Origin of the sequence: Pseudomonas sp. HMWF032, assembly GCF_003060885.1 — a bacterium.
Lineage (GTDB): Bacteria > Pseudomonadota > Gammaproteobacteria > Pseudomonadales > Pseudomonadaceae > Aquipseudomonas.
Genome location: NZ_QAIG01000012.1, coordinates 183885 through 375148 on the forward strand (window position 1 = coordinate 183885; position 191264 = coordinate 375148).

The 191264-nt window shown below is 59.3% G+C and carries 160 protein-coding genes, 7 tRNA genes and 4 pseudogenes; 106 read left to right on the forward strand and 65 right to left on the reverse strand.

What is annotated here, in order from left to right; translation table 11 throughout:
- Positions 1–314, reverse strand: a 314-nt coding sequence (locus DBR00_RS21180) for an EamA family transporter (RefSeq protein ID WP_256583058.1), incomplete at its 3' end; no start/stop codon positions are given.
- Positions 315–559: 245 nt separating this feature from the next.
- On the opposite strand from DBR00_RS21180, the gene gltX reads away from it, so the two are divergent.
- The 5 genes from gltX (at position 560) to DBR00_RS16865 (ending at position 2668) form a co-directional block, all read left to right on the forward strand.
- A complete protein-coding gene (gltX, locus tag DBR00_RS16845) occupies positions 560–2041 on the forward strand; it encodes a glutamate--tRNA ligase (RefSeq protein WP_108489069.1) in 1482 nt (493 codons plus the stop codon).
- 145 nt (positions 2042–2186) lie between these two features.
- Positions 2187–2262 (forward strand) — tRNA-Ala (locus tag DBR00_RS16850).
- Positions 2263–2325: 63 nt separating this feature from the next.
- Positions 2326–2401, forward strand: a tRNA-Glu gene (locus tag DBR00_RS16855).
- A 51-nt stretch (positions 2402–2452) separates the two neighbouring features.
- Positions 2453–2528: transfer RNA gene (locus DBR00_RS16860), tRNA-Ala, on the forward strand.
- A gap of 64 nt (positions 2529–2592) precedes the next feature.
- A tRNA-Glu gene (locus tag DBR00_RS16865) sits at positions 2593–2668 on the forward strand.
- 134 nt (positions 2669–2802) lie between these two features.
- On the opposite strand, the gene DBR00_RS16870 is transcribed toward DBR00_RS16865, so the two are convergent.
- A complete protein-coding gene (locus tag DBR00_RS16870) occupies positions 2803–4662 on the reverse strand; it encodes a GGDEF domain-containing protein (protein WP_256583059.1) in 1860 nt (619 codons plus the stop codon).
- Between the two features lie 93 nt (positions 4663–4755).
- Between DBR00_RS16870 and DBR00_RS16875 the strand changes: the two genes are divergently transcribed.
- The 6 genes from DBR00_RS16875 to DBR00_RS16900 all read left to right on the forward strand — a co-directional run bounded on the left by DBR00_RS16875 (position 4756) and on the right by DBR00_RS16900 (position 10169).
- On the forward strand, positions 4756–5436 hold the full coding sequence (locus DBR00_RS16875; protein WP_108489071.1) for a 6-phosphogluconolactonase: 681 nt from the start codon (positions 4756–4758) through the stop codon (positions 5434–5436).
- 101 nt (positions 5437–5537) lie between these two features.
- Positions 5538–7346, forward strand: a complete 1809-nt coding sequence (gene edd, locus DBR00_RS16880) for a phosphogluconate dehydratase (protein ID WP_218276634.1) — start codon at positions 5538–5540, stop codon at positions 7344–7346.
- Positions 7347–7381: 35 nt separating this feature from the next.
- On the forward strand, positions 7382–8032 hold the full coding sequence (locus DBR00_RS16885) for a bifunctional 4-hydroxy-2-oxoglutarate aldolase/2-dehydro-3-deoxy-phosphogluconate aldolase (protein WP_108489073.1): 651 nt from the start codon (positions 7382–7384) through the stop codon (positions 8030–8032).
- Complete coding sequence (locus DBR00_RS16890; protein ID WP_108489074.1) at positions 8029–8478, forward strand: thioesterase family protein; 450 nt, start codon at positions 8029–8031, stop codon at positions 8476–8478. The genes DBR00_RS16885 and DBR00_RS16890 overlap by 4 nt, the downstream gene beginning before the upstream one ends.
- A gap of 115 nt (positions 8479–8593) precedes the next feature.
- Positions 8594–9574 (forward strand): tRNA-dihydrouridine synthase, encoded by a 981-nt coding sequence (locus DBR00_RS16895; protein ID WP_108489075.1) that lies wholly within the window; start codon positions 8594–8596, stop codon positions 9572–9574.
- Positions 9575–9725: 151 nt separating this feature from the next.
- A complete protein-coding gene (locus tag DBR00_RS16900) occupies positions 9726–10169 on the forward strand; it encodes an Hsp20 family protein (protein ID WP_108489076.1) in 444 nt (147 codons plus the stop codon).
- A 47-nt stretch (positions 10170–10216) separates the two neighbouring features.
- On the opposite strand, the gene DBR00_RS16905 is transcribed toward DBR00_RS16900, so the two are convergent.
- Positions 10217–13516: a PAS domain S-box protein gene (locus tag DBR00_RS16905; RefSeq protein ID WP_108489077.1), complete on the reverse strand. Its 3300-nt coding sequence runs from the start codon at positions 13514–13516 to the stop codon at positions 10217–10219.
- Between the two features lie 103 nt (positions 13517–13619).
- Positions 13620–14513, reverse strand: coding sequence for a LysR family transcriptional regulator (locus tag DBR00_RS16910; protein ID WP_108489078.1), 894 nt, complete (start codon positions 14511–14513; stop codon positions 13620–13622).
- A 181-nt stretch (positions 14514–14694) separates the two neighbouring features.
- Between DBR00_RS16910 and leuC the strand changes: the two genes are divergently transcribed.
- The 16 genes from leuC (at position 14695) to DBR00_RS16990 (ending at position 37098) form a co-directional block, all read left to right on the forward strand.
- Entirely contained in the window at positions 14695–16122 is a 1428-nt protein-coding gene (gene leuC / locus DBR00_RS16915) for a 3-isopropylmalate dehydratase large subunit (protein WP_108489079.1), read from the forward strand.
- Positions 16123–16133: 11 nt separating this feature from the next.
- Complete coding sequence (gene leuD, locus DBR00_RS16920) at positions 16134–16781, forward strand: 3-isopropylmalate dehydratase small subunit (RefSeq protein ID WP_108489080.1); 648 nt, start codon at positions 16134–16136, stop codon at positions 16779–16781.
- A 51-nt stretch (positions 16782–16832) separates the two neighbouring features.
- A complete protein-coding gene (gene leuB, locus DBR00_RS16925; protein ID WP_108489081.1) occupies positions 16833–17915 on the forward strand; it encodes a 3-isopropylmalate dehydrogenase in 1083 nt (360 codons plus the stop codon).
- Positions 17916–17969: 54 nt separating this feature from the next.
- A complete protein-coding gene (gene asd / locus DBR00_RS16930) occupies positions 17970–19082 on the forward strand; it encodes an aspartate-semialdehyde dehydrogenase (protein WP_069521323.1) in 1113 nt (370 codons plus the stop codon).
- A 146-nt stretch (positions 19083–19228) separates the two neighbouring features.
- The gene (locus DBR00_RS16935) at positions 19229–20239 is read left to right on the forward strand and encodes an aspartate-semialdehyde dehydrogenase (protein WP_108489082.1); all 1011 of its coding nucleotides are present in this window, start codon (positions 19229–19231) and stop codon (positions 20237–20239) included.
- Between the two features lie 153 nt (positions 20240–20392).
- The gene (locus DBR00_RS16940; protein ID WP_108489083.1) at positions 20393–23227 is read left to right on the forward strand and encodes a FimV/HubP family polar landmark protein; all 2835 of its coding nucleotides are present in this window, start codon (positions 20393–20395) and stop codon (positions 23225–23227) included.
- 3 nt (positions 23228–23230) lie between these two features.
- Positions 23231–24097 carry a tRNA pseudouridine(38-40) synthase TruA gene (gene truA, locus DBR00_RS16945; RefSeq protein ID WP_108489084.1) on the forward strand — a complete coding sequence of 289 codons (867 nt, stop codon included), beginning with the start codon at positions 23231–23233 and terminating at the stop codon, positions 24095–24097.
- A 108-nt stretch (positions 24098–24205) separates the two neighbouring features.
- Entirely contained in the window at positions 24206–24826 is a 621-nt protein-coding gene (locus DBR00_RS16950) for a phosphoribosylanthranilate isomerase (RefSeq protein ID WP_108489085.1), read from the forward strand.
- Between the two features lie 202 nt (positions 24827–25028).
- Positions 25029–25913 (forward strand): acetyl-CoA carboxylase, carboxyltransferase subunit beta, encoded by an 885-nt coding sequence (accD, locus tag DBR00_RS16955; protein WP_108489086.1) that lies wholly within the window; start codon positions 25029–25031, stop codon positions 25911–25913.
- Positions 25910–27217: a bifunctional tetrahydrofolate synthase/dihydrofolate synthase gene (gene folC / locus DBR00_RS16960; RefSeq protein WP_108489087.1), complete on the forward strand. Its 1308-nt coding sequence runs from the start codon at positions 25910–25912 to the stop codon at positions 27215–27217. The genes accD and folC overlap by 4 nt, the downstream gene beginning before the upstream one ends.
- Positions 27201–27797, forward strand: a complete 597-nt coding sequence (locus DBR00_RS16965; protein WP_108489088.1) for an SPOR domain-containing protein — start codon at positions 27201–27203, stop codon at positions 27795–27797. Before folC ends, DBR00_RS16965 begins: the two co-directional genes overlap by 17 nt.
- 139 nt (positions 27798–27936) lie before the next feature.
- Entirely contained in the window at positions 27937–28491 is a 555-nt protein-coding gene (locus tag DBR00_RS16970) for a CvpA family protein (protein WP_108489089.1), read from the forward strand.
- A 45-nt stretch (positions 28492–28536) separates the two neighbouring features.
- Entirely contained in the window at positions 28537–30045 is a 1509-nt protein-coding gene (purF, locus tag DBR00_RS16975; protein ID WP_108489090.1) for an amidophosphoribosyltransferase, read from the forward strand.
- Between the two features lie 96 nt (positions 30046–30141).
- On the forward strand, positions 30142–31353 hold the full coding sequence (locus DBR00_RS16980) for an O-succinylhomoserine sulfhydrylase (RefSeq protein WP_108489091.1): 1212 nt from the start codon (positions 30142–30144) through the stop codon (positions 31351–31353).
- A gap of 221 nt (positions 31354–31574) precedes the next feature.
- A complete protein-coding gene (locus tag DBR00_RS16985; protein ID WP_108538086.1) occupies positions 31575–34214 on the forward strand; it encodes a LuxR C-terminal-related transcriptional regulator in 2640 nt (879 codons plus the stop codon).
- 139 nt (positions 34215–34353) lie between these two features.
- Positions 34354–37098, forward strand: coding sequence for a peroxidase family protein (locus DBR00_RS16990; protein ID WP_108486132.1), 2745 nt, complete (start codon positions 34354–34356; stop codon positions 37096–37098).
- Between the two features lie 85 nt (positions 37099–37183).
- Here DBR00_RS16990 and gspD read toward each other — a convergent pair whose 3' ends face one another.
- Together gspD and DBR00_RS17000 are read right to left on the reverse strand one after the other, a co-directional pair.
- Positions 37184–39133, reverse strand: a complete 1950-nt coding sequence (gene gspD, locus DBR00_RS16995; protein WP_108486131.1) for a type II secretion system secretin GspD — start codon at positions 39131–39133, stop codon at positions 37184–37186.
- A 4-nt stretch (positions 39134–39137) separates the two neighbouring features.
- The gene (locus DBR00_RS17000) at positions 39138–39782 is read right to left on the reverse strand and encodes a type II secretion system protein N (RefSeq protein WP_108486130.1); all 645 of its coding nucleotides are present in this window, start codon (positions 39780–39782) and stop codon (positions 39138–39140) included.
- Between the two features lie 237 nt (positions 39783–40019).
- Between DBR00_RS17000 and gspE the strand changes: the two genes are divergently transcribed.
- From gspE to DBR00_RS20565, 15 genes are all read left to right on the forward strand, one after another.
- The gene (gene gspE, locus DBR00_RS17005; protein ID WP_256583060.1) at positions 40020–41516 is read left to right on the forward strand and encodes a type II secretion system ATPase GspE; all 1497 of its coding nucleotides are present in this window, start codon (positions 40020–40022) and stop codon (positions 41514–41516) included.
- 3 nt (positions 41517–41519) lie between these two features.
- On the forward strand, positions 41520–42737 hold the full coding sequence (gene xcpS, locus DBR00_RS17010) for a GspF family T2SS innner membrane protein variant XcpS (RefSeq protein WP_108486128.1): 1218 nt from the start codon (positions 41520–41522) through the stop codon (positions 42735–42737).
- A 3-nt stretch (positions 42738–42740) separates the two neighbouring features.
- The gene (gene gspG / locus DBR00_RS17015) at positions 42741–43166 is read left to right on the forward strand and encodes a type II secretion system major pseudopilin GspG (protein ID WP_108486127.1); all 426 of its coding nucleotides are present in this window, start codon (positions 42741–42743) and stop codon (positions 43164–43166) included.
- 5 nt (positions 43167–43171) lie between these two features.
- On the forward strand, positions 43172–43714 hold the full coding sequence (gene gspH / locus DBR00_RS17020; RefSeq protein WP_108486126.1) for a type II secretion system minor pseudopilin GspH: 543 nt from the start codon (positions 43172–43174) through the stop codon (positions 43712–43714).
- Positions 43711–44100, forward strand: coding sequence for a type II secretion system minor pseudopilin GspI (gene gspI, locus DBR00_RS17025; RefSeq protein ID WP_108486125.1), 390 nt, complete (start codon positions 43711–43713; stop codon positions 44098–44100). The genes gspH and gspI overlap by 4 nt, the downstream gene beginning before the upstream one ends.
- The gene (gene gspJ, locus DBR00_RS17030) at positions 44097–44792 is read left to right on the forward strand and encodes a type II secretion system minor pseudopilin GspJ (RefSeq protein ID WP_108486124.1); all 696 of its coding nucleotides are present in this window, start codon (positions 44097–44099) and stop codon (positions 44790–44792) included. Before gspI ends, gspJ begins: the two co-directional genes overlap by 4 nt.
- On the forward strand, positions 44789–45754 hold the full coding sequence (gspK, locus tag DBR00_RS17035; RefSeq protein ID WP_108486123.1) for a type II secretion system minor pseudopilin GspK: 966 nt from the start codon (positions 44789–44791) through the stop codon (positions 45752–45754). The genes gspJ and gspK overlap by 4 nt, the downstream gene beginning before the upstream one ends.
- On the forward strand, positions 45751–46887 hold the full coding sequence (gene gspL / locus DBR00_RS17040; RefSeq protein ID WP_108486122.1) for a type II secretion system protein GspL: 1137 nt from the start codon (positions 45751–45753) through the stop codon (positions 46885–46887). Before gspK ends, gspL begins: the two co-directional genes overlap by 4 nt.
- Entirely contained in the window at positions 46884–47405 is a 522-nt protein-coding gene (locus DBR00_RS17045; RefSeq protein ID WP_108486121.1) for a type II secretion system protein M, read from the forward strand. The genes gspL and DBR00_RS17045 overlap by 4 nt, the downstream gene beginning before the upstream one ends.
- Positions 47406–47530: 125 nt before the next feature.
- Positions 47531–47606: transfer RNA gene (locus DBR00_RS17050), tRNA-Val, on the forward strand.
- A gap of 33 nt (positions 47607–47639) precedes the next feature.
- Positions 47640–47716: transfer RNA gene (locus DBR00_RS17055), tRNA-Asp, on the forward strand.
- Positions 47717–47815: 99 nt separating this feature from the next.
- Positions 47816–47892 (forward strand) — tRNA-Asp (locus DBR00_RS17060).
- 522 nt (positions 47893–48414) lie between these two features.
- A complete protein-coding gene (locus DBR00_RS17065) occupies positions 48415–55203 on the forward strand; it encodes an RHS repeat-associated core domain-containing protein (RefSeq protein ID WP_108486120.1) in 6789 nt (2262 codons plus the stop codon).
- Positions 55200–55520, forward strand: coding sequence for a hypothetical protein (locus DBR00_RS17070; RefSeq protein WP_108486119.1), 321 nt, complete (start codon positions 55200–55202; stop codon positions 55518–55520). Before DBR00_RS17065 ends, DBR00_RS17070 begins: the two co-directional genes overlap by 4 nt.
- A 450-nt stretch (positions 55521–55970) precedes the next feature.
- Positions 55971–56318 (forward strand): hypothetical protein, encoded by a 348-nt coding sequence (locus DBR00_RS20565; protein WP_146180704.1) that lies wholly within the window; start codon positions 55971–55973, stop codon positions 56316–56318.
- Between the two features lie 247 nt (positions 56319–56565).
- Here DBR00_RS20565 and DBR00_RS17075 read toward each other — a convergent pair whose 3' ends face one another.
- On the reverse strand, positions 56566–57603 hold the full coding sequence (locus tag DBR00_RS17075) for an AraC family transcriptional regulator (protein ID WP_108486118.1): 1038 nt from the start codon (positions 57601–57603) through the stop codon (positions 56566–56568).
- A gap of 220 nt (positions 57604–57823) precedes the next feature.
- On the opposite strand from DBR00_RS17075, the gene DBR00_RS17080 reads away from it, so the two are divergent.
- The 5 genes from DBR00_RS17080 to DBR00_RS17100 all read left to right on the forward strand — a co-directional run bounded on the left by DBR00_RS17080 (position 57824) and on the right by DBR00_RS17100 (position 64075).
- The gene (locus tag DBR00_RS17080) at positions 57824–59857 is read left to right on the forward strand and encodes an NADPH-dependent 2,4-dienoyl-CoA reductase (RefSeq protein ID WP_108486117.1); all 2034 of its coding nucleotides are present in this window, start codon (positions 57824–57826) and stop codon (positions 59855–59857) included.
- 126 nt (positions 59858–59983) lie between these two features.
- On the forward strand, positions 59984–60352 hold the full coding sequence (locus DBR00_RS17085) for a polyketide cyclase (protein ID WP_108486135.1): 369 nt from the start codon (positions 59984–59986) through the stop codon (positions 60350–60352).
- 265 nt (positions 60353–60617) lie between these two features.
- Positions 60618–61988 carry a chromosome partitioning protein ParA gene (locus DBR00_RS17090; protein ID WP_108486116.1) on the forward strand — a complete coding sequence of 457 codons (1371 nt, stop codon included), beginning with the start codon at positions 60618–60620 and terminating at the stop codon, positions 61986–61988.
- Between the two features lie 2 nt (positions 61989–61990).
- Positions 61991–62938 (forward strand): 1-aminocyclopropane-1-carboxylate deaminase/D-cysteine desulfhydrase, encoded by a 948-nt coding sequence (locus tag DBR00_RS17095; RefSeq protein WP_108486115.1) that lies wholly within the window; start codon positions 61991–61993, stop codon positions 62936–62938.
- A gap of 27 nt (positions 62939–62965) precedes the next feature.
- On the forward strand, positions 62966–64075 hold the full coding sequence (locus DBR00_RS17100) for a cyclic nucleotide-binding domain-containing protein (RefSeq protein ID WP_108486114.1): 1110 nt from the start codon (positions 62966–62968) through the stop codon (positions 64073–64075).
- 1 nt (position 64076) lies between these two features.
- On the opposite strand, the gene DBR00_RS17105 is transcribed toward DBR00_RS17100, so the two are convergent.
- Positions 64077–65021: a DUF1853 family protein gene (locus DBR00_RS17105; RefSeq protein ID WP_108486134.1), complete on the reverse strand. Its 945-nt coding sequence runs from the start codon at positions 65019–65021 to the stop codon at positions 64077–64079.
- 97 nt (positions 65022–65118) lie between these two features.
- Between DBR00_RS17105 and DBR00_RS17110 the strand changes: the two genes are divergently transcribed.
- The 10 genes from DBR00_RS17110 (at position 65119) to DBR00_RS17155 (ending at position 79496) form a co-directional block, all read left to right on the forward strand.
- Complete coding sequence (locus tag DBR00_RS17110) at positions 65119–66006, forward strand: NAD(+) kinase (RefSeq protein ID WP_108486113.1); 888 nt, start codon at positions 65119–65121, stop codon at positions 66004–66006.
- Complete coding sequence (locus DBR00_RS17115; protein ID WP_108486112.1) at positions 66006–66980, forward strand: metallophosphoesterase; 975 nt, start codon at positions 66006–66008, stop codon at positions 66978–66980. The genes DBR00_RS17110 and DBR00_RS17115 overlap by 1 nt, the downstream gene beginning before the upstream one ends.
- Entirely contained in the window at positions 66977–67846 is an 870-nt protein-coding gene (locus DBR00_RS17120; RefSeq protein WP_108486111.1) for a rhomboid family intramembrane serine protease, read from the forward strand. The genes DBR00_RS17115 and DBR00_RS17120 overlap by 4 nt, the downstream gene beginning before the upstream one ends.
- A gap of 46 nt (positions 67847–67892) precedes the next feature.
- Positions 67893–68156 (forward strand): YeaC family protein, encoded by a 264-nt coding sequence (locus DBR00_RS17125; protein WP_108486110.1) that lies wholly within the window; start codon positions 67893–67895, stop codon positions 68154–68156.
- Complete coding sequence (locus DBR00_RS17130) at positions 68156–68992, forward strand: DUF2797 domain-containing protein (protein ID WP_108486109.1); 837 nt, start codon at positions 68156–68158, stop codon at positions 68990–68992. The genes DBR00_RS17125 and DBR00_RS17130 overlap by 1 nt, the downstream gene beginning before the upstream one ends.
- 54 nt (positions 68993–69046) lie before the next feature.
- The gene (gene pepN / locus DBR00_RS17135) at positions 69047–71722 is read left to right on the forward strand and encodes an aminopeptidase N (RefSeq protein ID WP_108486108.1); all 2676 of its coding nucleotides are present in this window, start codon (positions 69047–69049) and stop codon (positions 71720–71722) included.
- Positions 71723–72351: 629 nt separating this feature from the next.
- Positions 72352–74376, forward strand: a complete 2025-nt coding sequence (locus DBR00_RS17140; RefSeq protein WP_108486107.1) for a DUF1302 domain-containing protein — start codon at positions 72352–72354, stop codon at positions 74374–74376.
- Between the two features lie 64 nt (positions 74377–74440).
- Entirely contained in the window at positions 74441–75811 is a 1371-nt protein-coding gene (locus DBR00_RS17145) for a DUF1329 domain-containing protein (protein ID WP_108486106.1), read from the forward strand.
- Positions 75812–76006: 195 nt separating this feature from the next.
- Positions 76007–77098, forward strand: a complete 1092-nt coding sequence (locus tag DBR00_RS17150; RefSeq protein ID WP_371920673.1) for a WD40/YVTN/BNR-like repeat-containing protein — start codon at positions 76007–76009, stop codon at positions 77096–77098.
- A gap of 19 nt (positions 77099–77117) precedes the next feature.
- Entirely contained in the window at positions 77118–79496 is a 2379-nt protein-coding gene (locus tag DBR00_RS17155) for an RND family transporter (RefSeq protein ID WP_108486104.1), read from the forward strand.
- A 304-nt stretch (positions 79497–79800) separates the two neighbouring features.
- Here the strand turns inward: DBR00_RS17155 and DBR00_RS17160 are convergent, their stop codons facing one another.
- Genes DBR00_RS17160 through DBR00_RS17185 form a run of 6 tightly spaced genes read right to left on the reverse strand, consistent with a single transcriptional unit; the run spans position 79801 to position 86613 of the window.
- On the reverse strand, positions 79801–81441 hold the full coding sequence (locus DBR00_RS17160; protein ID WP_108486103.1) for a BatD family protein: 1641 nt from the start codon (positions 81439–81441) through the stop codon (positions 79801–79803).
- On the reverse strand, positions 81438–83195 hold the full coding sequence (locus DBR00_RS17165; RefSeq protein ID WP_256583062.1) for a VWA domain-containing protein: 1758 nt from the start codon (positions 83193–83195) through the stop codon (positions 81438–81440). The genes DBR00_RS17160 and DBR00_RS17165 overlap by 4 nt, the downstream gene beginning before the upstream one ends.
- Complete coding sequence (locus tag DBR00_RS17170) at positions 83192–84223, reverse strand: VWA domain-containing protein (RefSeq protein ID WP_108486102.1); 1032 nt, start codon at positions 84221–84223, stop codon at positions 83192–83194. The genes DBR00_RS17165 and DBR00_RS17170 overlap by 4 nt, the downstream gene beginning before the upstream one ends.
- Positions 84216–84710: a DUF4381 domain-containing protein gene (locus DBR00_RS17175; protein WP_108486101.1), complete on the reverse strand. Its 495-nt coding sequence runs from the start codon at positions 84708–84710 to the stop codon at positions 84216–84218. The genes DBR00_RS17170 and DBR00_RS17175 overlap by 8 nt, the downstream gene beginning before the upstream one ends.
- Positions 84707–85648, reverse strand: coding sequence for a DUF58 domain-containing protein (locus DBR00_RS17180; protein ID WP_108486100.1), 942 nt, complete (start codon positions 85646–85648; stop codon positions 84707–84709). The genes DBR00_RS17175 and DBR00_RS17180 overlap by 4 nt, the downstream gene beginning before the upstream one ends.
- Before the next feature lie 5 nt (positions 85649–85653).
- On the reverse strand, positions 85654–86613 hold the full coding sequence (locus DBR00_RS17185; RefSeq protein ID WP_108486099.1) for a MoxR family ATPase: 960 nt from the start codon (positions 86611–86613) through the stop codon (positions 85654–85656).
- Between the two features lie 183 nt (positions 86614–86796).
- Between DBR00_RS17185 and DBR00_RS17190 the strand changes: the two genes are divergently transcribed.
- A complete protein-coding gene (locus DBR00_RS17190; RefSeq protein ID WP_108486098.1) occupies positions 86797–91638 on the forward strand; it encodes an NAD-glutamate dehydrogenase in 4842 nt (1613 codons plus the stop codon).
- A 100-nt stretch (positions 91639–91738) separates the two neighbouring features.
- Here the strand turns inward: DBR00_RS17190 and rnt are convergent, their stop codons facing one another.
- Together rnt and pyrC are read right to left on the reverse strand one after the other, a co-directional pair.
- The gene (rnt, locus tag DBR00_RS17195; RefSeq protein ID WP_108486097.1) at positions 91739–92413 is read right to left on the reverse strand and encodes a ribonuclease T; all 675 of its coding nucleotides are present in this window, start codon (positions 92411–92413) and stop codon (positions 91739–91741) included.
- Positions 92410–93456, reverse strand: a complete 1047-nt coding sequence (pyrC, locus tag DBR00_RS17200; protein ID WP_108486096.1) for a dihydroorotase — start codon at positions 93454–93456, stop codon at positions 92410–92412. Before pyrC ends, rnt begins: the two co-directional genes overlap by 4 nt.
- Positions 93457–93672: 216 nt before the next feature.
- Here pyrC and DBR00_RS17205 point away from each other — a divergent pair, with 216 nt between their 5' ends.
- The 3 genes from DBR00_RS17205 (at position 93673) to gloA (ending at position 96426) form a co-directional block, all read left to right on the forward strand.
- On the forward strand, positions 93673–94590 hold the full coding sequence (locus DBR00_RS17205) for an OmpA family protein (protein WP_108486095.1): 918 nt from the start codon (positions 93673–93675) through the stop codon (positions 94588–94590).
- 131 nt (positions 94591–94721) lie between these two features.
- Positions 94722–95939: an argininosuccinate synthase gene (locus tag DBR00_RS17210; RefSeq protein ID WP_108486094.1), complete on the forward strand. Its 1218-nt coding sequence runs from the start codon at positions 94722–94724 to the stop codon at positions 95937–95939.
- A gap of 94 nt (positions 95940–96033) precedes the next feature.
- The gene (gloA, locus tag DBR00_RS17215) at positions 96034–96426 is read left to right on the forward strand and encodes a lactoylglutathione lyase (protein ID WP_108486093.1); all 393 of its coding nucleotides are present in this window, start codon (positions 96034–96036) and stop codon (positions 96424–96426) included.
- 82 nt (positions 96427–96508) lie between these two features.
- Here gloA and DBR00_RS17220 read toward each other — a convergent pair whose 3' ends face one another.
- The 12 genes from DBR00_RS17220 to metG form a co-directional block, all read right to left on the reverse strand.
- A complete protein-coding gene (locus tag DBR00_RS17220; RefSeq protein WP_108486092.1) occupies positions 96509–96688 on the reverse strand; it encodes a PA3496 family putative envelope integrity protein in 180 nt (59 codons plus the stop codon).
- A gap of 107 nt (positions 96689–96795) precedes the next feature.
- Positions 96796–97434 (reverse strand): endonuclease III, encoded by a 639-nt coding sequence (gene nth / locus DBR00_RS17225; protein ID WP_108486091.1) that lies wholly within the window; start codon positions 97432–97434, stop codon positions 96796–96798.
- The gene (locus DBR00_RS17230; protein WP_371920674.1) at positions 97431–98138 is read right to left on the reverse strand and encodes an electron transport complex subunit E; all 708 of its coding nucleotides are present in this window, start codon (positions 98136–98138) and stop codon (positions 97431–97433) included. The genes nth and DBR00_RS17230 overlap by 4 nt, the downstream gene beginning before the upstream one ends.
- Positions 98131–98745, reverse strand: a complete 615-nt coding sequence (rsxG, locus tag DBR00_RS17235) for an electron transport complex subunit RsxG (RefSeq protein WP_177480020.1) — start codon at positions 98743–98745, stop codon at positions 98131–98133. The genes DBR00_RS17230 and rsxG overlap by 8 nt, the downstream gene beginning before the upstream one ends.
- Before the next feature lie 29 nt (positions 98746–98774).
- The gene (locus tag DBR00_RS17240) at positions 98775–99806 is read right to left on the reverse strand and encodes an RnfABCDGE type electron transport complex subunit D (RefSeq protein ID WP_108538087.1); all 1032 of its coding nucleotides are present in this window, start codon (positions 99804–99806) and stop codon (positions 98775–98777) included.
- Between the two features lie 43 nt (positions 99807–99849).
- Positions 99850–102135 carry an electron transport complex subunit RsxC gene (rsxC, locus tag DBR00_RS17245; RefSeq protein ID WP_108488086.1) on the reverse strand — a complete coding sequence of 762 codons (2286 nt, stop codon included), beginning with the start codon at positions 102133–102135 and terminating at the stop codon, positions 99850–99852.
- A complete protein-coding gene (gene rsxB / locus DBR00_RS17250; RefSeq protein ID WP_108488085.1) occupies positions 102132–102707 on the reverse strand; it encodes an electron transport complex subunit RsxB in 576 nt (191 codons plus the stop codon). Before rsxB ends, rsxC begins: the two co-directional genes overlap by 4 nt.
- The gene (gene rsxA / locus DBR00_RS17255) at positions 102704–103288 is read right to left on the reverse strand and encodes an electron transport complex subunit RsxA (protein ID WP_090252381.1); all 585 of its coding nucleotides are present in this window, start codon (positions 103286–103288) and stop codon (positions 102704–102706) included. The genes rsxB and rsxA overlap by 4 nt, the downstream gene beginning before the upstream one ends.
- 152 nt (positions 103289–103440) lie before the next feature.
- Positions 103441–103839, reverse strand: a complete 399-nt coding sequence (locus DBR00_RS17260; protein ID WP_108488084.1) for a DUF350 domain-containing protein — start codon at positions 103837–103839, stop codon at positions 103441–103443.
- A 5-nt stretch (positions 103840–103844) separates the two neighbouring features.
- Positions 103845–104960: a glutathionylspermidine synthase family protein gene (locus tag DBR00_RS17265; RefSeq protein ID WP_108488083.1), complete on the reverse strand. Its 1116-nt coding sequence runs from the start codon at positions 104958–104960 to the stop codon at positions 103845–103847.
- Positions 104960–105268: a hypothetical protein gene (locus DBR00_RS17270; protein ID WP_108488082.1), complete on the reverse strand. Its 309-nt coding sequence runs from the start codon at positions 105266–105268 to the stop codon at positions 104960–104962. Before DBR00_RS17270 ends, DBR00_RS17265 begins: the two co-directional genes overlap by 1 nt.
- 103 nt (positions 105269–105371) lie before the next feature.
- On the reverse strand, positions 105372–107414 hold the full coding sequence (metG, locus tag DBR00_RS17275; RefSeq protein WP_108488081.1) for a methionine--tRNA ligase: 2043 nt from the start codon (positions 107412–107414) through the stop codon (positions 105372–105374).
- Positions 107415–107570: 156 nt separating this feature from the next.
- Between metG and apbC the strand changes: the two genes are divergently transcribed.
- Positions 107571–108662 (forward strand): iron-sulfur cluster carrier protein ApbC, encoded by a 1092-nt coding sequence (gene apbC, locus DBR00_RS17280; RefSeq protein WP_108488080.1) that lies wholly within the window; start codon positions 107571–107573, stop codon positions 108660–108662.
- 108 nt (positions 108663–108770) lie between these two features.
- Here apbC and DBR00_RS17285 read toward each other — a convergent pair whose 3' ends face one another.
- Entirely contained in the window at positions 108771–108980 is a 210-nt protein-coding gene (locus tag DBR00_RS17285) for a cold-shock protein (protein WP_004423761.1), read from the reverse strand.
- A 326-nt stretch (positions 108981–109306) separates the two neighbouring features.
- Here DBR00_RS17285 and dcd point away from each other — a divergent pair, with 326 nt between their 5' ends.
- A complete protein-coding gene (gene dcd, locus DBR00_RS17290) occupies positions 109307–109873 on the forward strand; it encodes a dCTP deaminase (RefSeq protein ID WP_108488079.1) in 567 nt (188 codons plus the stop codon).
- A gap of 59 nt (positions 109874–109932) precedes the next feature.
- Here the strand turns inward: dcd and nadE are convergent, their stop codons facing one another.
- The 3 genes from nadE to DBR00_RS17305 are packed head-to-tail and all read right to left on the reverse strand — an operon-like array spanning position 109933 to position 112623.
- Positions 109933–110760 carry an ammonia-dependent NAD(+) synthetase gene (gene nadE, locus DBR00_RS17295; RefSeq protein WP_108488078.1) on the reverse strand — a complete coding sequence of 276 codons (828 nt, stop codon included), beginning with the start codon at positions 110758–110760 and terminating at the stop codon, positions 109933–109935.
- Positions 110761–110770: 10 nt separating this feature from the next.
- The gene (gene pncB, locus DBR00_RS17300; RefSeq protein WP_108488077.1) at positions 110771–111976 is read right to left on the reverse strand and encodes a nicotinate phosphoribosyltransferase; all 1206 of its coding nucleotides are present in this window, start codon (positions 111974–111976) and stop codon (positions 110771–110773) included.
- A 2-nt stretch (positions 111977–111978) separates the two neighbouring features.
- The gene (locus DBR00_RS17305) at positions 111979–112623 is read right to left on the reverse strand and encodes an isochorismatase family protein (protein ID WP_108488076.1); all 645 of its coding nucleotides are present in this window, start codon (positions 112621–112623) and stop codon (positions 111979–111981) included.
- A 140-nt stretch (positions 112624–112763) separates the two neighbouring features.
- Here DBR00_RS17305 and DBR00_RS17310 point away from each other — a divergent pair, with 140 nt between their 5' ends.
- Positions 112764–113456 (forward strand): NUDIX domain-containing protein, encoded by a 693-nt coding sequence (locus DBR00_RS17310; protein ID WP_108488090.1) that lies wholly within the window; start codon positions 112764–112766, stop codon positions 113454–113456.
- Positions 113457–113589: 133 nt separating this feature from the next.
- Here the strand turns inward: DBR00_RS17310 and DBR00_RS17315 are convergent, their stop codons facing one another.
- The 4 genes from DBR00_RS17315 to DBR00_RS17330 form a co-directional block, all read right to left on the reverse strand.
- Positions 113590–116067, reverse strand: coding sequence for a penicillin acylase family protein (locus DBR00_RS17315; protein WP_371920678.1), 2478 nt, complete (start codon positions 116065–116067; stop codon positions 113590–113592).
- A 186-nt stretch (positions 116068–116253) separates the two neighbouring features.
- Positions 116254–116718: a DUF2489 domain-containing protein gene (locus DBR00_RS17320; RefSeq protein ID WP_108488074.1), complete on the reverse strand. Its 465-nt coding sequence runs from the start codon at positions 116716–116718 to the stop codon at positions 116254–116256.
- 7 nt (positions 116719–116725) lie between these two features.
- Complete coding sequence (locus DBR00_RS17325) at positions 116726–116911, reverse strand: SEC-C metal-binding domain-containing protein (RefSeq protein ID WP_108488073.1); 186 nt, start codon at positions 116909–116911, stop codon at positions 116726–116728.
- Positions 116912–116916: 5 nt separating this feature from the next.
- A complete protein-coding gene (locus tag DBR00_RS17330; RefSeq protein WP_108488072.1) occupies positions 116917–117408 on the reverse strand; it encodes an LEA type 2 family protein in 492 nt (163 codons plus the stop codon).
- A 112-nt stretch (positions 117409–117520) separates the two neighbouring features.
- Between DBR00_RS17330 and DBR00_RS17335 the strand changes: the two genes are divergently transcribed.
- Entirely contained in the window at positions 117521–118093 is a 573-nt protein-coding gene (locus DBR00_RS17335; RefSeq protein ID WP_108488071.1) for a hypothetical protein, read from the forward strand.
- Positions 118094–118140: 47 nt separating this feature from the next.
- Here the strand turns inward: DBR00_RS17335 and DBR00_RS17340 are convergent, their stop codons facing one another.
- Positions 118141–118611, reverse strand: a complete 471-nt coding sequence (locus DBR00_RS17340; protein ID WP_108488070.1) for a YchJ family protein — start codon at positions 118609–118611, stop codon at positions 118141–118143.
- A 3-nt stretch (positions 118612–118614) separates the two neighbouring features.
- Positions 118615–119112: a DUF6231 family protein gene (locus DBR00_RS17345; protein WP_108488069.1), complete on the reverse strand. Its 498-nt coding sequence runs from the start codon at positions 119110–119112 to the stop codon at positions 118615–118617.
- A gap of 440 nt (positions 119113–119552) precedes the next feature.
- Here DBR00_RS17345 and DBR00_RS21185 point away from each other — a divergent pair.
- From DBR00_RS21185 to DBR00_RS17365, 4 genes and pseudogenes are all read left to right on the forward strand, one after another.
- Positions 119553–119906: pseudogene (locus DBR00_RS21185) on the forward strand (OmpA family protein); the annotation flags it as partial.
- Positions 119907–120032: 126 nt separating this feature from the next.
- Complete coding sequence (locus tag DBR00_RS17355) at positions 120033–120770, forward strand: OmpA family protein (RefSeq protein ID WP_108488067.1); 738 nt, start codon at positions 120033–120035, stop codon at positions 120768–120770.
- A gap of 198 nt (positions 120771–120968) precedes the next feature.
- Complete coding sequence (locus DBR00_RS17360) at positions 120969–121289, forward strand: DUF1145 domain-containing protein (protein ID WP_108488066.1); 321 nt, start codon at positions 120969–120971, stop codon at positions 121287–121289.
- Positions 121282–122043 (forward strand): hypothetical protein, encoded by a 762-nt coding sequence (locus tag DBR00_RS17365; RefSeq protein WP_108488065.1) that lies wholly within the window; start codon positions 121282–121284, stop codon positions 122041–122043. Before DBR00_RS17360 ends, DBR00_RS17365 begins: the two co-directional genes overlap by 8 nt.
- Positions 122044–122091: 48 nt before the next feature.
- Here DBR00_RS17365 and DBR00_RS17370 read toward each other — a convergent pair whose 3' ends face one another.
- Positions 122092–122556, reverse strand: a complete 465-nt coding sequence (locus DBR00_RS17370; protein ID WP_108488064.1) for a CopD family protein — start codon at positions 122554–122556, stop codon at positions 122092–122094.
- A 98-nt stretch (positions 122557–122654) separates the two neighbouring features.
- Between DBR00_RS17370 and dinG the strand changes: the two genes are divergently transcribed.
- From dinG to pdxH, 5 genes are all read left to right on the forward strand, one after another.
- Positions 122655–124799, forward strand: coding sequence for an ATP-dependent DNA helicase DinG (gene dinG / locus DBR00_RS17375; protein ID WP_108488063.1), 2145 nt, complete (start codon positions 122655–122657; stop codon positions 124797–124799).
- Positions 124800–124935: 136 nt separating this feature from the next.
- On the forward strand, positions 124936–127140 hold the full coding sequence (locus DBR00_RS17380; RefSeq protein ID WP_371920675.1) for a beta-agarase: 2205 nt from the start codon (positions 124936–124938) through the stop codon (positions 127138–127140).
- A 115-nt stretch (positions 127141–127255) separates the two neighbouring features.
- Entirely contained in the window at positions 127256–128401 is a 1146-nt protein-coding gene (locus tag DBR00_RS17385; protein ID WP_108488089.1) for a serine hydrolase domain-containing protein, read from the forward strand.
- Between the two features lie 89 nt (positions 128402–128490).
- Positions 128491–129174 (forward strand): OmpA family protein, encoded by a 684-nt coding sequence (locus DBR00_RS17390; protein ID WP_108488062.1) that lies wholly within the window; start codon positions 128491–128493, stop codon positions 129172–129174.
- Positions 129175–129262: 88 nt separating this feature from the next.
- Positions 129263–129910, forward strand: a complete 648-nt coding sequence (gene pdxH / locus DBR00_RS17395; protein ID WP_108488061.1) for a pyridoxamine 5'-phosphate oxidase — start codon at positions 129263–129265, stop codon at positions 129908–129910.
- Between the two features lie 7 nt (positions 129911–129917).
- On the opposite strand, the gene DBR00_RS17400 is transcribed toward pdxH, so the two are convergent.
- Positions 129918–130154, reverse strand: coding sequence for a hypothetical protein (locus DBR00_RS17400; RefSeq protein WP_108488060.1), 237 nt, complete (start codon positions 130152–130154; stop codon positions 129918–129920).
- A 173-nt stretch (positions 130155–130327) separates the two neighbouring features.
- Between DBR00_RS17400 and DBR00_RS17405 the strand changes: the two genes are divergently transcribed.
- The 9 genes from DBR00_RS17405 to DBR00_RS17445 all read left to right on the forward strand — a co-directional run bounded on the left by DBR00_RS17405 (position 130328) and on the right by DBR00_RS17445 (position 139057).
- The gene (locus tag DBR00_RS17405) at positions 130328–130789 is read left to right on the forward strand and encodes a glycine zipper domain-containing protein (RefSeq protein ID WP_108488059.1); all 462 of its coding nucleotides are present in this window, start codon (positions 130328–130330) and stop codon (positions 130787–130789) included.
- Positions 130790–131093: 304 nt separating this feature from the next.
- The gene (locus tag DBR00_RS17410; protein ID WP_108488058.1) at positions 131094–133886 is read left to right on the forward strand and encodes a monovalent cation/H+ antiporter subunit A; all 2793 of its coding nucleotides are present in this window, start codon (positions 131094–131096) and stop codon (positions 133884–133886) included.
- Positions 133886–134218, forward strand: a complete 333-nt coding sequence (locus DBR00_RS17415; RefSeq protein WP_108488057.1) for a Na+/H+ antiporter subunit C — start codon at positions 133886–133888, stop codon at positions 134216–134218. Before DBR00_RS17410 ends, DBR00_RS17415 begins: the two co-directional genes overlap by 1 nt.
- Positions 134215–135720, forward strand: coding sequence for a monovalent cation/H+ antiporter subunit D (locus DBR00_RS17420; RefSeq protein ID WP_108488056.1), 1506 nt, complete (start codon positions 134215–134217; stop codon positions 135718–135720). Before DBR00_RS17415 ends, DBR00_RS17420 begins: the two co-directional genes overlap by 4 nt.
- Positions 135717–136214, forward strand: a complete 498-nt coding sequence (locus DBR00_RS17425; RefSeq protein WP_108488055.1) for a Na+/H+ antiporter subunit E — start codon at positions 135717–135719, stop codon at positions 136212–136214. Before DBR00_RS17420 ends, DBR00_RS17425 begins: the two co-directional genes overlap by 4 nt.
- The gene (locus DBR00_RS17430) at positions 136199–136468 is read left to right on the forward strand and encodes a K+/H+ antiporter subunit F (RefSeq protein ID WP_108488054.1); all 270 of its coding nucleotides are present in this window, start codon (positions 136199–136201) and stop codon (positions 136466–136468) included. Before DBR00_RS17425 ends, DBR00_RS17430 begins: the two co-directional genes overlap by 16 nt.
- A 10-nt stretch (positions 136469–136478) precedes the next feature.
- Positions 136479–136811: a Na+/H+ antiporter subunit G gene (locus DBR00_RS17435; RefSeq protein WP_108488053.1), complete on the forward strand. Its 333-nt coding sequence runs from the start codon at positions 136479–136481 to the stop codon at positions 136809–136811.
- A gap of 235 nt (positions 136812–137046) precedes the next feature.
- Complete coding sequence (locus tag DBR00_RS17440; protein ID WP_108488052.1) at positions 137047–137952, forward strand: DMT family transporter; 906 nt, start codon at positions 137047–137049, stop codon at positions 137950–137952.
- 10 nt (positions 137953–137962) lie between these two features.
- Complete coding sequence (locus DBR00_RS17445; RefSeq protein WP_108488051.1) at positions 137963–139057, forward strand: PLP-dependent cysteine synthase family protein; 1095 nt, start codon at positions 137963–137965, stop codon at positions 139055–139057.
- 189 nt (positions 139058–139246) lie between these two features.
- Here DBR00_RS17445 and DBR00_RS17450 read toward each other — a convergent pair whose 3' ends face one another.
- From DBR00_RS17450 to DBR00_RS17465, 4 genes are all read right to left on the reverse strand, one after another.
- Positions 139247–140863, reverse strand: coding sequence for an NAD(P)/FAD-dependent oxidoreductase (locus DBR00_RS17450; RefSeq protein WP_108488050.1), 1617 nt, complete (start codon positions 140861–140863; stop codon positions 139247–139249).
- 122 nt (positions 140864–140985) lie between these two features.
- Entirely contained in the window at positions 140986–141993 is a 1008-nt protein-coding gene (gene gap / locus DBR00_RS17455; RefSeq protein ID WP_108488049.1) for a type I glyceraldehyde-3-phosphate dehydrogenase, read from the reverse strand.
- Positions 141994–142089: 96 nt separating this feature from the next.
- Positions 142090–142761, reverse strand: coding sequence for a COG3650 family protein (locus DBR00_RS17460; RefSeq protein ID WP_108488048.1), 672 nt, complete (start codon positions 142759–142761; stop codon positions 142090–142092).
- 477 nt (positions 142762–143238) lie between these two features.
- Positions 143239–143604 (reverse strand): glyoxalase superfamily protein, encoded by a 366-nt coding sequence (locus tag DBR00_RS17465; protein ID WP_108488047.1) that lies wholly within the window; start codon positions 143602–143604, stop codon positions 143239–143241.
- Between the two features lie 693 nt (positions 143605–144297).
- On the opposite strand from DBR00_RS17465, the pseudogene DBR00_RS17475 reads away from it, so the two are divergent.
- Positions 144298–145340 (forward strand): annotated as a pseudogene (locus tag DBR00_RS17475) (IS110 family transposase).
- A 268-nt stretch (positions 145341–145608) separates the two neighbouring features.
- Here the strand turns inward: DBR00_RS17475 and DBR00_RS20570 are convergent.
- Together DBR00_RS20570 and DBR00_RS17480 are read right to left on the reverse strand one after the other, a co-directional pair.
- A complete protein-coding gene (locus DBR00_RS20570; RefSeq protein ID WP_146180705.1) occupies positions 145609–145971 on the reverse strand; it encodes a hypothetical protein in 363 nt (120 codons plus the stop codon).
- Between the two features lie 89 nt (positions 145972–146060).
- Complete coding sequence (locus DBR00_RS17480) at positions 146061–146324, reverse strand: hypothetical protein (protein ID WP_108538088.1); 264 nt, start codon at positions 146322–146324, stop codon at positions 146061–146063.
- An 825-nt stretch (positions 146325–147149) separates the two neighbouring features.
- Here DBR00_RS17480 and earP point away from each other — a divergent pair.
- Both earP and efp read left to right on the forward strand, forming a co-directional pair.
- Positions 147150–148283: an elongation factor P maturation arginine rhamnosyltransferase EarP gene (gene earP, locus DBR00_RS17485; protein WP_108488045.1), complete on the forward strand. Its 1134-nt coding sequence runs from the start codon at positions 147150–147152 to the stop codon at positions 148281–148283.
- Positions 148284–148329: 46 nt separating this feature from the next.
- The gene (gene efp, locus DBR00_RS17490; RefSeq protein ID WP_108488044.1) at positions 148330–148902 is read left to right on the forward strand and encodes an elongation factor P; all 573 of its coding nucleotides are present in this window, start codon (positions 148330–148332) and stop codon (positions 148900–148902) included.
- A gap of 266 nt (positions 148903–149168) precedes the next feature.
- Here efp and rhlB read toward each other — a convergent pair whose 3' ends face one another.
- From rhlB to DBR00_RS17515, 5 genes are all read right to left on the reverse strand, one after another.
- Entirely contained in the window at positions 149169–150608 is a 1440-nt protein-coding gene (rhlB, locus tag DBR00_RS17495; RefSeq protein WP_108488088.1) for an ATP-dependent RNA helicase RhlB, read from the reverse strand.
- A 100-nt stretch (positions 150609–150708) separates the two neighbouring features.
- Positions 150709–151872, reverse strand: a complete 1164-nt coding sequence (locus DBR00_RS17500) for a dipeptidase (RefSeq protein ID WP_108488043.1) — start codon at positions 151870–151872, stop codon at positions 150709–150711.
- Positions 151873–151980: 108 nt separating this feature from the next.
- Positions 151981–152919 (reverse strand): GGDEF domain-containing protein, encoded by a 939-nt coding sequence (locus DBR00_RS17505; protein ID WP_108488042.1) that lies wholly within the window; start codon positions 152917–152919, stop codon positions 151981–151983.
- Between the two features lie 192 nt (positions 152920–153111).
- Positions 153112–155013 carry an acyl-CoA synthetase gene (locus DBR00_RS17510; RefSeq protein WP_108488041.1) on the reverse strand — a complete coding sequence of 634 codons (1902 nt, stop codon included), beginning with the start codon at positions 155011–155013 and terminating at the stop codon, positions 153112–153114.
- A gap of 18 nt (positions 155014–155031) precedes the next feature.
- Positions 155032–155691 (reverse strand): alpha/beta hydrolase, encoded by a 660-nt coding sequence (locus tag DBR00_RS17515; protein ID WP_108488040.1) that lies wholly within the window; start codon positions 155689–155691, stop codon positions 155032–155034.
- 480 nt (positions 155692–156171) lie between these two features.
- Between DBR00_RS17515 and DBR00_RS17520 the strand changes: the two genes are divergently transcribed.
- The 4 genes from DBR00_RS17520 (at position 156172) to DBR00_RS17535 (ending at position 160364) form a co-directional block, all read left to right on the forward strand.
- Positions 156172–157200 (forward strand): amino acid ABC transporter substrate-binding protein, encoded by a 1029-nt coding sequence (locus DBR00_RS17520; RefSeq protein WP_108488039.1) that lies wholly within the window; start codon positions 156172–156174, stop codon positions 157198–157200.
- A 101-nt stretch (positions 157201–157301) separates the two neighbouring features.
- Positions 157302–158486 carry an amino acid ABC transporter permease gene (locus DBR00_RS17525; RefSeq protein ID WP_108488038.1) on the forward strand — a complete coding sequence of 395 codons (1185 nt, stop codon included), beginning with the start codon at positions 157302–157304 and terminating at the stop codon, positions 158484–158486.
- A gap of 9 nt (positions 158487–158495) precedes the next feature.
- Positions 158496–159593, forward strand: coding sequence for an amino acid ABC transporter permease (locus DBR00_RS17530; RefSeq protein WP_108488037.1), 1098 nt, complete (start codon positions 158496–158498; stop codon positions 159591–159593).
- Positions 159594–159602: 9 nt separating this feature from the next.
- Positions 159603–160364, forward strand: coding sequence for an amino acid ABC transporter ATP-binding protein (locus DBR00_RS17535; protein WP_108488036.1), 762 nt, complete (start codon positions 159603–159605; stop codon positions 160362–160364).
- 185 nt (positions 160365–160549) lie between these two features.
- Here the strand turns inward: DBR00_RS17535 and DBR00_RS17540 are convergent, their stop codons facing one another.
- The 4 genes from DBR00_RS17540 to DBR00_RS17555 are packed head-to-tail and all read right to left on the reverse strand — an operon-like array spanning position 160550 to position 165197.
- On the reverse strand, positions 160550–160954 hold the full coding sequence (locus DBR00_RS17540; RefSeq protein WP_108488035.1) for an META domain-containing protein: 405 nt from the start codon (positions 160952–160954) through the stop codon (positions 160550–160552).
- On the reverse strand, positions 160951–161391 hold the full coding sequence (locus tag DBR00_RS17545; RefSeq protein ID WP_108488034.1) for a hypothetical protein: 441 nt from the start codon (positions 161389–161391) through the stop codon (positions 160951–160953). Before DBR00_RS17545 ends, DBR00_RS17540 begins: the two co-directional genes overlap by 4 nt.
- Before the next feature lie 27 nt (positions 161392–161418).
- Positions 161419–162411: a 2-hydroxyacid dehydrogenase gene (locus tag DBR00_RS17550; RefSeq protein ID WP_108488033.1), complete on the reverse strand. Its 993-nt coding sequence runs from the start codon at positions 162409–162411 to the stop codon at positions 161419–161421.
- A gap of 35 nt (positions 162412–162446) precedes the next feature.
- The gene (locus tag DBR00_RS17555) at positions 162447–165197 is read right to left on the reverse strand and encodes an ATP-binding protein (protein ID WP_108488032.1); all 2751 of its coding nucleotides are present in this window, start codon (positions 165195–165197) and stop codon (positions 162447–162449) included.
- A gap of 117 nt (positions 165198–165314) precedes the next feature.
- Here DBR00_RS17555 and DBR00_RS17560 point away from each other — a divergent pair, with 117 nt between their 5' ends.
- The 13 genes from DBR00_RS17560 (at position 165315) to DBR00_RS17620 (ending at position 180628) form a co-directional block, all read left to right on the forward strand.
- On the forward strand, positions 165315–166025 hold the full coding sequence (locus DBR00_RS17560) for a response regulator transcription factor (RefSeq protein WP_108488031.1): 711 nt from the start codon (positions 165315–165317) through the stop codon (positions 166023–166025).
- Between the two features lie 3 nt (positions 166026–166028).
- A complete protein-coding gene (locus tag DBR00_RS17565; protein ID WP_108488030.1) occupies positions 166029–167369 on the forward strand; it encodes a histidine kinase sensor domain-containing protein in 1341 nt (446 codons plus the stop codon).
- A 136-nt stretch (positions 167370–167505) separates the two neighbouring features.
- On the forward strand, positions 167506–169746 hold the full coding sequence (locus DBR00_RS17570; protein ID WP_108488029.1) for a TonB-dependent siderophore receptor: 2241 nt from the start codon (positions 167506–167508) through the stop codon (positions 169744–169746).
- An 89-nt stretch (positions 169747–169835) separates the two neighbouring features.
- Positions 169836–171326: a class I SAM-dependent methyltransferase gene (locus tag DBR00_RS17575; RefSeq protein WP_256583063.1), complete on the forward strand. Its 1491-nt coding sequence runs from the start codon at positions 169836–169838 to the stop codon at positions 171324–171326.
- Positions 171323–172219, forward strand: a complete 897-nt coding sequence (locus DBR00_RS17580; RefSeq protein ID WP_108488028.1) for an alpha/beta hydrolase — start codon at positions 171323–171325, stop codon at positions 172217–172219. The genes DBR00_RS17575 and DBR00_RS17580 overlap by 4 nt, the downstream gene beginning before the upstream one ends.
- Positions 172212–172508, forward strand: a complete 297-nt coding sequence (locus tag DBR00_RS17585) for an iron transporter (RefSeq protein ID WP_108488027.1) — start codon at positions 172212–172214, stop codon at positions 172506–172508. The genes DBR00_RS17580 and DBR00_RS17585 overlap by 8 nt, the downstream gene beginning before the upstream one ends.
- Complete coding sequence (locus DBR00_RS17590) at positions 172505–174034, forward strand: PepSY domain-containing protein (RefSeq protein ID WP_108488026.1); 1530 nt, start codon at positions 172505–172507, stop codon at positions 174032–174034. Before DBR00_RS17585 ends, DBR00_RS17590 begins: the two co-directional genes overlap by 4 nt.
- A 1-nt stretch (position 174035) precedes the next feature.
- Entirely contained in the window at positions 174036–174374 is a 339-nt protein-coding gene (locus tag DBR00_RS17595; RefSeq protein WP_108488025.1) for a DUF3325 domain-containing protein, read from the forward strand.
- A gap of 94 nt (positions 174375–174468) precedes the next feature.
- Positions 174469–175365, forward strand: a complete 897-nt coding sequence (cysM, locus tag DBR00_RS17600; RefSeq protein ID WP_108488024.1) for a cysteine synthase CysM — start codon at positions 174469–174471, stop codon at positions 175363–175365.
- On the forward strand, positions 175365–176717 hold the full coding sequence (rlmD, locus tag DBR00_RS17605; protein ID WP_108488023.1) for a 23S rRNA (uracil(1939)-C(5))-methyltransferase RlmD: 1353 nt from the start codon (positions 175365–175367) through the stop codon (positions 176715–176717). The genes cysM and rlmD overlap by 1 nt, the downstream gene beginning before the upstream one ends.
- A gap of 129 nt (positions 176718–176846) precedes the next feature.
- Positions 176847–179090, forward strand: coding sequence for a GTP diphosphokinase (relA, locus tag DBR00_RS17610; protein ID WP_108488022.1), 2244 nt, complete (start codon positions 176847–176849; stop codon positions 179088–179090).
- 27 nt (positions 179091–179117) lie between these two features.
- On the forward strand, positions 179118–179948 hold the full coding sequence (gene mazG, locus DBR00_RS17615) for a nucleoside triphosphate pyrophosphohydrolase (protein ID WP_108488021.1): 831 nt from the start codon (positions 179118–179120) through the stop codon (positions 179946–179948).
- Positions 179949–180088: 140 nt separating this feature from the next.
- Entirely contained in the window at positions 180089–180628 is a 540-nt protein-coding gene (locus tag DBR00_RS17620) for a DUF2058 domain-containing protein (RefSeq protein ID WP_108488020.1), read from the forward strand.
- 76 nt (positions 180629–180704) lie between these two features.
- On the opposite strand, the gene DBR00_RS17625 is transcribed toward DBR00_RS17620, so the two are convergent.
- From DBR00_RS17625 to purM, 3 genes are read right to left on the reverse strand one after another with little or no spacing between them, the layout of a single operon-like run.
- Positions 180705–181421: a DUF3108 domain-containing protein gene (locus DBR00_RS17625; RefSeq protein ID WP_108488019.1), complete on the reverse strand. Its 717-nt coding sequence runs from the start codon at positions 181419–181421 to the stop codon at positions 180705–180707.
- 13 nt (positions 181422–181434) lie between these two features.
- Complete coding sequence (purN, locus tag DBR00_RS17630; RefSeq protein WP_108488018.1) at positions 181435–182085, reverse strand: phosphoribosylglycinamide formyltransferase; 651 nt, start codon at positions 182083–182085, stop codon at positions 181435–181437.
- Positions 182085–183143, reverse strand: a complete 1059-nt coding sequence (gene purM / locus DBR00_RS17635) for a phosphoribosylformylglycinamidine cyclo-ligase (RefSeq protein ID WP_108488017.1) — start codon at positions 183141–183143, stop codon at positions 182085–182087. The genes purN and purM overlap by 1 nt, the downstream gene beginning before the upstream one ends.
- 312 nt (positions 183144–183455) lie before the next feature.
- Here purM and DBR00_RS17640 point away from each other — a divergent pair, with 312 nt between their 5' ends.
- The gene (locus DBR00_RS17640; RefSeq protein WP_108488016.1) at positions 183456–184505 is read left to right on the forward strand and encodes a DUF2066 domain-containing protein; all 1050 of its coding nucleotides are present in this window, start codon (positions 183456–183458) and stop codon (positions 184503–184505) included.
- Between the two features lie 122 nt (positions 184506–184627).
- Positions 184628–185698 (forward strand): AI-2E family transporter, encoded by a 1071-nt coding sequence (locus DBR00_RS17645; RefSeq protein WP_108488015.1) that lies wholly within the window; start codon positions 184628–184630, stop codon positions 185696–185698.
- Between the two features lies 1 nt (position 185699).
- On the opposite strand, the pseudogene DBR00_RS17650 reads toward DBR00_RS17645, so the two are convergent.
- Positions 185700–185924: pseudogene (locus DBR00_RS17650) on the reverse strand (tyrosine-type recombinase/integrase); the annotation flags it as partial.
- Here DBR00_RS17650 and DBR00_RS17655 point away from each other — a divergent pair.
- Positions 185916–186370: pseudogene (locus DBR00_RS17655) on the forward strand (transposase); the annotation flags it as partial. The pseudogenes DBR00_RS17650 and DBR00_RS17655 sit on opposite strands and share 9 nt — an antisense overlap.
- A gap of 162 nt (positions 186371–186532) precedes the next feature.
- Here the strand turns inward: DBR00_RS17655 and DBR00_RS20575 are convergent.
- The 6 genes from DBR00_RS20575 to DBR00_RS20590 form a co-directional block, all read right to left on the reverse strand.
- On the reverse strand, positions 186533–186910 hold the full coding sequence (locus DBR00_RS20575) for a hypothetical protein (protein ID WP_146180706.1): 378 nt from the start codon (positions 186908–186910) through the stop codon (positions 186533–186535).
- Positions 186911–187042: 132 nt separating this feature from the next.
- Complete coding sequence (locus DBR00_RS20580; RefSeq protein ID WP_146180707.1) at positions 187043–187486, reverse strand: hypothetical protein; 444 nt, start codon at positions 187484–187486, stop codon at positions 187043–187045.
- 1455 nt (positions 187487–188941) lie between these two features.
- The gene (locus DBR00_RS20585; RefSeq protein ID WP_146180708.1) at positions 188942–189283 is read right to left on the reverse strand and encodes a hypothetical protein; all 342 of its coding nucleotides are present in this window, start codon (positions 189281–189283) and stop codon (positions 188942–188944) included.
- A gap of 435 nt (positions 189284–189718) precedes the next feature.
- Entirely contained in the window at positions 189719–189985 is a 267-nt protein-coding gene (locus tag DBR00_RS17660; protein WP_108538089.1) for a hypothetical protein, read from the reverse strand.
- 98 nt (positions 189986–190083) lie between these two features.
- Positions 190084–190497, reverse strand: a complete 414-nt coding sequence (locus tag DBR00_RS17665; protein WP_158271576.1) for a DUF2059 domain-containing protein — start codon at positions 190495–190497, stop codon at positions 190084–190086.
- A 116-nt stretch (positions 190498–190613) separates the two neighbouring features.
- The gene (locus tag DBR00_RS20590) at positions 190614–190901 is read right to left on the reverse strand and encodes a hypothetical protein (RefSeq protein ID WP_146180709.1); all 288 of its coding nucleotides are present in this window, start codon (positions 190899–190901) and stop codon (positions 190614–190616) included.
- Between the last annotated feature and the right edge of the window lie 363 nt (positions 190902–191264).

Here is a 191264-nt window from a genome sequence, read left to right on the forward strand (position 1 = left end):
TAGAGCATCGCCAGCATGCCGGTCGGCAAATACTGGTTGGCGTAGATCAGCGCCCCCTGGCCGACCGCAATCAAGGCCAGGCTGCCAATCAGTACGCCGCCCCAGTCACTGCGCTGCATGTGCAGTTGACCGCTGAGCAGTACCCAGGCCAGCGCGAGCAGGCCGGCAATCGAGAAGCGCAGGCTGCCGATGACGAACGGCGGCACTTCCAGTAGGAGAAAGTGGTTGGCCAGGTAGGTGGTGCCCCAGCCGATATAGAGCGTGGCAAAGGCGACAATCAGCAGCAGGCTGCGGGTGCGTGATGGTGTGGACATGGTGATCTGAGTTGGCAAGTCGGCAGGGCAGGTGGCGGGAAAAGCTGCGGGGCCCGCAGTAGAGGGCGCCAGTCTAAGCGCGCTGACGTTGTTGTCCAGCCTGCTGCGCACTACAGGATAAAGCGTTAGCCCTCGGCGGGCGCGGGCGCAGCTGAAATAGCCGTGCTGGCTGGAGCCGGCGGCTACCAGCCTGTTAATATCGTGGCCTTGAAAGATTGCCCGTTGCACATTCTCTGAGAGCCGCCATGACCACCGTTCGTACCCGTATCGCGCCGTCGCCCACTGGTGATCCGCACGTAGGCACCGCCTATATCGCCCTGTTCAACCTGTGCTTTGCCCGTCAGCACGGTGGCGAATTTATCCTGCGTATCGAAGATACCGACCAGGTGCGCTCGACCCGAGAATCGGAACAACAGATTTACGACGCCCTGCGCTGGCTGGGCATCGAGTGGAGTGAAGGCCCTGACGTCGGCGGCCCGCACGGCCCGTATCGGCAGAGCGAGCGTGGACATATCTACCAGAAATACAGCGCCGAGCTGGTGGAGAAGGGCCATGCCTTCCACTGCTTCTGCAGCGCCGAACGCCTGGACAAGGTGCGTGCCGAGCAGATGGAAGCCAAGCAGACGCCACGTTACGACGGCCATTGCATGCACCTGCCTGCTGACGAAGTGCAACAGCGCTTGGCCGCTGACGAGCCGAATGTGGTGCGCATGAAAGTGCCGACCGAGGGCGTGTGCGTGGTGCCGGACATGCTGCGTGGCGAGGTCGAGATCCCGTGGGATCGCATGGACATGCAGGTGCTGATGAAGACCGATGGCCTGCCGACCTACTTCCTGGCCAACGTGGTTGACGATCACCTGATGGGTATCACTCACGTGCTGCGTGGTGAAGAATGGCTGCCGTCGGCGCCCAAACTCATCCTGCTTTATGAATACTTCGGTTGGGACAAGCCGCAGCTGTGCTACATGCCACTGCTGCGTAACCCGGACAAGAGCAAGCTGTCCAAGCGTAAGAACCCGACCTCGATCACCTTCTACGAGCGTATGGGCTTTCTGCCGCAGGCCATGCTCAACTACCTCGGCCGCATGGGCTGGTCGATGCCGGACGAGCGCGAGAAGTTCAGCCTCGACGAGATGGTCGAGCATTTCGACATCAATCGTGTGTCCCTCGGTGGGCCGATCTTCGACCTGGAGAAGCTGTCCTGGCTTAACGGTCAGTGGATGCGTGAATTGAGCGTCGAAGAGTTCGCCGCTGGCGCGCAGAAGTGGGCGTTCAACAGCAAGTACCTGATGCAGATCGCCCCGCATGTGCAGGGTCGGGTGGAAACCTTTAGCCAGATCGCACCATTGGCCAGCTTCTTTTTCGCCGGCGGGGTGGCACCGGATGCCGCGCTGTTCGAGCACAAAAAGCTCTCTGTCGAGCAGGTGCGTCAGCTGATGCAGTTGATCCTGTGGAAGCTTGAAGCGCTGCGTCAGTGGGAAAAAGACAAGATCACCGGCTGCATCCAGGCGGTGGTTGAGCACCTGGAACTGAAGCTGCGCGACGCCATGCCGCTGATGTTTGCCGCTGTAACCGGCCAAGCCAGTTCGGTGTCGGTGCTTGATGCCATGGAGATTCTCGGTCCGGACCTGACGCGCTTCCGCCTGCGTCAGGCCATCGAGCTGCTCGGTGGCGTATCGAAGAAAGAGAACAAAGAGTGGGAGAAGCTGCTGGCAGCTATTGCCTAAGCAGCTGAATACCCCGTCCGGCCGTCGTTTTGGCGCGCCGGGATGGGGTAAGTGGTTGTTCTGTCAGCATAAAGAATGCTGATGCGGTAAAAATTTTGTTGACAGGTGTGGGGCGTACTCTTAACATGCGCCCCGTCCTTGAGATGGGGCTATAGCTCAGCTGGGAGAGCGCTTGCATGGCATGCAAGAGGTCAACGGTTCGATCCCGTTTAGCTCCACCATCTTCAAAGCCGCAAGGCTTGCCACAATCAGCTCTTGAAGCTGGTTGTTTGTAGAAGGGTTACGTCCCCTTCGTCTAGTGGCCTAGGACACCGCCCTTTCACGGCGGTAACAGGGGTTCGAGTCCCCTAGGGGACGCCAGTTTCAAAAAGCAGCGCCGGTTTGGGCTGTGAGCCGAGAGGCGATAAATCTGGGGGTATAGCTCAGCTGGGAGAGCGCTTGCATGGCATGCAAGAGGTCAACGGTTCGATCCCGTTTATCTCCACCAATTTTGCAGTAGTTACAACTGCCACGGGGCCAGCGTAAAGCTGGCCTTGTTCTTCGAAGGTTTCGTCCCCTTCGTCTAGTGGCCTAGGACACCGCCCTTTCACGGCGGTAACAGGGGTTCGAGTCCCCTAGGGGACGCCATTTTTACCCGCTCTGCGGGACTTTAAGGGTCATTCATTACTGAATGGCCCTTTTGTTTTTCAGCCGCTGAAAATTATCTGCGCAGTGGGCGCGGGATTGATGCCCGCAACTTTTGCGGTTCTTTCTGTGGTGGGTCAACCCTCTTCCGGTTTTTCCGGCTGGTAGCTTTCCACGCGGTTGCGGCCATTTGCCTTGGCGCGATAGAGCGCCTTGTCGGCGTTTCTAAGCAATTGTTCGCGGTCGCAATCAGCCTCGGGCGTGAGCGCATACACGCCAATGCTCAAGCTGAGTTCAACGTTAAGGTCCTGATGGACACAGGGGTGGCTGGCCACGTCTTCACGTAGTTCCTCGGCAAGATCAATGGCTCCGTCAGTCGTCGTATCACAGAGCACTGCAGCAAATTCTTCTCCACCAAAACGGACCAGCAGGTCATTACGGCGCATGCGCTGCAGCATGCGTTGCGCGGCATGTTGCAGGCAGGCATCACCGACCAGATGGCCGTAGGCGTCATTGACCCTCTTGAAGTGGTCCAGATCCATCATCAGCACTGCTAGCGGCTGCTGGCTGCGTTTGGCCTGTGCCAGCATGCGTTCAAGTTCTTCATTCAACACCTGTCGATTGAAAAGGCCGGTCAGGTTGTCATGCCGGCTCAGTTCAGCCAGTTGTTGGTTGGCCATGGAGAGTTCCTGCAGGGCTTGTTGCAGCGATGCAGTGCGTTCCTTTACACGTGCCTCCAGCCCTCCGTTGATCTGTTGTTGCAGCTCAAGGCTCTTGGCTTGTTCCTGGCGTAGTTGATGTGCGTTGGCCAGCAGTTTGGCTTGGGCGACTTTCTCGGCACGTTGGATCAGTCGTATGCGTAAGCCGAGGGCGATTGAGAAAATCACCAGTTCAAGCAGGCTGCCGATCTGCTGGGCATGCAGGGTGAGCAGGGAGTTGGCGATAAGGCCGGTACCGCTGATGACGCTGAACAGGCTGGCGATGATCAGCATCGACCAGCCCAGTGCAAAGAGCTTGGCGGGTGGGTAACCGTCACGCCAGCGCAGTGTCGTGAAAATCCCGCCGAATACGGCGCAAGCGAGCAGCAGCGCAAAACTGCCGATGAGGGCCACGCTATAGGGGCCCGAGAGTGCCAGCAGCATGACCAGCAGGCTGGCGCCGAGCAGTAGGCGGCAGATCCAGGTATAGGCGTGATGCCTACTCTTCAGGTCAAGTACACCATGGGTGAACAGAATGCCGAAGAAGGTGGCCAGTGCCGAACTGAATGGAAAACTGCGCTGATGCCAGGCCAGCGACTCTGGCCATAGCCATTGCAGGGCAAAGCCCAGCTGGATGAACTGATACAGACTGAAGCTGGCGACAAACAGGCTGTACCACAGGTAGTTGCGGTCATGGGTGATGATGAAGATCGACAGGTTATAGATGATCATCACCAGCAGAGCGCCGAAGAACAGCCCTTGCAGCAGCAACATGCGCTGCTCGTGATGGTTGAATGCTTCAGCACTCATCAAACTGGCGCTGAGGTTGGCTGAACCATCGGTTTGCATGCGCAGAAACAGTTGCCGTTCCTCACCGGCGTTCAGGCTAAAGGGCAACGCCAGCTGCCGGTGATTAATCCAGCGTTGATGAAAAGGCCGTTGGTCTCCAGCTTCGTACACCCGTTCACCATCCAGCCCATAAGCGTCCAGGGTATCGAGTAGTGGATTGCCGATTAGCAAGATCCAGTTGATTGGCGTGTCGGATGGATTGTGCAGGTTCAGGCGCAGCCAGTAAGCATGCTTGCTGTAGCCAAAGCTGGCGTCGCGGCGAGCCACTGGTTGCCAGGCGGTCGCCGGTAGCTGGCGCACGCTGTGGATGTCTGCCTGGCCCAGGGGGTCAGCCCAGACGTGCATGGCCGGGCCAGGCAGGATCGGCGTTTCGCTGGCCTGCAATGGCAAGGTGGCGGCGTGTCCCAATGTGGGCAGTAACAGCAGTAGTAGGCGCAGTAACGCAGTCAAAACAGGCTTTCCGTGGCAAGGTGTTAGCAGGTTCAGCAACGCTGCATTATTGCTCGGCCTTATGACATACCGATAGCTTAGCCGGGGTTGCTTATGAGCCAAAATTTGCTGTATTGCCACGCTCAGCGCGATGCTTGCCTGCATGCGCTGGCCGCTGATCTGTTGGCGCAGATTCAGGCCACGCTAGCGCAGCAGCCCCGTGTTGGGATGATCCTGCCCGGCGGCAGTAGCCCGCAGGCTCTGTTGCCCTTGCTGGCGCAGCAGCTGGGCAGTCAGTGCATTCACCTTAGCCCCAGTGATGAGCGCTGGGTGCCGGCGCAGGCGGCCGAGAGTAACTGGCAGTTGTTACGGCAAGGGTTACCGCAGGCCAATTGTCTGGATCCGCGCCAGGGCGCGACACTGGAGCTATCCGCATTGAGCTGGGGCGAACAGTTGGCGCAGTGGCTGCCGTTTGGCGCAGTGCTGCTGGGTATGGGGGAAGACGGCCATATCGCCTCGCTGTTTCCCGGCATGCCTGGCCTGGCTGGCGCGCTCGATCCGCAAGCCGAGCCTGCAGCTTTGCCGGCCCTGGCGCCGCAAGAGCCGCGTGAGCGGTTGTCGCTGAACCTGGCGATGCTGCAGCGTGGCCAGTGGCTCGGTTTGCTAGCGTTCGGCGAGCGCAAGCGCGAGCTGATTGATGCCGTGCTGGCCGATCAATCTTCGGCTCGAGAGTTGCCACTGTATGCCTGGCTGCAGCGCAGTCCGTTGCCAGTACATATCTACTGGGCACCCTGAGAGCATGTTGAGGTCTGCTGCATATAGGCCGGCTGCGTTAAAACAGGCGCTAAGCCGTTACACTGCAGGCCTGTACCTCGCCGAGAAAGGGAGTAGCCATGTTGCATCCGGTTGTTGAGCAGGTGACCGCAGCACTGGAAAAGCGTTCTGCCAAACGCCGGGAGCGCTATTTACAGCGCTTGACCCAGGCGGCCGCGCGGGCCGCACATCAGACCCTGGGTTGCTCCAACCTGGCCCATGCCCTGGCTGCCCAGCCTGATGACGTGCGCCTGATCATGAAGCAGGGTGGTTCACCGCATGTGGCGATCATTTCCAGCTACAACGACCTGCTTTCGGCCCATGCGCCGCTCAGGGACTATCCCGAACGTCTGAAAGTGGCGCTGGCCAAGGCCGGTGCAACCTCGCAGTTCGCGGCTGGGGTGCCGGCCATGTGCGATGGCATTACCCAGGGCGAAGGCGGCATGCAGCTGTCACTGTTCTCCCGCGACCTGATTGCTCAGGCTGCTGCCATCGGCTTGACCCACGGTATTTTCGATGGCGCGCTGTATTTGGGGGTGTGCGACAAGATCGTCCCCGGCCTGCTGATCGGCGCGCTGCATTTCGGTCATCTGCCGGCCGTATTCGTGCCGGCCGGGCCCATGCAGTCGGGGCTGCCGAACAAGGAAAAAGCCGCCGTCCGCCAGCGCTACGCCCGTGGCGAGGCCAGTCGTGATGAGCTGCTGGCCGCCGAGCTGGCTGCCTACCACCAGGCGGGCACTTGCACCTTCTACGGCACGGCCAATACCAATCAACTGCTGATGGAAGCCATGGGCCTGCACGTGCCGGGCAGCGCCTTTGTCCATCCCTACACGCCGCTGCGCGATGCCATGACTGATGAGGCTGCGCGTCTTGTCGCACACAACAGCCGCCAGGGCGAGCGCTATCTGCCGGTCGGCCAGCAGATTGATGCGCGGGTGCTGATCAACGCGGTAGTGGCCTTGCTCGCCAGCGGCGGCTCGACGAACCATACCCTGCACCTGCCGGCCATTGCCCGAGCGGCGGGTTTTGAACTGAGCTGGGATGATTTCGCCGCGTTGTCCAAGGTGGTGCCGCTGTTGGCGCGGGTGTATCCGAATGGCGCGGCGGACGTGAATCAGTTTCAGGCCGCCGGTGGGCCGGCCTGGTTGCTGCGTGAGCTCCTCGGTGCTGGCTTGTTGCATGACGATGTTGCCACCGCTGCCGGGCATGGCTTGCGTGCCTATACCCGCGAGCCCTGGCTGGAGGGTGATCGTCTGGTCTGGCGCGAGCTGCCGGCGCAAAGCCCGGCTCCGGATATTGTCCGGCACGTGGCCGAGCCGTTTGCCGAGGAGGGCGGGCTGGTATTGCTGGCGGGTAACCTGGGACGCGCCATTCTAAAAACCTCGGCGGTGAATCCGGCGTTCTGGCACATTCGCGCCCAGGCGCGCATCTTCGATTCGGAAGCGGCTGTGCAGGCGGCCTACAGTGCCGGCGAGCTGCAAGGTGACCTGGTGCTGGTGGTGCGCTTCCAAGGCCCACAAGCCAATGGTATGCCCGAACTGCACAAGTTGATGCCGCTGCTGGCCAATCTGCAGCAAGCCGGCCAGCGCGTCGCGCTGATTACCGATGGGCGGATGTCCGGGGCTTCGGGGCAGGTTTCCACCGCCTTGCATGTAACCCCGGAAGCCGCTGCCGGCGGCCCCTTGGCGCGGTTGCAGGACGGTGACTGGCTGGTGCTGGATGCGCAAAACGGATTGCTACAGGTCGAACTGAGCGAGCAACAACTGGCCGCACGGCCATTGGCGTCTGCCAGTGCCGAGCTTGAACTGGGGTATGGTCTGGAAATGTTCGCCGCGCAGCGCCGCCTGGTCGGCTCGGCTGAGCAGGGCGCCAGCAGCCTGTTTGAAGACTGAACGCGACGATTGAATTTGAGAGCGGGGAGCAAGGCATGAGCCTGACGATGGATGTGGTGCTGCAACAGGCCCGCCCGGTATTGCCGGTGTTGGTGATCGACGATATCAGCCTGGCGCTGGACCTGGCCCGCGCGCTGCACACCGGCGGCATTCGTGTGCTGGAAGTGACCCTGCGCACCCCCGGCGCGCTGGATGCGCTGGCGGCGATGCGCAAGGAGTTGCCGGATCTGCTGGTGGGCGCCGGCACCCTGATTCATGCCGAACAGTTTAGCGAGGCCCGCGACGCCGGCGCGCAATTCGCCGTCAGCCCGGGTTGCACCGAGCGCCTGGCCGCTGCGGCGGAAGACTCCGGCCTACCTTATTTGCCGGGGGTGATGACGCCGTCCGAGGTGCTGCTGGCACTGGAATACGGCTACCGCTCGCTCAAGCTGTTTCCGGCCGATGGCGCCACCAGCATCAAGATGCTCAAGAGCTTCAAAGGCCCGTTTACCGGTATTCGCTTCTGCCCAACCGGCGGGGTAACCCCGGATAACCTGTTGGGCTTCCTGCGCTTGCCCAACGTGGCCTGTGTCGGCGGCACCTGGATCGCGCCAAGTAACCTGGTGCGCGCACGTGCCTGGGATCAGATCACCCAGTTGGCCGCCGAGGCGCGCGCCTTGGCCGGTAGCTTGGAGCAGTCGACATGAGTTGGGAACTGAGCAATCCCTTTGTCATTGATATTCAGGTGACGGCCGAGGACATCGACGGCCTTGGCCATGCCAATAATGCGGTCTATGTCAGCTGGTTGGAGCGCTGCGCCTGGCGCCATTCGCAGTTTCTGGGGCTGGACCTGGCTGAGTATCGCCGCCTCGACCGCGCCATGGCGGTGCTGCGCCATGAGATCGACTACCTGGCCAGCGCCTACGAAGACCAGCAGCTGCAGATGGCCACCTGGATTGTCGAGTCCGACCAGCGCTTGAAGATGGACCGGCGCTTCCAGTTGATTCGTCCGGAAGACGGCGTGACCCTGTTGCGGGCGAAAACCACTTTTGTCTGCATCGAACTGTCCAGCGGTAAGCCCAAGCGCATGCCGCCAGAGTTTGTTGAGGGTTATGGCGCGGCCTTGCAGCCACCTTTTCCCATGGAGCTGTGATGCACCGTTGGGCTAATGCCTGAGCGTTTCACCACCCCGCCGCGTACACTACGCGGCGTTTTTCTTCCTGCGGCCTTTAGCTTACGCGCGGCACAGCATCTTCAAGAGACTGCCTATGCAAATCGCCCTGGCCCCGATGGAAGGGTTGGTCGACGAAATCCTTCGCGATGTGCTCACTCAGGTGGGTGGCATCGATTGGTGCGTGACGGAATTTATCCGGGTGACCGAGCGGGTCTTGCCCGTCAGCACCTATGAGAAGCTCGCGCCTGAATTGTTCAGCGGCGCGCAAACGGCCGCCGGCACGCCGCTGCGCGTGCAGTTCCTCGGCTCCGATCCAGCCTGCCTGGCAGATAACGCGGCGTTTGCCTGCACCCTTGGCGCGCCGGTGATCGACCTCAACTTCGGCTGCCCGGCCAAGACGGTGAACAAGTCCCGTGGTGGTGCGGTATTGCTCAAGGAACCCGAGCTGCTCCACGCCATCGTCCGCGAAGTGCGTCGCGCGGTACCGGCCGCGATTCCGGTCACGGCGAAAATGCGCCTGGGTTTCGATCACAAGGACTATGCCCTTGAGTGCGCCGAGGCATTGGCCGAGGGCGGCGCGGCGCAGATCGTGGTGCACGCGCGGACCAAGGTTGAAGGCTACAAGCCGCCGGCACATTGGGAGTGGGTGGCGCGGGTGCAGGACGCGGTGAAAGTACCGGTATTTGCCAATGGCGAGATCTGGACCCTGGATGACTGGCGGCGTTGCCGTGAGGTCAGTGGGGTGGAGGACATCATGCTTGGCCGTGGCCTGGTGGCGCGTCCGGATCTGGCCCGGCAGATTGCCGCTGCCAGGGCCGGGCAGGACGTGGTTGCCATGAGTTGGGCGGAGCTGCAGCCGCTGCTGGCGGATTTCTGGCTGCAGGCGCGGCGCAAAATGTCACCACGCTACGCACCGGGTCGGCTCAAACAGTGGTTGGCCATGCTGACCCGTAGCTACCCCGAAGCCACCGCGCTGTTCAATCTGCTGCGCCGCGAAAACGATTGCCTGCGTATTGATGGCGTGTTCGGTATCCCGTGTGCCGAGGTAGAGCCTGTCGAGCAGGCCAGTGCTTGACGATCTGCCAGCCCGTGTCCGTACTGCCGCTCTGGCGCTGTGCAAAACATGCAGCACTTGAAATTTTTCTGAGTCACCACATGTTCAGTGATGTGGGATGCCGAAGTCGGGTCCTGCGCTTACTCACTCGCTGAATCTCAGGAGATTTTTTATGAGCACTGCATTTTCCATGACTCCGCTGTTCCGTCAGTCCGTTGGCTTCGACCGGTTTAATGATCTGTTCGAGTCGGCCATGCGCAACGACGCGGGTAGCAGCTATCCACCCTACAACGTCGAGAAATATGCCGACGACCAGTACCGCATCGTGGTTGCGGCCGCGGGTTTTCAGGAGGCTGACCTTGAGCTGCAGGTCGAGCGCGGTGTGTTAACCGTCAGCGGTGGCAAGCGCGACGCCAGTGCTGAAAATGTCACCTATCTGTACCAGGGCATCGCCCAGCGCGCCTTCAAGTTGTCGTTCCGCCTGGCCGATCATATCGAAGTTAAGGCCGCCAGCCTGGTGAATGGTTTACTGAATATCGACCTGGTGCGCATCGTGCCTGAAGAGGCCAAGGCCAAGCGGATTCCGATTGGTAACGGTGCTGTACTGCAGCGTTAATCGGTTCGCGATGGTAAGCAAGGGCACCGCTGAGGTGCCCTTGTTGTTTACAGGGTCACGGGCAGGCGGTTGTCGTGCAGCAGTTGATGGAACTGCTCAAGCGGTACCGGTTTACTGAACAGGTAGCCCTGGTAGTGGTGGCACCCCTGCTGCTGGAGAAAGTCCAGTTGCTCGATCTGTTCGACCCCCTCGGCAATCATGTCCAGTTTCAGGCTGCGGGCCATGGCGACAATGGCGCGGATGATTTCTGCGTCGTTGGCGTCCAGGGTGGCGTCACGGACAAAGGATTGGTCAATTTTCAGGACATCCACCGGCAAGCGCTTGAGGTAGGTCAGTGAGCTGTAGCCTGTACCGAAATCGTCCATGGCGAAGGTTACGCCCAGGCGCTTGAGACGGTTCATTTTGGCGATGGTGTCGTCGATGTTCTGGATCACGATACCTTCGGTGATCTCCAGTTTGAGCATATTGGGCGGCAGCTGGCTGCTGGTCAGGCTGCTTTCTACCAGCTCAACAAAATTATGTTGGCGGAATTGGCGTGGGCTGATGTTCACGCACAGGCTGAATTGTCGAGTATTGAGCTTGTTCTGCGCCAACAGCTGGGCGCAGGCGTGGCAGGCTTCGGCGAGTACCCAGCCGCCGACTTCAAGGATCATCCCGCTTTCTTCAAGGATGTGGATGAACATCGCGGGTGATTGCGCCCCCAGCGTCGGGTGAATCCAGCGCAACAGGGCCTCAGCGCCAATGATCTGGTTGTTGCGTGCGTCTACCTGGGGCTGGAAGTACAGTTCGAATTCGCCTCGGGCCTGGGCCAGGCGCAGGTCGTTCTCCAGGCGCAAGCGTTCACTGGCGGCCTTCTGCATGGTGTTGCGAAACAGCTGAATGCAGTTGCGTCCAGAGTCTTTAGCCCGGTATAGGGCTATGTCGGCGCGCTTGAGCAGGTCTGATGGGGTTTCGCCATGGTCGGGGATCAGCGCGATACCGATGCTCGGGGTGACCTGCAGCTGATGGCCATCGAGCAGCATGGGTTCGGCCAGTAAGCGACGTAGTTTTTCCGCCATGCTCCGTACTTGGGCGACCACCGCTGAGCGATTTCCCTCCAGGCCGGAAATCAGCACAACAAACTCATCGCCCCCTAAGCGGGCCACCGTATCTTCCTGGCGCACGCTGGACTGCAGGCGTGTAGTGACCAGTTTGAGTACGGCATCGCCCACGGGATGACCGAGCGAGTCATTGATGTGTTTGAAGTGATCCAGATCGAGAAACAGCAAGGTGCCGCGCAGTTGATGGCGTTTGAGCAGGGCGATCTGCTGGGTCAGTCGATCCATCAGCAGGGCGCGGTTGGGTAGATTGGTCAGCGAGTCATGGTAAGCCAGGTGCTGTACCTGGGCCTGGGCATCCTTCAGCTCGCTGATGTCGCGTGCAGTCAGCAGCAGGCAGGGTGTGTTGTTGAGTTCGATGGGTTCGACTGATACTTCAACCAGCTTGGTTCGTCCGTCCCGATGACGACCGCGCATCTCCATGTGGTAGACGTGACCATCGTGCTTGAGTCGGTCCACCATCCGATCGCGTTCGGCCAGATCGGCCCATACCTGGAGGTTGATGGCGCTTTGACCGATCACTTCTTCGGGTTTATAGCCTGTCAGGCGGGTGAAGCCTTCGTTGACCTCTATGTAACGTCCACTGTCGCGCTCGGAAATCGTGATGGCGTCCGGGCTTGAGTGAAATGCCAGGGCGAACTTTTCCTGGCTGGCTTGCAGTTGCGCCTGGGCTTTCTGGCGTTCGCTGATGTCGCGAAAGGTAGTGAGGATACAGCTTTGCTCATTAAGCATGATCGGCCGTGAGGACACCACGCAGGTAATCAGCTGGCCGTGTTTGTCGAGGAAATCCGCCACCTCATTGTCCAGGCTTTGGTCGCGCTGCAACTTGTTATAAAGGTGGGTGCGCTGGCTCAGGTCAGCCCATAGATTGAGCTCGGTCATCTTGCGCCCGACCACTTCGTCAGGTTGCCAGCCGAAGGTCTGACTGAAGCTGGAGTTGATCTCCATGGCAAAGCCATCCGGCAGCGTTGTGAGTGCGACAGGATCAGGGCTGGCCTGAAACAGGCTGGCAAACTTGGTTTCTGAGGCCGCGAGGCTTTGTTCGCGGCGCACCCGCTCACTGATATCGATAAGGATTCCAGCCATGCGCTCAGGCTGACCTTGAGCGTCACGGTAAAGCTTGGCGGTGCTTTCCAGGTAGTGCACTTCCTGGTTGGCATAGATCGCCCGGTAGGTGACCTGATAAGCCTCACTGCTACCTTCAGCCAGTGCCTGGTAGTGCTTGCGCATGGCATGGCGATCCGCCAGGGGAATGCAACTGAAGAACTTGCGGAAGTCGTCGTGAAACGGCTCTTCTTTCAGACCGTGTAGTTTGGAAGCACGGGCCGAGCCAAACAGCATGTTGCTGGGGATGTGCCAGTCCCAGGTGCCCAATGCAGCCGAGTCCAGCGCCAGGTCAAGACGTTCCTGGCTGTCCTTCAGAGCCTGTTCCTGCTGACGTTGCAGAGTGATATCACGCAGTGAGAGCACCAGGCATGGCACCCCGGCCAGGTTGATTTCACCGCCAAATAACAGGTTTCTGCGAATACTGCCGTCACGATGATAAAGCGGGACTTCCAAGCCATTCAGCGTGTTGTTGTGCACGGCACTCATCATCCGTTGACGGTCCTTGAGGCAGGCCCAAATCCCCATCTCCAGAGAGGTTCGGCCCAAGGTCTGGGCGCTGGTCCAGCCGAATTGATGCTCGAAGCCGGCATTGATTTCGATAAAGCGTCCGCTGGACTTTTCGGTGATGACAACTGCGTCAGGGCTATAGTTGAAGGCCTGGGTGAATTTCTCCTCGCTGCTACGCAAGGCTTGCTCGCTGGCTTGTTGTTGGGTGATATCACGGATCACGCCGATGATCCGCTGTTTGCCATCGGCACCCTGCTGCAGGCTGCCGCTGATCTCCAGCCAATGCAGGCTGCCATCAGGCCAGCGAATACGATGGCGAAAGGCACGTGTGCTGGGGGCGCCGGTGAACAGTTGCTCGAAGCGTTGGAGAGTTGCCGGGCGGTCTTCTTCAGGGATCAGTTCGATGTAGTCGATCTGTTTTTGCAGTGGCTGTTTGGGGTCGAGGCCGAACAGGGCCTGGGCTCCCCGTGACCAACTGACTCGGCCGCTTTCGATGTCCCAGAGCCAAGCACCCAGTTTGGCGTCATTGAGCGCTCGCAATAGATGTGGCGCATCGTTCCAGGTGCTTTCGAATTCGGCAGGATCCAGTGCCGGGATAAACGGCAGTGGCGGACGGCGATCACTGGATTTAGCCACGACAAACGCTTCCTTTGCATGCGTGGGTTTCCTGGTCGCTGGCTGAGCAACGGGGCAGAGTCATGCAGAAACCTTTCTTATCGTTATAAGCCCACGTTAGCCCTTAGTCGCTGGCCATTGCAAGGCCATCACGGTGAGCATCCAGCAGGTTCATAAAGGCTCGTGCAGCGTTGGAAAGGGTACGCTCGGTATGGCTGATATAGCCCAACTGACGGGTCAGCTGGATGCCCGGTAATGGCAGGCGCGCGACTTGGTCATCGAGCATGGTACGTGGCAATACACTCCAGGCCAGTCCGATGGACACCATCATCTTGATGGTTTCCAGGTAGTTGGTGCTCATGGCGATATTCGGCGTCAGCCCCTGGGCTTCGAACAGACGCCGCACAATGTGGTGGGTAAAGGTGTTGCCGCCGGGAAATACCGCCGGGTGATGCGCCACATCGGCCAGGCTGATCGCCTGGCTGCGTGCCAGCGGATGCTCGGGGGCGGCGACGAAATCCAGTGGATCGTCCCACACCGCCACGGCATGCACCGGTTCGCGGGTTTCCGGGGCGAGGGTGATCACCGCCAGTTCAGCGCGGCCATGCAGCACTTCCTCATAGGCCACCTCGGAGTCGAGAAACTGGATATCCAGGGCCACCTGCGGGTGCGCGCGGGTAAAGGCGCGCAGCAGCGGTGGCAGGCGGTGTAGGCCAATGTGGTGGCTGGTGGCCAGGGTCAGGCGACCGCTGATCTCGCCATTCAGGTTGGTCAGCGCGCGGCGCGTATCATCGAGTACGTTGAGTATTTGGTAGGCCCGCGGCAGTAGGGCGCGGCCGGCTTCAGTCAGGCTGACCTCGCGGCCCAGGCGATCGAACAGGCGCACACTCAGCTGCTGCTCCAGACTGGCGATGCGTTTGCTCACGGCCGGCTGGGTCAAAAACAGACGCTCTGCCGCTTCCGAGAAGCTACCGAGTTCGGCAATGGCGATAAAGGCATTGAGTGTGGCGAGATCCATGTGGCAAGTCCTGGCGGGCGAGTATGTGGATTGGCGTCAGCATGCCGTAGTCGCATTCCTATTTGGAATCCTTTGAATAAAAAATATGAATTTGAGTAATTTCACTCAAGCTCATAGGATTGCCGCATAAGCCAAAGGGCTATTCGCCCATGCATAGAAAGACGCTGATGAGGGAAAGCTGATGGCCGGCAAAACGCTGTACGACAAGCTCTGGGAGATGCACGAAGTGAAGCGTCGCGACGATGGCTCGTCGCTGATCTACATCGACCGGCATATCCTCCATGAAGTGACCTCGCCGCAGGCCTTTGAAGGGCTGCGCCTGGCGGGGCGCAAGCCGTGGCGCATCGATGCCAACATTGCCACCCCGGATCACAACGTGCCCACCACCAAGGCTGAGCGCCAAGGCGGTTTGGAGGCCATTGCCGATGAAGTGTCGCGTATCCAGGTACAGACCTTGGACGAGAACTGCGATGACTTCGGCATTCTCGAATTCAAGATGAACGACGTGCGTCAGGGCATTGTCCACGTGGTCGGCCCGGAGCAGGGCGCCACCCTGCCGGGTATGACCGTGGTTTGCGGTGACTCGCACACCTCCACCCATGGCGCCTTCGGTGCGCTGGCCCACGGCATCGGCACCTCCGAGGTCGAGCACGTGCTCGCCACCCAATGTCTGGTGGCCAAGAAAATGAAGAACATGCAGGTGCGCGTCGAAGGCAAGCTGCCGTTTGGTGTCACCGCCAAGGACATCGTGCTCGCCGTAATCGGCAAGATCGGTACCGCCGGCGGTAACGGCCATGCGTTGGAGTTCGCTGGCAGCGCAATCCGCGATCTGTCGCTGGAAGGGCGCATGACCATCTGCAACATGTCCATCGAAGCCGGTGCCCGTGTCGGCCTGGTGGCAGTGGATGAGAAGACCATCGCCTACGTCGAAGGCCGTCCATTCGCGCCCAAAGGCGCGGACTGGGACAAGGCTGTGGCGCAGTGGCAGGGCCTGGTTTCCGATGCGGATGCAGTATTCGACAGCGTGGTCGAACTGAGCGCTGAAGACATCAGGCCACAGGTCAGCTGGGGCACTTCGCCGGAAATGGTCCTGGCGGTGGATCAGAACGTGCCGGACCCGGCTGCTGAGAGCGATCCGGTGAAGAAGGACTCGATCATCCGCGCGCTGAAATACATGGGCTTGCAAGCCAATCAGGCGATCACTGATATCCAGCTGGATCGCGTATTTATCGGTTCCTGCACCAACTCGCGTATTGAAGACCTGCGCGCTGCCGCTGAAGTGGCCAAGGGCCGTAAGGTTGCCAGCAGCATCAAGCAAGCGCTGGTGGTGCCTGGCTCCGGTCTGGTCAAGGCGCAGGCGGAGCAAGAAGGACTGGACAAAATCTTTATCGAGGCCGGTTTTGAATGGCGTGAGCCGGGCTGCTCCATGTGCCTGGCGATGAATCCGGACAAGCTCGGCAGTGGCGAGCATTGCGCCTCCACCTCCAACCGCAACTTCGAGGGCCGTCAGGGCGCGGGTGGGCGTACGCACCTGGTCAGCCCGGCTATGGCGGCGGCGGCGGCGGTGACCGGCCGCTTTATCGATGTGCGCGAATTGATCCAGGCCTGAGGACTACACAGATGAAAGCCTTTACCCAACACACCGGCCTGGTTGCACCGCTCGATCGCGCCAACGTCGATACTGACCAGATCATCCCCAAGCAGTTCTTGAAGTCGATCAAGCGCACTGGCTTCGGCCCGAACCTGTTCGATGAGTGGCGCTACCACGATGTTGGTCAGCCCAATCAGGACAACTCCAAGCGCCCGGTGAATGAGGAGTTCGTGCTGAACTTCGCGCGTTATCAAGGTGCCAGCGTGCTGTTGGCGCGGGAGAATTTCGGTTGCGGGTCGAGCCGCGAGCATGCGCCTTGGGCATTGGAAGAGTACGGTTTCCGCACCATCATCGCGCCAAGCTTTGCCGATATCTTCTTCAACAACAGCTTCAAGAACGGCTTGCTGCCGATCATCCTCACGGAAGACGAGGTCGATGCGCTGTTTCAGCAGGCCGAAGCCACCGTCGGCTATCAACTGACCGTCGACCTGGCCGCGCAAACCGTGACCCGTCCGGATGGCGTGCAGTACAACTTTGAGGTCGATGCCTTCCGCAAACACTGCCTGCTCAATGGTCTGGACGATATCGGCCTGACCCTGCAGGACAGTGACGCGATCAAGACCTTTGAAACCACCTATCAGCAGCGCAGCCCCTGGCTGTTCGGTGCCATCAAGTAATCAGCGGGCGAGTGCATTCGTCACTCGCCGATTAATGAGTTGAGAAAAAGCATGTCCAAGCAGATTCTGATTCTCCCCGGTGACGGTATCGGCCCGGAAATCATGGCCGAAGCGGTCAAGGTGCTGAACCTGGCCAACGACAAGTACAACCTGGGTTTCGAGCTGAGTTTCGATGATCTCGGTGGCGCGGCTATCGACCGTTACGGCGTGCCGCTGGCTGACGAAACCCTGGAGCGCGCTAAAGCTGCGGATGCCATTTTGCTCGGCGCGGTGGGCGGCCCGAAATGGGACACCATCGACCCGGCGATTCGCCCAGAGCGTGGCCTGCTGAAAATTCGCTCGAAGCTGGGGCTGTTCGGCAATCTGCGTCCGGCGATTCTCTACCCACAGCTGGCCGATGCTTCCAGCCTCAAGCGCGAAATCGTTGCCGGTCTGGATATCCTCATCGTCCGTGAGTTGACCGGCGGTATCTACTTCGGCCAGCCGCGCGAGAGCAAGGTGCTGGAAAACGGCGAGCGCATGGCCTACGACACCCTGCCGTACAGCGAAAGCGAAATCCGCCGTATCGCCCGCGTCGGTTTCGACATGGCCCGTGTACGAGGCAAGAAGCTCTGCTCGGTGGACAAGGCCAACGTGCTGGCCTCCAGCCAACTCTGGCGCGCCGTGGTTATTGAAGTGGCCAAGGATTATCCCGACGTCGAGCTCAGTCATATGTACGTCGACAACGCGGCGATGCAGCTGGTGCGTGCGCCGAAGCAGTTCGACGTGATGGTCACCGACAACATGTTTGGCGACATTCTTTCCGATGAAGCCTCCATGCTCACTGGCTCCATCGGCATGCTGCCGTCGGCGTCTCTGGACGCCAACAACAAGGGCATGTACGAACCGTGCCATGGCAGCGCGCCAGATATCGCGGGCCAAGGCATTGCTAACCCGTTGGCGACCATCCTGTCCGTGTCCATGATGCTGCGTTACAGCTTTGGTCAAGTGGCCGCCGCAGATGCCATCGAGTTAGCCGTCAGCAAGGTGCTCGATCAAGGCTTGCGTACTGGTGACATCTACAGCGCGGGTACGACCAAGGTCGGCACGGCGGCAATGGGTGATGCGGTAGTCGAAGCGCTGCGCAGTCTGTAATCTTCCTGGCCCGCCGGAGGTCTCCGGTGGTCAGCTTATATAGGTGTAGTGGTTATGAAACGTGTAGGTCTGATCGGTTGGCGCGGCATGGTCGGTTCCGTGCTGATGCAACGCATGCTGGAAGAACAGGATTTCGACTTGATCGAGCCAGTGTTCTTCACCACCTCCAATGTCGGCGGCCAAGGTCCGGCGATTGGCAAGGAAACGGCGCCTTTGAAGGACGCCTACAGCATCGATGAGCTGAAAAGCCTGGACGTGATTCTCACCTGCCAAGGTGGCGACTACACCAGCGAAGTGTTCCCCAAGCTGCGCGAAGCCGGCTGGCAGGGCTACTGGATCGATGCCGCCTCGTCGCTGCGCATGGACGACAGCTCGGTTATCGTGCTGGACCCGGTCAACCGCAAAGTCATCGACCAACAACTGGATGCCGGCACCAAGAACTATATCGGTGGCAACTGCACTGTCAGCCTGATGCTGATGGCGCTGGGTGGTCTTTACGAGGCTGGCCTGGTCGAGTGGATGAGCGCCATGACCTATCAGGCCGCCTCCGGCGCCGGCGCGCAGAATATGCGTGAGCTGATCAAGCAAATGGGCGCTATCAACGCCTCGGTAGCCGATGAGCTGGCCGACCCAGCCAGCGCCATTCTGGATATTGACCGCAAAGTGGCCGAAGCCATGCGCGGCGAGTCCTTCCCGGTGGATAACTTTGGTGTGCCGCTGGCGGGTAGCCTGATTCCCTACATCGACAAGGAGCTGCCGAACGGCCAGAGCCGTGAAGAGTGGAAAGGGCAGGCGGAAACCAACAAGATCCTTGGTCGCTTCAAGAACCCGATCCCGGTCGATGGCCTGTGCGTGCGCATCGGTGCCATGCGTTGCCACAGCCAGGCTCTGACCATCAAGCTGAACAAGGATGTGCCGCTGTCGGACATCGAAGGCCTGATCAGTCAGCACAACCCTTGGGTCAAACTGGTGCCTAACCAGCGTGAAGCAAGCATCCGCGAGTTGGGCCCTACTGCCGTGACGGGCACCCTGAGTGTACCGGTTGGTCGTCTGCGCAAACTCAACATGGGCTCGCAGTACCTTGGCGCGTTCACCGTCGGCGACCAACTGCTGTGGGGCGCTGCGGAGCCGCTGCGGCGTATGCTGCGTATCCTGCTGGAGCGTTGATCGCGCGGCGCTGATACATAAACGGGCTGTCTGAAAGGGGCGGGCTGTTGGGTGTTCGAGTCAAATCGAGCACCCATCAGCCTGCTTCTTTGCATTTTGCGGGCCTGGCTATACAGTGCCGGGCTTATTTCGCTTGAAGTGTTGCCATGACCCGAACCTTTGATATTGCCGTGATTGGTGCCACCGGTAGCGTTGGCGAAGCCTTGGTGCAATTGCTGGAAGAGCGCGAGTTTCCGGTGGCCAATCTGCACCTGCTGGCCAGTGGAGAGTCGGCAGGGCGCTCGCTGGCTTTCAAAGGCAAAAGCTTGCGCGTTCGCGATCTGCAGGGTTTTGATTTTGCCAGTGTGCGCCTGGCGTTCTTTGCCGCAAGCAGTAAGGTTACCCAGATGTATGCGGCGCAGGCTGCTGCGGCCGGCTGTGCAGTGGTTGACCTGGCCAGTGGTCTGCCCGCCGAGCAGGCGCCGCGGCTGGTGCCTGAGGTCAATCCGCAGGTGCTCGCTGCGCTGAATGCGCCATACTTGCTGACCAGTCCGAGCGCGCCGGCGATCGCCCTGGCTGCGGTGCTGGCCGCGCTGACTGAATCCCTTGTTATCCAGCGACTGACCGTGACCGCTTGCCTGGCTGTTTCCAGTCGTGGCCGTGAAGCTGTATCCGAACTGGCGCGCCAGACGGCCGAATTGCTTAACGGTCGGGCCCTTGAACCGCGCCTGTTTGACCGGCAGATGGCGTTTAATCTGTTGGCGCAGGTCGAACAGGCCGATAGCGACGGGCATGCTGCGTTGGAGCGGCAGATCGCCGGTGAACTCAGGCAATTGCTTGGCGTGCCGCAACTGCCGGTTGCTATTACCTGTATCCAGGCGCCGGTGTTTTTTGGCGACAGTTTGACCGTTTCTCTGCAGGCTGAGTCGGCTATCGACTTGCAGCAGGTCTGTGCTGCACTAGACAGCGCACCTGCGCTGGAACTGGTTGAGCGGGATGATTACCCGACTGCGGTAGGCGATGCCGTCGGCCAGGATGTGGTCTATGTGGGCCGGGTGCGTGCTGGTTTGGATGATCCAGCCCAACTCAATTTGTGGATTACGTCTGATAATGTGAGAAAAGGCGCGGCGCTGAATGCTGTGCAAATAGCCGAGTTGTTGATAAAACACTATCTGTAAAAGATACTTACCTAGAAATTTGAAGAATCTTTCGAGCTTGGCAATACTGGCTGAGTTGATTGCTGAATGGGGTTACACCTTCGGGTGGGGCAGGCAGCAATTTTCAATATCCTCTCGCTGGCCGAGAAAAAAGATAAAACAAGGGATAACGCTATGGTTCGGGTTCGCAAACTGGTGCTGGCAATAGCAGCTGCTTCGGCGCTGTCATCCGGTATGGCGCACGCGCTGGGGTTGGGTGAGGTGACCCTGCAATCGGCGCTCAATCAGCCGCTGGTCGCAGAGATCGAGTTGCTGGAAGTGCGCGACCTGGCCTCAAGTGAAGTTATTCCGACTCTGGCGTCACCTGAAGCATTTACCAAAGCTGGTGTAGATCGTCAGTACTTCCTGACGGATCTCAAATTTACACCGGTGCTCAAACCCAATGGCAAAAGTGTCATTCGGGTAACGTCCAATAAGCCCATGCGCGAACCCTACCTGAACTTCTTGGTTGAAGTGCTGTGGCCCAATGGTCGTTTGCTGCGTGAATACACCTTGCTGCTGGATCCGCCACTCTACAGTCCACAGAGCGTAATCCCGGCTGCTGCACAGCTGCCTGTTGCCGCACCAGCACCACGTGTGCAGGCACCTGCCACAGCCACTCGTCCAGCCGTTGCAGTCGCCCCGGTTGCTCGTCCTGTTGCCCCAGCTGCCCCTGTCGCCCCTGCAGCCAAACCGCTGGACGGCAATGAATACAAAACTACGGCTAATGACACACTCTGGGAGATTGCCCAGCGTGCACGTGCGGGCGGAAGTGTGCACCAAGCCATGCTGGCTATTCAGGACTTGAACCCGGATGCCTTTGTCGGCGGCAATATCAACCGTCTGAAAAATGGCCAGGTACTGCGCTTGCCTGATGAGCAACAGGTCAAGAGCCGTTCCCAAGGTGAGGCTATTGCTCAGGTTGCCGAGCAGAATGCCGCCTGGCGCGAAGGTCGTAGTGTAGCCGCCAGCGCCCGTCAACTGGATGCCACCAAACGCACCAACGCCGCTGCCGCACCGGCCAAGGTTGAAACAGGCGATAGCCTGAAGCTGGTTGCCGCTGATAGTGGTAAAGCCACCGCCGGCAGCGACAAGGGCGCAGCCGACAGCAAAGCGTTGACCGACAAATTGGCCGTGACTCAGGAAAGCCTGGACTCCAGTCGCCGTGAAAATGACGAGCTGAAAGGTCGTATGACCGATCTGCAGAGCCAGCTCGACAAGCTGCAGCGTCTGATCCAGCTGAAAGACGATCAGATGGCCAAGCTGCAGGCCGACCTGGCAGCACAAAACAAAACGCCGGTTCCAGCGGCTGCACCGGCGGCAGCAGTTGAAACGCCGGTAGCTGCGGAGGTCCCAGTGACCCCGGCGCCAGCCGCTGCAATACAAAAACCTGCTGCCACGCCCGATTCGGTTACGCCGGTTGCGACCGGTGAGACTGATTTCAACTACAGCGAAGAGCCTGCTGCGCAGCCTGAAGCGGCCGCTCCCGTTGCACAGGTGCCTGCTCCGGTTGTGGCACCTGAGCCAGCCCCGGTAGCACCGCCTGCTCCTGTAGTTGAAACGCCGGTGGTTGCAGAGCCGCAGGCCGAGAGCAGCGCTTTTAATGATTTATTGGCTAACCCGATGCTGCTGGGCGTTGCCGGCGGTGGTGCGTTGTTGGTGCTCCTCGTCGCATTGATGATGCTTTCCCGTCGCAATGCCATGAAAGAAGCGGAATTGCAGGAAAGTCTGGCCTCTGATGAAAATGCCGCCGACCTGGGTGCAGGCCTGGATCTGCCTGATGACAGTTTTGCCGGACTGAGCGATGACCTCGCTGGCCAACAAGCCGATGTACCGAGCGATGAGCGGGTTACCGCGCAGACTGGTGATGCTTTGGGTGAGGCCGATATCTACATCGCCTATGGCCGTTTCCCGCAGGCTGCCGAGCTGCTGCAGACCGCAATCAATGACGAGCCACAGCGCAGTGATCTGCGTCTGAAGCTGATGGAAGTCTATGCCGAGATGGGGGACCGTAATGGCTTTGCCCGTCAGGACAACGAACTGCGTGAAATCGGTGGCAGCGCTGCCGAAGTCGATCAAATCAAGGCCAAGTACCCTGCGATGGCAGCGGTAGCTGCCGGAGCCGGTTTTGCAGCGGCTGCGACTGCCGAAGATCTCGACAGCTTCAGCCTGGATGATCTGACCCTGGATGACCCGGCTCCGAAAGCACCGGCTGGTGATCAGGATGATGCATTTGACCTGAGCCTGGATGACCTTGAGTCTGAACTGGACCGTGACCTGCAAGCAGCTGGTGATAATGCCTCGCTGAATGATCTGGACAGTCTGTCACTGGACAACGACCTGGACTTTAGCTCGCCGCTTGAGCAGGCCGATAATAAGGAGGATGACCTGGGCTTTGACCTGAGTCTGGCGGACAGCAGTAGTGATAGCTTGGACTTGGGGGGTGATCTGGCGGACTTCAGTCTCGATCTGGATGCGCCAGCCAAACCTGCGGCAGATGCTGAGGATGATTTCCTGCTGAGCCTGGATGATGAGCCCAGTGCGACGCCTGCTGCTGCAGAGTCAAGCTTCGAGCTGCCAGCAGAAGAAACGGCTGGTGACTTTGACCTGTCAGCTGACTTCGACCTGTCGCTGAGTGATGAAGCACCTGCTCAGCCATCGAGCGACAGCTTTGCTGCGCAACTGGACGAAGTCAGTGCCGAGTTGGATCTGCTCTCCGATGACCTGGATCAGCCTGCTGATCTGGATCTGTCGACAAGTGCTGTGCCTGCCAGCGCGGCGCTGGACAATGACGATGACTTCGATTTCCTCTCCGGCACTGACGAGACGGCCACCAAGCTTGATCTGGCTCGCGCCTACATCGACATGGGTGATACCGAAGGTGCTCGCGACATCCTTGATGAAGTCATCACCGAAGGTAACGAAGGTCAGCAACAGGAAGCGCGTGAGCTGATCGCTAAACTGGTTTGATACATGTCTGATGGTCTTACTACAACGGCAGCCGATTCGGCTGCCGTTGGCGTTTTCAAGATAGCCCTTGGTGTCGAGTACAAAGGTTCACGTTATCGTGGTTTTCAGCGTCAGCGTGCCGGTGTGCCGTCTATTCAGGAGTCGCTGGAAAAAGCCCTGGCGAAAGTCGCGGGTGGTGTGCCCGTTACCCTGAGCTGCGCAGGACGTACGGATGCGCTGGTGCATGCCAGTGCGCAGGTGGTGCATTTCGATACACCGGTAGAGCGCTCCATGCATGCCTGGGTGATGGGCGCGAATATGAACCTGCCTGGCGACATCAGCGTGACCTGGGCCAAGTCGATGCCGGCGCACTTTGATGCGCGTTTCTGTGCCATGGCGCGTCGCTACCGTTATGTGATCTATAACGATCAGATTCGTCCGGCGCATATGGCCGAAGAGGTCACCTGGAATCACCGGCCGCTGGATATCGAACGCATGCGCCAGGCGGCGCGGTGTTTCATTGGTACCCACGATTTCAGTGCGTTCCGCGCGCGCCAATGCCAGGCCAAGTCGCCAATCAAGACGGTGCACCACCTGGAATTGCTGCAGTACGGCCGGTTTATCGTGCTGGATATCCGCGCCAATGCCTTTTTACATCATATGGTGCGCAATATCGCCGGTGTGCTGATGACCATTGGTGCTGGCGAACGGCCGGTTGAATGGGCGCAGGAGGTGCTGGAAACCCGCGTACGGCGTACTGGTGGGGTGACTGCTCATCCCTATGGGCTGTACCTGGTGCAGGTCGACTACCCCGAGGAATTCGACTTGCCCAAGCGTTACCTGGGGCCGCATTTTCTCTCCGGTTTGCCGGACGTCGCCGTCGAGATCTGAACGCGCATCAACAGCGGGGGGGCTGCGTTTTTGTTAGTGCGCGGCTTGCGCAGAGCCGCCAACAGACCCTAGCATCCGGCTTTTCCTGAATTAATTGAGGTCATCCTGTTGTCAGCCGTTCGCAGCAAGATTTGTGGCATTACCCGTGTAGAGGATGCACTGGCTGCAGTCGAGGCAGGGGCCGATGCCATTGGCCTGGTCTTTTATGCCAAGAGTCCGCGGGCGGTCAGCGTGCCGCAGGCGCGGGCCATCATTAATGCCTTGCCGCCTTTTGTGACCACGGTTGGCCTGTTCGTTGATGCCAGCCGCTGTGAGTTGGGGGAGATTCTTGATGCAGTGCCGCTCGATTTGCTGCAATTTCACGGCGACGAGACCCCGGCTGACTGTGATGGTTATCACCGTCCTTATATCAAGGCGCTGCGCGTTAAGCCGGCGGATGATATTGCTGCGCAGGTAGCGCTGTACAAGAATGCCAGCGGCGTACTGTTGGACACCTATGTGCCGGGTGTCCCGGGTGGTACGGGCGAGGCTTTCGACTGGTCGCTGGTGCCGGCGCAATTGGGCAAGCCGGTCATTCTGGCGGGTGGCCTGACGGCCGAAAATGTGGCCCAGGCCATTACTCAGGTGCGTCCTTACGCCGTCGATGTCAGTGGCGGTGTCGAGTCGGCCAAAGGCATTAAGGATGCGGCGAAGATCAAGGCGTTCATGCAGGCGGTCAAGCGTGGGTGAGTGGTGCCGGGGTATGTGACGACGCTGCTGGCTTGGCCGTCCATAACCCTGTTGCAGGTTGTATGAATACTGCAGGCGGTTGATTCAAGGTGGCTGGTGCCGGCACCGGTCCCTGAAATGGCTGTACTCATGAATTTTCCCTGGCAGGCCCGGTCGCATATAGCGCAGCCCGCCCGGTTAACAGCTTTGGAGAGTCAAGAGCATGAGCAACTGGTTGGTAGATAAACTGATCCCATCGATCATGCGTTCCGAGGTCAAAAAGAGTTCGGTGCCCGAAGGGCTGTGGCACAAATGCCCGTCTTGCGATGCGGTGTTGTACAAGCCTGAGCTGGAAAAGACCCTGGATGTTTGTCCCAAGTGCAATCATCACATGCGCATCGATGCCCGTGCGCGGCTGGATATCTTCCTTGATGCCGATGGCCGTGAAGAACTGGGTGCCGAACTTGAGCCGGTTGATCGCCTGAAGTTTCGCGACAGCAAGAAGTACAAGGATCGCCTTGCTGGCGCGCAGAAGCAGACGGGTGAGAAGGATGCCCTGATTGCCATCCGTGGCACCCTGGAAGGCATGCCAGTGGTCACCTGTGCATTCGAATTCTCCTTTATGGGGGGGTCGATGGGCGCCATCGTTGGTGAGCGCTTTGTCCGCGCCGCTAATGCCGCTCTGGAGCAACGTTGCCCGTTGGTATGTTTCTCCGCGTCCGGTGGTGCGCGTATGCAGGAGGCGCTGATCTCGCTGATGCAGATGGCTAAGACCTCGGCTGTACTGGCACGTCTGCGTGAAGAAGGTATTCCGTTTATTTCCGTGCTGACTGACCCGGTGTACGGCGGCGTGTCTGCCAGTCTGGCCATGCTCGGTGATGTGATTGTTGCCGAGCCCCGTGCACTGATCGGCTTCGCGGGCCCGCGGGTCATCGAGCAGACCGTGCGCGAGAAGCTGCCTGAAGGTTTCCAGCGCAGTGAGTTCCTGCTAGAGCACGGCGCCATCGACATGATCATTCACCGTGCCGAGTTGCGTCCGCGCCTGGCGCGTCTGTTGGCCCAGCTGATGGGGTTGCCATCGCCTGTTGCACTGTCGGCGACTGCATGACTGAACGTTCCCTTGCCGATTGGCTGAGTTATCTGGAGCAACTGCACCCTAGCGCCATTGATATGGGGCTGGAGCGTTCCCGGATCGTCCTGCAGCGTCTGGGGTTAGCCAGGATTGCACCTCGGGTGATCACCGTCACCGGCACCAATGGCAAGGGATCTACCTGTGCCTTTATCGCCTCGCTGCTGCAAGGGCAGGGGCTCAAGGTTGGTGTCTACAGCTCACCCCATCTGCTGCGTTACAACGAGCGTGTGCAGATTGTCGGTGTTGAAGCCAGTGATGCCCAGCTCTGTGAAGCCTTTGCCGTGGTTGAGGCAGCGCGCGGCGACACTTCGCTGACCTATTTTGAAATGGGCACCCTGGCAGCTTTCTGGCTATTCCAGCAAGCTGGGCTGGATGCTCTGGTTCTGGAAGTGGGGCTGGGCGGTCGTCTGGATGCGGTGAACCTGCTGGATGCCGATATTGCCGTGGTGACCAGCATTGGTATCGATCATGCCGACTGGCTCGGCGATAGCCGCGAATCAGTCGCCTTCGAGAAGGCTGGTATTCTGCGCGCCGCGAAACCTGCCTTGTGCGGTGATATTGATCCGCCGCAACCGCTGCTCGATCAGGTGGCATTGCTGGACACGCCATTTTTCCTGCGTGGCCGCGATTATGACCTGAGCATGAATGAGCATGACTGGACTTGGCATGGCCTCAATGCGCAGGGCCAAGTGCTGCATCTTGATCAGTTGCCGTTGCTTGATCTGCCTATGGAAAACGCAGCCCTGGCCTTACAGGCTTATGCGGTGATGCAGCTGCCCTGGCAGCCTGAGGCGATCCGCAAAGCGTTGCTGCAGACCCGAGTCACCGGGCGATTGGATCGCAGAATGCTCAATTGGCAGGGCAAGTCACTCACGCTGCTGCTCGATGTTGGGCATAATCCCCATGCGGCTGACTATCTGGCTCAGCGTCTGGCTTCGCGAGTCCTGCCTGGCAAGCGTTTGGCGGTATTTGGTCTGCTCGCTGACAAGGACTTGAACGGTGTGATTGCCCCCTTGCTGGCTGACGTGGACAGCTGGGCGGTGGCGCCATTGCCGACCAGTCGTAGCCGTGAAGCTGCCGAGTTGCAGGCGCATCTGCAGGACTGTGGTGCGCAAGTGGCTGCTTATGCCAGTGTGCAGGCCGCACTGGAGGCTCAGTGCGAGCGGGCCGCTGATGGCGATGAAGTGCTGCTGTTTGGATCTTTCTACTGCGTGGCCGAGGCCCTGGATTGGCTGGCCCGCCAAGCCAATGGGGGCGTGCAGGATGGCTTTGCTGGATAAAGGATTGAAGCAGCGCATGGTCGGTGCGCTGGTGTTGCTGGCGCTGGCAGTGATCTTCCTGCCGATGTTGTTATCGCGTGAAGACGAGTCGCGTCGGGTGCAGGTCGATGCCCCTGAAATGCCGGCTGCGCCTGAAATGCCCAGTCTCGAGGTGCAAGCCGTGGCGGTACCTGTGCCGCAGTTGTTGCCGGATGAACCGGTTGGTTCCGGCGCCATGCAAAGTCCGGAGCCGGTCGAGGCGCCGTCGCTTGAGCAGCCGGCCGTGGCCGCAGTGCCTGCCCCTGCTGCTGCACTAGTGGCCGCGCCACCTGCTGCGCCCAGTAAGCTGGATGCCAATAGCCTGCCGATTAGCTGGTCGGTGCAGCTGGCGAGCCTGTCCAGCAGCGATGGCGCGCAGAAGCTGCAGAAAACCCTGCGTACTCAAGGCTACAACGCCTACATCCGCAGCGTTGATGGCATGAACCGGGTATTTGTCGGGCCACTGATCGAGCGCGCCGAGGCGGATCGTCTACGTGATCAGCTCAACCGTCAGCACAAACTCAATGGTTTTGTGGTGCGCTTCCAGCCTGAAGCGGGCTGAACAACCGGCCTGATCTGCCCGTCAGTCTAGGCAAGTCGCCAGGTTCGCCGGGCATTTCAGCGGTTGGTGAATCCTTTGCTTACTCCCTTTGTAGGTGCTCTGCTAAAATGCAGCGCCTTTCCAGTCGGTAACCTGCATCGTGGCATTCACCTGGGTCGATTGGGCGATTATCGCCGTTATCGCCATTTCAAGTCTGATCAGTCTGAGCCGAGGCTTCGTCAAGGAAGCCCTGTCGCTGCTTACCTGGATCATTGCTGGCGTGGTCGCCTGGATGTTCGGCGGCGCGCTGTCGCAGCACCTGGTGGACTACATCGATACCCCTTCGGCGCGCGTGATTGCAGGTTGCGCCATGCTGTTTGTGGTCACCCTGTTGGTGGGGGCCCTGGTCAACTACCTGATCGGTGAGCTGATCCGGGTGACCGGCCTGTCGGGTACTGATCGTTTTCTCGGTATGGTCTTCGGCGCAGCGCGCGGTGGACTGCTGGTCGTGGTGTTGGTCGGCTTGATCAGCCTGGCACCTGTGCAGCAAGACCGCTGGTGGCAGGAATCAGCGCTGATGCCACATTTTCTGATGGTTGCAGACTGGTCGAAAAACCTGATCCTTGGGGTGTCCAGTCAGTGGCTTGCCAGCGGCGTGACAGCGCCGGTGGAGTTACCGTTCAAAGAGGCGCTGCTGCAGCCCAAGCTGCCGTAAGTGCATTGCGAATCATCGTGTTCCATTGAGTAGGGGTTGCGTCACATGTGCGGCATTGTCGGTATCGTCGGTAAATCGAACGTCAATCAGGCGCTGTATGACGGGCTGACCGTCCTCCAGCACCGCGGCCAGGATGCTGCCGGTATTGTCACCAGCCATGATGGCCGCCTGTTCCTGCGTAAGGACAACGGCCTGGTGCGTGATGTCTTCCAACAACGCCACATGCAGCGTCTGGTCGGCCATATGGGTATCGGCCACGTGCGCTACCCGACGGCGGGCAGTTCCAGCTCCGCCGAAGCGCAACCGTTCTACGTCAACTCGCCGTACGGCATCACCTTGGCGCACAACGGCAACCTGACCAACGTCGAGCAGCTGGCCAAGGAGATTTACGAATCTGACCTGCGCCACGTCAACACCAACTCCGATTCGGAAGTGCTGCTTAACGTGTTTGCTCACGAGTTGGCGCAGCGCGGCAAGCTGCAGCCGACCGAAGAAGACGTGTTCGCCGCGGTGACGGAGGTGCACGAGCGCTGCTTGGGCGGTTATGCAGTGGTGGCGATGATCACTGGCTACGGCATTGTCGGTTTCCGCGACCCTAACGGCATTCGTCCGATTGTGTTTGGCCAGCGTCACACCGATGAAGGTGTGGAATACATGATTGCCTCCGAAAGCGTGTCGCTCGACGTGCTCGGCTTTACCTTGATCCGTGACCTGGCACCGGGCGAAGCGGTGTATATCACCGAGGAAGGCAAGCTGTTCACCCGTCAGTGCGCGGCCAATCCAACATATGCACCGTGCATCTTTGAGCACGTTTACCTGGCGCGTCCGGATTCGATCATGGACGGCATCTCGGTGTACAAGGCGCGCCTGCGCATGGGCGAGAAGCTGGCCGACAAGATCCTCCGTGAACGTCCGCAGCATGACATCGACGTGGTCATCCCGATTCCGGACACCAGTCGCACCGCTGCACTGGAGTTGGCCAACCACTTGGGTGTGAAATTCCGCGAAGGCTTCGTCAAGAACCGTTACATCGGCCGCACCTTCATCATGCCCGGTCAGGCCGCGCGCAAAAAATCCGTGCGCCAGAAGCTCAATGCAATCGAGCTGGAGTTTCGTGGCAAGAACGTCATGCTGGTCGATGACTCCATCGTGCGCGGCACCACCTGTAAGCAGATCATCCAGATGGCCCGCGAAGCCGGGGCGAAGAACGTGTACTTCTGCTCGGCTGCACCGGCAGTGCGTTATCCCAACGTTTATGGCATCGACATGCCCAGCGCCCACGAGTTGATTGCGCACGGCCGCACCACCGAAGAGGTGTGTGAGCTGATCGGTGCCGACTGGCTGGTGTATCAGGATCTGCCGGATCTGATCGAAGCGGTCAGCGGCAGCAAGAAGATCAAGATCGACAATTTTGACTGCGCGGTGTTTGACGGCAAGTACGTCACCGGTGACGTTGATGAGGCTTACCTGAACAAGATCGAGCAGGCACGCAACGATGCCTCCAAGGTCAAGTCGCAGGCGGTCAGTGCGATTATCGATTTGTACAACAACTAAACCATCAGCCCTTGGCGTTCGGCCCGGGATGTATCCGGGCCCATTTGGAATTTTTAGCCCGGAGCCTATCCGGGCTTTTGCTGTGAAGAGGTAGGTATGAGTCAGGAATGGCAAGCGGGACGTCTGGACAGCGATCTTGAAGGCGTCGGCTTCGACACCTTGGCGGTGCGCGCCGGTCAGCATCGCTCCCCCGAGGGCGAGCACAGCGAGGCGATTTACCCGACGTCCAGTTACGTGTTCCGTTCGGCGGCCGATGCGGCGGCGCGCTTTGCTGGCGAAGTGCCGGGCAATGTCTATTCGCGCTACACCAACCCGACTGTGCGTGCCTTTGAAGAGCGCATTGCCGCGCTGGAAGGGGCCGAGCAGGCTGTGGCGACCTCGTCCGGCATGTCGGCGATTCTGGCCATTGTCATGAGCCTGTGCAGCGCAGGCGACCACGTGCTGGTGTCGCGCAGTGTGTTCGGCTCAACCATCAGCCTGTTCGAAAAGTACCTCAAGCGCTTTGGTGTGCAGGTTGATTATGTGCCCTTGGCGGATCTCGACGGCTGGGCGGCGGCGTTTAAGACCAACACCAAGTTGCTGTTTGTCGAGTCGCCGTCCAACCCGCTGGCCGAGTTGGTGGACATTGCCGCGCTGGCCGACATTGCCCATCGCAACGGCGCATTGCTGGCGGTGGACAACTGCTTTTGCACGCCGGCCTTGCAGCAGCCGATCAAGCTCGGTGCGGATGTGGTGATGCATTCGGCCACCAAGTACATCGACGGCCAAGGCCGCAGCATGGGTGGGGTGGTGGCGGGCTCGGCCAAGTTGATGGCCGATGTGGTGGGTTTTCTGCGCACCGCCGGGCCGACGCTGAGCCCATTCAATGCCTGGATCTTCCTCAAAGGCCTGGAAACCCTGCGCATCCGCATGCAGGCCCATTGCGCCAGTGCGCTGCATTTGGCGCAATGGCTGGAGCAGCAGGACGGCATTGAACACGTGTACTACGCCGGCTTACCCAGCCACCCGCAGCATGAACTGGCCAAGCGCCAACAGAGTGCCTTCGGTGCGGTGGTCAGCTTTGAGGTGAAGGGGGGCAAGGAAGCGGCGTGGCGTTTTATCGATGCCACACGGGTGATTTCCATCACCACCAACCTGGGTGATACGAAAACCACCATCGCGCATCCGGCGACCACTTCGCACGGTCGTTTGACCCCGGCCGAGCGCGCCAATGCCGGTATTCGCGACAACCTGATCCGCGTTGCCGTGGGTCTGGAAGACCTGGCCGACCTCAAGGCCGATCTGGCTCGCGGTCTGGCGGCACTCTAAACCGCTCCCAGCACCTGGCGGTTGCTCGCCAGGTGCATCATTTCTCCACAGCGGCTGTTTATTGCTGGGTTTGTCCACTGATGCGTTCGGCTGCAGGCCAACCTTTGGCTAGCCGTGGGCGAACTTTGACGCACTTCAAATTCTCTTCAGGCGCAGGCGCTAGCATTCATCGCAGGCGCGGCGTCTGATCGCGCACAAATAATAAGAACAGGGTCTGACTCATGGACCGAATTCAGCCGTGTATTTCGTCTGCCAATGGTGTGCTCCGCCAGAGCCTGCTGGACCTGCTGGGGCGCAGTGACGATTTTGCCCTGACGTTGCTGCTGGCCCCGGCTGGCTCCGGCAAGTCCACCTTGCTGCAGCACTGGCGCGCTGGCTGTGCGGCGACGCTCGTGCATTACCCGCTGCAGGCACGCGACAACGACCCGCTGTGCTTTTTCCGTCACCTGGCCGAGGGCATTCGCGCCCAGGTCATTGACTTCGACACGTCCTGGTTCAACCCGCTGGCGCTGGCGTCCAGTCTGTCGCCACGGCTGCTGGGCGAGCTGTTCGGCGATGCGCTGGAGCGAGTCGAAGGGCCGCTGTTTATCGCGTTCGATGATTTTCAGTGGATTGAGTCGCGCAGTATTCTGGAGGTGATGGCGGTGCTGCTGGAGCAGCTGCCGAGCCATGTTCACCTGATCATCGCCAGCCGCAATCATCCAGGCTTTGCCCTGAGCCAGCTGAAGCTGGAAAACCGCCTGCTGTGTATCGATCAGCACGACTTGCGCTTGTCCGCCGAGCAGGTGCAGCAGCTCAACCGCCACCTGGGCGGGCAGGCGCTGAACCCGGATTACCTCGACAGCCTGCTGGGTATGACGGAAGGCTGGGTGGCAGGGGTGAAGATCGCCTTGTTGGCCTATGCGCGCTTCGGCACCCAGGCGTTGCAACGTTTCAACGGCAGCCAGCCGGAAATCGTCGATTACTTTGGCCATGTGGTGCTGCGCCAGTTGCCACCGCACCTGCGCGAGTTTCTTCTGTGCTGCGGGCTGTTCGAGCGTTTTGATGGTGCGCTCTGTGACCATGTGCTGCAGCGCACGGGCTCAGCGCTGTTATTGGAGGAGTTGGCTGAGCGGCAGTTGTTCCTGCTGCCGGTGGAAAACCAGCCTGGCAGCTTTCGCTTCCATGCGTTGCTGCAGGACTTTCTCTGCCGGCGCCTGCTGATCGAGGAATACGCCCGCCTGGATCAGCTGCACAGTCGCGCAGCGGATTACTTCATGCAACTGGGCGAGCATGAGCAGGCTTTACAGCATGCCCAGCACTGTGCGGGTCAGCAGCTGTTTCTCGGGCTGTTGGAGCACAGCTGCGCGGCCTGGGTTCGCAGCGGCCAGTTCGGTGACATCCTGCGCTGGCTGGAGCCGTTGCCGGAATCGCTGCTGCTGGCCCAACCCAAACTATTGGGCTGGCTGATTGCCGCGCTGTCGCTGTCACGGCGCTTCCATCAGGCGCATTACCACCTGGAATTACTCGATGGCCTGCAGGTGCGTGCACCTGGCGCGAACCTGGAGCCGGCGACGCGGCAGTTTCTCGCTTTGCTGCTTGGCTTGTTCGAGCAGGACAAGGACTTTGAGCCGCCGCCGGCCTGGCGTGACCTGTTGGGCGCGGGGCAGGACCTGGAAATCCGTGCCTGCACCCTGGCGGTGATTGCCTATCAGCACCTGCTGGGGGCACGCTTGCAGGAGGCCATTCGCTTTGCCAGCGAGTCCAAGCAACTGTTGGCGCAATGCGGGCACAGTTTCCTGGAGAGCTACACCGACCTGATCATTGCCCTGTGCCATCGCAACGCCGGGCGTGCAACACACGCACGCAAGCAGGTATGCCTGGATTATCAGGGCACCAATCCGACGTCTCCGGCCTGGGTCAACCGTGCCACGGCCATGGTGGTGGTGCTGTACGAGCAGAATCAGCTGAACGAGGCACAACAGCTGTGCGACGAGCTGATGGCGATGGTCAACTCGTCTTCGGCCACCGAGGCGATTGCCACGGTTTACATTACCCTGTCACGGCTGTTGCACCGGCGTCAGCAGCAGGCCCGGGCCTGCCGTCTGCTGGATCAGCTGTCGTGCATCCTGCAGCTGGGTAACTACGCGCGATTTGTCAGCCAGGTGGCTCAGGAAAGCATGCGCCAGGCTTGGCTTGGCGGTAAGGCGGCTACCATGGACGCGGTGGCTCAGCGCTATGATCTGCCGGCACGTTTGCAAGCCGGGGAGTGGGAGACGGTGCGGCCTTATGACGAGAGTTGGGAGCGTTTGGGCCTGGCCTGCGTCTACTGGTTGCAGGCGCGCGGTGCGCAGGTACAGGCGGCGCGGATTCTCAAGGTGCTTGGTGCGGCGCTGCAGCGCAGCGAAATGCGCGCGCGACGGCTGATCGTTGAAGCCAATCAACTGGTCTTGGCCGCCACCACACAGAGCAAAGCGCAACAACTCGAGGCCCTCAGCCGTCTGGTGGAGGCCCATGGCATCGTCAATATCAACCGTTCGGTGTTCGACGAGGCGCCGGGTTTTGCCGCGGGTGTGCTGAGCCTGGTGCAGGCCGGTCTGCTCGCAGTGCCGGACAAGTACCGCGAGCACTATGCCGAATTCCTGCAGGGTGAGCAGAGCGCACCGCCATTTGATCCACTGGCCAGTGGCCTGCTCACCGGGCGGGAAGTGGAAGTGTTCGAGTGCCTGCTCAGCGGACTGTCGAATACGCAGATCAGCGACAAGACCGGTATTGCTCTGTCCACCACCAAATGGCACCTGAAGAACATCTACTCCAAGCTCAATGTCTCCAGCCGCACCGAAGCGATTCTCGTCGTACGCCCGCGGGCCTCACTCAGCTAGCCCAGCCCTCACCGACTGATTGGCCGCCACCCCTCCGCGGGAGGGGGGCGTTGTACCTGGCCGGCCAATAGGCTTGATCCTGCGCTGCTATGTCGGTAGCCGCATTGTCCGTACAACAATAAAAACGGGAGCATTAGCCATGTCGGTATGGGTCACTTGGCCAGCTTTGACCAAGCTGGGAACGCTGGGCGTCGTCTCGGGGCTGCTGGTGCTGGCGGTCGAACGCCAGGCCTTGTTCGAGAACAACCTCTTCGATGTCGAAAATTACGCGGGCTACAACGCCAACATCACCTGCGATGCGCGTAGCCTGGCGGCGCGCACCGAGGATGGCACCTGTAACATTCTCAGCAACCCGGCCGAGGGTTCGGTGTACCGGCGCTTTGGTCGCAACGTCAACCCGGCGGTCACCCATGGCGAAACCAGCACACTGCTCAGCCCCAACCCGCGTGAGGTGAGTAACCTGCTGATGGCGCGCGAGGAGTTCAAGCCGGCCCCGAGTCTTAACTTTATTGCTGCGGCCTGGATTCAATTTATGGTGCACGACTGGTTCGATCACGGCCCGAATGCCGATGCCGACCCGATCCAGTTCCCGTTGCCGCCGGGCGATGTACTGGGCAGTGGCAGCATGTCCGTCAAGCGCACCCAGCCGGACCCGAGCCGCAGCAGCGCCGATGCTGGCAAGCCGCAGACCTACCGCAACCACAACACCCACTGGTGGGACGGCTCGCAGCTGTACGGCAGCAACAAGGCTACCAACGACAAGGTGCGCGCGTTTGTCGACGGTAAGCTCAAGGTCAATGCCAACGGCACTCTGCCCAGCGAGCTGCTCAGCGGCAAGCCGGTAACCGGGTTCAACGAGAACTGGTGGGTGGGGCTGAGCATGCTGCATCAGCTGTTCACCCTTGAACACAACGCCATCGCCAGCAAACTCAAGCAGAAGTACCCGACGCAGAGCGATCAGTGGCTGTATGACCGCGCGCGGCTGATCAACTCGGCACTGATGGCCAAGATCCATACTGTGGAGTGGACCCCGGCGGTGATTGCCAACCCGATCACCGAGCGCGCCATGTACTCCAACTGGTGGGGTCTGCTCGGCCAGGGCGGCCCGCGTGACGACTTCCAGGCCGAAGTGCGCATGCTGCAAGCGGACTTGGCCAAGTCCGATTCTTTCGTCAAACGCATCCTCGGTTTCGACCCGAACGTAGCGCCAGGCGTGGGTAACAGCGCCATCGACCACGCCCTGACCGGCATCGTCGGCTCTACCGCACCAAACAACTACGGCGTACCGTTCACTCTCACCGAAGAGTTCGTCGCGGTGTACCGCATGCACCCGCTGATGCGTGACAACGTGCAGGTGTATGACATCGGCTCCAACCAGGTGGCGCGCACCATCGCCCTGCAGAACACTCGCGATCGTGATGCCGAAAACCTGCTTAACGATGAGCGTCCGGAGCGCCTGTGGTACTCCTTCGGCATCACCAACCCAGGTTCGCTGACGCTGAACAACTACCCGAACTTCCTGCGTAACCTGTCGATGCCGCTGGTGGGTGATATCGACCTGGCCACCATCGACGTGCTGCGTGACCGTGAGCGCGGCGTGCCGCGTTATAACGAATTCCGCCGGCAGATCGGCCTTAAGCCGATCACCAAGTTCGAGGACCTGACCAAAGACGCCGCGACCCTGGCTGAACTCAAACGCATCTATGGCAACAACATCGAGCGCATCGACACCCTGGTGGGCATGCTGGCCGAAACCGTGCGGCCGGAAGGTTTTGCCTTCGGCGAAACGGCGTTCCAGATCTTCATCATGAACGCCTCGCGCCGCCTGATGACTGACCGCTTCTACACCAAGGACTATCGCCCTGAGGTGTACACCCCGGAAGGGATCGATTGGGTCGAACACACCACCATGGTCGATGTGTTGCGCCGTCACAATCCGCAGCTGCAGGCCAGCCTGGTTGGGGTGGAGAACGCCTTCAAACCCTGGGGCCTGAATATCCCCGCGGATTATGAAAGCTGGCCAGGGGCCAACAAGCAGGAAAACCTCTGGGTCAACGGTGCGCTGCGCACGCAATATGCGCCGGACAAACTGCCAGCGTTGCAGCCAGTGAATGTGGGCGGGCTGATTGGCTCGATCCTCTGGAACAAGGTCAAGGTCCGCAGTGACGTAGCCCCAGCGGGTTATGAAAAGCCAATTCATCCCCATGGCGTGATGGCCAAGGTGAAGTTCGTCGCAGTGCCGAACAACCCCTACAGTGGGCTGTTCCAGGGCTCTGACAACGGCCTGCTGCGCTTGTCGGTTACCGGTGATCCCGCCGATCGCGGCTTCGCCCCGGGCCTGGCATGGAAGGCCTTTGTCGATGGTAAACCGTCAGAGAACGTGTCCGCCCTCTACACCCTGAGCGGGCAGGGCGGTAACCATAACTTCTTCGCCAACGAGCTGTCGCAGTACGTGGTGCCGGAAGCCAACGACACCCTGGGCACGACCATTCTGTTCTCGGCGGTGAGCCTCAAGCCGACACTGCTGCTGCTCAACGACATGGCAGAAGTCACCCAGGCCGGCGCCACCGTGGCCAAACCCAAGGCACCGACGCAGATTTACTTTGTGCCGCGCACCGAGCTGCGCAATCGTTTCGCCAGCACCGCACATGACTTCCGTGCGGACCTGCTGACCCTCAATGCCGGTACCAAGGTCTATGACGTGTACGCCACGTCGATGGAGATCAAGACCTCGATCATTCCGTCGATCAGCCGCAATTACGCCGCTCAACGGCGCAACAGTGCGGTGAAGATTGGCGAAATGGAGCTGACTTCGGCCTTTGTCGCGTCGGCGTTCGGCGATAACGGGGTGTTCTTCAAGCACCAGCGTAACGAAGACAAATAAGCGTTAGTCGCGCTAAAGCAAAAGGCCTCGGTGGATACCGAGGCCTTTTTTATTGCGGTGCTGCTCTGTGCGTGCGGCCGAGAGGTTACTCGCGCAGGTCGATAGCGCCGGGCTCGGCCTTGTCGAACAGGTGATCCGGATTGCTCGGCAGGATGCCGGGGCGGTAATCCTCGCGCACATCACCGAGTACCCGGATATCGCTGTATTTCTTCCCGGAGAGCGCGGCCAGGCCGGCGCCATCGCGCACCACGGTCGGGCGCAGAAAGACCATCAGGTTGCGCTTGATGCGGGTTTCCTTGGTCGAACGAAACAGTGCTCCCACCAATGGAATGTCACCCAGCAACGGCACTTTGGAGTCGGCCTGGGTGACGTCATCCTGAATCAGCCCGCCGAGCACAATGACTTGGCCGTTTTCGGCGAGGATGGTGCTCTTGATCGAGCGTTTGTTGGTGATCAGGTCAACCGCATTGACGCCCTGGCTGGTGGGGGCAATGGAGGAGATTTCCTGCTCGATCTCCAGGCGTAAGCTTGCCCCTTCGTTAATGTGCGGGGTGACCTTGAGGGTAACGCCGATGTCCTGGCGCTCAATGGTAGTGAAAGGGTTGTCCGCGCCCGAACCGCTGGTGGTGAAGGAACCGGTCTGGAAGGGCACGTTCTGCCCGACCAGAATTTCCGCTTTCTGGTGATCCAACGTCAGCAAGCTGGGCGTGGACAGTAGATTGCTTTTGCTATTTGCCGACAGCGCAGTAATCAGTACCCCGAAACTGTCTGTGCCCAGGCCGATGATGGCGCCATCCGGCAGGTTGGCCAGGGTGTTGTTATCAGTGTCGCTGCCGCTGTCCTGAATGGCTTGTAATACACGGCCCACAGACAATCCTGTGCCGCTGAAGTTGGTTCCGCCCAGGCCACCGGTACTGCCGCGGCCATCCACGGCCCACTGCACACCGAGGGCGTCGGTGATATCGCCGGAGACTTCGACAATCGCTGCCTCTACCATAACCTGCGCGCGCGGTACATCCAGCTGGCGCACGATGTCTTCCAGGGTCGCCACCACATCGGGTTCAGCCAGCAGCACCAGGGCGTTGAGGCTTTCGTCGGCGCGGATCAGGATGGTCTGCGGTTTGCCGGTGGTTTCGCCACCGGCTTCTGGTTTGAGCTTCTCGGAAATCTCGCCGAGGGTTTCCGCCAGGCTCTTGGCATCGCCATGGCGCAGCCGAATCACCCGGGTATTGGCCGAGCGGCTGGTGGGCGTATCCAGTGATTGGGCCATGGCCACCAGCTTGGCCCGTGCTGCCGGTGGGCCGAGCAGAATCAGGCGGTTGGTGCGGCCGTCGGCAATCACCTGAGTGCCGGACGCGCCCTTGGCCTGGCCACGATCCACGGCATTGCGCAGCACTTCGGCGGTGTCCATGACCCAGGCATGCTGCAGGTTGAGCACGCTGTAATCATGCTGGCCTTTCTGATCGAGCTGGCGCAGCAGGTCTTCGATGCGTTCAATGTTGGCGGTACGGTCGCTGATGATGATCGCGTTGGCTGTGGTGATGGCGGCCAAATGACCGTATTGCGGCACCAGTGGGCGGATCAGCGGAATCAGTTCGGTGGCCGAGCCATGCTGTACCTGAATCAGTCGGGTTTCCAGGCGGTCTGGTGCGTTGCGCCCGGCGTCCGCATCGGCCTTGGCCTCGGCGTTGGGCACGATGCGCGCTTGGTCGCCCTGGGTGATTACGCTGAAGCCGTGGGTGGCCATCACCGAGAGAAACAGCTGATACACCTCGGTCAGCGTCAGCGGGCTGTTTGACACCACACTGACCTGGCCCTTGACCCGCGGATCGACGACAAAGGTCTGTCCACTGATCTGCGCCACCTGGTCGATAAACTCGCGGATATCGGCACCCTTGAGGTTGATGGTCCAGCTTTCCTCCTGCTGGCTGGCGCTGGGCGCCACAGCAGTCACGGCAGCAATCAGCGGCAGTGGGCTGCAAGCCAGGCCCGCAGCCAACAGAGCGAAGGTAAGGCGCGAAAGAGTCGGGGTCATCGTGTCAGTTGGTTTCCGTTGGCAAATCGGTGGGTTCTGGGGTGTCCGGCACACTGTCGGAGGCCTGCATCTGCTGGCGCAGGGCATCCATGCGTTCGCGCAGCTGAATCAGGTCATCGGATTGCAGCTCGCTGAGCTGTTCCAGTGGGTCTGTTGAGGTCTCGCTTACACTGCTTGGCAAGCTGCTCGTCGCCAGAGCGCTGAGGGGGAAGCTGAGGCTTTCACGGCGGCCATTGCGCAATAACTCGACGCGGTCGGCGGCTACCGCATGCAGGCGAACGCCGCTGCTGATTTCACTGTTGATGGTGTAACGCTGAGCGCTGCTGCCTTCGCTGCGAATAATCGCGCTGGAACGCTGCGGGTCGGCATGCACGAAGCTGCCCAGCAGCGTCAGGCGCAGGTCGGTATTGGGGGCGGGGCTGTCGCTGGTCACGCTGCTGGTGCCGAACAGCTGGCCGATTTCAGTGGGTTGTGCGGCGGTTTGCGCGGTGTGCGCCGAGGTTTCAGCTGTCTTTGCCGGGGTGCGCAGCAGGCGTAGCCACTCGGCACTTTGCCAGGCCAGGCTGAAGCTCATGACGGTCACCAGCGCAAGTCCCACCAGGGTGGTGGCATGGCGCTGCAGCCAGCGTTGGGAAGCCAAAAGGGGCAAGGGGCGTCACTCCAGAACTTATTATTATGTGGCGTGGATCGCGCCCTGATCATAGACACTTGCCAGGAGTTTGACAGCCCCCCGTTGGGGTAGTGTGTCGTTCTGATCAATGTGCTAAAGATAGCGCGCGGTTTTCCTGCTAAATCCTGCTACTTACAACTATTAATTCACAGAGCCCTGGCTTGCTGTTGTGCATTTGGCGTCCTGCGGCGCTGCTTCGGTTACTGTGACAAAGGCATGTTACGAATGAATGCGTTGCTAACCGAAGCTCCTGTTCGGCGTTTGCCGTTTAGTTTTGCCAAGCGCCATGGGGTGGTGCTGTTGAGCGCCAACGGGCTGCCGAGCCTGGCCTATCGCCCGGGTGTGGAACTGGTGGCGTTGGCCGAAGCACAGCGGTTTGTTGGCGTGCGCCTGCCGCTGCACGCCATGACCCTTGAGGCCTTTGAGCAGGCGCTGGGGCAGGCGTATCAACATGACTCGGCGTCCATGCAATTGGCCGAAGACATCGGTGGCAGCCTGGACCTGGCAGCATTGGCCGAGCAGGTGCCGGAAACCGAAGACCTGCTTGAGCAGGAAGACGACGCACCGATCATCCGCTTGATCAACGCCATCCTCGGTGAGGCGATCAAGGAAAACGCGTCTGACATTCACCTGGAAACCTTTGAAAAACGCCTGGTGGTGCGCTTTCGCGTCGATGGCGTACTGCGTGAAGTGCTCGAACCCAAGCGCGAGCTGGCAGCTCTGCTGGTCTCGCGGATCAAGGTCATGGCGCGGCTGGATATTGCTGAGAAACGCATCCCGCAGGACGGCCGTATTTCCCTGAAAGTCGGTGGCCGTGAAGTCGATGTGCGGGTTTCGACTCTGCCCTCGGCCAATGGCGAGCGGGTGGTGCTGCGTTTGCTGGATAAACAAGCCGGCCGCCTCAACCTGCAACACCTGGGCATGAGCGCGCGTGACCGTGATCTGATGGAAGCCACCGTACGCAAACCCCACGGTATTCTGCTGGTCACCGGGCCGACCGGTTCGGGTAAGACCACCACCCTTTACGCCAGCCTGGTCAGCCTGAATGACCGCACGCGCAATATCCTCACCGTTGAAGACCCGATCGAATATCACCTCGAAGGTATCGGCCAGACCCAGGTCAACACCAAGGTCGACATGACCTTTGCCCGTGGCCTGCGGGCGATTTTGCGCCAAGACCCGGACGTGGTGATGGTCGGCGAGATCCGCGACAAGGAAACCGCTGAAATCGCCGTGCAAGCCTCGCTGACCGGCCACCTGGTGCTCTCGACCCTGCACACCAACAGCGCCATCGGTGCGATTACCCGTCTGGTGGACATGGGCATCGAGCCGTTTCTGCTGTCGTCGTCCTTGCTCGGCGTGCTGGCCCAGCGTCTGGTGCGGGTGCTGTGCCCGCATTGCAAAGAGGCGTATCAAGCCGATGAAGCCGAGTGCACCTTGCTCGGCGTACCGTTCGCACATCCGCCGACCTTGTTTCACGCCCGTGGCTGCGCCGAGTGCCATCAGCAGGGTTACCGTGGCCGCACCGGCATCTACGAGTTGGTGGTGTTCGATGACCACCTGCGCACGCTGATTCACAATGCCGCCTCCGAGCAGGACATGACCCGTCACGCCCGTACCCTCGGCCCGAGCATCCGTGAAGATGGCCGGCGCAAGGTGCTGGAAGGGGCGACCACGGTCGAGGAAGTGTTGCGCGTGACGCGAGAGGAATAGCGCGTGGCCGCCTTCGAATACCTTGCCCTCGATGGCAAAGGCCGCCAGCAGAAAGGCGTGCTGGAAGCCGACAGCGCACGCCAGGTGCGGCAGATACTGCGTGAGCGGCAGCTGGCCCCGCTGGACGTCAAAGCCACGCGCACACGGGAAAATGCCGGGGCGGGCTCGCACTTCAGTTTTAACCGGGGCATTTCGGCGCGCGATCTGGCGCTGATCACCCGCCAGTTGGCCACCTTGGTGCAGGCCGCTTTGCCGATTGAGGAAGCCCTGCGTGCGGCCGCCGCGCAAGCCACTGCGCCACGTATTCAAAGCATGCTGCTGGCCGTGCGTGCCCGCGTGCTGGAAGGCCATGACCTGGCCAGCAGCCTGAAAGAGTTCCCCTCGGCCTTTCCCGAGCTGTACCGCGCCACCGTGGCGGCAGGTGAGCATGCCGGTCATCTCGGTCCGGTGTTGGAGCAACTGGCCGACTACACCGAACAACGCCAGCAGTCACGGCAGAAAATCCAGTTGGCGCTGCTCTATCCGCTGATTCTGATGTGCGCCTCGTTGCTGATCGTCGGCTTCCTGCTCGGCTATGTGGTGCCGGACGTGGTGCGGGTGTTTGTCGATTCCGGGCAAACCCTGCCGGCGCTGACGCGCGGCCTGATCACTCTGAGCGATTGGGTCAAAGCTTGGGGTTGGCTGGCGGTGTTGCTCAGTGTGCTGGGTGTCTTCGCCCTGCGCTGGGCGTTGCGTGACGATGCACTCAAGGCGCGCTGGCATGGCCTGCTGCTGCGTATTCCGTTAGCGGGCCGCTTGATTCGCGCCACCGACTGCGCACGCTTCGCCTCAACCTTGGCGATTCTGACCCGCAGCGGTGTGCCGCTGGTGGAAGCGCTGGGCATCGGCGCGCAGGTGATCGCCAACCGGGTGATTCGCGCTGAGGTGGTGATTGCCGCACAAAAGGTGCGCGAGGGCGGCAGCCTGACCCGCGCCCTGGAGGCCAGCGGCCAGTTTCCGCCGATGATGCTGCACATGATTGCCAGCGGCGAACGCTCGGGTGAACTCGACCAGATGCTGGCACGCACGGCGCGCAATCAGGAAAACGATCTGGGTGCCCAAGTGGCGCTGCTGGTGGGGCTGTTCGAGCCCTTTATGCTGGTCTTTATGGGGGCGGTGGTGCTGGTGATCGTACTGGCCATTCTGCTGCCGATTCTGTCTCTCAATCAGTTGGTGGGGTAAGCAGTGAACAAGCGTCAATCCGGTTTTACGCTGATCGAAATCATGGTGGTGGTAGTCATTCTCGGCATCCTCGCCGCGTTGGTGGTGCCACAGGTAATGAGCCGGCCCGATCAAGCCAAGGTCACCGTGGCCAAAGGCGATATCAAAGCCGTGGCCGCCGCGCTGGATATGTACAAGCTCGACAACCACAGCTACCCCAGCACCCAGCAGGGATTGGAAGCGCTGGTGAAGAAACCTTCTGGCAACCCGCAGCCGAAGAACTGGAACCGCGACGGCTACCTCAAGCGCCTGCCGGTCGATCCGTGGGGCAACGTCTATCAATACCTGGCGCCGGGCACCAAGGGGGCTTTCGACCTGTATTCGCTGGGCGCCGACGGCAAGGAAGGCGGCAGCGATCAGGATACCGATATCGGTAACTGGGACCTCTGATCTTCATGCGCCAGCAACCGAGCCAGGCTGGGGGCTTTACCCTGATCGAACTGCTGGTGGTGCTGGTGATTCTCGGCAGCCTGATCGGTATTGCCGTGCTCAGTGTGGGTATCGCCGGCCCTGGACGCGAGTTGCATAACGAAGCTGAACGGTTGGCCGGATTGATTGGTGTGCTGGCCGAGGAAGCGGTGCTGGACAACCAGGAATACGGCCTGCTGCTCAGTCGCGAGGCCTATCAAGTGCTGCGTTATGACTCAGCGAAACAGAGTTGGCAGGCCTTGTCGGCCAAGTCCCATAAGCTGCCGGGCTGGGCCGAGCTGAGTGTCGAGCTGGAAGGCGCGGCGCTGGAGTTGCCGCTGCCAGAGGGTGAAGAACCCAGCAAAGGCGCACTGACGCCGCAGTTGTTGTTGCTGTCGAGCGGGGAAATCAGCCCGTTTCGTTTGCGCCTGGCCGAGCGCCGCGCCGATGGGCTGCGCCTGCAATTGGTTAGCGATGGTTTCCAATTGCCCAAGGTTGAGAGCGAGCAGCCGGCAGGGCGCAAACGATGAGGCGCGTGGGCGGCTTTACCCTGCTGGAGGTGCTGGTTGCTTTGGCAATTTTCGCCTTGGTCGCCGCCAGCGTATTGACCGCTAGCGCGCGCAGCCTGCAAACCGCCTCGCGGTTGGAAGAAAAGACCCTGGCCATGTGGATCGCCGACAACCAGCTGGCAGAGTTGCAGTTGTCGAAGACCCCGGTTGCTGATGGCCGCGACCAGGGTGAGGTGGACTTCGCCGGGCGGCGCTGGCAGTGGCAAAGCGAGGTGCAGGCCACCAGCGAGGCGGATATGCGCCGCGTCACCCTGTGGGTTGCGCCCGCCGAACAGGGGCGTTCGGGCGGCGATGTGCGCGAGCGTTCGGTGGTCAGCCTGAATGGTTTTCTCGGGGTGATGCAATGAGGGCCGCACGCGGTTTTACCCTGCTCGAATTGCTGATCGCCATCGCCATCTTTGCGTTGTTGGGGTTGGGCACCTACCGCATGCTCGACAGCGTATTGCAAACCGACAAGGTCACCCGCGCCCATGAACTGCAATTGCGCGAGCTGGTGCGCGCCATGGCCGCATTCGAGCGTGATGTGCTGCAGGTGCAGGCCAGGCCCTCGCGTGATCCCTTTGGTGATCCACGCGCCGCCTTGCTCGGTGAAGACCTCGATAACCCAGCCCTGGAGCTGACCCGTAGTGGCTGGCGCAATCCCTTGGGGCAGTCGCGCTCCGGTCTGCAGCGGGTGCGCTGGCAACTCAGTGGCGAGCAGTGGCAGCGTCAGTACTGGACGGTGCTGGATCAAGCGCAGGACAGCCAGCCGCAGGTGCAGCAGGCGCTGGATGGGGTGACCCGGGTGCAATTGCGCTATCTGGATCAGGAGGGCACCTGGCAGACCCGTTGGCCGCCGTTGGAAAAGAACCCCGACGAAGCGCTCAAAGTTCTGCCTCAAGCCATTGAGCTGGTGTTGCAGCATCGCCGTTATGGCGATCTGCGCCGTATGCTGCGCCTGCCTGAAGGTTTGCCAGAGCGTCTGCAGCAAGCACCCGAGCCGAACCCTGACGAGCCCGCCGAACCCGGTGGCGATATTCCCGAGGAGCCGCGCTCATGAGTCGGCAGCGCGGCATGGCGCTGATCACCGTCTTGCTGGTGGTGGCGGTGGTCACAGTGGTCAGCGCCGGGATTATCGCCCGCCAGCAATTGTCGATCCGCAGCAGCGCTAACCAGCTGCACGTCCGCCAGGCCTGGCATTACGCCCTGGGCGGCGAAACCCTGGCCAAAGCTATCCTGCAGCGTGACCTGCGTCAGGGCGATCCACGTGCCCCGATTGATCATCTTGCCGAGATCTGGGCCAAGCCGCAGGCACCGTTCAGCCTGGATGAGGGGGGCACACTGCAGGTGCAGATCAATGACCCAACGGGGCGTTTCAACCTCAACAGCCTGCTGCGCCAGGGGCAGCCTAACGAGGCTGCACTCGGGCAACTGCGCCGCCTGCTACTCGGATTGCAGATCGACACGCCTTACGCCGAACGCCTGCTCGACTGGCTGGATGCCGATGACCAGCCCCGCGGTGGTTACGGTGCCGAAGATAACCAGTATCTGCTGGCGCTGCCGCCTTATCGCGCGGCTAACCGCGAGCTGGCCGATGTGTCCGAGCTGCGCCTGCTGCTGGACATGAACGAGGCGGATTACCAACGCCTGTTGCCTTATGTCAGCGCTTTACCGGCGGATGCCACCCTCAACGTCAACACCGCCAGCGCACGAGTGCTGGCCAGCCTGGCTGAAGGTCTGCCGCTGAGCACGGCGCAAGGGTTGGTCGCCGCGCGAGGCCGTGAGGGTTATCGTGATGTACCGAGCTTTACCGCTCAGCTCGGCGGCCTGCAGGTGCAAAGCCAGGGTCTGGCAGTGGGTAGTCAATATTTTCAGGTGGTGAGTGAGGTCACGGTCGGCGAGCGCCGGCAGACTCTGCGCAGCACCGTGCAGCGCGCCAATGATGGTCGTGTTTATGTTCTAGCCCGTGATTTGGGGCAGGGTGCAATGGCGCCAGTGCTTGTCGAGGAAGTGCAACCATGAGTCAGACCTATGTATTTCTGCCGCCCGCCGCCTGTGCTGGCGCGCAGGCTGATCTACCCGTGCAGTGGGTGGCCGACGGGCTCAGCGAAACCCTGGCGTTTGGTGATGCGCAGACGCAGCTTGGCGCCAGCTGGACCTTGGTGCTGCCCGTTGAGGCGGTAACGGCCTGCGCAGTCACTCTGCCGACGCGCAAAGCCCGTTGGTTACGCCAGGCGCTGCCGTTTGCGGTGGAGGAGCTGCTCGCCGAAGAAGTCGAGCTGATGCACCTGGCGTTGGGTGAGCAACTGGCTGATGGTCGCCATCGCGTATTTGCCGTACGCCGCAGCTGGCTGGCCGGTTGGTTGGCATTGTGCCCCACAGCGCCGCAGGCGATTGCCGTGGATGCCGATCTGTTGCCAGGGCCGGGTTCTGCGCTCTTGTCGCAGCATGGTCGCTGGTTGCTGGGCGGTGAGAATGTTACGCGGATGGCGCTGCAGGCGCAGGACTGGCCGCAGCTGAGCCCCCTGTGTGTGCAACCGCAGGTGGCCTGGTGTGATGCGCAGCATTCGGTGCCGCAGCCGGTGGATGAGCGGATGTCGGTTGCCGATCCCTTTGTCTGGCTGGCTCAGCAGCCGCTGCGCAACAACCTGGCGCAGGGCGAGTTCGCCGTGCAAAGCAGCAACGGCCAGTGGCAACGCTGGCGGCCACTGTTGGGGTTGGTGGGTATGTGGTTGGTGCTGCAGTGGGGCCTCAATCTGGCGCAGGGCTGGCACCTGCAGCGGCAGGCCGATGAATACGCCGCCGCCAGCGCCGCGTTGTACAAGGAGCTGTTCCCGCAGGACAGCAAGCTGGTCAATCTGCGTGCGCAGTTTGATCAGCATCTGCAGGTCGGTGCGGGCAGTGGACAAACCCGCTTGCTCGGCTTGCTGGCTCAGGTCAGCGGCGCGCTGGCTGCCGATGGCGGGCAGGTGCAGATCAGTCAGGTGGATTTCAGCGAGGTGCGCGGCGATTTGGCCATGCAGGTGCAGGCCGCCGGCTTTGCCGAACTGGAACGTCTGCGTGAACGTTTGCAGGAAAGTGGTCTGGCGGTGCAACTGGGTTCCGCCAACCGTGAAGGTGCAGGCGTCAGCGCACGCGTGGTGATCGGAGGATGAGTATGGTTTCGCAAGGTAAAGGCTTTACCGCGCAGCTGGATAATTCGCTGTTGCTGCAACGCTGGCGGGCATTGGCGCCACGTGAGCAGTTCGCGCTTGGCAGCTTGGGCGCGTTTCTGCTGCTGTTGCTGCTTTATCTAACGCTCTGGCAACCGGCTCAGGAGCGCCTGGTCGCAGCGCGCAGTGCGTTTGAAACACAGCGTGAATTGAATGCCTACCTGCATAGTCAGGCACCAGCGGCGCGCAATCTGGTCAGCACTCCGCAACAGGCGATTGATCCGGAGCGGCTGCAAGGCTTGGTCACGGCCACGGCTGCGACCCAGGGTCTGACCATCGAACGCCTGGACAACTCTGGCGACGGCGCCGTGCAGCTCAACCTGCAACCCGCGCCTTTTGCCCAGTTGCTGCGTTGGTTCACGGTGCTGCAGGAGCAGGGTGTGCAAATCGCCGAAGCCGGGCTGGATCGCGCCGAAGACAATAAGGTGGCTGCTCGGCTCAGTCTGCGGGTGGCGCAATAAGGGTGCGCCGTGCCCTGTGATAGCACCTGGCAAGGGCAGCGTTTTTTGTACTTTTTTAGAAAAACTTGAAGCAGGGTGTTGACTTAGGTGCGGCCCTTGCGTAAATTTCGCGCCTCGCAAGCAGCGGGTGATTAGCTCAGCTGGGAGAGCATCTGCCTTACAAGCAGAGGGTCGGCGGTTCGATCCCGTCATCACCCACCACTCTTGTGAAACCGGACGAAAGTCCACCGACGCGCAGCGGTAGTTCAGTCGGTTAGAATACCGGCCTGTCACGCCGGGGGTCGCGGGTTCGAGTCCCGTCCGCTGCGCCATATTTTCCAGCCTGTGTTAGCTCAGGTTGAGATGAAGAAGCCGTAATGGCTGATGCATCAGACGAAGCAAGAGTTATACGGACGAAAGTCCACCGACATGCAGCGGTAGTTCAGTCGGTTAGAATACCGGCCTGTCACGCCGGGGGTCGCGGGTTCGAGTCCCGTCCGCTGCGCCATATAGAAAGCCCGCTGATAGCGATATCAGCGGGTTTTTTATTGCCTAAAAATATTGTATGTTTTTGAGTTGCTTGGGAGGGCCTGCTTCCAAAATTCCCTTGGTTGTCTTGTAGGCCAACTTTAGGTTGGTTTTTGGGTGTGTGTGCGCTTATCTCCCTGCAAATGCTGATGGCCTGTTGAAGTGGGGATTTTTGCTCTGCTATACAGCGCAACTGGTTTGAAACGGAAAATGATTTTCCTTTGACTCAGTCGCCGGTTAGCGAGGGATCGCATGAGGCCTCAGTATTTTTCTTCATGGCTTATCTGTTCTTGTAACTGCAAATTAATTTTGGTTACGGGCATATCTATCGGTTTATCCACGATATCCCTTCCCTCTCATTTAGTGTGCTGCTGATTGGGCGGCTTGTCTGTGGGCGGCAAAAAGCATTCTGCATATCTAAAGGTGCGCAAGCCGCGTAACTATAAAATCAATAAATTTTGGATTTTCCTGCCTACGAGGCAGGGCATGTTCTGAGGGTGTCATGAAGCTAACGAATGGATTCGGTTGTGTTCGCTTTTTCTTGGCCTGTGTATTGAGCTATTTATTGGTCTCTCATGCGTTGGCAGTTGAGTGGTCCACCGATAGCCATAAGGTACTAAAAGGGGACTATAACGGCGATGGTGTCGGGGACTTTTACCTAGCGGCGCGACCTTTGCCCATAGTGTTGCCGCTCAACGGTATTACCTCTCTGATTGTTCCACGATCTCATCATGACGTCGTGTTGCTCAGTGGCTCACATGGAAGCTATACGGTTGTGGCCCCGCCGGATGCCGCTACCTTGAAGCGTGTAGCCTGGATCGAGGCAGGTTTCTCGATGCTGGCTGGGGACTTCAATGGTGATGGCATTGATGATCTATTGCTGCGCCCGGACGCACTGGGGCAGGATGGTTTGCTGCTTACTCGCAATAGCACCGGAGTTCCTTCTGTAGCGCAGGTGCTGAATTCGTTGCAGCTCGGCATAGAGCTATCTAAGGCCGGTAACCATCAGTTGCGGTGGGTGGATGTAAATGGTGATGGCAAGGCCGACTTGCTGATGACTAAGGCTGGCGTTAGCAATCAGGTGCTGCTCGCCGGTGTTTCGGGGTTTTCCACCGCTCAAGCGCAGGATTCTGAGGCTGTCGTCTCGGATCAACCGCTTACGGCCAGTGCCGGAGGGCTTGCCGAAGGTTCTGTCGATGTCTCTCTCGATGGCACTTTGACCTACAGCTACCCGCTCACGCTCCCGGCTGGCGTCAACGGGCTCAAGCCGAACCTTTCGATCCAGTACGCGAATAATCAGGCCGACGGCTACCTTGGTACGAGTTGGAGTCTGGCGGGAATCAGTGCTGTTTCCCGTTGTGCCGCCAGCGTCGCGCAAGATGGCTTCAGCGGCGCTCCGGACGGCAGCAGTGCTGATAAGTTGTGCCTAGACGGACAGCGCCTGCAGTTGGTCAGCGGTACTCAGCTGCAGCCAGGCAGTGTCTATCACACCGAGCAGCAGAGCTTTGTCCGTGTCACGGTCAAGGGTAGTGGTAGCGATATTTATTTCGAGGCGCAACTGAAGGACGGCACCACCCAGGTGCTGGGAGAAACGCTGGCTAGCCGTGTCGTGCCAATTGGTAGCGACAAGGTGCAGGCTTGGCAGTTGAGCAGTATGCGTGATGCCTTTAACAACAAGGTGGAGTTCACCTACAAGGGGCAAGCGGGCACCCTACTGCCTGAACGTATCAGCTATGCCGGTGCGCAGATCGACTTCGTTTATCGCGACCGCTCCCAAACCAAGTCTGGCTATGCCTTTGGTGGTGAGCTGCGGCTGGAGCAGTTGCTACAAAAGATCACCACCAGTGCTCCGGGCGGCGGAGCGCAGCGGGAGTATGTGCTGGGTTACGAAATATCCAATACTACTGCGCCGCGTATCAGTTTTTTACAGCATTGTGCAACGGCCACTAGCGGTCAGGCGAAGCAGTGCCTTGAGGCTAATAAATTTACGTATGGTGTTGAAAATATTGGGTTGGATGATAAAGGTAAAAACCTAACGGCGATAAAGTCGTTTAATAGTGTTTGGCTTGGTGATGATTTGTTGCTTGATTGGAATGGAGATGGCATTAACGATTTGCTCAGTGCTGATTGGGAGGCGTTAAATGTAACCTTTGGTAGTAAGGACGGTTTAGGACAAAGCACTCGAGTGCTTACTGGTGGGAAAGGTACTGGTGGTAATTGGGCGGGTCGATATTTTCTTTCAGTTAATGTATTGGATTCTAATTCAGACGGAAAGTCTGAGATATTGGTTTTGCAGGCCGATGGCTTAGCACAAAATCGCATTAAATTCAGTTGGAGGCTTTTGGGCAGCGATGGTGGAAACTCTGAGGTGGTTTCTTGGGAAGGGGCGGAGCTATTTAGTTTTGATACATCTTTTTCTGGTCTTGTTAATCTTTCTGGATCGCGATTGTCGGTAACAAAACCAGCAGTGTTGGATTTTACCCATGATGGTCGTGCGGACTTGCTATTACCTGTTAATGGCCAGTGGCGAATGTTTGCTGGGCGTCCTGATCTGTCAGTGAAATTTCAGGATACATTACGCATGAGCGGTGTCTCTGTAAGTAATACAGATATTCCGTGGCTTTCTGGATTCAATCTGTTGGCTGATGGTACTTGGCAGTTGCTGACGGCACATGTTAAAAATAATAACTCTTATTACTCGATTGTTAATATTCCGCGCACGGGAAATATTAACTCTGCAGTAAAGCAAGACTTGGATGTTCCTGTGTCGCGCTCAGTTGTTCTTGATATGAATGGTGATGGCAATTCTGATTTTGTTGTTCCTGTGGGTGGTGGTGTTTATGCCTACTTGAATAAAGGTGGTTTGGTAAGTAAGGATAACTTTTCTCGTGTTGCTTTAGACGTTTCGGCTGATGTATTTGCGGATGATGTGTTTCGCACCAGTAATGAAGATCATATCCCGCGCCCCATGGACTACGATGGTGATGGGTATCAGGATTTATTATTAATAGAAAAGACGACGAATAAATATATAGTCTTGCGTTCTCTTGGGAAGTCATTCGAAAAAATAGATCTGGATTTAGCAGCAGTCGTTGCGTCGGAGTACTTGGGTGTCTCCGGTGTGTCATCGCAGGCAATTAATTGTACAGATTGGAAGGCGTCGATTAGAGCGGGAACGCTTGCTATGCTCAATGCGCCTGAGTACGCACAGTATAAAAATAATATTAATGCTATGGTGCGGTTGATTGATGCTGAGTGTCGTTATATCCCTTCTGGTTCTCTAAACCGCCCAGAGCATAGTTTGATTGGCGATTTTAATGGCGACGGTCAAGATGATCTGTTGCTGGTTGACCAATATAACGGAAACTATGTTTGGCATGCCTATACGCAGTTGCGTAAACGCCCGGAGTGGTTGAGAAGCATTACAGATAGTTTGGGCAATCAAACGCAAGTAAACTATGGTTCTATCAACGATCCAGTACTGTATCAGGTTGGCGCTACTACAGCGTTTCCGGAGATGAACTGGCGCGGCTCGCGCGATATGGTCAGTAGCCTGAAACGCAGTAATGGCTTGGGTGGCTTTACTGAAACTCTCTATGAGTACCGTGATGCAAAAGTTAACTTGCTCGGGCGTGGTTTCTTAGGCTTTGCCACTCAGATAATAAAAGAGCCTGCGCGGCAACGTGTGTTGACGCGTACCTTCAAACAACAGTTTCCCCTGATTGGTGCTCTATATGAGGAGCGTCTCGACGTCAAAGGTAAGTTGTTATCGCGGCGAGATTTTGATTACCAGAGTGTGGCGCAGAATGATGGCAAGGTGCAGTTTGTAGCGCCCCAGAGCATCATTAGCGAGCAATTTGAACTCGATGGTAGTGCGGTAAAAACAGTAGTCGAACAATTTAATTACGATGCAACTACCGGTAGTATGCTCTCGCAAACTACCGAAACTCGACCGAGTATTGGCGGCGCTTGGGTTGAACGCAGTCAGGTGGTGCGCCAGTACCAGCATCAGATGGATAGCTGGCTGCTGGGCTTCATCACCAGCGAGACTCGCACATTGGAGGCTGCTGGGGCGCCGGCGCAAACTGTAATCACCCAGCGCACGCCGCAGGCCGGTACCTTGGCTGTGGCTAGTGAAGTGCGCTTCGCTGGCAATCCTGGACTGCAGCAGAGCATCAGCTACAGCTACGATGCCCAAGGTAACCCTACTAGCGTAACCACCACTACCGGAAATACCGGTAGCCAAACGCAACAACTGTCTAATTATCAGTATCAGCGTTTCCCTGGAACGCTGACCAACGCTCTGGGTCATGTCACCCAACGCAGTTATGATGCCGGAAATGGTCAGGTGTTGAGCAGCACTGACCCCAATGGATTGACCACAAGCACCAGCTATGACGGTTTTGGCAGGCTACTTACACAGAGCAATCCGGACGGTAGTAAGCAAGTTACCGAGTATCAAAGTTGTAGCGCCATCTGCCTATCCAACGAGCGTTTTCGTGTCAGCATCCAAACACAAGGCGCCCCTTGGCAGCGTGTGCACTACGACAGTCTCGGTCGCAAGCTGCGTGAGGCCAAACATGGTTTTGCGGGTAATGATGTGTATGTTGACCGGCAATATGATGCTTTTGGTCGCCTGACTCGCGAGACTCTGCCCTATGCGGCGGGCTCTGCTCCTTTGGCCAGTCTATTTAGCTACGACGATCTGGATCGCGTCATTGAGGTGCAAGCACCCAGTGGTGCTGTGGTTACAAATACCTATGTTACCCGCAGTGGTGGCGGTAATCGGCTGAGTAAAGCGCGTCAGTTCAGCCGTGAAGGGCAGATCGAGAACCAGCTTGAGGTGCGCGACTATGATGCCGCTGGGCGCCTGGTGCTCAGCACTAATGCGGCCAATAGTGCGCAGGCGGTCAGTATTGCTTACCAGTACGACGGTGCTGGTAACCTGTTACGCACCCAGATCAACAGCGACCCGCGCACTGCCGTCGTCATGACCTATGATTTGGCAGGCAACCGTATTACTCAACACGACCCCAACTCGGGGCTGATGAGCTACCGCTACGATGCTCTGGGGCGTGTGCGTGAGGTGCTGGCACCGGGTGTAGGTACCACACAGAGCTATGATGCCCTGGGGCGTTTGATTGCCCGCCAGGACTATCAGGGTGAGCAGCAGGTCGATGCCTCTACTTGGGCCTATGACTCTGGGAACAAGGCTATTGGCAAGCTGACAGGGTTGTTCAAAGCCGACGGCAGCTTTGTGCAGGGTTATGTCTATGACAGTCTGGGCCGCTTGCAAGCGCGTGGCACCGACATCACGGTTGGCGGAGAGAGTAAAAACTACACCACCAGCTATGGCTACGATGCTTTCAGTCGTCCGCTTACCACCACCTGGGCGTCCGGTTTCGGCCTGCGACTGCGCTACAACGCTCAAGGTTATTTGGAAGGTGAAAGCAGCCTGGATGGCAGCCAGATTTACCGCAGCATCGAGGCGCAAAACCCGCGTGGACAGAATACGCGTGTCAGCTACGGCAATGGTGTGGTTAGCGACTACCGCTACGACGATGCTAATGGTGGGCTCAAAGAGCTCGACAGCAGTGGCAGTGCAGGCGTGTTGCAGCAACTGCGCTATAGCTACGATCCAATCGGTTTGCTGACCAGTCGTGAAGACCTGCGCGGCGGCTATCGCGAGCATTTCGACTATGACGCCCTGCAGCGCCTGAGCGCCAGTCAGCGCCAGCTGGGCAGCACCACTCAGGTCGACAGCTATGCGTACGACGTCCTCGGTAACCTGCTTAGCACCCCAGATATTGGCGCGGTCAATTACGCCCAGTACGACGCCAGCGCCCAAGCCAGTTGCACCGCACTTGGCGCTGTGGCTCAGCCAGGCCCGCATGCGGCCTTGCAAAGCAGTCAGGGTGCCTATTGCTACGACGCTCGTGGCAACCAGATCGCCGGGCCAAACCGCAGTATCAGCTACAGCGTCGACAACAAACCGCTGGTGATCACGCACAACGGCCAGACCAGTGAGTTCCGCTACGACCCCGACCGCAAGCGCTTCTACCAGAGCACTTCGGCGCGCACTACCTACTACCTCGATGAAGGGCAGTTTGAGGAGGTACATGCCAACGGCCAGGTGCTGCAGAACACCTACGCCAGCGGCTACCTGCAACACCAGAAGACCCTGAGCAACGACACCAGCAGCCTCAAGTACAAGCTCAATGACCAGCTGGGTTCGGTAGACGTTGTGCTCGACGCACAGGGGCAGGTGCTGGAGCGTCTGGCCTATGCGCCCTTCGGTGGTCGCCGTGGCGCCGACTGGTCGAATAACGCCGCCCCCATGCAGGAAAGCCGCCGCGGCTTTACTGGTCATGAGCACCTGGAAGAAAGCAGCCTGATCCATATGAACGGCCGGATCTATGACCCCGCGCTGGGACGCTTCCTTAGCGCCGATATCGTCTATCAGGACGCTACGAATGCGCAGATGTTCAACCGCTATGCCTATGGCTTTAACTCGCCGTTTAGCGGGACTGATCCAAGCGGGTATGTGTGGTGGAACCCCTTGGACTGGGGGGTAACCAATTCAATAAAGAGCGCATTCTCATCCGTATCGGGCAAGGTTTCGAACTTCAGTCTTGGTAGCCAGCTTGTCAGTCAGAGAACCATTAACTCATTTAATGGGTACGTAAACAGTTCTATTGCCAGCTTTAAATCTGCAAGCCTAAAAGACGATACCATGAAGGCGCTAAGTACGTTGCCTGCTTCGAATCGGGCTGTAACCGTCGCCGGCTTCACTTCAACGTCATTACTTAAGTTGGGAGCAGTGATTGCTCCTGCCAAGTCACTTGCAGGGGAGGCAAGCACATTAGTGAAAGTAGCTCAAAACCCTATGCGCTTAACTGATGTTCCTGCTATTCCACTAACAGCAGTTCCAGATGGACGAGCTTATAGCATAGCCTTTGAAACTATCTTGAGTCCTGCATCCTACCCCGGAGTAACTCGATATTTACACTTCAAAGAAGCAAATTTTGCTCTTGATGCTGCAATTCAAGCTGATATAGGATTAGCTGCGCATATGGAAAAGTTAGGTGTTAGTATTCCAAGATCATCTGCTGGGTCAATTATAGGAAAGTCACCGGCAGGATGGGTTTGGCATCATGAACTATCTGAGGGTGTTATGCGTCTCGTTCCAAAAACTCAGCACCCTGACATTCCGGGAGGGATATTCTGGGATGCTTTACATCCTAAAGGGGTGGGTGGATGGTCAATTTGGGGGAAAAAAACTCAGCCATGAAACTAGTAGAATTGGTTGCTTATTTTCGAAAAGGCGGAAGCTTTCGTGAATTTTGCAGGGAGCAAGGAATTAGAGATGAATCAGAAGTGGTAGAAATATATGCTGAGGAGCCTGTAAATATTAACTCAGTCCTGAATTTCTTTCCTATAGAGGAAACAGGAGGGTGCGTAAGTTTTGAATTTAATGGTCGAAAGTATGAGAATTTATTTGATTTTTTTTACTTTCTAGATGTCATGGAGGGTGCGAAGAGCCAAATTGAGCTTTCTGATCTTGAGCTCGCTGATAAAATCTTTGCTTATGCTGTCAAGGACGCCTGATCCCGCCTTAAGGTCAATAGAGGTGGGCGCGACTACGTACAAGAAAATTGTGGCCTATTCCTATGGTTAGTCGGTGGCCATTAAATTCAGGTTTATTAATTAAGCTGCGGTGTGAAAAATATCTCCCTGTATCTCAGGGGTAGGGTTCTGATGATTTATTTAGTAAGTGTTGCTGGATGTATTTAATTTGGAGGCGAAGAGATATGCCATTGATGGCGGTGGGCATGGTTTTTAATTGAGTCGGTGTCTTCTGCTGGTGAGTATGGAGGCTGTAAAGATTCTTACGCTGCAATCTAAGTAACTGCTTTGCTTTTTAGTGGGTTTGGTGATTTTTAATATATAGCAAGGGGTGGTGTCCGGTGAGTTACAGTTTTAGTTAAGTTTCTCTGGGTCTGAATTATTGATTAATTTAGATTTTATGTCGATAGTTTTACTATGTGGGAGTGCTAAATGAAGAACTCATGGCTGGGAAGCGGGTTGGCTGGCGTTGCATTGTTTGGTTGTGTTGTAGTAGGTTCTGCCTATGCTGCAGATGAGATGAGTCAGTATCGCGAAGTGGAACGTATTCAGTATTCTGCCAAGTCAAAAACAGTCTATTTTACTGCCAAGCCGGCAGGCTGGGGGGCCGTCTCTTGTCCAAATGCCACATACGCCTATGCGGTTGAGTCAGAGACGCCTGGGTTGAATACACTTATCTCGCTTGTAATGCAGGCGAAAGCAACTGGCAGCACCGTGGCTTTTACAGGCGAATGTACGGGTGGTGATTACTACAAAGTGCATTACGTATTTGCCAAGTAACTGGTAAGGCGTGCTTAGGTGCATTTAAGGTTTCTGTAGCGCGACAACTTGTCATCTTGCGTTCATCTGCCTGCTCTAGCCTGATCGGCATGCTCTTTGTTTATGTAATGAGCGGTTGCTGACATATCGAGTGGGAGGAACAGGCAATGGATGATTATCAAGAAGAGCTGCTGGAAGCGCGCGCCACCGAGCTGGATGTGCCGGAGCGTGACGAAGACGCCACCGAACTCTGATCCTTTTAGTGCTGTTAGAGCGCTCGGCGCTGCTCGCGGCGATATTCGCCTGGGGTTTGCTGATTCCAGCGTTTGAACGCACGTTGGAAGGCTTCGGCGGAGGCAAAACCAAGCAGGTAGGCGATTTCGCCGAAGGCCAGTTCGGTGTCACGGATATAGGCCATGGCCAGGTCGCGGCGGGTGTCGTTGAGGATGCTGCGAAACTGCGTGCCTTCCTCGGCCAGCTTGCGCCGCAGGGTCCAGGTCGGTAGCTGTAAGCGCGCCGCTACTTCGGCGAGGTCCGGTTCGCGGCCGTGCAGCAGCGGGCCGAGCAACTGAGTAATGCGCTCGCGCAAGTTGCGGGTGCGGGTCAACTGCGTCAGTTCCCGTTCACAGATTTCTAGCAAGTGCCGCCAGGTGCTCGGACAGTGTTCGGGGTTCCGTAAGTTCAGGCTCTGCTGGCTCAGGCGCAGCTGGTTGTGCTCACTGGCAAACTCTATTGGGCAGGCAAACAATTCGCTGTACTGCGCAGCATAAACGGGCGCGGGAAATTCAATCTGCACTTTCTCCACGGGCAGCGTCTGCTGCGCCAGCTTGCTGAGCTGTTGCGTCCAGCTGGCCAGCACCGAGTCGACCACGAAGCGGTTGTAGGCGTTGTACGGGCTGATCGAATAGAAGCGCAGCCAGGCGCCCTGAGCGTCTTCATGCAGACTGGATTGGCCACGGTAGTTGCTGGCATACAGCGGCTCAAAGCGAATCAGCGCGCGCGCCGCTTCCCGCACGGTCGGTGCCTGCATCGCCGTCACGCCAGCCAGGCCCAGTTGGCTCAGGCGGCTGGTTTGCCCCATCAGCAGGCCAAGGCCGGGTTCGCCGCATTGCTGGATGGCGCTATGGCCCAGGCGCATATAACGCGGGATCGACAGCCGCGCGCGCGGTTCGGCCAGGCGCGCGGCATCCAGGCCATAACTGTCGAGCAGCGGTTGTGGATCCTGGGCGCAATGGCGCATGGCATCGGCCAGGCTATCGACAAAGCCGACGGAAAGATCGCCCAGTTTGACCCGTGTGCTTTTCATTGCCCGGTTCTGCCTTGTTTTGCTCAGGTGGTGCAATGGCGTCAGGGTAGGTAAGTGCCAGGGCTTTGCCAAGCTGCACTGCTATTTATGATCAATAAGTTGTTATTTTTAGTCATTGAGACGTCCGGCCCGGCTGATTATCGTCTAGACCCTATCGACCGCACCCAGCAAGAGGCTGCGGCATTTCCGTGAACAGCCAACACCCGATGTGGAGATTTTCATGACTGCTCAGTACCCCCACCTGCTGGCCCCGCTCGATCTGGGCTTTACCACGCTGAAGAACCGTACCCTGATGGGTTCGATGCACACCGGGCTGGAAGAAAAGCCGAATGGTTTTGAGCGCATGGCGGCCTACTTCGCCGAGCGCGCCCGTGGCGGTGTTGGCCTGATGGTGACGGGTGGTATCGGCCCGAATGATGAGGGCGGCGTGTATTCCGGCGCAGCTAAACTGACCACTCCGGAAGAGGCGGAAAAGCACAAGATCGTGACCCGCGCCGTGCACGAAGCCGATGGCAAGATCTGCATGCAGATTCTCCACGCTGGCCGTTATGCCTACAGCCCGAAATCGGTCGCGCCGAGCGCGATTCAGGCGCCGATCAACCCGTTTAAGCCCAAAGAGCTGGACGAGGAGGGCATCGAGAAGCAGATTCTGGATTTCATCAACTGCTCCGTGTTGGCCCAGCAGGCCGAGTACGACGGTGTGGAGATCATGGGTTCGGAAGGTTATTTCATTAACCAGTTCCTCGCTGCTCATACCAACCACCGTACCGACCGTTGGGGTGGTAGCTACGAAAACCGCATGCGCTTGCCGGTGGAGATCGTCCGCCGCGTGCGTGAGGCCGTTGGCCCTAACTTCATCATCATCTATCGCCTGTCGATGCTGGATCTGGTTGAAGGCGGCAGCACCTGGGACGAGATCGTCCTGTTGGCCAAAGCCATCGAAAAAGCCGGCGCGACCCTGATCAACACCGGTATTGGCTGGCACGAAGCGCGTATCCCGACCATCGCCACCAAGGTACCGCGTGCGGCCTTCACCAAGGTTACCGCCAAGCTGCGCGGCGAGGTCGGCATTCCGCTGATCACCACCAACCGCATCAACACCCCGGAAGTGGCTGAGCAGGTGCTGGCTGAAGGCGACGCAGACATGGTCTCAATGGCGCGCCCATTCCTCGCCGACCCGGACTTTGTCAACAAGGCCGCTGCCGGTCGCAGTGATGAGATCAACACCTGCATCGGCTGTAACCAGGCCTGTCTGGACCACACCTTCGGCGGCAAGCTGACCAGCTGCCTGGTCAACCCGCGCGCCTGCCATGAGACCGAGCTGAACTACATCCCGACCACCACGGTGAAAAAAATCGCCGTGGTCGGCGCTGGCCCTGCCGGGTTGTCCGCGGCCACGGTTGCTGCCGAGCGTGGCCACAGCGTGACCCTGTTCGATTCGGCCAGCGAGATTGGCGGCCAGTTCAACGTGGCCAAGCGTGTGCCGGGCAAGGAAGAGTTCTTTGAAACCTTGCGCTACTTCAAGCGCAAGCTGGAAACCACGGGTGTCGATCTGCGCCTGAACACCCGCGTATCGGCCGATGACCTGGCCAAGGGTGGCTACGACGAAATCATTCTGGCCACCGGTATTGCGCCGCGCACCCCAGCCATTCCGGGCATCGAGCACGCCAAGGTGATCAGCTACCTGGACGCCATTCTGCAGCGCAAGCCAGTCGGCCAGAAAGTGGCGGTGATTGGTGCGGGCGGCATTGGCTTCGACGTTTCCGAGTTCATCACTCATCAAGGCGAAGCGACCAGCCTCAACCGCGACGAGTTCTGGAAGGAGTGGGGCATCGACACCGCCCTGGAAGCCCGCGGTGGTGTTGCGGGCGTGCAGGCCCATCCGCATCCGGCGGCGCGTGAGGTGTTCCTGCTGCAGCGCAAAAAATCCAAGGTCGGCGACGGCTTGGGCAAAACCACTGGCTGGATTCACCGCACCGGCCTGAAGAACAAGAACGTGCAGATGCTCAACGCGGTCGAGTACCTCAAGGTCGACGACGCCGGCCTGCATATCAGCATCGCCGGTGGCGAGCCGCAGGTATTGCCGGTGGATACGGTGATCGTCTGCGCCGGTCAGGACCCGCTGCGTGAACTGCAGGAAGGCCTGGAAAACGCCGGCCAGGTCGTGCACCTGATTGGCGGTGCCGATGTCGCCAGCGAGCTGGATGCCAAGCGCGCAATCAACCAGGGCTCGCGCCTCGCTGCCGAACTCTGATAACAGACGCCCCGCCTTGTGCGGGGCTTTTTGCATGTGGCTCACAACAATAAGGAGAAGCCCGTGACTGAGAATGCTCAACTGCAACCGGCCGCCGCTGCCACCCTGGCGCGCTGGCACACCCTGATGCAGAACAATGACTTGAGTCCGTTGCCTGAACTCTTGCACCCGCAGGCGGTGTTCCGCTCGCCCATGGCGTACAAGCCTTATGCCGGCGCACCCGTGGTGTCGCTGATTTTGAATACGGTGAGCAAGGTGTTTGTCGACTTTGCTTACCACCGCGAGCTGGCCAGTGCTGATGGCCTCAACGTGGTGCTGGAGTTCAGCGCCAAGGTGGGGGAGCGCGAGCTCAAAGGCATCGACATGATTCGCTTTGATGAAAGCGGCAAGATTGTCGATTTCGAAGTAATGGTTCGCCCCATGAGCGGCCTGCAGGCCTTGGGTGATGAAATGGGCCGACGCCTGGCCCCTTTTCTGGCGGCGGCCAAAGCCTGACGCGTTGCACCAAATCCATCACAGTTTCGCCCTGTCGGTCGGTTTTTAGCGGCTGGCTGTCAGGGTGACTGCCAACCCAGTCACATTGCTGGCCTTGGTTTATCCCCTAGACTTGCCTGAGCTAAGGGTGCAGCGTCTGCTCCGCAGGTCTTGCTTGGCCCGTCAGAATGTTGTCAGTCTTGCTATGCGCGCCAATTTTTGCGCAGCATGTGCACGATGCGTCACAGCTGAGCGGATCGTGCCGTTTCGGCCTAGAGGAAAACCAATGAGCATGCAGAGCAAGCCGCAGATGGTCGAGGCCGTACTGTTCTTCAGTGAGCGCGGCGGCATCTGCAAGCAAATGTTTTTCCCCGAGTTCGAAGCGCTGCTCGACGGTGTGGTGAACATGCCGGAGTTTGCTGACCAGCAGATGCGTGTGGCTTATGCGCTGATCAACCCGCGTTTGCTGATCAAGTCACTGGTGTTCTTCTACCTGGATTTCGATGACAAGGGTGCGCCGGATTCTGGCTGGAACATCCCTCTGCAGCACCTGGCTGAGCGCGCAGGACGCGGGCCGGACCTGGGGGCTGGGCCGATTCGTCTGGCGTGCCGCAGTCAGTGTCCGGTGTCCTGGCATCAGATGCACCTCTGGGACCCGAGCCTGGTACCCGGCAACAATGATCTGGCGTTGCTGCGTGATGTGGTCAAGCGCAACAGCCTGGGTCTGCTGGTGGAAGATGAACTGCCTGCGGCCGTTGCGCCCGAGCGCTTGCAGATGGCCTCCGAGGACAAATGGTATGCGCCCGATCTGGCGCAGGAAGATGCGCTCAGGGCGAGTGACAAGCTTGACCAGGAGCACCGCCTGAAAACGGCGCAGTTGATCAAGCAGCAACGCCTGCGCATCAGCAGCCTGACCCAGCAGCATGAAGAAGAATTGGCCAAGTTCAAGTTGGCCAGTGACGAGCAGAGCAAGAACCTGCAGGCGCAGATTCAGGGTTTGCATCAGGCCTTGCGCCAGCAGGAAGAGCACAATGCGGCACTGAAAGCCCAATTGGCCGCACAGGCTGTGAGTTTCCAGCGGTCCCGCGAGGAAATGACCGCACAACTGCGTGAGCTGGAACGTGATGGGCGCAGTGAAACCGACAGCCTGCGTGCCCAGTTCGAGAGCGAGATGCAGGCCAAGATTGCCGCTGCCGTGATCGAGTACAAAGAGCAGATTGCCATTCGTGATGTTGAGCTGGCCTACCGTAGCGAGCAGGACACCCAGGCGTTACAAGAGATCAACCGGCTCAAGAGCGCTTACACGGAACTGGCCAGCCAGGGTGGCGAGCAGATTCTTGAGCGTTTGGCCAAGCTCGGCGTGGTGTTTGTGGTCTATCACCCGGGGGCCGGGCACCTGACCATCCCACTGCAGGATATTGCCACCTATCAGGACAATCCGTTGGCCTATGCCGCGGTCAAGTGTTTTGTCAGTGAAGAGCAATACCGGCATTGGCTGGCACACTATCAGCAACCCAGTTGTGAGTCATTGCTGCCCAGTGGCGAACGCTGTGCCATCCCGATTGACCGTATCGATACGCCCAGCCGGTTTGTCCAGGGTGAATCCAGCTGCTGTGCACGGCACAAGGCCAGTAGCCGTTTGCGTACTGTCAGTTAGCCTTGTCTGTCCTTCTGCCAGACTGGGCGCCCTGGGCGCCCTTGCAGCCGTTGCCGCTGGATTGGGCCCAGGCGGCCGGGATTGAGTTGGCGGTGTTGCGTCTGGACCTGCTGGACCCGCTGATCAGCGGTAACAAGTGGTTCAAGCTCTCCCAGCACTTGGCCGCCGCCCAGAATGGCAGGGCTGCGGGTGTCATCAGCCTGGGTGGTGCCCATTCCAATCATCTTCATGCATTGGCTGCCGCCGGTAAGCGCTTTGCCTTTCAGACGGTCGGGCTGCTGCGCGGCCATCCGCAGCAAACGCCAACGGTCAGTGATCTACAGGCATTTGGTATGCAGTTGCATTGGTTGGGCTATGCCGGTTATCGAGCTCGGCATGCCGCCGATTTCTGGTTGCCCTGGCAGGCGCACTATCCACATTTCTACGCGCTGCCGGAGGGTGGTGGTGGTCTGCCGGGCGCTTTGGGCTGCATGAGCCTGGTGCAGCAAGTGCGCGAGCAGTTGTCCGTATTGGGGTGGGCGGACTATGACGCCTGGTGGTTGGCGGCCGGAACCGGCACCACCCTGGCTGGCTTGCTGCTGGGTGAATCGACCGAGCGTCCTGTGCATGGCGCTCTGGCTGTGCCGGCCGATCACGGCGTCGAGCAGCAAGTACAGGCGATTCTGCAGGCGGCTGAGCGACCGGTAGGGCGCTATCACCTGCATGAGGCTTGTCGGGGTGGCTTTGCGCAGGTGGATGACGCGTTGCTGGATTTCATGCAGGCGACTGAAACCGCCAGCCGTATTCCGCTGGAGCCGCTGTATACCGCTAAGGCGTTAATGGCATTGCGCCAGCAGGTCGAGGCCGGTTACTTTGCTCGCGGCAGTCGCCTGGTGTTCGTCCATACCGGAGGCTTGCAAGGCCGTTTGGCAGCGTTGGCGAAGCACACAGGCGTAACGCGGCTAAACTGAATTCCACCAGCGGAGCCTGGATATTCCATGAGCGAACCCCTCAATCCCGAACAGTTGCGTAGCCTGACGCCACTCAACGTGCTGTCCGAGCAGCAATGGCGCGAGCTGCGTTCACAGCTGGTGCCGCAGCCATTGCTGGCGGGGCAGTTGCTGTTTCGCTCGGGGGATCAGGCGCGCTTGACCTACTACCTGCTGGCGGGCGAGTTGCTGCTGCAGTCGGTTGATGGTCAGGAGCAGCGATTACAGGCTGGCAGTGAAGCCAGTTGCCACCCGTTGTCGCCAAGTTTGCCGCGTTTGCACGAGGCGCGTGCGATAACGGATGTCAGTGTGCTGGCATTGGATACTGCAACCCTCAACCGCCTGCTGACTTGGCGTCTGGCCTATCACGACCTGTTACTGGAGCTGGGGCAGAACCATGAAGAGGTCGAGTGGCTGGAGCGGATGCTGGAAAATCCATTGTTTGCCAAGGTGCCGCCCTCAAATGTGCGTGCGATGCTGGAGCGCCTGCAGCGCATCGAGTTACCGGTCGGCAGTACCGTGCTGCAAGAGGGGGATGTGGGCGATAGCTGTTACTTCCTGAAAAATGGCCGTGCTGAGGTGATTCGCGGCGCAGGCAGCGCTCAGCAGGTGTTGGCTGAGCTGGAGATTGGTGCCTGCTTTGGTGAGGAGGCCTTGTTGGCCGACAGCCCGCGCAATGCCACGGTCACCATGCTGGACGATGGCGTGGTGCTGCGCCTGGATCGTCAGGACTTCTTCGCCCTACTCAAGGCGCCGGTGGTCGATGAGGTGTCGTTGGGGGAGGCTTCGCGTTTGCTGGCGGCGGGGGCGCAATGGCTGGATGTGCGTCTGCAGGACGAATATGAGCGCGCCCATGCGCTGCAATCGTTGAACATGCCACTGCAGTTGCTGCGCCTGAAAGCCCGTTTGCTCGATAAGCGGCGCACCTACCTGTGCTACTGCGACAGCGGTAAGCGCAGTAGCAGTGCCGTGTTTCTCCTTTCGCAACTGGGGTACAGCGCCTATGCCCTGCGCGATGGAGTGGATGCCCTGCCGGCGGTGCAGCGTGATGCCTTGCTGTGCGAGAGCGGCTCGGGTTATCTGGCGCGCTCGGGCGGGCGTACCGAACGCAGTCTCTGAACTAGCTGGCCGGCTGCGTCGGCCAGTGATCGTTGACCAAAAATACCCGCTCAGCTTCCTGCCAGCTGTGCTCTGAGCCCTCGACCAAACGTACAAGCAGCTGCGCATTGGCGTCTGCGGGCAGCGCCGTCAACCATTGCTTGAATTGCTCGCGCGACCACCGCTGTCCTTCTTCGATCTGTGCCGGTGCCAGCCAGGCGTGCCGTGCCAGCGGCTGCCAGTGGCCGTCGTGCTGTGCGGCAAAACGCGCCCAGTCGGCGCGATGCAACCAGCGTCCACGTAGATGCGCGGGGTTGCCGGTCAGGGGGGCAGCGTACGACTGCTGCCAGGGGGCGAACAGGTAACCGCCTAACCACAATGCGGCCTTGGGCGAGCGAATATTCAGTTCCGCCAGCCGCTGCTGGGCTTCGGGGCGGGCTGAAAGGGGCAACTGGTGCTGGCCCAAATGTGTCAGCTTGAGATCCAGGCGGTCGTGGCTGCCAGGGCCGAGCCAGTCGGCCAGGTTGCTGCCGCTGGCCTGTTGCTGGCCTAGGTACAGTTTGATCGCCAGCTCGAGGTGATGCACACCTTCCTCGTCACGCAGCAGCATATCCAACTCACCTAGGGTGTGACCCTGCTGGCGGATGGGCAGGTTGGCGGCCAGCACTTCGATACCCGGTGCAGCATGCAGGGCAAACTGCCAGAGGCGCTCGTAGTAAAGCCCCAGGCGACGTACCGAGCTTTGGCTCAGCCATTGCTGCAGGGGCTGGCTGTCGGCATCCAGGCTTATTAACCAGTCAGCCAGCGCCTCCGGTTGCTGGCTCCAGGCGCTGGCCTTGAGAGGATAACGCTGTGGCCAGGCGCTCTGCTCCAGCAGGGGCGGTGAAAGCAACGCCCAGGCCAGGTCACGCACGGCGGGCTGGCGCAATTGCGAGGGCAGGTCGGTGAGTGAGGGAAAGGGCGTCATGTGGCGAGCATAGCGCAGAGCCGGACGGCGGTTTGCTGCTGCCATGGGCTTTCGCCCATAATCTGGCCCTCTAGATCCAGAGCCTGGCGGGAGCACCATGGAGCAATTTCGTAATATCGGCATCATCGGTCGGCTGGGCAGCACCCAGGTTCTCGACACCATCCGCCGGCTGAAGAAATTTCTGCTCGCTCGTCATCTGCACGTGATCCTTGAAGACACCATCGCTGAAGTGCTGCCGGGGCATGGTCTGCAGACGTCCTCGCGGAAGATTCTCGGGGAGGTCTGTGACCTGGTGATCGTCGTTGGCGGCGACGGCAGCATGCTGGGTGCTGCCCGCGCTCTGGCGCGACATAAGGTGCCGGTGTTGGGCATCAACCGAGGCAGCCTGGGCTTTCTTACCGATATTCGCCCCGATGAGTTGGAGGTGAAGGTTGCTCAGGTGCTGGAAGGGCATTACCTGACCGAAAACCGCTTTCTGCTGGAAGCCGAGGTGCGGCGCAGCGGCGAAGCCATCGGCCAGGGCGACGCCCTGAATGATGTGGTGCTGCACCCCGGCAAATCCACCAAGATGATCGAGTTCGAGCTGTATATCGACGGTCAGTTCGTCTGCAGCCAGAAGGCTGATGGCCTGATTATCGCCACGCCGACCGGGTCAACTGCCTATGCGCTATCGGCCGGTGGCCCGATCATGCACCCCAAACTGGACGCCATCGTCATCGTGCCGATGTACCCGCACACCCTGTCCAGCCGACCGATTGTGGTGGATGCCAACAGCGAGCTGAAAATCGTCGTCTCCAAGGACCTGCAAATTTATCCGCTGGTTTCCTGTGACGGGCAGAACCACTTCACCTGTGCGCCGGGAGACACCATCACGGTGGCCAAACGGCCGCAGAAACTGCGCCTGATTCACCCGCTGGACCACAACTACTATGAGGTCTGCCGCAACAAACTCGGTTGGGGCAGCCGGCTTGGAGGAGGGGATTGATGCACCTCGATCCTGCTCGTGGTTATGACCTGATCGGTGATATTCACGGCTGCGCGAAAACTCTGGAACGCCTGCTGAGTACCTTGGGTTACCGGTTACAGGCCGGTGTTTGGCGGCATCCGCAGCGCATGGTGATCTTCCTCGGTGATCTGGTTGACCGTGGTCCGCGGATCCGCGAAACCCTGCATCTGGTGCGTGACATGGTCAGCGCCGGGCAGGCCCTGTGCATCATGGGTAACCACGAATTCAATGCCTTGGCTTGGAGCACGCCGGCGGCGCCGGGCAGTGGACGGCAGTTCGTTCGCGAACACAACCCGCGGCATGCGCGGTTGATCAAGGAAACCCTGGAGCAGTTCGACGCCTACCCGGCTGAGTGGCAGGCGTTTCTCGACTGGTTCTACGCGTTGCCGCTGTTTATTGATGCCGGACGGTTCCGGGTGGTCCACGCCTGTTGGGACGACAGCCTGATCGAGCCGCTGCGGGCGCAGTTTGCCGATGGCTGTATTGATGAAGAGTTCCTGCAGCAGGCGGCTGTATACGGCAGCTTTGCCAACACCGCGCTGGATCGCCTGCTGCGCGGCACCGACATGCGCCTGCCACACGGCATGACCCTGACCAGCGACGACGGTTTTACCCGCGCGCATTTCCGTACCAAATTCTGGGAAGAAGACCCGCAGACCTACGGCGATATCGTCTTTCAGCCCGATGCCTTGCCGGAACTGGCGGCGCAGATGCCGCTCAGTGAGATGCAGAAAACCGAACTGCTTAAATACGGTGCCGATCAGCCACTGTTGTTTGTTGGCCACTACTGGCGCAGCGGCAAGCCTGCACCGATTCGCAGCAACCTGGCCTGCCTGGATTACAGCGCCGTCTTGAACGGCAAACTGGTGGCCTATCGGCTTGACCAGGAAGAGCGCCTGGAGGCCAGCAAGTTTGTCTGGGTCGATGTCGACAGTCCGGAGGCGCGGCCATGAGTGCTGTTGCGGCAATGCGTTTGCCTGAGGATGTCGATCTGACAGGTTTTATTACCTTGTTGCAACGCTTGCAGGTGCCGCACCGGGTTGCGGAAGAGGCAGGCGAGCAGGTGCTCTGGGTGCAGGGAGAGCCGTTGGCCGAGCAGGTGCGTGAGCTTTATGGGCGCTACCCACAGGGTGATGCCGAGGTATTGCTTGAGCCATCACCGGCTTCTGTGCAGGCCGCTCCGGGCTTTGTCCAACAGCTGAAAAGCAGTCCGTTGACTGCCATGATGCTGGCACTGACCTTCTTAGTCTTTGCTGTCACTGGTACAGGTGAGAATTACACGACAATTCGCTGGTTTAGCTTTGTCGATTTTCGCATTCAGGATGACCACATCTATCTTGCTTACCTGAATGAAACCCTGGCTAGCAGCCAATGGTGGCGCTTACTGACACCGATGCTGATTCATTTCGGTATTCTTCATCTGGCCATGAACAGCCTCTGGTACTGGGAGCTGGGTCGGCGGATCGAGGCGCGTCAGGGTGCCATGATGCTTCTGGGGTTGACGCTGCTGTTTAGCCTTGCGGCCAATTTTGCCCAATACCTGCACGCTGGCCCCTCACTGTTTGGTGGTCTGTCCGGGGTGCTGTACGGCTTGCTTGGGCATTGCTGGATTTTCCAGCGCTTGGCGCCCACGCCGGCCTATCGGTTGCCGCCGGGCGTATTGGTGATGATGCTGGCCTGGCTGCTGATTTGCATGACCGGCATCTTCGAGTTGCTGCAATTCGGTGCAATTGCCAACGCGGCGCACGTCGGCGGTTTGCTGAGCGGGTGTCTGACCGGGCTGCTGGGAGGTCTTTGGGCGCGTCGGCGATACGCGTAGTAGCGTGACAGGCTGGTAAACTGCCACTTTGCATTTGGAGGCGCGTATGTCGTCCTTTCTCGAAGCGATTGAAAACATCACCCCTGAGATTTATCAGAACCTCAAACTGGCTGTGGAAATCGGTAAATGGCCGGATGGCCGCAAGCTGACCCAAGAACAGAAGGAACTGACCTTGCAGGCCTTGATCGCCTGGGAAATCCACAACCTACCGGAAGAAGAGCGCATTGGTTACATGGGCCCGCAGGAATGCAGTTCCAAGTCCGAGCCGATTCCCAATCTGTTGTTCAAGTCCTCGGATACCCTGCACTGATGAGCGAGTTGGCCCGTGGTGCCCTGAGCAAAATGGCGGCGCAGCTGGATGCGCCGGTGCAATACAGCTTTCGTCTGGGTGATGACCTGCTGCCGGTAAACCCGCTGATCGGCAAGACCCTGCGCCTGGAATATTTGGGCGCAATCCATTGCACGCATTGTGGACGCAAGACCAAGAGCAGCTTCAGTCAGGGCTATTGCTACCCCTGTATGCAGAAGCTGGCGCAGTGCGACGTCTGCATCATGAGTCCGGAGCGTTGCCACTATGAGGCGGGCACCTGCCGCGAGCCGAGTTGGGGCGAGCAGTTCTGCATGACCGATCATGTGGTCTACCTGGCCAACTCCAGCGGCGTCAAAGTCGGCATCACCCGCGCCACGCAGATTCCCACGCGCTGGATCGACCAGGGCGCAATGCAAGCGCTGCCGATTTTGCGCGTCGCCACCCGTCAGCAGTCCGGCTTTGTTGAAGACTTGCTGCGCAGCCAGGTGGCGGACAAAACCAACTGGCGCGCGTTGCTCAAAGGCGATGCCGAACCGGTGGATTTGTACGCTGTGCGCGAGCAATTGTTTGCCACCTGCGCCAGTGGTCTCACCGAGCTGCAACAACGCTTTGGTCTTCAAGCCATTCAGCCGCTCAGTGATCAGCCGGTGGTGCAGATCAGTTATCCGATTGAGGCCTATCCGACCAAGATCACCAGCTTCAATCTGGACAAGAATCCGCTGGCCGAAGGTACCTTACTGGGCATCAAGGGCCAGTACCTGATGTTCGACACCGGCGTGATTAATATCCGCAAATACACCGCTTACCAGCTGGCCGTCCACGAACTGGCCGCCTGAGTTACTTATTCGCGAACCCGGCGCCCGCGCGCCGCAGACAAAGGGCCACAAGCCATGCGCACCGAACAGCCGAAGATGATCTACCTCAAGGACTACCAGGCCCCGGATTATCTGATTGATGAAACGCACCTGACCTTCGAGTTGTTCGAGGATCACACCCTGGTGCATGCGCAACTGGTGATGCGCCGCAACCCGGCGGCCGGCAACGGTCTGTCGGACGCCCGCATGCCGCCGTTGGTGCTGGACGGTCAGCAGCTTGAGCTGCTCAGTCTGGCGCTCGACGACCGCGAGCTGAGTGCTGGTGATTACCAGTTGAGCGACAGTCATCTGACGTTGCAGCCAACAGCGACCAGCTTTGTGATTGACAGCAGCGTGCGCATCCACCCGGAAAGCAACACCGCGCTGGAAGGGTTGTACAAGTCCAGCGGCATGTTCTGCACCCAGTGCGAGGCCGAGGGCTTTCGCAAGATCACTTATTACCTCGACCGCCCGGATGTGATGAGCAAGTTCACCACCACCCTGAGCGCGGCGCAGCATGACTACCCGGTGCTGCTGTCCAACGGCAACCCGATTGCCAGCGGCAGTGAAGAAGGCGGTCGGCATTGGGCGACCTGGGAAGACCCCTTCATGAAACCGGCCTACCTGTTTGCCCTGGTTGCCGGCGATCTCTGGTGTGTGGAAGACAGCTTTACCACCATGAGCAAGCGCGATGTGGCGCTGCGCATCTATGTCGAGCCGGAAAACATCGACAAGTGCCAGCACGCCATGGACAGCCTGAAGAAATCCATGAAGTGGGATGAAGAGGTGTATGGCCGTGAGTACGACCTGGACATCTTCATGATCGTTGCAGTCAACGACTTCAACATGGGCGCCATGGAAAACAAGGGCCTGAATATCTTCAACTCCAGCTGTGTGCTGGCCAAGGCTGAAACGGCTACAGACGCCGCCCACCAGCGCGTTGAAGCGGTTGTGGCCCACGAGTATTTCCACAACTGGTCGGGCAACCGTGTGACCTGCCGCGACTGGTTCCAGTTGTCGCTCAAAGAAGGTTTTACCGTGTTCCGCGATGCCGAGTTCAGCGCCGATATGCACTCGCGCACGGTCAAACGCATTGAAGACGTGGCTTATCTGCGTACGCACCAGTTCGCCGAAGATGCTGGCCCCATGGCCCATCCCGTGCGCCCGGATGCCTTTATGGAAATTTCCAACTTCTACACCCTGACGGTGTACGAGAAGGGCTCGGAAGTGGTGCGCATGATCCGCACCCTGGTCGGTGCCGAGGGCTTCCGCAAAGGCAGCGACCTGTACTTCGCACGCCACGACGGTCAGGCTGTGACGTGCGACGATTTTATCCGCGCGATGGAAGAGGCCAATGGCATCGACCTGAGTCAGTTCAAGCGCTGGTACAGCCAGGCCGGTACGCCGCGCCTTGAGGTCAGTGAAAGCTACGACGCTGCTGCCAACAGCTATCGCCTGCACTTTCGCCAAAGCTGCCCGGCCACGCCAGGGCAGGCAGATAAGCAGCCGTTTGTCATCCCGGTCGAACTGGCCTTGCTCAATGCTCAGGGGCGTGAGCTGCCGCTGCAATTGGTCAGTGAAGACGCCGCAGTTGGCACTTCCCGTGTGCTGCAGATAACCGAGACGGAGCAGGCATTCACCTTCGTCAATCTGGCGGAAAAGCCGCTGCCGTCCTTGCTGCGCGGGTTCTCGGCACCGATCAAACTGAGCTTCCCCTACAGCCGTGATCAGTTGATGTTCTTGATGCAGCACGACAGCGACGGCTTCAACCGCTGGGAAGCGGGGCAACAACTGTCGGTGCAGGTGCTGCAGGCGTTGATTGGTCAGCATCAGCGTGGTGAACCGCTTGTGCTCGATCAGCGTCTGGTTGAGGCCTACCGCACGTTGTTGGCTGATGACTCGCTGGATCAGGCCATGGTCGCCGAGATGCTTTCGCTGCCCGGTGAAGCCTACCTGACAGAAATCAGTGCTGTGGCCGATGTTGAAGCGATCCACGCGGCCCGTGAGTTTGCCCGCAAGCAACTGTCGGACGCGCTGTTCGATTTGCTGTGGCAGCGCTATCAACGTAACCGCGAGGTGTCCCGCGCCAGTGTCTATGTGGCAGAGGCCGAGCATTTTGCCCGGCGCAGCCTGCAGAACATTGCCTTGTCCTACTTGATGCTTAGCAACAAAGCCGAAGTGCTGGCGGCCTGCCTGGAGCAGTTCGAGAATGCCGACAATATGACCGAACGTTTGACTGCGTTGGCGGTGCTGGTCAATTCGCCGTTCGAGGCCGAAAAGACCACTGCCCTGGCCAGCTTTGCCGATTTCTTCAAGGACAACCCGCTGGTTATGGATCAGTGGTTCAGTGTGCAAGCCGCCTGCGCCTTGCCGGGTGCGCTGCAGCGTGTTGAACAACTGATGCAGCATCCGGCGTTTACCTTGAAGAATCCGAATAAGGTTCGTTCACTGATCGGTGCGTTTGCCGGGCAGAACCTGCTGGGTTTCCACCAGGCTGATGGCAGTGGCTACCGCTTCCTGGCCGAACAGGTGATTACCTTGAATGCCCTCAACCCGCAGATTGCGTCACGCTTGCTGGCGCCGCTGACTCGCTGGGCCAAATACGGCAGTGCCCGTCAGGCTCAAATGAAAGCTGAGCTGCAGCGCATTCTTGATTCGGGGGAGCTGTCCAGTGATGTATATGAAGTGGTCAGTAAGAGTCTGGCGGGCTGATGGTTGTGCAGTAACAGTATGGATGCGTAGTTAGCAGCCTTGGTATTGACGCTGTTGGTTTTCTGAACAGTTTCGCTAGCACTAAAGACCGATACTGCGAAACGCTATGCAGTGCGAAGGACTACAGGTTCTTGATTGGGCTCTTTTCTTCGTTGAAAAGTGTTACCTGCATTTGTTGGGTAACACTTTTGGTGTTACCTGGCTAAGTGTAAGTAAAGTTTGCGCAATTTAGAGTGGCCTGCTTGGCTTGACCTCAGCCGATTTGTTTGAAACTCATGCTTGTACAAAAAGGCACTGGGGCGACTGATCGCGCCAGATGGTAGGACAAAAAAGGAAAAATTTGCCAAGGCAGCGGCTATCTGGTTACTGAATGATCAGTCACAAGATGGATGTCTGGTTGGTCTTCAGGTAAGCAGCACTTTTTTATACGTTCGTTTGAATTGGCACTATGGTTGCAGGTGTTAATCTGATTTTGACCTTGCTTTGGTGTTATGCCAATCGTGAGGAGCGTTTCAACGCGTTGGGGGATTGCCTTCCAATCAACATTTAAGGCCGTCATCAGTATGGCCATAGCGTGCCCCAGTGTTTGGGGTACAAAAAAGATGATCTGTCCACGGAGTAACGTTTCGATGGAAATTAAGTCCCGTAAGCCCGTATTGCGTTTCGCACCTGCCAAGGCAGGTTTTGCTTTTGTCGGCCTTCTGCCCCTGCTGGTTGCGGCGCATGCCCAAGCTGTGGAATTCAGTTTTGCCGACGATGAAATCAGCGGCTCCATCGACACCACCGTGTCCTACGGCCAACTTTGGCGCGTACAGGGTCAGGACAAGACCAACAACGATATCAACACCAACGACGGTAACCGTAACTTCAACACCGGCCTGGTTTCTGAAGTATTCAAGGTGACTTCTGATCTGGAAGTGACTTATCAGAACTACGGCGCTTTTGTGCGCGGTACTGCGTTCTATGACACCCAGATCATGGATAAGCGCAACGACTACTACGACACCAGTCTGGCCTATCAGCCAAGCCAGAACGTGCCGAAAGATGACAGCTTCACCCGTGGCACGCGCCACTCGGCCGGTCGTAACGCTGAAATCCTTGACGCCTATGTTTACGGTAACTGGGATATCGCCGACATGCCGGTCGGTGTGCGCTTTGGTAAGCAGGTATTCAACTGGGGTGAAGGCCTGTTCTACCGCGGTGGTGTAAATACCACCAACCCGGTTGATGCCGGCAAGTTCCGTCTGCCTGGCGCAGAAGTTAAAGAAGTGCTGGTGCCGGTTGAAGCGCTGAGCTTTAGCGTCGGCCTGACTGACAATATTTCCATGGATGCGTTCTACCAGTTCAACTGGAAAGAGTCGGCGATTGATCCGGTTGGTACTTATTTCTCTGAGACTGACTTGTTTGGTGAGGGTGGTAATACTGCCTATAACAATTTCGCGGGCACAGCTCTGGCGGGTGTTATTCCGATATATAACGGTGTAGCCAACCCTCTGAACCCCGGCTTGCCGCTGCTTCGCGGGACTGGTCTGTTCCAAGATGGTGTCAATACATCATTTGGTAATATCTTGAAGGTTGCTGATGTTACGAATGATTTAAATGCGAAGAATGACGGTCAGTACGGATTGTCATTCAAATATATTGCGGAAGAGCTGAACTCCACTGAATTTGGCGCTTATTTAGTTAACTACCATGCCAAAGAGCCGACTATCTATGCCGATCTGAATGGATATAAGGGTGTGGACCTTGCCCAGTTGGCTGGGAGTCCTGCTCTGACTGGTATCGATCTGGTTCCTCAAATTCCAGGTGTTCAAGGTTGTAACTTAGGTATTCCAGGTGTGCCGTCATGCCAAACCTTGGCCGGTGGCTTGGCTACTGTTGATATGCTTGGCTCCACCCAGGCTAAGCGTGAGTATGCCGAAGATATCCGGATGTACGGCTTCAGTTTCAATACCACGCTGAATGAAACTTCAGTATTCGGTGAGCTTGCATATCGTCCGAACCTGCCTGTGGGTATCTCTGCCACGAATGACCTGTTGGGTGATATCGTTCTGCAGGGCGGTTCTCTGGCTAATAATAGCGGTGGCAGTCTCGGTAGTGGGCTGATTGCGGGTCAACAAGTTAATCGCAATTCGCAGGTCAGTAACTCTCGCCGAGTTGAAGCGTTTAATGCGTCCCTTGGTGCTATCCACAACTTTGGCACTGTGTTGAGCTTTGATTCGCTGTTCGGTGTTGCCGAACTCGCCTCGGAGCACCTGCGTGGTGATAGCCTGAAATACAGGTCTGTCAATGGCGAGCGTTGCATCGCAGGCCGCGCCAACACCTCCTACGCTACAGATGCCGCGATGGCCAAGCAGGACTGCGCATCGAGTGACGCCTATGGTTACACCTTGGTGCTGTCGGGTACCTGGAACGATGTATACGCAGGCGTCAACCTGTCGCCATTCGGTGTCTTCAAACATGACTTCCAGGGCAATGGCCATCAGACCGGCAACTTCATCGAAGATCGTAAGGCATACACTGTTGGCCTGCGCGCCAGCTACCTGAACAGCCTGGAAGCTGAAATTCAATACACCGAGTTTATGGGTGCAGGCCAGAGCAACTCGGGCCGTGACCGTGACAACGTCGGCTTGAACGTCAAGTATTCCTTCTAAACATAACTAGAAAATACCGAGCGCTCGCGGGCGCTCGGTTGATGTCTTATCACGGAGAATCAAGATGCTGAAAAAGCACACGCTGATTGGTGCCGCCATTGCGCTGGCGCTGTCCGCTGGCAGCGCGCTGGCTGCAGTTTCGCCCACAGAAGCCGCCAAGTTGGGCGCAAGCCTCACCCCATTCGGTGCCGAGAAAGCCGGTAACGCTGCAGGCACCATCCCGGAGTGGACCGGTGGCATCACCAAGGCGCCGGCGGCTTACAAGACGCCAGGCCAGCACCACGTCGATCCGTTTGCTGATGACAAGCCGCTGTTCACCATCACCAAAGCCAACCTGGATCAGTACAAGGCCAACCTGACCCCGGGTCAGATTGCCATGTTCAACACCTACCCGAACAGCTACCAGATGCCGGTCTATCAGACCCGTCGTTCCGGTTCTGCGCCGCAGTGGGTGTATGACAACACCGTCAAGAATGCCACCACGGCCAAGTTGCTGGACGGCGGTAACGGTTTTGCTGATGCCTATGGCGGCATTCCGTTCCCGATTCCGCAAAATGGTGTAGAAGCGCTGTGGAACCACATCGCACGCTACCGCGGTACCTACATTGTGCGTCGCGCTTCGGAAGTGGCCGTGCAACGTAACGGCAGCTACTCCCTGGTGACCTCGCAGCAGGAAGCCATGTTCAAGTTCTACAACCCGAAAGGGACTGCAGCCGACCTGAACAACATCATGTTCTACTACCTGTCCTTCACCAAGAGCCCTGCTCGTCTGGCTGGTGGTGCGGTACTGGTGCACGAGACGCTGGATCAGGTGAAAGAGCCGCGTCAGGCTTGGGGTTATAACGCCGGTCAGCGTCGTGTACGCCGCGCGCCGAACCTGGCCTATGACACCCCGATTGCTGCCGCTGACGGTCTGCGCACTGCAGACGACACCGACATGATCAACGGCTCGCCTGATCGTTATGACTGGAAGCTGATCGGTAAGAAGGAAATCTATATTCCTTACAACAGCTACAAAGTCACCAGCCCGGACGTCAAGTACAAGGACCTGCTGCAGGTCGGTCACTTGAACCCGGCTGTGACCCGCAACGAACTGCACCGCGTATGGGTCGTTGAGGGCACGCTGAAATCCGGCGCTCGCCACATCTACTCCAAGCGTACCCTGTTCCTCGACGAGGACAGCTGGCAAGCAGCAGTGGTTGATCAGTACGACGGTCGCGGCGAGCTGTGGCGCGTATCGATTGCCTACCTGAAAAACTACTACGACCTGCCGACCACCTGGTCTGCGCTGGATACCTTCCACGATCTGCAGGCCCGTCGTTACCACGTACAGAACCTGGACAACGAAGAGCCGAGCACGATCGACTTCAGTCAGCCGGTTCCGGACGATGGTTACTTCAAACCAGCTGCTCTGCGCCGTCGCGGCACGCGCTAATTCGCGTGTAGGTTGAACAAGGGGCCGCTACTGTTGTAGCGGCCCTTTGCTATTTGTGGGTCGGACAGGGCAGGGTAGACGGTCTGGTTTAACAAAACATAACGTCGCACCGATTGTCAGGCCTTTTGAAAGCTCAGTAGGATAGGTGGACTGCTATTAGGGTAGTGCTACCTATAAGAATAAGGGGGAAGGTATATGAGTGAGCCCATTATGCGGCGCACCCAGGCCGGTCATGTTGTGGGGTCGTCCTGCACGCCGGCGTTCCGCGTTCACTCGCCACTGACTAAAGCGCTTTCGCTGTGCAGTGTGCTGTCCATACTGATGCTCGCCAGTGCGCCTGTGCACGTGCAAGCCGAAACTGCCAAAACCGAAGTTCAGTCGGTAGTCTCCGCCAAGGCGCAGCACAGCTTGCTGCTTGATGTTGCCAGTGTCGGTAAGCGCCTGGTTGCCGTAGGCGACCGTGGCCATATCCTGTACTCCGATGACAATGGCGATAGCTGGACTCAGGCCAGCGTGCCATCCAAGCAGATGTTGACGGCCGTTTTCTTTATCGACGATAGCCACGGTTGGGCTGTCGGTCATGACGCCCAGATTCTTGCCAGCAGTGATGGTGGCAGCACCTGGGTGAAGCAGTTCGAAGACCTCGAACGCGAAGCACCATTGCTGGATGTCTGGTTCAAGGACCGCAATAACGGTTTTGCGGTGGGGGCCTATGGCGCCTTGCTGGCAACCACCGATGGTGGTGCGACCTGGGACGATGTCAGCGATCGCATGGACAACGAGGACGCCTATCACCTCAATGCCATTGTCGAAGTGAAGGATTCCGGTCTGATCATCGTCGGTGAGCAGGGCGTGATGTTCCGTTCGCCGGATTGGGGGCAAACCTGGGAACAGCTGGAAAGCCCTTATGAGGGTTCGCTGTTCGGCGCCTTGGGTGTCGGCGAACCAAACGCGCTGATGGTGTATGGCTTGCGTGGTCACCTGTTTCGCTCGGCTGACTTCGGCAACACCTGGGAGCGTATTTCGCTCAAGGGCGCGAACAAGGGAGAGCTGGAGTTTGGCCTGGCCAATGGCAGCGTCTTCAAAGATGGCAGCATCATGATTGTCGGCCACGGCGGCAGTGTGCTGCGCAGCATCGACAAGGGGCGCAGTTTCAGCGTGCTGAATCGCCCGGATCGTTTGTCTTTGGCTGGCGTGGCCATGGATAACAATGGCCGTCTGATCCTCGTCGGGCAGGGTGGCGTACATGTTTCCGCGTCGACTGATGCCAGTCTTGGCCAACAATAATAAGCTGGGGTAGCGTTTGATGAGTAACCATCACCAGGACAAGGCGAGCTTTCTTGAACGCCTGATTTTCAATAACCGGCCGGCAGTGATTTTGATCTGCTTGCTGGTAAGCATTTTCCTGTTCTACCAGGCGACGCAAATCCGTCCTTCGACCAGCTTCGAAAAAATGATCCCGCTGAGCCATCCGTTCATTCAGAACATGATGGAACACCGTAATGACCTGGCCAACCTGGGCAACACGGTGCGTATTTCGGTGGAAGCCAAAGATGGCGACATCTTCACCAAGGAATACATGGAGACCCTGCGTCAGATCAACGACGAGGCGTTCTATATTCCAGGTGTCGATCGTTCTGGCCTGAAGTCCCTGTGGACGCCGAGCGTGCGCTGGACCGAAGTAACCGAGGAAGGTTTTGCCGGCGGCGAAGTGATTCCGCAAACCTATGATGGCAGCCCGGAAAGCCTTGAAGAGTTGCGCAGCAACGTACTCAAGTCCGGTCAGGTTGGCCGTCTGGTGGCGAACAACTTCAAGTCCAGCATCGTCGATGTGCCGCTGCTGGAGTCCTACCCGGACCCGAACGACCAAGGCAAGCTGATCAAGCTGGACTACCAGAAATTCTCCCACCAGCTGGAAGAGAAGATTCGCGAGAAGTACCAGGCGCAGAACCCCAATGTGCAGATCCATATCATCGGCTTTGCCAAGAAGGTGGGGGATCTGATTGATGGTCTGGTGATGGTCGTGGGCTTCTTTGCCATCGCGCTGCTGATCACCTTTGTCCTGCTGTACTGGTTCAGCTGGTGTATCCGCAGTACCGTCGGCGTGTTGGTTACCACGCTGGTGGCTGTGGGCTGGCAGCTGGGGCTGATGAACCTGGTTGGCTTCGGCCTCGACCCTTACTCGATGCTGGTGCCGTTCCTGATTTTCGCCATTGGTATTTCCCATGGCGTGCAGAAGATCAACGGTATTGCCCTGCAATCCAGCGGTGCTGAAAACTCCCTGATGGCAGCACGGCGTACTTTCCGGCAGCTGTTCCTGCCGGGGATGATCGCAATTCTGGCTGACGCCGTGGGCTTTATCACCCTGTTGATCATCGACATTGGTGTGATCCACGAGTTGGCTATCGGTGCGTCGATCGGTGTGGCGGTTATCGTTTTCACCAACCTGATTCTGCTGCCGGTGGCAATTTCCTACCTGGGCATCAGCAAAAAGGCCATCGAACGCAGCAGGAAAGATGAATCGGCCGAGAAGCCAATGTGGCGTCTGCTGTCCAACGTTGCTCACCCCAATGTTGCGCCGTTCATGGTTGTGTTGGCGCTGGTGGGTGGCGTCAGCTGCTTCTTCTACCAGAAGGCCAACCTGCAGGTCGGTGACTTGGATCAGGGTGCGCCTGAACTGCGTCCGGACTCGCGCTACAACCAGGACAATGACTTCATCATCAAGAACTATTCGACCAGTTCGGATGTACTGGTTGTCATGGTCAAGGCGGCACCTGAAGGCTGTTCGGCCTTCAAGACGCTGTCGGCCATGGATGAGCTGATGTGGAAGATGGAAAACACCAAAGGCGTGCAGTCAGCGGTTTCCATGGTCACGGTGTCGCGCCAGATGATCAAGGGGATGAACGAAGGCAACCTGAAGTGGGAAACCCTGTCGCGCAACCAGGACGTGTTGAACAACTCGATTGCCCGTGCTGACGGCCTGTACAACGCAGATTGCTCGGTCGCGCCGGTGCTGGTGTTCCTCGAGGACCACAAGGCCGAGACGCTCAAGCGTGCGGTGGGTGCGGTGCAGGAGTTCGCCAAGGTGAATAACCAGGATGATCTGGAGTTCCGCCTGGCCGCTGGTAACGCAGGTATCGAGGCGGCTACCAACGAAGTGATTTCCACCTCTGAGCTGACCATTCTGGTGCTGGTGTATATCTGGGTGGCGGTGATGTGCATGATCACTTTCCGCTCTGTACCGGCAACCATCTGCATTGTGTTGCCGCTGATCCTGACCTCGATTCTGGGTAACGCGCTGATGGCGTTCCTGGGCATCGGCATGAAGGTTGCCACGTTGCCGGTTATCGCGCTCGGTGTCGGTATCGGTGTGGATTACGGCATCTACATCTACAGCCGCCTGGAAAGCTTCCTGCGCGCTGGTCTGCCGTTGCAAGAGGCCTACTATCAGACGCTCAAGTCCACCGGTAAGGCGGTACTGTTCACCGGTCTGTGCCTGGCGATTGGCGTAGCGACCTGGATCTTCTCGGCCATCAAGTTCCAGGCCGACATGGGCCTGATGCTGACCTTCATGTTTATCGTCAACATGTTCGGTGCTTTGCTGCTACTGCCGGCACTGGCACGTTTCCTGATCAAACCAGAGAAACTGGTTGGCAAGACAGGCGGTTCGCTGCTGGCGCACTAAGTGCAGGCGATGCTCCGGGTGCCCTAGGCACTTGGGCCATGACTCAACAGAAGCCCTCGGTGAAGCGATTCCCGAGGGTTTTCTGTTTTCGCCAATGGGCTGTTGCCTGGGGTTGAGGGAGAACAGCGCTGCTGATTAAGTAGGTGTGCGGATGTGATTGGCTCTGCCGTGTCGCCTGCTGGCGGCGGCCTGGCCAAGGAGCCGTCCGCTATTGCCTGGAGTCGATAGGCCGCATGGGCTGTATGTAGGCTGCACAGCCGCGTCGCACGAGCGCCCTAAGTACCTTTAGGATTGGGTGCTGTTTTTAGCGTGGATACAGTGGCGGCAGGGCACTGGTATCCGGGTTGGTGCTGCTTTCGAGGTCTTCTATGGCAGGCAGGCTGCGAATCGCCAGCCACAGATTACGGCCCTGCCAGTGTTGGCCACTCTCGCTGTACAGCGCGCCATTCAGGCCATCGAGGGCGTCGGACAGCGGAGTAAAGCGCGCGGCCATATCCGCGAGGGTTTCCGGCTGCTGGCGGGCCCAGGCGTCGAGTGCGTGCCGAGTAGCTTGCGAGTCGTTGGCCATACAGCTGCGTTTGAGGTCATCAAGCAGGTTGCGTTGGCTGGGGCCAGTTTGCTGGCTAGGTAAAACCGGGGGCTGACGTCGCGCGCGCCACCAAAGGGTAAAACCGAGCAGGGTGGTAAGGCTCAGTAGCGCAGTGCTGAATTGCCAAGGCCAGAGGTGTACGTTGTCCACCTCGTTGACTGTGGAGCGCGCTGCCTCAATCGGCAGGGTTTCCAGATTCGGGTTGGCAGCCACTTGCAGCTTGCGTGCGGGCAGGCTGCTGCGTTCGAGTTGATCGGTCGTGGTGTTCCACCACAGCACTTCGATTACCGGCAGGGTGATTTCGCCTTCACGGTTGGTCACCAGTGCTTCGCGCTCTTCACGGCTGGCCACCAGGCCGTTTTCGCTGACCTGGTTGGTTAATTGGGGTTGATCGGGGTAGCGGCGCAGGCCGGCAACCTGGGTGGCTGGCAAGGGCGGTAATTGCGCGCTGGCCAGGCCTTCGACCTTGAGCAGCAGGCTGCGCGTCAGCGAATCGCCGACGCGTGCAGTTTCCGGCTGTGGGCTCCAGACTTCACTCAGACTAAGTGCGCGTGCTGGCAGCCAGGGCGCGTCGGCCGGGTAGCTGGCCGGCTTGGCTTTTACCGTCAGCGGGATTTCCGGCGAGCGGACTCGCACCACCTTGCCCGGGCGCGGGCCGAACGGGTTGTAGGCATTGCTGGCGGAGCGATCAACCGCAGTGGCGGTAAAGGCTTGCGAGGGGATCAGCAGGTCGCCACTTTCCTGGGGGAAGATCGCGTAACGCAGTTCGATCACGCCATGGCGCACACCGTTGATGTCTTTCTCATAGGTGCGTGGTTCACCAAGGGCTTCAACGCGTGCCAGGGGCATGTTCAGTTGGGTCAAGCTGCTGTCGTCGTAAAGCGAGACAGAATGGTAGATGCGCAGTGTCAGCACGGTTTGCGCCTGCACGTAGACGCTTTCCTGATCCAGGCTGGCGTCGATAAATACCGGCGCCAGGCGGCTGTCATCGGCATTGGTGGCTTGTTGTACATGCAGCGTGATGGGGGCGCTTTGCAGCTGGCCAAGGCTCAGCGGCGGTATCACCACGTAACCGCTGTGTTTGGGTTGCAGGGTGACGATCCAGCGCGTGCTGGCCTGGGCGCCATTGCTGCCGCTGGTCAGGCGATTGACCTGGCGCGTGCCGAGCACGTCAAACAGTTCATTGAGCGGCTGCAGATCAGGTTTGCCGAACAGCGTGGCGTCATCCGATTCCAGGGTCAGCTCAACGCTTTCGCCGGCATTCAGGCGGGTGCGGTCGACACTGGCGGTGAGGCTTTGCGCGCTGACATTCAGGGCCAGCAGGCCAAGCAGAAGGGTACAGAGCAGTCGGCTCATTGCAGTTGTTCCTGGCGCTGTTGTTGTTCCAGCCTGAATTTACGCCGCAGCAGCTCGCCCGGATCATCGGGGATCTGCCGCAGCCATTGTTCCAATGCCTGACGCCGCTCGCCGTCGAGGCTCGGTTCGGCACTGGCGATCTGTTCTTCACTGGTGTTGTCGTCTTCTGGTTGCGACGGCGGTGTCTCCGTGTCTTCGTCGGTGCCGGGTTGTGCGGGTTTTTCGCCCTTATCCTCTGGCTCTGACGGCTTGCCCGGCGATTGTTCGGCCTGCTGCTGGGCGTCTGGATCGGACTGGCCTGCCTGCGGCTGGCTGCTGGGCTGATGCTGCTGCTCGTCGGGTTCTTGTGCGTTGTCGCTTTGATTCTGCTGTTGCTGCTGCTGGTTCTGGCGCAGCAGTTCTTCGACCAGGGCTTTGTTCTTTTGCGCCTGAGCCAAGTCGGGTTGCAGTTCCAGCGCCTGGGTATAGGCGTCTAGGGCGGCTTCCAGTTCATTGCTGCGCGCCAGGGCGTTGCCACGGTTGTAGTGGTCGCTGGCGCTTTCGCCATTGGCAAAGCGTTCGGCGGCTGCGGCGTAATCCCCGGCCTGGTAGAGCGCCTGGCCTTGCCAGCGCGGATCATTGAAACGCTGCGCGGCAGCCGCCGGTTGCTGCGCCTCCAGCAGGCGCTGGCCTTGCTGATCGGCACGTAGCCAGAGGTCGTCGAAGCTGAAGGCGTAGCTGTTCTGCGGCAGGCTCAGCAGCAACAGCGGCATGCACAGCAGCCAGCCGCGGCGTGCGGCGCAGGCGGCCAGTAACAACAGCGGCAAGAGCAACCAGTGGCTCTGGTCAGCCCAGGCTTGCAGCTGGGTCAGCTCGCCGTCGCGGCGCAGCTGTTGTGGGGCATCCAGTAGGCCCAGGTTGCGCAGATCGCGTTCATCCAGCGTCACAGCCTGATACAGGCCGCCCAGCTCACTGGCAAAACGCTTGAGGCCGTTGCTGTCCAGGCGCGGTAGCAGGATGGTGCCCTGGGCATCCTTGAGAAACGAGCCGTCCTCCCGAATGATCGGTGCGCCCTGGGTGCTGCCAATGCCGAGAATGTGCAGGCGCTCGCCGCGGCGGCCGAGGGCCTGGCTGATCGCCTGGCGCTGGGTTTCATCGAGGCTACTGGTCAGCAGCAGCAGGCGGCCATTGCCCTGGGCGCCCTGTTCGAGCAGTTGCAGGGCTTTGGCCACCGCCAGGTCGGCACGCTTGCCAGGCTCCGGCATGATCTCTGGACTCAGCACATCGAGCAGATTGCGGCTGGTGGCCAGGTCGTCGGACAGCGGCACCAGGGTATGCGCGCTGCCGGCATACACGACGATGGCGGTTTGCGCATCCTGGCGTGCCTCCAGCAAATCGAGCAGTTTGCGCTTGGCCTGGGCCAGGCGATTGGGCGAGGCATCGCTGGCGAGCATCTCGGGTGTCAGTTCGAGCATTACCACCAGCGGGTCGGCTGGCTTGGGGTTCTGCTGCTCGATGCGTTGCCAGCTGGGGCCAAGTAGCGCCAACAGTGCCAGCAGCCACGCCAGACCGAGGGCCAACCAGGGCAGACGACTGTTGCGCCCACCGGTGGCCGTCAGCAGTGCGGCCTGGAAGGCGGTCGGCAGCAGGGCTTGCCAGCGGCCGCTGCGCTTTTCCCGGTGCCAGAGCTGCCAGAGCAGAAAGCCCAGCAGCGGCATCAGCAGCAGCCAGAAGGGGCGCTGCCAGTGCGGCCAGAGGCTGATCAGTTCGCTCATGACTGTGTCCTCCGCAGCCGTGTCAGCTGAGTGCGCCAGCGTAGCGGCAGGCTCGGCCAGAGTGTCTTACCGACCAGCAGCAGGCTGAACAGTAAGGCCAGACCCAGCGGCCAGGGATAGAGCGGCAAGGTGGGCCGTGCCAGGGTCGGCTTCTGCGCCACCGGTTCGAGACGGTCGAGGGTGGTTTCGATGGCTTGCAGCTCTTCGCTGTCGCGGGCGCGGAAGTATTCGCCGCCTGTGGCCTCGGCAATCGCCCGCAGGCTCGGTTCGTCCAGATCGATGCCGGGATTAAAGCCAAGCATGCCGAGCACGCCACCTTGCTCAGGATCGGCACCGATGCCGATCGGGTAAATGGTGATGCCTTCCTCAGCGGCCAGGCGGGCGGCGGTCAAGGGATCGATTTCGCCACCATTGTTGGCACCATCGGTGACCAGTACCAGCACGCGGCTCTGCGCCGGGCGTTCACGCAGGCGTTTGACTGCCAGACCAATGGCGTCACCGATGGCGGTCTGTGGTCCGGCGATGTTTTTTTGCGCCTCATCCAGCCAGGTGTGCACGGTCTGTCGGTCGAAGGTCAGTGGCGACTGCAGGTAGGCGCGGCTGCCGAACAGGATCAGGCCGACCCGGTCACCCTGGCGGCCGTCGATAAAGTCGCCGAGCAGGTGCTTGACCAAGGTCAGGCGGCTGACTTCCTGCTCTTCCCAGAGCATATCGGCGTAATCCATGGAGCCGGATACATCCACCGCCAGCAGCAGGTCGCGGCCGCTGGCGGGCAACGGCAGCGGCTCACCCAGCCATTGCGGACGCGCACTGGCGAGCAGCAGTAACAGCCAGATCAGCGCAAACGGCGCCTGTTGTTGCAAGGCTGGCAGTCGCACGCGGGCGCGGCGACCGCTCAAGCCTTCGAGTTCTGCCAGAAAGCTGATTTTCAGCGCCGCTTCGCCGCTGTCCGCAGGCGGCAGCCAGCGGCGCAGCAGCCAGGGCAGGGGGGCGATCAGGAAGACCCAGGGCCAGGCAAACTCAAACATGTTTGCGAATCCAGATTGACACCGCCTGGTTGAGGCCGGTGATAGCCTTGTCATCCAGGCTGCAGCGCGGGCGATAGGCGCCCTCCACCAGGATCATCCAGCGGGTCAGGCCGGCGGCAGGGCAACGGCTGTCGAGAAAGGCCAGCCAGGCGCGGCTGCTCAGGGTGTGGCTGTTGCTTTGTGGGTAGCGCTCGCGGCACAGACGTTTGAGGATGGCATTGAGTTGCTGCAGCCAGGGGCCGGCGTCGATGCCGTCATAGGGTTTGCTGAGGCGTTCGAGTTCGTTCAACGCAGCCTGGCGCAACGGGTCAAGCGGCGCTTCGCTCGACCGCTCGGCAGCTTTGCGTGGCAGGCGTTTAAGCAGTTTGAAGGCGGCCCATAACAGCAGCGGCACTAGAACCGCGAGCAGCCACCAGCCCGGCGCCGGTGGCCACCAGCTGATCGGCGCAGGGGTGATCAGCGGTTCGAGTTGGTCCAGCGGGTTCACAGGGCCTTCCTCGGCCGTTGGGCATTCAGGTGCTCGCGCAGCTGCTCGATCATCTCGCTCTGGGTATTCAGCGCCAGCAGCGGCACGCCAAGCTTTTGCGCCAGGCGCTGCCAGCGTGCCTGGCGGGCATCGGCCAGGCTACGGTAGGCCTGGCGCAGTTCGGCGTCCTGGGTATCCAGCTCCAGCTGCGCGCCGTGTTCGGTAAAACGCAGCAGGCCGGCATTCGGCAGGGCATGGTCGAGCGGGTCTGACAGGGGTAGCAACAGCAGGTCAGTGTGCCGCGCCAGCAGCAGCAACTGTTGTTCGCTGCTGTCGCTCAAGGTGCGTTCATCACACAGAATCACCACCAGGCTGCCGGGGCGCAGTACCTCGCGGGCGCGACGCAAGGCCAGGCCAAAGCTGTCGCGGCCGCCCTGGCTGTCGCTGCTCAGGGCCTGATTGGCTTTGGTCAGGCGGCTGAGCAGTTGCAGCAGGCTCTGCTTGCTGCGCCGTGGTTTGATTTCGTGGTGTTCCAGATCGCCAAATACCAGGCCACCGATGCGGTCGTTATGGCCCAGGGCGGCCCAGCCGATCAGGCTGGCAGCATGGGCCGCGAGCACCGACTTGAACATCAGTCCGGAGCCAAAAAATAGCTGCTTGCTCTGCTCGACCATGATGTAGATCGGCCGCTCGCGTTCTTCATGGAACAACTTGGTGTGTGGCTCCTGGGTGCGCGCGGTCACCCGCCAATCGATGGTGCGCACATCATCGCCGGCCTGATAGACACGCACCTGATCGAAGTCCACGCCGCGTCCGCGCAGTTTGGAGTGGTGCAGGCCAATCAGCGGGCTGCGCCGCGCCGGGGTGGAAAACAGCTGCACCTCATGCACACGGTGGCGCATCTCGATCAGTTCACCGAGGCTGACGCGAATGCCGGGCTGCGTGGGTTGGTCGTGCATGGTGCTCAGGCGACCGCCACAACATCGAGAATACGCTGTATGACGCGGTCCTGATCGATGCCGGCGGCTTCGGCTTCAAACGACAAGATGATCCGGTGGCGCAGCACGTCGAACAGCACGGCCTGGATATCTTCCGGGCTGACGAAGTCGCGTCCGGCCAGCCAGGCGTGTGCCCGTGCACAGCGGTCCAGGGCAATCGAGCCGCGTGGACTGGCGCCGTAGGCTATCCACTCGGCCAGCTCAGGGTCGAACTTGGCCGGGGTGCGCGAGGCCATTACCAGTTGCACCAGGTATTCCTCCACTGCGTCGGCCATGTACAGGCCGAGAATCTCCTGGCGTGCGGCGAAGATTGCCTGCTGGCTGACCAGTTGCTCGGGCTTGGTTTCGCCATTCAGCGCTTCGCCACGGGCCTGCGCGAGGATCTTGCGTTCGACACCGGCATCAGGAAAACCGATTTTCACATGCATCAGAAAACGATCAAGCTGAGCTTCGGGCAGCGGGTAGGTGCCTTCCTGCTCGATCGGGTTCTGCGTGGCCATGACCAGAAACAGCGGCGACAGCTCATAAGTGCTACGGCCGACACTGACCTGGCGCTCAGCCATGGCTTCAAGCAGCGCCGATTGCACCTTGGCCGGCGCGCGGTTGATTTCATCGGCGAGCACCAGGTTGTGGAATATCGGCCCTTGCTGGAACACGAAGCTACCCGTTTCCGGGCGATAGATTTCGGTGCCGGTGATATCTGCCGGGAGCAGGTCGGGGGTGAACTGAATGCGGTGAAACTCGGCTTCGATACCCTCGGCCAGCTCCTTGATCGCCTTGGTCTTGGCCAGACCCGGTGCGCCTTCGACCAGCATGTGGCCATCGGCAAGCAAGGCAATCAGCAGCCTTTCGATGAGTTTTTCCTGGCCGAGGATCTGGCTTGAAAGAAAATGTCGCAGCGCGACAAGCGCTTCACGGTGTTCCATCGTTAAGCTCATCCGGCAAATGTGACCAGCGAGTCTCGAACCTCGCCAGAGTTAAGTGGCAGCCACTTTAATGCAATCGCTGCCTCCTAGACTAACGTTGAACAACAAGGTTGTGGCGAAGGTCCTTCTTGCGACTGCCCCGATCACGTCACCAGTCGAACAACAAGCCAAATGGAGCACACCATGGCGTTCTTTACGGCGGCCAGCAAAGCCGATTTTCAGCACCATCTGCAAACGGCCCTGGCGCAGCACGTCAGCGAACAGGTTCTGCCACAAGTAGCCCTGTTCGCCGAGCAATTTTTCGGCATTATCGCGCTTGAAGAGCTGACCCAGCGGCGCCTCTCTGATCTGGTCGGCTGCACATTGTCGTCCTGGCGCCTGCTGGAGCGTTTTGTCCCGGCCAAGCCCGAAGTGCGGGTGTTCAACCCGGATTATGAAAAGCACGGCTGGCAGTCCACCCACACGGCCGTGGAAATTCTGCACAGCGACATTCCCTTCCTGGTCGACTCGGTGCGTATGGAGCTGAACCGCCACGGTTACAGCATTCATACCCTGCAAAACAGCGTATTCAGCGTGCGCCGCAACAAAGCCGGTGAGCTGCTGGAAATTCTGCCCAAGGGGGCTCAGGGCAAGGATGTGCAGCATGAAGCGCTGATGTTCCTGGAAATCGACCGCTGCGCCAATGCCGGCGAGCTGAAGACCCTGGAAAAAGCTCTGCAGGACGTGTTCAGCGATGTGCGCTTGAGCGTGGCTGACTTCCAGCCCATGAAAGCCAAGGCCAAGGAACTGCTGGCTTGGCTGGACAAGGCCAAGCTCAAGGTCGAAGGCGCTGAGCTGGAAGAAATCAAAGTATTCATGAGCTGGTTGCTCGACGACCACTTCACTTTCCTTGGCTATGAAGAGTTCACCGTTGCAGACAGTTCCAGCGGTGGCAGCCTGGTCTACGACGAGAAATCCTTGCTCGGCCTGTCCAAGCGTTTGCGCGCAGGGCTCAAGGCCGATGAGCTGCATATCGAGCCGGAAGCTGTGGCCTACCTGCGTGAGCCGCAGCTGCTGTCCTTTGCCAAGGCCGCTGTACCGAGCCGGGTGCACCGTCCGGCGTATCCGGACCTGGTATCGATCCGCGAGCTGGACGCCAAGGGCAAGGTGGTCAAGGAATGCCGCTTCATGGGCCTGTACACCTCGGCGGTGTATGCCGAGAGCGTGTGGAATATTCCGTTTATCCGCCGCAAGGTGGCGGTGATCAAGCAGCGCTCCGGTTTCGACAGCAGCGCACACCTGGGCAAAGAGCTGGCTCAGGTATTGGAAGTGCTGCCGCGTGACGACCTGTTCCAAACCCCGGTGGATGAGCTGTTCAGCACCACTATCGCCATTGTGCAGATTCAGGAGCGCAACAAGATTCGCGTGTTCCTGCGCCGCGATCCGTACGGCCGCTTCTGCTACTGCCTGGCCTATGTGCCACGCGATGTGTACTCCACCGAAACCCGCATGAAGATCCAGCAGGTGCTGATGGAGCGCCTGCAGGCCACCGATTGCGAATTCTGGACCTTCTTCTCCGAGTCAGTGCTGGCGCGGGTGCAGTTCATCCTCAAAGTCGATCCGGCCAAGCGTGTGCAGATTGACCCGCTGCGTCTGGAGAAAGAAGTCATCCAGGCTTGCCGTTCGTGGAAGGACGATTACACCAGCCTGATTGTCGAGAGCCTCGGCGAAGCTCAGGGCACCGAAGTGCTCAGCGAATTCCCGGGTGGTTTCCCTGCCGGTTACCGCGAGCGTTTTGCTCCGCACTCGGCCGTGGTAGACATGCAGCACCTGCTCAGCCTGGACAGTCAGCGGCAGTTGGTGATGAGCTTCTACCAACCGCTGAGCCAGAGTGATCAGCAGTTGCATTGCAAGCTGTATCACGCCGATACACCGTTGCCACTGTCAGATGTGTTGCCGATTCTGGAAAACCTTGGCCTGCGCGTACTCGGTGAGTTCCCCTATAAGTTGCGGCATTCGGATGGGCGGGAATTCTGGATTCATGATTTTGCTTTTACCTATGCCGAGGGGTTGGATGTTGATATCCAACAACTCAATGACACCTTGCAGGACGCTTTCGTCAACATCGTCGGCGGCGCGGCGGAGAACGACGGCTTCAACCGTCTGGTGCTGATGGCCGCCATGCCCTGGCGTGATGTGGCGCTGCTGCGCGCCTATGCCCGCTACCTCAAGCAGATTCGCCTGGGCTTTGACCTCAGTTACATCGCCAGCACCCTGGCCAATCACGCCGATATTGCCAAGGAACTGGTGCGCCTGTTCAAAACGCGTTTCTACCTGGCGCGCAAGCTCACCGCCGATGATCTGGAAGACAAGCAGCAGAAGCTTGAGCAGGCGATTCTCGCCGCGCTGGACAACGTTGCGGTGCTCAACGAAGACCGCATCCTGCGTCGTTATCTGGACCTGATCAAAGCCACCCTGCGCACTAACTTCTACCAGACCGACGCGTCTGGACAGAACAAGTCCTACTTCAGCTTCAAGCTCAACCCGCGGGCGATTCCGGATATTCCGCGGCCCACGCCAAAGTTCGAAATCTTCGTCTATTCGCCGCGTGTTGAAGGCGTGCACCTGCGCTTTGGTGACGTCGCCCGTGGTGGCCTGCGTTGGTCGGATCGTGAGGAAGACTTCCGCACCGAGGTACTGGGCCTGGTCAAGGCGCAGCAGGTGAAGAACGCGGTCATCGTGCCGATGGGTGCCAAGGGCGGTTTTATCCCACGGCGCCTGCCGCTGGGGGGCTCGCGTGATGATGTGCTGGCTGAAGGCATTGCCTGCTACCGCATTTTTATCAGCGGCCTGCTGGACATCACCGACAACCTCAAAGACGGTGCCGTGGTGCCGCCGCAGAACGTGGTGCGTCACGATGGCGACGATCCCTACCTGGTGGTGGCGGCCGACAAAGGTACAGCGACCTTCTCTGACATCGCCAACGGCATTGCCCAGGACTATGGCTTCTGGCTGGACGATGCTTTCGCTTCGGGCGGTTCAGCCGGTTACGACCACAAAGGCATGGGTATCACCGCCAAGGGTGGCTGGGTCTCGGTGCAGCGTCACTTCCGTGAGCGCGGTATCGACGTGCAGAAGGACAACGTTACGGTGATCGGTATCGGTGACATGGCCGGTGACGTGTTCGGCAACGGTTTGCTGCTCTCGGAAAGCCTGCAGCTGGTCGCTGCCTTCAACCATATGCATATCTTTATCGACCCCAACCCGGATGCGGCGAAGAGTTTTATCGAGCGCAAACGGCTGTTTGATCTGCCGCGCTCCAGCTGGGCCGATTACGACGCCAAGCTGATCTCGGCGGGCGGTGGGATCTTCCTGCGCAGCGCCAAGAGCATCGCCATCAGTCCGCAGATGAAAGAACGCTTTGATATCAGCGCCGACAAGCTGGCCCCGACCGAGCTGCTCAACGCGCTGCTCAAGGCGCCGGTGGACCTGCTGTGGAACGGCGGCATCGGCACCTACGTGAAATCCAGCAAGGAAAGCCACGCCGATGTCGGCGACAAGGCCAACGACCTGCTACGTGTGGATGGCCGCGAACTGCGTGCCAAGGTGGTGGGTGAGGGCGGCAACCTGGGTATGACCCAACTGGGTCGCGTCGAGTACGGCCTCAATGGCGGCAAGAGCAACACCGACTTTATCGACAACGCGGGGGGGGTGGACTGCTCCGACCACGAGGTAAACATCAAGATCCTGCTCGGCGAAATCGTTGGTGCGGGTGACATGACCGGCAAGCAACGCAACAAGCTGCTGGTGGAAATGACCGATGCAGTCGGCGGCCTGGTGTTGGGCAACAACTACAAGCAGACCCAGGCGTTGTCGCTGGCCGAGCGCCGTGCGCGTGAGCGGGTTGGCGAGTACAAGCGCTTGATGACGGATCTGGAAGCGGCGGGCAAACTGGACCGCGCGCTGGAGTTCCTGCCCACCGACGATGAACTCAACGAACGCGCCGCCAATGGCTTGGGCTTGACCCGGCCGGAGCTGTCGGTGCTGATCTCTTATAGCAAGATCGACCTCAAGGAAGCCCTGTTGAAATCCCTGGTACCGGATGACGAGTACCTGGCCCGTGAGATGGAAACCGCCTTCCCGCCCTTGCTGGCGAAGAAGTTTGGTGAGCCGATGCGTCGTCATCGTCTCAAGCGCGAAATTGTCAGCACACAGATTGCCAACGATCTGGTCAACCACATGGGTATCACCTTTGTGCAGCGCCTGAAGGAATCCACCGGCATGAGCGCAGCGAATGTCGCCGGCGCCTATGTGATCGTGCGTGATCTGTTCCGTCTGCCGCACTGGTGGCAGCAGATCGAGGCGCTGGACTACCAGGTGCCTGCCGAGCTGCAACTGCAGTTGATGGACGAGCTGATGCGCCTGGGGCGCCGTGCGACCCGCTGGTTCCTGCGCAGCCGTCGCAACGAGCTGGATGCGGCCCGCGATGTGGCGCATTTCGCGCCGCGCATCGAAGCATTGGTTGGTCGACTCGACGAACTGCTCGAAGGTCCGGCCCGTGAACAGTGGCTGGCACGCTTCCAGGGGTATGTCGAAGCCGGTGTGCCGGAAGAACTGGCGCGTGTGGTCGCCGGCACCAGCCACTTGTACACCCTGTTGCCGATCATTGAGGCGGCGGATGTAACAGGCAAGGATGCTGGAGAGGTGGCCACCGCCTACTTCGCCACCGGTGGAGCGCTGGAGTTGTCCTGGTATCTGCAGCAGATCACCAGCCTGCCGGTGGAAAACAACTGGCAAGCCCTGGCCCGTGAAGCCTTCCGCGATGACCTGGACTGGCAGCAACGCGCCATCACCGTCTCGGTACTGCAAATGGCCGAAGGCCCGGCGGATATCGAAGAGCGGGTCGGCGTGTGGCTGGACCAACACCGCCGTCTGGTTGATCGCTGGAAGGTCATGCTCGGCGAGCTACGTGCGGCCACCAACACCGATTACGCCATGTACGCTGTGGCTAACCGCGAGTTGATGGACCTGGCACAGAGCGCTTGATAAAGGCAGCGCAGGCTTGTCCTGCGCTGCCTGCAGTATTAAAAAGCCCCGCGATTGCGGGGCTTTTTTATGCGCGATGGATATGCGGCGACTATGGTTGTCAGTCGTCGAAATCCATCCAGCCGCCCATCTCTTTCCAGCGGTTGACGATGCCGCAGAACAGTTCGGCGGTTTTCTCTGTGTCGTAACGGGCCGAGTGTGCTTCCTTGCCATCGAAATCGATGCCAGCGGCCTGGCAGGCCTTGGCCAGTACGGTCTGGCCGTAAGCCAGGCCAGCCAGGGTGGCGGTATCGAAGCTGGAGAACGGGTGGAACGGGTTGCGTTTGATGCCGCAGCGCGCCACGGCCGCATTGAGGAAACCCAGGTCGAAGCTGCTGTTGTGCCCGACCAGAATCGCCCGTTTGCAGCTGTTGGCCTTCAACGACTTGCGCAGCCCTTTGAAGATCTCGCCAAGGGCATGCTCTTCACTCACCGCCATGCGCAACGGGTGATCGAGCTTGATACCGGTGAAGTCCAGTGCCGCTTGTTCGATATTCGCGCCTGCGAACGGCTCGATACGAAAGAAGTGGGTGTGTTCCGGATAAAGAAAACCGCCTTCATCCATGCCGATGGTGGTAGCGGCAATCTCCAGCAGGGCATCGGTGGCGCAGTTGAAACCACCGGTTTCCACGTCCACGACTACCGGCAAGTAGCCACGAAAGCGTGTCGCCATCGGGTGGCGTGGGCCGGAGTGCGGGCTGCTCTCGAGCTCGTCGTCGTACAGGTCTTCACTCACGCTTGGCGCTCCAGCAGACGCCAGCGCAGGGTTTCACCAGCGCGCAGCGGGATAACGGTTTGCTCGCCCAGTGGCAGGCTGGCAGGTGCAGTCCAGTCTTCACGTACCAGGGTGATGCTGTCGCTGTTGCGCGGCAGGCCATAGAAATCCGGGCCGTTGAGGCTGGCGAAGGCTTCCAGTTTGTCCAGCGCATTGCGCTGCTCAAAAGCCTCGGCATACAGCTCGATGGCCGCATAGGCGGTGTAGCAACCGGCGCAGCCGCAGGCTGCTTCTTTGGCGTGCTTGGCGTGCGGCGCCGAGTCGGTGCCGAGGAAGAACTTGGCGTTGCCACTGGTGGCCGCATCCAGCAGGGCATCCTGGTGGGTGTTGCGCTTGAGGATCGGCAGGCAATAGAAGTGTGGGCGGATGCCGCCAACCAGCATGTGGTTGCGGTTGTACAGCAGGTGATGGGCGGTGATGGTGGCACCTACGTTGGCCGAGGCGCCTTGTACGAACTCCACCGCATCGCGCGTGGTGATGTGCTCGAACACCACTTTCAGGGTCGGGAAGCGCTCGACCACACGGCTCAGGTGTTCGCCGATAAAGATCTTCTCGCGGTCGAATACATCGATCTCGCTGCGCGTCACTTCGCCGTGTACCAGCAGCGGTAGGCCGACTTCAGCCATGGTTTCGAGCACCGGGAAAATCTTGTCGATGCTGGTCACGCCAGAATCGGAGTTGGTGGTCGCGCCGGCCGGGTAGAGCTTGGCCGCATGCACAAAGCCCGAGGCTTTGGCTGTGCGAATGTCTTCAGGCTGGGTCAGGTCGGTGAGGTACAGCACCATCAGCGGCTCGAAACGGCTGCCCGCAGGGCGGGCGCTGAGAATGCGTTGGCGATAGGCATCGGCTTCGCTGGCGTTGCGTACCGGCGGCACCAGGTTGGGCATGATGATGGCGCGTCCGAAGGTGCGGGCTACATCGGCGACGGTGTGGGGCAGGACGCCACCGTCGCGCAGGTGGATGTGCCAGTCGTCGGGACGCAGCAGGGTAAGGCGGTCAGTCATGGAAGCTTCCAGGCGGGCAAAACGTGGCGAGAATGCTACCGGAAAAGCCCCGTGGCAGCACGTTGAAAGCAGGCGTGTTGGACAAACTCGGATGGATGTCGATGGCTACCGCCTGGCCGCTTCCTGGGATGGCGGCACCTGAGCGTGGCTGCGTGCTCAAGTTTTCTGGCGCGGCACCGATAGACAGAAGGTAAGCCGTATTCCCTGGAGTCTGTCGTGCGACCCTACCCACTCGCAGTGCTTTGCCTGCTGGCAAGCCAGTCGGCCCTTGCTATCAGCTTCCAGACTCGTCTGGAGAAGATCGAGTGGCAGGTTGAAGGTGATCAGTTCGAGTGCCGCCTGTCGCAACCTATCACCGATTTCGGCTCCGGGGTGTTTGTGCGGCGAGCTGGGGAGCAGGTGATATTCAGTCTCAAGGCCCGCGAGCGCTGGATGAGCAAAGGCAACGCGACGCTGTTGGCTGCTGCTGCACCGTGGCAGCCAGGGCGAGGGGACATCAATCTCGGCTCGGTCAATGTGCTGTCGGCCGAAGTGCTGTTCAACAGTTCTCAAGAGCAGGGTGTGCGGTTATTGACTGGATTGCTTGAGGGGCGCAGCCCTGTGGTACGACACCGTACAGCCATGGGCGGTGACAGTATTGAAGTGCGTCTACTACCGGCCAAATTCGATAAGGCGTATGACGAGTACCTCGCGTGCACCGCAAAGTTGCTGCCGGTGAATTTTGATCAGGTACGCAAGAGCTTGGTGGGTTTTCCGGGGGGGGGCATCGTCCTGGAACCGCTCGCACAAGCCAAGCTTGATATCATTTTGAGCTACCTCAAGGCTGATCCCAGTGTTAATCGAATTCAGCTTGACGGCCATGCGGACAACAGCGGCAATCGCCTGACGAACCGCGATATGTCACGGCGCCGGGCACTGGCGGTGATGGAGTACCTCAAGGCTAATGGTATTCCGGCTGAGCAGATCACCATGCGTTTCCATGGCGAGCGTTATCCCCTTGCACCCAATACCAACGAAGCCAACCGGGCGAAGAACCGCCGGGTGACCATTCTGCTTGATCGTGTGCCTGAGGCGGCAGTGCCGCCCGAAGCAACGCCTGCACCCACTGCTGAGGAGCCTGCAGCCACCTCCTGATGCATGCTGTTCATCCGTTGTCCAACAATTAACCGTCGCTTGGTCATCACAAGCTGTCGCGCCTCTATAAATCAGACGGCATGGGCAGTAGAATCGTCGGTTTTCCCGCACAACCCCGTGGAGTTGATGGCATGGCCGACGTAAACAAGGTAGTCCTGGCATATTCCGGTGGCCTGGACACTTCCGTGATCCTCAAGTGGCTGCAAGATACCTATAACTGCGAAGTGGTGACCTTCACCGCAGATCTCGGCCAGGGTGAGGAAGTCGAGCCGGCACGTGCCAAGGCTCAGGCCATGGGCGTCAAGGAAATCTACATCGACGACCTGCGCGAAGAATTTGTGCGTGACTTCGTTTACCCGATGTTCCGTGCCAACACCGTTTACGAAGGTGAGTACCTGCTGGGCACGTCCATTGCCCGTCCACTGATCGCCAAGCGCCTGATCGAAATCGCCAACGAGACTGGTGCAGACGCCATCTCCCACGGTGCCACCGGTAAAGGCAACGACCAGGTGCGTTTCGAGCTGGGCGCCTATGCGCTCAAGCCCGGCGTTAAAGTTATCGCTCCATGGCGCGAGTGGGACTTGCTGTCGCGCGAGAAGCTGATGGACTACGCCGAGAAGCACGCCATCCCAATCGAGCGTCACGGCAAGAAGAAGTCGCCGTATTCCATGGATGCCAACCTGCTGCACATCTCCTATGAAGGTGGCGTGCTGGAAGACACCTGGACCGAGCACGAAGAAGACATGTGGCGCTGGACTAAATCGCCAGAAGCCGCACCGGACACCCCGACCTACATCGAGCTGACTTACCGCAAGGGCGATATCGTTGCCATCGACGGCAAGGAAATGAGCCCGGCGACCGTATTGGCTGAGCTGAACCGCATTGGTGGTGAGAACGGTATCGGTCGTCTGGATATCGTCGAGAACCGTTTTGTCGGGATGAAGTCCCGTGGCTGCTACGAGACCCCGGGCGGCACCATCATGCTCAAGGGCCACCGTGCCATTGAGTCGATCACCCTGGATCGCGAAGTGGCTCACCTGAAAGACGAGCTGATGCCGAAGTACGCCAGCCTGATCTATAACGGTTTCTGGTGGAGCCCTGAGCGTCTGATGCTGCAACAGATGATCGACGCCTCGCAGGCCAACGTGAACGGCGTGGTGCGCATGAAGCTGTACAAAGGCAACGTGATCATCACCGGCCGTAAGTCCGACGATTCGCTGTTTGACGCCAATATCGCCACCTTCGAAGAAGACGGCGGCGCTTACAACCAGGCCGACGCTGGCGGCTTTATCAAACTCAATGCACTGCGCATGCGCATCGCGGCGGGTAAAGGGCGCAAGATGCTCTGATAGACTCAGCGCCTGAGCCTACCAAGCCCCGGCCATAAGCCGGGGTTTGCATTTATAGGTCCGTGTAGTCGGGCCAGTGATGAGGAGAGAACAGATGAGACTGCTGCACACCATGCTGCGCGTGGGCGATATGGATAAATCCATCGCGTTCTACACCGAAGTGCTGGGCATGACCCTGCTACGTCGTAAGGACTATCCCGAAGGGCAGTTCACTCTGGCATTCGTCGGTTACGGTGACGAGGCGCACAACAGCGTGATCGAACTGACCCATAACTGGGGCGTGGACAGTTACGAGTTGGGCACCGGCTATGGCCATATTGCTTTGGAAGTGGCCGATGTGTACAAGGCTTGCGAAGACATTCGCACCCGCGGCGGCAAGATCACCCGTGAGCCGGGCCCCATGAAGCACGGCACCAGCATTCTGGCGTTTGTTGAAGACCCGGATGGCTACAAAATCGAGCTGTTGTCGCCTTCGCGCGCGGACTGATAGCCGCTGATGGCTAAAGGTCAGCCCCGTGTCGCGTCATAAAAAAGCCCCGCAGATGCGGGGCTTTTCGTTGCTGGCGGGTTTAGAGGTCGAAGTCGTATTCGGCCAATTGCTTGTGCAAGCGTCGCTCTTCGAGGAAGTTGTCGATGATGCGGCGCTTGGTCAGATTGGTTTTGGCTACTTCTACCGGCGCTTCTGTTTCATCCGCTTCTTCGGCAACAAAATCTTCGTCGAGCTCAAGATCTTCTTTATCAGTGCTCATGTGTTTCACTCCAGGCTACAAGGGCCATTTGCGCACCTTATAACGGCAAAACCTGGTCGGGTAAAAAAGATTTTTTCAATCAACTTATTGAGCAGATGAATAGCGGCTCAATCGTCGGAGGTTTTCTGTTTGTATTCGCATAGGTCTTCGATACGGCAGCTGCCGCAACGTGGCTTGCGCGCCTGGCACACATAGCGGCCATGCAGGATCAGCCAGTGGTGCGAGTCGAGCAGAAATTCCTTGGGCACAAACTTCATCAGCTTCTTTTCCACCTCCAGCACGTTCTTGCCGGGGGCGATGCCGGTGCGGTTGCTGACACGGAAGATGTGCGTGTCCACCGCCATCGCCAGCTGGCGAAACGCCGTGTTGAGTACCACGTTGGCGGTCTTGCGGCCGACGCCGGGCAGGGCTTCGAGGTCTTCGCGGTTGTCCGGCACCTGGCTGCCATGTTTCTCGATCAGGATGCGGCAGGCCTCGATGACGTTCTTCGCCTTGCTGTTATACAAGCCGATGGTCTTGATGTATTCGCTCAGCCCCTCGACGCCGAGTGCGTAAATCGCCTCGGGCGTATTGGCCACCGGGAACAGCTTGGCGGTGGCCTTGTTCACGCTGACGTCGGTGGCCTGGGCAGACAGCGTCACCGCGACCAGCAGTTCAAACGGCGTGCTGTAGGCCAGTTCGGTCTTGGGTTCGGGGTTGTCTTCGTGCAGGCGGCGGAAGATTTCATAGCGCTTGGCTGCGTTCACTCGATCACTCCAGTGACGCGTACGCGACGGCTTTGCACGGGGGCTTCCGGTTCCTGCGCCTTGGCTTTGGCCGCGAGGTGTTCATCGATGCGGTTTTTGCCTGCCACCAGCAGGCCCAGCACCAGAAACGCCCCCGGCGGCAGGATCGCCAGGAGGAAGCCCTTATAGTCACTGAACAGTGTCAGCTGCCAATTTGCGGCAATCGGGCCGAACAGCAGCTGCATATTGGCAAACAGTGCGCCGGTGCCGAGCAGTTCACGCACAGCCCCGATCACCACCATCACCAGGCCGAAACCAATGCCCATCATCAGCCCATCAAAGGCGGCATGGCTGACCTTGTTCTTGGCGGCAAATGCTTCGGCGCGGCCGAGGATGATGCAGTTGGTGGTGATCAGCGGAATGAAGATGCCGAGGATCTGGTACAGCTCGTAGGTGAACGCCTGCATCAGCAACTCGGTGCAGGTGGTCAGCGCAGCGATGATCATGACAAATACGGGCAAGCGTACGGCATCGGTTACCGCATTGCGGATCAGCGACACGGCGGCATTCGAACAGGCCAGCACCAGGGCGGTGGCCAGACCCATGCCCAGGGCGTTGACCACCGAGTTGCTGACGCCCAGTAGGGGGCACAAGCCAAGCAGCTGGACCAGGCCAGGATTATTCTTCCACAGGCTATTGACGACGATTTCGCGGTAACTAGTCATTGTCAGTCTCCTGGAACGTGAGCAGTTCTACCCGGTGCGCATCGAAATACTGCAGCGCCTTGTGCACCGCTTTGACCACGGCGCGCGGGGTGATGGTGGCCCCGGCGAATTGATCAAACTGGCCGCCGTCCTTCTTAACCGCCCAGCCGGAGTCATCCGGGCTCTGCAGCGAGGTGCCCACGAAACTGTTGATCCAGTTGTTCTTGGCCAACTCGATCTTGTCGCCCAGGCCCGGTGTCTCCTTGTGGCTGATCACCCGCACGCCGGCCAGGCGGCCATCGGCCAGGATGCCGATCAACAGGCTGATGCTACCGCTGTAACCGTCCGGTGCTGTGGCCTGCAGGATCACCGCACTGGGTTCGCCATTGCGGGTGGCCAGGTAGGCCGGAGTAGGGCCTTTGTTGCCCAGCAATGGGTCATGAACGTTGCGGACGTTGTCCAGCAGGTGGTTGTCATAGCTGCCGGCGGGCAGAATCTGCGCCAGGGCCTGGACCTTGGCTTCACGCTGAGCGGCCTCAATACGTTTGGCCGTACCCAGTTGCGTCGTGGCGACGATGCCCACGGTCAGAATGGCGAAAGCCCCCAGTACCAAGGCATTTTTCAGCATGGAACGGCTGATTTCAGGCAGGGCCACGGTCACTCTCCCAACTTGAAGCCGCGTGTCGGCTTGCGATGACCGTAGGTGCGCGGCCGTGTGTAGTAGTCGATGGTCGGCGCGGCCAGGTTCATCAACAACACGGCGAACGCGACGCCGTCCGGGTAGCCGCCCCAGGCGCGAATCACATACACCAGCACGCCGACGCCAACGCCGAATATCAACCGACCGAGGTTGCTGGTGGCGCCGCTGACCGGGTCCGTGACGATAAAGAATGCACCGAGCATGGTCGCGCCGGTGAGCAGGTGAAACAGCGGCGAACCATTGGAGTCCGAGCCCGAACCGTTCCAGAACAACAGGCTCATCACCGCCAGGCCCGCGAGCATGCCCACCGGCGCATGCCAGGTGAACAGGCGTTTGTGCAGCAGGTACAAACCGCCGGCGAGGAAGGCCAGGTTGACCGCCTCCGTGGCGGCGCCCCCCAGGTAGCCGAACGCTGGATTTTGCGCCCAGAGCTCTTCCATGGTCAGGCTTTTATTCAACTTGAGGGCGTCCAGTGCGGTTGCCTGTGCCCAGCCATCGGGCAGATTGGCGATGCCGAAAATCTGCTGCAGGCCTTCGAGCAGGCCAACGCTATGCGGCGCTGGCCAACTGGTCATTTCCATCGGAAAGGAGATCAGCGCCACCACGTAGCCGAGCATGGCCGGGTTGAACGGGTTCTGCCCCAGACCGCCGTAGAGCTGTTTGCCGAACACCACGGCAAAGCCGGTCGCCACCAGGGTTAGCCACCATGGCGAGTAGGGCGGCAGCGCCAAGGCCAGCAACACGGCGGTGACGAGAGCGCTGTAGTCTTTAAGGAAGAACAGCACGGGGCGTTTGCGCAGCGCCAGGATGGCCGCTTCAAAAGCCAGCGCGCAGGCACTGGCCCACAGCAGGTTGATCAGCGTGCCCGCGCCGAATAGCCAAGTCAGGGCCAGGATGCCCGGCACGGTGGCCAGCAGCACCTGCAGCATCACTTGCTGGGTACGGTTGCTGCCCTTGGCGTGGGGCGATGTGATACGTGGCAGGGCCATTGGCGCTCCGGTTGTTACTGGGGTTGGTGACGCAGGGCTGTTCTCAGTGGCCTGCGTGTTCCTCGAGTTGGCGTTCGGCGTCTGCCAGGCGTTGACGCGCACTTGCCAGCGCGTCGGCTGCACTGCTGTCATCACGCTCAAGCTTGCGCAGGTCGGCGCGCGCAAAGGCCACTTCAGTCTTTAGCGCACGGGTGGTTTCGTCGATTGGCTTCTTGTCGGTGCGCACCAGCTCAGGTACCGGCTTGCCGGACGCGTCCTCAGCCTGGTGCAGCGCCTGTTCGGCGGCGGTCAATGCCGTGCGCAGGCTGTCGAGTGTGGCTTCATCGCTGCCGGTTTTCTCGGCCTTTTTCAGCTCGGCGCGTTTCATCGCCAGTTCGATCTTGGCTTTTTTCAGCGGATCAGGGGCTTCTGCATCGAGCGCTTTTACGGGGGCGGCCGCTGCCTGGGCTTCCAGGCTGGCCAGCAGTTTTTCAGCGTTTTCCAGTTGGCTGCGCACTTGCTGCAGTTCGCCTTGCTGCTCGGCGCTGGGCGTTTCGAGTTTTTCCAACTTGCGCACCTGGGCGCGAAGCATGGCGGCGTCGATCTTGGCTTTTTTCAGCGCGCCATCATCGGCAGCCACTGCTGGAGCAGGCGGATTAGCCGCTGTGGCAGTGTCGAGTGCTTGTTGTGCTGCCGCCGCGGTGAGGCGCAATGCGTCGACCTGGGCCTGCAGCTCCGCAGTGGCGTGAGCCGCCAGTTGTTTCTCAGCTTTTTTCAGCGCGACTTGCGCCATGCTGGCTTCGATTTTGAGTTTCTTCAGTTCATCACTTAACCCGGCTGGTTTGGCGGCTACGCTTTCGCTGCTCTCTGGGCCGGCTGCTGCTTGAGCCTGAGCGGCTTTGGCTTGCGCCGCTTTGGCGGTGCGGGCCTGGCGTTCGGCTTCTTTCTGCTCGTCGGCGCGGCGCAGGCGCTCCTGGCGCAGCTCGAAGCGCAGTTTGGAGTGTTCGGCCTTGAGCTGCTTTTGTTCCAGGTCGCGAATTTCCGCTTTGGCGGCGCGGTAGTACTGCACCAACGGAATGCTCGACGGGCAGACATAGGCGCAGGCACCGCATTCGATGCAGTCGAACAGGTTGTGCGCCTTGAGTTGCTCGTGTTCCTGGCCCATGGCGAAGAAGTGCAGTTGCTGCGGCAGCAGGCTGGCTGGGCAAGCTTCGGCGCATTCGCCACAGCGGATGCAGGGCAGGGCCGGTGGCGGCGGTGGTAGCTCGGCGGTGGTGGAGGCCAGCAGGCAGTTGGTGGTCTTGATCACGGGCACGGCAAAGTCAGGCAGGGTGAAGCCCATCATCGGGCCGCCCATGATCAGCCGGTTCAGCTTGCTGCGGTCGAGGCCGGCAAATGCCAGCAGTTCACCCACCGGGGTGCCGAGCAGCACCTCAACGTTCATTGGTTTGGCCAGGGCTTCGCCGGTGAGCGTGGTGATGCGTGAAATCAGTGGTTTGCCATGGATGATGGCGTCATGAATGGCCACGCAGGTGCCGACGTTCTGGCAGAGCATGCCGATGTCCGCCGGCAGGCCACCGCTGGGGACTTCCACGCCGGTGAGAATCTGGACCAGCTGCTTCTCGCCGCCGGACGGGTACTTGGTGGGGAAAACCTTGAGTTCATAACTGCGCTCGCTCAGCGCAAGGCTCACCGCGGCGATGGCTTCGGGCTTGTTGTCTTCGATGCCGATCAACACCTGATCCGGCTGGATCAGGTGCACCAGAATGTCGATGCCGCTGATCAGCTCCGCGGCGCGCTCGCGCATCAACAGGTCGTCGGCAGTGATGTACGGCTCGCACTCGGTGCCGTTGATGATCAGGGTGTGGATTTTTTGCGTCGGCCGCGCGTTGAGTTTCACCGCAGTCGGAAAGCCCGCTCCGCCCAGGCCGCTGATGCCAGCCTGGCGGATCCGCTCAATCAATTCGCCATGATCAAGGTGGCGATAGTCAGGACAGGGCTCAAGCGGGCACCACTGCTCAAGGCCGTCCGTTTCAATGACGATGGCCGGCGCGAGCATCCCGGATACATGCGGGTAAGGCTGCGGGCCGATAAAGCTCACGGTGCCGGAGGTTGGCGCGTGCACTGGTACACTGACAAAGCCGGTGGCGGCGGCGATCAGCTGGCCTTTCAGCACGCGCTCACCCACGGCGACCATAGGTTCTGCGGGCGCGCCGATATGCTGGTTGAGCGGCAACGTCAGGCGCTTGGGCAGCGGTGCCGGCTGGATCGGCGTGCGGTTGGACAGCTCCTTGCGCTCGGCCGGATGAATGCCGCCGGGGATATCCCAGATACGTTCCTGCGCACTCATGCCGCGTGCTCCCGATCAGTGGCAATCAACTGCCCAGCCGGCAGGGGTTTCTCCCATTTCCAGCTCTGCAGGTTGCTGCCGACCTCGACCATGTCGATGCAGTCCACCGGGCAGGGCTCTACGCACAAATCGCAGCCGGTGCATTCGCTGACGATCACGGTGTGCATCTGTTTGGCTGCACCGACGATGGCGTCCACTGGGCAGGCCTGAATGCATTTGGTGCAGCCGATGCACTCGGCCTCGCGAATGTAGGCGACCATCTGCGGCTTTTCGCCTTCGACGGCGTCCAGCGGTTCAGGCTCGACATCCAGCAGATCCGCCAGCGCCTGAATGGTCGCTTCGCCGCCGGGTGGGCATTTGTTGATTTTGTCGCCGCCGGCAATCGCCTCGGCGTAAGGCTTGCAGCCCGGATAGCCGCACTGACCGCATTGAGTTTGTGGCAGCAGGGCGTTGATTTGCTCGGCAATCGGGTTGCCTTCGACTTTGAAGCGAACCGCGGCAAACCCGAGAATGGCCCCGGCCACCAAGCACAGGGCGAGCAGGGCGAGCACCGCAATCAGCACCAGACTCATAGCTTGATCAGCCCGGTAAAGCCCATAAACGCCAGGGACATCAGCCCAGCGGTGATCATGCCAATGGCTGCGCCTTGGAAGGATTTGGGCACGTCGGCAATGGCAATGCGTTCACGCATGGCCGCAAACAGCACCAACACCAGAGAAAAGCCAAGGCCAGCAGCAAAGCCGTTGGCGGTGGCGGTGATAAAGGTGAATTCAGCCTTGTTGGCATTCAGCAGCGCCACGCCCAGCACGATGCAGTTGGTGGTGATCAGCGGCAGGAAGATGCCGAGCACGCGGTACAGCAGCGGGCTGGTCTTGTTCACCACCATTTCGGTGAACTGCACGACTACTGCAATCACCAGAATAAAGCTGATGGTGCGCAGGTATTCGATATCCAGCGGCTTCAACACGTACTGCTGCACCAGGTAGCTGCACATGGCGGCCAGGGTCAGGACGAAGGTGGTGGCCAACGACAGGCCGATGGCGGTTTCGATTTTCTTCGAAACGCCCATGAAGGGGCACAAGCCAAGGAACTGGACCAACACGAAGTTGTTAACCAGGATGGCGCTGACCATGATCAAGGCGAGTTCGGTCATCGATAACACCGTGTGCGCTGGCCGGGGCCGGGGAAATTGGGGGCGCTTATTATCGTGAAGGCGCCCATGCCGGACAAGTTGCTCGGCGGGTTATCTAAGCCTAGTGCAGTGGGCCACTATGGTGTTCGGTGGTGCAGTGCTGCTCGTTTGAATCAATACACCATGCAGGCTGCGTTGAGCAGACCAACGACCAGGGCTAGGCCGCCGAGGAATACACCGTGTGCCAGTTGGCCATTAGCGATGCCGTGTTTCAATTCCGGTAGCAGACGCGCTGCGGCCAGGTACACCAGTGCCTGCACCAGCAAGGCGATTACGCCCCAGATAACCATGTCCTGCAGGCTGACGCTATGGGCGATGCAACTGGCCAGCGGCAGGGCGAAGCCGAGCATTGCACCTAGCAGGGCCACGGCGGCGGCCAGGTTGCCCTGGCGGATCAGTTTGAGTTCGGCATAGGGCGTCAAGCGTAGATAGATGATGGCAAACAGGCCGAACAGCGCCAACGCGACGGCGAAATAAAGGAGGAAGTTACCCAGGTTCTGCAGTATGGCCATGACGATCACTCGATGAAGTAATGGGGGAGGAAGCGACTGCTGTCGCGGGTGATGGGTGTGGCGTCCTCGCGGATGCCGAGGCCTGCAGGCTGCTCGCCGACCATCCAGCAGCCCAGCACGGTGTAGCTGTCGCCGTAGCGCGGCAGCGGCGCGTAAGCCTGGTAGATGCAGGCGTCGGCGGCGTGTGGCCCGTCGCTCTCCAGCGTCAGCCCGGCACCGACTATCTGGATGTTCTGCCCCTCCCTTGCATACAGCGGTTTGCGTACATAGGGTTCGGGCAGGTCGGCGGTGAAGCTGGCTGGCAGTAGGTTGGGGTGGCCGGGATTGCGCTGCCAGAGGATCGGCAGCATGGCCTTGCTTGACAGCAAGAGTTTCCACGCCGGCTCCTGGAAGCGGATACCGCTTGCGCCGACATGAGCGCCAAACGCGTCCTGCAGTAGCCACTCCCAAGGGTAGAGTTTGAAGCAATGTTCGATGGGCTGTTCGTGCTGGTCGACGAAGCCACGACGCTGCTGGTCATAGCCGATCGCTTCGATCGGTACATACTGGGTCGACAGCCCAGCCTGGTGGGCAACATCTAGCATATAGAGGACGTTGCCGGTGTCTTCCTCATGGCCCTCGATGGCGGTGAAATGCACGCGGCCGCGGCCGATCTGACGCCAGCGCTCAATCAGTTTCTCGTGCAGCGAGTTGAACTGGTCGGCCTCAGGCCGCATGTCGCGCAGCCAGTACCACTGCACCACGCTGGCCTCTAGCAGGCCGGTGGGCGTGTCGGCGTTGTACTCGAGCAATTTAGGTGCGCCCTGGCCGTTCCAGGAAAAGTCGAAGCGACCATAGAGCGCCGGCTCATGACGCTGCCAGGAGTCGATGATCAGTTGCTGCGCGCCAGGTGGCAGAGCGAAGGGGGCGAAGTGGCGTTGCTCGATCACCCACTGCGTGGCCTCCAAGTAGAGACGATGCAGCTCTTCGGCGGCATCCTCCAACATCTCGACCTGGGCCAGGCTCAGCTCGTAGGCGGCCGACTCGTCCCAGTAGGTACCGTCGATGCTGTGGAAGGTGAAACCTAGTTCTTCGCATTGCTTGCGCCAGTGCGGGCGTGGAACGAAGTCGACCCGTCGCATCAACCGCCCGCCGAATAGCGTGCGCCGCTGAAGCCGAAACCGCTGCGTTTGATCGTCTCCCGGCTCGCAACGTTGTAAGGCTGCCTGGTTACAGGGCGGGCACTGTGCTCGTAGCTGGGGCCATAGTAGTAGCGTCCGCTGTAGCTAGCCGAAGAGCCTTCCTGGCAGTAGCCTGCGTAGCTGCCCCAGTCGGCTTCGCATTCGGCCTTGGTCCGGTACTGATCGCGGTAGACATCGCCGTGATGGAGAGCTGCAAGCAGAACTCCGCCGGAGAGCACGAAGGTGGTGACAAGTTCGGACTTCTTCATCGAATGTCTCGTGCGCAGTTACCGGTGATGCACCGCCACAGCCAGCTCAGCAGCCGGGTTGCCGTCCTTTTTTTCATTTTCAGCATCCTTGCTTTGGTGGGGCTTACTTGACCCGCTGTCCTGGCTTGGCACCGCTGTCCGGGCTGAGCAGGTAGATCTCCTCGCCGCCAGGGCCGGCCGCCAGAACCATGCCTTCGCTGATGCCGAACTTCATCTTGCGCGCGGCCAGGTTGGCCACGTACAGGGTCAGGCGGCCTTCCAGCTTGCTTGGGTCTGGGTAGGCGCTCTTGATGCCGCTGAACACGTTGCGCTTGGCGTCACCGATATCCAGGGTTAGACGCAGCAGCTTGTCGGCGCCTTCAACGAATTCGCACTTCTCGATCAGTGCAATGCGCAGATCGACTGCGGCGAACGCATCGAAGGCGATTTCGGCGGCCAGTGGGTCTTTCGTCAGCTCGCCGTTACCAGCGGCTGCTGGAGCGGCTTCACTGGCGGCCAGGTCTTCTTTGGAGGCTTCGATCATGGCGTCGATTTTCGCGGGTTCGATACGGGTCAGCAGAGCGCTGAACGGGTTCAGTTGGTGGTCGGCCAGCAGCGTCTGGTGATCGTCCCAGGTCAACGGAGCGACATTGAGGAAGGTCTCGGCGTCGCTGGCCAGCTGCGGCAGCACTGGTTTCAGGAAGATCACCAACTGGCGGAACAGGTTAACGCCCAGGGCGCAGATGGCCTGCACCTCATCCTGCTTGCCGTCCTGTTTGGCCAGGGACCAGGGCGCTTTGTCAGCGATCCAGGCGTTGGCGCGATCGGCCAGGGCCATGATCTCGCGCATGGCGCGGGCAAAGTCGCGGGCCTCGTAGGCTTCAGCGATGCTCGGTGCGGCGGCCTGGAAGGCGTCGGTGAGTTCCGGCGCGGCATTTCCGGCCACCAGCAGGCCATTGTTGCCTTTGTGGATAAACCCGGCGCAGCGGCTGGCGATGTTGACCACCTTGCCGACCAGATCCGAGTTGACCTTCTGCACGAAGTCTTCCAGGTTCAGGTCCAGATCATCCACGCCACGGCCCAGCTTGGCGGCGTAGTAGTAGCGCAGGTACTCGGGGTTCAGATGATCCAGGTAGGTGCGCGCCTTGATAAAGGTGCCGCGTGACTTGGACATCTTCTGGCCGTTGACGGTCAGGTAGCCGTGTACGTTGACCCCGGTCGGTTTGCGGTACCCGGCACCTTCGAGCATGGCCGGCCAGAACAGGGCGTGGAAATTGACGATGTCCTTGCCGATGAAGTGGTACAGCTCAGCAGTCGAATCCTTACCCCAGAACGCATCGAAGTCCAACTCCGGCGTACGTGCGCAGAGGTTCTTGAAGCTGGCCATGTAGCCGATCGGCGCATCCAGCCAGACGTAGAAGTACTTGCCCGGCTCGTCGGGGATTTCAAAGCCGAAGTAGGGCGCATCACGGCTGATGTCCCACTCCTGCAGGCCGGAATCGAGCCATTCGGCGATCTTGTTGGCTACTGCATCCTGCAGAGCGCCGCTGCGGGTCCAGCTTTTCAGCATGGTCTCGAAGTCCGGCAGCTTGAAGAAGAAGTGCTTGGAATCGCGCAGTACCGGTACGGCACCGGAGATGGCCGAGCGTGGGTTCTTCAGCTCGGTCGGCTCGTAGGTGGCGCCGCATTTCTCGCAGTTGTCGCCATACTGATCTTCCGCCGCGCACTTGGGGCAGGTGCCTTTGATAAAACGATCAGCGAGGAACATGCCCTTTTCGGGATCGAAGTACTGGGTCACCGAGCGGGTGGCGATATGCCCAGCATCACGCAGTTTCAGGTAGATGGCCGCCGACAGTTCGCGATTTTCGTCCGAGTGGGTGGAGTGGTAATTGTCGAAATTGACCCCGAAATCGGCAAAGTCGGCGGTGTGTTCGGCCTGCACGTTGGCGATCAATTGTTCCGGGGTAATACCTTCCTTCTCGGCGCGCAACATGATCGCCGAGCCATGGGCGTCATCGGCGCAGACGTAGATAGCCTGGTTACCGCGCAGCTTCTGGAAACGCACCCACATGTCGGTCTGGATGTACTCGAGCATATGGCCAAGGTGGATCGAACCGTTGGCGTAGGGCAGGGCGCTGGTGACGAGAATCTTGCGGGCTTGGCTCATGGGATCGGCTGCATTGGTAACTCAGAGGAGCCGGCAACTATATAGGGGCGGCGGATTTTTTTCATCCTTGCGCGGGCAATGCCTGCCGATGCGTACCTATGGGGTTGGCCTGGGGTAATATGCCCGCCTGCTTTACTCAGTCTTTCGGAGCCTTCCATGAGTGTTGTTACCCGTGCAGCGGTCGAAGCCGCCTTGTCCCACTACACCGATCCGCACCTGAATCAGGACCCGGTCAGCGCCGGTTGCCTGCGCGAGGTGGATATTCAGGGTGCTCAGGTCAAGGTGCATCTGGTGCTTGGGTATGCCGCGGGGTTGTTCAAGAGTGGCTGGGCGCAGATGCTGCAGATGGCCCTGGAAAACCTGGATGGCGTTGAGCGGGCTCAGGTGCAGATCGACTGTGTGATCGAAGCGCACAAGGCGCAGGATCAGGTGCCTGCGCTGGCTAATGTGAAGAACGTGATCGCTGTGGCCTCTGGCAAGGGAGGGGTGGGTAAATCCACCACCGCAGCCAATCTGGCGCTGGCGTTGGCCCGTGAAGGCGCCAAGGTCGGCATTCTCGATGCGGATATCTATGGGCCAAGTCAGGGCATCATGTTCGGTATCCCTGAAGGCACGCGGCCGCAGGTGAAGGATCAGAAGTGGTTTGTGCCGCTCAAGGCCCATGGTGTGGAGGTCATGTCGATGGCTTTTCTCACCGACGAGAACACTCCGGTGGTGTGGCGCGGGCCGATGGTGTCTGGCGCGTTGCTACAGTTGATCACCCAGACCGCCTGGGATGATCTGGATTACCTGGTGGTCGATATGCCGCCAGGTACCGGTGATATCCAGCTGACCCTGGCGCAGAAAGTACCGGTGGCTGGCGCTGTGATCGTCACTACGCCACAGGATCTGGCACTGCTCGATGCCAAGAAGGGCGTGGAGATGTTCCGTAAGGTGAATATTCCGGTGCTTGGTGTGGTGGAAAACATGGCCGTGCATATCTGCTCAAACTGCGGGCATGCCGAGCATCTGTTCGGCGAGGGTGGCGGCGAGAAGCTGGCGGCGCAGTTTGGTGTCGATCTGCTGGCGTCGCTGCCGCTGTCGATGGCCATTCGCATGCAGTCCGATGGCGGTAAGCCGACCACGGTGGCTGACCCAGAAAGCCAGATTGCGATGATCTATCAGGAAACGGCGCGCAACGTCGGTGCGCGGATTGCTCAAGGTGGTGTGCAGCAGGCCATGCCGACCATCGTGATCAGCGAAGACTGATTCTGTTGTGGCGCACGCCAGTGCGCCCTATCCCTTGCGCAGATAAACCAGCGTCCATAAAAAAGCCCCGCACTAGGCGGGGCTTTTATCAAGCTAGGTTAGTGCAGGTTATACAACCTGAACTTCCTCAGCTTGCATGCCTTTCTGACCACGGGTGGCCACGAAAGTCACTTGTTGGCCTTCTTTCAGGCTCTTGAAGCCATCGCTCTGGATAGCTTTGAAGTGTACGAACAGATCGTCACCGGATTGTGGGGTGATGAAGCCGTAGCCTTTCTCATCGTTGAACCACTTAACGGTGCCAGTTTGACGATTGGACATGTGAATGTCTCCTAACAAAAGTAATAACAGCCCTGGAAAAGCCCAGGCCGGGACTGAGTGCAACGAGTACTAGGAGTCGGACGATGTTTGATCGAAATCTAGGCATCAGGTAGCGATTCGCGGTGACACATGCAGCACAGTGAGCTCACCATACCCGCTTTTAGCGCTAAGCGCGAATGCTCTGTGCATCTTTCTGTTATTTACCGATCAATAGGTGGTTTTTCCGCTGCGCACGCGGGCAGGCGCAACAGCCTTTGAACCCTGCCGTCAGCCCCGGTAAGATGCGCTCACTTTTTCATCATCTCGCCTATAGCAGGACAACCGCCATGAGCATCAAATCGGATAAGTGGATTCGCCGCATGGCTCAAGAGCACGGCATGATCGAGCCTTTCGTTGAGCGCCAGGTGCGCAACGAGGGGGCTGAGCGGCTGATCTCCTACGGGGTTTCCAGTTATGGCTATGACGTGCGCTGCGCCGATGAATTCAAGGTGTTCACCAACATCAACTCGGCGACTGTTGACCCGAAGAACTTCGATGAGAAGAGCTTTGTCGATGTGAAAAGTGATGTGTGCATCATTCCACCGAACTCCTTCGCCCTGGCTCGCACCGTGGAGTTCTTCCGCATTCCGCGCGACGTGCTGACCATTTGCCTGGGCAAGAGCACGTACGCCCGTTGCGGCATCATCGTCAACGTCACGCCGCTGGAGCCGGAGTGGGAAGGCCATGTGACTCTGGAGTTCTCCAATACCACCACCTTGCCGGCGAAGATCTATGCCAACGAGGGTGTAGCGCAGATGCTGTTCCTGCAGTCCGATGAAGCATGCGAAGTGTCTTACAAGGATCGTGGTGGTAAGTACCAGGGCCAGCTGGGTGTGACCCTGCCCAGGGCTTGATCGGTCGCGGTAACGAAAAAGGCCGGGCAATGCCCGGCTTTTTCATGGGTTTCAGAAACTCAGGGAACCAGCGGTAGTTCGCGCTTATGGCGAGTGGCGTCATAGGTGCGCACGATGATGGCGTAGGCTTCCTCGCGCACGGGCTGGCCGTGCAGGAAGGCATCGATTTCCGCGTAGCTGACGCCGTGAGCTTCTTCGTCCGGCTTACCGGGGCGCAGTTCTTCCAGATCGGCCGTAGGCACTTTAAACACCAAGTTTGCCGGTGCGCCCAGGTGTTGGGCGATGGCGCGCACCTGGCCTTTGACCAGGCCTGATAGCGGGGCGAGGTCGCAGGCACCGTCGCCGAACTTGGTGAAAAAGCCCATGACCGCCTCGGCCGCGTGGTCAGTGCCGATCACCAGGCCGTTGTTGGCGTTGGCGATGGCGAACTGGGCCACCATGCGGATACGTGCCTTGATATTGCCGGTGACGAAGTCGCGGCGGGCATCGCTGAGCTTCTTCAGGTGTGTCACCTGCTCGCCGAGGCCCACTACGCTGTCTGCGATATTCACCGTCTCCTCTTCATCGGCGCGTATGAATTTCAGCGAATCCTGAGCGTCCTGCTCATCATGCTGTGTGCCATGGGGCAGGCGCACGGCGATAAAACGATAGGTCTGATCACCGGTTTCCGTCCGCAATTCTTCTACGCACAACTGAGCCAGGCGCCCGGCAGTCAGTGAGTCGACGCCGCCGCTGATACCCAGTACCAACACCTTGAGGCCGGCGTTCTGCAGGCACTGTTTGATAAAGGTCTTGCGCTTGTCGATCTGCGCCACCAGCGCAGCGGTATCGGCGAAAGGCGCGACTACATCGAGGGCGGCGGCGATTTCGGCTTGGCGATTGCTCATTTCAAAGTCCTCACTGGGCGTCGCTGACGCGAAAAACATGTTTTAGATAGCTGACAAAGTTGTCGTCGCGGCATTGGGTCTTACCCGGCGCATCGGAAATCTTGGCGACTGGCTGGCCATTGCAGCCGGTCATCTTGATCACGATGTTCATTGGTTCGACCCCGGGAATGTCGCAGGTCAGCTTGGTGCCGATGCCAAAGCTTACGTTGATCCGTCCGTAAAGTGCACGGTAGAGCTGTAGCGATTTATCTAGAGTGAGTCCATCGGAAAACACCAGCGTCTTGCTCTTAGGGTCGATACCCAGTTTTTCGTAGTGGGCGATGGCCTTTTCTGCCCAGCGCAGTGGATCACCGGAGTCGTGACGCAGGCCGTCGAACAGTTTGGCGAAGTACAGGTCGAAGTCGGCCAGGAAGGCATCCATAGTGATGCAATCGGTCAGGGCGATGCCAAGCAGGCCGCGGTATTCGCGTACCCAGCAGTCGAGCGCGGCGCTTTGGCTGTCGATCAGCCGCGGGCCTAGCTGCTGGTGCGCCATCAGCCATTCGTGGGCCATGGTGCCGATTGGCTTGAGGTCGAACTCGCGGGCCAGGTGCACGTTGCTGGTGCCGACGAAACGTCCAGGGAAGTCGTGCTTGAGAATGTGCACCATCTGTTCCTGTACCCGGTAGGAAAAACGCCGGCGGGTACCAAAATCGGCGATCTGGAAACCTTCCAGCTCGGCGGCCGAAGCCTCGCCCTTGAGCCAGTCGAGCTTCTGGTAAAGACGCTCGCTGGCTTGCTCCAGCAGCACTTCGCGGTAGCGATAGCGATTACGCACCTCGCTGACGATGGCCAGCAGTGGGATTTCGTAGAGGATCACATGCAGCCAGGGTCCGCGCAGGCGGATGCATAGCTGGCCGTCTTCGATGCTGGTGTGCACGTAGCGCAGGTTGAAGCGAAACAGGCTGAGAAAACGGGTGAAGTCTGGCTTGATGAACGGAATGCGTTCGAGGAAGGCCAGCTGGTCAGCACTCATGCTCAGCTCGCTCAGGCGCTCGATCTGATAGCGGATCTCGGCCAGGTAGGGCGTCAGGTCCTCGGCGTTGCGGCAGCGGAACTCCCATTCCACCTCGGCGTTGGGGTAGTTGTGCAGCACCGCCTGCATCATGGTCAGTTTGTAGAAGTCGGTATCCAGCAGGTTCTGCACGATCCGCTCGGCAAATACGCTTTCACCCATGATCAGATCCTCTTATCCGTGTTGAGGGCCGCGTCCAGCTCGTTCAGGCTGGCGTACAGCTCGATGCCTGCTGCGCACATCTCGCTGCAGGCGTTTTGCGCGGTTGCTTCGGCAATGGCGCGGCAGGCCGGCAGATAGACGCCGACCTCGAAACCGGCACGGCGCAGTTGCAGGGCGGTGGTCTTCACGCAGTAGTCGAGGGCCAGACCGCCCACCAGTACGCGCTGCACGCCATTGTGCAGGAGAAACTCGATGGCGCCCGTGCTGCGCTTCTCGGCCAGGTCGTGGTAACAGGCGCCGTAGGGATGCAGGTCCGGCTCGACGCCTTTCCACACGAAGTAGTCGTAGTCCAGCGGCAGTGGCAGTTCATCCAGCAGCTCGAATCCAGGCGTGCCCGGTACGCAGTGGCTGACCCAGCTGAGATCGGCGTTGACCAGCGGCAGCGGCTTGAGCATCTCGGCATGGCTCGGTGCGATCCAGGCGGCTTGCGGGCTGTGCGCGTCCTTGCTGCCCAGGCGCAGGTGAGCGCGGCTGGCCAGCTCATTCAGGGCGGGGGCGATCTGTTCGCCACCGGCCACCGGCAGCTCATCTGGACACAGCGGGGTAAAGCCTTTCTGTGCATCGACGTCGAAGCTGGCGATTTTCATGGGTAGCGCTCCTTGTTGCGCGTTTGCATGGCCACATATTCCATCTGATGTAATATGTGGTCAAGCGCTTTTCTGCGAAATACGTGAATTTCGTCGGGTTATTGGTCAAGATGAAATAAGTCGAAGGAATTGGAGGGATGATGGGATCTGCAAAAGTGCTGGCCAGCGTGGATATCGTTGCGCTGCGTCTGAGCGGGGCGGGCGAGTTGGAACTGTTACTGATTCGTCGTGCCCAGGCACCGTTCGCCGGGCAGTGGGCGTTGCCCGGTGTGCTGGTCAACGGTCGCTGCGCCGACCTCAGTCTGGATGTCGCTGCGACGCGTGCATTGCAGGAAAAGGCGCGGGTGCAGCCGCAGCACCTGGAGCAGGTGGCGACAGTGGGCAACGCGGTGCGTGACCCGCGTGGCTGGTCGTTGAGCACCTTCTACCTGGCCCTGTTGCCCGCCGATACCGCGTTGCTGGGCGAGGACCTGTGTTTTGTCAGCCTGGCGCAGGTGCTCGACGAGCGCTTCGCGCTGCCATTCGACCATGTGCATTTGGTGGCGCAAGCGCTGGAGCGGCTGGCCAGCAAGTCGGTGTACACCTCGCTGCCGCTCTATTTGCTGCCCCCGCGCTTTACCGTGACCGAGGCGTTGCTGGCGTTTCAGGCCTGCCTGGGGCAGGCAGTACAGCACACCACCCTGCGTGGTCGCCTGGAAAAAATGAAGCAGCAGGGCTGGATCAGTGATACCGGCGAGAAGAACTACCCGAAGATGGGCCGGCCTCAATCGCTCATCGCACATGAACCTCAGGCATCTGGAGTTTTTACCTTTGATCGCAGTTTGCTGAGCTAAATTGCGGGCAAAAGAAAGGGCGCCAGAGGCGCCCTAAAACGATGATGTGTGGAGTAAGTCCGCTTTATCTGAGCAGCAACCGCTGAATTGGTTCAGCGGTTGCCGACGAATGGTCATTTGGCAGTTGCTCAGCTCAATTGTCCGGCATCAGCAGCAGGCGCTTGCTGCCGTAGACCTTGTCGAGGTTTTGTGACTGGAATGGGAAGCTCATGTAGCTGCCTTTCAGCCAAGCGTCGATACCGTCAGCGTAATGCTTACTGGCTGGGTTACTGGATTGCCCGGAGCTATTGAGGCCGATCAGCGGCTCTTCGCGGCCGAAGTCGACCACGATGCGCATGGCTGGGATCAGCCAGGTATCGAAATTTTCCCCCCATTTGTAGGCTGCAACGTTCAGCGTGCCGTGATCACCGCCGGCTGGGTAGGGACCACGGTCGAGATAGCCCTTGATGGCGTTGATGCTGGTGCGTTGGCTGGCGCTCATGTACTGCGCCAGCTGGGTAGTTTCGGTGGTCCAGTTGTAGGTGTGTAGCTTGCCCCACTGCCAGGCACTGCGTTCACTGCCCAGTTTGCTTTCCAGCAGGGTTATGGCACCGGCCAGGCTGCGCGCGAGGATGGCGGGTTTGTCTTCGCGTTGCGCAGTTCGGGTGTCGTTCCAGAATGGGCTGTCCTCGCGGCCCAGCAGATGGTCCGCCTGGGCTGAATAGGAGTTGTTGGCGGTATCGACCAGGGCCTTCCAGGCCGGACTACTTTCTGGGCCCAGTTCATCGAGGAAGGTGTCCCGCGCGCTTTGGTAGAGGAAGGTGCTATACAAGGCAGCATCTGCCGAGCTGGCTGCCATCTTTCCGTCGAATTTCATCAGGCGACCGTAGGCCTCGCGGGCTTTGCTGCGTTCGGCCGCTGGTAGGGCCTCAATGGCGGCCTGCAGGCCTTCGGTCATGCCGGGGGCGCTGAACATGTTCTGCAGCTTGGCCACGAAAGGTGACGTCTGGTCGTACTGCATGGCAATCATGCTTTGCGTGTCATGTCGGCCGGTGGCGGCAAGTTCGGCAATGCGTTCGGCGCGCTCAGGATAGAACCAGGAATTGGACAGCTGCATGCCGTAACCGCGTGGGACTGTGCGGTGGTTGGCGGTGCCCAGCCAGCCTTGCGGCGGGTCCTGATCGTACGGATGCAGCATCGGGTCTGCGAAACCGTCCCAGGCATACTGGCTGTCCCAACCCGGCGAGGGCATTAGGCCCAGGCCGGCACGGCGGTTGGGGAAGCGCCCGGTAACTTGCCAGCCGATATGCTGCGCATCGGCGAAGACAATGTTCAACGGCATGGCGCGGACTTCGCGGGTGGCCTCGAAGGCCTGTTCAACCGATTGCGCCCGCGATAGGTCGAAGAAGGCATCGAGAGTCTTATCGGCTTCGAACTGGGTGGTTTTCAAGGCCAAACCGTAGCGACTGGTCAGCTGCATGGGCTGCAGCATGTGTTTGCGCTCGCCCAGTACCGAGTTCAGCAGGGGGCCGTGGCGGGTTTCGAAAATGGTTTCGCGGATCGGTCGCTGACCTTTGATAAAGAAGGTTTCCTGGCGTTCCTGCGCGGGCAGCCATTTGCCGTCGGCCAGGTAGTGCAGGCGGCCGCCTTGCTGCTTGACCTGCTCAAGGAACAGATCCTGGTTGTCGCCCATGACCATGGTCATGCCCCAGCCCAGTTTTCCGTTAAAACCAGCAACCACGGCCGGTACGCCGGCAATCGATACGCCAGCGGCTTGGTATTTCGGCGAGCGGATCTGCACGAAATTCCACACCGATGGCATCGACAGCGGCAGGTGGGTATCGTTGGCCAACAGGCTTTTGCCACTGCGGGTACGCTGCGGGGCGAATGCCCAGTTGTTGGAGGCCGCTACGCCGAGCATGTGGGTGTCGGCGAATTGACTGACGGCTGAGCTAACGGCGTTCAGGCCGGCCAGTTGACCCTTGAGATCGAGGCCTTTGAGTTTGTCGGCCTCGTCAAACGGCAATGGCTCGTCGGGGTAGGTTGGCAGCAGCCATGCTAGTTGCTCACTACCGACTTTTTGCGCAAGCACCAGCGAGGCGATTTCTTCTTGCAGGTTGACCGCCAGGCCGAAGTTCAGCAGGCAGAACACCAGCACTGAGTCTTCGGCTTTCCAGTAGTCCGGACGATAACCGGACTCGGCCAGGTCCATCGGTAGTTTGTCGCGGTAGCGGAACAGGTAAGCGTTGACCCCACGGGCATAGACTTCGAAGAATTTCTTGATGCGCGGCGAGGCATTGCTATAGAGGACCTCAGCGCTTTTCTTCAGGTTGACCGCGCGCATGAAGCGGTCCATTTCCAGCACGCCTGGGCCGGCCATTTCAGCCAGTCTGCCTTCTGCCATCAAGCGCAAGCCAATCATCTGGCTGAGGCGGTCGCTGGCGTGTACATAGCCTAGGGCGAACAGCGCGTCGTGGAAGGTGGTGGTTTCAATCAGCGGCATGCCCAACGAATTGCGGCGAATCACCACGCTTTGCGCCAGGCCCTTGACCCGCATGATGCCCTGGTCCGGGTGCACGCTGTCACCGTACCGGCTGTTCAGCAATGATTGGCAGCCACTGAGTGCGACCATGGCCGTAAGTATGGCGGAGAGGCTTAAAAGGCTCACGGGGCGTAACGCGCGCGCTAGCATGCTGCAGGCTCCTTGCGGGTAGAAAGGCTCAACGGGATGTTTGCGCTTATCGACATGCGCGTAGACAAGGCGGAGGCATTACGTTAGCCAGCGGCTATGTGCCTGACAAGCCGCTATTGCGGTAAGTCAGGCGCTTTGCCGCAAGGGTGGCAATGCCTCATCGAGTAACCAGCGAGCGGTGGCGCGAGCAGCGGCCTTATGCTGCAACTCCAGTTCACTGAAGCGCTGTTCATGCTGGCGTCGTATGTTTTTATCAAGAGCCTTCCAGGCCGCATGTGTGGGCACTTCTGCGGTAGCAGCAAACAGGTCATGAAAAACGGCGCAGCGAGGGTTGCGGCTCAAGGCAGTATCGCAGTTGTCCAGCAGCACCTTGATGCGAATAGCCCCTTCAATTAAGGGTAACTGGCCATCAAGCAGGCTGCTGGCAAGGATCTGCAAGTCATCCGCAATGCGGGTACGTTGAGCGCTGAACGCGGCGTTACGGGCTTTCTCCTGGTGCCAGACTCTCAGCCACAGGTGCAGGGCGTATCCGCTCAGTACGAGGACCAACGCACCACCAGCTAACAGTAAGAGCAGGCCAGGATTACTCATCGGCCGTTCAGGCGCCGTGGCATTTTTTGAATTTCTTTTGGCTGCCACATGGGCAGGGATCATTGCGGCCGACGTCCTTCAAGGCATTGCGCACAGGCTCTTGGTGGCCATGATTGCAGTGCGGTCCGTGCACGTGGTCGTGATCATGGCCGTGATTGCAATCAGGACCATGGACGTGTTCTTGCTGTGTCATGCGTTCTACTCCGGGATGTAATCGCCGGGAATTATCTCGCCATTGCGCGACATGTGCACGCTCTGTCCAAACATCCAGCCGGTTTTTACAGCGCCTTGCAGGCGATAGGGGATGGGCTGGTCGGGTTGATCCAAGGCTTTGACAATCTGGCGCAGATGGCGCCAAAGGTTGGTTCGTACAGGAATAGAGAAACTATGATGGCCATGTGCGGGTACGTTGAAGGAGATGTCAGATTCTCCTTCTGCCAGCTTCACCTGGTTAAGGTGCACGACATAGTCCATGCCACGCACTGGCAGGCTGAAATTATTGGGATTGTCGATGCGAAAGCGCAGCGTGAAATGCTGCTCCAGCAGTTTGGCTTTTACGACGTCGACTTTAACGAGGCGTACTTCGGGCGACTTGAGATCGCCAGGAGAGGAGCAACCGCTAAGGCCTAACAGGAAGCCAAAAAATATCAGTAGGCTGAGAGTTCTTATCGTTTGCGCCTGATAAAACATTGCATACTCCGAATGACGCATCAGTGTAACAAGCAAGTGCTTGGCTGCAACCTGTTGTGACGGTAAAAAAACCTGCGCCATACTGAGCAACGATTAGTACAGGAGTATGACCATGGCTCGCTACGAAGTGGCCTTCAGTGCGCAGTTGGTTCCGGGGGCTCAGTTGGAGTTGGTAAAAGCCAATGTGGCCAAGCTGTTCCAAGCAGATGAGCAGCGGCTCGCCCTGCTGTTTTCCGGTCGGCGTATCGTGATCAAAAGCAATCTGGACGAGGCCGGAGCCGAGAAATATCGCTCGACTCTGGAGCGTGCCGGGGCGGTGGTCGAAGTAGCCGACATGGACAAGGTAATTGAAGAGATTGAACTGGCACCGCCGCCAGCTGTTTTTCCTGCTCCTGCTCCTGCACCCGTCGTGGCAGCACAGCCACAGGCGGTCAGTAGCCCGGCAGGGCGCCTGCAGGTGGCCCCGCGTGATGAGTACATGGCCGCATTTGCCGAGGTAGATGCCCCGGATTTCGGTATTGCCCCGCTGGGTGATGACCTGCAGGACAGCAAGCCGGCGGCACCCGTACTGTCCCTGGATTTGTCGCAGTTCAGCCTGGCCCCCGCGGGTAGCGACATGGGTGAGCTGAAAAAAGCCCCAGCAGGGCCGCCACCGGATATCTCACACCTGAAACTGCAAGACTAGTTCGCAGGCTGTAGGGCGCTACCGCACAGTGTTCTGCTGCCATTGCACTAGAAGTAGGCCGAGCAACACTTCTTGAATTTCAGTCCGCTGGCGCAGGGGCAGGCGTCATTGCGGCCGGTCTTAAGTTCGACTGTCGGGTCGATGAAGTACCAGTTGCCAGCATGAGTAACAAAGGCCGAGCGTTCGCGGTGGCTATGCTCGCCGCTGCTGTCTCGCCAGTGGGCGGTGAACGTGACGAAGGCGTGCGCGGGATCACCCGCGACATCTTCTGCTTTTTCTAGCTCAAGTCGCAGCCAGGTACTGTCCTGGCTCCAGCTATGGATGGCCTGTCGGTCAAGGCCATTCTGCTGTGCAGGTAATGTGCTGCACACCAGGTAGTCGATCAGCCCCAAGGCATAGGCGCTGTAGCGCGAACGCATCAAGGCCTCGGCACTGGGTGCGGGCGTGCCGGTATGATAAAGGCCGCAGCATTGCGCCAGTGACTGCTCACTGCCGCATGGGCAAGGTGGGCTGCTCATGGGCTACCACCAGTACTTGCCGAAGTTTTCCGGGTTGGCCCAGAACTTCGCATTCAGCCAGTCCGGCACCTGCTTGTAATCGAGCAGGTCGTAGGTAAACAGGTTGAGGGTTTGCCCATCCCGTTGGAAACGCTCGCTGGCCTGCAAGGCCAGGGCGAAAAAGTCGGTTTCCTGCCACTCGCAGGCGTCCAGATCGACCAGTACGGCGATGCGACTAGCGTTCAGGTTGCGAACCCCGCCCAGCAGCTGCAGAGCAATACGTTTCTCAATATGTTCAAGGCAATCGACCACCAGGGCCAGGTCAAAGCGTTGAGCCGCCAGTTGCGCCGGCAGTGCCGCAGCCGGGGCGTGGGCGATCTGGCAGTTCGGGTGGGCGGTGAGAAAGGCGTCGATCGCCGGGAGTTCGCGGCTGCCAATTATCAACAGGCGTTGCGGTGTATAGCGGGCCAGCAGGGCCGCAAGTGCTTGCTGGGGCGTAAGGGGTGACAGGGGTGCAGGCATGAGATGTCCTCGCTCAGATACGCAAAGACTATCGTGCATGTGTGATGTGGCCTAGTGCGGATCGCGCTAACAATGTCTTTGTACATTCTCTGGCATATTTTGTTACGGGCGTCTTTACTCCCTCAGTATCGGTTTTTACCGATTTACCAATAGGAGATGGATAAATGAGCATCACCAGAAAAGCATTACCCCTGATTGTCGCAAGTAGCTTTTTGACCGGTTGTGCCGGGTTGCAGAAAACGGATTGGCCAACCTGCGCAGCGGTTGGCGGTGTTGGCGGTGCTGCTTTGGGTGCGATTGAAAGCTCCAGCTGGGCAGGCGGCGGTGCCGTAGTCGGTGCGGGTATGGCGGCAGCCTATTGCTGGGTGCATGGTGCCAGCGAAGAGCAAGTTGTGGTGGTAGAGGAGGCGGTAGTCGAAGAGGTTGTTGTGGCCGAGCCTGCTGAAGCTGTTCGAGTGGAACTGGATGTCAAGTTCGACTTCGATAAAGCCCAGGTTAAGCCCGAGAGCTATGGTGACATCAAGAACCTGGCCGACTTCCTCACCCAGTACCCGCAAACTACCACGGTGGTTGAAGGTCACACTGACTCCGTGGGCAGTGATGCCTATAACCAAAAACTCTCCGAACGTCGTGCCAGTGCCGTGCGTGACGTGCTGGTCAATCAGTATGGCGTAGGCGCTGATCGCGTAAACGCTGTGGGTTATGGTGAAACTCGTCCGGTTGCGGACAACGCCTCTGCTGATGGCCGCGCCGTCAATCGTCGCGTAGAAGCGGAAGTAGAAGCACGTCCTTGATTGCCTGAATCCAGGCTTTATGAAGAAAACAGGCCGGCCCCGCGAGGGTCAGGCTTGTACAGCTCAAAGGGTGAGTCTTTACTCCTGTAGTACCGGCAATAGTCGGTATTACAGGAGATTCCTACCATGAGAGTTAGATCCATTCTGGGGGTAGCCCCCGTTCTCTTGGTCAGCAGTGTTCTTTCCGGTTGCGTCACAACTTCCAGTACGGGAGATGCGCCGCTCAACCAAGGGAACTGGCCCCTGTGCAGTGCAATTGGCGGTCTGACCGGTGCAGGTCTGGGCGCAATCGAAAGTTCAACATGGGCAGCAGGTGGAGCCGTGGCCGGAGCGGTCATTGGTACGCTGGTATGTTATGCCCAGGACGGTGATGAAGATGATGATGGTGTGTTTGACCGTCGTGACCGTTGCCCTGATACCCCTCCCAATACGTTTGTGCACCACAACGGCTGCCCTCTCAAGGAGTATGCAGGCGCGCCGGCTGAGCCTGCCGCAGACCCCATAGAGGTTGTCGACTCTGTTCGTGTGGAGCTGGATGTTAAATTCGACTTCAACAAATCCGATGTCAAACAAGACAGTCAGGCCGATATCAAGAGCCTGGCTGACTTCATGAAGCAATACCCGCAAACCACCACGACCGTTGAAGGCCATACCGATGCTGTGGGCAGTGATGCCTATAACCAGGCATTGTCCGAGCGTCGTGCCAATGCTGTGCGCGATGTGCTGGTCAATCAGCACGGTATTGACAGTAGCAGGGTGTCTTCCGTTGGTTATGGTGAGTCGCGGCCGGTTGCTGACAATGACAGTGAGTCCGGGCGAGCTATCAATCGCCGCGTTGAGGCTGAGGTCGAGGCGCAACCTTAAAGTTGCTGCGGCATTGGCAAGTCGTTGATGATGTTATGACCAGCGCGTTCGCGCTTCTCAACGGCCTGCCAGTGGCAAGGCTTTCATCGACCAGTAAAAGCTGTGTGGTGTTTGCTCCTCATGGTTTTTACTGGCCTTCTAGCAGCACTCTCCCAAAGCAGTTAAGGTGCAGCAAAATAAAAACTGCTTGGGGCGGGTATGAAGACCTTTTTACTGCTGGGAAAAGTGCTTACGGCATTGTTCTGGGGTGTCGTACTGGCAAATCTGCTGCAACCTTTCGTACAACCGTTTGCTTTGCTGCTGCATGGGGCTGGTGCATTTATTCTGTTCGTGCATGGGCTTGAGCTGTGGCTTTTTGATAAGCGCATTGCGGCCAGTGCAAAGCCTGCCCAGGAGCGGGTGCAGGTCATGCTGTTCGGGATTTTCCAGTTGCTGGGGCTGCCAGCCGAGCCGGCTGTGCCGCAGCCCGCCGTGGAGCACCCTCAGGAAAAACTGCAGCTGGAGGCGGAAAATGCGTAACTGGCTTGTGCTTGCTGCGCTGGTCAGCCCGTTGGTCATGGCTGAAGCAGTTATCGAAGTTGAACCCAATTCCTTCATGCGTCTGCCCAGCAATACCAGCGTGCTGTTGCTGGATCGTCTGGACATTGCCGATCACGGCACTCTGCTGATACCGGCTGGGGTGACTGAGCTGCGTGTGGCGCAGTTACGTCTGGGGCGTGACGCGCGCCTGTCGGTGGCGCCCAGCGGGCGTGAGTTGCGCCTGGAAGCCGCTACGGCAGAGATTGCCAGCGGTGCGCAGATCAGCGCGCGTGGCGCTCAGGGCAGCAACGAGCAGCCGGCGCTACCTGGGCGCAATCTGAGCCTGCGACTGCAGGTCGTCACCGTCGAAAGCCTGTTGGTTGATGCGCGTGGCGGCAATGGTGCTCCCGGATATGCCGGTCTGGCCGGTGCAGACGGTAAGCCCGGTGGCTGCACTTGGGGCGAGGCTAGCCGTGGTCACGATGGCTTGGACGGTGGTGATGGCCAGCCTGGCGCGGCGGGGGCGCAGGTACGCCTGGAGGTGCCGCAGGATTTCCCGGTTGAGTCGTTACAGGTGCGAGTCGAGGGGGGAGCAGGTGGCCTGCCGGGTACCGCCGGTGCAGGCGGCCAAGGCGGCGCTAGCCAAGGTTGCTGGCTCTACAGCACTGCAGGTGCCCGCGATGGCAAACCGGGGCAGGCTGGGCGCGCTGGTGACGTGGGGGCAGCTGGTACGCTGAATGTGGTGCGTTTCTAGGCAGGCTTGATCAGCAACCGCTGTCGTCAGGGCAGCGGTTGCTGCAGTTCAGAAGGTCGGGCGGGCAGCAGCGATGCTGACCACGAGCAGACCGAGCAGCAGGTTGACCCCCACCAGTCGCCGAATGCGACCCAGCACGGCGCCGCCATTTGGCCAGTCTTGCGCTTCCACGGCGCGGCGCAGCTCCGGCAGTTGTAAGGCCTGGATGCGCAGAAATAACGCCAGCATGGCGATATACAGCCCCATCATGATGTGTACATAGCGCGGCGCGGTATCGAAGCCGCTAAAGCGCAGATGCAACATGCCAACGCCCGTGACCGGTAATACCAGCACCGCTGCCCAGACCCAATAGAAGAACCGCGGAAACACCTCCAGCCAGAGTTTCAGACGGGCTGGCGCCTCCAGTGCGGCGACTGCGGCCGGACGCAGGATCATCCAGGCGAAGAACATCCCGCCCACCCAGACCAGGGCGGCAAGCAGATGCAGGCTGTAGACAAAGGCATAGGGGGTCATGCGGGTACTCCTATCAGAGCGCTGGATCAATTAGCGCGCTATGATAGCCGCCGATTGCAAACACTGAAAATTTATCCAGCCTTTCTCGTCAAGACTCCATGCTCAGTACTGAACTCAAGACCCAGATCCAGGGCGCCTATTCGCGTTTTCTCGAAGCCAAGTCGCTCAAGCCGCGCTATGGCCAGCGCCTGATGATTGCCGAAATTGCCAAGGTGCTGGGCGCGATCACCACGGACGATGAAGGCCGCCGCCTTGGCGAACCGGCGGTGGTGGCGGTCGAAGCCGGTACCGGTACGGGCAAGACCGTGGCTTACAGCCTGGCGGCTATTCCCACTGCCAAGGCAGCAGGTAAGCGCCTGGTGATCGCCACGGCCACTGTTGCCCTGCAGGAGCAGATTGTGCACAAGGACCTGCCAGACCTGATGCGCAACAGTGGGCTGAATTTCAGCTTTGCCCTGGCCAAGGGCCGAGGTCGTTATCTGTGCTTGTCCAAGCTGGATATTCTGTTGCAGGAAGGTCAGGCGCAGAGTGCCACCGCGCAGTTGTTCGAGGAAGAAGGCTTCAAGATCGATGTCGATGAGCAGAGTCAGAAGCTGTTCACCGCGATGATCGAAAAACTCGCCGGTAATAAATGGGACGGCGACCGCGACAGCTGGCCGGAAGAGCTGGAAGATGCACGTTGGTCGCAGCTGACCACCGATCACAGCCAATGCACCAACCGGCATTGCCCGAACTTTCAGCAGTGCGCTTTCTACAAAGCCCGCGAGGGCATGGGCAAGGTCGATGTGATCGTCACCAACCACGATATGGTGCTGGCTGACCTGGCGTTGGGTGGTGGTGCGGTACTGCCGGACCCGCGCGACACCCTCTATGTGTTCGACGAAGGTCATCATCTGCCGGACAAAGCCATCGGTCATTTCGCCCATTTCACTCGGCTGCGCTCGACGGCTGACTGGCTGGAGCAGACCGCCAAGAACCTTACCAAACTGTTGGCGCAGCACCCCCTGCCCGGTGATCTGGGTCGTCTAATCGAGCAGGTGCCGGAACTGGCACGTGAGATCAAAACCCAGCAGCAGTTCATGTTCGCCGCCTGCGAGCAGGTGGCCGAGTTCAAACCGGGTGAAGATATGGAAGGCCGCGAGCGGCCACGCCATCGCTTTGTTGGCGGCCTGGTACCGCCTTACCTGATCGAGCTGGGCGCCGAGTTGAAAAAGGGCTTTTCCAAACTTACCGACCTGTTCACCGGGGTGACCGAGCAGCTTAAAGAAGCCATGGATGGCGAGGCTACGGTCGGTATCGCCAGCCACCAGGCCGAGGAGTGGTACCCGCTGTTCGGCAGTTTGCTGGCGCGTGCTCAGGGTAACTGGGAGCTGTGGCTGGCCTTTACCACCGAAGACCCCGAGGAAAGCCCGCCGATGGCGCGTTGGCTGACGCTGGCGGAAAGCGGCGCGCTGTTCGATATCGAAGTCAACGCCAGCCCGATCCTCGCCGCGGAAACCCTGCGGCGTAACTTGTGGAACGTCGCCTACGGCGCGCTGGTGACCTCCGCGACCTTGACTGCGTTGGGTACCTTTGACCGTTATCGTATGCGCGCCGGGTTACCCAAGGCTGCGGTTACGGCAGTGGTACCAAGCCCGTTCCACCACGCCGATGCCGGTGTGCTGCGGGTGCCCAACCTGAACGCCGATCCACGCGATGCGGTGGCCCATACGGCGGCGATCATTCGCGAACTGCCGGGACTGGTGGAAGGCTCGCGCGGCACCCTGGTGCTGTTCTCCTCGCGCAAGCAGATGCAGGACGTGTTCGATGGGCTGGAGCGCGACTGGCGCAAGCGCGTTTTTATTCAGGGCAACCTGTCCAAGCAGGAGACCCTGAACAAGCACAGGGCGCGGGTGGACTCCGGCGAAGAAAGTGTGTTGTTCGGCCTGGCCAGCTTTGCCGAGGGGGTCGATCTGCCAGGGGCCTACTGCGAACACGTGGTGATTGCCAAAATCCCCTTTGCCGTACCGGATGATCCGGTCGAGGCCGCGCTGGCCGAATGGATCGAAGCCCGTGGCGGCAATCCGTTCATGGAAATTGCCGTGCCGGATGCCTCCCTGCGCCTGGTGCAGGCCTGCGGGCGCTTGCTGCGTACCGAAGCGGATCGCGGCATCATTACGCTGTTAGACCGGCGAGTGGTGACTCAGCGCTACGGTAAGTCGATTCTCAATGCCTTGCCGCCCTTTCGCCGGGAAATCAGCTGAGAGATGAACCTGTCGTGCTGGATAACGTCTTAACGCCACACCACAATAGCCGTGCGGTACAACCAAGCCAGATTGCTGCGGCGGGCGCTCTACCCGTCGTGGCCGTGATCAAGCTGTAAGTCGAGGAGTGAGGTTCGTGAAGGTTAAGTGCAGGCTGCAGGCGGGCGTACTGTTAACAGTCTTATTGGGTTATGGCAGCACAGTCCTGGCTACGGAGCGGCAAGAGTTATTCAACTTTGTCCGGCCTCTGGATGTGGTACAGGTCACCACCAAGGATGCTGATCTGCCCAACCGCATCGGTGAGCCGACTGCACAGGGTGAAGTGCTACGACGTGTTGCTTTCCATCCGGCGCAGCAACCGAGCTTGCGTCTATCGCCGCAAAGCGGCAGTTGGGATTGGTCGCAACAAACCGTGATCAGTCTGCGTGTGCAGAACGCCATGGATTGGGCGCTCACCCTCGATGTACAGATCGACAGTCTGGATGGGCAGCGTTTGCAGACCCGCATTGCCCTACCAGCAGGGCCGGTGCAAACCTTGCTGATTCCGCTCAAGGCCACAACGCCACGTGATCAAGGCATGCGCGCTGGGTTGCCGATGCCATGGACGCACAAAGGTCAGCGATGGCTGCTTGCCGATACGGTCAGCGGTGCGCTGGACCTGAGCCAGGTCAGCGCTGTCACAGTGTCCATCCCGCAACCGAAAGCGAAGCAGCAAATCCTGATCAGCCAGTTCGCCGTGAGCAGCGAGCCGCTTTCGCAGGCGGCCTATGCCGGTATTGTTGACCGCTATGGTCAGTTCACCCGTGCCGATTGGCCCGAAAAGGTGAAAAGCGATCCGCAACTGCAAGACGCCATCGCTCAAGAGCAAAAACAACTGCAAGATTGGCTGGCCGAGCGGCCCGCCCAGGACAAATTTGCCGGTTGGCTGGGCGGGCAACCATTTGAAGCCAGCGGTTTTTTTCGTACCGAAAAACGTGATGGCCGCTGGTACTTGATAACCCCAGAGGGTCATCCGTTCTATTCGCTGGGCGTCAATGCGGTCACCGCGCAGCAGAGTGCAACTTATATTGAGGGCCGTGAAGGCATGTTCAGTGAGTTGCCTCCAGCGGGTGATGCCTTGGCCATTTATTTCGGCAGCTCTGACAGCCGCAGTGATACTGGTGCGAATAAAGGTCGGGCCTACGCCTCGGGCCGTTGGTTTGACTTCTACAAGGCCAATGTGCAGCGCAGTTATGGTCAATTCGAGCCGGCTGCCTGGGGCTCGCGCAGTCAGGATCGCCTGCTGGCCTGGGGGTTCAACACGTTGGGCAACTGGAGTGAGCCGGCCCTGGCAGACGACAAACGGATGCCTTTTAGCATTCCGTTGTCGATTCATGGTGATTACGCCACCATCAGCACGGGTGTTGATTGGTGGGGTGCCATGCCGGATCCATTCGATCCGCGTTTTGCCATGGCCACCGAGCGAGCCGTGGCAATTGCCTCGCGCGATCATCGGGATAATCCCTGGTTGCTGGGCTATTTCGCGGACAACGAGCTGGCTTGGGCCGGCCCGGCGGATGATCCCCATGGCCGTTACGCGCTGGCGTATGCCACGCTGCGACTGACCACCGATATTCCGGCCAAGCGGGCTTTCCTCAAGCAGCTGCGCGACAAGTACCGTAACCAAAATGGCCTGTCCCATGCCTGGGGGATCGAGCTGGAAGCCTGGGAGCTAATGGAAGACCCAGGGTTCCAGGCACCGTTGCCGAGTGCTGAGTTCCCGGCCATCGAGCAGGACATGCAGGCATTCCTGCGTCTGTACGCTGAAACCTACTTCAAGACCATCGCTGACTCGCTTGACTGGCATGCGCCCAACCACCTGCTACTGGGCGGTCGCTTTGCCAGCAGCATCCCTGAGGCGGTGAATGCCTGCGCGCGCTTCTGTGATGTGTTGAGCTTCAACTTCTATACCCGCGAACCGCAGCACGGCTATGACTTTGCAGCACTTCGCCAGCTGGACAAGCCGTTGATGGTCACCGAGTTCCACTTCGGCTCGCGTGACCGTGGGCCGTTCTGGGGCGGCGTTGCCGAGGTTTACAAGGAAGAAGAGCGCGGCACGGCCTATGCGCACTTCCTGGCCAAGGCCCTGGAAGAGCCGCAGATCGTCGGCTTGCACTGGTTCCAGTACCTCGATCAGCCGGTCACCGGGCGTCTGCTGGACGGTGAAAATGGTCATTTGGGACTGGTCGCCATCACCGATCGGCCTTGGGACGGTTTTGTCAAAGCCGTACGCAAAGCCAACCTGGATGTGCCGAAAACGCTGCTCAAGCCTGTAGCCGCGCCAGACTCTGCCGCGCCGTAAAGGGCTATTCGCCGGGCTGATGGTAGGATTATCAGCCTTGTGCTGGGTTCACCGCAGGCGTCAGAGCTGAAACAATCTGCCAAGCATTTGGCCGAGTAAGAGAAGGGGCAGAGTGGTGCAGATACAGGGTTATTTCGACCTCAAGTTCGAGGTGTTGAGAGACGCCTTTGCGGCGTTGTTCGAGGAGCCGCAGGAGCGCGGCATGGCGCTCTGCGTGCAAATCGGCGGCGAAACCGTAGTGGATCTGTGGGCCGGGGTTGCCGACAAGGAGGGTCAGCAGGCCTGGCATAGTGACACCATCCTCAATCTGTTTTCCTGTACCAAGACCTTTACAGCTGTGACTGCGCTGCAACTGGTGGGCGAGGGCAAGCTGGAACTGGATGCGCCCGTCGCACGCTACTGGCCCGAGTTTGCCGCAGCCGGCAAGGACAAGATCACCCTGCGTCACTTGCTCAGCCATCAGGCCGGGCTGCCTGCTTTGCGCGAGATGTTGCCGGCCGAAGCCTTGTACGACTGGCAGGCGATGACCACGGCTCTGGCCGCCGAACAGCCTTGGTGGCCATTGGGTGAGGGCCATGGTTATGCTCCGATCACCTATGGCTGGCTGGTGGGTGAGGTGTTGCGCCGGGTCGAAGGGCGCGGGCCTGGCGAGTCCATCGTCGCGCGCACGGTCAAACCACTGGGGCTGGATTTCCATGTCGGCCTGGCGGATGAAGAGTTCGACCGGGTGGCGATTATCTCCCGTGGCAAGGGCAACTTTGGCGACGCCGCCGCTCAGCGTCTGCTCAAAACCATGATGAGCGAACCCGCGGCCATGAGCACGCGGGCCTTTACCAACCCGCCATCGATCATGACCAGTACCAATAAGCCTGAGTGGCGGCGCATGCAGCAGCCGGCGGCGAATGGCCATGGCAATGCCCGTAGTCTGGCCGGTTTCTACAGCGGTCTGCTGGATGGCCAGTTGCTTGAAAGCGAGTTGCTGGCCGAGCTGACCCGTGAACACGCGGTAGGTGAAGACAAGACCCTGCTGACCCGCACACGCTTCGGTCTGGGCTGCATGCTGGATCAGCCCGAGGTTGCCAACGCCACCTATGGCATGGGCCCGCGCGCCTTTGGTCACCCCGGAGCTGGCGGCTCCATTGGCTTTGCCGACCCTGAGCGGGATGTGGCCTTTGGTTTTGTCACCAACAACCTGGGACCGTTCGTCTTGATGGACCCCCGCGCGCAGAAACTTGCGCGTCTTCTGGCTGATTGTTTGTAGCGGGCTCGGCTAAACTGCGCGCAACCTGGTATGGCCTGAATGGATCAGGCCGTACCCCGTTTTTTTGCCCATCACGATGTGGATTTCCGATGCCTGCCAACAAAATTCTCGCTATTGCCTTGTCTGTGCTAATTACCGGCTGCAGTGCCTTTGATAAAGCCGACAAGCCTGAACCGAAGAAGGCAGTGCCGATGCCGCCCCCGGCAGTGACTCAGGCGTGGCTGGACGTGTATGAACCGAAGGTGCGTGAAGCCATCAAAGGGACTCATTTCGAGTTTGAACGCCGGGAGAATCTGCTGGTGGTTACCGCGCCCGTACAGGGTTCGTTCAATCCGGACCGGCCGCATATGATGCTGCCGACAACCCTGGGGCCGTTGAGCCGCATGGCCAAGTTGCTGGAAAGTGATGAAACCATTGGTGTGCTGATTCTTGGCCACGCCGATAGCAGCGGTGAAGTAAAAGCCAATCGTGAACTGAGTCATCAGCGTGCCCGTGCTTTTACTTCGATCTTTCGTCTCAGTGGTCTCAAGCAAAACCGCTTGATGGTCAAAGGCTTGGGCTCCGACATGCCGCGTGCGGCCAATGACAGTCAGCAAGGGCGTTCACTCAATCGTCGGGTGGAGATTTTGCTGACATCCAAAGACACGCTGAATGCCCTGATTGCCAAGTACAGCCAGCCGGCTCAGGCCACTACCGTGGCGGCAGCCAAGCCGGCCACTGACAAGACCGCCAAAGCAGTGGCTAAAGCTGATAAGCCGGCGACCCAGCAGTAGACACTGGCGCAGTGGCGTGTTGCTGTAGATCAAGCCAAACAGAGCGCTCGCAGTTAAGCTAGGCAAACCTTCATCAGAGGATTTGCCGATGACTCAAACCCTGGCTGACATGCGCCGTGATTACACCCGTGACGGCTTGAGCGAAGCGCAGGCCCCGCTGGAGCCCTTTGCGCTGTTCGAGCAATGGTTTGCCGATGCGGTTAAAACCGAGCAATTGCCGGTTGAACCCAATGCCATGACCCTGGCGACTGTCGATGCCCAAGGGCGTCCGCATTGTCGAGTGCTGTTACTCAAAGGTCTGGATGCGCGTGGTTTTACCTTCTTCAGTAACTACGACAGCGCCAAGGGGCAGCACCTGGCGGCCAATCCCTTTGCGGCCATGACTTTCTTCTGGCCCAGCCTGGAGCGTCAGGTTCGTATTGAAGGGCAAGTAGAGAGGGTGACCGCGGCAGAATGCGATGCCTACTTCCAGGTGCGACCCTTGGGGAGTCGTCTAGGTGCCTGGGCATCACCGCAGAGTCAGGTCATTGCTGACCGTGCTGAACTGCAAGGGCTGCTGGCGCAGACTGAACAGCGTTTTCTCGATCGCGCGCCGCATTGTCCGCCGCACTGGGGGGGCTATCGCCTGCTGCCGGAACGCATCGAGTTTTGGCAAGGCCGTTCCAGTCGTCTGCATGACCGCCTCAATTTCCGTCTGCAGGGTGCGAACTGGCTACGTGAGCGCCTGGCGCCCTGATTGCGCTTCAGTCGCCGGTGTATTGCCTGGCGACTTGCTCCAGCCAGGCAGGCAAGGCATTGCGCTTGACCCCAGCGGCCTGGGCCTCGCTCAGGCAGGCAAGCATGTACTCGCGTTTGGCGGGCGAATCGCCTGCCAGCGACAAAGCCAGATCACGGTCGATCCAGCGTTTTATCCGGACGTACAGCCACCAGTGGAAGTACAGCCCGGCAGCGCTGGTAATGACGACAATAAAGTAATCCATACCGCTCCTCATTCAGGCCGTAGCATAGCCAAGTCAATCACTGCACTGTACGTGGCGCAATGTCACGGCATCGCTCTGTAGCGCTGTGTAGCTATAGTCGCAGGACACACAACAAGTGACATATGCGCCCCGCTGGCGTTCTAATGAGAACCTGCCCAATTGGAGAACTGATCATGCGTAAACACCTGCTGCTGGTTGCCTCATTTGCCACTATGGCCACGCTCGCTGGTTGTGCCTCCAGCCTGACCGGAGACACATACTCGCGAGATGAGGCGCGTGCTGTGCAGACTGTGCGTATGGGTACTATCGAGGCATTGCGACCGGTGAAAATTGAAGGCACCAAAACCCCCATCGGTGCTGGTGCAGGTGCCGTGATTGGGGGCGTTGCCGGCAGTGGCGTAGGTGGCGGTCGCGGCAGTGCGGTGGCAGCGGTCGTGGGTGCAGTAGCCGGTGGTTTGCTGGGTGCCATGACCGAAGAGGGGCTGACCCGAACTCAGGGTGTGGAAATCACGATCCGTGAAGATGATGGCAGCATGCGCGCATACGTTCAGGCTGTTGAGGAGAATCAGGTATTTCGTGTTGGGGACCGTGTGCGCATCCTCACTGTGAACGGTACCAGCCGCGTAACGCACTAAGTCGCCCGAAAACCGGATCAGTCGCGAGGCTGATCCGGTTTTTTTATGGCTGTTATTGAGCCTGTCTAGTGGCTTGCCGGGTTCCTGCGAAGTCCGTGCGGATTTTTAGTAATAATTCTATCCATGACGGTTAGGCGATAGTTATGGATAATCGCTACCGCGTTGCATCGCTGCGCATCCGCTATTGGGCAATACTTCTGTGCCGGCTGCGCTGCAGGTAGGTCCTGTGATGGGCAGCCTCTAAGCAGGTTTGGCAGTCAGCAAGCCGGGTGCGTGCACCTGGTTCGTACTAAGGGGTTTTTCTATGACGCTTGCGCTGATCATCGCCTTGCCGTTTCTCGGCATCCTTCTGCCTTTGCTGGCTGAGCGTCTCGGGCGTTCTGCCTGTGCCGTGGCGACTGCAGTCGCGCCCCTGATTGCGCTGATTCTGCTGCTCTCCCAGCAGGCGGCGGTATTTACGGGCGAGCCCCTGGTGGCACGGCTCGACTGGCTGCCGGAGCTGGGCCTGAACCTCAGCCTGCGTCTGGATGGCCTGGGTTTTCTGTTTGCCCTGCTGATTCTCGGTATCGGCCTGCTGGTGATTCTCTACGCACGTTACTACCTGGCCGACAAGGAGCCGATGGGGCGTTTCTTTGCCTTCCTGCTGCTTTTTATGGGCGCGATGCTCGGCGTGGTGCTCTCGGAAAACCTGTTGTTAATGTTGATGTTCTGGGAACTGACCAGCCTCGCATCGTTCCTGCTGATCGGTTTCTGGGGTGGCCGCTCGGATGCCCGCCAGGGCGCACGCATGGCCTTGGCGGTGACCGGTGGCGGGGGATTGGCCCTGCTCGCCGGGATTCTGCTGCTCGGGCATATCGTGGGCAGCTTCGAGTTGTCCGCGGTGCTGGCCGCCGGTGATCTGATTCGCGCGCATGCCTTGTACCCGTTGACCCTGATCCTGGTGCTGCTCGGCGTGTTCACCAAATCGGCGCAGTTTCCTTTCCATTTCTGGCTACCGCATGCGATGGCTGCGCCGACGCCGGTGTCGGCCTATCTGCACTCGGCGACCATGGTCAAGGCCGGGGTGTTCCTGCTGGCGCGGCTGTACCCGGCGCTGGCCGACTCCGACTGGTGGTTCTACCTGGTCAGCATGACCGGCTTGCTGACGTTGCTGTTCGGCGCCGGCATGGCCTTGTTCCAGCATGACCTGAAGGGCTTGCTGGCCTACTCGACGATCAGTCACCTGGGCCTGATCACCTTGTTGTTCGGCCTGGATACCAGCCTGTCGACCGTGGCGGCGGTGTTTCACATCATCAACCACGCCACCTTCAAGGCTTCGCTGTTTATGGCCGCGGGGATCATTGATCACGAGACTGGCAGCCGCGACATGCGCCGCGTCAATGGCATGTGGCAGTACATGCCACACACCGCGTTACTGGCGATGGTGGCGGCCTCGGCCATGGCTGGGGTGCCGCTGCTCAATGGCTTCCTGAGCAAGGAGATGTTTTTCAGTGAAACCCTCAATCAGGGCCTGTTTGGCAGCTTCAACTGGGTAATTCCCGCACTCGCGACCTTGGCCGGGGTGTTCTCCGTGGCCTATTCGCTGCGCTTTATCCATGACGTGTTCTTTAACGGCAAGCCGATCGACCTGCCGAAGTTTCCGCCTCACGAGCCGCCGCGTTATATGAAGGTGCCGGTGGAGATTCTGGTGTTTCTCTGCCTGCTGGTCGGCATTGTGCCGGCTTATACCGTCGCTCCGTTGCTCGCGGTCAGCGCTTCGGCCGCCTTGGGTGGCGATCTGCCGAGCTACAGCCTGGCGATCTGGCATGGCTTCAACCTGCCGTTGTTGATGAGCTTTATTGCCCTGCTGGGCGGGATTGCGGTCTACACCTGCCGCCAGCCGCTGTTTCGCTGGTACGACCGCTTGCCGAGTCTCGATGCCTTGCAGTTATTCGAGCGGGCGATGCGGGCGCTGCAAGGGTTGGCACGCAGCGTGACCCGGCGTTTGGAAAACGGCTCGCAGCAGCGCTACCTGGCCTGGATGCTGGGCAGTGCCCTGGTCTTGACGGTACTGGCTTTGAGCCCGCTGCAGCACGTGCAGGGGCCGCTAGCCCTGACGCCGATTGATGCTGTGACAGCGCTAGGGATGGCCATTCTGTGCCTGACAGCGCTGCTCACTGTGGTGTTCCATCGCCAGCGTCTGATTGCCTTGATGATCCTCGGCGCGGCCGGCCTGATGGTCGCCCTGGGCTTTGCGCGGTTTTCCGCGCCGGATCTGGCCCTGACGCAGATATCCGTCGAGGTGGTGACCCTGATCCTGCTGATGTTGGCGCTGTATTTCATGCCGGATCGCACCCCTGTCGAGTCCAGCCGTCTGCGCATACTGCGCGATGTTGGTCTGGCCGGCGGGGTGGGCGTGCTGATCGCGCTGCTTGCCTATGCGGTGATGACGCGGCCGTATCAGAGCATTGCTGCGTTCTTCCTGGAGAACAGCGTGCCGGGTGGCGGCGGTACTAACGTGGTCAACGTCATCCTGGTCGACTTCCGTGGCTTCGATACCCTGGGCGAAATCGGCGTGCTGGCGATTGCTGCCGTCGGCATCTATGCGCTGCTGCATGGGCTGCACCTGCCGCATCCTGAGCGCGATGTGCATGGCCGCCTGTGGTCCACCGACAGCCACCCGATGATCCTCGACAAGCTCTCGCGGGTTCTCCTGCCGCTGGCGCTGCTGATCTCGGCGTTTATCTTCTTGCGCGGCCACAACTTGCCGGGCGGCGGCTTTATCGCCGGGCTGATCACCGCCGTGGCGCTGATTCTGCAATACATCTCCCACGGCGTGACCTGGACGCAAACCCGCCAGCCGCTGAGTTATCACGTGGTGGCCGGTAGCGGCGTGCTGTTGGCCGGGTTGACCGGGCTGGGCAGCTGGTTGTTCGGCTATCCGTTCCTGACCACCACCTTCGGACATTTCCATATCCCGCTGATTGGCGAAATCGAATTGGCCAGCGCCATGCTGTTTGACCTGGGGGTGTACCTGACCGTGGTCGGGGCGACCTTGTTGATCCTTTCCAATCTCGGCCACGTCAGTCAGGACGAATCCAGCCAGGAGGTGCTCTGATGGAGGCGCTATTTGCAATCACCCTCGGCGTTTTGGCCGCCAGCGGCACCTACCTGTTGCTGCGCGCGCGCGTCTATCCGGTGGTGCTGGGGCTGACGCTGCTGTCCTATGCGGTGAACCTGTTTCTGTTGGCCATGGGCCGCCTGGTGACCGGCGGCGCAGCCGTGATCGGCTCAGGCAGCAGCCAGTATGCCGACCCTGTGCCGCAGGCATTGGTGCTTACCGCGATCGTGATCGGTTTTGCCATGACTGCGTTTGTCGTGGTGTTGTCGCTGCGCGGGCTGGGCGAACTGAAAACCGATCATGTTGACGGCGAGGAGCCGCGCCGATGAATCATCTGTTGATCCTGCCGATTCTGTTGCCGATGTTTATCGGGGCCGTGCTGCTGATTGCCCACCGCATGGGTAAGCCGGGCAAGCGTTTGCTGTCACTGCTGGCCACCTGGGCGCTGGTGCCTGTCGCGGTCTGGCTGTTGCTGCTGGCGGGCGATGGTCAGTTGCGGGTGTACGCGCTGGGTAATTGGCAGCCGCCGTTCGGCATCATCCTGCTGCTGGATCGCCTGAGTGCGCTGTTGCTGCTGTTGACGGCGCTGCTGGGCGGCTTTGCGTTGCTCTACGCCAGTCGTGGTGATGATGAGCGTGGCCCCAACTTCCACGCCCTGTTCCAGTTTCAGCTGCTCGGTATCAACGGCGCGTTTCTCACCGGCGATCTGTTCAACCTGTTCGTGTTCTTCGAGATTCTGCTGATCTCCTCCTATGCCTTGCTGGTGCATGGCAACGGTGCGGCGCGGGTCAAGGCGGGCATGCATTACGTGGTGCTGAACCTGCTCGGTTCCTCGTTCTTCCTGATCGGCGTGGGCATGCTCTATGGCCTGACCGGCACCCTGAACATGGCCGACCTGGCCGCCAAGGTCGCCGCTGCCGACCCTGAGCAGGCCCCGTTGCTGGCCGCCGCCGGTTATCTGCTGTTGGTGGTCTTCGCGCTCAAGGCGGCCATCCTACCGCTGTATTTCTGGTTGCCGCGTGCCTATGCCGCCGCCAGTGCGCCAGTTGCCGCGCTGTTTGCGATAATGACCAAGGTCGGCCTGTACGCGATCCTGCGGGTGTTCACCCTGATTTTTGGCAGCGCGGCCGGTGCCTTGGCCAACCTGGCGCATGAGCTGCTCTGGTGGCTGGCGGCCCTGACCATTGTCGCTGGGGTGCTGGGCGCGCTGGCGGCGCGGCAGCTGCAGGTGTTGCTGGCGTACCTGGTGGTGGTGTCGGTCGGCACCTTGCTCGCGGGTATTGCTCTGGGCAGCGCTGAAGGCTTGAGCGCGGCGCTGTATTACCTGCTGCACAGCACGCTGGTGGCCGGTGGCCTGTTCCTCCTGGCGGACCTGATCGTGCGTCAGCGCGGCGAGGCGGGCGGTGAGCTGTTGCAACAGCGCGCGCTGCGCCAGCCTCTGCTGTTGGGCAGTCTGTTCTTTGCCGCGGCTATTTCAGTGGCGGGCTTGCCGCCGTTCTCCGGTTTTCTCGGCAAGGTGATGCTGCTGCGTGCGGTGCCGCTGGACGGCCATGCCCTGCTGCTCTGGCCGCTGCTGCTGGTCGGCGGCTTGGGTCTGCTGATTGCCCTGAGCCGGGCGGGCAGTGCGCTGTTTTGGGCAGGCCAGCAACAGCCAGCGGCAAGCGCCGAGAAGGCTGATCCGCGGCGCCTGTTGGCGGCCTGCGGTCTGCTGCTCGGCAGTTTGCTGCTGGTGGGCGCGGCGCAGCCGATTACCGCGTACCTGCAGGCAACCGCCAATCAGTTGCTGGACCTGCAACCCTACCTGGCGATTATTCGTGGAGGTGAAGCATGAAGCGCTGGCTGCCCCATCCGGGCCTGACCCTGCTGCTGACGTTGATCTGGCTGCTGCTGGTCAACAGTTTCAGCCTAGGCCAGTTGCTACTGGGGGCTTTCCTGGGCTGGGGAATAACTCTGCTGACCCGGCATTTCCTCCTCGACGTGCCCCGCGTGCGCAAGCCGCTAAAGCTGTGTCTGTTTATGCTCAAGGTGTTCTACGACATCGTCGTGGCCAACCTGCATGTCGCCAAATTGGTGTTGGGGCCGCGCAATCAGCTGAGCCCGGCGTTCGTCGAGGTGCCCATGGCGATCGACAACAACTTCGTCCTCGCCGTGCTGGCCAGCGTCGTCACTCTGACTCCGGGCACGGTGTCCGCTGGCCTTAGCGCCGATCACAAGACCCTGTTGCTGCATGGCCTCGATGTGCCGGACGAGCAGGCCCTGATCGACGAAGTGAAGAGCCGTTACGAAGCGCCGCTGCTGGAGATATTCGAATGCTTGCCTACGTAATTCCCCTGTGTTTTTTCCTCCTCGGCAGCGCGGCGCTGCTTAACGTGCTGCGCCTGATTCAGGGGCCGAGCATGCCGGACCGCGTGCTGGCGCTGGACACCCTGTACATCAGCGGCCTGGCCCTGATTGTGCTGTTCGGCATCTGGCTGAACTCGGATGTGTTCTTCGAAACGGCGCTGTTGATTGCCGTTATGGGCTTTGTCAGCACTGTGGCAGTGGGCAAGCATTTGCTGCACGGCGACATCATTGATTGAAGGAATCACCATGCCTTTATGGATCGAAGTACTGGTTTCGCTGTTTCTGGTTGTGGGCAGTCTGTTCACCCTGATCGGGGCTATTGGCCTGTATCGCCTGCCAGATTTTTTCACCCGCCTGCACGGCCCAACCAAGGGCACCACTCTGGGCGTGGGCGGGGTGATTATCGCCTCGATGATTTTCTTCAGCAGCCAGGTACCGGGCCTGAGCCTGCACGAGCTGCTGATTACCCTGTTTCTGTTTATCACTGCGCCGGTCAGCGCGCATATGCTGTCCAAGGCAGCGATGCAGAAGAAGGTCAAGCTCTACGAGCGTACCCGCGGCAAACCCTGGGAGTCCTGAGAACCTATTTACGATCTGCTGCGCGTCGGCCCTGCTGCGTTAAAAACAGACTTGGAATGCTCATGTACAAAAGTACACTCCGCTTCCTCACCTTTTTTTGCCTTGCATGTTCCTGGCTCGCGAGCTCGTAAACAGGTTCTGCTACTTGTTGAGGTACAGCTTTACTCTGCCACTGTGTCTGTTGCCCCAGATGCTGCCTGGTTAGACTGGCGTTTTAAGCGCAGCGGCGGTTGGTATGCAAAGGCAAGGGCAAGGCGTAGCTATCGGTTGCCTGATCGTGGCCATGGCGCTGTGGGGCAGTTCCTTTATTGCGCTGAAACTGGCCTTTGCCGAATTGCCGCCGCTGTGGGTGATCTTCGGCCGTATGGCTTTGGGCAGCCTGGTGTTTCTGCTGGCCTGGCGCTGGCGCGGGCAGATGCACTACCGCACCGGTGATTGGAAGTACCTGCTCGGCCTGGCCGCCTGTGAACCCTGTCTGTATTTCCTCTTTGAAGCCCTGGCGCTGCAGCACACCAGTGCAGCGCAAGCGGGTATGGTCACGGCCTTGCTGCCGCTGTTGGTGGCGGTGGGGGCCTTTGTCTTCCTGCGCGAACGGATCAGCCGCACGATGCTGGCGGGGTTTCTGCTCGCGGTGGTGGGTGCGGTGTGGCTGAGCCTGGCCGGTAGCGCCGACGAGCATGCCAGTAACCCGATTCTTGGCAACTTCTACGAGCTGCTCGCGATGCTTTGCGCCATGGGTTACACCCTGCTGCTCAAGCATCTGTCATCGCGCTACTCGCCCTTTCTGCTGACCGCCATGGTGGCCTTTGTCGGCACTCTGTTTTTTCTGCCACTGGCGCTCGTCACTGAGCCACTGCCCACAAACATCAGCCCGATGGGCCTGGGCGCGGTGGCGTACCTGGGGATTCTGGTCACGGTGGGCGCTTACGGGTTGTACAACTTTGGCGTCAGCCGCTTGCCGGCCAGCCAGGCCTCGGGCTTTACCAACCTGATCCCGGTATTCACCCTGCTGTTCGCCATACTGTTATTGGGCGAAAGCCTGAATGGCATGCAGGTGCTGTCTGCAGTCTTGGTATTTGCTGGCGTGTTGTTGAGTCAATGGCGTGGGGCACGTGTGTTACCAGCCGGTGTTCTGGATTAGGGGGTAAGGTATGAGCGATTCAAGAAGCTGGGCGCGCGAAGCCATTCGCATCATTGCGGCGGATTTTCAGCGCAGCGCCGACACCCACCTGATTCCCTTGGCGTTGCCGGGTTTGCCGGGCGTTGAGCTGTATTTCAAGGACGAATCCAGCCACCCCACCGGCAGCCTCAAACACCGCCTGGCGCGCTCGCTGTTTCTTTATGCGTTGTGTAACGGCTGGCTCAAGCCCGGTGCTCCGGTGATCGAGGCGTCCAGCGGTTCCACGGCGATTTCCGAGGCCTATTTCGCCCGCTTGCTGGGGCTGCGGTTTATCGCGGTGATGCCGGCCAGTACCTCAAAGGAGAAGATCGCGCAGATCGCCTTCTACGGCGGCCAGAGCCATCTGGTGGACGACCCGACGCTGATTTACGCCGAGTCCGAGCGCCTGGCCCGTGAAACGGGTGGGCATTTTATGGACCAATTCACTTACGCCGAGCGCGCCACCGACTGGCGGGCCAACAACAACATCGCCGAGTCGATCTTCCAGCAGCTGCGCAGCGAGCGCTTTTCCGAGCCGAGCTGGCTGGTTTCCAGCCCTGGCACCGGCGGTACGTTGGCGACCCTGGGACGCTATGTGCGCTATCGCTGCCACAGCACCCAAGTGCTGTGCGCCGATGCCGAGCGCTCGGTGTTCTTCGATTATTACCGCACGGGTGATGCCAGCCTGTGTTTGAACCATGGCTCGCGCATTGAAGGCATCGGTCGTCCACGGGTCGAAGCGTCGTTTCTGCCGTCTGTGATTGATGCCATGTGCAAGGTGCCCGATGCCCTGTCATTGGCTGCCATGCACTACCTGGCGCAGCGTTTGGGGCGCAAAGTGGGCGGCTCCAGCGGCACCAACCTGATTGGCGCACTGCTGGTGGCGCAACGCATGGTCGCGGCGGGGGAGTCCGGTTCGGTGGTGGCGATTCTCTGCGACGGCGGCGAACGCTATGCCGACACCTACTACAACCCAACCTGGCTCAGCGCTCAAGGTTTCGAGCTGACTGAGCTAATCGAAGCCGTGGCCGACTGCACCGAGCGTGGCACTCCATTGCCCATCGATCTGCCCAGCGCAGGGCTCTAACGCAAAAAGGTGCGCCGCTCTGTGGGAGGCGCTTTAGCGGCGAGCAGTTGCCAGCCCATTCGCGGCTAAAGCCCCTCCTACAAAGCTGGAGTGACTGAACCGCCGTAACCCGGATGCAATCTGGGCTACGGACTGCGCCGTTTTGTGAGCGGCGCTTCAGCGGCGACCAAGTTTGGCATCAGCCGTGGGTCAAGCTTCTGCAATCCCCAGCATGTCGCGAATCACCGCCTCGGCCACGCGAATGCCATCCACCCCGGCGGAGAGAATGCCGCCGGCGTAACCCGCGCCTTCGCCAGCCGGATACAAACCGCGCACGTTAAGGCTCTGCATATCCGCGCCACGGGTGATGCGCAGCGGCGAGGAGGTGCGGGTTTCGATGCCAGTCAGCACCGCGTCATGCAGGTCAAAGCCTTTGATCTGCTTGCCGAAGGCCGGTAGCGCTTCGCGGATTGCCTCGATGGCAAAGTCCGGCAGCGCCAGAGCCAGGTCACCGAGCTTGATTCCGGGTTTGTACGAAGGCTCTACGCTGCCCAGTTCGGTAGAGGGCTTGCCGGCAATAAAGTCGCCAACCAGCTGTCCCGGTGCTTCGTAGCTGCTGCCGCCGAGCAGATAGGCCTGCGACTCCAAACGCTCCTGCAATTCAACACCGGCCAGTGGGCCGCCTGGGTAATCCTGCTCTGGAGTAATGCCGACGACGATGCCGGCGTTGGCGTTGCGTTCGTTTCGTGAGTACTGGCTCATGCCGTTGGTCACCACGCGGTTCGGCTCCGAGGTGGCCGCAACCACGGTGCCGCCAGGGCACATGCAGAAGCTGTAGACCGAGCGGCCGTTCTTGGCGTGGTGCACCAGTTTGTAGTCGGCTGCGCCCAATTTCGGGTGGCCGGCGTATTTGCCCAGGCGGGCGCGGTCGATCAGGCCTTGCGGGTGCTCGATACGGAAGCCCACCGAGAACGGTTTGGCTTCCATAAAGACCTCGCGCTTGTGCAGCATGCGGAAGGTGTCACGCGAGCTGTGGCCCAGGGCCAGGATCACCTGGCGGCTGAGAATCTGCTCGCCGCTGTCGAGCACCACGCCCTTGAACTGACCGTCTTCAATCAGTACATCACTGACGCGTTGCTGGAAGCGCACTTCGCCGCCCAGCGCTTTGATCTCTTCGCGCATGGTGGCGACCACGCCGGTGAGGCGGAAGGTGCCGATATGTGGCTTGCTGACGTAGAGAATTTCCTCTGGCGCGCCGGCTTTGACGAACTCCTGCAGTACCTTGCGCCCGTAATGTTTGGGGTCTTTGATCTGGCTGTACAGCTTGCCGTCGGAGAAGGTGCCGGCACCGCCTTCGCCGAATTGCACGTTGGACTCGGGGTTAAGCACGTTCTTGCGCCACAGGCCCCAGGTGTCCTTGGTGCGCTGGCGCACTTCGGTGCCGCGTTCCAGCACGATGGGCTTGAGTCCGGCCTGGGCGAGAATCAGCGCGGCGAAAATCCCGCACGGGCCGAAACCGACTACCAGTGGACGCTCTGCGAGGTTCTCGGGCGCCATGCCAACTGGCTTGTAAGCGGTATCCGGGGTGACGCTGATATGCCGGTCATCGCTGAACGTGGCCAGCAGCGCCGCTTCATCGCGCAGCTCGCAGTCGAGGGTGTAGATAAAGTGCATTTCAGTGGATTTCTTGCGCGCATCGTAGCTGCGCTTGAACAAGGTGAAGTCGAGCAGCTCGCTGTCGGCAATCCCCAGGCGCTGGACGATAGCCGGGCGCAGGGCCTCGTCGGGATGATCGAGGGGCAGCTTGAGTTCGGTGATACGAAGCATGAGGGACGATCCACTTTCAGGGCCGGAGGCAACCCGGCAGCTTTTAAAAGGCGGCGATTATACGCCTGATCGGTGGTTAAAGGCCGCCACCGATCTCGGGCAGCGGCTTGGCATGCTGAGGGTTAGCGTGCTTCAGGTTTAACCCAGGCCAGCATCACATCGAGCATGCGGTTGGCGAAGGCCCATTCGTTGTCATACCAGGCCAAGACCTTGACCAGATCGCCCTGTACGCGGGTGTGGCTGAGGTCGACCACGCAGGACACCGGGTAACCATTGAAGTCGCTGGACACCAGTGCCAGCTCGTTGCACTCCATGACTCCAGGCGGTAACTGCAAGGCACCGGCTTGTAGCGCGACGTTGATCGCTTCACGGCTGGTCGGGCGTTCGCTGGTAAACGTCAGGTCGACCAGCGAGACGTTGGGGGTCGGTACGCGTATCGACAGGCCATCCAGGCGGCCAGCCAGCTCCGGCATGACCAGGCCGATGGCCTTGGCCGCGCCGGTGCTGGTGGGGATCATCGACAGGGCGGCGGCGCGGGCGCGATAGAGGTCGCTGTGGGTCTTGTCCAGCAGGTTCTGGTCATTGGTGTAGGAATGGATGGTGTTCACCAGCCCCTGACGAATGCCCACGGCCTCGTGCAGCACCTTGGCCATCGGCGCCAGGCAGTTGGTGGTGCAGGAGGCGTTGGACACGATCTGCTGATCCCCCAGCAGTTGGTGATTAACGCCGTAGACCACAGTCAGGTCAGCGCTGTCCAGCGGGTGTGAAAGCAGCACACGTGGGCTACCGGCGCTGATGTGCTGTTCGACCTGTTCGCGCTTCTTCAACTTGCCAGTGCATTCGAGCACCAGATCCACTGCTTGCTCACGCCAGGGTAAGTGTGTCACTTCGCGCTCGCGCAGCAGCTGGATCGGATGACCGTCTACCCGCAAGGTGTCGCCGTCCAGGCTGATCTGCCCAGGAAAGCGGCCGAACGTGGAGTCGAAGCGGGTGAGGTGGGCGAGGGTGCTTTGCTCACCCAGGTCATTGATGGCGGTGAGGTGGATCTGCTGCTGCAGTTTGCGCTCGAACAACGCGCGCACCAGGCAACGACCGATACGTCCATATCCATTGATGGCAATGCGCAGCATAGTGATCTTCCTTTGGCTGACTTCCCTCTCAGCTTAGGTCAATTGCCTGTCAGGTAACTGATCTATCTCAGCTCACTGCGCATTGATGTGGTGTGGTTAGTCGTTACGTGCGCCGCCTAGGTAGCCGCAGCCGCGCAGGATTTGACCGTTGAGGCGCAACTCGGCACTCAGGTGCTGGATGGCGCCACTCATGCTGTCGACACAGCGTTGTTTGGCTACCCAGAGTTCAAGGCGCTGGCCATTGGCCTCGCTGCTCAGGTTCAGCCGGCCTTCCGGCAGTTGTTCTTCCAGATAGGGCAGCGCCTGAGGCTCTTGTCCCGGGCGGTGCAGGACCAGTCCCTGGTTACTCACCGCAATGCTCCAGTCCGGTTCATGGCCGCTGGCACGCAGCAGGGTGCGGGCAAAGTTAATGTCCTTACAGCCATGCCCTTCGGCCTGCAAGCGATACACCTGGCTGGGGAGAAATTTGCCGTCGACATCTTTCTGGGAGCTGGCCTGCAACAGCCCACGCATATCGACATACAAGCTGCTAGGGCCGTTAGCCAGAAGGCCGACCGCATCGCGGCTCAATCCATTTGCTCCGGCATCCTCAACCACAAACTGGCGCTGCTCCTGGCAGGGGCGAAAGCGCAGTTGTCCGGCGTTCAGGCTCAGCTCACCCTGCAGACGGCTCTGTGTGGGCGCGGTTTCAGTGGGTTTGTCGGTAAACACCTGGCAACTGGCGAGCAGTGGCAGCAAGACAAGGCAGAACGGACGGCTGAAACGCATCGTGACACTCCTGAAAAGTGCGCTCACGTTACCTAGGCACCTGAATGATCACAAGGGGAATGGAGGAGCAATTGAGCGGATTATGGTTGAGAAAAATCAGTGGTATAACCAGTCAGTAATTAGCCGTTCATGGTTTAAATAATAACGAAAACTGAATGCTGGGTTGCACCGAAATAGTTGCTGGCAAACTTTAAGAGGTTGCCGGCCTGGTATTAACATGCAGGCAAAGCGCTGTGGCCGATGAAGAATTGCGAGTATCGACCCAGAAGAGAACGGATGTCAGTCATATAACGAGCCGAAACCAAATGAACTCAGATAATTTGTAAAAGCAAAGGGCTGACTTGGATGTTGCGATTTTGTGTCCTGCACATATTTTTATGCTTCCTTGCATCTTAAGTCCGCTGATTTTATAGCCGCTTCTAACGTTTGGCTAAGGGGGCACGTTCAGTGAGCACAGCGAACAGTTCGAACCAGTTGTTACGTGCTTGCGGGCTCATTAAATAGCACTTTATTTGAAAACGGGTCCGTAACGGTAAAACAACGATCACCCCATGGGGCCTGCTCAATTTCTGGCTTATTGTACTTATACGGCCGGGAGGTTACCTCATGATAAAGAGTTTCAATGTCACTTACGTTGACAAAAACCTTACTGCCTGGCGTGCAATCACCTGAGTGCTCGCTGAGATGGAAAACAAGATTTCCTTTTGACACCTGCATGTATATCGGAAAATTTTCCTCAAAGCGATGCTCCCAATCGAGGCTCATACCCAAAAAGTCGAGGTAGAACTCTTTCGCTTTACCTTCATCGAAAATCCGCAAAATGGGTATTGTTTGAAATTCCATGATTGATCCTTGATTGTACATAGGGCCGAATTCAGCGGTGGTTTTTAAATTGTGGTTTATGGGATGCATTTGCGCAGCAAAAACATAAAGCTGAGAACTAAAAGCTGTCCAGTCACGAAGTCGCGATACTGGAGCGACTTGTTATGTGGTTTTTAGAAGAAACTTAACTAATTTTTATAAATAAACGGTTGATGAGTCTGGTTATTCAGCTATCTGTTTTTTTGTAAAAAATATAACAAGTGGAGTGGCAATAACCAAAAACAATATTTGATAGAGAGGTATAAATATGAAGGCGAGGCCGCCTTGTGCGTCTGGGTGATAATATGATATGTCAACCATGCAAGCTATACCTATCCCGCCAGCCACTAGCTCTAACAGAGTAATGGTTTTTAAAAAGGTGACGTTTTTATTTACAAATGCAAGAAATAAAATATAAAGCCAAGGGGAAATTCCCCACAGGCTAAAATATACCGCCTCCAAAGAAAAGAGTTTATTTATCATGCTAAGAATTAAAAATAGAACAACGCTAATAATTAGCGCAGACAGCAAATAACATAATTTTCTCATTCTGGCCCCACATAATGCTTGATTAAGGAGTGGGCTTAGCCCGTCCCAGTGAGTGCTGTAATGGACTCTCCCCGCGCCACAGTTCTATACCCAGAGCCGTGGTGACTGAACAAAGGGCGAGGCGCGATGAAGCGAATTGCAGTTGATCTGGCCAAGTCCATTTACCACGTTGCCGAGAGTGTCCGTTCCGGCCAGGTGGTGCAGCGCAAGCGGCTGAACCGAGAGGCATTATAGGCGATAGATACAGGAGCAGGCCGAACCGGTCGAGTGGGTGATGGAGGCCTGTGGTACAGCCCACTACTGGGGGCGCGTAGCGCAGTCCTTGGGGCATCGGGTGAAGTTGATCCGTGCGCGCTATGTGCAGCCCTATCGCCGGCGCAACAAGACCGACCGTACGACTGCGACGCAATACTGGAAGCGGCGCGCTGCAAGGATATCTATCCCGTCCCGGTGAACCCCACGAGCATCAACTGCTGCAGCAACTGCACGGGCTGCGCGAGACCTGGAAGAAAAGCCGCACCCAGCGTATCAACTTGTTGCGCGGCATCCTGCGCGAGGCGGGTATCGAAGCCCCAGCATCGACAGCGGTTTCTATCCGTGCCGCCCACGCGTTGGTTGACCGCCCAGAATTGGCCCCCTTGCGGCATCAACTGCATATCGATCTGGCGGAAATCAACCTGTAAGAACCATGCATGGTCGAGTGCGAGCAGCAGCTCAAACGTTGGCACGCTGACGATGAAATAGTGTGCAAGCTGGATGAAGTCAGCGGTATTGGCCTGCTGACGGCCAGCGCCCTGACAGCGGCTGTCGGCAAGCCGGAGCGCTTTGCCAGTGGCCGCCAGCTGAGCGCCTGGCTGGGCATGACACCGCGTGAGTTCAGCAGCGGCGACCGCCGCAAGCTCAGTCATATCAGCCGACAGGGCAACGTCTATGTACGCACCCTGTTGATCCATGGTTCCCGAGCGGCCTTGCTGGCGGCGCAGCGCTGCCAGGCAAGCCCGCCGGAGAAACTGACCGAGTTACAACGCTGGGCAGTCGAAACGGCAGCCCGTATTGGCCACAACAAAGCGACTGTGGCGCTGGCCAACAAATTGGTCAGGATCTGCTGGGCGGTGTGGTGCCATGAGCGGCGTTTCAATGGCACTTGGCAGAGCACAAAGTCCGTCTGACGCCGGGGGTAATCAGAAGGGAGTGATGTTTTCTTGTGGTTGCGGTGAGCAGCACTGTCGGAACAGGCGAGTCCTGCAGCGGAATAAGGCCGATAACAATCATGATCCGCATGATCGATTGAACGCTTGGCCCCCGCTGCGCGAACTACAGAATGGCCAGGGCGGAACAGCCCAAAACAGGCCGCATATACGAATGCAACCGCGCTGACGAAAAGTGCAAAAGAAAAGCTTTGCTCACTACTTGAGGGGAGATTCCATATACGCATTGTTATGTTGCATTGCGCTGTTGGCTTTTTCTGTGAGCTAGGCAACCGCCTATATAGGCTAAAATCATAGCTAAGCCAACACTTGACCAGAGTCTGATTTTTGCCGCTACCTCTACTTTTGCGTAAGCCTCTGGAGGTACTTTTTTGAGCAGGGTGAGAAGTTTTGTATCTAGTTCTTCTCTGCTGGTTAGGTTGCTGCGAATAGCTTCATATTCGGATGAAAGATCACCGGAAAAGAAAACGTGATCCATATACTTTTGATAAGCCATTTTCATTAGCCCGTCAGCGCAAAAGAAAGCAAAACTGAGAGTGATGAAAATTATTGCTGTAGTTATTTTTTGCTTTGATGGCTTAAGTAGATTCATTGATTATGCTACATAACGTTTGGTTAAGGGGCGGGCTTTAGCCCGTCCCAGCGAGCAGAGCGAGCGATTTGAACCAGTTGTTAGGCGCATTACTGCTGCTCTTTATTGCGGATTAAAGTGACCAGTTCCTCAAGACTTTTCGCGATGCGTTCGTTTGATTCAACAATGCGCTCATTAACTGCATTCGTCTTTTTGGCGCCTAAGCGTATTGCAGCCCACAATACGAAAAAAATCAGAAGAACAGGAGCGGTTGCAACTATGAGATTTTCGAATGCTGATTTTGATACAGATTCTGCCGCATAAGCAGAAAGCGGAAGTATAAATGCAGAGGCGAGGGCGGTAATTTTTTCCATGTTTGATTACACCTTATTTCCTTATGCGCCTAACGATTAAGCTAAGGGGCCGGCTTCGCCGGTCCCAGCGAACGGAGTGAGCGCTTTGAGCGCATTGTTAGGAGCCGTTGGCGCTGAATAGCTATTTGCCACGATATTCAAGCCCGAATCCCTTACATGCGTGGCAATGTGAGTTTTCGATGCTACCGCTGCCGGCACAAGCTGAACATTGAACAAGCTCTCCTTCAAGAATGCCGTGCAGCGAAGATTTGCATCTTGAGCCATCACCTAGGTCGGCCAAGCAAGGATCATTTGAGTATCTCATGCTTAGATTGCGGCAACTTCTGCAAACTGAGTTTGGTGTGCGCATTCTTATTGAAGGCTCCTAACTATAAATAGACACCAATTGGTGTCATAACGTTTATGGGGTGTGGTGGATAACATTCCTTGTCATGCGATAAGCTTTTGAATTCCTTGCATTTCCCAAAAGAAAATACGACACAGCAAAAATGAAAAGCGGCATGGTGCTGAAGACAAGCTGGACTCATACTTTAATGGTGATAGAGGCTACTGGTCGGTGTTGTGGCTGTCTAGCCAGCGTGTCGATAAGTGTCGAAATCACTAGCCAGAGAAGGCCGGCATTGGACAGAATGGTGGTGTTTAGCTGTGCTGGCTTGCTGGTTTTATCCAACAAAGGTCAGCTACGGAGGGGTGTCGAAACGGGTTCGAATCCCACCTTCACCGCCAGATTGATTAACGAAAAGCCCGACCCTGTGTCGGGCTTTTTCGTTTCTGCATTCAGCGGTCGGCTTGGCTACTTCTATGGTGTGTTTTCTGGAGTGGAGCATGCGTGCAACCTGGGACATTTTCTGCCGTGTGGTCGACAACTACGGTGATGTTGGCATTACCTGGCGACTGGCGCGGCAGTTGGTGGCTGAGCATGGGGCTGCTGTACGTTTATGGGTCGATGACCTCGAGGCTTTTGCCTGCTTGTGTCCGCAGGCCGATGTGCAGGCGTTATGTCAGGCACGACATGGTATTGAGATACGGCTATGGAACGCTGATTGGCAGGTGGTTGAGCCGGCCGATGTGGTGATTGAAGCATTCGCTTGTGAGTTGCCCGCATCTTACATCGAAGCAATGGCCGGGCGCGGGCGCAAGGTTTTGTGGCTCAATCTTGAGTACCTCAGTGCCGAGGCTTGGGTTGAGGGTTGCCATGGTTTGCCCTCGTTGCAGTCGAATGGGTTGTCGAAGTTTTTCTTTTTCCCAGGATTTACGGCCGGCAGTGGCGGTTTGCTACGTGAGCGCGAGCTGTTGGCGCAGCGGCGAGCTTTTCAGGCCGATGAGGCTGCGCGTCGGATATTTTTACGCAGCTTGGGGGTTGAGTTTGTGGCGGGAGCCCGACTTATTTCTCTGTTTGCTTATGAAAATAACTCGCTGGACGGTTGGCTTGAGGTGTTGGCGAGGGGAGGGCAGCCAACTCAGTTGTTGGTGCCTGAGGGGCGCATCCTCGGTAGTTTACAAGCATGGCTGGGCGGTTCTGCATTAAATGTTGGCGATCGCATTCAGCGCGGTCAGTTGCATGTCCAGGTGCTGCCATTTATGCAGCAGGATCAATACGACCGTTTGTTGTGGTGCTGCGATTTTAATGCGGTGCGTGGCGAAGACTCCTTTGTGCGTGCGCAGTGGGCGGGCCGGCCGCTGCTTTGGCATATTTATCAGCAGGCTGATGATGTGCATCTGGAGAAGCTCGATGCATTTCTGGCTCTTTATAAAGAGGGCCTTTCGGCGGATGCGCAGGTGGCCTTGACCGGGCTGTGGCATGCCTGGAATGGCGGCGGTGCGATGGCGCAAAGCTGGAATCAGTTGCTGCAGAGCTGGCCAGAGCAGCAGGCGCATGCTGAAAAGTGGTGCCTAGAGCGGGGCTCTCAGGCTGATCTTGCTACGGCGCTGGTGCAGTTTTATCTAAATTGGCTATGATATGCGGCCAAGAATTCTGTCACTCCATCCAAATCCGGATATTCGTATGAAAACCGCACAAGAAATGAAGCCTAACAGCGTGGCGCTGATCGATGGGCACCCATGGCTGATTCAAAAGGCCGAATTCACCAAGTCCGGCCGTAACAGCGCCATCGTAAAGATGAAGCTGAAGAACCTGATCAACGGTTCCAAGACTGAAACCGTCTACAAAGCTGACGACAAGATGGAACCGGTTATCCTTGAGCGCAAGGAAGTGAACCTGTCCTACATCAGCGGTGAGGACTACGTGTTCATGGATCCGGAGTACAACTCCTATGAACTGCGTGCTGAAGATCTGGAAAGCGTTCTGCCCTTTATTGAAGAAGGCATGACTGACGTCTGCGAAGCGGTGTTCTTCGAAGGTAAAGTGATTTCCGTTGATCTGCCGACCACTATCGTGCGCCAGCTGACTTACACTGAAGCTTCCGCTCGTGGCGACACCAGCGGCAAAGTGATGAAGCCGGCCAAGCTGAGCAACGGCACCGAAGTGAAAGTGGCTGATTTCTGTGAAATCGGTGACTGGATTGAAATCGACACTCGTACCGGTGAGTACAAGTCGCGCGCCAAAGCTCCGGCCTAAGCCTGCGTCGACGGCGAATAATTAGTACGCCAGACCGTTCCGTAGTGCTGCAGATTTTTGGCTCAGCAGTACTACGGGCGGTTAATTTAAAAGCTGCATGTTTTGCCCTCTCTTGCTGGCTTCAGCCAGATCAGTTTGCCGTTCTCTACCTTTATCGAAGCCGTTCTTCTTGCCTGCGACTGCGCAGGCGTGTTCATGGCTGTGCCTGATCAAAAAAACGTGAGCATAAAAAAGCGAAGCCTGATGGCTTCGCTTGGGGGCTATGGTCACGGTTTGCGTGGTACGGGCTTGAGTAGCTCGTCTGGTGGCATTTCGCAGGCGATCTTGCGGCCCAGTAGGGCTTCGATGGCAGGCAAGGCGTAGGCGTCGTCTTCCCCGGCAAAGCTGATCGAGGTGCCGTTGGTGCCAGCGCGCCCCGTGCGGCCAATGCGGTGCACATAATCGTCCGGGGTTTCCGGCAGGGTGAAGTTGATTACGTGGCTGATGGCGTCGACGTGGATGCCACGGCCGGCCACATCGGTGGCAACCATCACGCGGATCTTGCCTTCACGGAAGCCTTCCAGGGCGCGGATACGCTTGTGTTGCGGCACATCGCCGGACATTTGTACGGCGCTGATGCCGTCGCGGGTCAGGCGTTCTTCAATGCGCCGCACTTCATCCTTGCGGTTGGCGAAGACCATCACGCGAATCCAGTCGTTCTGGGTGATCAGGTTGTACAGCAGCTTGTACTTGTCGCTGCCGGCTACGGCGTAGACATGCTGCTCGACGGTGTCGCTGGCAACGTTTTCTGGTTCGATCTCAACGATGGCCGGGTCGGTGGTCCACTGCTTGGCCAGGTTCATCACATCGTCGGTGAAGGTGGCGGAGAACAGCAGCGTCTGGCGTTCGCCCTTCATCGGGGTCTGGCGGATGATCTGGCGGACCTGCGGGATAAAGCCCATGTCGAGCATGCGGTCGGCTTCGTCGAGCACCATCACCTCGACCATGTCCAGGTGCACTTCGCCGCGCTGGTTGAAGTCCAGCAGTCGGCCGGGCGTGGCTACCAGGATGTCGCAGAAACGCGATTCCAGCAGTTTGAGCTGTTTGTCGAAGTCCATGCCGCCGACGAAGCTCATCACATTGAGGCCGGTGTATTTTGTCAGGGCGGCGGCGTCTTTGGCGATCTGCACCACCAGCTCGCGGGTGGGCGCAATGATCAGGGCGCGGGGTTCGCCCATATAGCGTTCTTTCGGTGCCGACGTCTGTTGCAGTTGGGTGATGATCGAGATCAGGAAGGCTGCCGTTTTGCCTGTACCGGTCTGGGCTCGGCCAATCGCATCGCGACCGCTGAGGGTGTAACCCAGCACCTGAGCCTGGATCGGTGTGCAATAGGGGAAGCCGAGATCATGGATCGCGTGCATCAGCTCGGGGGAGAGCTTGAAGTCGTGGAAGCGGGTCTTGCCTTCAGCCGGCTCGACGGCAAAGTCTTCCAGCTTCCAGGTATCGACAGGCTTGGCTGGGCGTTCGCGACGCGATTTTGCCGGTTTTCCCTGGCGCGGCGACGGTGTTTCAGTCGTTTCTGTTGCATGCGGTTTGCTGTTGCGACTGTCGTTGTCCGCGTGTGCATCCTGCTTGGCGCGCGGTGCGCTGGGCGTTTCGTGCGGGCTTGCTAGGCTGGGCTGCTCGCCCTCGGCTTTGCCGAATATTTTCTTGAGTGCTTTGAGCACGGTCATCTCATCAATTGGTTAAGGAGTGAACGGACGCCAGTGTAAAGCAAGAAGCCTGCGCGGCGAAGTGCCATGCCGGATTGCGCTCGGTGGCGAGGTTTCAGTTTGTAGGCAGGTTACTCAACAGCAGGCGCTGCACATTACCTCCCATGATGGCTGTAATGTCCGCCCGACTGAACCCAGCCTTGAGCAGGCCTTCGGTTAGTTGCGGCAGGCCGGTAACATCAAATGGTGCATGAATGGTGCCGTTGAAGTCTGAACCCAGCGCTACGTGCTCCACACCGATCAAGCTGGCGGTATAGCGAATGGCGTTGACGATGGCCTCGACCGAGGTGGCGCATACCGCAGCATCCCAGTAACCGATCCCGATGACGCCGCCAGTGGCCGCGATGGCTCTCAGATGCTTGTCGCTGAGGTTGCGCGGGCCTTTGCAGGTACCTTCGACACCGGTGTGGGAAACCAGAACCGGGCGTGTGGTGATGGCCAGTACATCATCGATCAGCGGGCGCGAGGCGTGAGCCAGATCGATCAGCATGGCTTTTTCTTCCAGGCGCTTGATCACGTGTCTACCTAGCGGAGTCAGGCCGCCTTTCTCAAGGCCGTGTGCTGAGCCACCGATTTCGTTATCGAAGAAGTGGGTCAGGCCCGTGATGCGAAAGCCTGCCTCATAGAGCGCGTCGACGTTTTCCAGTTTGCCTTCGATCGGTTGCAGGCCTTCGGTGGCGAGAACTGCCGCGACACGCTGCGGGTCTTTCTGCCAGGCGCTGACAAAGCTGGCGAGGTCGCTTTGGGTTTTGATCAGTACCAGGCGGCCGTTACTGTTGATGCTGGCGTCATTGAGCTTGTGCGCCTGATAGAGCGCACGCTGTAGCAGACTGCTCCAGGTTTCTTTGGGCCAGCGCTGGGCCATCGCCAACATCGTGATGTTGTCGGTGTCGCCGCTGTTACGTTCGTAGTTGATGCCACGCGGCGTTTTGGTCACGGTGGAGAACACCTGCAGGCCGACGCGACCTTCGAGCATGCGTGGCAGGTCGGAGTGGCCAAAATCGTAGCGCTTGAGCACGTCGCGCTCCCACAGCAGCACGTCGTCATGCAGGTCGGCGATAAACAGCTGTTGATGCAACTGGTTGGCCGACTCGCTGGCGGGATAGGGCGCGGGGGATTCGACGCTGTTCATCTTGCGGTCAAGCAAGGAGGGGAGGGCGAACACGCTGCCTGCAGCGATCAACAGGATTATCAGTAAGGTGATCAGCATTTTGCGCATAGAAGGTGATCCGGGCGTTGTTGTTATGCGCAGCACTTTAGGGGGTGGTTCTGCGTCGTCGCAAGCCGTGATTCGGCGGCGCGTGCTGTTGGGTGGAGCGCGTACCAGCTAATAGCACAGGCAATTGCGCCCTTGTTGCTTGGCTCGATACAAGGCGCAATCGGCGCGGGCGATCAGGCCTTGCAGGCTGTCTTTGGGCTGCATCTGGGCCAGTCCGATTGACATGGTTACACCAGGCAGGACGCCAATGGGGGAGTGGAAGGAGTTGACATGGCGCAGCCCTTGGCACAGACGCTCACCGATTGTGCGGGCTTCGTCGATGGCAATTTCCGGGAGCAGAATGACAAATTCTTCACCGCCATAACGGGTCAGGCTGTCTTTGGGGCGCAGCTGGCTGCGTAATGTATGAGCCACCAGGCACAGTGCGTAGTCGCCAGCAAGATGGCCGTGTTGATCGTTGTAGGCTTTGAAGTGGTCGACGTCGAGCATCAGCATGCACAACGGTTTTTCATTGAAAGCGCTGCGGGTACTTTCGCGTTCGAAGATATGCTCCAGCCAGCGCCGGTTATAGGCGCCGGTCAGCGCATCGATGTTGGCGGTCTGTTCGCTGTCGAGGATGAGCCGGTTGCCCTTGCGTACGCGGTCGCAGAGCAGTTCAAGCAAGTTTTGCATCAGCTCAGGCGATTGCCGGAATAGGTTGAACAAGGATTCACGGTGCAGGCGGAGCACACAGGAGGATTCAGTGGCAACGACATAGGCGGATGGATGTTCATTGTCGATGAAGCTGATTTCGCCAGCACAGTCGCCGACTTTCAGGGTGCTGACAGCTTGGCTGTCGAGGGAGCCAAGGTAGACCTTGAGTTGCCCTTTGAGCAGAACATAGAGGTACTGATTGCGGTTAAACGGTGAGAGGAGGATTTCACCGGCATCCAGATCGCAGGCGCGAAATGCCTTAAGCAGCTGGTTGATACTGCTGGCGGCGACATTATTGAACAGTCGCATATGACGAAGTTGCTGCAGGTCAGCCTGCCACTTGGCATTTTTCATTGCGCGTGCAGCTGTGGCCGAATTGTCGAACCGATGGGCATCGCTAATGCTCCCTACAAGAAGGGCGAACACCAGCTCTGACCATATTCCGCTGTTTGAGGGCTGACAATCCTTACAGTGGGTGGCGCGACCAATGGTCTACAAAATGAATGGTTGTTCACAAAACTGGCGCGTTCCTTGCGCCATTCGCTGCTAGCGGGTGTGGTGCAGTTCGATGGCGACGGAAAAGCCAGCCAGGCGTTGGGTAACGGCCTCGGCCAGCGCAGCCTGATCTGTGGGCAGGTAGATGTGGGCGACCTGGCCGCGCTTGTCGTCGCTCAGCACCTCCACGCGCAGGTGTGCATCCAGCTCTGTCAGTGCAGCTTGATAGACGCGCGTAATAGCATCAAAGCGCAGCGCCGGTTTGAAGGTTTTACCCACGGCGGTCAGCGGGATGGCGTCGATGACCCAGGCATCCTTGGGTATCGCTGCGCGCTCGGGTATGTGCTCGGCCGCATGGGTCAGCAGTTCGGCTTCGCTGACCTGTATGCCGGGCTTGAGTTGCACGTATACCACTGGCAGCTCGCCGGCTTTCTCATCGGGTTTGCCGACCGCAGCGGCGAGCGCCACGGCGGGGTGCTTGTGCAGCGCGTCCTCGATCATCTGTGGGTCGATATTGTGGCCACCACGGATGATCAGGTCCTTACTGCGCCCGGTCAGCCAGATATAGCCGTCGGCATCCACGCGGCCGAGGTCGCCGGTGTTGAACCAGTCGCCATCGACCCAGATGCCGGCATTCTTGCTGGCCTGCAGGTAGCCCTTGAATACCGTGGCACCGCGGATGCACAGGTTGCCGATTTCATTGTTTGCCGCATCCCTTAAGTAGTTGCCCTGTTCGTCGAGCACCTTAATGCTCACCTCACAATAGGGCATTGGCAGGCCGATGGAGCCAGGGCGGCGTTCGCCAGCGGGTGGGTTGGCGCAGCTGCCGCAGGTGCCTTCCGTGAGGCCGTAGCCTTCGATCAGGGTCAGTCCGGTTTTACTTTCGAACTGGCGGATCAGCTCCACTGGCATCGGTGCCGCGCCGCACAGGGCGTATTTCAGCGAGCTGAGGTCATGGCCTTCGCTCGGCACCTGCAGCAGGCCGGCGTAGATGGTCGGCACGCCGCTGAAGAAGCTGACCTTGTAGCGCTCGATGATTTTCCAGAAGTTGCTGATCAGTGCTGTGTTGCGGTAACCCTGCGGGGTGGCCAGGAGGATTTCGGCACCGCCGATAAAAGCGGTGAGGCCGGTCACGATCACGCCGTTGACGTGGAACAGGGGCAGGCCGCAGAGGGTGACATCGCCGGGCTCGAAGCGGGTGACCAGGTTCATGCTGTAGGCCATCGCCACTTCGTTGCCATGGCTGTGCGGCGCGAGTTTCGGCGTGCCGGTGGTGCCGCCGGTGTGGAAGTAGCTGGCAATGTCGTCGGGTGCGATGACGCGGCCGCTTTCCAGGTGATCATCCGGGCAGCTGGCGATCAGCGCATCGAAATCCAGTACGCCGGCAGGCAAGGCTCCGCGCTGGGCCTTGAGGCCACTGCGCTGCGGTTCTGGCAGCAGATTGGCCATGTCGACGCAGATAATCGCCTTGAGGTTTGGCAGCTGATCGCGCAGGCCTTCGACCTTGGCCCACAGGTCGGTGCCGGGGAAGGGCGCGAGGGTGACCAGCAGTTCGGAGTCGGATGCCTGAATAAGCTCGGCGATATGTTCTGGGTCGAGCAGTGGGTTGATTGCGTTGACGATCCCGGCGGCTTCGCCACCCCAGATGGTGAAGTGGGTGTGCGGCAGGTTGGGCAGCAGGAACGACACCGCCTTACCTGGACGCAGGCCCAGGCGGTAAAAGGCGTTGGCGGTCTGGGTGATCTTGCCCAGCAGTTGGCGGTAGCTCAGGCGATATGCCGGCTCGTCCACGTTGCCCTGCAGGATGAAGGACAATGCCGGCGCGTCACCCAGTTGCGCTGCACTGCGACGGATCAGCTCATAGGTACTGGTAGGCAGGTCGCGCTCTGCCAGCGGAGTTTGCTCGATCAGTTGGATATCGTGCTGGGTCTTGATTTCAGGGGTGACAGGCATATTTTCACTCGCAGGCAGTCAGCTGGTGAGCTGTTGCTCCAGCCAGTCGGCGATGTCGCGGATTTCCTCATTTACCACTTCGTGGCCCATCGGGTAATCACGCCATTGCACGCTGACGCCAGAGGCACTCAGGTAGTCATGGGCTGCGCGGCCCATGGCCGGCAACACGATGTCATCGAATGTGCCATGCAAACACAGGACTGGCAGTTGTTTTTTTGTATCTGCCAGGCGGATTTCGTCACTGAAGGTCGGCGCATAGGTCGATAGGGCCATGACCCCACCGAGGTCAAATTGCCAGCGCAGGAAGGCGGTGTGCAGTACCACCGCGCCACCCTGGGAGAAGCCCGCGAGGACGATACGCGCTGGGTCAATACCGCTGTCGCGCTGCGCTTCGATCAGTGCGATCACTTGTTGCGCCGAGGCTTCCAGCTGTTCACGGTTGATCGCTCGGGCCGGGCTCATGGCCAGAATGTCGTACCAACTGGGCATGGCATAACCGCCGTTGATGGTCACCGCCTGGGTCGGCGCTTGCGGCAGAACGAAGCGGGTACTGTGCAAACGCTTCTGCAGAGCCTCGGCAACCGGCATAAAGTCGTAACGGTCTGCCCCTAGGCCGTGCAACCAAATGACGCACGAATCAGCTGCAAGTGTGGGTTGAAGAATCAAGGGTTCGCTCATCTGAAGCTCCGTTGTGGTGCGCTTGCGCCGATTTGGTGCGTGACTACATTTTAGGGGTGGTGATTCTAGAAAGAAGTTGTCGCCAGGGTGCAAGATTTGCTCTTGACCTCTCCGTATGGTGCTCCTGGCGTGGTGCTGGTACGGGCCTTGCTATGCACCTCAGGGGCTGATGACGTTGTCCGCCGGTGGTAACACTGCCACCTGATCGGACGCGCAGCAGACTGAAACGCCTTGTACCAGGCTTTTCAACCGGTTCGCCAGGTGCTGCATGCTGTGCGACAAGTCACTTGCTATCTGTCTCTGGCCCATTCAAATAATGGGCGGGTACGAGTTTATGGCCGCTGGAGCAATCGGCAACTAGACTCGACCAAGGTCTGAATCCCGGCTGATTGTGTTGCTGCCGACACAGTCAACGCGCCCCATAAGGGTACGGTGCTAGGGCCGAGACTCCAAACACAACAAAAGCAACTGGAGGTTTTAATGAAGATGGTGAAATCCACACTGGCAGTACTGACCACCGCCGCTGTTCTCGGTGTCAGCAGTTTTGCTCAAGCAGGCGCTACGCTGGACGCAATCCAGAAGAAAGGTTTTGTTCAGTGCGGTATCAGCGATGGTCTGCCTGGCTTCTCCTATGCCGATGAGAAGGGTAACTACCTGGGTCTCGACGTTGATGTATGCCGTGCCGTTGCTGCTGCAGTATTCGGTGACGCGACCAAGGTCAAATACAGCCCGCTGACCGCCAAGGAGCGCTTCACTGCGCTGCAATCCGGTGAAGTCGACATCCTCTCGCGTAATACCACCTGGACCAGCTCGCGTGATTCGGGCCTGGGTCTGAACTTTGCCGGCGTCAACTACTACGACGGTCAAGGCTTCCTGGTTAACAAGAAGCTCGGCGTTTCCAGTGCTAAAGAACTCGATGGCGCAACTGTCTGCATCCAGGCAGGTACTACCACCGAGCTGAACCTCTCCGACTACTTCCGCGCCAACGGCCTGAAGTACACCCCGATCACCTACGATACCTCCGATGAGAGCGCCAAGTCGGTTGAAGCAGGCCGTTGCGACGTGCTGACGTCCGACCAGTCGCAGCTGTATGCACAGCGTATCAAGCTGGCTGATCCGGACTCCTACGTGGTACTGCCGGAAGTGATCTCGAAAGAGCCGCTGGGTCCGGTCGTACGCCAGGGTGACGAAGAGTGGTTCGACATCGTGCGCTGGTCGCTCTACGCCATGATTAACGCTGAAGAGCTGGGTGTGACTTCGGCCAATGTTGAAGAACAAGCCAAATCCACCAAGAACCCCGACGTAGCACGTCTGCTCGGCGCTGAAGGTGAATTCGGCAAAGATCTGAAACTGCCGAAAGACTGGGCCGTAAAGATCGTCAAGCAAGTGGGTAACTACGGCGAAAGCTTCGAGCGCAACGTCGGTACCGGCAGCGAGCTGAAGATCGAACGTGGCCTCAACGCCCTGTGGAACAAGGGTGGTCTGCAGTACGCACCGCCGGTGCGCTGACCGTCCGCTGCCAGCCACTCGTCCTGTGTGGCTGGCATTGTTCTGATTGATGTGAACCTCATGCCCGCTAATGCGGGCATGAGGGTTCTAAGAGGGCTCCTATGCAAACCACTGCAAATGTCCCGCGCCCAGGTGGATCGGTTTGGACCGACCCCAAGGCGCGTGCCTGGCTATTTCAAATTCTTGCCGTTATCGCCGTTGTGGCGCTCGGCTGGTTCCTGTTTGACAACACCCAGACCAACCTGGAAAAACGCGGCATCACGTCCGGCTTTTCCTTTCTCAACAACAGCGCCGGTTTCGGCATTGCCCAGCACCTGATCGACTACAACGAAAGCAACTCTTACGGGCGTGTTTTCGTGGTGGGTTTGCTCAACACCCTGCTGGTGTCGGTGATTGGTATTGTCCTGGCGACGCTGTTGGGGTTTCTGCTCGGAGTGGCGCGTCTGTCGCCCAATTGGCTGGTCAGCAAGCTGGCCACCGTGTACATCGAAACCTTCCGTAATATCCCGCCACTGCTGCAAATCTTCTTCTGGTACTTCGCGGTGATGCTCGCCTTGCCGGGACCACGGCAGAGCCTGGGCGTGGGTGAAACGTTCTTCCTCAACAGCCGTGGCCTGTATATGCCGGCCCCTAGCCCGACCGACAGCTTTGCGCTGTTTGCTGGCGCGGTGATCGTGGCGATCATCGGCGTGGTGCTGTTGTCGCGCTGGTCGAAAGCGCGCTTCGAGGCCACCGGCCAGTTGTTCCCGGTATCGCTGGGGGCGATTCCGCTGCTGATCGGCCTGCCAGGTCTGGCGATTTTGCTGGGCGGCAACCCGCTGCAATGGAGTGTGCCGGAATTGACCGGTTTCAACTTCAAAGGCGGCTGGGTGCTGATCCCTGAGCTGATGGCATTGACCCTGGCGTTGACCATTTACACTGCCGCCTTTATCGCCGAGAACGTACGCTCCGGGATCATGGCCGTCAGTCACGGGCAGACCGAGGCGGCGCGCTCTCTGGGCCTGCCTGCCGGCAAGACGCTGCGTCTGGTGATCATTCCGCAGGCGCTGCGGGTCATCATTCCGCCGCTGACCAGCCAATACCTCAATCTGGCAAAAAACTCTTCGCTGGCGGCCGGTATCGGTTATCCGGACATGGTGTCGCTGTTTGCCGGCACGGTGCTCAATCAGACCGGTCAGGCCATTGAGGTGATTGCCATCACCATGAGTGTGTACCTGGCGATCAGTATCAGCATTTCCATGCTGATGAACTGGTACAACAAGCGCATTGCGCTGATCGAGCGGTAAGGGGCAGCCATGCAAACTCATACATTCAAACCTGATCTCCCGCCACCCGCGCTCAGCGTCGGGGTGGTCGGCTGGCTGCGTGCCAACCTGTTCTCCAGCTGGTTCAACACGCTGCTGACGTTGTTCGCGGTCTATCTGGTCTGGCTGATGCTGCCGCCGCTGATTCAGTGGGCGTTTATCAACGCTGACTGGACGGGCACTACCCGTGCCGATTGCACCAGCGGTGGGGCCTGTTGGGTCTTTGTGCAGCAACGCTTTGGCCAGTTCATGTACGGTTTCTACCCCAGCGAGCTGCGCTGGCGAGTAGACACCACGCTGTGGCTGGCGATCATCGGTGCTGCACCGCTGTTCGTGCCGCTTATGCCACGTAAGGCGCTGTACGGCCTGGGCTTCCTGGTGGTTTATCCGCTGTTGGCCTTCTGGTTGCTGCACGGTGGTTTCTTCGGTATGTCGACCGTGTCGACCAGCCAGTGGGGCGGCCTGATGCTGACCCTGGTGATCGCTGCTGTGGGTATTGCCGGGGCTTTGCCGCTGGGCATTCTGCTGGCGCTGGGGCGGCGTTCGGACATGCCGGCAATCCGCGTGATCTGCGTGACCTTCATCGAGTTCTGGCGTGGCGTGCCGTTGATCACCGTGCTGTTCATGTCCTCGGTGATGCTGCCGCTGTTCCTGCCGGAGGGCCTGTCCTTTGACAAGCTGATGCGTGCGCTGATCGGGGTGATCCTGTTCCAGTCGGCCTATATCGCCGAAGTGGTACGCGGTGGCCTGCAGGCCATTCCCAAGGGCCAGTATGAAGCCGCTGCGGCCATGGGCCTGGGCTACTGGCGGATGATGGGCCTGGTGATTCTGCCGCAAGCCCTGAAACTGGTGATCCCTGGCATCGTCAACACCTTTATTGCGCTGTTCAAGGACACCAGCCTGGTGATCATCATCGGCCTGTTCGACCTGCTTAACAGCATCAAGCAAGCCACCACCGATCCGGCTTGGCTGGGCATGGCCACTGAAGGCTATGTGTTTGCCGCGCTGATTTTCTGGATTTTCTGTTTTGGTATGTCCCGCTACTCCCAGCATCTGGAGCGCAAGCTGGACACCGGCCACAAGCGTTAGGAGTGAGTTATGAGTGAAGCCAACAAGCAACCCAGCGCCGAGCCGATGATCTTGCTGCAGGGCGTGAACAAGTGGTACGGGCAGTTCCATGTGCTCAAGGACATCAACCTGAGCGTGCAGCCGGGTGAGCGGATCGTGTTGTGCGGGCCATCAGGCTCGGGCAAATCGACCACCATCCGTTGCATCAATCGTCTGGAAGAACATCAGCAGGGGCGCATCGTGGTCGATGGCACTGAGCTGACCCAAGACCTCAAGCACATTGAAGCGGTGCGCCGCGAGGTTGGCATGGTGTTCCAACACTTCAACCTGTTTCCACATCTGACTGTGCTGCAGAACTGCACCCTGGCGCCCATGTGGGTGCGCAAGATGCCTAAGCGTCAGGCAGAAGAGATTGCCATGCACTTTCTTGAGCGAGTGCGCATTCCGGAGCAGGCCCATAAGTACCCAGGGCAACTCTCTGGCGGTCAGCAGCAGCGTGTGGCGATTGCCCGTGCGCTGTGCATGAAACCCAAAATCATGCTGTTTGACGAGCCGACCTCGGCCCTCGATCCGGAAATGGTCAAGGAAGTGCTGGATACCATGATCGGCCTGGCCGAAGACGGTATGACCATGCTCTGCGTAACCCACGAAATGGGCTTCGCCCGGACGGTGGCGAACCGGGTGATCTTTATGGACAAGGGTGAGATCGTGGAGCAGAACGAGCCCAACGCCTTCTTCACCAATCCGCAGAACGAGCGCACCAAGCTGTTCCTCAGCCAGATCATTCACTGAGTTTCAGCCGCAATACAAAGGGAGCCTTAGGGCTCCCTTTTTCTTTGCGTAAAGTTTGTGCGCTTAGAGTCTGTTTCAGCGCTTGCGAGCTGGAACCAAACACGGCGCTACGTAGGTAAAAGTCTTTAGCTGTTACTGCGTTGCAAGGCCGTTTGGCCAGCGCGCAGCAGATCCAAGACGGGCTCTTATTTGCTTTGCGGCCATAGGCGTAATGGCTTGCCTTCGGCGGGCCACAGCTGCAGTTGCTCGGTGGCGGAGAAGTCCCAGCGCTCTACCTTGCTCAGGCTGTCGAGAAAGCGCGCTTCCTGCTCCATCAGCGCCGGTGCGCACAGCTTGCGGGTGCTGCCGGCGGCGCTGAAGCTGAGCTTGTCGCCCTCCAGGGTGTAGCCGGCAAACCAGTGGTTGCAGCCGGCGTTGCCATAGGCGCGGCCGTCGTCACCAAGGGTGATAGTCAGATGACTGCGGTCGATCAGTGGACGTTCGCCGATCCATTCCACCTGGTAGCTGTGCTCGGTTTCCAGCTGCGGTGCGGATGTGGCGCAGCCCACGAGACCGGCAGCCAGCAGGCTGATAGTCAGTACGCGTTTCATATAGCCTCCTTGTTGATGCATTTCGGGCACAGGTGCTTGGCGTTTTTCGATTGCCAGCCCAGTTCCTTGATTCGCGCTTCGGCGGCTGGTGCCTGGGCCTTTTTGCCAAGAGCGGCGTCGACGGCGAACTCGAAGTCCAGCTGCGTATTGCAGCTGTCGCAGTTGGCCTGCCAATTGAAGATCGCCAGTTCCTTGAAGGCCGGGCCGGTGGCCACGGCGACCCACTGGCCACGCGGGTTGATCAGGTGACGAACCTTGTCGGCCAGCAGGCGCATGGACAGCTCACGGCTACCCTTGAGAGTGACCAGCAGGGTGTCACCGCTCTGGATTGAGCCGCCATTGCCGGTCACTTGATAACGGCCCGGTGCCAGCGCGCGGCATTCGATCAGGGTGTGCTCGGGGTTGAGCAGGTTGTAGCGAAAATCGTGTTCAGCCATGGGTCCTCCAAATGGACGCAAATGCTATCACGCAGTGGCGTGCACCAGATTGATTGGTGCATTGGCCAGCCAGGCGGCGATATTGTCGCGGGTGGTGCTGGCGATCGCGGCCAATGCTTCGTGGGTGAGAAAACCCTGGTGCGCAGTAATCAGCACATTGGGGAAGCTCAGCAGGCGCGCCAGCACATCATCCTGCAGGGGCTGTTCGGAGCGATCCTCGAAGAACAGCTCGGCTTCCTCCTCATAGACATCCAGGCCCAGATAGCCCAGTTGCCCGCTTTTCAGCGCGCCGATCAGCGCCGGGGTATCGATCAGGGCACCGCGCCCGGTATTGATCAGCATCGCGCCGCGCTGCATCTGCTGCAATCGCGCGGCGTTGATCAGGTGGTGGGTAGCGGGGGTGAGCGGGCAGTGCAGGCTGATGATGTCGCTGCCTTCCAGCAGCTGATCCAGCCCGACCTGCTGCGCGCCGGCAGGTAGCTCGGCGATAGGCGTTGGATCATGGATCAGCAACTGGCAGCCGAAGCCGGCCATGATCCGCGCAAAGGTCAGTCCGATCTGTCCGGCACCGATAATGCCGACCTGTTTGCCGTGCAGATCGAAGCCAATCAGCCCGTGCAGGGAGAAGTCGCCCTCGCGGGTGCGGTTGAAGGCGCGGTGAGTACGCCGGTTAAGGGTCATGATCAGCGCCAGGGCATGTTCGGCGATGGCGTGTGGTGAATAAGCCGCTACTCGTACCACAGTGAGCCCGAGCGCGCGCGCGGCGTGCAGGTCGACATGGTTGTAGCCGGCCGAGCGCAAAGCAATCAGCCGTGTACCGCCAGCGGCCAGTTGCTGCAGTACGGCGGCGCTGAGGTCGTCATTGATAAAGGCGCAAACCACTTCGTAACCGGCGGCCAGGCCGGCGCTGTCCTGGCGCAGGCGTGCTTCCTGAAAACTCAGCTGCCAGTCGCACGGGAAACCCGCTGCACTAAAGCTCTGTTGGTCGTAAGGCTTGCTGCTGAACAGGAGGATGCGCATGGGGCTCCTTGACGTCTGGTTTCGCAGCGCCTGAATCAGGCGCTGACCTGGGCGTGCCGCGCCAATCGTTCAATGGCGGCATCCAGCTCATCCAGGGCGTGCTGGGCGGCGGGCGCGTTCTGTTTTAGCAGGGTTTCGCTACGCTGGCAGGCAGCGCGCAGCTGCGGCACGCCGCAGTAACGGGTCGCGCCGTGCAGGCGGTGTACGCGCTCGATCAGGCTGTTGCGCTCGCCACTGTCGCGCGCCTGGCGAATGGCCTGACGGTCGCCGGGCAGGCCGGCGAGCAGCATGCTCAGCATGTCGGCGGCCAGATCCGCCTTGCCGGCAGCCAGGCGCAAACCTTCGTCGGCATCCAGCACGCTGAGGGTGTTAGGCGTGGCGCTGATGCCTGTGTGTTCATCGCTTTGGTTGCGCAGGGCCAGGCCGGTCCATTTGAGTACCACCTGGGCCAGTTGACGCTCGCTGATTGGCTTGGTCAGGTAATCGTCCAGACCGCTTTGCAGCAAGGCGCGTTTCTCGTTGGCGAGCGCGTGGGCCGTCAGCGCAACAATCGGTACCGGGCCCTTGCCGCGTTCGTTCTCCAGTTGGCGAATGGCTTCGGTGGCCTGGCGGCCGTCCATGCCGGGCATCTGCACGTCCATAAAGATCAGGTCGAAGGTCTGCTCGGCGGCTTTTTCCACGGCCTCATAGCCGCTGTTGGCGATGCTCACCTGTGCGCCCATGTCGTCCAGCAGGGTTTGCACCAGCAGCAGGTTGGCCGGGTTGTCATCGACGCAGAGAATGAGTGGCGGGCGGCTAGGGGCGCTTTGCATGTTTTCTGTGCGGTTCTGCCGTGGACTGACCAGCTCGGCCAAGCCACGCTGCAGCTTGCGCGTGCAGGCCGGCTTGGCCTGCAGCTGACTGTACGCATCCGGCAACAGGCTGTGGTACAGCGATTGTTCGGTGGTGGGGCACAGCAGCAGGGTTTTGCAGGCCAGGCGTTCGAGCTCCCAGATGCGTTGATCGAGGCGCTCCGGCGGCAAGGTCTGGGTGCTTACGCCGAGTACCGCCAGTTCGATTGGCTGGGCGCTATGTCGTGCTTCGGCCACGGCGTTGAGCAGGCTGTCGAGGTTATCGAAGCCGCTGACTTGCAGGCCGCAGTCTTCCAGTTGATGTTGCAGAGCCTGACGCGCCAGGTCGTGGTGTTCCAGGGCGGCCGCGTGGCGGCCCAGCAGCGGTGGCCGCGGCAGGTCTTCGGCATCGTCGCGGGCCTTGGGCAGGCTCAGGGTGATCCAGAATTCCGAGCCTTCCTCGGGCGTGCTGTCGACGCCGATTTCGCCACCCATCTGTTCGATCAGGCGCTTGGAAATCACCAGGCCCAGGCCGGTGCCGCCGGCCTGGCGGCTGAGCGAGTTATCGGCCTGGCTGAAAGCCTGGAACAGCTCGCGCAGGTCGTCATCGGAGAGGCCGATGCCAGTGTCCTGCACGCTGATGCGCAGCTGTGCGCGGTCGGCGCTTTCGTCTTCAAGCATGGCGCGAATCACGATGGTGCCAGCGCGGGTGAACTTGATCGCGTTGCTTACCAGGTTGGTCAGCACCTGCTTGAGCCGCAACGGGTCGCCAATCAGTGACAGCGGCGTGTCGCGGTAGACCAGGCTGAGCAGCTCCAGCTGCTTGGCGTGAGCGGCGGGGGCGAGGATGGTCAGGGTGTCCTGCAACAGATCGCGCAGGTTGAACGGGATGTTTTCCAGTACCAGTTTGCCGGCTTCGATCTTCGAGAAATCGAGAATCTCGTTGATGATCGCCAGCAGGCTGTCGGCGGATTTTTCGATGGTGCCCAGGTAATCCTGCTGGCGCGGCGTCAGTTCACTTTTCTGCAGCAGGTTGGTGAAGCCGAGGATGCCGTTGAGCGGGGTGCGGATCTCGTGGCTCATGTTGGCGAGGAACTCGGATTTGATCCGGCTGGCCTCCAGGGCTTCTTTACGCGCCAGATCGAGCTCGATGTTCTGGATTTCGATGGTTTCCAGGTTCTGCCGTACGTCTTCGGTGGCCTGATCGACGCTGTGTTGCAGTTCTTCCTGGGCGTTCTGCAGCGACTCGGCCATGCGGTTGATGCCCGAGGCCAGTTCGTCCAGTTCATGACTGCCGAGTGGCGGCAGGCGGGTTTCCAGGTGGCCGTCTTTAAGTTGGGCGACGCTCTGTTTGATCTGCCGCAGCGGGTCGTTGATGGTGCGGCTCATACGCACGGCGAGCAGGGCGGTGACCATTAGTCCGGTGGCAATCAGCAGCAGGCTGGCCAGCAGGCTGCGGTAGCCGCTGAGCAGGGTGCTGTGATGCGACAACTCCAGTTCGACCCAGCCGAGTAACTGGGTGCCGGGTTCGTTGAATGTACTGCCAGTCAGACTCAGGTGTTGCTGATACACGGGCATGAGAAAGCGTGTGGCGTCCTGGCTGCTGCTCTGTACTGGCTGTAATTCTGCGGTCATGGGCAATGGGGTGAGCATACGTGGTCCGGCATGGGCCACGGGGCCGCGCTCGGCGCTGAGAAAACTCACTGCGCGTACGTCAGGTTGCTCTAGAGCCTGGGTGGCGATGCGTTGCAGCAGGGGGGCATCGCCCGCCAGCAAGGCCGGGGCAGCCAGGGGCGCGAGCTGTTCGCTGATCATCTGGCCGCGCTGCAGCAGTTGCCCTTGCAGGCCCGAGAGCTGCACCCAGGTAAAATACCCGCCCAGCACTAATGCCAGCAGGCTGGTGGGCAGCAGGGTGAGCATGAGCACACGGCCTTTGATGCCTAGATCCTTTAACACGCGACGCCTCCTGGGGTGTGATGTCGGCAGTGTAGCGATTCGGCGAGTGAGAATCTGTAGGTGAGTGTGGGGGGAGTAGCATGTAGAATAATTCTCATTTGCTATGGTGTCGGTCTCGTGTTGAGCTGTGAAATTTCCATCGCACGCATTCTTCTGGTTGAAGACGATCCTTTGCTGGCCAGCCACATGCAGCGCCGCCTGGAAGACTGCGGCTACAGCGTCTGCCATAGCCGCGATGGCGGTGAAGGGTTGCGGCTGGCGGCGGATGAGCATTTTGATCTGGTTCTTCTGGACATTCTGCTTCCGGGGCTGAACGGTTTGCAGGCACTACAGCGGTTGCGCCAATACCGCAGCGTGCCGGTGATTCTGATTTCCGCCTTGGGCGGCGAGCAGGATCGGATTGCCGGTTTCAGTCAGGGCGCGGATGACTACTTGCCCAAGCCTTTCAGCATGGATGAGTTGAGTGTCCGGGTTGCGGCTGTGCTGCGGCGCGTGGCTTATGAGCGGCGTGAATGGCTGCCTGCTGGGGTGGATCCCCATTTGCAGTTTGATGAGGTCCGTATGGATATCTCGCTGCAAGGGCGCTGGGCTGAGCTGACCCATACCGAGTTTCGCCTGCTGGAGCTGTTTGTCCGCCACCCCGAAGAGTTGTTGAGCAAAGCCTTTCTTTATCAGCAGGTGCTGCGCCGAGCTTTCTCGCGCCACGACCGTAGCCTGGACATGCACATCAGCCATGTGCGCCGCAAACTGCTGGCGCTGGGGTACACCGCTGCGCGTCTGGAAACGATCTGGGGCAAAGGTTATCTGTTTACCCGCGAGGGCGTTTGAGCCATGCCGGGACGTCACTCGTTGTTCTGGCGGCTGGCTTTACTGGTCATGGCTTTCTGCCTGCTGATCATCTGGGTTAGCTGGTCCTGGGGCGGGCGTATCGAGTTTCGCGGTTATCTGCTCAGTGAAGCGGCGCAGCAGCAACTGCTTGGTTATGCCGCTGAGGCAGAGCAGGTCTGGCGCAGTGCCGGTGCCGAAGGCGTCGAGCGCTGGCAGGCGCAGATGCAGCAGCGCGAATCTGTCTGGTTGAAAGTGATTGGCCGTGATTTGCGTGCGCTGGGTACACAGGCCTTGAGCCTTGAAGAAAGCGAGCGTTTGACGGCCATGCGCCGTATCGATTGGCCGATGAGCAAGCGCGCCAGTGGCCTGCCGGTCATTGCCTTGCCGTTTCTGCAGCAGCCACAGGATGGCCAACTGGTGATCGAGTTGCCGGAGCGTTTTCTGCCGCAGGGTTTTACCTGGCATGCCCAGTTGTTGGTGCACGGCCTGTTGCCTTGTGGGCTGGCGCTTTTGCTCTGTGCCTTGTTGTATCGCCTGCTGATTACCCCGTTGCAGCACCTGCGTGAGCAGGCCAACGCCCTGCGTGATGAGCAACTGAGTGTGCGCATGGCCAGTCAGATCAGTTCGCGCCGGGATGAACTGGGCGAGCTGGGCCGCGCCTTCGACCATATGGCCGAGCGCCTGCAGGGCATGCTCAGCCTGCAGCGTCAGTTGCTGCGCGATCTGTCCCATGAACTGCGCACGCCTCTGAGCCGATTGCGGGTGGCCTGTGAGAGTGGCCTGGATGCTGAGCTGTTGCGCCAACGCCTGGAGCGCGAGGTCAACGGCATGCAGTGCCTGGTGGATGACACCCTGGAGTTGATCTGGCTGGGGACGGAGCGTCCGCAGCCTGAGTTAGAGCCGATCAGCCTGCCATCACTATGGGCCGTGTTGGTCGAAGATGCCTGCTTTGAAAGCGGCTGGCCGCAGGCGCAGGTGCGCTGCCTGTTGCCTGACGACTGCTGCGTGCTCGGACACCTCAATGGTTTGGCGCAGGCGCTGGAAAACGGTTTGCGCAATGCCATTCGGCATTCACCCTCTGGCGCAATGATCAGCCTGGGTGGGCGCTTGGAACAGGGCGATTGGCTGTTCTGGCTGGAGGATCAGGGTGGCGGCGTTGCGGCCACGCAGCTTGAACAGATGTTCTTGCCGTTTATTCGATTGTCTGCGGATCGGCCAGGCGGTGATGGCTTTGGCCTGGGGTTGGCGATTGCCCGTAGTGCCATGCAGATGCAGGGCGGAGAACTGTGGGCCGAGAATAGCGGGGCTGGACTGCGCCTGAGTTTTCGGTTGAAAAGTGTATAGATTGTAAATGAACTTTACTGCCAAATAAGAATAAGTATCATCTGCGCCGTTCCCGCGTACGGGGTGGGTTGGCGCAGTGCTTTGCTGTCAGCGCCTGCGCCTGGATGCGGACTAATCGCCACAGGAGAGGGTGTTCATGCAGTCGCGATTCAAGCTCAGTCATCTGTCATTGGCCATTGTTGCGGCCGGTCTTTCCCCCTGCACGCTGTTTGCCGCTGATGCGGTCGATGCTGAGGTGGATGCCCTGAGCGCAACCGCCGAGCCCGCCGATGCGATCACGCTCAAGGACGCCGTGGTCACCGCTAAGCAGGAACTCAAGCAGGCGCCGGGCGTATCGATCATCACCGCCGAGGACATCAAGAAGCGTCCGCCGGCCAATGATCTCTCCGATGTGATCCGCCGCGAGCCCGGGGTCAATCTGACGGGTAACAGCACCAGTGGCAGCCGGGGCAACAACCGCCAGATCGACCTGCGCGGCATGGGCCCGGAAAACACCCTGATTCTTATCGATGGCCGTCCTTCCAGCTCGCGCAACGCCGTGCGTTACGGTTGGACCGGTGACCGTGACACCCGTGGCGAAACCAACTGGGTGCCGGCTGAAGAAGTCGAGCGTATCGAAATCCTCCGCGGCCCGGCCGCCGCCCGCTATGGCTCTGGGGCCATGGGTGGGGTGGTGAATATCATCACCAAGCGGCCTACCGAGGAGTTGCGTGGCTCGGTCACCCTGTACGCGATCCAGCCGGAAGACGATGCCGAAGGGGCCGGCCAGCGTGCCAACTTCAACCTCAGCGGTGCGCTGAACGACAGCCTGGCCTTCCGCCTCTATGGCGGTGCCAACAAGACCAATGCCGATGATGCCGACATCAACGGTGAGCATCAGGTGGGGGCCGATACGTTGGTTGCAGGTCGTGAAGGCGTGCGCAACAAGGACATCAGCGGCCTGCTCAGCTGGCAGTTGAACCCCGACCACAGCCTGGACCTGGAAGCCACCTACAGCCGTCAAAGCAACATCTATGCCGGCGACACCATGCTCAATGGCGGTGGCGCATTCGTGAACCAGCTGTATGGCAAGGAAACCAATATCATCCAGCGCAGCAGCTACGCGCTGACCCATAACGGCAGTTACGACTGGGGCAGCTCCACCGCCTCGCTGGCCTACGACTACACCCGCAACGAGCGCCTCAATGAGGGCCTGGCCGGTGGCGGTGAGGGCGCGCCGGCGGAAGGGGCCGGGGTGTTCATGTCGCGCCTGCGTAACACCCGCGCCAATGCCGAAGTCAACCTGCCGCTGGAGGTGGGCGCGCCGCAAGTGCTGACCCTGGGCGGCGAATATCTTTATGAAAGCCTGAATGACCCAGGCTCCATGCGCACGCAGACCTGGGACCCGGGTGTCGGCGGTGTGCCAGCGATTCCCGGTTTTGACCGCAGCCAAACCAAGACCACCGCGCACAGCTTTGCCCTGTTTGCCGAAGACAATATCGAGGCGGGTGAGCGCACCATCGTTACCCCGGGGCTGCGCTATGACGATCATGAGGAATTTGGCGGCAACTGGAGCCCGAGCCTCAATGCCTCCCATGAACTGACCGATGAGCTGACCCTCAAAGGCGGTATCGCCCGGGCCTACAAGACCCCCAACCTGTATCAGTCCAACCCCAACTACCTGCTCTATAGCATGGGTTTTGGCTGCAACGCGGCAGAAGCCAATGCTGGCGGCTGCTACCTGATCGGTAACCCGGACCTGAAGCCGGAAACCAGTATCAACAAGGAAATCGGTCTGGCCCTGGACAAGGGCACCTGGCGTACCAGCGCGACTTACTTTCGCAACGACTACAAGAACAAGATCGTTTCCAGCAACACGGCGGACTTCCGCCTGGCGAACGGTCGTCGTGTACAGAACTGGGAAAACTCTGGCAAGGCGGTGGTCGAGGGGGTTGAAGGCAACCTGTTCGTCACCCTCAGCCCGACGCTGGAATGGAACACCAACTTCACCTACATGATCGAGTCCAAGGACAAGGACAGCGGCGAGCCGCTGAGCATCATCCCCGAGTACACCCTCAACACCAGTCTGGACTGGGCTGCCACCGAGAAGCTGTCGCTGCAGGTCAGTGGCACCTACTACGGTACCCAGGAGTCCCCCAGCTACAACGCTCGGCGCAACGTGGCGATCGACAGCCAGGCACAGAAGGACATCGATCCTTACGGCCTGATGGGCGTCAGCGCCGGCTATGCCTTCAATGAGCAGTACAGCGTGCGCATGGGGATCAACAACCTGTTCGACAAACGCCTCTACCGCGAAGGCAACGCCACCGAAGCCGGGGCCAACACCTACAACGAAGCCGGACGTGCCTACTTCGCCTCGGTCACCGCATCCTTCTAGGTCATCGTGCTCCTTACCCGTTGCTACGGCGGGTTTCGGCTCCGTCAGGCGTGTCCTGGCGGAGCCTTTTCAGTGCAGGAAAACGCTTAATGCAAGTGTGGAATCAGGGGTATCTGGCCGAGTTGCCCTATCCCCATCATGTGCAGCCGCAGTTGGCACCCAGCTGGTTGGTGGCGCTGCAGACGGCCCTCGGGCAACGCGCAAGCAGCCTGTTGTCGGGGTTTCGCTATTGCGAACTGGGTTGTGGGCAAGGCCTGAACAGCCTGTTGCTGGCCGCCAGCAATCCCGAAGGGCAGTTCGTGGCGGTGGATTTCAACCCCCAACATATCGCCCATGGCCGTCGACTGGCCGCCGCTGCGCAGTTGAGCAACATCGAGTTTGTGCAAGCCGATTTCACCGAGCTGCTCGCGCAACCGGGTGAGGGTTACGACTTTATCGTGGCCCATGGGGTGTACAGCTGGGTAGCGCCCGCACAGCGTGAGGCTATCCGTGGCTTTGTCGAGCAGCGCCTCAACGCCAATGGGCTGCTGTGCCTGGGTTATATGTGTCAGCCCGGCATGGCGCCGTTGGCAGCGGCTCAGCGTTTTATCTGGCAACACGCACAACACAGCGAAGGTTCACCGCCGCAGCGTGTGCAGGCGGCGCTGGAGGCATTGCAGGCCTTGCAACAAGGCGGCGCCGGCTATTTTATTGAGCAGCCTGAGATGGCCCGGCTGCTGGCGCGCAGTGCCGAGCAGGGGTTGGATTATCTGGCCCATGAGCTGTTGTGTGAGCATTGGCAGCCGTTGCCGGTGGCCGACGTCATGGCGGAATTTGCCCGCCTTGGCTGTCAACTGATCGGCAGCGCCATTCCACTGGAAAACATCGATGCAGTGTCGTTGCCCGGTAACTGCCTGGTCGCGATTCAGCGCCTGACTGACCCGCTGCTACGGGAAACCGCCAAGGACCTGGCACGTAACCAGGCCCAGCGCAGTGACCTGTACCAACGCGGCGATCAGGCCCTGTCGGCCACAGCGCATCGGCACGCCTTGCTGGACAGCTGTTGGGCATTGTTGCCCGCAGCGCCAGCACCGGGGGCGATTGAGTTCGCCACGCGCATCGGTTCGTTGCAGGGAGCTGCCGAGTTGTATCAGCCGCTGCTGCAGGCCCTTGGCGAGGGGCCGCAGAGCTTTGCCGAGCTGGCGCGGCGCCCCGCCCTGGCGGCGCAGGTTGGCCAGCTCAGCGGTGCCTTGCAGCTGTTGATGTGGGCGGGCTATGCCCATCCGTTGCTGCACGCGCCGGTGGATGTCACGCGCTGTCAGGCACTCAACCGTCTGTTGGCCGAAGGGGCCTTGCAAGGTGAGGGCTACGCGCACCTGGCGGCACCGAGCCTGGGCGCGAGCGTGCCTGCAGATAAGCTTGAAATGGCTGCCACTCGTGTGTTGCTGGAGCATCCGCAGTTACGCGGCGTTTTACTGAGTGAAACCACTCAGGCCCTGCTACGCCGCCACGGCGTAACGGTGGAACAGGCCGCCGAGCGCGTGCAGCGCTTCGAGCAATACACCTTGCCCCGTTGGCAAGTACTGGGGGTAGTGCCATGAAGCGCTACTGGTTGTGGTTGTTCTGTCTGTCCTGGCTGAACGTAGTGAACGCTGCGGATTATCCCGGTTACCAACGGCTTGAGCCGTTTCATGTGCAGTCGGCAGATGCCGAGCGCAGCTATCAAGTGCAGCTGCTGGTACCGGTGCGTGCAGCGCCGGCCAGCGGTTTCCCAGTGCTTTATCTGCTTGATGGCCATGCCGCGCTGGCGGCGCTGAAGGCGCAATGGCTGGCCGAACTGGAGGCGGGGACGCCGCCGCTGCTGGTGTTTATCGGGCATGCCGGTGAGCGGCCCTTCAATGTGCCGGCACGCACCCTCGATTACACCCCGGCACGTCGCGATGGTCAGCCGATGCAGGCCTTCAATGGCGTGCAGGGTGGCGGTGCCGCGGCCTTTCTGGCGTTGCTAGAGCAGCGCATCAAGCCGCAGGTGGCCGCGCAGCAACCGATTGATCCGGCGCAACAGGCGCTCTGGGGGCATTCGTTCGGCGGGCTATTCGTGCTCAACACCCTGCTCACTCAGCCCGCGAGCTTTAGCCGCTACATCGCCGCCAGCCCGTCGCTGTGGTGGCAATCCGGGCTGGTGCTGGAGACCGAACGCGGTTTTGCCGGGGCCACTGCCCAGCTGTTGATCCTACGCGGCAGTGACGAAGGTTTGCCCGGTAACGCTCGACCCGGTGTCGACCCGGCGCAGCTGGAGCAGCGGCGCAAGGCCATGGCCGCGGTTCCGGCCGATGCCGCGCGGCAGATGGCCGAACGCCTGGCGCGCTGGCCGGGCATGCAGGTGACCTATCAGGAATTTGCCGGCTTGGGCCATGGGCCGATGTTGGCCGCGTCCCTGCGGCCGGCACTGCGGATGGCGGCTGGTTTGGCGCAGGAGGGAAGCGATGAGTAAGGCCGCAGAAACAACCCAGGCGTGGCCGATCTGTTCACGGGTGTTGGCCGGGCTGCTGGGCGGCTATGTGTTCACCTACGCATTGACCGCCGCCCTGGCGCAGCTGTTGCCGCTGGACCGGGTGGATGCGCTGCTGATTGCCAGCTTGCTGTCATTCACCGTCTACACCCTGGCGATTCTCTGGGCGTTTGCCGCGCGCAGCGTCTGGCGCGCCTGGGCGGTGGTGCCGGCCGCTGCGCCGCTGGCGCTGATTGGCTTCTGGCCACACCTACTGGAGCGCCTGGCATGAAACAGACCCTGACTCAATCCATGGCCTGGCTGCACACCTGGGGTGGCCTGCTGTTCGGCTGGCTGTTGTTCGCCATTTTCCTCACCGGCAGCCTGGCGGTGTTCGATCAGGAGATTGATCACTGGATGCAGCCGGAGATCCAACAGACGTCGGTCAGCAATGCTCAGGCTGTTGAGCACGCCGTGGCTTATCTGCAACGCCAGCATGCCGATGCCAGCGCCTGGAACATCAGCCTGCCCAGCGAGCGCATGCCTGCCTTGCAGGTGACGGCTGGCGATCGGCGTTCGGGTATCAACACCTACCTGGACCCGCAAACGGGCGAGCCGCTGGCGGTGCGCGAGAGTGCCGGTGGCAGCTTCTTCTTTCATTTCCATTACACCCTGAGTCTGTCGCGCAATCCGGGCATCTGGATTGTCGGCCTGGCCGCCATGGCCATGCTGGTGGCGCTGGTTAGCGGCATCATCATTCACAAGAAATTCTTCAAGGAGTTCTTCACCTTTCGGCCCAACAAGGGGCAGCGCTCCTGGTTGGATGCGCACAACGCCGGGGCGGTTTTGCTGTTGCCGTTTCACCTGATGATCACCTACACAGGCCTGTCGATCTTTGCCCTGATCTACATGCCGGCGGCGCTGGACAGCCTTTACAAAGGTGATTTTGCGGCGTTCTATCGCGAGCACATCGAGGTCATGGAGGCGCCGCGTCAGGCGCCGACTCACCCGGCGCCGCTGACGGCGCTGGCCCCGCTATTGGCTCAGGCCGAAGCACGCATGGGACCGCTGAGCGGTGTGGTGATCGAGCACCCCGGCCGCAGTGATGCGCATATCGAAATGCGCCGGGTGCTGGGTAACCGCATTGCCCTGACCAAAGGCCACAACATGGTGTTTGACGGTGTCACCGGTGAGCTGCTGGCCGGACCGCCTGAGCTGCGCCCCAGTGTGCTGGCGCAACGGGTGATGTTTGGCCTGCACTTTGCGCAGTTCGGCGGCTACCCGATGCGCTGGTTGTACTTTGTCTGCGGCGTGCTCAGCAGCGCCATGATCGCCACCGGGCTGGTGCTGTTTACCGTCAAGCGGCGGCGTAAATACGCCAGTGAAAGCCCCCTGGGGCAACAGCTCTATCGCCTGGTGGAAAGCCTCAATGTGGCGGTGATCAGCGGTCTGGCCGTCGCCTGTATCGGCCTGCTGTGGCTCAACCGCCTGTTGCCACAGGAGCTGGCTCAGCGTGCCGTTTGGGAAGTGCGTGGTTTCTTTGCGCTGTGGCTGCTGAGCCTGCTGCACGCCTGGCTGCGCCCGCGCCTGCAGGCCTGGCGCGAGCAGCTGAGCCTGGCGGCGTTGCTGTGCCTGGGCTTACCGCTGCTCAGTGCAGTCAGTGACGGCCAGGCCTGGGGTGACAGCATGCGCCTGTGGCTGGAGGTGACGGTGATAGCACTGGGCCTGCTGCTGGCCTGGAGTGTCTGGCGTTTGCGTCAGCCGCAGGTGCAACACAGCGAGCGGCGGGTGCGGCATGCACAGGCGCAGGTGAATTGAGATGATGACGGCATTCTTGGGCAGTTTGTTGCTGGCCTACAGCAGCATGCTGGCGCTGTGTCAGGGCCTGGAGCGGCACTACAAGCAGGTCTGGGGCAAGGCGCCGACGCGGCTGCAACGTCGCATTCTGCGTGGCAGTGGCTGGTTGCTGCTGGTGGCCAGCCTGTGGGGTTGCGCGCAAGCCTGGGGCTGGGCGATGGGCCCGGTGGGCTGGTTCGGCATGCTGTCGCTGAGCGGCTTTGCCCTGGCGCTGCTGTTGCCTTATGCACCGCGCCTGGCGGTGTACGCACCGGTGCTGGGGCTGCCGTGCTGGCTGTTGCTGTATGCCCTGGCGGGTTAATTTTGCTGCGTTGTAGTGGTGTTCGCTGATATGGCCGAGCGCAGTTTGCCGTTATCATGGCGCTCTTCTTTGCTTCTGGATCATTTCGTTCGCCATGAGCCTGCATTACCCAACCATCGCCGATTGCGTCGGCAACACCCCGCTGGTGCGCCTGCAGCGCTTACCGGGTAACACCAGCAACACCCTGCTGTTGAAGCTGGAAGGCAACAATCCGGCCGGTTCGGTAAAGGACCGGCCGGCGTTGTCGATGATCACCCGCGCCGAGCAGCGCGGTGACATTCAGCCCGGTGATGTGTTGATCGAAGCCACCAGCGGCAATACCGGTATTGCCTTGGCCATGGCGGCGGCGATCAAGGGGTATCGCATGGTGCTGATCATGCCCGACAACTCCACTGCGGAGCGTAAGGCGGCAATGACCGCCTACGGTGCGCAGCTGATTCTGGTGGGCGGCATGGAAGAGGCGCGCGACCTGGCCTTGCAGATGCAGGCGGATGGCAAGGGCAAGGTGCTCGATCAGTTTGCCAACGGCGATAACCCCATTGCCCACTACACCAGCACCGCCCCGGAAATCTGGCAGCAGACGGGCGGGCAGATCACCCATTTCATCAGCTCCATGGGCACCACCGGGACCATCATGGGCGTGTCGCGCTTCCTGAAAGAGCAGAAGCCCGAGGTGCAGATTGTCGGTTTGCAGCCCATGGAAGGCTCGGCCATTCCCGGTATCCGGCGTTGGCCGCAGGAGTACCTGCCGAAGATCTATCAGGCCGAGCGGGTGGACCGCATCATCGACATGAGCCAGCAGGAGGCTGAAGACGTGATGCGTCGTCTGGCGCGTGAGGAAGGCATCTTCTGCGGGGTGTCTTCCGGCGGTTCGGTGGCGGCGATGCTGCGTCTGTCCCAGGAAGTGGAGAACGCGGTGATGGTGGCGATCATCTGCGACCGGGGCGACCGTTACTTGTCCAGTGGCGTTTACGACGCCCCGAGCAACTGATGGCCAAGAAAGACGGCGGTCTGCGCTTTCAACCCAGCGGTGGTTCCCGGGCGCCCCAGGTGCCAGTGGGCAAGAAGCAGAAACTGGCTATTGAGCGTTTGGCCAACGATGGCCGTGGCATCGCTTTCAGCGAAGGGCGTACCTGGTTTATCAGCGGCGCACTGGCTGGCGAGCAGATCGAAGCGCGGGTGCTGAGTGCCCATGGCAAGGTGGTCGAGGCGCGGGTCGAGCGCATTCTCACCGCCAGCGCTGAGCGGCGTGACGAGGCCTGCACACATGCCAAAGTCTGTGGCGGTTGCAGCTTGCAACATATGCCCCATGCCGATCAGCTTGCCCTGAAACAGCGCATGCTCGCCGAGCAGCTCAGCCGCTTGGCCAATCTTGAACCGCAAGAGTGGGCGGCGCCACTGGTCGGCCCTGAGCTGGGCTATCGCCGCCGCGCACGGATTGCCGTGCGCTGGGACAACAAGGCCAAGCGCCTGGATGTGGGTTTTCGTGCAGCGGCGAGCCAGGACATTATTGCCATCAGCGATTGCCCGGTGCTGGTACAACCCTTGCAGCCGATCCTGCGTGCATTACCCCAGGTGCTGCGTGAGTTGGATAAACCTCAGGCCATTGGTCATGTTGAGTTGTTCAGCGGCAGCTCCAGTGCTGTGCTGATAAGGCATACCGCCGCATTGAGCGAGACAGATCTGGCCCGGTTGCAGGCGTTCTGCACTGAGCAGGCTGCGCAGCTCTGGTTGCATGGCACGGCGGAGCCGCAGCCGTTTGATCCTGCGCAGCAACTGAGTTATCGCCTGGATGCGTTTGCTCTCGACTTGGCATATCGACCTGGTGATTTTGTGCAGGTCAACCAGCCGGTGAATGACGCCATGGTCGCGCAGGCGCTGGATTGGCTGGCGCCGCAGGCCGATGAGCGGGTGCTGGATCTATTCTGCGGCCTGGGCAACTTCGCCTTGCCGCTGGCCCAGCGGGTGCGTGAATTGATTGCCGTGGAGGGCGTGCAGGCCATGGTGGAGCGTGCCGCGCTGAACGCCAGGATAAATGGTTTGGGCAATGCGCACTTTTTCCAGGCCGACCTGTCCAAGCCGCTGGTCGAAGCGAGCTGGGCGCAGGGCGGTTTTGCCGCGGTGCTGTTGGACCCGCCGCGGGATGGCGCGTTGCAGGCGGTCAAGCAAATGACGGCGTTGGGCGTCAAACGGGTGCTGTATGTGTCGTGCAACCCAACGACCCTGGCCCGTGACAGCGCCGAGTTGCTGGCGCAAGGCTATCGGCTGGAACGTGCCGGTATCCTCGATATGTTTCCGCAAACCGCGCACGTCGAAGCGATGGCGCTGTTTGTCAGGCAGTAGATAGAAGCGCCGTATCCCGGTGCTGCAGGGGCGTGCAGGGATTGCGCCTTAAGTGGTTAAACCGACCGGCTCAGAGAAGGCGGCGACTGTTCGGTGTGCTTGGCGCGCACCGTAGGGAAGGTAAACAAGATGGTTCAGGTCAGAGCGCATCAGCCGATCAATGACGACGGCAGCATCAACCTTGAAGCCTGGCTCGAGCATGTGCTGAGTGTTGATCCGGCGTTGGATCGTGACGCACTGCGCGAGGCCTGCGAGTTCGCCCGCGAGGCCGAACAGCAGGCCAATGCCGCCAAGAATCTGTGGACCGAGGGCGCCTCGAGTTTCCGCTCCGGTCTGGAAATCGCCGAAATTCTCGCCGACCTCAAGCTCGATCAGGACTCCCTGGTCGCAGCCGTAATCTACCGCTGCGTGCGCGAAGGCAAGGTGCCGTTGGCGCGGGTGCATCAGCGTTTCGGCCCGGTGGTGGCCAAACTGGTGGAAGGCGTGCTGCGCATGGCCGCGATCAGCGCCTCCTTGAACCCGCGTGATTCCCTGGTGCTCGGCTCTCAGGCGCAGGTGGAAAACCTGCGCAAGATGCTTGTGGCAATGGTTGATGACGTGCGCGTGGCGCTGATCAAACTGGCCGAACGCACCTGCGCGATTCGGGCGGTAAAAGAGGCCGATGACGAAAAGCGCCAGCGTGTGGCCCGCGAAGTGTTCGATATCTATGCGCCGCTGGCTCACCGTTTGGGCATCGGCCACATCAAGTGGGAGCTGGAGGATCTGTCGTTCCGCTACCTGGAGCCGGAGCAGTACAAGCAGATCGCCAAGCTGCTGCATGAACGCCGACTGGACCGCGAGCATTACATCAATGAAGTGATGGGTCAGCTGCGCGAGGAATTAGAGGCCACCGGGATCAAGGCCGACATCAGTGGCCGGGCCAAACACATCTATTCGATCTGGCGCAAAATGCAGCGCAAGGGGCTGCAGTTCAGCCAGATCTACGATGTGCGCGCGGTGCGCGTGCTGGTGCCACAGGTGCGTGATTGCTACACCGCCCTCGGTATCGTCCACACCCTGTGGCGGCATATTCCCAAGGAGTTCGACGACTACATCGCCAACCCCAAGGAAAACGGCTACCGCTCGCTGCACACCGCTGTGCTGGGCCCGGAAGGCAAGGTGCTGGAGGTGCAAATCCGCACCCAATCGATGCACGAAGAGGCCGAGCTGGGTGTGTGCGCACACTGGCGCTACAAGGGCACCGACGTTAAAGCCAGCTCCAACCATTACGAAGAGAAGATTTCCTGGCTGCGCCAGGTGCTCGAATGGCATGAGGAGCTGGGCGATATCGGCGGCCTGGCCGAACAGCTGCGGGTGGATATCGAGCCCGACCGGGTCTATGTCTTCACTCCGGACGGTCACGCCATCGACCTGCCCAAGGGCGCAACGCCGCTGGATTTCGCCTACCGTGTGCACACCGAGATTGGCCACAACTGCCGTGGCGCCAAGATCAACGGGCGCATCGTGCCGCTCAACTACAGCCTGCAGACCGGCGAGCAGGTGGAAATCATCACCAGCAAGCACGGCACGCCAAGCCGCGACTGGCTCAACTCCAACCTCGGTTACGTCACCACCAGTCGAGCGCGGGCGAAGATCGTCCACTGGTTCAAGCTGCAGGACCGCGACCAGAACGTTGCCGCTGGCAAGCAGCAGCTTGAGCGCGAACTGCTGCGTTTGGGCTTGCCGCATGTGGACTTCGACAAGCTGGCTGAGAAGGCCAACCTGAAAACCAGCGAGGACCTGTTTGCCTCGCTCGGCGCGGGTGATTTGCGCCTGGTGCAACTGGTCAACCTGGCGCAGCAACTGGTCGAGCCGGATCGGGTCAACGAACAGCTGGAGCTGATCCCGCGCAAGGCGCTGGGCTTCAAGCCGGGCAAGCGTGGCGATATCCAGATTCAGGGCGTCGGCAACCTGCTGACGCAGATGGCCGGCTGCTGCCAACCGCTGCCGGGCGACCCGATCGTCGGCTATATCACTCAGGGTCGTGGTGTGAGTATTCACCGCCAGGACTGCGCCTCGGTGCTGCAACTGGCCGGGCGTGAGCCAGAGCGGATTATCCAGGTCAACTGGGGCCCGGTGCCGGTGCAGACCTACCCGGTGGAAATAGTCATCAAGGCCTACGACCGTTCCGGCCTGCTGCGTGATGTGACCCAGGTGCTGCTCAACGAAAAACTCAATGTGCTGGCGGTGAACACCCGTTCGAACAAGGACGACAACACCGCGTCCATGTCGATCACCGTGGAAATTCCTGGGCTGGATGCGCTTGGGCGCTTGTTGGGGCGTATTTCGCAGTTGCCGAATATCATCGAAGCCCGTCGCCATCGGGTTTCCTGAGGCGATTACGACCTAACGGGATTTGCCATGTACCAACTCGACGACCTGCTGCACCTGATGGCCCGGCTGCGCGACCCGCAGCACGGTTGCCCATGGGACCTCAAACAGAGCTACGCGACCATCGTGCCGCACACCATTGAAGAGGCGTACGAGGTGGCCGATGCCATCGAGCGCGGTGACTTCGATCATCTGCCGGGTGAGCTGGGCGACCTGCTGTTTCAGGTGGTGTATTACAGCCAGCTGGGGCGTGAAGAAGGGCGCTTCGAGTTTGCCCAGGTGGTCGATGCCATCACCACCAAGCTGATTCGCCGTCATCCCCATGTGTTCCCCGATGGCGATCTGTATGGCGCAGTGGACGTGGCCAAGCTGGAAGAGGCCGCGGTCAAACAACGCTGGGAAGAGATCAAGGCCGGAGAGCGTGCCGAGAAGGCTGTGGCCCCAGAGCAACTCTCGCTGCTCGATGATGTGCCTACGGCGTTGCCGTCGCTGAGCCGGGCGATCAAGTTGCAGAAGCGTGCCGCGCAGGTTGGTTTCGACTGGCCCGAGGCTTTGCCTGTGGTGGACAAAGTGCGCGAAGAGTTGGATGAAGTGCTCGAGGCCATGAGTGAAAACGACCCCGAGGCGATTGGCGAAGAAATCGGCGACCTGCTATTTGTGGTCAGCAACCTGGCACGGCATCTCAAGGTTGATCCAGAAACCGCTCTGCGTGCGGCTAACGCCAAGTTCGAGCGACGTTTTCGTTTTATCGAGCAGGCATTGCGCGAAGCGGGGCGCAGCATGGAAGATTGCGCCCTGGATGAGTTGGACGCGCTCTGGGGTGAAGCCAAAAAACTGGAAAAGCAGACCCCGAGTTGCTGAGCCCTTAGGGTGGATGACGTTATTCTCATCCACCGTCGGCAGGCACACGCAGGATGGTGAAGCGTCATCCTCTGTGCGAATAATGCGTCACGATTGCGCTGGGTACGCCCAGTTAATATTGAAGGTTGGAAAGGTAGGTTATGGCTCTCTCACTACGCGATCAGCTGCTCAAAGCCGGGCTGGTCAACGAAAAGCAGGCCAAGCAGGCCGGCAAGCAGCAGCAGAAACAGCAGCGCCTGGTGCATAAAGGTCAGGCCGAGAAGGACGAATCGCAAAAGCTTGCCGCCCAGCAGGCCATGGCTGAAAAGGCCGCGCGTGACCAGGAGCTGAACCGTCAGCAGCAGGAAAAGATCGAGCAGAAGGCCCGTGCCGCGCAGATCAAGCAGCTGATTGAAGTCTCGCGCTTGCCCAAGCTGACCACCGAGGATTACTACAACTTCGTTGACGACAAGAAGGTCAAGCGTCTGTCGGTCAACACCCTGATGCGCAATAAGCTCAGCAGTGGCTCGCTCGCCATCGTCCGCCACGGCGGCGGCTATGAAGTGATTCCGCGTGAAGCGGCGTTGAAGATTCAGGAGCGCGACGCCCAGCGTGTGGTGCTGCTCAATACCCCGACTGAAGCGCCGGATGCCGATGATCCCTATGCGGCCTATCAGGTGCCGGACGATCTGATGTGGTAATGGCGCCGAGCCGAACCTACGGACATCAGCCCAATAAAAAGCCGAGCACGTAGCTCGGCTTTTTCATGGTGTTAACTCAGTCCTGGCGGCCTACAACGGCTTTACCGTCGACGGTGCCGTCCTTGAGCATGATCTGGTATTCCTTGCCGTCTTTCTCGACCTGATGCAAGCGCACCAGCAGGAAGTCCCAGTCCTTGGCAAACCAGAGGATGGTCTTGCGGCTGCTTTGCGTCGGGTCGCGCACGCGTTCGACTTTGATTGCGTCGATAAGACCGGCCTTGGTGCGCACGGCTTCCTCGCCGAGCACGCGGAAATCGTAGGTTTCCACTTCATCACCATCGACCACTTGATAGCTCATGGTCTTGGTGCCGGCGGCCACGTCGTATTGCAGGGCCAGTTGGTAGGTTGACTTGTCCAGCAGGCCACGGTTCAGCGGCAGGCGCACCGGGGTGTCGCGATCACTGCCAATGACCTGTTTGGCACTCCAGTCGAAGTCGTGCTCGATCTTCTTGCCCTTGCCCAGGCCGTTGCGCTCATACAGGTAGGTCTGCGGCAGGAAGACTTCTTTGTCCACGCGCAAGGTGCTTTGTTCGGTCAGGCTGGCGACCAGCATGGAGGCTTCGAAGTTCAGCTTCCATACGCCGTTATCCAGGGCTTCAAGGCTGCGTTCGGCGCTGCCGCTGACGGGCAGTTGCTTCCAGTCGGCGGTGTAGCTGGCGGAGAAGGGTTTCAGCTCGACGGCCAGTGCCGGCAGGCTCAAAAGTGTCAGTGCGAACAATAAGGCGCGACCCATGGTGTCTCCTTGATTACGTTCGAATTAGCTGTCCAGTGCTCGGTAACAGTTGCTCATCCAACATCGCCCCCTGCGCGGCCAGCTGCAAACGGCCTTCGGCAAACCAGCGCACGGCCAGCGGGTAAATCACATGTTCCTGCTCGTGTACACGTTGCGCCAGGCTGGTGGGCGAGTCATCCGACTGTACCGGTACCACTGCCTGTACGACCAGTGGTCCACCATCGAGTTCCTCGCTGACGAAGTGCACGCTGCAGCCGTGTTCGCTGTCACCCGCTTCCAGCGCCCGCTGGTGGGTGTGCAGGCCTTTGTATTTCGGCAGCAAGGAGGGGTGGATATTCAGCAGACGGCCGGTGTAGTGGCTGACGAAGGCGGGGGTGAGAATGCGCATAAACCCCGCCAGCACCACCAACTGCGGATCAAACGCATCAATGGCCTCGACCAGCGCGGCATCGAAGGCTTCGCGGCCGTCGAATTGCTTGTGATCGAGCACGGCGGTGGCGATGCCAGCCTGTGTGGCGCGCTCCAGGCCATAGGCATCGGCGCGGTTGGAAATCACCGCGGCGATGCGTGCCGGATTGCCGTCATGGGCGATGCTGTCGATCAGCGCCTGCAGGTTACTGCCGGAGCCGGAGATCAGCACCACCACATTGCACTGTGCCGACATTAGTGCTGTTTCAGGTTGTTCAGCACGACCTGGGCGGCCCCTTCGGCAGCTGTGCCGATTTGCCCGATCACCCATGGTTGCTCGCCAGCGGCGGTCAGGGTCTGCAGGGTGACGTCGACTTGATCCTGCGCCACGCAGATCACCATGCCGACGCCGCAGTTGAGCACGCGGTGCATCTCGTGCTCATCCACATTGCCTTTTTCCTGCAGCCAGTCGAATACCGCCGGGCGCGTCCAGCTGGCCACGTCGACCACGGCCTGGGCGCCTTTGGGCAGCACGCGCGGGATGTTGTCGAGCAAACCGCCACCGGTGATGTGGGCCATGGCTTTAACTGCACCCGTTTCTTTGATCAGCTTGAGCAGCGGTTTGACGTAGATGCGCGTCGGTGCCATCAGCAGGTCGGTCAGCGGCTTGCCATCGACCTGGGTGGTCTCGATATCCGCCCCGGAGACTTCGATGATCTTGCGGATCAGCGAGTAGCCGTTGGAGTGCGGGCCGGAGGACGGCAGGGCGATCAGCGCGTCACCGGTGGCGACTTTCGAGCCGTCAATGATTTCGGCTTTTTCTACTACACCGACGCAGAAACCGGCCAGGTCGTAGTCTTCGCCTTCGTACATGCCGGGCATCTCAGCGGTTTCACCGCCAACCAGGGAGCAGCCTGCCAGTTCGCAGCCGGCGCCGATGCCGGTGACCACGGTGGCGGCGACGTCGACATTGAGCTTGCCGGTGGCGTAGTAATCGAGGAAGAACAGCGGCTCGGCACCACAGACGACCAGGTCGTTGACACACATGGCAACCAGGTCCTGGCCAATGCTGTCATGCTTGTTCAGGTTCAGCGCCAGGCGCAGCTTGGTGCCCACGCCATCGGTGCCGGAGACCAGCACCGGTTGTGTGTAGCCAGCCGGGATCTCGCACAGCGCGCCGAAGCCGCCCAGCCCACCCATGACTTCCGGACGCGCGGTGCGCTTGGCCACGCCTTTGATGCGTTCGACCAGGGCTTCGCCCGCGTCGATATCTACACCTGCGTCCTTGTAGCTGATGGAGGGTTGCTTGCTCATAGATCCAGGCCTTTAGGGGGAAATTCGGATTGGCACCACCGCTTATGGCGGCGGTCTGCGAAGGCGCGCGATTTTATCAGGCTTGCCCGGCAGCGGCCACCCGCGAAGGTTGCCGGTGTAGGGGCGGCTGTTTAAGCTCGAAATGGGGTTGTTCTTGGCTACCTGCGACTGAAAAGGGCTTTGGAATGCGCCTTAACAGCACCTAAACTCGCACTCTTGAGCCAGCGACTCCTGCTTTATGTGGTGTGGGTTGGCCGTAACTGTTGTTAAACCTGGCCTGCGCGCCACTTTCCGTCCGTCGAGAATTCATCCATGCGTTTGACCGCTCGCCTGCTTCTAGTCTGTTTGTCGCTGTCTGGCCTGCCGGCGTTTGCTGCGCCAGTGAGTGATCTGTACCAAGTCCGCGAAGCGGTCAGCAGCCAGCAACCGGAAGAGCGCGCTGCGGCTCTGAGCCGCGCGCTGGATACCCTGGTGCTGCGCCTGACCGGCAAGGCCGATGCGGCACAGAACCCGGCACTGGCGGCGCTGCGCAAGGACCCGCAACAGATCATCAGCCAATATGGCTATGAGGGCGAGCAGCTGCTGGTCGACTTTGACCCACTGAGCACCGATCGCAGCCTGCGTCAGGCGGGCCTGGCGTTGTGGGGCGCCAATCGCCCGAGCATTTTGCTGTGGTGGCTGAGTGATGCCAGCGACGGCAGCCGTCTGCTCGGCGATGGCCAAGCTGCTGCCGCACCTCTCAACCAGGCCGCGCATCACCGCGGTCTGCCACTGCGCTTGCCGTTGGCCGACCTGGCCGAGCAACTGGTGGCGGTGCCAGAGAACCTCATGGCCAATGATCCGGCTGCCTTGCGTGAAGCCTCCGAACGCTACGCCGCCGATGCCTTGCTGGCAGTTGTGGCGCGCGAAGCAAGCGGTCAATGGCAGGCCGAGTGGCGCTTGTGGCTGGGTGATGAGCGTGAGCAGGGCACTGTGCAGGGTGCCGATCAAGCCGTGTTGGCCGATGCTATTCTGTTGGACGTTAACCAGCGTCTGGCCCCCCGCTTTATTGTCGCAATCGGTGCCGCCAGTGCTCTTAATGTGGAAGTGCAGGGCGTTGACCTGGCGCGTTACGCCGAATTGCAGCGCATTCTCGAACCCTTCGCGGCGCAACTGCGTAAGGTTCAGGGTGATACGCTGACCTTTGTGGTCAATGCCAATGCAGAGCAGTTGCGTGCGCAACTGGGGCTGGCGCGCCTGCAGGAAGTGCCGGCAGAAGCACCAGTGGTTGACGCCAGCCAGTTGGTTACGCCGCCGGCTACTGCGGCTGAGCCCGTTTCCGCAGTGGTAGCGCCTGAGAATGTGCTGAGGTTTCGCTGGTGACTGCGACAATTACCCCGGTCCCTGATTTGAAAACCGCAGCTATCGAGCTGCGGTTTTCTTATGTAACGGGCCTCGCGGTTTGAGTATTTCTGGATAAAACGTTGGCATATGGAGCGCTGGGCATGATCGATTCGCACCGTTGGATATGGATAGTCGCGGCACTGCTGCTGTGCGGCCTGGTGTACCTGCTGGCGCCGATTCTCTCGCCGTTTCTGATCGGCGTGCTGCTGGCCTATATGGGCGACCCGCTGGTCGACCGTCTGGAGCGCTGGAAGCTGTCGCGGACCTGGGGGGTGGTGGTGGTTTTTGCCCTGATCACCCTGATCATGGCCATTCTGCTGTTGGTATTGGTGCCCATGTTGGGCAAACAGCTGGTGCGTTTGTATGAACTGGCACCGCAGATGCTCGATTGGGCACAACACCAGGCATTGCCGTGGGTTCAGCTCAAGCTGGGTCTGAGTGATGGTTTCTGGCGCTTTGATCAATTGAAGGCGGCTTTCTCCGGGCAACTGGGTAAAACCACCGATATCGTTAGCACGCTGCTGTCCACGGCCACGGCCTCGGGTATGGCGCTACTGGCCTGGCTGGCTAACCTGGTGCTGATTCCGGTGGTCAGCTTCTACCTGATGCGCGATTGGGATCTGATGGTCGCCAAACTGCGCAGCCTGCTGCCGCGCGGCCGTGAAGGCCTGGTTGTGCAGCTGTTCGGCGAGTGTCACGAAGTGCTCGGGGCTTTCCTGCGTGGTCAGCTGCTGGTGATGTTGGCTCTAGGTGTGCTGTATGCCACCGGTCTGATGGTGATTGGCCTGGAACTCGGGCTGCTGATTGGCGTGCTGGCCGGTTTGGCCAGCATCGTGCCTTACCTGGGTGTGGTGGTCGGCATCGGTGCCGCGCTGACGGCGGGACTGTTCCAGTTCGGTCTGGATTTCTACCCGCTGATGGGCATTGCTGCAGTCTTTATCGTCGGGCAAATGCTCGAGGGCATGCTGTTGACGCCGATGCTGGTGGGTGACCGCATCGGCCTACATCCGGTCGCCGTGATCTTCGCCATCATGGCGGGCGGCCAACTGTTCGGCTTTACCGGCATCCTTCTGGCTCTGCCCGTGGCGGCGGTGATCATGGTGTTAGTGCGTCATCTGCATGATTTCTATAAACAATCGGACACTTATGGCGCTACGCCTGAAAACGATTGATTTATAAGAAATTTATTTCGCGCTGTTTTTCGTGTGTCGAAGAAGTGTCGAAACCATCCAGCGGGTTGAGACGCAGCGCACCACGCAGATGGGAAGGGGACAAGTGGGCATAGCGCATGGTCATGGTCAGCGACGAATGCCCCAGCACCTCCTTTAAGGTCAGGAAATGTCCGCCGTTCATAATGAAGTGGCTGGCAAAGGTATGACGTAGCATGCGCAGCAGCTGCATAACCTGCGCGAGATGTGGAAGAAGTCCCGTACTCAGTAGATCAACCAGCTGCGCGGGATCTTCCGTGAGATGGGCACCGAAGCGCCGGCCAGCACAGCCGCTTTCTTGCGGGCAGCTGGTGAGTTCCTGGAGCGCCCGGAAGTCTGTGTCTTGCGTGGGGCGCTGCAGGTCGATCAACCTGTACGAGCAGTCGATGCACGAGTGCGAAGCGCAGCTGGCATGCCTACGACTAGATCGTACGCAAACTCGACGAAGTCAGCGGCGTCGGCCTGCTGACAGCGAGTGCGCTGAAAACCGCAGTAGGCCGCCCGGAACGCTTTACCAATGGCCGCCAGCTCAGCGCCTGGCTGGGCATGAGCCCGAGAGAACACCGCAGCGGCGAGCGCCGCAAACTGGTGCATATCAGCCGGCAGGGCAACACCTACGTGCGCACGTTGCTGATCCGCGTGATCGATTGAACGCTTGGCCCCCGCTGCGCGAACTACAGAATGGCCAGGGCAGAACAGCCCAAAACAGGCCGGATATACGAATGCAATCGCGCTGACGACAAGTGCAAAAGAAAAGCTTTGCTCACTACTTGCGGAGGAGAGTCCATATACCAGTTGTTAGGAGTTTGATCCCTCTGTTACATATAGCTCGAAACTGTATGGCTCAGCCAGCATTAAGTACTTGTCGCACTTGGGGAAAGATGCCGCAAACCAATCACCTGAATATGTTCGAAACTCTAAATCAACTTTTGCGCCAAGTATTTCGTAACTTACCACAACGAAATCAGCAGCAGAATAAAACTTGTATGAGATAGAATTTCCGTTTGATTCTAGGGGCGGTGGGTAATTGGAAATCCCTAGTGAGTGCGGTAGTTTTTCTAGAAATTTATAAGGGGCATCATCTAAAATTTTGGGCTCGGATAAATTGCCGAATACTATTTTAAACACTTCATCATGATCACATACGTATATCACGCCATCTTTTGGCAGAGTCAAACCTCGAATTCTTTCCGATATTCTTGGCAATCCTAATTTTTTATTGATTGTGCCTAACGTTTGGTTAAGAGCGTGCTTTAGCCCATCCCAGTGAGCGAAGCGAACGGTTTGAACCACTTGTTAGGTGAGGCCTCATAGTACATCTAGGCAGTCTTCTTCTGCTGGAACTTCTAGTGAGTGGTAGAGATCCTGGAAAGTAACTGCTGCGATGATTCCATCGATTGCGGCATCTAAACCTCTTGATTGTGGTAAAAAAGGGTCGGCACTACAATAATCATTTCTTAGGTATTCAATGATTTCCGACTTTAACGTAGCAATATCTATATCATGTTTATCAAGATGAATTTCAATACGGTTTGTGGTGTTAAGTATGCTAAATATTTTTTGCCAAACAGTATCACCATAAAAACCAAGAACTGATATTTTCGAAATGCGCTTTACCTCGCCTGATGGGTAAAGGATCAAAGAGCCAACATTTTCATTATTTAATTTCTTTTGAGACTTGAACTGTGACAGCTCAAACACGCCTGAATTAATTGGTATTAATGCTTTTTTGTTGCGATCAAGAAGTATCATTTGAGGTCTCTAACTGTCTATTCACCTAACGTTTGGTTAAGGGGCTGGCTTTAGCCAGTCCCAGTGAGCGAAGCGAACGATTTGAACCAGTTGTTAGGCTTCATGCAATGCGTCCCTTCAGCGTCAGTAGACGTATGCATTCTTCTGCTCGCTCAACCCCGCCCCATTCAATGGGCTCTGCAACAAGAGGCATAAGCAAACGCGCTATTGCCTCCGCCTCCGTCCAGTCAAGTGAACACACAGCCTTTGATTCGTAAGATTTGACGGATGGTGAGCTATATCCAATGCGGCACTCGCTTTCGATTAATACGGGTAGCTCAAGCTCATATTGCTTGTTGTGAGAGTCTTGGAATACAAGCACATAGGTTCCACCATCACGGCAAACGTCGGCTGCGTATATGGAAGTAGGAACTGGGAGGTTCATGGTTGAGGCCTAACGTTTGGTTAAGGGGCGGGCTTTAGCCCGTCCCAGCGAGCACAGCGAGCGATTTGAACCAATTGTTAGACGCTCGGATGTACGCATAATTTGAAGCACTGTATTCCTGCTTGTAATGCGTTACGCGATAAACCTGGCGAAACGCGATAAATCCTATGTTTCGATGTTGCTGGAAAACCGCAATTTCAACGTGCCCCGATGGCGGCGGCGATGGCTCAGTAAACACAAATTTTGAAACTGTGTGAAGCCTAAAGCAATGGAGCGGGGCAGCGGTTTGACGCGGTGCAAAAACAAACTTTAAAAGTGAATTGTCTAACGTTTGGTTAAGGGGCGGGCTTTAGCCCGTCCCAGTGAGCGAAGCGAGCGATTTGAACCAATTGTTAGACGCTCGGATGTACGCATAATTTTAAGCACCGTATTCCTGCTTGTAACGCGTTACGCGATAAACCTGGCGAAACGCAATAAATTCAATGTTTCGATGCAACTGAAAAACTGCGATTTCAACGTGCCCCGATGGTGGCGGCGCTGGTTCAGTAAACACAAATTATGAAACTGTGTGAAGCCCAAAGCAGTGGAGCGATATTGCTGATGTACGCGATTAGAAACCAAATAAGCTGAAAGCGATTGGCTAACGTTTGGTTAAGGGGCGGGCTTTAGCCCGTCCCAGCGAGCACAGCGAGCGATTTGAACCAATTGTTAGACGCTCGGATGTACACATAATTTGAAGCACCGCATTCTTGCTTGTAACGCGTTACGCGATAAACCTGGCGAAACGCGATAAATCCAATTTTTCGATGTTGCTGGCGAACTGCAATTTCAACGTGCCCCGATGGTGGCGGCGATGGTTCAGTAAACACAATTTTTGAAACTGTGTGAAGCCTAAAGCAGTGGAGCGATATTGCTGATGTACGCGCTTAAAAACCAAACAAGCTGAAAGCGATTGGCTAACGAATAAGCTAAGGGGCCGGCTTCGCCGGTCCCAGCGAGCGGAGTGAGCGCTTTGAGCGAATTGTTATACGCTAGTTGCACGAACCTTTTTCGAAGAAGAAATAGGTTCCATACTTTAGCGTCATATCGTTCTCTTTGAGTGAAACTATATTGTAATTACCCATTGCGGTGGTTTGGATCTCACTGCCACTAATTGAGTAGTCACCAGATTGCTCAAAGACGCCCATCTTGTAATTGAGTCTTCCTTCTTTTGTAAACTCATACGAAGAGTTGTCTGGGGTTCTTTTTCCATCAAGTGAGGCGGCTAAAGATTTTAGACACCATGTACCATATAGGTCGTCAATTTTGTACTCGCTAGCTTGAGCTGATGTAGCGAATACGGAGAGTAAAAGCGCTGCTTTTATGGATTTCATGAAGTTCCCTCTAGTGTATAACGTTTGGTTAAGGGGCGGGCTTTAGCCCGTCCCAGCGAGCACAGCGAGCGATTTGAACCAATTGTTAGACGCTCGGATGTACGCATAAATTGAAGCACCGCATTCCTGCTTGTAACGCGTTACGCGATAAACCTGGCGAAACGCGATAAATCCTATGTTTCGATGTTGCTGGCGAACCGCAATTTAGACGTGCCACCGATGGTGGCGGCGATGGTTCAGTAAACACAATTTTCGAAATTGTGTGAAGCCTAAAGCAGTGGAGCGATATTGCGGATGTACGCGATTAAAAACCAAACAAGCTGAAAGCGATTGGCTAACGTATGGTTAAGGGGCGGGCTTTAGCCCGTCCCAGTGAGCGCAGCGAACGGTTTGAACCAGTTGTTAGGCTTTTCACACGGACTTGAAAATAACCCTTCATTCAGTTGCTCTTTTCCTAGCTTGGGACTTAACAACCTCAAGCCAAGTTTCTTCGTCAGGTTCTAGCTCAGGAAAAGCAGCTACTGCTTTATTGACTGTTTCATCCAGAACTGCCGCCATGGCACGACCGATAGAGAGTTTTGCCTCTTTATGGAGGTCGGCTGGAAGTTCAGTAAGGGCATCGATAAGTGCGGAATTTAGCGCAGCGCAAGCATCTATGCCTCCATTCCTTAGCATGCGAGCTGCGTTTAGCGTCAGTGCCATGATTTAGTCCTTTATGTTTAGAGCCTAACGTTTGGTTAAGGGGCCGGCTTCGCCGGTCCCAGCGAGCGGAGCGAGCGATTTGAACCAATTGTTATAACTTACTGCGCGGGTGTGAGATGCCTTAATGCTTTTTGCATATTTTCCACAAGAATAGCTGAGGTTTTCTCATTTACCTCTGGTGCTTTAGCTATAAATGATTTCCCAATGGGGGAGGAAAAGAATTTATTAATGGCCTTGAGCTCGTCCACAGTGTAAGACTCTTCATATACTTTTGTAGTAGGTCCAATTAGCGTATCCCACGCCATGGCTTCTCTGAAATATTTCTCAAATTCCGGTGTTGCTGTTGCTGGGTTTTCGGCGAACTGCTTTATGTAAGCATCAATCATTAATTCGTGATTTTGTTTGGCGTTTGTGATCTCTAACATTTCTAAGATGAGGTCGTTTTTCTCTCCACCATAAGCAGAGGTCGCAAATATTAGGCAAAAACAGAGGGCAAACTTCATGTTTTTCATGTGTATCTCCATGGGTTATAACGTTTGGTTAAGGGGCCGGCTTTAGCCGGTCCCGAGTGAGCGAAGCGAACGGCTTGAACCATTTGTTAGGCTTCGGGCTTCGCATGCTTTGCGGTCTATGGATTGTAGATAGGAGTTGGGTTTTGCTTTGTTGCCAACTCGATGCCTTTACGTTCGATCAAAAATACTACGCCAGGCCAATTTTTGCCTCTTGGTAACGCATGGGCTGTGGCTAGCTCGCTTATTTTTACACCCAAGCCACTCAGATGGTTGGTCACTACTAGGCGGCGCCAGCGGCATCGTTGATAGAATTGTTTTGTGAATTCTTTTTTGCGCCTCTGCCTTGGATGGCAATGATATTCAGCAATAAGTAGCTTCCCTAAATAAGCTTTCATCTCTTCCAATGGCATATTCCGCCATTTTTCTCGAAGAATGGCTTCTGTTCTAGTGGCTTGCGACTGCTTTTTAAACCGCAGAGGCGACGTTCTCATTGATCTGTAGTACATGGTGCCTAACGTTTGGTTAAGGGGCGGGCTTTAGCCCGTCCCAGCGAGCACAGCGAGCGATTTGAACCAATTGTTAGACGCTCGGATGTACGCATAAATTGAAGCACCGCATTCCTGCTTGTAACGCGTTACGCGAAATACCTGGCGAAACGCGATAAATCCAATGTTTCGATGTTGCTGGCGAACCGCAATTTAGACGTGCCACCGATGGTGGCGGCGATGGTTCAGTAAACACAATTTTCGAAATTGTGTGAAGCCTAA

Bases quoted from the DNA above. Each gene is read 5' to 3' on its own strand.
- DBR00_RS17305 (WP_108488076.1), bottom strand. From the start codon at position 112,623: ATGAAAATCGCCAGCTTCGACGTCGATGCACAGAAAGGCTTTACCCCG.
- DBR00_RS17530 (WP_108488037.1), top strand. From the start codon at position 158,496: ATGCAAACTCATACATTCAAACCTGATCTCCCGCCACCCGCGCTCAGC.
- DBR00_RS17120 (WP_108486111.1), top strand. From the start codon at position 66,977: ATGAGTGCTGTTGCGGCAATGCGTTTGCCTGAGGATGTCGATCTGACA.
- DBR00_RS17125 (WP_108486110.1), top strand. From the start codon at position 67,893: ATGTCGTCCTTTCTCGAAGCGATTGAAAACATCACCCCTGAGATTTAT.
- DBR00_RS17370 (WP_108488064.1), bottom strand. From the start codon at position 122,556: ATGACCCCCTATGCCTTTGTCTACAGCCTGCATCTGCTTGCCGCCCTG.
- DBR00_RS17270 (WP_108488082.1), bottom strand. From the start codon at position 105,268: ATGAAGAAGTCCGAACTTGTCACCACCTTCGTGCTCTCCGGCGGAGTT.
- apbC (WP_108488080.1), top strand. From the start codon at position 107,571: ATGAGTGTTGTTACCCGTGCAGCGGTCGAAGCCGCCTTGTCCCACTAC.
- rsxG (WP_177480020.1), bottom strand. From the start codon at position 98,745: ATGCTGAAAAATGCCTTGGTACTGGGGGCTTTCGCCATTCTGACCGTG.
- DBR00_RS17585 (WP_108488027.1), top strand. From the start codon at position 172,212: ATGAGTAAGGCCGCAGAAACAACCCAGGCGTGGCCGATCTGTTCACGG.
- DBR00_RS17130 (WP_108486109.1), top strand. From the start codon at position 68,156: ATGAGCGAGTTGGCCCGTGGTGCCCTGAGCAAAATGGCGGCGCAGCTG.
- DBR00_RS17580 (WP_108488028.1), top strand. From the start codon at position 171,323: ATGAAGCGCTACTGGTTGTGGTTGTTCTGTCTGTCCTGGCTGAACGTA.
- DBR00_RS16935 (WP_108489082.1), top strand. From the start codon at position 19,229: ATGACCCGAACCTTTGATATTGCCGTGATTGGTGCCACCGGTAGCGTT.
- DBR00_RS17160 (WP_108486103.1), bottom strand. From the start codon at position 81,441: ATGAGCCGACTGCTCTGTACCCTTCTGCTTGGCCTGCTGGCCCTGAAT.
- DBR00_RS17400 (WP_108488060.1), bottom strand. From the start codon at position 130,154: ATGGATTACTTTATTGTCGTCATTACCAGCGCTGCCGGGCTGTACTTC.
- DBR00_RS17360 (WP_108488066.1), top strand. From the start codon at position 120,969: ATGAAGACCTTTTTACTGCTGGGAAAAGTGCTTACGGCATTGTTCTGG.
- cysM (WP_108488024.1), top strand. From the start codon at position 174,469: ATGAGCCTGCATTACCCAACCATCGCCGATTGCGTCGGCAACACCCCG.
- leuD (WP_108489080.1), top strand. From the start codon at position 16,134: ATGAAAGCCTTTACCCAACACACCGGCCTGGTTGCACCGCTCGATCGC.
- DBR00_RS17320 (WP_108488074.1), bottom strand. From the start codon at position 116,718: ATGAGTAATCCTGGCCTGCTCTTACTGTTAGCTGGTGGTGCGTTGGTC.
- DBR00_RS17545 (WP_108488034.1), bottom strand. From the start codon at position 161,391: ATGGCTGAACACGATTTTCGCTACAACCTGCTCAACCCCGAGCACACC.
- DBR00_RS17105 (WP_108486134.1), bottom strand. From the start codon at position 65,021: ATGACGCCCTTTCCCTCACTCACCGACCTGCCCTCGCAATTGCGCCAG.
- DBR00_RS17515 (WP_108488040.1), bottom strand. From the start codon at position 155,691: ATGAGCGAACCCTTGATTCTTCAACCCACACTTGCAGCTGATTCGTGC.
- DBR00_RS17260 (WP_108488084.1), bottom strand. From the start codon at position 103,839: ATGGCCATACTGCAGAACCTGGGTAACTTCCTCCTTTATTTCGCCGTC.
- DBR00_RS17100 (WP_108486114.1), top strand. From the start codon at position 62,966: ATGAGCGAACCCCTCAATCCCGAACAGTTGCGTAGCCTGACGCCACTC.
- DBR00_RS16965 (WP_108489088.1), top strand. From the start codon at position 27,201: ATGGCTTTGCTGGATAAAGGATTGAAGCAGCGCATGGTCGGTGCGCTG.
- DBR00_RS17500 (WP_108488043.1), bottom strand. From the start codon at position 151,872: ATGCGCAAAATGCTGATCACCTTACTGATAATCCTGTTGATCGCTGCA.
- DBR00_RS16910 (WP_108489078.1), bottom strand. From the start codon at position 14,513: ATGGATCTCGCCACACTCAATGCCTTTATCGCCATTGCCGAACTCGGT.
- DBR00_RS17590 (WP_108488026.1), top strand. From the start codon at position 172,505: ATGAAACAGACCCTGACTCAATCCATGGCCTGGCTGCACACCTGGGGT.
- gap (WP_108488049.1), bottom strand. From the start codon at position 141,993: ATGCTGCGCATTGCCATCAATGGATATGGACGTATCGGTCGTTGCCTG.
- DBR00_RS17660 (WP_108538089.1), bottom strand. From the start codon at position 189,985: ATGGCACTGACGCTAAACGCAGCTCGCATGCTAAGGAATGGAGGCATA.
- DBR00_RS17480 (WP_108538088.1), bottom strand. From the start codon at position 146,324: ATGGAAAAAATTACCGCCCTCGCCTCTGCATTTATACTTCCGCTTTCT.
- metG (WP_108488081.1), bottom strand. From the start codon at position 107,414: ATGAGCCAAGCCCGCAAGATTCTCGTCACCAGCGCCCTGCCCTACGCC.
- DBR00_RS17325 (WP_108488073.1), bottom strand. From the start codon at position 116,911: ATGACACAGCAAGAACACGTCCATGGTCCTGATTGCAATCACGGCCAT.
- DBR00_RS17170 (WP_108486102.1), bottom strand. From the start codon at position 84,223: ATGTTTGAGTTTGCCTGGCCCTGGGTCTTCCTGATCGCCCCCCTGCCC.
- DBR00_RS17330 (WP_108488072.1), bottom strand. From the start codon at position 117,408: ATGTTTTATCAGGCGCAAACGATAAGAACTCTCAGCCTACTGATATTT.
- DBR00_RS17165 (WP_256583062.1), bottom strand. From the start codon at position 83,195: ATGAGCGAACTGATCAGCCTCTGGCCGCACTGGCAGCGCCCCTTCTGG.
- DBR00_RS17180 (WP_108486100.1), bottom strand. From the start codon at position 85,648: ATGCACGACCAACCCACGCAGCCCGGCATTCGCGTCAGCCTCGGTGAA.
- DBR00_RS17365 (WP_108488065.1), top strand. From the start codon at position 121,282: ATGCGTAACTGGCTTGTGCTTGCTGCGCTGGTCAGCCCGTTGGTCATG.
- DBR00_RS17085 (WP_108486135.1), top strand. From the start codon at position 59,984: ATGCAGAACAATGACTTGAGTCCGTTGCCTGAACTCTTGCACCCGCAG.
- accD (WP_108489086.1), top strand. From the start codon at position 25,029: ATGAGCAACTGGTTGGTAGATAAACTGATCCCATCGATCATGCGTTCC.
- purN (WP_108488018.1), bottom strand. From the start codon at position 182,085: ATGTCGGCACAGTGCAATGTGGTGGTGCTGATCTCCGGCTCCGGCAGT.
- DBR00_RS17185 (WP_108486099.1), bottom strand. From the start codon at position 86,613: ATGGAACACCGTGAAGCGCTTGTCGCGCTGCGACATTTTCTTTCAAGC.
- truA (WP_108489084.1), top strand. From the start codon at position 23,231: ATGTCTGATGGTCTTACTACAACGGCAGCCGATTCGGCTGCCGTTGGC.
- earP (WP_108488045.1), top strand. From the start codon at position 147,150: ATGCGTGCAACCTGGGACATTTTCTGCCGTGTGGTCGACAACTACGGT.
- DBR00_RS17220 (WP_108486092.1), bottom strand. From the start codon at position 96,688: ATGAGCACTGATAAAGAAGATCTTGAGCTCGACGAAGATTTTGTTGCC.
- DBR00_RS17540 (WP_108488035.1), bottom strand. From the start codon at position 160,954: ATGAAACGCGTACTGACTATCAGCCTGCTGGCTGCCGGTCTCGTGGGC.
- DBR00_RS16875 (WP_108489071.1), top strand. From the start codon at position 4,756: ATGAGCCAAAATTTGCTGTATTGCCACGCTCAGCGCGATGCTTGCCTG.
- DBR00_RS17150 (WP_371920673.1), top strand. From the start codon at position 76,007: ATGAGTGAGCCCATTATGCGGCGCACCCAGGCCGGTCATGTTGTGGGG.
- DBR00_RS17535 (WP_108488036.1), top strand. From the start codon at position 159,603: ATGAGTGAAGCCAACAAGCAACCCAGCGCCGAGCCGATGATCTTGCTG.
- DBR00_RS20570 (WP_146180705.1), bottom strand. From the start codon at position 145,971: ATGAATCTACTTAAGCCATCAAAGCAAAAAATAACTACAGCAATAATT.
- DBR00_RS17080 (WP_108486117.1), top strand. From the start codon at position 57,824: ATGACTGCTCAGTACCCCCACCTGCTGGCCCCGCTCGATCTGGGCTTT.
- DBR00_RS17415 (WP_108488057.1), top strand. From the start codon at position 133,886: ATGGAGGCGCTATTTGCAATCACCCTCGGCGTTTTGGCCGCCAGCGGC.
- DBR00_RS17595 (WP_108488025.1), top strand. From the start codon at position 174,036: ATGATGACGGCATTCTTGGGCAGTTTGTTGCTGGCCTACAGCAGCATG.
- DBR00_RS17570 (WP_108488029.1), top strand. From the start codon at position 167,506: ATGCAGTCGCGATTCAAGCTCAGTCATCTGTCATTGGCCATTGTTGCG.
- DBR00_RS17145 (WP_108486106.1), top strand. From the start codon at position 74,441: ATGCTGAAAAAGCACACGCTGATTGGTGCCGCCATTGCGCTGGCGCTG.
- DBR00_RS17190 (WP_108486098.1), top strand. From the start codon at position 86,797: ATGGCGTTCTTTACGGCGGCCAGCAAAGCCGATTTTCAGCACCATCTG.
- DBR00_RS17115 (WP_108486112.1), top strand. From the start codon at position 66,006: ATGCACCTCGATCCTGCTCGTGGTTATGACCTGATCGGTGATATTCAC.
- DBR00_RS17445 (WP_108488051.1), top strand. From the start codon at position 137,963: ATGAGCGATTCAAGAAGCTGGGCGCGCGAAGCCATTCGCATCATTGCG.
- dcd (WP_108488079.1), top strand. From the start codon at position 109,307: ATGAGCATCAAATCGGATAAGTGGATTCGCCGCATGGCTCAAGAGCAC.
- efp (WP_108488044.1), top strand. From the start codon at position 148,330: ATGAAAACCGCACAAGAAATGAAGCCTAACAGCGTGGCGCTGATCGAT.
- purM (WP_108488017.1), bottom strand. From the start codon at position 183,143: ATGAGCAAGCAACCCTCCATCAGCTACAAGGACGCAGGTGTAGATATC.
- DBR00_RS17240 (WP_108538087.1), bottom strand. From the start codon at position 99,806: ATGGCCCTGCCACGTATCACATCGCCCCACGCCAAGGGCAGCAACCGT.
- DBR00_RS17335 (WP_108488071.1), top strand. From the start codon at position 117,521: ATGGCTCGCTACGAAGTGGCCTTCAGTGCGCAGTTGGTTCCGGGGGCT.
- asd (WP_069521323.1), top strand. From the start codon at position 17,970: ATGAAACGTGTAGGTCTGATCGGTTGGCGCGGCATGGTCGGTTCCGTG.
- DBR00_RS17520 (WP_108488039.1), top strand. From the start codon at position 156,172: ATGAAGATGGTGAAATCCACACTGGCAGTACTGACCACCGCCGCTGTT.
- DBR00_RS17315 (WP_371920678.1), bottom strand. From the start codon at position 116,067: ATGGTCGCACTCAGTGGCTGCCAATCATTGCTGAACAGCCGGTACGGT.
- DBR00_RS17620 (WP_108488020.1), top strand. From the start codon at position 180,089: ATGGCTCTCTCACTACGCGATCAGCTGCTCAAAGCCGGGCTGGTCAAC.
- DBR00_RS17075 (WP_108486118.1), bottom strand. From the start codon at position 57,603: ATGAAAAGCACACGGGTCAAACTGGGCGATCTTTCCGTCGGCTTTGTC.
- leuC (WP_108489079.1), top strand. From the start codon at position 14,695: ATGGCCGGCAAAACGCTGTACGACAAGCTCTGGGAGATGCACGAAGTG.
- DBR00_RS17065 (WP_108486120.1), top strand. From the start codon at position 48,415: ATGAAGCTAACGAATGGATTCGGTTGTGTTCGCTTTTTCTTGGCCTGT.
- DBR00_RS17090 (WP_108486116.1), top strand. From the start codon at position 60,618: ATGAGCATGCAGAGCAAGCCGCAGATGGTCGAGGCCGTACTGTTCTTC.
- DBR00_RS17045 (WP_108486121.1), top strand. From the start codon at position 46,884: ATGAGTATGGTTTCGCAAGGTAAAGGCTTTACCGCGCAGCTGGATAAT.
- DBR00_RS17265 (WP_108488083.1), bottom strand. From the start codon at position 104,960: ATGCGACGGGTCGACTTCGTTCCACGCCCGCACTGGCGCAAGCAATGC.
- dinG (WP_108488063.1), top strand. From the start codon at position 122,655: ATGCTCAGTACTGAACTCAAGACCCAGATCCAGGGCGCCTATTCGCGT.
- DBR00_RS17405 (WP_108488059.1), top strand. From the start codon at position 130,328: ATGCGTAAACACCTGCTGCTGGTTGCCTCATTTGCCACTATGGCCACG.
- DBR00_RS17340 (WP_108488070.1), bottom strand. From the start codon at position 118,611: ATGAGCAGCCCACCTTGCCCATGCGGCAGTGAGCAGTCACTGGCGCAA.
- DBR00_RS16940 (WP_108489083.1), top strand. From the start codon at position 20,393: ATGGTTCGGGTTCGCAAACTGGTGCTGGCAATAGCAGCTGCTTCGGCG.
- DBR00_RS17110 (WP_108486113.1), top strand. From the start codon at position 65,119: ATGGAGCAATTTCGTAATATCGGCATCATCGGTCGGCTGGGCAGCACC.
- rsxA (WP_090252381.1), bottom strand. From the start codon at position 103,288: ATGACCGAACTCGCCTTGATCATGGTCAGCGCCATCCTGGTTAACAAC.
- DBR00_RS17420 (WP_108488056.1), top strand. From the start codon at position 134,215: ATGAATCATCTGTTGATCCTGCCGATTCTGTTGCCGATGTTTATCGGG.
- DBR00_RS17565 (WP_108488030.1), top strand. From the start codon at position 166,029: ATGCCGGGACGTCACTCGTTGTTCTGGCGGCTGGCTTTACTGGTCATG.
- leuB (WP_108489081.1), top strand. From the start codon at position 16,833: ATGTCCAAGCAGATTCTGATTCTCCCCGGTGACGGTATCGGCCCGGAA.
- gloA (WP_108486093.1), top strand. From the start codon at position 96,034: ATGAGACTGCTGCACACCATGCTGCGCGTGGGCGATATGGATAAATCC.
- DBR00_RS17140 (WP_108486107.1), top strand. From the start codon at position 72,352: ATGGAAATTAAGTCCCGTAAGCCCGTATTGCGTTTCGCACCTGCCAAG.
- pdxH (WP_108488061.1), top strand. From the start codon at position 129,263: ATGACTCAAACCCTGGCTGACATGCGCCGTGATTACACCCGTGACGGC.
- gspJ (WP_108486124.1), top strand. From the start codon at position 44,097: ATGAGGGCCGCACGCGGTTTTACCCTGCTCGAATTGCTGATCGCCATC.
- nadE (WP_108488078.1), bottom strand. From the start codon at position 110,760: ATGAGCAATCGCCAAGCCGAAATCGCCGCCGCCCTCGATGTAGTCGCG.
- DBR00_RS16980 (WP_108489091.1), top strand. From the start codon at position 30,142: ATGAGTCAGGAATGGCAAGCGGGACGTCTGGACAGCGATCTTGAAGGC.
- DBR00_RS17640 (WP_108488016.1), top strand. From the start codon at position 183,456: ATGCGTTTGACCGCTCGCCTGCTTCTAGTCTGTTTGTCGCTGTCTGGC.
- DBR00_RS20565 (WP_146180704.1), top strand. From the start codon at position 55,971: ATGAAGAACTCATGGCTGGGAAGCGGGTTGGCTGGCGTTGCATTGTTT.
- DBR00_RS17430 (WP_108488054.1), top strand. From the start codon at position 136,199: ATGCTTGCCTACGTAATTCCCCTGTGTTTTTTCCTCCTCGGCAGCGCG.
- DBR00_RS16900 (WP_108489076.1), top strand. From the start codon at position 9,726: ATGAGCACTGCATTTTCCATGACTCCGCTGTTCCGTCAGTCCGTTGGC.
- DBR00_RS17355 (WP_108488067.1), top strand. From the start codon at position 120,033: ATGAGAGTTAGATCCATTCTGGGGGTAGCCCCCGTTCTCTTGGTCAGC.
- rlmD (WP_108488023.1), top strand. From the start codon at position 175,365: ATGGCCAAGAAAGACGGCGGTCTGCGCTTTCAACCCAGCGGTGGTTCC.
- gspL (WP_108486122.1), top strand. From the start codon at position 45,751: ATGAGTCAGACCTATGTATTTCTGCCGCCCGCCGCCTGTGCTGGCGCG.
- gspE (WP_256583060.1), top strand. From the start codon at position 40,020: ATGTTACGAATGAATGCGTTGCTAACCGAAGCTCCTGTTCGGCGTTTG.
- DBR00_RS17645 (WP_108488015.1), top strand. From the start codon at position 184,628: ATGATCGATTCGCACCGTTGGATATGGATAGTCGCGGCACTGCTGCTG.
- DBR00_RS16890 (WP_108489074.1), top strand. From the start codon at position 8,029: ATGAGTTGGGAACTGAGCAATCCCTTTGTCATTGATATTCAGGTGACG.
- DBR00_RS17285 (WP_004423761.1), bottom strand. From the start codon at position 108,980: ATGTCCAATCGTCAAACTGGCACCGTTAAGTGGTTCAACGATGAGAAA.
- DBR00_RS17450 (WP_108488050.1), bottom strand. From the start codon at position 140,863: ATGCTTCGTATCACCGAACTCAAGCTGCCCCTCGATCATCCCGACGAG.
- DBR00_RS17155 (WP_108486104.1), top strand. From the start codon at position 77,118: ATGAGTAACCATCACCAGGACAAGGCGAGCTTTCTTGAACGCCTGATT.
- gspH (WP_108486126.1), top strand. From the start codon at position 43,172: ATGCGCCAGCAACCGAGCCAGGCTGGGGGCTTTACCCTGATCGAACTG.
- DBR00_RS16885 (WP_108489073.1), top strand. From the start codon at position 7,382: ATGAGCCTGACGATGGATGTGGTGCTGCAACAGGCCCGCCCGGTATTG.
- DBR00_RS17550 (WP_108488033.1), bottom strand. From the start codon at position 162,411: ATGCGCATCCTCCTGTTCAGCAGCAAGCCTTACGACCAACAGAGCTTT.
- DBR00_RS16990 (WP_108486132.1), top strand. From the start codon at position 34,354: ATGTCGGTATGGGTCACTTGGCCAGCTTTGACCAAGCTGGGAACGCTG.
- rsxB (WP_108488085.1), bottom strand. From the start codon at position 102,707: ATGAGTCTGGTGCTGATTGCGGTGCTCGCCCTGCTCGCCCTGTGCTTG.
- pncB (WP_108488077.1), bottom strand. From the start codon at position 111,976: ATGGGTGAAAGCGTATTTGCCGAGCGGATCGTGCAGAACCTGCTGGAT.
- DBR00_RS17390 (WP_108488062.1), top strand. From the start codon at position 128,491: ATGCCTGCCAACAAAATTCTCGCTATTGCCTTGTCTGTGCTAATTACC.
- DBR00_RS17510 (WP_108488041.1), bottom strand. From the start codon at position 155,013: ATGCCTGTCACCCCTGAAATCAAGACCCAGCACGATATCCAACTGATC.
- DBR00_RS17665 (WP_158271576.1), bottom strand. From the start codon at position 190,497: ATGAAAAACATGAAGTTTGCCCTCTGTTTTTGCCTAATATTTGCGACC.
- DBR00_RS17345 (WP_108488069.1), bottom strand. From the start codon at position 119,112: ATGCCTGCACCCCTGTCACCCCTTACGCCCCAGCAAGCACTTGCGGCC.
- DBR00_RS17465 (WP_108488047.1), bottom strand. From the start codon at position 143,604: ATGGAATTTCAAACAATACCCATTTTGCGGATTTTCGATGAAGGTAAA.
- rsxC (WP_108488086.1), bottom strand. From the start codon at position 102,135: ATGAGTGCGCAGGAACGTATCTGGGATATCCCCGGCGGCATTCATCCG.
- DBR00_RS17310 (WP_108488090.1), top strand. From the start codon at position 112,764: ATGGGATCTGCAAAAGTGCTGGCCAGCGTGGATATCGTTGCGCTGCGT.
- DBR00_RS20585 (WP_146180708.1), bottom strand. From the start codon at position 189,283: ATGAAATCCATAAAAGCAGCGCTTTTACTCTCCGTATTCGCTACATCA.
- gspK (WP_108486123.1), top strand. From the start codon at position 44,789: ATGAGTCGGCAGCGCGGCATGGCGCTGATCACCGTCTTGCTGGTGGTG.
- DBR00_RS17425 (WP_108488055.1), top strand. From the start codon at position 135,717: ATGAAGCGCTGGCTGCCCCATCCGGGCCTGACCCTGCTGCTGACGTTG.
- purF (WP_108489090.1), top strand. From the start codon at position 28,537: ATGTGCGGCATTGTCGGTATCGTCGGTAAATCGAACGTCAATCAGGCG.
- DBR00_RS17505 (WP_108488042.1), bottom strand. From the start codon at position 152,919: ATGAAAAATGCCAAGTGGCAGGCTGACCTGCAGCAACTTCGTCATATG.
- DBR00_RS17575 (WP_256583063.1), top strand. From the start codon at position 169,836: ATGCAAGTGTGGAATCAGGGGTATCTGGCCGAGTTGCCCTATCCCCAT.
- pepN (WP_108486108.1), top strand. From the start codon at position 69,047: ATGCGCACCGAACAGCCGAAGATGATCTACCTCAAGGACTACCAGGCC.
- gspD (WP_108486131.1), bottom strand. From the start codon at position 39,133: ATGACCCCGACTCTTTCGCGCCTTACCTTCGCTCTGTTGGCTGCGGGC.
- folC (WP_108489087.1), top strand. From the start codon at position 25,910: ATGACTGAACGTTCCCTTGCCGATTGGCTGAGTTATCTGGAGCAACTG.
- DBR00_RS17625 (WP_108488019.1), bottom strand. From the start codon at position 181,421: ATGGGTCGCGCCTTATTGTTCGCACTGACACTTTTGAGCCTGCCGGCA.
- DBR00_RS17210 (WP_108486094.1), top strand. From the start codon at position 94,722: ATGGCCGACGTAAACAAGGTAGTCCTGGCATATTCCGGTGGCCTGGAC.
- DBR00_RS17410 (WP_108488058.1), top strand. From the start codon at position 131,094: ATGACGCTTGCGCTGATCATCGCCTTGCCGTTTCTCGGCATCCTTCTG.
- DBR00_RS16895 (WP_108489075.1), top strand. From the start codon at position 8,594: ATGCAAATCGCCCTGGCCCCGATGGAAGGGTTGGTCGACGAAATCCTT.
- DBR00_RS17435 (WP_108488053.1), top strand. From the start codon at position 136,479: ATGCCTTTATGGATCGAAGTACTGGTTTCGCTGTTTCTGGTTGTGGGC.
- relA (WP_108488022.1), top strand. From the start codon at position 176,847: ATGGTTCAGGTCAGAGCGCATCAGCCGATCAATGACGACGGCAGCATC.
- gltX (WP_108489069.1), top strand. From the start codon at position 560: ATGACCACCGTTCGTACCCGTATCGCGCCGTCGCCCACTGGTGATCCG.
- DBR00_RS17525 (WP_108488038.1), top strand. From the start codon at position 157,302: ATGCAAACCACTGCAAATGTCCCGCGCCCAGGTGGATCGGTTTGGACC.
- DBR00_RS17440 (WP_108488052.1), top strand. From the start codon at position 137,047: ATGCAAAGGCAAGGGCAAGGCGTAGCTATCGGTTGCCTGATCGTGGCC.
- pyrC (WP_108486096.1), bottom strand. From the start codon at position 93,456: ATGACTGACCGCCTTACCCTGCTGCGTCCCGACGACTGGCACATCCAC.
- DBR00_RS17070 (WP_108486119.1), top strand. From the start codon at position 55,200: ATGAAACTAGTAGAATTGGTTGCTTATTTTCGAAAAGGCGGAAGCTTT.
- DBR00_RS16985 (WP_108538086.1), top strand. From the start codon at position 31,575: ATGGACCGAATTCAGCCGTGTATTTCGTCTGCCAATGGTGTGCTCCGC.
- mazG (WP_108488021.1), top strand. From the start codon at position 179,118: ATGTACCAACTCGACGACCTGCTGCACCTGATGGCCCGGCTGCGCGAC.
- DBR00_RS20580 (WP_146180707.1), bottom strand. From the start codon at position 187,486: ATGATACTTCTTGATCGCAACAAAAAAGCATTAATACCAATTAATTCA.
- DBR00_RS17460 (WP_108488048.1), bottom strand. From the start codon at position 142,761: ATGCGTTTCAGCCGTCCGTTCTGCCTTGTCTTGCTGCCACTGCTCGCC.
- DBR00_RS17230 (WP_371920674.1), bottom strand. From the start codon at position 98,138: ATGACTAGTTACCGCGAAATCGTCGTCAATAGCCTGTGGAAGAATAAT.
- gspI (WP_108486125.1), top strand. From the start codon at position 43,711: ATGAGGCGCGTGGGCGGCTTTACCCTGCTGGAGGTGCTGGTTGCTTTG.